Source organism: Flavobacterium sp. OHVDL-2026-0007, from assembly GCF_059882335.1.
Genome location: NZ_CM187612.1, coordinates 4152353 through 4383038 on the forward strand (window position 1 = coordinate 4152353; position 230686 = coordinate 4383038).

Annotated in this window: 169 protein-coding genes, 6 tRNA genes, 6 rRNA genes and 1 pseudogene (2 of these 182 cut by a window edge); 93 read left to right on the plus strand and 89 right to left on the minus strand. The window is 35.4% G+C overall.

Annotated elements, in window-relative coordinates; all coding sequences use genetic code 11:
- The 11 genes from AC51AA_RS17090 to rrf (AC51AA_RS17140) all read left to right on the plus strand — a co-directional run.
- Positions 1-578 (plus strand): 16S ribosomal RNA (locus tag AC51AA_RS17090) (it extends 936 nt beyond the left edge of the window).
- 126 nt (positions 579-704) lie between these two features.
- Positions 705-778 (plus strand) — tRNA-Ile (locus tag AC51AA_RS17095).
- A gap of 105 nt (positions 779-883) precedes the next feature.
- Positions 884-957: transfer RNA gene (locus AC51AA_RS17100), tRNA-Ala, on the plus strand.
- A gap of 134 nt (positions 958-1091) precedes the next feature.
- Positions 1092-3976 (plus strand): 23S ribosomal RNA (locus tag AC51AA_RS17105).
- Between the two features lie 126 nt (positions 3977-4102).
- Positions 4103-4212, plus strand: a 5S ribosomal RNA gene (gene rrf / locus AC51AA_RS17110).
- Positions 4213-4826: 614 nt separating this feature from the next.
- Positions 4827-5261, plus strand: coding sequence for a hypothetical protein (locus tag AC51AA_RS17115; RefSeq protein WP_500703412.1), 435 nt, complete (start codon positions 4827-4829; stop codon positions 5259-5261).
- A gap of 909 nt (positions 5262-6170) precedes the next feature.
- Positions 6171-7684 (plus strand): 16S ribosomal RNA (locus tag AC51AA_RS17120).
- Positions 7685-7810: 126 nt separating this feature from the next.
- Positions 7811-7884 (plus strand) — tRNA-Ile (locus tag AC51AA_RS17125).
- 105 nt (positions 7885-7989) lie between these two features.
- A tRNA-Ala gene (locus AC51AA_RS17130) sits at positions 7990-8063 on the plus strand.
- A 134-nt stretch (positions 8064-8197) separates the two neighbouring features.
- Positions 8198-11082 (plus strand): 23S ribosomal RNA (locus AC51AA_RS17135).
- A gap of 127 nt (positions 11083-11209) precedes the next feature.
- Positions 11210-11319 (plus strand): 5S ribosomal RNA (gene rrf, locus AC51AA_RS17140).
- Together the 16S, 23S and 5S rRNA genes with 4 tRNA genes alongside form the textbook arrangement of a ribosomal RNA operon.
- Positions 11320-11477: 158 nt before the next feature.
- Here rrf (AC51AA_RS17140) and AC51AA_RS17145 read toward each other — a convergent pair.
- Positions 11478-12374, minus strand: a complete 897-nt coding sequence (locus AC51AA_RS17145; protein ID WP_500703413.1) for an AraC family transcriptional regulator — start codon at positions 12372-12374, stop codon at positions 11478-11480.
- Between the two features lie 442 nt (positions 12375-12816).
- Between AC51AA_RS17145 and AC51AA_RS17150 the strand changes: the two genes are divergently transcribed.
- The 9 genes from AC51AA_RS17150 to AC51AA_RS17190 all read left to right on the plus strand — a co-directional run bounded on the left by AC51AA_RS17150 (position 12817) and on the right by AC51AA_RS17190 (position 25192).
- Entirely contained in the window at positions 12817-14157 is a 1341-nt protein-coding gene (locus AC51AA_RS17150) for an alpha-L-fucosidase (protein ID WP_500703414.1), read from the plus strand.
- Positions 14158-14167: 10 nt separating this feature from the next.
- Positions 14168-15400: an enolase C-terminal domain-like protein gene (locus tag AC51AA_RS17155; protein ID WP_500703415.1), complete on the plus strand. Its 1233-nt coding sequence runs from the start codon at positions 14168-14170 to the stop codon at positions 15398-15400.
- Between the two features lie 32 nt (positions 15401-15432).
- Positions 15433-17085 carry a sodium:solute symporter gene (locus AC51AA_RS17160; RefSeq protein WP_500703416.1) on the plus strand — a complete coding sequence of 551 codons (1653 nt, stop codon included), beginning with the start codon at positions 15433-15435 and terminating at the stop codon, positions 17083-17085.
- A 23-nt stretch (positions 17086-17108) separates the two neighbouring features.
- Complete coding sequence (locus tag AC51AA_RS17165; protein WP_500703417.1) at positions 17109-17534, plus strand: L-rhamnose mutarotase; 426 nt, start codon at positions 17109-17111, stop codon at positions 17532-17534.
- Positions 17535-17550: 16 nt separating this feature from the next.
- Complete coding sequence (locus tag AC51AA_RS17170) at positions 17551-18321, plus strand: SDR family NAD(P)-dependent oxidoreductase (RefSeq protein ID WP_500703418.1); 771 nt, start codon at positions 17551-17553, stop codon at positions 18319-18321.
- Positions 18322-18388: 67 nt separating this feature from the next.
- Entirely contained in the window at positions 18389-19549 is a 1161-nt protein-coding gene (locus tag AC51AA_RS17175; protein ID WP_500703419.1) for a glycoside hydrolase family protein, read from the plus strand.
- Between the two features lie 203 nt (positions 19550-19752).
- Positions 19753-21219, plus strand: a complete 1467-nt coding sequence (locus AC51AA_RS17180; protein WP_500703420.1) for a sulfatase family protein — start codon at positions 19753-19755, stop codon at positions 21217-21219.
- A 155-nt stretch (positions 21220-21374) separates the two neighbouring features.
- On the plus strand, positions 21375-23600 hold the full coding sequence (locus AC51AA_RS17185; RefSeq protein WP_500703421.1) for an alpha-L-fucosidase: 2226 nt from the start codon (positions 21375-21377) through the stop codon (positions 23598-23600).
- A gap of 50 nt (positions 23601-23650) precedes the next feature.
- Positions 23651-25192, plus strand: a complete 1542-nt coding sequence (locus AC51AA_RS17190; RefSeq protein WP_500703422.1) for a sulfatase family protein — start codon at positions 23651-23653, stop codon at positions 25190-25192.
- Positions 25193-25362: 170 nt separating this feature from the next.
- Here AC51AA_RS17190 and AC51AA_RS17195 read toward each other — a convergent pair whose 3' ends face one another.
- The 5 genes from AC51AA_RS17195 to AC51AA_RS17215 all read right to left on the minus strand — a co-directional run bounded on the left by AC51AA_RS17195 (position 25363) and on the right by AC51AA_RS17215 (position 32012).
- On the minus strand, positions 25363-26436 hold the full coding sequence (locus AC51AA_RS17195; protein ID WP_500703423.1) for an SO2930 family diheme c-type cytochrome: 1074 nt from the start codon (positions 26434-26436) through the stop codon (positions 25363-25365).
- A gap of 16 nt (positions 26437-26452) precedes the next feature.
- Positions 26453-27736, minus strand: coding sequence for a parallel beta-helix domain-containing protein (locus tag AC51AA_RS17200; RefSeq protein ID WP_500703424.1), 1284 nt, complete (start codon positions 27734-27736; stop codon positions 26453-26455).
- 31 nt (positions 27737-27767) lie between these two features.
- Positions 27768-30521 (minus strand): TonB-dependent receptor, encoded by a 2754-nt coding sequence (locus AC51AA_RS17205; RefSeq protein WP_500703425.1) that lies wholly within the window; start codon positions 30519-30521, stop codon positions 27768-27770.
- A gap of 93 nt (positions 30522-30614) precedes the next feature.
- Entirely contained in the window at positions 30615-31217 is a 603-nt protein-coding gene (locus AC51AA_RS17210; RefSeq protein ID WP_500703426.1) for a TetR/AcrR family transcriptional regulator, read from the minus strand.
- 537 nt (positions 31218-31754) lie between these two features.
- Entirely contained in the window at positions 31755-32012 is a 258-nt protein-coding gene (locus AC51AA_RS17215; RefSeq protein WP_500703427.1) for a hypothetical protein, read from the minus strand.
- Between the two features lie 436 nt (positions 32013-32448).
- Between AC51AA_RS17215 and AC51AA_RS17220 the strand changes: the two genes are divergently transcribed.
- The 3 genes from AC51AA_RS17220 (at position 32449) to AC51AA_RS17230 (ending at position 33957) form a co-directional block, all read left to right on the plus strand.
- Complete coding sequence (locus AC51AA_RS17220; protein ID WP_500703428.1) at positions 32449-32589, plus strand: hypothetical protein; 141 nt, start codon at positions 32449-32451, stop codon at positions 32587-32589.
- Between the two features lie 192 nt (positions 32590-32781).
- Positions 32782-33141, plus strand: coding sequence for a hypothetical protein (locus AC51AA_RS17225; protein WP_500703429.1), 360 nt, complete (start codon positions 32782-32784; stop codon positions 33139-33141).
- Between the two features lie 597 nt (positions 33142-33738).
- Complete coding sequence (locus AC51AA_RS17230) at positions 33739-33957, plus strand: type II toxin-antitoxin system Y4mF family antitoxin (RefSeq protein ID WP_500703430.1); 219 nt, start codon at positions 33739-33741, stop codon at positions 33955-33957.
- Positions 33958-34274: 317 nt separating this feature from the next.
- Here AC51AA_RS17230 and AC51AA_RS17235 read toward each other — a convergent pair whose 3' ends face one another.
- Positions 34275-35405, minus strand: a complete 1131-nt coding sequence (locus AC51AA_RS17235; RefSeq protein WP_500705654.1) for a substrate-binding domain-containing protein — start codon at positions 35403-35405, stop codon at positions 34275-34277.
- A 327-nt stretch (positions 35406-35732) separates the two neighbouring features.
- Here AC51AA_RS17235 and AC51AA_RS17240 point away from each other — a divergent pair, with 327 nt between their 5' ends.
- From AC51AA_RS17240 to AC51AA_RS17275, 8 genes are all read left to right on the plus strand, one after another.
- Positions 35733-36746, plus strand: coding sequence for a PfkB family carbohydrate kinase (locus AC51AA_RS17240; protein WP_500703431.1), 1014 nt, complete (start codon positions 35733-35735; stop codon positions 36744-36746).
- 111 nt (positions 36747-36857) lie between these two features.
- Positions 36858-37526: a bifunctional 4-hydroxy-2-oxoglutarate aldolase/2-dehydro-3-deoxy-phosphogluconate aldolase gene (locus AC51AA_RS17245; protein ID WP_500703432.1), complete on the plus strand. Its 669-nt coding sequence runs from the start codon at positions 36858-36860 to the stop codon at positions 37524-37526.
- Positions 37527-37533: 7 nt separating this feature from the next.
- Entirely contained in the window at positions 37534-38346 is an 813-nt protein-coding gene (locus tag AC51AA_RS17250) for an SDR family oxidoreductase (protein ID WP_500703433.1), read from the plus strand.
- Positions 38347-38390: 44 nt separating this feature from the next.
- A complete protein-coding gene (gene uxuA / locus AC51AA_RS17255) occupies positions 38391-39554 on the plus strand; it encodes a mannonate dehydratase (protein ID WP_500703434.1) in 1164 nt (387 codons plus the stop codon).
- Between the two features lie 6 nt (positions 39555-39560).
- Entirely contained in the window at positions 39561-40982 is a 1422-nt protein-coding gene (uxaC, locus tag AC51AA_RS17260) for a glucuronate isomerase (RefSeq protein ID WP_500703435.1), read from the plus strand.
- Positions 40972-42333, plus strand: coding sequence for an MFS transporter (locus AC51AA_RS17265; RefSeq protein ID WP_500703436.1), 1362 nt, complete (start codon positions 40972-40974; stop codon positions 42331-42333). Before uxaC ends, AC51AA_RS17265 begins: the two co-directional genes overlap by 11 nt.
- A gap of 792 nt (positions 42334-43125) precedes the next feature.
- Complete coding sequence (locus AC51AA_RS17270; protein ID WP_500703437.1) at positions 43126-45375, plus strand: TonB-dependent receptor; 2250 nt, start codon at positions 43126-43128, stop codon at positions 45373-45375.
- 20 nt (positions 45376-45395) lie between these two features.
- On the plus strand, positions 45396-47447 hold the full coding sequence (locus AC51AA_RS17275) for a glycoside hydrolase family 3 protein (protein WP_500703438.1): 2052 nt from the start codon (positions 45396-45398) through the stop codon (positions 47445-47447).
- Positions 47448-47603: 156 nt separating this feature from the next.
- Here AC51AA_RS17275 and AC51AA_RS17280 read toward each other — a convergent pair.
- From AC51AA_RS17280 to AC51AA_RS17360, 17 genes are all read right to left on the minus strand, one after another.
- Positions 47604-47688, minus strand: a tRNA-Ser gene (locus AC51AA_RS17280).
- Between the two features lie 252 nt (positions 47689-47940).
- Entirely contained in the window at positions 47941-48366 is a 426-nt protein-coding gene (locus tag AC51AA_RS17285) for a PH domain-containing protein (protein ID WP_500703439.1), read from the minus strand.
- Positions 48367-48670: 304 nt separating this feature from the next.
- The gene (locus AC51AA_RS17290; protein ID WP_500703441.1) at positions 48671-49021 is read right to left on the minus strand and encodes a DUF4377 domain-containing protein; all 351 of its coding nucleotides are present in this window, start codon (positions 49019-49021) and stop codon (positions 48671-48673) included.
- Positions 49022-49472: 451 nt separating this feature from the next.
- Positions 49473-49557, minus strand: a tRNA-Ser gene (locus AC51AA_RS17295).
- Positions 49558-50073: 516 nt separating this feature from the next.
- The gene (gene ribB, locus AC51AA_RS17300) at positions 50074-51207 is read right to left on the minus strand and encodes a 3,4-dihydroxy-2-butanone-4-phosphate synthase (RefSeq protein ID WP_500703442.1); all 1134 of its coding nucleotides are present in this window, start codon (positions 51205-51207) and stop codon (positions 50074-50076) included.
- Between the two features lie 2 nt (positions 51208-51209).
- Positions 51210-52664 (minus strand): LptF/LptG family permease, encoded by a 1455-nt coding sequence (locus AC51AA_RS17305; RefSeq protein WP_500703443.1) that lies wholly within the window; start codon positions 52662-52664, stop codon positions 51210-51212.
- An 8-nt stretch (positions 52665-52672) separates the two neighbouring features.
- Entirely contained in the window at positions 52673-53299 is a 627-nt protein-coding gene (lolA1, locus tag AC51AA_RS17310; RefSeq protein ID WP_500705655.1) for an outer membrane lipoprotein periplasmic chaperone LolA1, read from the minus strand.
- Between the two features lie 73 nt (positions 53300-53372).
- The gene (locus AC51AA_RS17315; protein ID WP_500703444.1) at positions 53373-55817 is read right to left on the minus strand and encodes a DNA translocase FtsK; all 2445 of its coding nucleotides are present in this window, start codon (positions 55815-55817) and stop codon (positions 53373-53375) included.
- A 16-nt stretch (positions 55818-55833) separates the two neighbouring features.
- Complete coding sequence (locus AC51AA_RS17320) at positions 55834-56208, minus strand: diacylglycerol kinase family protein (RefSeq protein ID WP_500703445.1); 375 nt, start codon at positions 56206-56208, stop codon at positions 55834-55836.
- An 8-nt stretch (positions 56209-56216) separates the two neighbouring features.
- Positions 56217-56714, minus strand: coding sequence for a thiol peroxidase (gene tpx / locus AC51AA_RS17325; protein ID WP_500703446.1), 498 nt, complete (start codon positions 56712-56714; stop codon positions 56217-56219).
- A 248-nt stretch (positions 56715-56962) separates the two neighbouring features.
- A complete protein-coding gene (locus AC51AA_RS17330; RefSeq protein ID WP_017495510.1) occupies positions 56963-57220 on the minus strand; it encodes a DUF6952 family protein in 258 nt (85 codons plus the stop codon).
- Positions 57221-57282: 62 nt separating this feature from the next.
- Complete coding sequence (locus AC51AA_RS17335) at positions 57283-57591, minus strand: thioredoxin family protein (RefSeq protein WP_500703447.1); 309 nt, start codon at positions 57589-57591, stop codon at positions 57283-57285.
- 128 nt (positions 57592-57719) lie between these two features.
- Positions 57720-58358, minus strand: a complete 639-nt coding sequence (locus tag AC51AA_RS17340) for a peroxiredoxin (protein WP_160375383.1) — start codon at positions 58356-58358, stop codon at positions 57720-57722.
- Between the two features lie 125 nt (positions 58359-58483).
- The gene (locus tag AC51AA_RS17345; protein ID WP_500703448.1) at positions 58484-60097 is read right to left on the minus strand and encodes a glycoside hydrolase family 3 protein; all 1614 of its coding nucleotides are present in this window, start codon (positions 60095-60097) and stop codon (positions 58484-58486) included.
- A 4-nt stretch (positions 60098-60101) separates the two neighbouring features.
- Positions 60102-60551: a GNAT family N-acetyltransferase gene (locus AC51AA_RS17350; RefSeq protein ID WP_500703449.1), complete on the minus strand. Its 450-nt coding sequence runs from the start codon at positions 60549-60551 to the stop codon at positions 60102-60104.
- A gap of 134 nt (positions 60552-60685) precedes the next feature.
- Entirely contained in the window at positions 60686-61954 is a 1269-nt protein-coding gene (locus tag AC51AA_RS17355; RefSeq protein ID WP_500703450.1) for an MFS transporter, read from the minus strand.
- Positions 61941-63512, minus strand: coding sequence for a glycoside hydrolase family 10-like protein (locus tag AC51AA_RS17360; RefSeq protein WP_500703451.1), 1572 nt, complete (start codon positions 63510-63512; stop codon positions 61941-61943). The genes AC51AA_RS17355 and AC51AA_RS17360 overlap by 14 nt, the downstream gene beginning before the upstream one ends.
- A gap of 288 nt (positions 63513-63800) precedes the next feature.
- Here AC51AA_RS17360 and AC51AA_RS17365 point away from each other — a divergent pair, with 288 nt between their 5' ends.
- The 4 genes from AC51AA_RS17365 (at position 63801) to AC51AA_RS17380 (ending at position 70659) form a co-directional block, all read left to right on the plus strand.
- Positions 63801-64358, plus strand: a complete 558-nt coding sequence (locus AC51AA_RS17365; RefSeq protein WP_500703452.1) for a LemA family protein — start codon at positions 63801-63803, stop codon at positions 64356-64358.
- Positions 64358-65314: a DUF3137 domain-containing protein gene (locus tag AC51AA_RS17370; protein WP_500703453.1), complete on the plus strand. Its 957-nt coding sequence runs from the start codon at positions 64358-64360 to the stop codon at positions 65312-65314. Before AC51AA_RS17365 ends, AC51AA_RS17370 begins: the two co-directional genes overlap by 1 nt.
- A gap of 286 nt (positions 65315-65600) precedes the next feature.
- Positions 65601-68507, plus strand: coding sequence for an FAD-binding and (Fe-S)-binding domain-containing protein (locus tag AC51AA_RS17375; RefSeq protein ID WP_500703454.1), 2907 nt, complete (start codon positions 65601-65603; stop codon positions 68505-68507).
- Between the two features lie 220 nt (positions 68508-68727).
- Complete coding sequence (locus AC51AA_RS17380; RefSeq protein WP_500703455.1) at positions 68728-70659, plus strand: amino acid permease; 1932 nt, start codon at positions 68728-68730, stop codon at positions 70657-70659.
- Positions 70660-70812: 153 nt separating this feature from the next.
- Here the strand turns inward: AC51AA_RS17380 and AC51AA_RS17385 are convergent, their stop codons facing one another.
- Positions 70813-72015, minus strand: coding sequence for an aminotransferase class I/II-fold pyridoxal phosphate-dependent enzyme (locus tag AC51AA_RS17385; protein WP_500703456.1), 1203 nt, complete (start codon positions 72013-72015; stop codon positions 70813-70815).
- Between the two features lie 277 nt (positions 72016-72292).
- Between AC51AA_RS17385 and AC51AA_RS17390 the strand changes: the two genes are divergently transcribed.
- Together AC51AA_RS17390 and lpdA are read left to right on the plus strand one after the other, a co-directional pair.
- Positions 72293-72748, plus strand: coding sequence for an Lrp/AsnC family transcriptional regulator (locus tag AC51AA_RS17390; RefSeq protein WP_500703457.1), 456 nt, complete (start codon positions 72293-72295; stop codon positions 72746-72748).
- Positions 72749-73074: 326 nt separating this feature from the next.
- Complete coding sequence (lpdA, locus tag AC51AA_RS17395) at positions 73075-74478, plus strand: dihydrolipoyl dehydrogenase (protein ID WP_500703458.1); 1404 nt, start codon at positions 73075-73077, stop codon at positions 74476-74478.
- A 61-nt stretch (positions 74479-74539) separates the two neighbouring features.
- Here the strand turns inward: lpdA and AC51AA_RS17400 are convergent, their stop codons facing one another.
- The 3 genes from AC51AA_RS17400 to AC51AA_RS17410 all read right to left on the minus strand — a co-directional run bounded on the left by AC51AA_RS17400 (position 74540) and on the right by AC51AA_RS17410 (position 77323).
- A complete protein-coding gene (locus AC51AA_RS17400; protein ID WP_500703459.1) occupies positions 74540-74971 on the minus strand; it encodes a hypothetical protein in 432 nt (143 codons plus the stop codon).
- An 866-nt stretch (positions 74972-75837) separates the two neighbouring features.
- Positions 75838-76215: a DoxX family membrane protein gene (locus AC51AA_RS17405; RefSeq protein WP_500703460.1), complete on the minus strand. Its 378-nt coding sequence runs from the start codon at positions 76213-76215 to the stop codon at positions 75838-75840.
- Positions 76216-76414: 199 nt separating this feature from the next.
- The gene (locus tag AC51AA_RS17410; protein ID WP_500703461.1) at positions 76415-77323 is read right to left on the minus strand and encodes a DUF4349 domain-containing protein; all 909 of its coding nucleotides are present in this window, start codon (positions 77321-77323) and stop codon (positions 76415-76417) included.
- Between the two features lie 246 nt (positions 77324-77569).
- Here AC51AA_RS17410 and AC51AA_RS17415 point away from each other — a divergent pair, with 246 nt between their 5' ends.
- The 3 genes from AC51AA_RS17415 to AC51AA_RS17425 are packed head-to-tail and all read left to right on the plus strand — an operon-like array spanning position 77570 to position 82308.
- On the plus strand, positions 77570-78856 hold the full coding sequence (locus AC51AA_RS17415) for an anthranilate synthase component I family protein (RefSeq protein WP_500703462.1): 1287 nt from the start codon (positions 77570-77572) through the stop codon (positions 78854-78856).
- Between the two features lie 42 nt (positions 78857-78898).
- Positions 78899-80209, plus strand: a complete 1311-nt coding sequence (gene tilS / locus AC51AA_RS17420) for a tRNA lysidine(34) synthetase TilS (protein WP_500703463.1) — start codon at positions 78899-78901, stop codon at positions 80207-80209.
- Complete coding sequence (locus AC51AA_RS17425) at positions 80209-82308, plus strand: protein-disulfide reductase DsbD family protein (protein WP_500703464.1); 2100 nt, start codon at positions 80209-80211, stop codon at positions 82306-82308. Before tilS ends, AC51AA_RS17425 begins: the two co-directional genes overlap by 1 nt.
- Before the next feature lie 353 nt (positions 82309-82661).
- On the opposite strand, the gene AC51AA_RS17430 is transcribed toward AC51AA_RS17425, so the two are convergent.
- The 4 genes and pseudogenes from AC51AA_RS17430 to tnpA form a co-directional block, all read right to left on the minus strand.
- Positions 82662-83978 carry an ammonium transporter gene (locus AC51AA_RS17430; RefSeq protein ID WP_500703465.1) on the minus strand — a complete coding sequence of 439 codons (1317 nt, stop codon included), beginning with the start codon at positions 83976-83978 and terminating at the stop codon, positions 82662-82664.
- Between the two features lie 331 nt (positions 83979-84309).
- On the minus strand, positions 84310-85617 hold the full coding sequence (locus tag AC51AA_RS17435; protein ID WP_500703466.1) for an amidohydrolase family protein: 1308 nt from the start codon (positions 85615-85617) through the stop codon (positions 84310-84312).
- Positions 85618-85654: 37 nt separating this feature from the next.
- Entirely contained in the window at positions 85655-88645 is a 2991-nt protein-coding gene (locus tag AC51AA_RS17440; RefSeq protein WP_500703467.1) for an amidohydrolase family protein, read from the minus strand.
- Positions 88646-88940: 295 nt separating this feature from the next.
- Positions 88941-89291 (minus strand): annotated as a pseudogene (gene tnpA, locus AC51AA_RS17445) (IS200/IS605 family transposase); the annotation flags it as partial.
- Positions 89292-89401: 110 nt separating this feature from the next.
- On the opposite strand from tnpA, the gene tnpB reads away from it, so the two are divergent.
- On the plus strand, positions 89402-90604 hold the full coding sequence (gene tnpB / locus AC51AA_RS17450; RefSeq protein ID WP_500703468.1) for an IS200/IS605 family element RNA-guided endonuclease TnpB: 1203 nt from the start codon (positions 89402-89404) through the stop codon (positions 90602-90604).
- Positions 90605-90733: 129 nt separating this feature from the next.
- On the opposite strand, the gene AC51AA_RS17455 is transcribed toward tnpB, so the two are convergent.
- The 11 genes from AC51AA_RS17455 to lysA form a co-directional block, all read right to left on the minus strand.
- The gene (locus tag AC51AA_RS17455) at positions 90734-91807 is read right to left on the minus strand and encodes an alanine/ornithine racemase family PLP-dependent enzyme (RefSeq protein ID WP_500703469.1); all 1074 of its coding nucleotides are present in this window, start codon (positions 91805-91807) and stop codon (positions 90734-90736) included.
- A 37-nt stretch (positions 91808-91844) separates the two neighbouring features.
- Complete coding sequence (locus tag AC51AA_RS17460; RefSeq protein ID WP_500703470.1) at positions 91845-92279, minus strand: GNAT family N-acetyltransferase; 435 nt, start codon at positions 92277-92279, stop codon at positions 91845-91847.
- Positions 92280-92511: 232 nt separating this feature from the next.
- The gene (locus tag AC51AA_RS17465) at positions 92512-93198 is read right to left on the minus strand and encodes a GNAT family N-acetyltransferase (RefSeq protein ID WP_500703471.1); all 687 of its coding nucleotides are present in this window, start codon (positions 93196-93198) and stop codon (positions 92512-92514) included.
- Positions 93199-93282: 84 nt separating this feature from the next.
- Complete coding sequence (locus AC51AA_RS17470) at positions 93283-94137, minus strand: class I SAM-dependent methyltransferase (protein WP_500703472.1); 855 nt, start codon at positions 94135-94137, stop codon at positions 93283-93285.
- A gap of 212 nt (positions 94138-94349) precedes the next feature.
- Entirely contained in the window at positions 94350-94853 is a 504-nt protein-coding gene (locus tag AC51AA_RS17475; RefSeq protein ID WP_500703473.1) for an SRPBCC family protein, read from the minus strand.
- Positions 94843-95169, minus strand: coding sequence for an ArsR/SmtB family transcription factor (locus AC51AA_RS17480; RefSeq protein ID WP_500703474.1), 327 nt, complete (start codon positions 95167-95169; stop codon positions 94843-94845). Before AC51AA_RS17480 ends, AC51AA_RS17475 begins: the two co-directional genes overlap by 11 nt.
- A gap of 204 nt (positions 95170-95373) precedes the next feature.
- Positions 95374-95700, minus strand: a complete 327-nt coding sequence (locus AC51AA_RS17485; RefSeq protein ID WP_500703475.1) for a DMT family transporter — start codon at positions 95698-95700, stop codon at positions 95374-95376.
- A 78-nt stretch (positions 95701-95778) separates the two neighbouring features.
- Positions 95779-96342, minus strand: coding sequence for a Crp/Fnr family transcriptional regulator (locus AC51AA_RS17490; protein ID WP_500703476.1), 564 nt, complete (start codon positions 96340-96342; stop codon positions 95779-95781).
- A 31-nt stretch (positions 96343-96373) separates the two neighbouring features.
- Positions 96374-97561, minus strand: coding sequence for a hypothetical protein (locus AC51AA_RS17495; RefSeq protein WP_500703477.1), 1188 nt, complete (start codon positions 97559-97561; stop codon positions 96374-96376).
- Positions 97562-97692: 131 nt separating this feature from the next.
- Positions 97693-98055 (minus strand): hypothetical protein, encoded by a 363-nt coding sequence (locus AC51AA_RS17500; RefSeq protein ID WP_500703478.1) that lies wholly within the window; start codon positions 98053-98055, stop codon positions 97693-97695.
- Between the two features lie 253 nt (positions 98056-98308).
- Complete coding sequence (gene lysA, locus AC51AA_RS17505) at positions 98309-99532, minus strand: diaminopimelate decarboxylase (RefSeq protein ID WP_500703479.1); 1224 nt, start codon at positions 99530-99532, stop codon at positions 98309-98311.
- Positions 99533-99756: 224 nt separating this feature from the next.
- Between lysA and AC51AA_RS17510 the strand changes: the two genes are divergently transcribed.
- Positions 99757-101889 (plus strand): TonB-dependent receptor, encoded by a 2133-nt coding sequence (locus AC51AA_RS17510; protein WP_500703480.1) that lies wholly within the window; start codon positions 99757-99759, stop codon positions 101887-101889.
- Between the two features lie 57 nt (positions 101890-101946).
- The gene (locus AC51AA_RS17515) at positions 101947-103023 is read left to right on the plus strand and encodes a PepSY-associated TM helix domain-containing protein (protein WP_500703481.1); all 1077 of its coding nucleotides are present in this window, start codon (positions 101947-101949) and stop codon (positions 103021-103023) included.
- A gap of 148 nt (positions 103024-103171) precedes the next feature.
- Here AC51AA_RS17515 and AC51AA_RS17520 read toward each other — a convergent pair whose 3' ends face one another.
- Together AC51AA_RS17520 and gltB are read right to left on the minus strand one after the other, a co-directional pair.
- Positions 103172-104626: a glutamate synthase subunit beta gene (locus AC51AA_RS17520; protein WP_500703482.1), complete on the minus strand. Its 1455-nt coding sequence runs from the start codon at positions 104624-104626 to the stop codon at positions 103172-103174.
- A gap of 84 nt (positions 104627-104710) precedes the next feature.
- Positions 104711-109228, minus strand: coding sequence for a glutamate synthase large subunit (gene gltB, locus AC51AA_RS17525; RefSeq protein ID WP_500703483.1), 4518 nt, complete (start codon positions 109226-109228; stop codon positions 104711-104713).
- Between the two features lie 415 nt (positions 109229-109643).
- On the opposite strand from gltB, the gene sucC reads away from it, so the two are divergent.
- On the plus strand, positions 109644-110840 hold the full coding sequence (sucC, locus tag AC51AA_RS17530; protein ID WP_500703484.1) for an ADP-forming succinate--CoA ligase subunit beta: 1197 nt from the start codon (positions 109644-109646) through the stop codon (positions 110838-110840).
- Positions 110841-110934: 94 nt separating this feature from the next.
- Here the strand turns inward: sucC and AC51AA_RS17535 are convergent, their stop codons facing one another.
- Positions 110935-111741, minus strand: a complete 807-nt coding sequence (locus AC51AA_RS17535; RefSeq protein ID WP_500703485.1) for a DUF5694 domain-containing protein — start codon at positions 111739-111741, stop codon at positions 110935-110937.
- Between the two features lie 220 nt (positions 111742-111961).
- Here AC51AA_RS17535 and AC51AA_RS17540 point away from each other — a divergent pair, with 220 nt between their 5' ends.
- The 8 genes from AC51AA_RS17540 (at position 111962) to AC51AA_RS17575 (ending at position 125865) form a co-directional block, all read left to right on the plus strand.
- Positions 111962-113002 carry a sensor histidine kinase gene (locus AC51AA_RS17540; protein WP_500703486.1) on the plus strand — a complete coding sequence of 347 codons (1041 nt, stop codon included), beginning with the start codon at positions 111962-111964 and terminating at the stop codon, positions 113000-113002.
- Positions 113003-113097: 95 nt separating this feature from the next.
- A complete protein-coding gene (locus AC51AA_RS17545; RefSeq protein ID WP_500703487.1) occupies positions 113098-113823 on the plus strand; it encodes a LytR/AlgR family response regulator transcription factor in 726 nt (241 codons plus the stop codon).
- A 250-nt stretch (positions 113824-114073) separates the two neighbouring features.
- Positions 114074-116812: a substrate-binding domain-containing protein gene (locus tag AC51AA_RS17550; RefSeq protein ID WP_500703488.1), complete on the plus strand. Its 2739-nt coding sequence runs from the start codon at positions 114074-114076 to the stop codon at positions 116810-116812.
- A 230-nt stretch (positions 116813-117042) separates the two neighbouring features.
- Positions 117043-118401: a sugar porter family MFS transporter gene (locus tag AC51AA_RS17555; protein WP_500703489.1), complete on the plus strand. Its 1359-nt coding sequence runs from the start codon at positions 117043-117045 to the stop codon at positions 118399-118401.
- Positions 118364-119971 (plus strand): glycoside hydrolase family 32 protein, encoded by a 1608-nt coding sequence (locus tag AC51AA_RS17560; RefSeq protein ID WP_500703490.1) that lies wholly within the window; start codon positions 118364-118366, stop codon positions 119969-119971. The genes AC51AA_RS17555 and AC51AA_RS17560 overlap by 38 nt, the downstream gene beginning before the upstream one ends.
- A 23-nt stretch (positions 119972-119994) precedes the next feature.
- A complete protein-coding gene (locus AC51AA_RS17565; protein WP_500703491.1) occupies positions 119995-123099 on the plus strand; it encodes a SusC/RagA family TonB-linked outer membrane protein in 3105 nt (1034 codons plus the stop codon).
- A gap of 21 nt (positions 123100-123120) precedes the next feature.
- Complete coding sequence (locus AC51AA_RS17570; RefSeq protein WP_500703492.1) at positions 123121-124812, plus strand: RagB/SusD family nutrient uptake outer membrane protein; 1692 nt, start codon at positions 123121-123123, stop codon at positions 124810-124812.
- Between the two features lie 147 nt (positions 124813-124959).
- Positions 124960-125865 (plus strand): carbohydrate kinase family protein, encoded by a 906-nt coding sequence (locus AC51AA_RS17575; RefSeq protein ID WP_500703493.1) that lies wholly within the window; start codon positions 124960-124962, stop codon positions 125863-125865.
- Positions 125866-125974: 109 nt separating this feature from the next.
- Here AC51AA_RS17575 and AC51AA_RS17580 read toward each other — a convergent pair whose 3' ends face one another.
- The 4 genes from AC51AA_RS17580 to AC51AA_RS17595 are packed head-to-tail and all read right to left on the minus strand — an operon-like array spanning position 125975 to position 129367.
- Entirely contained in the window at positions 125975-126442 is a 468-nt protein-coding gene (locus AC51AA_RS17580; RefSeq protein ID WP_500703494.1) for a DUF1456 family protein, read from the minus strand.
- A gap of 36 nt (positions 126443-126478) precedes the next feature.
- Positions 126479-127567 (minus strand): aminotransferase class I/II-fold pyridoxal phosphate-dependent enzyme, encoded by a 1089-nt coding sequence (locus tag AC51AA_RS17585; protein WP_500703495.1) that lies wholly within the window; start codon positions 127565-127567, stop codon positions 126479-126481.
- The gene (locus AC51AA_RS17590; protein ID WP_500703496.1) at positions 127527-128540 is read right to left on the minus strand and encodes a dipeptide epimerase; all 1014 of its coding nucleotides are present in this window, start codon (positions 128538-128540) and stop codon (positions 127527-127529) included. Before AC51AA_RS17590 ends, AC51AA_RS17585 begins: the two co-directional genes overlap by 41 nt.
- 23 nt (positions 128541-128563) lie before the next feature.
- Positions 128564-129367 (minus strand): alpha/beta hydrolase, encoded by an 804-nt coding sequence (locus tag AC51AA_RS17595; protein WP_500703497.1) that lies wholly within the window; start codon positions 129365-129367, stop codon positions 128564-128566.
- A gap of 56 nt (positions 129368-129423) precedes the next feature.
- On the opposite strand from AC51AA_RS17595, the gene AC51AA_RS17600 reads away from it, so the two are divergent.
- Positions 129424-129825 (plus strand): excinuclease ABC subunit B, encoded by a 402-nt coding sequence (locus AC51AA_RS17600; RefSeq protein WP_500703498.1) that lies wholly within the window; start codon positions 129424-129426, stop codon positions 129823-129825.
- Here AC51AA_RS17600 and uvrB read toward each other — a convergent pair.
- The 4 genes from uvrB to AC51AA_RS17620 all read right to left on the minus strand — a co-directional run bounded on the left by uvrB (position 129822) and on the right by AC51AA_RS17620 (position 135750).
- The gene (uvrB, locus tag AC51AA_RS17605) at positions 129822-131813 is read right to left on the minus strand and encodes an excinuclease ABC subunit UvrB (RefSeq protein ID WP_500703499.1); all 1992 of its coding nucleotides are present in this window, start codon (positions 131811-131813) and stop codon (positions 129822-129824) included. The genes AC51AA_RS17600 and uvrB overlap by 4 nt on opposite strands.
- 84 nt (positions 131814-131897) lie before the next feature.
- Positions 131898-132842 (minus strand): alpha/beta fold hydrolase, encoded by a 945-nt coding sequence (locus tag AC51AA_RS17610; protein WP_500703500.1) that lies wholly within the window; start codon positions 132840-132842, stop codon positions 131898-131900.
- Between the two features lie 74 nt (positions 132843-132916).
- On the minus strand, positions 132917-133867 hold the full coding sequence (gene rlmF / locus AC51AA_RS17615; protein WP_500703501.1) for a 23S rRNA (adenine(1618)-N(6))-methyltransferase RlmF: 951 nt from the start codon (positions 133865-133867) through the stop codon (positions 132917-132919).
- A gap of 800 nt (positions 133868-134667) precedes the next feature.
- Positions 134668-135750, minus strand: coding sequence for an AbiH family protein (locus tag AC51AA_RS17620; protein ID WP_500703502.1), 1083 nt, complete (start codon positions 135748-135750; stop codon positions 134668-134670).
- A 1222-nt stretch (positions 135751-136972) separates the two neighbouring features.
- On the opposite strand from AC51AA_RS17620, the gene AC51AA_RS17625 reads away from it, so the two are divergent.
- The 4 genes from AC51AA_RS17625 to AC51AA_RS17640 all read left to right on the plus strand — a co-directional run bounded on the left by AC51AA_RS17625 (position 136973) and on the right by AC51AA_RS17640 (position 142442).
- On the plus strand, positions 136973-139027 hold the full coding sequence (locus AC51AA_RS17625; RefSeq protein ID WP_500703503.1) for a hypothetical protein: 2055 nt from the start codon (positions 136973-136975) through the stop codon (positions 139025-139027).
- Positions 139028-139581: 554 nt separating this feature from the next.
- Complete coding sequence (locus tag AC51AA_RS17630) at positions 139582-140316, plus strand: hypothetical protein (RefSeq protein ID WP_500703504.1); 735 nt, start codon at positions 139582-139584, stop codon at positions 140314-140316.
- A gap of 137 nt (positions 140317-140453) precedes the next feature.
- Entirely contained in the window at positions 140454-141326 is an 873-nt protein-coding gene (locus AC51AA_RS17635) for a hypothetical protein (protein ID WP_500703505.1), read from the plus strand.
- Between the two features lie 192 nt (positions 141327-141518).
- Positions 141519-142442, plus strand: a complete 924-nt coding sequence (locus tag AC51AA_RS17640) for a DUF6731 family protein (RefSeq protein WP_500703506.1) — start codon at positions 141519-141521, stop codon at positions 142440-142442.
- Between the two features lie 794 nt (positions 142443-143236).
- On the opposite strand, the gene AC51AA_RS17645 is transcribed toward AC51AA_RS17640, so the two are convergent.
- Together AC51AA_RS17645 and AC51AA_RS17650 are read right to left on the minus strand one after the other, a co-directional pair.
- Positions 143237-145159 (minus strand): DUF262 domain-containing protein, encoded by a 1923-nt coding sequence (locus tag AC51AA_RS17645; protein ID WP_500703507.1) that lies wholly within the window; start codon positions 145157-145159, stop codon positions 143237-143239.
- A gap of 6 nt (positions 145160-145165) precedes the next feature.
- Entirely contained in the window at positions 145166-146443 is a 1278-nt protein-coding gene (locus AC51AA_RS17650; RefSeq protein ID WP_500703508.1) for a DUF262 domain-containing protein, read from the minus strand.
- A 637-nt stretch (positions 146444-147080) separates the two neighbouring features.
- On the opposite strand from AC51AA_RS17650, the gene AC51AA_RS17655 reads away from it, so the two are divergent.
- From AC51AA_RS17655 to AC51AA_RS17700, 10 genes are all read left to right on the plus strand, one after another.
- Complete coding sequence (locus AC51AA_RS17655; RefSeq protein ID WP_500703509.1) at positions 147081-149414, plus strand: hypothetical protein; 2334 nt, start codon at positions 147081-147083, stop codon at positions 149412-149414.
- 60 nt (positions 149415-149474) lie between these two features.
- A complete protein-coding gene (locus AC51AA_RS17660) occupies positions 149475-150335 on the plus strand; it encodes a hypothetical protein (protein ID WP_500703510.1) in 861 nt (286 codons plus the stop codon).
- Complete coding sequence (locus AC51AA_RS17665) at positions 150336-156254, plus strand: DEAD/DEAH box helicase (RefSeq protein ID WP_500703511.1); 5919 nt, start codon at positions 150336-150338, stop codon at positions 156252-156254.
- Between the two features lie 7 nt (positions 156255-156261).
- Entirely contained in the window at positions 156262-157317 is a 1056-nt protein-coding gene (locus tag AC51AA_RS17670) for a PD-(D/E)XK nuclease family protein (protein ID WP_500703512.1), read from the plus strand.
- A 440-nt stretch (positions 157318-157757) separates the two neighbouring features.
- Positions 157758-158081, plus strand: a complete 324-nt coding sequence (locus tag AC51AA_RS17675) for a hypothetical protein (RefSeq protein WP_500703513.1) — start codon at positions 157758-157760, stop codon at positions 158079-158081.
- A 34-nt stretch (positions 158082-158115) separates the two neighbouring features.
- Positions 158116-158358, plus strand: a complete 243-nt coding sequence (locus tag AC51AA_RS17680) for a hypothetical protein (RefSeq protein WP_500703514.1) — start codon at positions 158116-158118, stop codon at positions 158356-158358.
- Between the two features lie 4 nt (positions 158359-158362).
- Positions 158363-158635, plus strand: a complete 273-nt coding sequence (locus AC51AA_RS17685) for a helix-turn-helix transcriptional regulator (protein ID WP_500703515.1) — start codon at positions 158363-158365, stop codon at positions 158633-158635.
- Entirely contained in the window at positions 158635-160227 is a 1593-nt protein-coding gene (locus AC51AA_RS17690; RefSeq protein WP_500703516.1) for a DNA cytosine methyltransferase, read from the plus strand. The genes AC51AA_RS17685 and AC51AA_RS17690 overlap by 1 nt, the downstream gene beginning before the upstream one ends.
- Positions 160228-160235: 8 nt before the next feature.
- Positions 160236-160997: an HNH endonuclease gene (locus AC51AA_RS17695; RefSeq protein WP_500703517.1), complete on the plus strand. Its 762-nt coding sequence runs from the start codon at positions 160236-160238 to the stop codon at positions 160995-160997.
- A gap of 115 nt (positions 160998-161112) precedes the next feature.
- Positions 161113-162297: an MvaI/BcnI family restriction endonuclease gene (locus AC51AA_RS17700; protein WP_500703518.1), complete on the plus strand. Its 1185-nt coding sequence runs from the start codon at positions 161113-161115 to the stop codon at positions 162295-162297.
- A 577-nt stretch (positions 162298-162874) separates the two neighbouring features.
- Here AC51AA_RS17700 and AC51AA_RS17705 read toward each other — a convergent pair.
- The 8 genes from AC51AA_RS17705 to trmD all read right to left on the minus strand — a co-directional run bounded on the left by AC51AA_RS17705 (position 162875) and on the right by trmD (position 171853).
- Positions 162875-163537 (minus strand): thiamine diphosphokinase, encoded by a 663-nt coding sequence (locus AC51AA_RS17705; RefSeq protein ID WP_500703519.1) that lies wholly within the window; start codon positions 163535-163537, stop codon positions 162875-162877.
- 125 nt (positions 163538-163662) lie between these two features.
- Positions 163663-164106, minus strand: coding sequence for a DinB family protein (locus tag AC51AA_RS17710; protein WP_500703520.1), 444 nt, complete (start codon positions 164104-164106; stop codon positions 163663-163665).
- An 81-nt stretch (positions 164107-164187) separates the two neighbouring features.
- A complete protein-coding gene (locus AC51AA_RS17715) occupies positions 164188-164670 on the minus strand; it encodes a GyrI-like domain-containing protein (RefSeq protein ID WP_500703521.1) in 483 nt (160 codons plus the stop codon).
- A gap of 11 nt (positions 164671-164681) precedes the next feature.
- Positions 164682-165503, minus strand: a complete 822-nt coding sequence (locus tag AC51AA_RS17720; RefSeq protein ID WP_500703522.1) for a DUF4249 domain-containing protein — start codon at positions 165501-165503, stop codon at positions 164682-164684.
- 36 nt (positions 165504-165539) lie between these two features.
- Positions 165540-167921: a TonB-dependent receptor gene (locus AC51AA_RS17725; protein ID WP_500703524.1), complete on the minus strand. Its 2382-nt coding sequence runs from the start codon at positions 167919-167921 to the stop codon at positions 165540-165542.
- 162 nt (positions 167922-168083) lie between these two features.
- Positions 168084-170306: an NADP-dependent isocitrate dehydrogenase gene (locus AC51AA_RS17730; RefSeq protein ID WP_500703525.1), complete on the minus strand. Its 2223-nt coding sequence runs from the start codon at positions 170304-170306 to the stop codon at positions 168084-168086.
- A gap of 279 nt (positions 170307-170585) precedes the next feature.
- Positions 170586-170936, minus strand: a complete 351-nt coding sequence (gene rplS, locus AC51AA_RS17735) for a 50S ribosomal protein L19 (RefSeq protein ID WP_007804248.1) — start codon at positions 170934-170936, stop codon at positions 170586-170588.
- 236 nt (positions 170937-171172) lie between these two features.
- The gene (trmD, locus tag AC51AA_RS17740) at positions 171173-171853 is read right to left on the minus strand and encodes a tRNA (guanosine(37)-N1)-methyltransferase TrmD (RefSeq protein WP_500703526.1); all 681 of its coding nucleotides are present in this window, start codon (positions 171851-171853) and stop codon (positions 171173-171175) included.
- A gap of 177 nt (positions 171854-172030) precedes the next feature.
- Here trmD and AC51AA_RS17745 point away from each other — a divergent pair, with 177 nt between their 5' ends.
- The 5 genes from AC51AA_RS17745 to AC51AA_RS17765 all read left to right on the plus strand — a co-directional run bounded on the left by AC51AA_RS17745 (position 172031) and on the right by AC51AA_RS17765 (position 175992).
- Positions 172031-172903: a sugar phosphate isomerase/epimerase family protein gene (locus AC51AA_RS17745; protein WP_500703527.1), complete on the plus strand. Its 873-nt coding sequence runs from the start codon at positions 172031-172033 to the stop codon at positions 172901-172903.
- A 41-nt stretch (positions 172904-172944) separates the two neighbouring features.
- A complete protein-coding gene (locus tag AC51AA_RS17750; RefSeq protein ID WP_500703528.1) occupies positions 172945-173295 on the plus strand; it encodes a cupin domain-containing protein in 351 nt (116 codons plus the stop codon).
- A gap of 142 nt (positions 173296-173437) precedes the next feature.
- Positions 173438-174589, plus strand: coding sequence for an MFS transporter (locus AC51AA_RS17755; RefSeq protein WP_500703529.1), 1152 nt, complete (start codon positions 173438-173440; stop codon positions 174587-174589).
- Between the two features lie 46 nt (positions 174590-174635).
- Entirely contained in the window at positions 174636-175568 is a 933-nt protein-coding gene (locus tag AC51AA_RS17760) for a peptidylprolyl isomerase (protein WP_500703530.1), read from the plus strand.
- Between the two features lie 103 nt (positions 175569-175671).
- The gene (locus AC51AA_RS17765; protein ID WP_500703531.1) at positions 175672-175992 is read left to right on the plus strand and encodes a cytochrome c; all 321 of its coding nucleotides are present in this window, start codon (positions 175672-175674) and stop codon (positions 175990-175992) included.
- Positions 175993-176104: 112 nt separating this feature from the next.
- Here the strand turns inward: AC51AA_RS17765 and AC51AA_RS17770 are convergent, their stop codons facing one another.
- From AC51AA_RS17770 to AC51AA_RS17780, 3 genes are all read right to left on the minus strand, one after another.
- Complete coding sequence (locus AC51AA_RS17770; protein WP_500703532.1) at positions 176105-176500, minus strand: GreA/GreB family elongation factor; 396 nt, start codon at positions 176498-176500, stop codon at positions 176105-176107.
- A gap of 391 nt (positions 176501-176891) precedes the next feature.
- Positions 176892-177446, minus strand: a complete 555-nt coding sequence (locus AC51AA_RS17775; protein ID WP_500705656.1) for a thioredoxin family protein — start codon at positions 177444-177446, stop codon at positions 176892-176894.
- A 126-nt stretch (positions 177447-177572) separates the two neighbouring features.
- Positions 177573-178466, minus strand: coding sequence for an alpha/beta fold hydrolase (locus AC51AA_RS17780; protein ID WP_500703533.1), 894 nt, complete (start codon positions 178464-178466; stop codon positions 177573-177575).
- 131 nt (positions 178467-178597) lie between these two features.
- Between AC51AA_RS17780 and AC51AA_RS17785 the strand changes: the two genes are divergently transcribed.
- Positions 178598-178933: a tRNA-binding protein gene (locus AC51AA_RS17785; RefSeq protein WP_500703534.1), complete on the plus strand. Its 336-nt coding sequence runs from the start codon at positions 178598-178600 to the stop codon at positions 178931-178933.
- A 46-nt stretch (positions 178934-178979) separates the two neighbouring features.
- Here AC51AA_RS17785 and AC51AA_RS17790 read toward each other — a convergent pair whose 3' ends face one another.
- The 3 genes from AC51AA_RS17790 to AC51AA_RS17800 form a co-directional block, all read right to left on the minus strand.
- Positions 178980-179525 (minus strand): RBBP9/YdeN family alpha/beta hydrolase, encoded by a 546-nt coding sequence (locus tag AC51AA_RS17790; RefSeq protein WP_500703535.1) that lies wholly within the window; start codon positions 179523-179525, stop codon positions 178980-178982.
- A 98-nt stretch (positions 179526-179623) separates the two neighbouring features.
- The gene (locus AC51AA_RS17795) at positions 179624-179992 is read right to left on the minus strand and encodes a PUR family DNA/RNA-binding protein (RefSeq protein WP_029268690.1); all 369 of its coding nucleotides are present in this window, start codon (positions 179990-179992) and stop codon (positions 179624-179626) included.
- A 69-nt stretch (positions 179993-180061) separates the two neighbouring features.
- On the minus strand, positions 180062-181840 hold the full coding sequence (locus AC51AA_RS17800) for an ABC transporter ATP-binding protein (RefSeq protein WP_500703536.1): 1779 nt from the start codon (positions 181838-181840) through the stop codon (positions 180062-180064).
- Between the two features lie 203 nt (positions 181841-182043).
- Here AC51AA_RS17800 and AC51AA_RS17805 point away from each other — a divergent pair, with 203 nt between their 5' ends.
- From AC51AA_RS17805 to yajC, 3 genes are all read left to right on the plus strand, one after another.
- Positions 182044-183150 (plus strand): Glu/Leu/Phe/Val family dehydrogenase, encoded by a 1107-nt coding sequence (locus AC51AA_RS17805; RefSeq protein WP_500703537.1) that lies wholly within the window; start codon positions 182044-182046, stop codon positions 183148-183150.
- A 230-nt stretch (positions 183151-183380) separates the two neighbouring features.
- Positions 183381-184292, plus strand: a complete 912-nt coding sequence (gene nusB / locus AC51AA_RS17810; RefSeq protein ID WP_500705657.1) for a transcription antitermination factor NusB — start codon at positions 183381-183383, stop codon at positions 184290-184292.
- An 83-nt stretch (positions 184293-184375) separates the two neighbouring features.
- Positions 184376-184651 carry a preprotein translocase subunit YajC gene (gene yajC, locus AC51AA_RS17815; protein ID WP_500703538.1) on the plus strand — a complete coding sequence of 92 codons (276 nt, stop codon included), beginning with the start codon at positions 184376-184378 and terminating at the stop codon, positions 184649-184651.
- Between the two features lie 288 nt (positions 184652-184939).
- Here the strand turns inward: yajC and AC51AA_RS17820 are convergent, their stop codons facing one another.
- From AC51AA_RS17820 to AC51AA_RS17830, 3 genes are all read right to left on the minus strand, one after another.
- Entirely contained in the window at positions 184940-185527 is a 588-nt protein-coding gene (locus AC51AA_RS17820) for a YdeI/OmpD-associated family protein (protein ID WP_500703539.1), read from the minus strand.
- Positions 185528-186805 carry a peptidase T gene (gene pepT, locus AC51AA_RS17825; RefSeq protein WP_500703540.1) on the minus strand — a complete coding sequence of 426 codons (1278 nt, stop codon included), beginning with the start codon at positions 186803-186805 and terminating at the stop codon, positions 185528-185530. It lies immediately after the preceding gene.
- A gap of 226 nt (positions 186806-187031) precedes the next feature.
- Complete coding sequence (locus AC51AA_RS17830; protein ID WP_500703541.1) at positions 187032-188171, minus strand: formylglycine-generating enzyme family protein; 1140 nt, start codon at positions 188169-188171, stop codon at positions 187032-187034.
- A gap of 279 nt (positions 188172-188450) precedes the next feature.
- On the opposite strand from AC51AA_RS17830, the gene AC51AA_RS17835 reads away from it, so the two are divergent.
- Positions 188451-189485 (plus strand): quinone-dependent dihydroorotate dehydrogenase, encoded by a 1035-nt coding sequence (locus tag AC51AA_RS17835; RefSeq protein ID WP_500703542.1) that lies wholly within the window; start codon positions 188451-188453, stop codon positions 189483-189485.
- Here the strand turns inward: AC51AA_RS17835 and AC51AA_RS17840 are convergent.
- Positions 189480-190187, minus strand: a complete 708-nt coding sequence (locus AC51AA_RS17840; RefSeq protein WP_500703543.1) for a DUF3307 domain-containing protein — start codon at positions 190185-190187, stop codon at positions 189480-189482. The two genes, AC51AA_RS17835 and AC51AA_RS17840, sit on opposite strands and share 6 nt — an antisense overlap.
- On the minus strand, positions 190184-190798 hold the full coding sequence (locus AC51AA_RS17845) for a SatD family protein (RefSeq protein ID WP_500703544.1): 615 nt from the start codon (positions 190796-190798) through the stop codon (positions 190184-190186). The genes AC51AA_RS17840 and AC51AA_RS17845 overlap by 4 nt, the downstream gene beginning before the upstream one ends.
- Positions 190799-191012: 214 nt before the next feature.
- Between AC51AA_RS17845 and AC51AA_RS17850 the strand changes: the two genes are divergently transcribed.
- The 4 genes from AC51AA_RS17850 to guaB all read left to right on the plus strand — a co-directional run bounded on the left by AC51AA_RS17850 (position 191013) and on the right by guaB (position 195580).
- A complete protein-coding gene (locus tag AC51AA_RS17850) occupies positions 191013-191879 on the plus strand; it encodes a hydroxymethylglutaryl-CoA lyase-like TIM-barrel protein (protein WP_500703545.1) in 867 nt (288 codons plus the stop codon).
- Positions 191880-191955: 76 nt separating this feature from the next.
- Positions 191956-192507 carry a hypothetical protein gene (locus tag AC51AA_RS17855; RefSeq protein ID WP_500703546.1) on the plus strand — a complete coding sequence of 184 codons (552 nt, stop codon included), beginning with the start codon at positions 191956-191958 and terminating at the stop codon, positions 192505-192507.
- Complete coding sequence (locus AC51AA_RS17860; RefSeq protein ID WP_500703547.1) at positions 192504-193901, plus strand: DUF5723 family protein; 1398 nt, start codon at positions 192504-192506, stop codon at positions 193899-193901. The genes AC51AA_RS17855 and AC51AA_RS17860 overlap by 4 nt, the downstream gene beginning before the upstream one ends.
- A gap of 206 nt (positions 193902-194107) precedes the next feature.
- Complete coding sequence (guaB, locus tag AC51AA_RS17865; protein ID WP_500703548.1) at positions 194108-195580, plus strand: IMP dehydrogenase; 1473 nt, start codon at positions 194108-194110, stop codon at positions 195578-195580.
- 73 nt (positions 195581-195653) lie between these two features.
- Here guaB and AC51AA_RS17870 read toward each other — a convergent pair whose 3' ends face one another.
- The 13 genes from AC51AA_RS17870 to AC51AA_RS17930 form a co-directional block, all read right to left on the minus strand.
- Positions 195654-196541 carry a L,D-transpeptidase gene (locus AC51AA_RS17870; RefSeq protein WP_500703549.1) on the minus strand — a complete coding sequence of 296 codons (888 nt, stop codon included), beginning with the start codon at positions 196539-196541 and terminating at the stop codon, positions 195654-195656.
- Positions 196542-196661: 120 nt separating this feature from the next.
- A complete protein-coding gene (locus AC51AA_RS17875) occupies positions 196662-197267 on the minus strand; it encodes a hypothetical protein (RefSeq protein ID WP_500703550.1) in 606 nt (201 codons plus the stop codon).
- Positions 197268-197308: 41 nt separating this feature from the next.
- Positions 197309-197890 (minus strand): NUDIX domain-containing protein, encoded by a 582-nt coding sequence (locus AC51AA_RS17880; protein WP_500703551.1) that lies wholly within the window; start codon positions 197888-197890, stop codon positions 197309-197311.
- Positions 197891-197947: 57 nt separating this feature from the next.
- Positions 197948-199219, minus strand: a complete 1272-nt coding sequence (locus AC51AA_RS17885) for an adenylosuccinate synthase (protein WP_500703552.1) — start codon at positions 199217-199219, stop codon at positions 197948-197950.
- A gap of 94 nt (positions 199220-199313) precedes the next feature.
- Positions 199314-199772 (minus strand): Fur family transcriptional regulator, encoded by a 459-nt coding sequence (locus AC51AA_RS17890; protein ID WP_500703553.1) that lies wholly within the window; start codon positions 199770-199772, stop codon positions 199314-199316.
- A gap of 88 nt (positions 199773-199860) precedes the next feature.
- Positions 199861-202080 (minus strand): RelA/SpoT family protein, encoded by a 2220-nt coding sequence (locus AC51AA_RS17895; protein ID WP_500703554.1) that lies wholly within the window; start codon positions 202078-202080, stop codon positions 199861-199863.
- 268 nt (positions 202081-202348) lie between these two features.
- Positions 202349-203140, minus strand: coding sequence for a TrmH family RNA methyltransferase (locus AC51AA_RS17900; protein WP_500703555.1), 792 nt, complete (start codon positions 203138-203140; stop codon positions 202349-202351).
- 152 nt (positions 203141-203292) lie between these two features.
- Complete coding sequence (locus AC51AA_RS17905) at positions 203293-204378, minus strand: phosphoglyceromutase (RefSeq protein ID WP_500703556.1); 1086 nt, start codon at positions 204376-204378, stop codon at positions 203293-203295.
- A 104-nt stretch (positions 204379-204482) separates the two neighbouring features.
- Positions 204483-205814 carry a DUF58 domain-containing protein gene (locus AC51AA_RS17910; protein WP_500703557.1) on the minus strand — a complete coding sequence of 444 codons (1332 nt, stop codon included), beginning with the start codon at positions 205812-205814 and terminating at the stop codon, positions 204483-204485.
- Between the two features lie 63 nt (positions 205815-205877).
- Positions 205878-206891: an AAA family ATPase gene (locus AC51AA_RS17915; RefSeq protein WP_500703558.1), complete on the minus strand. Its 1014-nt coding sequence runs from the start codon at positions 206889-206891 to the stop codon at positions 205878-205880.
- Positions 206892-206902: 11 nt separating this feature from the next.
- The gene (locus tag AC51AA_RS17920) at positions 206903-208123 is read right to left on the minus strand and encodes a DUF4350 domain-containing protein (RefSeq protein WP_500703559.1); all 1221 of its coding nucleotides are present in this window, start codon (positions 208121-208123) and stop codon (positions 206903-206905) included.
- Positions 208116-208886, minus strand: a complete 771-nt coding sequence (locus AC51AA_RS17925) for a DUF4129 domain-containing protein (RefSeq protein ID WP_500703560.1) — start codon at positions 208884-208886, stop codon at positions 208116-208118. The genes AC51AA_RS17920 and AC51AA_RS17925 overlap by 8 nt, the downstream gene beginning before the upstream one ends.
- A 12-nt stretch (positions 208887-208898) precedes the next feature.
- The gene (locus AC51AA_RS17930; RefSeq protein ID WP_500703561.1) at positions 208899-209879 is read right to left on the minus strand and encodes a stage II sporulation protein M; all 981 of its coding nucleotides are present in this window, start codon (positions 209877-209879) and stop codon (positions 208899-208901) included.
- A 33-nt stretch (positions 209880-209912) separates the two neighbouring features.
- Here AC51AA_RS17930 and AC51AA_RS17935 point away from each other — a divergent pair, with 33 nt between their 5' ends.
- Positions 209913-210656 carry an RDD family protein gene (locus AC51AA_RS17935; RefSeq protein WP_500703562.1) on the plus strand — a complete coding sequence of 248 codons (744 nt, stop codon included), beginning with the start codon at positions 209913-209915 and terminating at the stop codon, positions 210654-210656.
- Positions 210657-210763: 107 nt separating this feature from the next.
- Positions 210764-211369: a trimeric intracellular cation channel family protein gene (locus tag AC51AA_RS17940; protein ID WP_500703563.1), complete on the plus strand. Its 606-nt coding sequence runs from the start codon at positions 210764-210766 to the stop codon at positions 211367-211369.
- Between the two features lie 136 nt (positions 211370-211505).
- On the opposite strand, the gene AC51AA_RS17945 is transcribed toward AC51AA_RS17940, so the two are convergent.
- Positions 211506-212189, minus strand: a complete 684-nt coding sequence (locus AC51AA_RS17945) for a cell division ATP-binding protein FtsE (RefSeq protein WP_500703564.1) — start codon at positions 212187-212189, stop codon at positions 211506-211508.
- Positions 212190-212552: 363 nt separating this feature from the next.
- Between AC51AA_RS17945 and AC51AA_RS17950 the strand changes: the two genes are divergently transcribed.
- From AC51AA_RS17950 to secDF, 10 genes are all read left to right on the plus strand, one after another.
- Positions 212553-215567: a tetratricopeptide repeat protein gene (locus tag AC51AA_RS17950; RefSeq protein WP_500703565.1), complete on the plus strand. Its 3015-nt coding sequence runs from the start codon at positions 212553-212555 to the stop codon at positions 215565-215567.
- Positions 215568-215576: 9 nt separating this feature from the next.
- The gene (locus AC51AA_RS17955) at positions 215577-216440 is read left to right on the plus strand and encodes a PhzF family phenazine biosynthesis protein (RefSeq protein WP_500703566.1); all 864 of its coding nucleotides are present in this window, start codon (positions 215577-215579) and stop codon (positions 216438-216440) included.
- Positions 216441-216555: 115 nt separating this feature from the next.
- Positions 216556-218313: a TonB-dependent receptor gene (locus AC51AA_RS17960; protein ID WP_500703567.1), complete on the plus strand. Its 1758-nt coding sequence runs from the start codon at positions 216556-216558 to the stop codon at positions 218311-218313.
- 228 nt (positions 218314-218541) lie between these two features.
- A complete protein-coding gene (locus AC51AA_RS17965) occupies positions 218542-218991 on the plus strand; it encodes a hypothetical protein (protein ID WP_500703568.1) in 450 nt (149 codons plus the stop codon).
- A 378-nt stretch (positions 218992-219369) separates the two neighbouring features.
- Complete coding sequence (gene asnB, locus AC51AA_RS17970; protein ID WP_500703569.1) at positions 219370-221046, plus strand: asparagine synthase B; 1677 nt, start codon at positions 219370-219372, stop codon at positions 221044-221046.
- Positions 221047-221261: 215 nt separating this feature from the next.
- On the plus strand, positions 221262-222878 hold the full coding sequence (asnB, locus tag AC51AA_RS17975) for an asparagine synthase B (protein ID WP_500703570.1): 1617 nt from the start codon (positions 221262-221264) through the stop codon (positions 222876-222878).
- A gap of 275 nt (positions 222879-223153) precedes the next feature.
- Positions 223154-225886 carry a M16 family metallopeptidase gene (locus AC51AA_RS17980; RefSeq protein ID WP_500703571.1) on the plus strand — a complete coding sequence of 911 codons (2733 nt, stop codon included), beginning with the start codon at positions 223154-223156 and terminating at the stop codon, positions 225884-225886.
- A 280-nt stretch (positions 225887-226166) separates the two neighbouring features.
- Positions 226167-228110, plus strand: coding sequence for a DNA topoisomerase (ATP-hydrolyzing) subunit B (gene gyrB, locus AC51AA_RS17985; RefSeq protein WP_500703572.1), 1944 nt, complete (start codon positions 226167-226169; stop codon positions 228108-228110).
- Between the two features lie 109 nt (positions 228111-228219).
- Positions 228220-229155: a malate dehydrogenase gene (gene mdh / locus AC51AA_RS17990; protein ID WP_500703573.1), complete on the plus strand. Its 936-nt coding sequence runs from the start codon at positions 228220-228222 to the stop codon at positions 229153-229155.
- Positions 229156-229383: 228 nt separating this feature from the next.
- Positions 229384-230686, plus strand: the 5' end (the start) of a protein-coding gene (gene secDF / locus AC51AA_RS17995) for a protein translocase subunit SecDF (protein ID WP_500703574.1). The gene runs 1673 nt beyond the window's last position; only the first 1303 of its 2976 coding nucleotides appear in the window; its start codon is at positions 229384-229386; its stop codon lies beyond the right edge, outside the window.

The window sequence follows — 230686 nt, forward strand, 5'->3', positions numbered from 1 at the left end:
GTTTAATTCGATGATACGCGAGGAACCTTACCAAGGCTTAAATGTAGATTGACCGGTTTGGAAACAGATCTTTCGCAAGACAATTTACAAGGTGCTGCATGGTTGTCGTCAGCTCGTGCCGTGAGGTGTCAGGTTAAGTCCTATAACGAGCGCAACCCCTGTTGTTAGTTGCCAGCGAGTCATGTCGGGAACTCTAACAAGACTGCCAGTGCAAACTGTGAGGAAGGTGGGGATGACGTCAAATCATCACGGCCCTTACGCCTTGGGCTACACACGTGCTACAATGGCCGGTACAGAGAGCAGCCACTGGGCGACCAGGAGCGAATCTATAAAACCGGTCACAGTTCGGATCGGAGTCTGCAACTCGACTCCGTGAAGCTGGAATCGCTAGTAATCGGATATCAGCCATGATCCGGTGAATACGTTCCCGGGCCTTGTACACACCGCCCGTCAAGCCATGGAAGCTGGGGGTGCCTGAAGTCGGTGACCGCAAGGAGCTGCCTAGGGTAAAACTGGTAACTAGGGCTAAGTCGTAACAAGGTAGCCGTACCGGAAGGTGCGGCTGGAACACCTCCTTTCTAGAGCCTTAGTGTTAGTTGATTTATCAACACGCTGAGGAAAAAAGAAGAAGCTTTATAGGTCATGATTTTAAGACTATTTTACTCTTGCTGTTAGTTCAAATAATAAATTTTTAAGAATAAGAGTGTCTCGTAGCTCAGCTGGTTAGAGTACTACACTGATAATGTAGGGGTCGACAGTTCGAGTCTGTCCGAGACAACTATTTAAACTTGAAAAAAAAGGAAATTCTAGAAGTTGGAATTCACCAAAAGAAATTAGATGGAATACAGATCTAAGATCTGAATTCAGTTTCTACAATTGAAATGGGGGATTAGCTCAGCTGGCTAGAGCGCCTGCCTTGCACGCAGGAGGTCAACGGTTCGACTCCGTTATTCTCCACTGATTCGAGACGAAAGTTTTGGATAAAAGTTCATTGACATATTGAGATAAGAAAATAATAAAAAGTAGAAAGCATTTTCTGTTATACGTAACAGGAAATAAAAAAAAACGGTCATATTAATTTATGATTGGTACAATAAGCAAAATAAGGGCGTATGGGGGATGCCTTGGCTCTCAGAGGCGATGAAAGGCGTGATAAGCTGCGAAAAGTTACGGGGATCGGCACACACGAATTGATCCGTAAATACCTGAATGGGGCAACCCACTATGTTGAAGACATAGTACACCGATAGGTGGGCAAACCCGCTGAACTGAAACATCTAAGTAGGCGGAGGAGAAGAAAACAAAAGTGATTCCGTAAGTAGTGGCGAGCGAACGCGGATTAGCCCAAACCAATGTTGTTACGGCAATGTTGGGGTTGTAGGACCACGATATTTTATGTACAAGGAACCGGAAGTTACTGGAAAGTGACACCATAGAGGGTGATAGTCCCGTATGGGTAACGAGTATAATAGATAGTGGTATCCTGAGTAGGGCGGGACACGAGAAATCCTGTCTGAATTTGGCGGGACCATCCGCTAAGGCTAAATACTCCTGAGAGACCGATAGTGAACCAGTACCGTGAGGGAAAGGTGAAAAGAACCGTGAATAACGGAGTGAAATAGATCCTGAAACCATACGCTTACAAGCGGTCGGAGCCCTTTAGTGGGGTGACGGCGTGCCTTTTGCATAATGAGCCTACGAGTTAACGTTGCTGGCAAGGATAAGTGGTTAAGCCACGGATCCGTAGCGAAAGCGAGTCTGAATAGGGCGCTTTAGTCAGTAGTGTTAGACGCGAAACCGTGTGATCTACCCATGGGCAGGTTGAAGCTGTGGTAACACACAGTGGAGGACCGAACCGGTTGACGTTGAAAAGTCTTCGGATGACCTGTGGGTAGGGGTGAAAGGCCAATCAAACTCGGAAATAGCTCGTACTCCCCGAAATGCATTTAGGTGCAGCGTTGTGCATAAAGTTATATAGAGGTAGAGCTACTGATTGGATGCGGGGGCTTCACCGCCTACCAATTCCTGACAAACTCCGAATGCTATATAATGTTTCACAACAGTGAGGGCTTGGGTGCTAAGGTCCAAGTCCGAGAGGGAAAGAACCCAGACCATCAGCTAAGGTCCCCAAATATATGTTAAGTTGAAAGAACGAGGTTTGTCTGCCCAGACAGCTAGGATGTTGGCTTGGAAGCAGCCATTCATTTAAAGAGTGCGTAACAGCTCACTAGTCGAGCGGACGAGCATGGATAATAATCGGGCATAAACATATTACCGAAGCTATGGATTTCGTATTTATTTACGGAGTGGTAGGGGAGCATTCTAACAGGGTTGAAGGTGAGTCGTAAGGCCTGCTGGACCGGTTAGAAAAGAAAATGTAGGCATAAGTAACGATAATGCGGGCGAGAAACCCGCACACCGAAAGACTAAGGTTTCCACAGCTATGCTAATCAGCTGTGGGTTAGTCGGGACCTAAGGCGAACCCGAAAGGGACAGTCGATGGACCACGGGTTAATATTCCCGTACTACTTATTACTGTGATGGGGTGACGGAGTGATGAAAGCGCCGCGAACTGACGGAATAGTTCGTTGAAGTACCTACCTATAAGCTGCGCAGGCAAATCCACGCGGCTTGGGGAAATACGATAGTACTCGGAGTCTTCGGACAAAGAGATAGTGCGCCTAAGGGCTTCCAAGAAAAACCTCTAAACTTCAGGTAATAAGTACCCGTACCGCAAACCGACACAGGTAGTCGAGGAGAGAATCCTAAGGTGCTCGAGAGATTCATGGCTAAGGAATTAGGCAAAATAGACCTGTAACTTCGGGAGAAAGGTCGCCAGCGCAAGCTGGCCGCAGTGAAGAGGTCCAGGCGACTGTTTATCAAAAACACAGGGCTCTGCAAAATCGTAAGATGAAGTATAGGGCCTGACACCTGCCCGGTGCTGGAAGGTTAAGAGGAGATGTTATCTTCGGAGAAGCATTGAATTGAAGCCCCAGTAAACGGCGGCCGTAACTATAACGGTCCTAAGGTAGCGAAATTCCTTGTCGGGTAAGTTCCGACCTGCACGAATGGTGTAACGATCTGGACACTGTCTCAGCCATGAGCTCGGTGAAATTGTAGTAACGGTGAAGATGCCGTTTACCCGCAGTGGGACGAAAAGACCCTGTGCACCTTTACTATAGCTTAGTATTGACCTTGGATAAATGATGTGTAGGATAGGTTGGAGACTGTGAAGTGGCGTCGCTAGGCGTTGTGGAGTCATTGTTGAAATACAACCCTTTGTTTATCTGAGGCCTAACCCCGCGATTGCGGGGGACATTGCTTGGTGGGTAGTTTGACTGGGGTGGTCGCCTCCAAAAGAGTAACGGAGGCTTCTAAAGGTTCCCTCAGTACGCTTGGTAACCGTGCGTAGAGTGCAATGGCATAAGGGAGCTTGACTGAGAGACATACAGGTCGATCAGGTACGAAAGTAGAGCATAGTGATCCGGTGGTTCCGCATGGAAGGGCCATCGCTCAAAGGATAAAAGGTACGCCGGGGATAACAGGCTGATCTCCCCCAAGAGCTCATATCGACGGGGGGGTTTGGCACCTCGATGTCGGCTCGTCACATCCTGGGGCTGGAGAAGGTCCCAAGGGTTGGGCTGTTCGCCCATTAAAGTGGCACGCGAGCTGGGTTCAGAACGTCGTGAGACAGTTCGGTCTCTATCTACTGTGGGCGCAAGAAATTTGAGTGGATCTGATTCTAGTACGAGAGGACCGAATTGGACAAACCTCTAGTGTATCTGTTGTTCCGCCAGGAGCATCGCAGAGTAGCTACGTTTGGAAGGGATAAGCGCTGAAAGCATATAAGCGCGAAACCCACCACAAGATGAGATTTCTTTTAAGGATCGTGGAAGATGACCACGTTGATAGGCTATAGATGTAAAGGCAGTAATGTCATAGTCGAGTAGTACTAATAATCCGTAAGCTTATGTACATCTTTTCCCCTGACTCCGGTCAGGGGGAGAAACTTTCTAAAAAATACTTTTTTCTTTATCTCAGTATGTTAAGATATTGTGTAATGTTGATTAGCTCAAGTTAATCACCCATTGCAAAACGACCTTAAGGTGGTTATTGCGGCGGGGCTCACCTCTTCCCATCCCGAACAGAGTAGTTAAGCCCGCCTGCGCAGATGGTACTGCAGTTATGTGGGAGAGTATGTCGTCGCCTTTCTTTTGAAAACCCTGTTTCTAACGAAACGGGGTTTTTTGTTTTCAGCCGTTTTGGAAATCTTTAATCCAAAGGGCTTAGATTCTTACCCAAGAAGAATTATTACCATTGGAGTACCACTGCATACACTGGTTTAAAATTCCGTTATTTAGGAATTATAAATAAAATTTGCGTTTTACCCAATTCTCAGAGGATTGTTATTCATTGTCTATACTATAGTGCTTTGGATTAAAGTGTGGATTTTCCTGTAAGAATATATTAATCTAGAATTAGCGTGATCCATAAGCTGCTATTAGTAGCTCAGTGAGAATCTATTATTTGAAAATTGCAGATAAAATTTCTCTTGTGAATGAATCTCATTGGTTGGTATTTTGTCAAAATTTTAAATTGTTGTTAACTTGTGGTGTATTCTTCTTTGGTTGAGTGGCTTTTTAATATTGGCCTGTCTATTGATGGGATCATAGGGTGATTTAAAATTTTATGTATCGATGATGAAAAATACTAGTAAAACGGTTAGTATCTTCGTTTTATTTAAAGTGTTTATTTTGAAAAAAGTGAACCAGTTAGAAATGGAAGAATTTTAGATTTAAATTATAAGAAACGCTGAATTATAAAACATGAAAAGACTAAGGGGTATATCGTATTTGTATTTTATGGTTGGATTACTTATTTGTTTGTATTTACTAATTAGTGAAAATACACAGACATTAAATGTTAAGGATACATACTTTGTTGTTTTAGGTAGAGATTTTGCATTTTTTGTTATGGTGATTTACCTCGTAATTGGTTTAGGTTATGTTTTTATTGGAAAATATATACGATATGCCGTTCAGTTGGCTCAGTTTTTAATGTTTTGTATTCCGTTTCTTTATTATGTTTTTTCAGATTTTATAAATCATAATAATCCTGATTATTATCTAACAAATCCAATAGCTTACAAGTGGGAAGTCTTGTATGTTCCAGTTGTGTTGTGTTTGTCTTTTTTAGGGAGTATTATAGTTTTTAGTGGATTTATAATTTTCAGTACAATCAAAATGCTTAAAGAGAAGTAGCAGCTGTTAAACAGACGGCAAGAAATCATGTGAATGTTAGTGTTTGTGAATTGTTTTCTCAGCTTGGGTAGCAGTGGAATGTTACTTCTGTTTTTTGTATAGTCGAATTAAAAAAAATCAGTAGGCATTTTATTGGGATGATAGCATTAGGATAATTGAGATGAAATCAGTTTTCTTTTCTCATAAGGCATTCTGATTTTATTTTCTTCTCTCGATAGGCATAATGCCAGGTTGTTTTACCGATCAATTTTGATGACGGCGACTGTGTCTTTAGTGATTTTAGTACTCTTTTTTGATGATCATTTTCTAGGTTGTTGGTTCTGGATTTAAAAATACCGGAAGATGAAGGTATTTTTAAATGTGTTTTGGATGGTGGAGGGGGTAAAAGGGAATGAAATCAGGAGGGTCTTCGGGTGAAAACAGGTAGGTGGGTTGTTGGTATTACTCAAAAAAGGGATGTACAATAGGAATAAGAGTAAAAGAGGTGAAAAATAAATGAATTGTAAAAAACACCTAGTCAGTACCTTAGGGCTCGTCTGTAAAATAATTGCAAATTAACTCAATAAAAAGCTTGAGTAACCCAATAAAAGGAGTAGTTTTGCACCCGCAACAGCGCAGAAGTTCATTGAGAGATTGGTTGGAAAGAGAAGTTTAAATGAGACGAAAGTCTTAAAAAAAAACTTCACATTTTTCTTGCCAGTTGTAAATAACTTTTCTACTTTTGCAGCCGCTTTGAGACATAAGCGACAAACAAAAAAGACACGTTCGTAGACATATTGAATTGACAGCCGTTTTAACAGAGATGTTAAAACAAATAATAAAGAGTAAGATAATCGAGAGATTAATTAAATGAACCGATAGAGACTGATTCGAATAACAATACGATCTAATTTATTAGATCAACAATATACGATGAAGAGTTTGATCCTGGCTCAGGATGAACGCTAGCGGCAGGCTTAACACATGCAAGTCGAGGGGTATAGTTCTTCGGAACTAGAGACCGGCGCACGGGTGCGTAACGCGTATGCAATCTACCTTTTACAGAGGGATAGCCCAGAGAAATTTGGATTAATACCTCATAGTATTATGAAATGGCATCATTTTATAATTAAAGTCACAACGGTAAAAGATGAGCATGCGTCCCATTAGCTAGTTGGTAAGGTAACGGCTTACCAAGGCTACGATGGGTAGGGGTCCTGAGAGGGAGATCCCCCACACTGGTACTGAGACACGGACCAGACTCCTACGGGAGGCAGCAGTGAGGAATATTGGACAATGGGCGCAAGCCTGATCCAGCCATGCCGCGTGCAGGATGACGGTCCTATGGATTGTAAACTGCTTTTATACAGGAAGAAACACTGGTTCGTGAACCAGCTTGACGGTACTGTAAGAATAAGGATCGGCTAACTCCGTGCCAGCAGCCGCGGTAATACGGAGGATCCAAGCGTTATCCGGAATCATTGGGTTTAAAGGGTCCGTAGGCGGTTTAATAAGTCAGTGGTGAAAGCCCATCGCTCAACGGTGGAACGGCCATTGATACTGTTAAACTTGAATTATTAGGAAGTAACTAGAATATGTAGTGTAGCGGTGAAATGCTTAGAGATTACATGGAATACCAATTGCGAAGGCAGGTTACTACTAATGGATTGACGCTGATGGACGAAAGCGTGGGTAGCGAACAGGATTAGATACCCTGGTAGTCCACGCCGTAAACGATGGATACTAGCTGTTGGGAGCAATCTCAGTGGCTAAGCGAAAGTGATAAGTATCCCACCTGGGGAGTACGTTCGCAAGAATGAAACTCAAAGGAATTGACGGGGGCCCGCACAAGCGGTGGAGCATGTGGTTTAATTCGATGATACGCGAGGAACCTTACCAAGGCTTAAATGTAGATTGACCGGTTTGGAAACAGATCTTTCGCAAGACAATTTACAAGGTGCTGCATGGTTGTCGTCAGCTCGTGCCGTGAGGTGTCAGGTTAAGTCCTATAACGAGCGCAACCCCTGTTGTTAGTTGCCAGCGAGTCATGTCGGGAACTCTAACAAGACTGCCAGTGCAAACTGTGAGGAAGGTGGGGATGACGTCAAATCATCACGGCCCTTACGCCTTGGGCTACACACGTGCTACAATGGCCGGTACAGAGAGCAGCCACTGGGCGACCAGGAGCGAATCTATAAAACCGGTCACAGTTCGGATCGGAGTCTGCAACTCGACTCCGTGAAGCTGGAATCGCTAGTAATCGGATATCAGCCATGATCCGGTGAATACGTTCCCGGGCCTTGTACACACCGCCCGTCAAGCCATGGAAGCTGGGGGTGCCTGAAGTCGGTGACCGCAAGGAGCTGCCTAGGGTAAAACTGGTAACTAGGGCTAAGTCGTAACAAGGTAGCCGTACCGGAAGGTGCGGCTGGAACACCTCCTTTCTAGAGCCTTAGTGTTAGTTGATTTATCAACACGCTGAGGAAAAAAGAAGAAGCTTTATAGGTCATGATTTTAAGACTATTTTACTCTTGCTGTTAGTTCAAATAATAAATTTTTAAGAATAAGAGTGTCTCGTAGCTCAGCTGGTTAGAGTACTACACTGATAATGTAGGGGTCGACAGTTCGAGTCTGTCCGAGACAACTATTTAAACTTAAAAAAAAAGGAAATTCTAGAAGTTGGAATTCACCAAAAGAAATTAGATGGAATACAGATCTAAGATCTGAATTCAGTTTCTACAATTGAAATGGGGGATTAGCTCAGCTGGCTAGAGCGCCTGCCTTGCACGCAGGAGGTCAACGGTTCGACTCCGTTATTCTCCACTGATTCGAGACGAAAGTTTTGGATAAAAGTTCATTGACATATTGAGATAAGAAAATAATAAAAAGTAGAAAGCATTTTCTGTTATACGTAACAGGAAATAAAAAAAAACGGTCATATTAATTTATGATTGGTACAATAAGCAAAATAAGGGCGTATGGGGGATGCCTTGGCTCTCAGAGGCGATGAAAGGCGTGATAAGCTGCGAAAAGTTACGGGGATCGGCACACACGAATTGATCCGTAAATACCTGAATGGGGCAACCCACTATGTTGAAGACATAGTACACCGATAGGTGGGCAAACCCGCTGAACTGAAACATCTAAGTAGGCGGAGGAGAAGAAAACAAAAGTGATTCCGTAAGTAGTGGCGAGCGAACGCGGATTAGCCCAAACCAATGTTGTTACGGCAATGTTGGGGTTGTAGGACCACGAGATTTTATGTACAAGGAACCGGAAGTTACTGGAAAGTGACACCATAGAGGGTGATAGTCCCGTATGGGTAACGAGTATAATAGATAGTGGTATCCTGAGTAGGGCGGGACACGAGAAATCCTGTCTGAATTTGGCGGGACCATCCGCTAAGGCTAAATACTCCTGAGAGACCGATAGTGAACCAGTACCGTGAGGGAAAGGTGAAAAGAACCGTGAATAACGGAGTGAAATAGATCCTGAAACCATACGCTTACAAGCGGTCGGAGCCCTTTAGTGGGGTGACGGCGTGCCTTTTGCATAATGAGCCTACGAGTTAACGTTGCTGGCAAGGATAAGTGGTTAAGCCACGGATCCGTAGCGAAAGCGAGTCTGAATAGGGCGCTTTAGTCAGTAGTGTTAGACGCGAAACCGTGTGATCTACCCATGGGCAGGTTGAAGCTGTGGTAACACACAGTGGAGGACCGAACCGGTTGACGTTGAAAAGTCTTCGGATGACCTGTGGGTAGGGGTGAAAGGCCAATCAAACTCGGAAATAGCTCGTACTCCCCGAAATGCATTTAGGTGCAGCGTTGTGCACAAAGTTATATAGAGGTAGAGCTACTGATTGGATGCGGGGGCTTCACCGCCTACCAATTCCTGACAAACTCCGAATGCTATATAATGTTTCACAACAGTGAGGGCTTGGGTGCTAAGGTCCAAGTCCGAGAGGGAAAGAACCCAGACCATCAGCTAAGGTCCCCAAATATATGTTAAGTTGAAAGAACGAGGTTTGTCTGCCCAGACAGCTAGGATGTTGGCTTGGAAGCAGCCATTCATTTAAAGAGTGCGTAACAGCTCACTAGTCGAGCGGACGAGCATGGATAATAATCGGGCATAAACATATTACCGAAGCTATGGATTTCGTATTTATTTACGGAGTGGTAGGGGAGCATTCTAACAGGGTTGAAGGTGAGTCGTAAGGCCTGCTGGACCGGTTAGAAAAGAAAATGTAGGCATAAGTAACGATAATGCGGGCGAGAAACCCGCACACCGAAAGACTAAGGTTTCCACAGCTATGCTAATCAGCTGTGGGTTAGTCGGGACCTAAGGCGAACCCGAAAGGGACAGTCGATGGACCACGGGTTAATATTCCCGTACTACTTATTACTGTGATGGGGTGACGGAGTGATGAAAGCGCCGCGAACTGACGGAATAGTTCGTTGAAGTACCTACCTATAAGCTGCGCAGGCAAATCCACGCGGCTTGGGGAAATACGATAGTACTCGGAGTCTTCGGACAAAGAGATAGTGCGCCTAAGGGCTTCCAAGAAAAACCTCTAAACTTCAGGTAATAAGTACCCGTACCGCAAACCGACACAGGTAGTCGAGGAGAGAATCCTAAGGTGCTCGAGAGATTCATGGCTAAGGAATTAGGCAAAATAGACCTGTAACTTCGGGAGAAAGGTCGCCAGCGCAAGCTGGCCGCAGTGAAGAGGTCCAGGCGACTGTTTATCAAAAACACAGGGCTCTGCAAAATCGTAAGATGAAGTATAGGGCCTGACACCTGCCCGGTGCTGGAAGGTTAAGAGGAGATGTTATCTTCGGAGAAGCATTGAATTGAAGCCCCAGTAAACGGCGGCCGTAACTATAACGGTCCTAAGGTAGCGAAATTCCTTGTCGGGTAAGTTCCGACCTGCACGAATGGTGTAACGATCTGGACACTGTCTCAGCCATGAGCTCGGTGAAATTGTAGTAACGGTGAAGATGCCGTTTACCCGCAGTGGGACGAAAAGACCCTGTGCACCTTTACTATAGCTTAGTATTGACCTTGGATAAATGATGTGTAGGATAGGTTGGAGACTGTGAAGTGGCGTCGCTAGGCGTTGTGGAGTCATTGTTGAAATACAACCCTTTGTTTATCTGAGGCCTAACCCCGCGATTGCGGGGGACATTGCTTGGTGGGTAGTTTGACTGGGGTGGTCGCCTCCAAAAGAGTAACGGAGGCTTCTAAAGGTTCCCTCAGTACGCTTGGTAACCGTGCGTAGAGTGCAATGGCATAAGGGAGCTTGACTGAGAGACATACAGGTCGATCAGGTACGAAAGTAGAGCATAGTGATCCGGTGGTTCCGCATGGAAGGGCCATCGCTCAAAGGATAAAAGGTACGCCGGGGATAACAGGCTGATCTCCCCCAAGAGCTCATATCGACGGGGGGGTTTGGCACCTCGATGTCGGCTCGTCACATCCTGGGGCTGGAGAAGGTCCCAAGGGTTGGGCTGTTCGCCCATTAAAGTGGCACGCGAGCTGGGTTCAGAACGTCGTGAGACAGTTCGGTCTCTATCTACTGTGGGCGCAAGAAATTTGAGTGGATCTGATTCTAGTACGAGAGGACCGAATTGGACAAACCTCTAGTGTATCTGTTGTTCCGCCAGGAGCATCGCAGAGTAGCTACGTTTGGAAGGGATAAGCGCTGAAAGCATATAAGCGCGAAACCCACCACAAGATGAGATTTCTTTTAAGGATCGTGGAAGATGACCACGTTGATAGGCTATAGATGTAAAGGCAGTAATGTCATAGTCGAGTAGTACTAATAATCCGTAAGCTTATGTACACCTTTTCCCCTGACTCCGGTCAGGGGGAGAAACTTTCTAATAAATACTTTTTTCTTTATCTCAGTATGTTAAGATATTGTGTAATGTTGATTGACAATAAGTTAATCACCCATTGCAAAACGACCTTAAGGTGGTTATTGCGGCGGGGCTCACCTCTTCCCATCCCGAACAGAGTAGTTAAGCCCGCCTGCGCAGATGGTACTGCAGTTATGTGGGAGAGTATGTCGTCGCCTTTCTTTTGAAAACCCTGTTTCTAACGAAACGGGGTTTTTTGTTTTACAGCCGTTTTGGAAATCTTTAATCCAATATGGGTAGCTACTTCTTTATTGAGTCAACCATACTTCAAGTTGGCATAAGGAGGGTAAGTAAAGTGATTTTAATTAATTGTTTAGTACTATTTTAAGGCTGGAGTGGAGCGATATTGCAAAGGGGATATATTCATATATTTTTTGAATAAACGTGAAAAATAATAAGGATCTTCATATCCTAAATCAGAGGCTATATCTTTGATTTTTAATTCAGAGGTTAGTAATAATAGACACGCTTGCTGCAATTTTAAATGAATGAAATAATCTAAAGGAGACATACCGGTTCCTTTTCTAAAAAGGGAAGAAAAATGGGAAACAGATAATTGATTGGTCATCGCTAAATCTTCTAACGAGAGCTTTTCGGTTAATTTACCACGCATAAAAGCGATAGTATTGCTTATTAAATCTTTTTCGTCCTGTTTTTTTTCATTGAGGTTTTCCTCGGGATATAAAAAAGAACAAATAAAGTAGTACAAACAGAGATTTGTTTTACTGAGATTTTCTCGACTATATCCCATTTCTAGGTTTTTATACATACTCTCCCATAGTTCCAAACCTTTTTCGTTAAAAGAGATTTTCTGTGCGCCATCATAGTGGCCAATATTGAAGCTTTGGTTAAAAGTATTGATATCAGTTCCACTAAAATGGATCCAGTATATGGTCCATGGATCTTTTTCATCTGCTCCATATGATATGGACTCTTTGGTAGCGGGAATAATGCAATACTCGTTAACACCTACCTCAAAACGTTTATTATTAATAGTGTACCATCCTTTTCCGCGCAAGCAATAGATCAGGATATTGTCAGAACATCCATTTTTTCGCTCTCGGTAATGATAGGTTGCTTTTGGGAAATAGCCTATATGGGTGATGTATAAATTAGCCATCACGGGATTTTTTTTTATAGCTTTTTTCCAAATATGATCAGGCAATGAAATCAGTTTTTCACCTTGAAAACCGTCACGTTGTTTTAAGTTTTTCATGTAGTTGCGTTATGATTTAAATGTGTTATGTTTTCACTAGTGTTGGAAAATCATTTTGCACTAAATCATCATTTTGTTTAAGGTATACGTCTCTTTTTTTTGATAGATAGGCCTGTTGATGGATGGAATCAATTAGGTGTTGTTGTAATTGGTTCTTTATCTTAATTTATTTCTATATTGTTTTCTTTTGTTTGTAAATATTGATAGGTATGTAAAAATCAAAGCTGAAAATTAAATAAATAATTTATTAAATCAGCGTTTTAGGATTTGTTTTTTAAGTTTTTAGTCAAAAAAGGATTAAAGTTTTATTTGTATACCTGTGTTTTCTGTTGTTTATAAATAATAGTCATATAGTCCATTATAATAATAAAATAGACTATTTCATTAAAGAGTCGAAAGGGTAAATTTGTTTCTAATAATAGATTTTTTAAACCTAATTAATATGAGCGACTTTTTTAAGTTTGATGTACTACGACTGCCTTTTAGCTTAGGCTATTTTAAAAAAATGCTAGTTGTAATGTTTATTAGCTTGTTTTGTAATGTCTCTGGCCAAGCACAAGAGAGGGAAACTGCTATTAAAACACCAAAAACAGTACTAGACGATTTTATGGATAAGCGTTTTGGCATGTTCATTCATTTTGGCCCAGTAAGTCTTCGAGGTACTGAAATTGGATGGAGTCGTGGTAAAGAAGTGCCAACTCAAGAATATGATAATCTGTATAAAGAATTTAATCCAGTATTGTTTAATGCGGACGAGTGGGTTAAAATTGCTAAAGATGCTGGGATGAAATATTTAGTGATTACAGCTAAACATCACGATGGATTTTGTCTTTGGCCGACGAGTTTTTCAGATTATAATATTATGAATTCGCCCTTCAAAAGAGATATGGTGCAAGAGTTGGCCGATGCTTGTAAAAAACAAGATCTTTCGTTTTGTATTTATTTTACTGTTGCGGATTGGCACGATACGGACTATACGGAAGATCAGGCTGGAAATATGGATCGTTTTGTGTTAAGAATGAAAAATGAACTAAAAGAAGTAATTACACGCTATAAGCCTACCATGTTATGGTTCGATGGGAATTGGGAAAAACAATGGAAACTGGAAAGTGGACAAGAGCTTTATCAATACATCAAAAGTCTTGATAAAAATGTAATTGTAAATAACAGGTTAGGGAAAGGTGATCATACTTCTTTTTCAGCAGTTTCAGTGGGAGATTTTGTGACTCCTGAGCAAAAAGTAGGGGAGTTGAACATGAATGAGCCTTGGGAAAGTTGTATTACGATTTGCAATCAATGGGCTTGGAAACCCAATGATAAAATGAAAACATTAAAAGAATGTACACAAACTTTAGTCAAGACAGCTGCTGGAAATGGAAATTTATTATTTAATGTAGGTCCTATGATGGATGGAAGAATAGAAGCCAGACAAACAGAACGTTTGAAAGAGATGGGAAGTTGGCTGGGAAGAAATGGTGAAAGTATTTATGGGACAAAAGGAGGTCCGTACAAACCCAATAATACCTATGCAACTACCCGTAAAGGGAATTTAATTTACTTACACATTTTTGAAAGAAATTCAGACAAACTGATTTTGCCGGTTTTAGCAGATGCAAAAATTAAAAAAGCCTATTTCCTTAGAGGGGATACTGTGTCTTTTATCCAAAACAAAGATTTTGGTGTACTGATTAATTTTCCGAAGGTATTACCCGATGCGGTAAGTTCAGTTATCGTACTGGAGTTGGATAAAAATGCAGAGAAATTACCCGTAATCAATAATTAACAAATTTAAAATGATTTTTAAAACTTCAACCGCTGATGCTCGATATCCTTTAGGAAGTGGAGCAGGGAGTGATGCCATTCACAGGAATCCTATCTATTCATATGCCGTAACCCATTTACATGACGATAGTGGACACACAGGTACTGGATTTGCTTTTACATTAGGAGAGGGAAATGACTTGGTTTGTAAAGCTGCACAGTTCTATGCGGATCAGTTAAAAGGTAGAGATATTGAAGAATTAATGTCTGATTTTGGAAGGGTTTTTAATGAACTTTCTAATGAACAACAGTTCCGTTGGCTGGGTCCACATAAAGGGGTGGCGCATCTCGGTTTAGCCTCAGTAACTAATGCCTGTTATGATTTATGGGCAAAGAAAAGAGGTGTGCCGCTTTGGAAGTTGTTAATAGACTTGAAACCTGAGGAGATTGTTAATACCTTGGATCTTTCTTATTTGGAAGATGAAATGACCAGAGATCAGGCTATTGAATTGCTAAAGGCGAATGGGACTGGAAAAGAGCAGCGTACTAAAATTATCGATAAAGGTTACCCAGGTTATGATACCTCGATTGGTTGGTTCAATTACAGTGATGAGAAAGTTCGGGAAAATGTGCATAAAGCAATGGCCGAAGGTTTTACAGCTATGAAATTGAAAGTGGGTTCGAAAGAATTCGAACGTGATATTCGTCGTTCTCATATTGTAAGAGACGCAGCTGGAGATGCTGCCACTATTATGTTGGACGCTAACCAACAATGGACATTGCCACAAGCTTTGGAGATTTGTCCGCAATTTTTGTCGATGAATCCTTATTGGATTGAAGAACCTACACATCCTGACGATGTTCTGGCACATAAAGTTTTGGCAGAAGCCATAGCACCAACAAAATTAGCTTTAGGAGAACATGTTCCCAATCGTATTATTTTTAAAAATTACCTTCAAACCAATAGTGCTGGATTTATGCAAGTAGATGCCGTGCGAGTTGGGGGACTGAGTGAGTTTATATCGGTGAGTTTATTGTGTAAAAAATACGGAATCCCGGTGGTTCCTCATGTTGGAGATATGGGACAATTACATCAACATTTGGTTTTGTTTAATCATATTTCAGTAGGGCACGAAGCCTTATTTTTAGAGCATATTCCGCATCTCCAAAAACATTTTGTAAATCCAGTTAAAATTGAAGCGGGAGTTTATAGGACACCAATGGAACCAGGAAGTAGTTGCGATTTAAAAGAATTTACGAAATAAAACGATATGCTAAAAAGTAAAATAGAACAATAATGATACATTCCACAGACCTCATTATCAGTGTTTGTTATGTACTGGCAATTCTAGCGATAGGATTATGGTACGGTATTCGACATAAAAGAAAAAGTAGAGAGAATGCTGCTGGAGGCTATTTTCTGGCTGGTAAATCCTTGAAATGGCCAGCAATTGGTTTGGCCTTATTTGCTACAAATATATCAACAGTACACCTAGTAAGTCTTGCTCAGAGTGGGTTTGATTCTGGTTTACTCAATGGAAATTTTGAGTGGATGGCCGCTTTTACTTTAATACTATTGGCGCTGTTTTTCTCTCCATTTTATATAAAGTCAGGAGTGGCCACATTGCCTGATTTTTTAGAAAAGCGATATGATCGTTCTAGTAGAGATTGGTTGGTGATTGTTTCCATAGTATCGGCCATTATTATTCATATTGCTTTTTCAATGCTCGCTGGAGGTATTGTTTTAAAAACATTGTTTGGGGTCAGTATGTATACAAGTGTTATCGTAATTTCTGTAATTACGGCAATCTATACTATTATTGGAGGACTAAAAGCTGTTGTAGTAACGGAATCCATTCAAACGGTAGTACTGATAATAGGGGCAGCGATCATAAGTTTTGCTGCTTATTTTAAAATGGGAGGCTGGGAACCTATGGTCAATGTTTTACATTCGACCAACCAAATGGATAAATTATCGATGCTGCGTCCTCATGGGGATCCTAGTGGAATGCCGTGGTACGCCGTTCTTTTAGGATATCCTGTATTGGGAATATGGTATTGGTGTGCCGATCAGACGATTGTTCAGCGTGTGCTAGGAGCAAAAGATGAAAATCATGCTAGAGTTGGCCCTTTGTTTTGTGGGTTTATCAAAATATTACCGGTTTTTATTTTTATTCTTCCAGGCTTGTTTGCCTATACTCTGGCCCAATCAGGTAAATTGGATATTAGTGCACTAGAATCCATCGATGCAACTGGAAAAACAATAGTAAACAGTAAAGGGATTTATACCTTGATGATCACACAATTATTGCCGACAGGATTGGTTGGTATTCTAGTGGCGGCATTGTTGTCGGGCTTAATGAGCCAGATTTCGGGAGCTTTGAATTCCATTTCTACCATGTTTAGTTATGATATTTACAAAATATACCGTCCCAATACTAGTGGTGAGCAATTGGTTTATGTGGGGAAAATAGCCGCAGGAGTTGCCTTGGTGTTTTCTTTGGCTTTATTGCCCTTATTGAACAGATATGAAAGTATATTTAATGGGTTGAATGACATTATTGCCCATATTGCGCCACCAATTACCTGTGTATTTCTTTTGGGTATATTTTGGAAAAAAGCATCCGCAACATCTGCTAAACTGACCTTGTGGATTGGATCAGCATTGGGAGCTATAGTATTTACGGTAAACAAAATATATGTAGATACTTCGCTGGCTCATATTCCTTTTATGATGATGGCCTTTTACCTTTTCGTAGCTTGTTTGTTTATACAAGTTGTTTTCTCTTATGTATATCCTGTTGAGCATACCAAGCAAAGTGAAAAACTATATTGGAAATCTATTTATGAACCCTTGCAGAGTCCTGGATGGACTGGTCTAGGTAATTATAAAACCTTATCGGTTGTATTACTCTGTTTAATGGTCGTGCTATTTTGGGTTTTTAGATAAGTAGAAAAAATAAATAGTATCATATGAAACGAAACTGCATTGCAATAATGTTCTTCTTGATGACTTTGGTTTCTTGTCAAGAAAGTAAAAAAGAAGAATCGGCACAACAAGTTAAGCGCATGGGAATGGTGACCGGAATTAAGCCGGAAAAAATAGCCTATTATAAGCAATTGCATGGCAAGGCTTGGCCAGCGGTTTTGAAAAAACTGACCCAATGTAATATTCGCAACTATTCGATCTACCTTCAGAGAATTGATGGAAATTATTTTTTGTTCAGTTATTTTGAATATACAGGTGTTGATTTTGATGCAGATATGAAAAAAATGGCTGCGGATAGTGTTACACAACGTTGGTGGAAATTGACTGATCCTACACAAATACCATTGCCGGAAGCAGCGAAAGAGAAAAAAATATGGACGAGTATGGAAGAGGTATTCCATACTAATTAAAAGTAAAACAAAACAGATGCAATTATTAGCAAATAAAATTATATTTCTAACAGGAGGGTCGATGGGGATCGGATTGGAGTGTGCTAAAAAGTACGCTGAAGCTGGTGCCAAATTGGTTATTATGGCAAATGATGAGCCTTCCTTATTAGAATCAATGAAAATATTAGGAGAAGAGCATAGCACTTTTTTTGGAGATATTGCCAACGGCCATGATGTTGAACGAGCTATTCAGTTCGCATTGGATCGCTATGGTAAGATAGATGTGATTCATAATAATGCAGGTATTGCATTTCCTTCAAAGACATTGGATGAAACAACGGATGACGAATGGTCAAGACTTTTTGATGTTAATCTTAAAGGAGTTTTGTTTACCACTCGCTATGGTTTGGAAGCGTTAAAGCAGACGCAAGGTTGTATTTTGAATACCAGTAGTATAGTAGCGGAGATTGGTCAAGAAAATCATGCGGTCTATTCGGCAACAAAGGGAGCTTTAAATTCTCTTACTAAGTCGATGGCTTTGGATTATGCCAAATACAAGATACGAGTGAATGCTGTGGCGCCAGCTGGAGTATGGACACCGATGTTGCGACAATGGGGAAAAGAGCAAAAGGATTCGGCTAAAATCGAAAAATATCTCGATGATATTCATATTTTGGGGTACTGTCCAGAAGGTGATGTTATAGCAGATGCCTGTGTATTTATGGTTTCAGAAAAGGCGCGATTTATTACCGGTAACATCATGCCAGTGAGCGGTGGTGCTGAGTTAGGATACAGGAGGTTTGATTAAAACAATCGATTAGTTATTGATTTCAAATTCTTTAGATGACAAAAAAACAATCATTTAAGATCATAGCATGCAAAATCTAAAATTTATTATAGTATTCTTTTTCATTTGTTGTAATGTATCAGCTCAGGACAATCTAGATTTTCAAAAATTGATGGGACAGGTAGAGAGCAGAGACTTTTTTTCGGCCCCTGATTATTATACTTGGTGCAGTAGCGTGACCAAAGGCGAAGACGGGAAATACTATATGTTTTATTCTCGCTGGTCTCATGGCAATAGAACACAGACAGATGATCAGATGAACTATATTTTTAATGGGTTTAGCGGTTGGTGTAAGTATTCGGAAATAGCCTTAGCCGTATCGGATAAGATAGACGGGCCTTATAAATATGTAACGACAGTATTAAAATCAAATGGAGGAAATGATTGGGATAAATTTACGTACCATAATCCTCAAATTAGAAAGTTCAAGAATACTTACTATTTGTATTATATCTCCAATTCGTATGATTCAAGTTTGTTTGAGAATGACAGCAAGAAAACTAAGGAATGGAAACATTGGTTGAAATACAATTGTACACAAAAAATAGGGGTCATTAAGGCCAGTAAAATCTCAGATTTTATTTCGGGTAAATATGTAAAACCAGTAGCTCCTTTAATGCAACCAGATAATCTAAAAACCTTTGAAGTGGCCACAAATCCTACTGTGATTCAAGGGCATGACGATAGATATTATATGATGTTTAAATCGCGTAAACCCAATGTTGGAAATATGACTTTTTGGATGGCGGTAAGTGATACACCTGATGGCAAATTTACAATAGTGAGTGATGTGTTTACCTCTGCTGAGATGGCTTGTGAGGATCCTTGTATGTGGTATGATAAAAAAAGAAAAAGATATTATGCTGCCGTTAAATATTATTCCAACAGTAAAAAATTAGTACCTCAGTTTGGAGCCTTGGCACTTATTACTTCGGTAGACGGTATCAATTGGGAAGCTGCAAAATACCCTTTGATTTCTTTACGCGAATTAAAAACAAAAGAGGGGACTATAGAATTAGCACACTTAGAACGTCCTTTTGTGTATACGGACGACAAAGGACAACCACTGGCTTTGTTTGCTGCTGCATCGGTCAAAGAGCCATCAAAAGGAGGGGAACGTCCAAGCTGGGATTATAATTCCTTTGTGGTTTGTTTTAAGTTGGATGCCAAGCAATCCTTAAAAGAATAAAAGTCACATTGATAAGGTATATCATGAAAAAAGGGTATGCGTGTTGGGTGGCCATTTACTGTATTTTGGTGAGCCCAGGAATCAGGATTGATCATTCCGCAGCCACTAAGTCCGACAATCAAAATGAATCTTGTCTATATTGCTGGTAGGGAAAATGAGTTGAAGGATGAAATTATGCTTAATTTAGGTTTAAAAATAAGAAGATGAATTGGAATAAAAAAAGTGCTGTTTTACTAATTGCTTTATTTACAGTGTTTATAGTTGGTGCACAGAAAAAGCAAAAAAGTCAAGACAAACCCAATGTTATTGTCATTTTTATGGATGATATGGGATATGCTGATACAGAACCCTATGGGAGTGCTGGATATGCTACCCCCAACTTTAATAAGCTAGCCAATGAGGGAATGCGCTTTACCCATTTCTATGCTGCGCAAGCAGTCTGTACGGCTTCGAGAGCTGCCTTATTGACCGGTTGTTACCCTACCCGGATTGGTTTGGGGCATGCCTTGGCTCCTTGGGATATTACAGCATTAAATCCAAATGAGGAGACTATTGCAACGGTACTTAAGAAGGAAGGTTATGTTACAGGCATGTTAGGTAAATGGCATCTAGGATCGAAAGCCCCTTTTCTTCCGATCCATTATGGTTTTGATAGTTTTTATGGTATTCCGTATTCGCATGATTATTGGCCAGTAGATTATAAAGGCAATCCAGTTCCCGTAGACACGCCAAATGACTGGCGAGGCAAATGTCCAGTTTTACCAATTTATGAAGGAGACACTCAAGTAGGAACCATACCCACCTTGAAAGAAGCGGCAGAACTTACCACAACACTTACCGAAAAAGCAGAACAATTTATAACAAAAAATAAAAAGAAACCTTTCTTCCTGTATTTAGCTCACCCACTACCACATGTACCATTGGCCGTTTCTTCGAAATTTAAAGGAAAGTCTGGAGCCGGATTATATGGTGATGTAGTTAGTGAAATAGACTGGTCTATTGGAAAAGTAATGGAAGCTCTGAAAAAAAACGGAGTAGATAAAAATACCATCTTAATTGTAACCAGTGATAATGGACCTTGGCTTTCCTATGGGAATCATGGAGGCTCAACTGGAGGTTTAAGAGAAGGAAAAGGAACGGCTTGGGATGGAGGAACAAGAGTGCCTTTTTATATTAAATGGCCTGGGAAAATCGCCCCAGGTTCAGTATCCAATCAATTGATGACCAATATGGATATTTTACCAACTATTGTTGCGGCAACAAAGGCAAATTTGCCAAAGGAAAAGATTGATGGACTTGATTTTTTACCCTTGCTAACGGGTAAAACAGGGCAATCTCCTAGAGACGTGTTTTATGTATATTATGATAACAATAACCTAAAACTCATCCGTTACAAAACTTGGGAATTGACCTTACCTCATAGTTCACAGGCTTATAGTCAAGGAACACCTGGGAAAGACGGAACACCTGGAAAAGTACCTTATGCTAAGGTGCCGATGGCCTTATACGATCTTATTCATGATCCAGGAACGATACAAGATGTGCAAAGTGAGTATCCAGAAGTAGTAGACGAAATTTTAAAATATGCAGAATTAGCCAGAGAGGATATGGGAGATGCGCTTACCAATCGTGTTGGAAAAAACAATCGTCCTGCTGTTAAAATTCAATAAATAAACAAATATCCATCGGTTAGTGATTTTTTTTAGAAGGATTGGGTTGTCGCATATTATTGGATTAAAGTATATTTAAAGTCTAACTAATTAACCATTAGATAAAGCTTGATATTTTTATTGGGCATTAATAATATAAAATATAAAATTTATAAATGAAAACAACTATTTCTATTGGTTTGGTATTGCTGTTGCTTTGTAGTTTCAAGGGAGATGAATTAATAATGGAAGTATCCAATATTATTAAAATTTCCAAAACGGATACAAAAGAAGAGATGCTGATCAAGGCAGCCCATGTGGTTCCAACACCCAATCAATTTGCTGCTTTAAATCGTGGCTATGTGGCCATGGTTCACTTTGGGCCCAATACGTTTACGAATTCAGAATGGGGAACAGGGATGGAAGATCCGAATGTTTTCAGTCTTGAAAATCTAGACACAGATCAATGGTGTAAGAGTATCAAAGAAGGCGGTATGAAAGAGGTGGTGATGGTGGCCAAACACCATGACGGTTATTGCATGTGGCAGAGTCGTTATACAGATCATGGTATTATGTCCTCACCATTTAAGAAGGGTAAAGGTGATATCATTAGAGAACTATCAAATTCTTGTCGTAAATATGGATTGAAGTTAGGAATCTACCTTTCTCCTGCTGATTTATATCAAATTGAAAACCCAAAAGGGCTTTATGGTAATTTAAGTCCAAAAACCGAGCGTATTATTCCTCGTGAAGTAGCAGGTCGTCCATTTGCCAATAAGACAACTTTTAAGTTTGTTGTAGACGATTACAATGAATATTACCTTAATCAATTGTTTGAATTACTAACAGAATATGGTCCAATAGATGAAATCTGGCTTGATGGTGCAACACCTAAGAGCAAAGGAGGACAAACCTATGATCGAGATGCGTGGAAAAAAGTGATTCATGCTTTGGCGCCTACTGCCGTTATTTTTGGACAGGAGGATCTACGTTGGGCTGGGAATGAAGCGGGGAAAACAAGGGCAACCGAATGGAACGTTATTCCGTATAAAGGATTGCCAACCAGCGCTGTTTATGCAGGGGATTTAACAGATGAGTCTTTGGGGAGTAGAGAGGATATCTATAAAGGAGATTTTTTGCATTATATCCCCGCAGAAGTGGATACTTCGATTCGTGAAGGATGGTTTTACAGGGATGAAAAAAATCAAAAAGTCCGCAGTGCGGATGATGTTTTTGACATTTATGAGCGATCAGTGGGAGGGAATGCGATCCTATTGTTGAATATTCCACCTAATAGAGAAGGTAAATTTTCAGACACAGATGTAAAAGTGTTAAAAGAAGTGGGGAACCGTATCTCGGAGACTTATGGTAAAGACTTATTGAAGGGTGCCAAAGGAGCTTCTAATGTACTTGATAATGATATTTTGACTTATCAGTTAGTGGATATGAAGGATAATTCATTGATCATTAGTACGCCAAAACCAATCAAAACCAATCGATTGATTATTCAAGAAGCAGTCTCTACACATTCGGAGAGAATTGAGCAGCATGCTGTTGATGCGTGGATTGCTGGTCAGTGGCAGGAAATAGCCAAAGCAACCAATGTAGGGTTTAAGCGTATTTTGCGTTTTCCTACCGTGACCACAAGCAAGTTTAGAATCAGGATTCTAAGTTCCCGTATGCAACCCGCTATTGCGAATGTATCGGCTCATTATTATGAAATGCGTCCACCTCAATTGGATTTTAGTAGAGATAAAGAAGGTAAAGTTACGATCAAACCTAAAAAAGAAGAATTCAGATGGAAGCCTCATGGGGAAGATGTTTTAGGTTCTGTTAAAAGTGATATGCAAATTCGTTATACCCTTGATGGTAGTGAACCAACAGTAAAATCGACGCTTTATTCCAAACCAATTTTAATGAAATCGGGACGAGTAAAGGCGGTAGCTTTTAGTGCTCATAAGAAGGGAAGTAGTGCAACTGAATTATTTGGAATCATCAAGAAAGACTGGAAGCCTTTGGATACTGAAAAAGAAGTAGCAAAACATCCCATAACTATGGCTTTTGATGAAGACGGTCAGACCTACTGGCAAGCTGCAGAAGTAAAAGGGCAATCTCTGGCTATCGATTTAGGAAAAGTATACGAGTTTAAAGGATTTGCTTATACGCCACAGACTAAAAATTCAGAAGGAATGATTGAGAAAGGGAGAATTGAGGTAAGTAATGATGGATTAAGTTGGAAAGTGGTGGAAGAATTTAATTTTGGAAATCTAATTAACGATCCAACACAGCGACAATTTTATTTCAAAACGACTCTAAAAGCTCGATATCTAAAAATAGTGCCTATGGTAATTTCAGGTGGAAAAGGAGCTGCTACAGTTGCAGAAATCGGTATTTTAGAATAGTGATATCTATAAAGATTTGAGCAAGTAGAATTGATTAAAAATATATAAAGATGAAGAAAAAAACATATATACTTTTTGCCGTTTTTTCAATGGTTATTCCATTTACGACCTTTGCGCAAGAGGCTAAAAAACAACCTAACATTGTTATTATTATTTCAGATGACCATGCTTTTCAAGCCATTGGGGCATACGGAAATAAGTTGATGCCAACGCCCAATATAGACCGTATTGCTAAAGAAGGGGTTTTGTTTAATAAAGGGTATGTCACCAATTCGATTTGCGGGCCGAGTCGCGCTGTGATCTTAACAGGGAAGTACAGTCATAAAAACGGATTTAAGGACAATGAAAATTCTCGTTTTGACGGGAGTCAGGATTCTTTTGTCAAGCAGTTAAATAAATCGGGCTATGAGACGGCTTGGATAGGGAAATGGCATTTAGAGTCAGATCCTCAAGGCTTTGATTATTGGCAAATTCTGCCAGGTCAAGGACACTATTACAATCCGGACTTTCACATGATGGACGGAACTAACAAAAAAGTAGAAGGATACGTTTCCGATGTAGTGGAAGATGCAGCTGAAAATTGGTTGAATAAACGTGATAAAGATAAACCATTTTGTCTGGTTATAGGTCATAAAGCCACTCATCGTACTTGGATTCCTGACGCACAGGATATGGGAAAATTCGATAATGTGAATTTTCCTTTGCCAACTAATTTCTATGATAATTACAAGAATAGAGAAGCGGCCAAGGTACAAGATATGAGCATTGCTAAAACGATGGTGATGGGATATGATCTTAAAGTTTTCGAATCTAAAACACAAGAAGATCGTGAATCCACCATAGCCAGAATGAATCCAAAGCAAAGAGCAACATTTGATGCGTATTATGATCCTATAGCGGCTGATTTGAAAAGTAGAAACTTAAGCGGTAAAGCATTAGTAGAATGGAAATTCCAACGTTATATGCGTGATTATATGAGTACGGCGGTTTCTTTAGACCGAAATATAGGACGTACTTTGGATTATTTGGACAAAAACAGTTTGACAGAAAATACTATTGTGGTGTATCTTTCTGACCAAGGTTTTTATTTAGGAGAGCATGGTTGGTTTGACAAGCGTTTTATTTATGAGGAATCCTTCAGAACACCTATGGTGATGCGTTATCCAGGAGTGGTAAAACCAGGAACGGTTTCGAATGACTTTGTAATGAATTTAGACCTTGCACCTACGATGTTAGATGCAGCTGGCGTGGCAATTCCAAAAGATGAACAAGGTCAGTCCTTCTTGCCATTACTAAAAGATAAAAAGGCAAAAGGGCGCGAAGCTATCTACTACCATTATTATGAAAATGGGGAGCATTCTGTATCGCCGCATTTTGGAGTAAGAAGCAAACGATACAAACTAGTGCGTTTCTATAAGCGTGTAAACTCGTGGGAATTGTATGATTTGCAAAATGATCCACAAGAAATGAACAATTTGTATGGAGATGTAAAGTATAAGAAAATCACGAACCAGATGAATAAGGAACTCAATAAGTTGATTGATCAATACGATGATAATGATGCTAGAAAAATAATTTCAGAAATAATTTAAGTTCCATCGTCTATGGATAAACGATAGATTACGAATAGTAAAAATCAAAAAGCCTTTAAACAGTATGTTTAAAGGCTTTTTGTATTTAAAGTTTCTTATGTGCTTTATTCAAAGAAAAAAGTTTTCATGGGATACAATTCTATTTTTTAAAGGGGGACCATTGCCTAATATTATTTCATAGCACGAATCCAATCCTGTATTAATTTGACCCCTTCTTTATGATTCAGCGAACGGCCAAGTTCAGGCATGGCAGTGCCAGGTTCGGTACTATTCATACGGTATGCCAATATGGAATTTTCAACATCTCCAGGTATGATATCGTAGTTGAGTCCTCCAGCTCCGCCACCGGCAGAAACAGGAGCTTTCATTATTCCGATATAAGCCTTGCCTGTTTGTTCATATTCTAAAAACAGCCCTGTATTGTAGGCATCTCCACCATTGGTATGACAATGAGCACAGTTGATGTCTAAATAAGCCCTTGCTCTTTGATCCAAACTGAAATGCTTGTCGTCTTTCCAATTCGGTAGTTGCGCAACTTTTGATAAATCTGGTAAGGCAGCTAATTTACCTTGGGACGCCCATAGTTTCAATTGATTGATATGCTGAGCTGTTACCACTAAATTCAAGTTTCTGGCTTTTGGACCGATAGGGGTAAGAGTGCCATCATTAATGTGGCATCGCTTACAGTCGTTGGTATTGGGAACTTGATAATTTGTACTTATTTTAGAGCCACTATCGTCAAGTAAAGTAATGGGGATTTTTGCTCCAATAATATGTTTATTGGCATCAGTTTGTTCCTTATTCCAAAGATAGGTCATGACGTTCCATTTTTTATCTTTAGTATTTTTTACCAGCAATCGGGTCTCTATCATTATTTTTTGATGTTGCTCATTGAGATAAGCAAAATTTTTGATAATGATGGTTCCTTCGGGAAAATCAAGAACTCCTTTGGCTTTATAGGTCATTGGGCTCCCCTTTGGGAGTACGATAAAACGGTCTTTTATAGTGTAATCGGTGAATAGAGCTGAGTTTAAGTCATAATGCGTAACGCCTTCAGCGGGCTTTAATCCATTTAATTTACCCTTGAAAAAATGATAATCGGATAACTTTTCTTTAAATTGGAAATCCTTGTTGTCTTGATAGTCAGTGTTGTTTGCTGATTTGTCTTTGCAACTTTGTAAACTCAAAGACGCTATTACGGTTGAGGTAAAAATAAAAATAGCGGTGCGAAACTTTTTCTTCATTATACTTATTTAAAAATTATTTACAACTGTAAGCCGACATATCAGTTACAGGTTTCCATTTTTCGGGTGTACTGATGTTAAGAAAATCAGCATTTACAAAAACATTATCACCTGGCTGGTTGATGCAAATGCCATCTGGATTTACTTTGGTTCCTTTGTTTAAGATATTGGTCGAAATACCGTCATACATGATAAGAGGGATGCGTTTGTTTTTGCGTGTAGGATTAAGGGCATTCAATTGTTGTTCGATGCCAACGAGTAGTTTCCCGATATGATGTTCATATGCAGTCTTAGGAAATGCTGGACCCATTTTTAGGGTATTGCCATGGATCTTGATGTTTTGGGCAATAGGAAAATATTGAGCATTTATTTTTTCTGCAGCCTTATCATCTACAGCAAATCCAGAAGCGATGGTGATGGCGGACGAATTGTTGTTAAGGATACGGTTGTTGTAAAGTTCAATATTAGATGTAGCCAAAATGATCACGCCACTTCCCGGAGATGCATTACCCACTCCCCAACTGGTTCCGAAGCTTCCTGCCTTAGCAAAATTGCGAAAATTGTTGTCATGAAAGTAATTGTTATAGGCTTTAATATGTCCTCCTCTTTTGGAAAGCCCTGGTAGGTCAAAAATTAAGAAACCTGCGGTATTGTTATAAAATTCATTGTCATAAACTTCAGCATTAGTGGAGTTTTCAATTTCGCAGCCTGCCACATTTTTTGCTGCCTTGCAATTTCTAACAATGGTACTATCGGACTGTCCCACATAGATTCCTGCATCAGAAGAACCTTCCGCATAGCAATTTTCGATCAGTACTTTTTTGCACAAGACAGGATAGATCGCATATCCTCCACTGGTGGAGTCCGCAGTTTTCCAAGTAGCATGGAGGTTACGAACAATAACATCACGGCTCTTGCTGATCTTGATTAGATCCCCTTTTGAATCCCGAATGGTCATTGCTTCTATGGTAAAACCTTTTACATCAGTCACTCGAATACCTTCTCCACCTTGTTTTTGACTTGAAAAATCAAGTATAGTTTTGCCATGCCCTTCTCCTTTTATGGAGATGTGTTTGAGTAAGGCAATACTAAGATTGTCAAACTTGTACGTTCCTTGCTTCAAGAGTATGCTGGTGCTGTCCTTTAAGGTTAAAAAAGCCTCTGTGATTTTACTTTCCTCACCAGGATTAAACGTTAGATTTGTTTTGTAGGTATCTTGATCTGTTTTGGGATTGCAGGAGCAAAACAAACAGCTGAATCCTATTATAAAAAGCATTGTTTTTGGAAATAGATGTTTCATAAAGCTTGTGGTTTATAGTGATAGTTAATTTTTAGAAAACGTTATATGCATAAGTAATATAATACACGGCTCCAATAAGTGGATTGGCCACACCGGTAGAGTAATATTTATTGGTAATATTAGTACCGCCTAGTCTTATGGCAGAGTGGGTTTTGGGTAATTTATAGCTAATTTGAGCATCAATCACAGCTGAAGAGGGAACTGTCCCATCACCGAGTCCTCCTGCTACGACATAATGATAGCCAGGTTTGTAACGTAAAGAGGTTCCAAATGACCATTGTTGTCTTTTACCAAAACCACTATTGTTAAACTCAGCATTAAAATGGTAGTGCGGCGTGTTGAAATTTTTAACCTGACTACTGTTTTTATTTTCAAGTTTATCCGAAAAATAATTCACCTTAAACATATAATTATTGGATAAGTCGACACTCACACTGGCAGCATAACCATAAGTGTTTACCGTTTCAGCACCATTAAAGGCGATGTTATATTGAATATAGGTACTATGATCTTTAAATGCCGTTACATCATCTGTACCTGGTGTGTTGGCAACATTGGCATAACCAATAAAATTTTCCCAAGTAGAGTAATACCCCAAAACATCTATCAATACTCTTTTACCAATCAGGGCTGCATAACCTAGTTCAAATGAATTTACAGATTGCGGCTTGATATTGCTGTATACAAATTTTTTAAGATCGGCAGGATCGTTGGTTTGTTGGTATTTTTCTACACTTTCTAAAGTGTAAGGAGGATATTTATCAAAGTGGTAATGGTCGTTTAGCAATAAAGAAGATCCTCCTGAAGAATAACTATTGTACCCATTAAGGGTATTTTGGAGTGCTTGAATATTTGATGGAAAACTGTACGCATTTTGGTAAGAGAATCGGATGAAATTTTCTTTTGCTACTTCAAAAACCACCGAAGCTCTTGAGGTGACTTTTGGGGATTTAAATAGTGAGTTTTTATCGGATCTGAAGGAAGCCGCGAGACTAAGTCTTTTATCTAGTAATTTTTTGCCCAATTGGATATAACCGCTGTATTCGTTAACTTTAATTGGGCTACCTTCATCAGGGAAAAGGGTATTTTTACTATTCAAGTTATATAACCTCCAGTTTGCCCCAGCAATAACCTCCATAAATGGAATGAGTTCAGCAAAATTGTATTGTGCTTCTGTATTGAATAGTTTACTTCTGTCCAAAAATAAGGTGCCTCCTTCAGAAATGGGTGTTGAAGAAATTTGTTCTTTGAGCTGTTTAAACTCAGGGCTTCCTGGTAAAGCTCGGCCTTGATCCGCAAAAGCTCTTGCGGCCAGGTGAGCCTCATTGGTATTGGCTCCAGTGGCTAGAGCATTGAGTAAAGCTCCGGTATATTGTGGATACCAGCCATCGCCTGTATTGACATCATAACTAGGTTTCCATGCTTCATTAATAAGTTGAGCTGTCGGGCCCGCGATAAGGGTACGTCCAGAATTTTCACTGGTAGCATAGCTGCGTATAAACCATTTATCGCTTTTTAGTTCAAGTCTGTATTGTCCTACTTTGAAGTCTTTAATTTGGTAGCGGGTGTCATTGGTATACACTACATTACCAGTACCAAAGGTTCCAGAAGCAATAGCTTGCAATTTATCGTTGAACTTATATCGTACTTCCGAATTAACTTTGAAAAGTTGTGCTTTATTATCCAGATAACCATGTTCGGCATAACCAGTGCGAGCGACATAGTTTGATTTGGTTAGCAGGGGATCAATTATAGGAGCTAATGAGGGGTCAGAGGCCAGTGCACCTTCTAAGAAAGGATTTATGTTTACAGAGGTGGCCCCTCCATAATAGTTTACACCATTGTAGTTAGGATCTGTTTCTGCCGTTCCTGGGCCGTTTTTATTGCTTGCGTCGGTGGCTACCCAGTCCTTGGCCTGTGTGTATTGAGAGTTTATTTTAAAGGCTAGTTTATCGTTAATTTTTTTAGCCCATCGCAAAGTCACATCGTAATAAGGGGATGCATCGACTGGATCGTGGCTGTTGCGGCTTTTTATATGATTCATACCTTGAGTAGCCAAAACGCTAAATCCTTGGTATTTAAAAGGATCTTTACCTGTCATAACCATTGTACCATTAAGACCTCTTGATCCGTATAAGGCAGAAGAGGCGCCAGATAATACTTCTATATTTTCGATATCCAATTGTGTTAAACTAATCGCTTGTCCTAAGGGAAAATTCAAACCAGGTGCCTGGTTGTCCATGCCATCCGTTATTTGGGTAAAGTTGGTGTTTCCACTAGTATTAAATCCTCGGGTAGTAATACTGGTAAAACCAATGCTTGATACGGTGACGTCAACTCCTTTTAAACCTTGAATCATGTCCATATAGTTCAATTGTGGGGAATTGGCAATTTCTTTGAGGCCGATTTGTTCTATGGTAACTGGAGAGGTGAGTTTGCGCTGTTGGGTTCTAGTGGCAGAAACCACAACGACTTCTCCTAAGGCAGAAACCGGAATTAGAGCTATTTCAATTGGAGTTAAGGCATTTTGTATTTCAATCTCTTTTGTTTCAAAACCCATTGATGAGATGACTAATGTTAGCGGGAGTGAATTGATGGTTGAAATCTTAAATTTTCCCTTATCATCAGTGTAAGTGTCTTGGGAAGAATTTTTTATCCCTACAGATACTGCCGGTACAGGCTCATTTGTAGTATTATTGGTTATCCTTCCTGTGATAACATTTTGTGCATTTAACAAACTGGTAAAAAACAGAAACACTTGCAGAAATAATAAAAATTTTTTCATGGTCAATTGGGTTTGTGGTTGGTTAGTAAAGAGGTATTATAGCATATGTTTTTTTTAATTTGATTATAAAGTAAGGTGACAGTTATTGCGGGTTTATTTTCGAAGTCCATTAAAAATTAAAGAGACCAAGAACTTCATATCGGTCAAACTTTGCGTGTAGTTTATTTCAGCTTCCATCTTGAGTATGGCTTGTTGCTCCACACTATGTTTAAGTGCATCACTGACATTGATCAAGATAGAGGCAATCTTTATTTCATTGGTCTTACTGATTTGATTTTCTTCGATCGCTTTTTTTATCAGTTGGGAAAGAAACTCTTTTTCTTGTTTGGTCATTTGGTCGTATAACTCAAAAAATTTAGGTAAAATCTTGTTCAGAGTATCTATAGATACGCGGTTCATGTTGAGTACGTTTTTATAATAATTAAACCGAGTAATCATATAAAAAGTAATCTGATTTTCTATTCCTTTCTTTTTTAGTGTTTCTTGCTGTAACGACTGGATGAAATCAAAGCCTTCTTTCATGGCTACCTCAATAAAAATATCTTCCTTACTCTTGTAATAATAATAGAGTGAGGTCTTGTTAAGACCAACTGTTTTTGCTATATCTTCTAGTGTTGTTTTGTCAAGGCCATACCTGATAAAACATTGCATGGCTCCTTTGCCAATTTTTTCTTTTACTTCGTCTTTTTTAGTCATGGAAATTTTTAATGTATTGTAAACGTAATAGTTATTTTTAATATTTCAAACAATATGGTTGATTATTTGAAAAATAAATTTGTAACAGACTGCTATTTGGAGAAGATGTAAGTGGAAGGAAGTACTGTTTTTACTGAATAAATGCAGAGTAGATAAAGTATAAAGGGGAGGGCAGGTCAATGGCATTTGCAATTACAAAAGTATTCTACTTTTTTCAGAAAAAGTATAGTAAGATTCCCAAGCAAAGAGGGGCAGAGGAGCTATCCATTCCGTACTAAAGGACGTGGCTCTTCTTTTGGATGAATACTTTTAAGGGACCGGTTTAAGAAATTATTGTTTGAATAAGGAACTTGAAATAAAGTAGTGCCAATTTTTATTTAAAGTTTTTGAAAGGACACTTCGTTGTATCCTTTGCTAAAATGAGAACACAAAGAAAGGTATTGTTTCAAAGAAAGATATCTTCGAAACCCAACGCCCACGAACTTTTCAGAAATAGGTACGTCGATAAAGAGAAGAAAACGGGAAGGTCTAAATTCTTTATTTAATTGCAGTAAGTAGAGTAATGGTATCGCTTAGATTATTTACAGAGATATAATCTAGTACAAAATCCTCAGCCTCTTTTTTATGATCAGGTGAAGTTAAAAATGAGTTGAGGTAGAAATCCTCATCTTCATCTGCAATGTGGATAATCTCCGTATAACCTTTGGTAATTAAACTGCCTTTTAATTTTAATACCTTAAGTTGATTTCCTTTATCCAATTCTTTTTTTACTCTGAGTTTTATAGTTTTATCCATGGTGTTCATCTTTTTTGTAGAGTTATACAATATAGTAAAAAAAAGTTCTAAATCAAAGAAGAGGATCATGAGAATCTCTTCTTTTGGGGTTAATTTATTTTTTAAAGGATATTTTCCTCTTAATATTTTTTTTAAAAATAGAACTAGTCTTTTTTCGCTTGCACTAAAAGTTCGTAAAGTGAGTCCACTATATTAAGTGGGTCGAATTATTTATTATTTGTATGTATAGGATCACCAACGGGGCTATTATCATAAAAATTAGCAAAGTAATTTATAATAGTTTCTTCTGAGAAAATTTCCAGTTTGGTAAAATACAAGTACATATTGGTACGATACAACTTCCATTAGTTCGGTACGGTACAATTTATTGCTTACTTGCTACGTCATTAACGAAATATAAATTTTAGAGCAGCTAATAATTTAACACCGTAATAGTATGAATGTAATTCAATTTCGACAGCAGAAAGAATTGGAGATCGCTTTTTCTGAACTCCCAGTTTTTAGAGAGAATACTGCAGTGACTTTTCATGAGACCAATACTGCAGGTACTGAGGCCGTTTTGCCATTTGGTAGGTAGGGAAACAAGGGAAGATTAGGCTGTTTTAAAACTATTGGATAACGCTTGTAAAACTGTTCAATCTAATAGTAAAATAGAACCCTTATTACCCGAAACAGTTGAATCGGCCTCGGTAAAACCAGATTGGGTCGCAATGGAAATGGAGCAATTGTTTGAGAAAAGAAAAAAAAACTTAATTAAGATTTGAAAATTATGAAAACAGATGAAAATATAAACGAAGAACAAATTAGAGAATTAGTCAATCGCTATTTTAAAACACTAAAGTCTATAGACGACAAAACAGAATTTGATATTGCTCAAATTAGAATGGAGGGGTATAGTGAACTGTCCTATACCATTTTTAATATGCTGAAGTTATGCATACTGGCACTAGATCAAGAAGCACCTAGAATTTCTAGGACTGTTAAAAATCCTTCGGTTGATGTCGGTGTAGTATTGAAAATTGTTGCTCAGTTGCTTCCTATGGATGAAATTGAGTTTTTAGATGAGATTAAGGATTTGGTTATGGAAGATCAAGAGCATTATTGCAAGATTTATAAAGTAGCTGTTTAATAGGGTTATAAAATCAAAGAGTCTTTAAATAGAGATGTTTAAAGGCTTTTGACTTTGAAAGTTTCTTTTGAAACTTCTACTGGCGGAGTAAGAGGCTCCAAAACCTTTATATGAGCTCAGTAAATACGGGTATTCATACGCGAAGATAAGAACTAGGTTACCGATAGGGTAACTCACGAAATTGGCTAAATAAATGAGATGGTAATTAAAGTGAATTTCCGAGATTATTTATGATGGACAAAAAAAATCATTCTATCTCTGTTCATTACTTTTGAATGTTAACCTTTTGAGAATGGCAAAATCATTTGTATAAAATCATTTTACAATTTAGATAAATAACCACTTATTCTTTCAGACTGTCAACTGTATCATAGCACCTTAGGGCTAAAGATCTTTTTTTTGAATTACATTCTTTACTCTGCATCAGAGTGTACAAAAGCCCTGTTTTTAGCTAGTAGGAAACTCAAAATCTAAATTAAGAAGCTTTCGGTATACCTTTGTTATATGCTTTGGCATATAAATTGCGCTTAGGCCTGTAAATTATATGTTTAAACATATAATTTGTAAATTTGTATAAATTCGTTGTAAATACATTTAATGATGACATTAGCTAATTTTGTAAAAGAAAAAAGGAAAGAAGTAAACCTAACACAAGAGGCTGTTGCACAACGTGCGGGTGTAGCGCTTACCGTAATCCGAAAAATAGAGCAGGGGAAAGAAAACCTCAATTTGGAAAAGGTAAACCAAGTACTAAAAATGTTTGGGCATAGTTTGGCGCCAGTAAACACTAGAGAGCTGTCTAATAGAAACAAATAACTACTATTAGATAATCAAATCCTTACGAGTTCTCAAAAGCCGTACCTCGTCTCAGAAAAATTTGCAAAATCCCGTTTTTAGGTAGTTTAAAATATATGGAACGGAGTGTTTTTCTCCCAATAATAAAGTTTTAAAAATAAAAAAGCCTTTAAATACTAGTGGAGGGCACTGAAAAACACCCTTTATTTTGATTGCGATTGGTTTTTTCATGTAGAAAAACAGAGTATTATCAACTTTTGTGTAATTGAGATATCGGCGAACTTTAAATTTACGTGTCTAAAAGTGCTCTGAATGTAAACTTATACAGTTAGGGTGTATTAGTTTTTTGTATCAAAAAAGGTTGGGATTCCAACGGTATAATTCTCTTTAATAATTATCTCCAAAGGCATATAATAAGTATTTTCTACATTTTCTTTAACAATTAGTTTTTTGTATAAATATTCCACACCTAAGTAACCTTGTTGTTCTGGTTTTTGATTTATTAAAAAATCAATAGTCCCTTCTTTGAGGTGTTTTACGTTTTCGTGTAATAAATCATAACCAACTAATTGGATGGAGTCGAGTCCATTTTCTTTTAAAAATTGAGCTACAATATAAGATCTTGAGTTTGGAATAAAAATAGTGTCAATTCCTTCAAACATTTTGACCTTTAATTGTTGCTTACTCTTTTCATTCAACTGAATTTCTGAAAATTTAAAGTTTCCATATTGTTTGTGATCTTTAAAAAATGAATAAAAACCATTAATTCGTTGAAGATAAACGGAAGTACTTTCTATTTCTCTGGTGATTTTTAATATTAAAACATTATTCTCTGGCTTTGCATTAAAACAAACAAGTCTTCCAGCAAGGTATCCGCTTTGAAAACCATCCTGACCAATATAGGCAACACCTTCGGCTTCTTCTATGTTAGAGTCGATCATGACAACTGGGATGTCATTTTTTTTGCATTGGTTTAAAAATGAAATGGATTCCTCATAAAAGATTGGAGCGAATAAAATACCGTCATATTCTTTCTCTAATAGTTTAGATGCTATTTTTTTGAATGAGGCTGAATCGTATTTGTAGTAAAAGTAATCTAGTTTAACTCCAAATTTTTCAAATTCCTCACCAGCTCTTTCGATTCCGTTAATTGGCATTTCCCAATATTCAAGTCCCTCTTTTTTAGGTAAGAAAATCGCAAACTTAAACTTTTTGTTAAAAGCAAGGTTACTGGCAAAAATATTTTTTTTATAGCCATATTCTTTGATGATAGCATGAACTATATCAATGTTTTCTTGCGAAACTTGACCTCGATTATGAATAATTCTGTCTACTGTTCCTATAGAGACCGCTGCTAGCTTAGCAATTTGTTTAATTGTAATGATAATCGTGTCGTTTAATGTTATGAAAAAATCTAACTTTTCAGAAGTAAAATCAAAAATAGGGCTTTTTTTATTATTTGCAAATATCTTAAGAGGTAATCAAAAAATAGATTGTCTAACCAATTGTAGGTGATTTATTTGAGATGATTTTTTTTTCATAAATAAATGGAGTTTTTTTTGCGTGATTAAAATTTTATTATACATTTGCTTTATTCCGTGTACGGACACGGACAGATTATTTTTATTTATTAAGGAGTATTTTTGAGTAATGTAAAATTTTGCTCTTATTTTAGTTAAAAGTAGATAAAATTATTGAAAAAATACGTGTACGCACACGAATTTAAAATTTTCTTTAAATTTTGCGAGCAGAGCAGGATTTAATCGCTTTACAGATCAAATAAAAAAAGAAATATAATGGTTAAGAAAGTTGTAACTCTAGGTGAAATTATGTTGAGATTGTCAACACCAGATCATAAGCGTTTTGTTCAATCTGAAACATTTGAGGCTACTTACGGTGGAGCTGAAGCTAATGTTGCAGTTGCTATGTGTAATTATGGATTAGACGGGGCTTTTATTACGAAAGTCCCAGATAATGGTATTGGTCAATCGGCAATTAATCATTTACGACGTTTTGGAGTGGATACTCAATTTATGGTAAAAGGAGGGAAACGTTTAGGGATATATTTTTTAGAAACAGGTGCTTCTTTGAGAGCTTCACAGGTTATTTATGATAGGAGTGCCTCTTCTATTACAGATTTTGACATAGAGGAGTTTGATATTGACGCCGCTTTAGAAGGTGCGGACTGGTTTCATACTAGCGGAATTACTCCAGCCTTGAGTGATCAGGCTGCGGCATTAACTGAATCAGTTTTGAAAGCAGCAAAGGCAAAGGGAATTACGACCAGCATTGATATTAATTATAGAAAAAAAATATGGACTAAAGAAAAAGCCGCTGAGGTATTGGGGAGCATTTGCCAATACGTGGATGTTTGTATTGGAGCTGACACAACTTTAGGTTTTGAACCAAAGGCAAGCGATGTCGTGGAGGGTAGAATAACGATTGATGGATTTAAGGATATTTTCGAGCAGATGAAAGAAAAGTTCGGATTTAAATTTATTGCCACTTCATTGAGAGAAAGTCACAGTGCCAGTGACAATAGCTTTAGTGCTTTGGTTTATGATGGTGCAGAGTTTTACCAAAGTAAAAAATATGATGTCAGAATTGTTGATCGTGTGGGGACGGGAGATTCATTTGCAAGCGGGTTGATTTATGGATTGGTTACAGGAATGTCTTTAAAAGATACTGCTGAGTTTGGAGTTGCTGCGAGTGTAATTAAGCATACGATTCCTGGGGATTTTAATCACGCACCTTTACATGAAGTATTGGATTTGATGAGGGGAGAAGGAAGTGTTAGGGTGCAACGATGATTTAGTAATGGATTGTGGACACTTTAGGAAATCCTTTAAAATATTTTGGGTACCTGTATTAAGGAAGATTAGGTAAAAAAAAACATAAAAATCAAGTGATAAAGTAAGAAAATGAAAAATGCTCAACAAGTAAAAGATGTTATCGTTCAACAGGGAATGTTGCCTTTGTATTTTAATGCAGATGAGAAGATAAGTGTTGATGTGCTAAAAGCGATTTATAAAGCAGGGATTAAAGCAGTTGAATATACCCATAGAGGAGAAACGGCTTTGAGAAACTTTACAGCACTTGTTCAAGTAAGGAATTCAGAAATGCCAGATTTATTGCTAGGCATTGGCACAATTAAAAATTTGAGTCAAGCTAAAGAATATCTGCAAGCCGGAGCTGATTTTATAATCAGTCCTGGATTTGTTCTTGAAATTGCCCAATATACAGTTAGCAATGATCTTTTTTATGCTCCGGGTTGTATGACGCCTTCGGATATTATTGCCGCCGAAAATGCAGGAATCCGATTCATTAAACTATTTCCTGGAGATATACTTGGAATAGCATTTTTAAATAGTGTTAAAGATATTTTTCCACATCTTTTGTTTATGCCTACAGGTGGAGTAGATGCGACTAAAGAAAGTATTGGGGCATGGTATAAAGCAGGCGTTTGTGCTGTGGGTATGGGCAGTAAACTGATTAGTAAAACATTGATGGAGCAAAAAGACTATCAATCTATCGAAAGGAATACCAGAGTAGTTTTAGATTTAATTCAAACAATAAAAACAGATAAATAATAGAAGCATGAATGATTTATTCAATTTAAAAGGGAAAGTAGCTTTAATAACAGGAGGAGCTGGAGTTTTAGGGGGGCATATGGGGGAAGTTTTGGCGCAGTCTGGTGTAATTACTGGTATAATGGGGTTAACCTTGGCAGAGGCAGATCTTGTGGTAAATAGAATTAACGCTAATGGAGGACAGGCTTTTTCTGTAGAGGCTAACGTACTGGATAAGCCTTCGCTTGAGAAAGTAAGAGATTTAATAATCGAGAAGTATGGTAGACTTGATATTTTAATTAATGCAGCAGGAGGAAATATGCCAGGGGCAACAATTGCTCCAGACAAGGCTATTTTTGATATGTTAACAGCTGATTTGCAAAAGGTATTGAATCTCAATATTATTGGAACCATGTTGCCTACACAAGTTTATTCTGAAATTTTTGCTAAACAAAAAGAAGGAGTAATCATCAATATATCGTCTGCTTCGGCACAACGTCCTTTGACTCGTGTAGTCGGATATTCTGCCTCAAAAGCGGCGGTGGATAATTTTACTAAATGGATGGCTGTGGAAATGGCATCTAAATTTGGTGAAGGAATCCGTGTAAATGCTATTGCTCCAGGATTTTTTATTGGAGAACAAAACAGAGCTTTATTATTAGAGCCGGACGGAAGCTTGACCGCTAGAGGAGAGAAAATTATTGATCAAACCCCGATGCAACGATTTGGAGTGCCTGATGATTTAAGCGGAACTTTAATTTATTTGTGCAGTAATGCTTCAAAATTTGTTACGGGGATTAGTATAAACGTAGATGGTGGATTTGGCGTGGCAAGTATATAAAAGAGGATTAAGAAAGTAAATAATTATAAATAAAATATAAGAAGATGGAACAAACATGGAGATGGTACGGACCAAATGATCCTGTGAAATTATCTGATGCTAGACAAGCCGGTGCAACTGGAATTGTTACTGCCTTACATCATATTAAAAATGGACAAGTGTGGGAAGTGGATGAAATTATGAAGAGAAAAAATGAAGTGGAAGCTGCAGGATTAACATTATCGGTTGTAGAGAGTATTCCAGTTCATGAGGATATCAAAAAACAATCGGGTGATTATTTGAAATATATAGAAAACTACAAGCAAAGTATCAAAAATCTTGCTTCTTGTGGGATTAATATAGTGTGTTATAATTTTATGCCTGTTTTAGATTGGTCTAGAACCGATTTGGCTTATGAAATGGCAGACGGCTCTAAAGCATTGCGATTTGATATCAATGAATTTGCCGCTTTTGAATTGTTTATTTTAAAAAGACCTGGAGCAGAAACTACTTATTCAGAAGCACAGCAACTAAAAGCGAAAGCTACTTTTGAAAAGTTAACCGATGCTGATAAAGTAAAATTACAGCAAAACATTATTGCTGGTTTGCCAGGTGCAGAAGAATCTTATACTGTTGAGGATTTCTTAAAAGTATTACAAGGGTATGAGGATATTGATGCCAATAAATTAAAAGAAAATTTATACTATTTCTTGCGTGAAATCATCCCGGTAGCGGAGAGTGTAGGCGTATTAATGGCTATTCATCCTGATGATCCTCCTTATCCAATTTTAGGTTTACCTCGTGTAGTAAGTACAGAAGCAGATTTAATACAGTTATTAAATGCAATTGATTCGCCATCAAACGGATTTTGTATGTGCACAGGCTCTTACGGAGTTATTGCTAAAAATGATTTGCCGGGTATTATAGATCGTCATGGAGATAAAATGAATTTTATTCATCTTCGAAGTACGCAGCGTGACGCAGAGGGAAATTTCTATGAAGCCAATCATTTAGAAGGTGATGTGGATATGTATGAAGTAGTAAAATCTATTCTAAAAAAACAAAAGGAAACAAAAAGAGTAATTCCAATGCGTCCTGATCATGGGCATCAAATGTTGGATGATTTGAATAAAAAGACAAATCCTGGTTATTCAGCGATAGGTCGTTTAAGAGGACTTGCTGAGCTGAGAGGTTTGGAAATGGGTATTGAAAAAAGCTTATTTAATTAGATTGTTATGCCTAGTAAATCATTCATATCAGCCGATTTTTTGTTGCAGAGTAACACAGCGAAGTTATTATACAACCAATATGCTAAATCACAACCTATATTAGATTATCACAATCATTTGTCACCAAAAGATATAGCTGAAGATCGCCAGTTTGAAAATTTAACCCAAATTTGGATTGAAGGGGATCATTACAAATGGAGAGCTATGCGGGCAAATGGTATAGACGAGCACTATATTACGGGGGATGCTACTGATTTAGAAAAATTCCAAAAATGGGCAGAAACAGTACCTTATACCTTGAGAAATCCATTGTATCATTGGACTCATATGGAGTTGAAGATGTATTTTGGTATAGAAGAATTGTTAAATGCTGAAAACGCAGTAGCGGTTTTTAATACTTGCACTGCTTTATTACAAGGGGCTGATTTTTCGACTAAAAATTTATTGCGAAAAATGGGTGTACATATAGTAGGAACCACAGATGATCCCACTGATGATTTACGCTATCATAGACAAATCCAAGAAGATCAGTTTGAAATAACGGTAGTACCCACTTTCCGACCTGATAAAGCCGTGAATATTGAAAATACAGTTGATTTTAAACTTTGGATTAAAAAACTGGAGCAATGCGTGGGTTACACTATTGGTTCTTTTGAAGTTTTGGTAAAAGCGCTTCAAGAACGTCATGATTTTTTTCATCAAATGGGATGTCGAGCTTCTGATCACGGACATGGCACTTATTATGCTGAGGATGCAACAGAAGAAGAGGTTGCTTTAATTTTTGATAAAGCCACAAAAGGAGATAGCCTATGTCCTCTGGAAATTGAAAAATACAAATCGACATTATTGATTAAACTGGCATTAATGAACCATGAAAAATCATGGACGCAGCAATTTCATATTGGTGCTATTCGAAACAATAACAGTAGAATGAATCAAAAATTGGGTCCTGATAATGGTTTTGATTCTGTTGGGTCACCTAATAATGCGGAGAAAATGGCTTGTTTTTTTGATACGCTCAATAGTAAAAACGGTTTGGCAAAAACAATCGTTTATAATTTAAATTCAAGTGAGTCTGAAATGGTCGCGGCCATGATTGCTAATTTCAATGAAGGGCCAATTCCGGGTAAAATGCAATATGGGGCTGCCTGGTGGTTTTTGGATCAAAAGCAGGGAATAGAAAATCAGATAGATGTGTTATCTAATTTCGGTTTGTTAAGTCGCTTTGTTGGTATGGTAACCGATTCGAGAAGTTTTATGTCTTTTTCACGCCATGATTACTTCCGTCGTATCCTCTGCGATAAGCTCGGGGATGAGATGGAACAAGGATTGCTTCCAGATGATCCAGCTTTGATTGGTAAAATGATTGAAAACATATGCTTTAATAATGCTTTAAACTATTTAAAAATACCCACAAATGAATACTAAAATCAAGAATTATCGTTGGACCATTTGTGGGTTGTTGTTTTTTGCTACTACAGTGAATTATCTCGATAGACAAGTGCTTAGTTTATTGGCGCCGGCTTTATCGAAAGAATTCAATTGGTCTAATACTGATTATGCTAATATCACTGCTGTGTTTCAGTTTGTGTATGCTGTCTCCATGCTTTTTGCTGGAAGAATCATAGATAGATTAGGTACTAAGAAGGGATATATTCTAGCGATTACTATTTGGTCAATTGGGGCAATCATGCATGCTTATTCAATAGCTATTGGAGGTGTTTTTACCAATGTATTGACGTGGGTTGGACTTAGTGCTGTTCCGATATCGATTGCGGGGTTTATGGTGTCCAGAGCTGTTCTAGGTTTTGGTGAGTCAGGTAATTTCCCTGCCGCGATTAAAGTTACGGCGGAATATTTTCCAAAAAGTGAACGTGCTTTGGCAACAGGGATATTCAATTCAGGCTCAAATGTAGGTGCAATATTAGCCCCATTAACGGTGCCATGGATTGCGGTTCATTGGGGATGGCAGGCTGCTTTTATTGCAGTGGGTGTAATCGGTTTTTTGTGGATTTTGTTTTGGAAAGCGTTATATGAAAAGCCTGAAAATCAAAAGAAATTATCCAAAGAAGAATATGATTATATTACCAGTGAAAAGGACAATACCACCGTACAGATAGTTGAAACAACAGAGAAGGTGGCTTGGATTAAGTTATTAGGTTACCGACAAACTTGGGCTTTTGTAATTGGAAAATTTTTGACTGATGGTGTTTGGTGGTTCTTTTTATTTTGGTTACCAAAATACCTTCAAGCAGAGTTTAATATGGTAGATACCGCTATCGTTATTCCTTTGGCTGTTTTGTATAGCATGACCATGATTGGGAGTATTGGAGGGGGATGGTTTCCCGTCTATTTTATAAAAAAGGGTTTTACACCTTATGACGGAAGAATGAAAGCGATGTTAATCATTGCCTTAATTCCGCTCGTGGTTTTAATGGCTCAACCTTTAGGTCACATTAGTTATTGGATCCCGGTAATTCTTATTGGTTTGGGAGCTTCGGCTCATCAAGCCTGGTCAGCTAATATTTTTACCACTGTATCGGATATGTTTCCAAAAAAAACGATTGGTTCTGTGGTCGGAATAGGAGGTATGGCTGGAGGAATAGGAGGGGTTTTAGTAACAAAAGTGGCTGGAGCATTAATTGATCATTACCAGTCATTGGGGGAAATTAAAACGGGTTACGCTTTAGTGTTTGTTTTTTGTGCGACAGCTTATTTATTGGCTTGGTCAATAATGAAGATGTTGGTACCTAAGTATGCTCCTATACAGGATTTATAAATGTTATAATGGTACGAATTCGTAGAAGGCTTCTATTTTTTTTTAATGGAAGGAAATTACAGATTCCGAGAACTCTTTCAGATAGGCTTTTTTATACAAAGTAGCCACTTTTTTTTTGACATTAAACCGATTGTTTAGCGGTGAATAGTATTGGTAAACAATTAATAATAAGTAAATTAAAGATTTATAATACAAATTAGCTGTTTTTTGAGACTGCTTATTAAATTACGCTTTCTTTTTGAAAGAACAGAAAGTTTTTTTTATTGATACATTGTTGCTAAATCCTGCTTTTCTGCTGTAAAAATAAGAGATATTCAGTGATTTGTTTTTAAAATTAAGGATAATTAAATTTTTAGTTTTATTCTTTGAATGATTGATTATTTTGTCTTTATATCGAAAAAATAAGTTTATGTTTGCGTACACGGTTTTTTATTATTAGCGCTTGAAAAAATTCCGTGTACGCACACGTAATTAAATTGAAAAAACAAATTTAATTTAACAATAACCAAAAAAAATATATTAAACCAAAAAAATTATGAAGAAAAATATTTTAATGCTGCATGTGATCTTCTCTAGTGTTATTTATGGTCAAACCGAGAAAATAAAAAGTTCAGAAAAATTAGTGGATGGATTAATGTACCGTTAACAGGGTATTCGTTTTGATTAAAGTTACGAAAATGATGTGCTAACAAAGAAGGGAGACTGAGATAGGGGAAAAACACCTTAACGTTCTACGTTTTTTAATATGCCATACAATATTTGAATAAATAACTCCAATAGTTAGATGTAATCATGAAAATAAAAAAAATTTCGCTAATAGTTTTCAGTGTTCTTGGTTCAGCATTATCTGCTCAAACCAAAGCTGTAACAGATTCTATAAAAGTGGCTCCTAAAACGACTGAAGGTAACGACAGAAATGTGATGCTGAATGCTGCAAACAATACGGGGCCAAGGGAAGTAAACATTGGTTTGCCCGCAGGGACGGGAGGAACGACCATTTTAGAAAACGGATTACCTGTCGTTTATATTTATTGGCCAGAAATGCCCATCAAAGCTTGGCGTTCTGATGCCATGATCAATAGAGTAAATCTACTGGATCTTGGTCAAACGGCTATTAATGTTGGAGATGTTGGTTTTTCGGTAAGTTCTTTTGATAATTTAGGTACCAATGAATTTAAAGGGAAGCTGAATTTAAGTGGAAACCATTTTGGTCTTATAAAAGCTACTGCAAACGTAAGTGGCCCAATAAAAAATGGCTGGAAGTATAGTTTAGGTGCTTATGTAAATTTAGATCCAGGCACCTACAAAGCACCAACTTATCCCACTTTCTTTGGTGATAATACCAAGCTATTCAAAGCAGCGCTTACAAAAGATTATTCTTATACCGGTGGAAAGGGTTCTATCTCGGTATTGTACAAGTATATGAATACAAAATCCCCTGTTGCGCTTAGCCAATCACATCCATTTATCTATGGTGAAAATGGTAAAGTGTCGGAATTAGATGGTTTTAAAATTGGCCGTAATTCTTATTTAGAGCAATCGGGGAAAATGTGGATGAAGGATGCTAAAACAGGAAATATGGTGGAAAGAGATATTACAGATGATTATGCTACAGAGAGTAGTACCATCGATGTAATCGGTAAGAACACCTTCAAAAATAATTACGAATTAAATTATACAGTTCGTCTGCACTCTGCAAGATCAGGAATTTTTTTAAACACAGTTTCCAATATTGTAAAACGCAATAGTGAAGATTATAACTATCACGACACTGGCGATAAATATAATGGTCAGTATGTGCAAACCGATTTGGTTTTGGGTTCACCATCGGTTCCAATAAAATCGTTAACATCCGTAGCCGAATTAAAAAAGAAATTTGGAAAACACGATGTGAAAATGGGGCTCAATCAATGGAATTATACGATAGATGGTTTTACCACAGAATCTGTAAATTATTTACAATCCGTAGAAGCGAATCCTAGAAAATTGAGTTTAGCAGGAACAACCGATTCCTTTGGAAATATTGCAAATCAATACAATAAAATATTGGAATTCCACGATGGTTCTGAAAATGAAACGGCTTTATTTTTTACAGATCATTGGGACGTTTCTGACCGACTTTCGTTAAATCTAGGGGCTCGTTTTACCTATCAAAATATACGAGGAAGCTATCAAGATAAGAAATTAGGGTTAGATCATGTTTTAGGTGAAAAAACAGCTGTTAGTGACGATTGGTTTAGAAAATCGTTCATGGTATCGGCTGTATACAAAATGACGGGTAGATTCGGTTTGTTAGCCGAAGCCAATTATAATGAACAGACCGGGCATTTGGTAACCTATACAGCAGGAAACGATCCAAACATTCAAACCTCTAAAATTCCTGAGGGAGGTTTTGGAGTTTATTTTAATCATCCTTTGTTTAATGTGGTTTCAAAGGGAACTTACATTCAAAGAGATCAGTACCGTGCTAATTCTCGCTTTTCGCATCCTGTTTCTGGTTTGGTTAACTCTACCCCTGTACAATATGATATTAAAACGATGGGTTGGACCACAGATATTGTGTCTAATCCATTCAAGAACTTTAATATTCATTTCTTAGTAACTTTACAATCACCAGAATACAAAAAGTATAGTGGTACAGCAATCTTCAGTGATGGATCAGAAGTTGAATTTGATTTTGCCAAAAAAGTGGTAACAGGTGTTTCTAAAGTATTATTAGAAATTGACCCAAGTTATACTTTCAATGATTTGAAAATTTGGGCAAGTGGTCGCTACTTCAGTAAAACGTATGCGAATCTGGCCAATACACTTTATTTCGCACCTCGATGGGAAACATTTGCTGGAGCCAATTATAAATGGAACGATAAAATAGATTTTAATGTAACTGTAGTAAATCTATTGAATCAAAGAGGCGCAAAAGGTACGATTTCCGGTACTGATCTATACACGCAAGAACAAGCTAATCAGCGCATCGGAATGGCAATGGCAGGTTCGTATATACGTCCTTTTACAGTTGAATTTGGTGTGAATTTTAAATTTTAATAATATAAAAATAATTTTTTATGAGAAATAATATAGGTAAAATAAGTTTGGTATTGTTATCTGTAACAGTATTCGTTTCTTGGACAACTAAAAGTGAAGATCCAGGTAAACAACCAGTTTTAAAAGCTACTTCAGCTAAAATTATAACCATTGGTAATCTTAAATTTAAAGATTTAAACAGAAATGGAAAACTAGATAAATACGAAGATTGGCGTTTATCTCCAAACGAACGAAGTTTGGATCTACTACAACAAATGACAATTGAAGAAAAAGTAGGCATGCTTTTGATCAGTGACACTCGTATGAAAAATGAGTGGGGTTGGGGAGCTGACGAAAAGAAAAATGTTGCCGCTGTGGAATCGGGCTTCAACGAAGAAGATAAGGTTTCTAAATTCAATATGTTTACACAGGAGGCATTGCCAAATGAAGTAATGAATGCGGCAGGAACAACAAAAGGTGTTACTGAGTTCCAGTTGAGACATTTTATCTTACGTACCAATACTTCTACTAAAATTTTAGCAGAATGGTCCAATAATTTACAAACACTATCAGAAAATACACGCTTGGGAATTCCCTCTTTGGTGACTTCTAACCCACGAAATCATTTAACCTCCGCTGCTGCTGCTGGAACAAATTTAGCCAATACTTCCTTTACTAAATGGCCTACAGAATTAGGTTTGGCGGCCATGCGAGATAATGATTTAATAAGACAATTTGCTGAAACGGCAAGACAAGAATGGACTGCTGTAGGTTTGCGTAAAGGTTATATGTATATGGCCGATTTATCGACAGAACCAAGATGGCAACGTACTGAGGGAACTTTCGGGGAAGATCCACAATTAGCAGCAGCTGTTATTGAGCAAATTGTACTAGGGTTTCAGGGGAATCAATTAGGAAACCAATCTGTGGCTCAAACTGTGAAGCATTTCCCTGGTGGTGGGGCAACGCAAAAAGGGCATGACCCTCACTTTTCATGGGGAAGATTTGAAGTTTTTCCAGGAGGTCAGTTAGAGCAAAACTTAATTCCATTCAAAGCAGCTATTAAAGCCGGAACTTCGTCTATTATGCCTTATTATTCTGTTCCAAAAGACACAAAATACGAAGCAGTGGCTTATGCTTACAACAAAGGGATTTTACGCGATCTATTAAGAGATCAATTGGGGTACAAAGGAATTATTAATTCAGATACGGGAATTATAGACCAAATGCCTTGGGGAGTAGAAGGTATTAGCGTGGAAGAGCGTTATGCTAAAGCGATGGAAGCGGGTGTAAATATGTTCGCTGGGAATGCAAATCCAAGCTTATTATTAAGTGCAGCTAAGAAAGGATTGATCGACAAGAAGTACATCGATGAGTCTGTAGTACTATTATTAGAGGAAATGTTTAAACTAGGAATCTTCGAAAATCCTTATGTTGACGTGCAAGCTGCAGAAAAATTAGTGGGAAGCAAAGATTTTACTAAGCTAGCAGAAACGGCTCATCGTAAATCAATTGTTCTATTGCGTAATGATAAGAGTAGCTTGCCTCTGAAAAAAGCAACCAAAGTTTATTTTGAAAGTTATGCTAAAAAATATGGTGGAGATTTATCTCAACCAGGTGATGTTTTCAAAGGTGCAAATCTAAACGGATTAGAATTTGTTAGTACGCCAGAACAGGCAGATGTCATTCTTTTATGGGTTAAACCAGTAGTGAAACCACTGTTTGAGTCCACATCAGAGCCATTAAAAGTTAGTTTGTCATCTTGTGCTGTAAATGTAGAGTATATCAATACATTAACGGCAAAGAAACCTACAGTGTTGGTCGTAAATTATACCAATCCATTTGTGATTAACGAGATCTATAACGATCAGACAAAAAATAGGTTTGCGGCTGTTTTGGCTACATTTGGGACATCTAATGAAGCCTTGCTGGATGTTATTTCAGGCAAATTTAACCCTACTGGAAAAATGCCTTTTACAACACCAATTAGTGATGATGCTGTTATCAATAACAAAGAAGACCTACCTGGTTACAAAGAAGGAAAAGAGTATGGCTTATTCTGGTTTAATGATGGTTTAAGTTATAAGAAATAGCAAGAGTTTAATTTGTAGATTTTTTTTTACCCCATCCGAGTTGTCTTGGATGGGTTTTTTATTTTTGCAAAAGGCCATTATTTGGAAAATTGCTCTGAAATAGAAGATTTGGGAAAGTATTGAAAAGAAAAAAGCACCTCGTTGAGGTGCTTTTCGCGGAGAAAGAGGGATTCGAACCCCCGGACCTGTTACAGTCAACAGTTTTCAAGACTGCCGCATTCGACCGCTCTGCCATTTCTCCAGTATGTTGCGATCATTTCCTGATTGCGAGTGCAAATATAAGATGTTTTTTTGATTCTTTTTACTTTATTTTGGTTAAACTGAAAAAAAAATATTCAATAGACTTAAATGGTATTTGCAAAGTAATTGCTCTATTGGAACTAAGGTTATTCTTTATTTTATTTGGATTTGTAAAAGGCTGTCTTTGAGCTATTGTAAGACCATTAATATTTTCTGTCACTCTGATCTATTTTATGAAGTAAAGAAAAAAATATTAGGTAGTGTCTTTTGTTTTTTTTCTATACTCCACCTCTATATTAGGGTTTATGGCTTTAAGAGCATCTATGAAGTCTTTTTTGTCCTTGGGTGAGATCAAGACGCTTTCCTTGTCATGTATGATCTCCAGTCGGTCAAGAGAAGCTGCCGGCGAACTTAATATGTTATAGCTTTCTGAAATTTTTCGAATGCTGTTAATATCCACAACGGTATTTATGAAAAAACCACATTTAATTCTTAAGCTTTCTTTATCAATGATATATTCAGTTGTGCTAAACATATGACAGATAAATGCAGTTACAATTAAAGCAATAAGTATCATATTCAAATTTTTACTTAATATACCGGCACACAGCATCGAGCCAAATATAATTGCCAAGGGAATAGTAAGTTCAAGACCAATTTTTGATTTATACTTTTTCATTTTCCTTTGGCTATTACACTTTTAAAATTCTTTGTCTTTTGTAACGAAGGCTTATAATTTGATTTGATATTTACGGAGTGATGGATATGCTAATCGAACATTTTATTCCAGGTTTTTAGTAATATTTTGAGTACTTGTAAAGCTTAATTCTTTTCAATTCGTTGTTGTTTCATCACGCGTATTTTGTAGGTTGTATTAAGTGCTTTGGAGCAGGCGCTATTGATGGAATAAGGCTGTGTAAATGAGCTGTATTTCAACACCTGTATTTTCTTCAAGATGTAACTTTATTTGTTGTATAACGGTTTTATGGTTTTGGTGTTTTAGATATTGTTTCATCTAATTTATAAATAATACTGCTCCCATCTTGCAGCGGATTTGCTAAATAAGTTTTTCGAAGTTTAACTAGATATTCATAACCTTCAACGAAATCAAAACTTTCAATTGAAGGCAAAGTCTGCCATTCGCTCGAATTAGTTTCTTTAATTTTAATGCCTTTTATAGTTGTATTCCCTGGGAAAATAGTGTGATCTACATATTTGTGATATACTGTTGCAGTTACTACAATTGTACGGTCAGAATTATCATCTTTAACACAGCTGGTTGTCAGAAAAGAGATAAAAATCAAGGTAATTAGTACATAGGTAGCTTTTTTCATTTTCTTTTTAAATTTCTATTGGTTATTGGTCTTTATGTGAATGTTGTCTCTTTCTGATATAGTTTTTTTTAAGATTTGCCTTTGCAATTACAGTGAGTTATGGAATAAATAAGGGGCTAAATCCATTATAACAAATATTGAACTAAAGCTTCGGTAGCACTTATTGAGGCTTTGTATTTTGCGAATATAATTAAAATTTGTAAAATTACAACTACAAAAAAAAATATCCTGATACATTATGGGAAAGTAAAAATCAAAATTAACGTTAGAATATGGTGTTCTGTTTTTTTGTGTTTAAGACAAATGATGACATGATGGAAATCTCCGAAGTTATCTGGGGCCGTGTTCTAGACTGAAGTTTGATCTTCATATCATTATGTGAATTGCAAGTGACTTTATAAAGTAAGGAAAGTATTGAAATGAAAAAAGCACCTCGTTGAGGTGCTTTTCGCGGAGAAAGAGGGATTCGAACCCCCGGACCTGTTACAGTCAACAGTTTTCAAGACTGCCGCATTCGACCGCTCTGCCATTTCTCCAGTATGTTGCTATCAATTTCTGATTGCGAGTGCAAATATAAGACGTTTTTCCGATTGTGAAAACTTTTCTAGAGCTTTTTTGAGGATTATTTTGAATTAGTTTTTAAATGTCTAATAATCAGTAATTACTTTTTGAAATATTTTTTCGTTAAAGTAGAAGATGATCAATAAATGGGATGAATTTTTTGCTTTTGTTGCCACTAAAAAAAGAAAATGTGCCTAAAATAGCGCTCTTAGGCAAGTCCGAACTCATTTGTTTTATTGAAGTATCAAGTTGATTTTTGTAATTTGTTCTTTTATCTCTAAGTATCTTGGCTATCAATTCAAGTGATGGACTACATGAGATGATTTTTTTTTGACTAGATCTGGTGCTGCAACTAGAATGGATTTGCTTCGAAGTTAAAAAGCTGTTTTTCCTAATATACTAATCATTGATTCGTTATACTTGGAAAAACAGCTTTATGAGTATGCTTTTGAGATTTTAGAAGATGAGGCCTAATTTCTCTATAATTGTTTTTAATATTTTACGTATTCTGTTATTTCAAGTCCGTAACCTATCATTCCAACACGCTTAGTTTGTTCGGTGTTCGATACTAGTCTAATCTTAGAAATGTCGATATCATGAAGTATTTGTGCTCCAATTCCAAAATCTTTGCTATCAATGATTACTTTTGGTGCTTTCATTGTTCCTTGCGCTTGTAGTGTTTTAAGCTCTGCAATTCTATTAAGCAAGTTGACAGCTTGCATGTCTTGATTAATGAATAATACGGCTCCTTTACCGTTCTCATTAATGACTTTGAACATATCATCTAGTTGTTGTTCTGCATTACGGGTCAAAGTACCTAATAAATCATTGTTTACTTGAGAGGAATTGATTCTAGTTAAGATCGGTTCTCCTAAGTTCCAAGTTCCTTTAGTTAAAGCAATATGAATTTGTTTGTTTGTTGTTTGCTCATAGGCTCTTAAGCGGAAAGTCCCAAAACGAGTCTCGATATCAAAATCCTCTTTTTTTACAATCAAACTATCGTGTTGCATTCTGTAAGCAACAAGGTCTTCGATGGAAACTAATTTTAAGTTGAATTTCTTAGCAACTTTTACTAGTTCAGGTAAGCGAGACATGGTACCGTCTTCGTTTAGAATTTCACAAATTACCCCAGCAGATTTAAAGCCCGCTAGTCTTGCAAAGTCAATTGCAGCTTCAGTATGACCTGTTCTTCTTAGTACACCTCCTTGTTTGGCAACTAAAGGGAAAATGTGCCCTGGTCGTGCTAAGTCATGAGGTTTGGTATTTGGGTCTGTTAATGCCACTATGGTTTGAGATCGGTCTGAAGCAGAGATTCCAGTAGTTACACCATTACCTTTTAAATCTACAGAAACGGTAAAAGCAGTTTCCATATGATCGGTATTGTTGGTTACCATTGGTTTTAAATCCAACTCTTTACAACGGCTTTCAGTAAGTGGAGCGCAAATTAGTCCACGTCCGTGTGTTGCCATGAAATTGATCATTTCAGGAGTCACTTTTTCAGCGGCAGCAAGAAAATCACCTTCATTTTCGCGATCTTCATCGTCTACGACAATGATCACTTTACCTTGACGAATGTCTTCAATAGCTTCTTCAATGGTGTTGAGTTGTATTTTTGTTGTTGACATAGTTATTGTTTGTTTTGAGCTGGTAAAAAACGCTCTGAAATTTTTTGAAATAGTTGTTGTATAGGAGTTATAATAGCGTCAAAGTTGATTAATCCGTTATCGTTAGTAGCACGGTACGTTAATAATACAGCTAAGGGTAATAGTATTATGGAAGACATCCAAGACCCCATAAAAGGGCTCATTCCACCTTCTTGTGATAATCTTTTTCCAAAGGTGTTGATGAAGTGGAAAGTAATAAAAATTAAAACCGCAAATACAATAGGTAAGCCAAGTCCACCTTTTCTAATAATAGCTCCTAGGGGTGCTCCAATAAAAAACATTAGAAAACAAGCAAATGCAATAACAAACTTCTCGTAAAGAGCACTTAAGTGTTTGTTGATTTCTCGTTGTTTGTCTTTGAGTTCTTTTTGGGTGGATTCAATAGAGTACACGTTGCTTGTTACGTTACTACTGGCCATTTTTAGGATGTCAGATCTTTGTTTGTTGGTATAAGAAGATAAAAGGTCTTGTGGTAAAGGCTTTTTCTTTTTATTTGATTTCAAGGTAACAGGAGGGGCTTTGATCCCTACGCGTTGATTGATGTTCTCGGAAAAGGAGAGTATTTCGTTGTTGAGGTTGGTGTTTAACGAATCTAAGGTGTAGCGTAATTCGTTAACGTTTAACATACCATTAGTGCTGCCGACATTTTCTTTGTCTTCATCCACTTTGTTTAACTCAGAAAGGTCAATGTTGATGATTTGCTTTTTAAAAGCACTTTTTACAAAGGGTAACTTTGCACGATCTTCGTATTTTTTTGGTGTAACATCTTGGTAGTAATAACCGTCATTTAAAACGAGTTTTAAAATGCTGGATTTTTCATTACTAATCAGTTTACCCGTTTTGGCTTTAATAACGGTTTTGTTTTCGCCATTATTATTGGTTTTTTCGTGAATGGTAACACCGGTTAAGTTGTTGCCATTGGCTCCTGATTTTTTATTTACTTTAATATTGTAAAATCCAACATCATTAAACTGACCTTCGGCTATGGCCATGGCAGGCTTAGCTTGAGCGATGTTTTTACGGAAGTTAATAAACTTGTATTCGGCATAAGGAATCACATTGTTGGCAAACCAGAATGCGATTATACTTAAAAAGAAAATGAAGATGATTAAAATCCTCATGGCTCTTTGAAGTGAAATTCCAGAGGATTTCATAGCAGCGAATTCGTAATTCTCTGCTAAGTTTCCAAAAGTCATAATCGATGCTAATAAAACCGATAAGGGTAAAACCAGCGGGATGATACGAGGCATGGAGAAAAGTAAAAATTTCGCTACTAACATTAGGTCTAGGTCTTTACCAGCCAATTCTGAGATAAAGAGCCAAACGGTCTGAAGTATGAATATAAAAAAAAGGATTACAAATACCGTAGCAAATGTAATCAGGAATGTTTTTAGTAAATATTTGTCTAAGATTTTCAACCTTCTAATTAGTCTAATTTATTGATGTAGTACTTTGGATATTTGCTCGCTACAAAGGTAAATTGATTTTTTGATAAAGGCTGATTGGTTTTAAAAGAATTAACCGTTAAAGTAGTTTTTGTTCCGTTTTTTCCAGTTTCAATCAAATTATAGATGTGTTTTGTTTGAGCATCAATACCTAAAAGAATCTCTTTTCTTTGATCTTTTGCGTTTGTTGGTACTAGTTTAATGTATTGGATTTTTCTTCCTTTAACATTTTGAACTATGTCCATATTGTATTTGTATCCAGAATTAAAAAAAGTAAGCATTTTGGAAGGCGTAATAGCATTATCGTCTTTCTCGTTTACTCTTGATACAGTAACTTCTTCGTCTTCAGGGACAATAGTGTAGGTTTTTTGGCCATCGAATATTTTAGTAACCCCCATAAAATTCAATACATATTGATTGCCTTTCATGGTAACATTTCCTTTGCTGTCTTGGTTGATGTTTTCTTTAGCATTGTTTAGTGTGTACTTAAAATCAATCACGATATTATCGTAGCTTTTTATTTTAGCGGTTACTTGGTTCAATAAATCTTTGGCTTTCTTATCTTGAGCTTGAATAGAAGTGAAGCTCAAAAGCAATAAAATTGCCATTTGAAAACACTTTTTAGTCTTGTTTTGGATAGAATTGGTTTTGATTTCTTGAATTTTAGTTTTCATGATGGTGTTAATTTTGTTCGTTGTTAAAAAATTGATCAAGAGCACTTAAATCTGAGATGTTTACAGTTCGGGCTTTACTACCTTCAAAGGGGCCTACAATTCCAGCTGCTTCTAGCTGATCGATCAAACGACCTGCTCTGTTGTAGCCTAATTTTAGTTTCCTTTGTAATAAGGAAGCTGAACCTTGTTGTGCGTTGACAATGATCTCCGCTGCTTCTCTAAATAAAGAGTCTCTTTCGGAGATATCTATATCAAGATTAATGCCATTTTCTTCTCCGACGAACTCAGGAAGTAAATAAGCGGTTGCATAGGCTTTTTGCGAACCAATAAAATCAGTGATTTTTTCAACCTCCGGAGTGTCAATAAAAGCACATTGTACACGAACGACATCATTACCGTTGGTGTATAATAAGTCACCTCGACCAATTAATTGATCGGCTCCTTGGGTGTCCAAAATGGTTCTAGAGTCAATTTTTGATGTTACTCTAAAGGCTATTCTCGCAGGGAAATTCGCTTTTATTAGTCCTGTGATCACATTTACAGAAGGTCTTTGAGTCGCAATAATTAAGTGGATACCAATAGCACGGGCTAATTGAGCTAGACGGGCAATTGGAATTTCTACTTCCTTACCAGCGGTCATGATCAAATCAGCAAACTCATCGACTACTAATATGATATAAGGTAAAAAGCGGTGTCCTGCTTCAGGATTTAATTTTCGAGCTTTAAATTTATCATTGTATTCTTTAATGTTTCGAACCATGGCATCCTTTAGTAAAGAATAACGGTTGTCCATTTCAACACAAAGTGAATTTAAGGTATTGACCACTTTTGCATTATCGGTGATGATAGCGTCTTCAGTGTCTGGAAGTTTGGCCAAATAGTGTCTTTCGATTTTGTTAAATAGTGTTAGTTCCACCTTTTTAGGATCGACCAAGACGAATTTCACTTCAGCTGGATGTTTTTTGTATAAAAGAGACGTTAAAACAGCATTCAAACCAACGGATTTTCCTTGTCCAGTAGCTCCAGCCATTAATAGGTGAGGCATCTTGGCTAAATCCACGACAAAGGTTTCATTGGAAATGGTTTTACCTAAAGCAATAGGAAGCTCCATTTCAGCTTCTTGGAATTTAGCAGAACCAATGACACTTTTCATGGAAACCATAGTTGGGTTCTTGTTCGGTACTTCAATACCGATAGTTCCTTTTCCTGGAATTGGTGCAATAATACGAATTCCTAATGCAGCTAATGATAGGGCAATATCGTCTTCTAAGCTCTTGATTTTGGATATTCTAATTCCTGCTTCAGGTACAATTTCGTATAGGGTTACCGATGGACCAACGGTTGCCTTTATTTGTGCAATTTCAATTTTGTAGTTACGAAGTGTGTCTACAATCTTGTTCTTGTTTTCTTCTAATTCCTCTTGATTGATCGTAATTCCTCCAGTGGAGTATTCTTTTAATAAATCGATCGTTGGGAATTTATAATTGGATAAGTCTAAAGTAGGGTCGAATAAACCGAAATCAGCTACCAAACGAGAAGCTAAATTTTCTTCAATAATATCTTCTTCTTCTGCTTTTTCAATAACGAATTCTTCAGTGTGCACCGGAGCTGCTGCTACCGGATTAATATTCATTTGTAGTGGTTTTACAACTGGATTTAAGTCGATTTCTGAGGAGTTTGAAATGGTAGGTTTTAAAGCTTCTTTGTTGATTTCAAACTGGGTAACTTCGGACTTTAAATGAATATTGTCTAGTTCTTTGTCTTCCTCAATAGCGAATTCTTCTAGATTGTAGGCGCTTTCAATTGGAGCTGTTTTCATAGAAGTCAATTCTGATTTGAATTCTTTTTTAGTAGAATCAAAAAAGGATTGAATTTTCTCAGGTGATAATTTAATTTTAAAAATTAAATAGACAATTAGACCGAAAAGCAAGGTCAATAAAGTTCCTGTTTTTCCGATATAGTCCTGTAAAAACAAATTAAGTTCATAGCCAATTGTTCCGCCTAATTCAGGTGCAGAAGTGGCGAAAAAACCAAATAAAACAGAAACGATGATAATGACAAATAAATCCCAAAACCAAATGTTTTTGAGTTTTTTTGTGGAGAGTTCTAAGGTCAAAAACATTCCGGTGAGGAAAAATAGACGTACAAATATAAAAGAAGCGAGTCCAAAACCTTTATAAACGAGTAAATCGGCAAGGAAAGCTCCGAATTTTCCAAGCCAGTTTTGTACTACTTCGGTACGATCGCCAAGTTGACTTACCGCACTTTGATCAGACTGCCATTGGCCGTTGACGTAAAAGGAAATAAATGCTACTAATAGGGCTACTGAAAATAAAACCAAAAGGCAACCTAAAACAAATTCATGTTGTTTGGTTAGCTTCCAAGACTTGAGGGTCTGGGTTTTGGATTCATTTTTTTTATCTATTGTTTCTTTTTTTGTTGTTTTTGCCATTCTTGCGTTTTAATGCCTATGTAAATTTTGGGATATAAATGATCAAGCCTATTGCTATTGCTGTCATTGCGGCAAAAAACACTGCTCCTGCTGCAATATCTTTTATAAATCCGATTCTTTCATGATAGTTGGGATGAATAAAATCTGCTATTTTCTCTACAGCAGTATTCAATCCTTCAATGCTCACTACTAAGCCTATGACTAAAACTTGAAAAAGCCACTCAGTTTGTGAAATATTAAAATAAAACCCCGCAATAGTCATGGCAATTCCCAGAGAGAATTGAACCATGATACTGTGCTCGGTTTTGATAAGTTTTAGGGCGCCATTAAAAGCATAAGTCATGCTTTTAAGTCTTCCTGTTACAAAAGTATTATCTTTTTGGAATTCCATTGTGTGGACTATAGTGCTGCTAATGCTGCTTCGTAATTAGGTTCGTTTGCTATTTCGGAAACTTGCTCAGTATGAGTAATTTTACCGTTGGCATCCACAACGATAACCGCTCTTGAATGTAAACCAGCTAGAGGACCATCAACAATTTCTAAACCGTTTGTTTTACCAAAATTACCTTCTTGAAAATCAGATAAGTTGACTACATTTTCTAATCCTTCAGCTCCACAAAAACGTTTTTGAGCAAATGGTAAATCTCTAGAGATACATAAAACAGTAGTGTTTTCTAAATTGCTTGCGTTTTCGTTAAATTTTCTAACAGAAGTTGCGCACGTTCCAGTATCGATACTTGGGAAAATATTTAAAACTAATTTTTTACCAGCAAAGTTGCTTAAAGAAGCTACTGATAAATCGTTTTGTACTAATTTGAAATCAGCTAGTTGTGAGCCAACTGTTGGTAATTCACCTGAAGTATGAATTGGATTTCCTCCTAATGTTATTGAAGCCATGATTTTTGGTTTTTAATGAGGTTCAAAAGTAAGGATTAAAATTCGAATCTAAAAGAATTTGTTGTGGCTTTACCGATTGTTTCCTATGCTAGGTTTGTCGTGCTATAGGAATGAAGTTTTTTTTTAAATGGGGAAGCATTTTTCTCTTTGGAATAGAAAAAGAAGTAGTGATAAGGCATAAAAAAAAGCGCCTCTTCATGCAGAAAGCGCTTTCTCTAGTCCTATTTTTGTATGTTGTCCCAGTACGATTATTTATCGATTGAGCCTAAAACACGTTTCATGAACGCATTTAGAGCTTCCTTTTTGTCAGTACCTTGAACAACCATTTTGTGTACTTCAAGTGCACCATACATATTAGAAATTAACTCACCAATGACGTCTAATTCTTCATCTTTTAGGGAAGGAATCTCAGTCATAGCTTCTAAAACTTCAATAGTTTCGATGATGTAATCCTGATCGTTTTCTTCGATGAATTGGGTTAATTGCTTTATTACGGGTAATTTCATGCTATAGATTTTTTAAGCGCTTTGGCAAAGTATAAAACTTTTACAAAACGGTCTGATTTGATTTAAACAATCGCGTTTACCAAGTCGATTAAAACTTCTTGTTTGTTCGTTTGCGTTTCGCCAACTAATTTTCCATTAACAAAAGTGGCGAAAGTAGGCAAGTTGCTTACATTGGCTAATTTTCTTGATTCTGGAGCATTTTCAGCATCAACCAAAACAAAAGTGATGGCTTCATTTTCTGTAGCTAATTTTTTGAATTTTGGTTTCATAATACGGCAATTTCCACACCATGAAGCTGAATATTGTACTACTACTTTTTCGTTTTTAGCAACTAAATCTGCTAACGTATCTTCGTTTAAGTCGATTAACATCTGTTTGATTTTTTAAGGTTTAAAATAACAAAGGTTCAAAGGAGCAAGGTTTTTATACCATGCCAATAGTCAGAGCAAAATGCTTTACTATCGTATTCCAATGAACCTTTGTGACTTTTATTTAATAATTAGTTTGCGCTTAAGTATTCAGCAGTGCTTAATCTGTCAGCACTCATTGCTTCTTTACCAGCTTCCCAGTTTGCAGGACAAACTTCACCTTTAGTTTGAATATGTGTGTAAGCATCAACCATACGTAAGTATTCGTTTACGTTACGACCTAATGGCATATCGTTAACACTTTCGTGGAAGATTTTTCCAGTTTCGTCAATAAGGTAAGTAGCTCTGTAAGTTACGTTTGAACCTTCGATGATTACTGAATCAGTTTCTTCGCTGTAGCTTGTAGCTTCGATATCAAGGATACCTAAAATGTTTGCTAAGTTACGGTTCGTATCTGCTAAGATAGGGTAAGTAACACCTTCGATTCCACCATTATTTTTTGGAGTGTTTAACCAAGCAAAGTGTACTTCGTTTGTGTCGCATGAAGCTCCGATTACGATTGTATTTCTTTTTTCAAATTCTGGTAATGCAGCTTGAAAGGCGTGTAATTCAGTTGGACATACAAAAGTGAAATCTTTTGGGTACCAAAACAATAATACTTTTTTGTTGTTGTTTACTGCTTCTTCAAAAATGTTGATTTTTAAGTTGTCACCCATTTCTGAGATAGCATCTACTGCAATACTTGGGAATTTTTTTCCTACTAAAGACATATTTTTCGTTTTACGTTAAAAATTTATTTCTGCTGCAAAAGTAGGGCATAAGTAAGGGTACTTACAATAAGATGTGATTATAAAAAATTATAAGTTAATAGGTTTTAGCTATGTATGGTCGTAAATTATTGGATGTCAATGTTTACTGGAAGGATTCCGTGGCAAGGAAAATTTTCTAAAAATTGAATTCCTGCAACTTTTTGAAATTCTTCAAAATCTTGATAGACCTGAATTAGCCCTGAGGCCTTTTTAAGATTAGGAATTAGAGGTAAAACATAGGGGTTTCCGAAAACATAAACGATACATTTTTTGGTCTGTAATAACCTTGAAAGCAAGGTGAAAATTTCGTCGTTGACTTCAAAATTATGTAAAGGTTTTGCCTTTGGAACAAATAAGGATATAAGAATCGTTTCGAAATTTTCAAGCTCTTTTTCTAGTGAGGAAATAGCGGAAACTTCTAAATTTTCAAATGCAAATTCCGCTGAAGGTAGTTTTGTTTTGAGGGTTTTAAAGAAAGTATTCTCAATATTTTTATACAAACTCAATTTGGCTAATCGATTGTTTTTTTGCGATTCGAAGGCCAAAGCGGTACTGGATTGATCAATGATTTTTGTAATTGAATTTTGAGCAATTTCAAAATTCAATTCGGCAGCTTTTGAGAAGTTTAATTCACCAGAAGTAAAATCGTCTTGGGATAAAATCCCTACTTTCTCTTTGGCTTTTAGGATACGGTTGAAACTCTCTTCAATACGCTGTGGAGAAGCATTTTTTAGAATGGCTGCAATTCCTTCTGGTACATTTTCGGCAAAACACAATACATCATTCCCTGCGTTAAAGGCCTCCCATTCTAATTCGCCTTTGATGGGGTATAAGGTAGAGACAGAGTGCATGTTTAGGGCGTCAGAAATCACTAATCCGTCGTAACCCAATTGTTGACGTAAAAGGGTTTCGATGATCGGTTTTGATAAAGTGGCTGAAGTGTTTTTTCCGTTATTCAAACTTGGGACTGCCAAATGTCCAATCATAATCGAATCGACATTGTTTTCAATTCCTTTGATAAAAGGGTATAATTCGTTGGCTAATAGTTCGTCTAAGGTTTCGTTTAAAATGGGTAATCCTAAGTGGGAATCGACATTGGTGTTTCCGTGTCCAGGAAAGTGTTTCAAACAACCTAATACCCCAACTTCAGACATTCCTTTTAGGTATTCTATAGCATAATCGGCTACTTTTTCTTTGTTTTCGCCAAAAGAGCGATAGCCAATAACGGGATTATTGGGATTGTTATTGATATCGGCTAGAGGGGATAAATTATAATGAATTCCAGCCGCTTTTAGGTCTAGAGCAATTTGTTTCCCTACCTCATAAACTAAATTCGATTTGTTTTGGGGTAAAGCGCCAAGTGTTATAGCGTACGGATATTGTGGTGTTTTTTCGATGCGCATGGCCAGACCCCATTCGGCATCAATACTAATTAAAAGTGGGGTAGAAGCCGCTTTTTGATAACGAACAATTAATTCTTTTATTTTTTGATAACTCTGGTCATTAAAAGTGATTTTTTTCTTGTTCTCATAGTTCGTCGCGGCACTAGCGCGGCTATGAAAAAAGGTCAATCCGCCAATATTGTGGGTCTTTATTAACTGTTCAGTTGCTTGGATGTTTTCTTCGGTGTCGTTTATAAATACGGCAGGAAAAAAGAATTGTCCTATCTTTTGTGTTAAGGTCTGGTTGTTCATTTTCATTGTATTAAAAAGTCTTTATCATGCAAACACTATTGCCCATGGATTCATACGGAGGGTAATTGGGTGTAATGGTATAACCTTGTTTTAGGTATAGCTTGATTGCTTCAGGTTGATTTTTTCCTGTTTCTAAAATAGTATGCGTATAAGATGCTTCGGCTGCCCAAAGTTCTAAGTCCTCTAATACGGCTGATGCAATACCTTTTTGTCTGTAATCTGGATGCACAAACATACGTTTGATTTCTACCGTATTGTTTTCCTTCTCTCTAAAGGCACCACAGCCTATAGCAATATCATTTTCATAATAAACCACTACGTGTTTTATTTGATCGGTTTTATTAAACTGATTGTAAAAGTCGTGATCTGCACCGTCTCTAATTTTTAAATCCTGGTCTAAGAGAACGACCAGATTTTTAAAATCGATATCATCAGAGTTGGTTCGTTTTAGGCTAGTCATGATAAAAACGTTTAATTTTAGTCTAGGTCTTGTTTATGCCTTTTTTTGTGTGGCAAGCTCAATAGGGTGTATGCGATTGGAGCCAGTTTTCGAAATAAAAAATCAGGAGTGATCCTGGCGCTTAATGTATAGTGCTATTGGTCCGTTTTTTTACCAAAATCTTTTGGGAAAGTTAAAAAACGCGAGAGTATGATTCCTGGGATTGTTGCTAGAAACACCCAAATAAAGAAGTTTCCATAGCCTAAATACTCTTGTATGTAACCGCTGACCATTCCCGGTAACATCATTCCTAATGCCATAAAACCTGTGGCAAGTGCGTAATGTGCTGTCTTAGTTTCTCCTTCTGCGACATAAATTAAATACATCATAAAGGCAGCAAAACCAAAACCGTATCCAAATTGTTCCACAATGACCACGGCATAGATATAATAAACTGAAGCAGGATGAAAATGGGCTAACAATATAAAACCAATAATGGGTAGATGCATGGTTAATATCATCGGTAACATCCATTTGGTTAAGCCTTGTTTGGAAATGGCAATTCCACCTAGAATTCCACCAACTGTCAATGCTGCAACTCCAAAGGTACCGTAAATAATACCGACATCTTGAGTGTCTAATCCCATTCCACCGATGTCTTTAGAGTCAATTAAAAACGGACTTAACATTTTGATTAATTGCGATTCTCCCAAGCGGAACAATAATATAAAAGCCAAAGCTAAACCAATTTGCTTTTTTTGGAAAAAGCTGATAAAGATAGAGGCAAAATTTTGGTGCTCTTCTGATTTAGGTTTTTCTCCGGCATTAATTTCTGTTCTTGGAGTTGAGAAGTAATTATAGAGGGTAATGATCGTCATTAGTAAACCAACAAAAATCATCGTATACGACCAGGCCTTGGTGTTGTCACCATATTTGTGTTCTAGATACCCCGCCAAAAGTACAATTAGTCCGTTTCCAGCTAACATAGAGAGTCTGTAGAAGGTACTTCTGATTCCTAAAAAGAAAGATTGTTGTTCTTTAGGTAAGACCAATAGATAGAAACCATCGCTTGCAATATCATTGGAGGCCGAGGCAAAAGCCGCCACCCAAAATATAGCCAAAGTCATCATGAAGAAGCCCGTTGTGGGTATGGTAAATCCGACGATCAAAAAGGCGATGGAAATGAGTAATTGCATCGATAAGAACCATTTTCTCTTGGTGCCATGCAATTCAATAAAGGGACTCCAAAGGGGTTTGATCACCCATGGTAAGTACAATAAACTGGTGTAGACACCAATATCTTCATTTGAAATCCCAAGGTTTTTGTACATAATGACAGAAACAGAGATAATGACTGCATAAGGTAAACCAGATGCGAAATTGAGAAGTGGAATCCAGAACCAAGGTTTATTATCTGTTTTCATTGGGTTGTTCAGATGAGTAGATTTTAAATGTCTTTTTTAAGTCGATCGCAGTTGGGGTGCTTTCGTTTGCAAAATAATCAATAAATGTCACAGCGCAAGTTTTATACGCCATCATTTTTTCGGCTGGAACAGCAAATGTAATGGTTCCGTTATTTTCGTAAACCCTAATTTTGTCGATTATTTGTGTAGCGTCATTAATGTTTACTTTGTCTCTGTGTTCTGCTGCGTAAATCACCATATAACGTACTTTGGTATTGAGTGGAGATTTAATAGTGAACCAATAATTACTACTGTCTTTTTGGAATTGATTTACTTCGGGGGTATCAATAACGATATGTTTTAAATTAGGAACTGCAGCAGGAAGTGCTGGGTATCGGTATTGATTTTCGGCTAAAAGACGCACCACATCAAAGTTTTTGCCCATGAACCATTTAGCACTATAATAAGCGCTTCCTGATACATTTTTGAAACCTCTGGCAAAATTTACTTGTGTTGGGATCTCCGTGCTATAGTTCCAGTTTTTATCCGCATCGCCTCTGATTTTATAGGAAGCGTGTCCAATATACAAGGCGGTATTGTTGGAGTTTTCAGACCACCATTTTACTAATTTTGAATAAGAGGCTCTTGGGTTATTCATGCTCCAATACAATTGAGGCAAAATATAGTCAATCCATTTTTGGTCCATCCATAAAAGAGGGTCTGCATATAAATCATCATAATTAGAAGTTGATTGCGTCTCAGAACCTTTTGGATCCACCGATTTATTGCGCCAAACACCAAAAGGACTAATTCCGAATTGTACCCATGGTTTACTGGCTTTAATGGTGGTAGAAATAGTATGTACAAAATTGCTCACATTGGCACGGCGCCAATCAGCAAGGGATAAACCGGCTCCATACTTTCTATAAGAAGCGGTATCATTAAAGCTTTTTCCTGGGACAGTATAAGGATAAAAATAATCATCAAAATGAATCGCATCGATATCGTATTTGTCGACTACTTCTTTAACCACTTTGGTCAAATGTGCTTGAACTTCGGGTAATGCAGGATCATAATATATTTTTCCAGCGTATTCAATCATCCATTCAGGATGTTTAAAAACATCGTGAGTCGGACTTAATTGTTGTTTGTTTAAATCGAAAGTAGCGCGATATGGATTCATCCACGCGTGAAATTCAAAACCTCTTTTGTGTGCTTCTTCAATCATCCATGCCAAGGCATCATAATAGGGACTTGGGGCTTGGCCTTCTTTACCTGTTAAAAAACGCGACCAAGGTGCCAATTCTGTTGGATAGAAAGCATCACCCACACTTCTAATCTGAACAATTACCGCGTTATAATTGAGTTTTTTATACGCTTCTAAAATATCTAGATAGTCTGCTTTTTCTTTTTCAACAGTGTCAATGCCTGTTTTTGGCCAATCAATGTTGACAACCGATGCAATCCAGACTCCTCTAAATTCGTTTTTTGGGTAGAATGTTTTTTCTTGTGCATTGGATTTTAATCCAATGAAAAACAAAAGTAGTATAGAGAGTAGTAATTGCGGATTTTTATGCATTTCAATCTTTTTTAACAGAAACCAAAAATAGTTTTTTTAGCGGATTATAATAAATAATTTATAAATTATAATTTGAACGTTATTTCTTTGGTTTTCATATAATTGATTTTGTTTTTTATAAGATAAGTTTTGTTGGGTGATATTAGAATTGGTTTATTATCAATAGGCAGAGAAAGAAAATGCAAAAATCGAGCCATTTACCAATATTAGGGATTTACGTGTAAAAAGTAAAAAAGATATTTTGTTTTTTAGTTATATTTGTTAAAGAGTCAACTAAAATTAAAAGTTATGATCATTATACTAGGAATTATTTTTTTCTTATTGCTTGTGGGAATTATTTTTTATAATTCACTTATTGGAAAAAGAAATCAGGTTACCAATGCTTTTTCAGCCATTGATGTGATGCTAAAAAAACGTTATGATTTAATTCCGAATCTGGTGGAAGTAGTCAAACAATATACCCATTACGAGCAAGACACTTTAGCAAAAATCGTAGCACTTCGTGCAAAAGCAAGTTCAGATTCTATTAGTATGGCCGAAAAAGCAACTTTGGATGCTGAGTTGGGGACAGCCGTAAAAGGTTTAATGGTCAATGTTGAAAATTATCCAGATTTAAAAGCAAACGCCAGTTTTATCAATTTACAACAGGTGTGGACAGAAAGTGAAGAGCAGATTGCGGCAGCAAGAAGAACGTATAATGCTGTGGTTACCGATTTTAATACGGCCATAATGATGTTTCCAGGTAATTTGTTTGCCGGTATGCTAAAGTATACACCAATCGAAGTTTTAGCAAGCTCAGAAGAAGAGCGCAAAAACATTAGTGCAAAAGAACTATTTAATACGTAATGGATTCAGAAACAGTTGGCTATACATCTTTACAAAGGGTGTTGAATGCATTAGAAGTCGATCGGAAAAAGATCGCTTCAACTTATACCCATTGTTATATTTTATTTGGCCTTGGCGTACTCATTATAGTAGTGGGGTTACTGCTGGGATTTGCTGTAGTGGCTATTGGTATAGGAATAATTCCTGCCATTGTAGCAGGGGTGATGTTGTATCAAATAGAAGATGATGCGAAAAAGTACAAAGAGACTTTTAAAACGAGTGTGCTAACGTCAGCATTAAAAAAAATTAATGATAGTTTATCCATAGCGCCTCAAAGTGGACTTCCCGTGGATGAATTTATGAGTTCTGAACTTTTTACAACAGAACCAGATCGCTATACAACCCAAGATTTAATAAGTGGTAGGGTGGACAAAACTTCTTTTTGGTTTGCTGAAGTGCATGCCGAATACAAAACAGAGACACAAACTAAAAACGGAACACAGACCCAGTGGCATACCCTTTTCAAGGGCATCATTTTTGGGGCTGATTTCAATAAAAATTTTAATGTATCCACTGTTGTAAGGCCAAAAAGTTTTGGTAATGCTGTTGGCGCGTGGTTTTCTAAAAATATTTTTAGTGCAGGTAACAATGAATTAGTTCAATTGGAAAATACAGCTTTCAATAATGAATTTGTAACGTATTCCAGAAATCAAATCGAGGCAAGGTATATCTTAACGCCGGCGATGATGGAGAGAATTTTAAATTTGAATACTAAATCAGCTGAAACCATTTCGCTCTCGTTTATCAATTCTAAGATGTATATTGCTTTTCCTTTAGTAACCAATTATTTTGAGCCACCTATTCACAGCACGCTTTTGGCTCCTGATTTATTAACCGAAGATCTTTCTATTGTTCAATTCATGTACGATATTGTTCAAGAACTGGATTTGAATACAAGGATTTGGGGGAAGCAGTAAAGGAACTGTTTTTCTTTTGTAGCCCAATGAACTAGTCTTGATGGAATAAAAAACATCTTTACAATGGTAGTATTAAAGGAGGGAAGGCTTGCTGGAATGACTTCTGAAAATCCCTATGCTCAAATGTCTCCAGTACTTTGCAATGGTTTGTGCGCAAATTCCAGTTAAAAAAAAAGGCATTAAAGAAAATCGGCTGAACCTTTAGGGGTTTGCCATTCTGCACCTAAAAAAAAAGTATTTTTGTACTTCAGCATACCATTAGTTTTAGGTCATAAATTCAGTTATAATGTCAATAATTAAGGAATTACAAGAATTATCAGCATCATTAGAAGGAACACTTTTATATGATGATCTTCATAAAACGCTTTATTCAACAGATGCTTCGGTATACCGGATAAAACCCAAGGCGGTTGCGGTGCCTAAAACAATCGCAGATATAAGTAAATTGATCCAGTTTGCGGCCCAATATCAACTTTCGATTACGCCAAGAACAGCCGGAACTTCTTTAGCAGGTCAAACAGTAGGAGATGGTATCGTAGTGGATGTTTCGAAACATTTTACTAAGATTCTGAATTTTGACCCAATAAAAAAAACGGTAACGGTTCAGCCAGGAGTAATTCGCGATGAGCTGAATTTATTTCTAAAACCTTATGGGGTATTTTTTGGTCCCAATACATCGACTTCAAACCGTTGTATGATTGGAGGAATGGTGGGGAATAACTCTTCAGGTACGACTTCAATTCGTTATGGGGTGACCCGTGATAAAATTGTAGAGATTAAAGCGATTTTGAGTGATGGATCTGAAGTCGTTTTTAATGAGTTGACCTCTGCTGAGTTTCTTGAAAAAACCAAGGGCGATACTTTAGAAAATAACATATATAGAAGCATTTACGACGAACTTTCGGTAAAAGGGACACAGGAAGAAATTGTAAAAGAGTTTCCCAAACCTGAAATTCACAGAAGGAATACGGGTTATGCCGTTGATATATTGTTGAAATCCGACTTGTTTGCTGGAAGCGAACCTACCATTAATTTGGGGAAATTGCTTTGTGGTAGCGAGGGAACTCTTGCCTTTACGACCGAAATCACCTTAAAGGTAGACGATTTACCGCCGGTTCATAATATAATGGTAGTGGCACATTATCATAGTATCCACGAATCTTTAGAATCAGTGGTAGTGGCCATGAAACATCATTTGTATACTTGCGAAATGATTGATGATACGATTCTAGATTGTACCAAAACGAGTCGAGAACACATTAAGAACAGATTCTTCTTGGTAGGAGAACCTAAAGCTATTATGATGTTTGAGGTGGCTTCGCATGATGCGGAGGATGCAGAGAGACAAGCCAATGCCTTAGTGGCCGATTTAGAGAAAAATAAGTTTGGGTACGCACTAGTAAAAATTTACGGAGCTGATATTGAAAAGGTAAACGAGCTTAGAAAGGCGGGTCTTGGACTCTTAGGAAGTATAGTAGGAGATGATAAAGCTGCCGATTCCATTGAGGATACTGCAGTTGAACTTAGTGATTTGCCGGCCTATATTGCGGAGTTTTCGGCCATGATGCAACGACATGGACAAGGAGCTATTTATTATGCGCATGCGGGTGCAGGAGAATTGCATTTGCGTCCCGTTTTGAATTTAAAGAAAACAACTGATTTAAAATTGTTCAGAACCATTGCGACAGATGTAGCCATTTTGGTTAAAAAATATAGAGGTTCCCTAAGTGGTGAACATGGGGACGGAATTGTACGTGGTGAATTTGTTCCCTTTATGATAGGGGAAGCCAATTATGAATTGCTCAAAAGAATCAAATTGGCTTTTGATCCAATGTCGGTTTTGAATATCGGTAAGATAGTCAATCCCTTAAAAATGGATGAAAACCATCGTGTGGTTTCGGGCAGGGTAGAGCCGGATATTAAAACGTTTCAGGATTTTTCAGACAGTTTAGGAATACTACGCGCTGCTGAAAAGTGTAATGGTTCTGGTGATTGTCGAAAATTGCCATCGGCAGGAGGTGCAATGTGTCCGAGTTATCGGGCCACCAAAAATGAAAAAGAAACTACCCGTGCAAGAGCTAATGCGTTACGAGAGTATTTGACCTATTCGGAGAAAGAAAATAAATTCGACCAAAAAGAATTATACGAAGTTTTTGAATTGTGTGTGAGCTGTAAAGCCTGCGCCAGCGAATGTCCAAGTAATGTAGATGTTGCGACGCTAAAAGCAGAATTTTTGTACCAATACCAAAAAGCAAACGGATTTTCAACACGAAGTAAGATTTTTGCCCACAACGCAAGACTCAATAAAATGGGAAGTTTGTTTCCCTCCATCACCAACTTTATTTCGAATCAATCCCTCGTTAAAAAAAGCATGGGAATTGCTCCAGAAAGAGAAGTGCCACTGCTGGCTAAAAAGACCTTTAAAAAATGGTTAGAAGGTCAAAAAAAACACAACCATGATTTTCCCAATGGACAGGTATATTTGTTTAATGATGAATTTACGAACTACTACGATGTCAATATCGGAATTGACGCTTTTGAATTATTGACTCAACTGGGTTATGAAGTTTTGGTGGTCGATCACCAGGAAAGCGGAAGAACTTATTTGTCAAAAGGATTCTTAGAAGAAGCCAAGAAAATTGCCAATACGAACGTCACTATTTTTAAGGAATTGATTTCCGATAAAGCACCTTTAATCGGAATTGAGCCTTCTGCCATTCTAACTTTTAGAGATGAATATTTGCGTTTGGCAGATGATAAAGAGGCCGCTGAAAAAGTAGCACAAAGTGCCTATACCATTGAAGAATTCTTTAAAAGAGAGATTAATAATGGAAAGATAAAAGCTGACGCATTCTCAGATGAAAAAAAAGAAATTAAAATTCATGGGCATTGCCATCAAAAGGCCTTGAGTACAATTGAAGCAACTTTTGCCATGTTGAATCTGCCAAAGAATAATGTAGTGACAATCTATAATTCGGGTTGTTGTGGAATGGCAGGATCCTTTGGTTACGAAAAAGAGCATTATCAGGTAAGCATGCAAATGGGAGAAGATACTTTATTCCCAAAAGTAAGAGCTACTGCCGAAGATGTAAAAATTGCCGCTGCAGGAACCAGTTGTCGTCATCAAATTTTTGACGGTACCCATAGAGAAGCACAACATCCAGTGAGTATTTTGAGAAGTTGTTTGAAGTAAGCTGTGTTGAATTAGGTTGACAGGGAGATAATTAGAGAATGGAGTAGTGGAAAATCTAAGGACGTAAATCCGTACAATCTGCCCACTAAAATAATTCGATTCAAAAAGCACTCACAAAACAAAATGGTTTTATATATTTGAAATCAAGATATTTTTTGCATTATTTGCAAAATAAAACCATAAAGACCGCATTAAATTAATTTTAAAAGTAAAAGCATATATGGCATTATCAGGTTTATTCCGAAAAAAGACGGTACAAGATATTCTGAAACAAGTTGCAAAAAACGATGCAGATGGTCATAATGCATTAGGAAAACATTTAACCACAAGAGATTTAACTGCATTTGGAATAGCAGCTATTGTGGGAGCAGGAATTTTCAGTACTATTGGAAAAGCTAGTGCAGATGGAGGTCCTGCTGTTATATTCTTATTTTTATTTACGGCCCTTGCCTGTAGTTTTGCCGCATTTGCTTATGCCGAGTTTGCCTCAATGGTGCCGGTTTCAGGAAGTGCTTATACTTACTCTTATGTCGCTTTTGGAGAAATAATTGCTTGGATAATTGGTTGGGCTTTGATCATGGAATATGCCGTTGGAAATATAACGGTCGCTATATCGTGGAGTGATTATTTTACCGGACTGCTCCAGAGTGGTGGGATTCATTTGCCACAATGGATTCAGATGGATTATCTAACCGCTTCAAACGGATTTAATGACGCTACGGCTTTAATGCAGGGTGGAAAATCTTTTGAAAATTTAAGTGCAGCATTACAAGCTTCCTACACGGCATGGACTACTGCTCCAACAATTGGTTCTTTCCATATTGTGGCTGATTTACCGGCTTTGTTCATTATTATTCTGATTACCGCTTTGGTTTATAGAGGAATGAAAGAATCTCGTAATGCGAGTAATCTTATGGTAATTGTAAAACTCTGCATTGTACTTTTAGTCATTGCAGTAGGTGTTTTTTATGTGGATACTGCCAACTGGCATCCGTTTGCTCCAAATGGTGTAAGTGGAGTTTTAAAAGGAGTTTCAGCTGTTTTCTTTGCTTATATTGGTTTTGATGCTATTTCTACAACTGCTGAAGAATGTAAAAATCCACAACGAGATTTGCCACGTGGTATGATGTGGGCGATTATTATATGTACTGTTCTATATATAGCCATTGCCTTAGTTTTAACGGGAATGGTACGTTATAACGAATTGAATGTTGGGGATCCATTAGCATTCGTATTTGATAAATTAAATTTAAAATGGATGTCAGGAATTATTGCCGTTAGTGCTGTAGTGGCTATGGCAAGTGTATTGTTGGTTTTCCAAATGGGCCAACCTCGTATTTGGATGAGTATGAGCCGTGATGGTTTGTTGCCAAAGAAATTTTCTACTGTGCATCCGAAATTTAAAACGCCATCATTTGCAACGATAGTAACAGGTTTTGTAGTGGCTGTTCCTGCTTTATTTTTGAACTTGACCATGGTAACGGATTTATGTAGTATCGGAACTTTATTTGCCTTTGTACTGGTTTGTGCTGGAGTTTTGGTTTTACAAAACAAACCGGATATCCCAAGAGGAAAATTTAAAACGCCTTATGTCAATTCTAAGTATATCTTACCTGTTTTAATGGCTGCAGGCTTGTATTATGCTTTCGCTTTTAACAATGAAGCTACAATGGCTTTCCTAAACAATGAGGCGCAAACCAATGATGCAACGACCATTATTACCTCTTTAGATAAAGAAGAATCTGCAAAAGTTTTTAATTATTTAGAAAGTATTGATGTTCGTGATAAAACGGCAGAAACATCAGATTTAGAGCATTTATTGAGTCAGTATCAAGACGACCAAGAAAAATATGCTGAGGTAGTGAAAGGTTTGCCAATCCAGGATTCTCTAAAATACGAATCAGGTTTCAGTTTGTTCAAACACAAAATTCCGATGTGGATTTTCTTAGTGGTGATGGTTGGATTAGCAGTCTGGGCTTTTAGAAAGAACCTTTCTCTAATTCCACTTTTAGGACTTATTTGTTGTCTTTATATGATGGCTGAATTAAGTGTTTGGAACTGGATTTATTTCACTATCTGGTTGTTACTGGGCTTAGTTATTTACTTTACATTTAGTAGAAAAAATAGTAAGTTAAATTTTAAAGAAGCTTAGATCTTATAAAGTATAAAGAGTAAAGCCATTCTGAGAGTAGTCTCTGAATGGCTTTTTTTTGGCTAAAAAAATCCACTTAGAGAAAAACTCCAGCGGATTCAAACAAACGAATAAAAAATCTTGCAAATTTATTTATAAAGGAATGTTACGTTTTTATAAAATCCCAAGTTCTACCATGCAACTTTTCATCATTTCGTAGGTACGTTGAATGTCATTATCCAAACCAATTGAAAATCGGATTAAACCGTCGGTTAGCCCCATTTGGGCTTGTTCTTCCGCTGGAATTTCACTTGATGTTGAAGTGCCTGGTGCGCTGAATAAGGTTTTGTAGAAACCTAAACTTACGGCTAGGTACCCCAAGTTTCTAGCTTGCATCAATTCCATCAATTCATTGGCTTTAGTTAAAGTACCCACATCAATGGTTAGCATTCCTCCAAAGCCATATTCGGGGTTAATCATCGTTTTGTATAATTCATGACTGGGATGACTTTTTAGACCAGGATAAACTGTTTTTAGGCCGTCAGCTTCAAATTGATCCGCTAGAAAATGCGCATTATGGCTGTGTTGCTTGATGCGGATATGCAGGGTGCGCAAGTTTTTCATCACAGAAGCAGATCGCAAACTATCCATAGTAGGTCCTAAAAGCATACTGGCTCCAGAATTTACATTTTTCAGTGCATTGATAAAATCCTTTGAGGCGCAAGTTACACCGCCAACCGTGTCGCTGCTTCCATTAATATATTTGGTCAAACTATGAATCACTATATCAGCACCTAATTTAGCAGGAGAAACAGATAAAGGAGAAAACGTATTGTCCACGACCAATTTCAAATTGTGTTTTTTAGCAATTTTAGCCAAGCCTGCAATATCAGCCACTTCTAGTAAAGGATTACTCACGGTTTCACAGTACAAAACTTTTGTTTTTGAAGTAATAGCTGCTTCAACAATGTCTAATTTAGTGATATCCACAAAGCTTGTTTCAATACCAAACCTAGGGGTGAAATTCTTTAAAAAAGCATAGGTTCCTCCATAGATCGTTCTGCTCGATACGATATGATCACCAGTACTACAAAGTTGTAATAAAGTAGGGGTAATGGCTCCCATGCCCGAAGCGGAAACATTAGCCGTTTCTGTACCTTCCATAGCGGCCAAAGCTTGATCCAAGTATAGATTACTTGGAGATGAATGACGTGAGTACAAATAACAGCCTTCCATGTTTCCTTCAAAAGTGTCAAACATTGTTTTGGCGGAAAGAAAAGTATAGGTAGAAGAATCTGAAATCGACGGATTCACGCCTCCAAATTCTCCGAAATATTGCAGATCCTGGATTTTGTCTGCTGGGTTGAAATTTTTCATAATTTATTTTTGATAGTGTTGTTGGTTCTTCGTGGCTATTAGAAAGATTTATTTTTTTAGTAAAGGTGCAAGGGGATTTATGAGCATACAACTCGGACTTAGAGTTTAATAGGTAAAATGATGTCCAAAATAACGATCTATTAGAAAATTAATCAATGGTTATGATTGTATTTAGATTTTAAATCTGTAAAAGTGATAATATGTAGAATGTTTGTTTAAATTTGTTTCAAAAGAATCCAAACAGTAGATTTTTTTTCTTTTCTTAAAACCACTAAAAATGACTTTAGACGCGATCGACAAAAAACTGTTGGTTTTACTGCAAACCGATAGTAAGAAAACAACCAAAGAATTATCATTAAAACTCAATCTTTCGGTGACTGCTGTTTATGAACGCATCAAGAAATTAGAAAGAGAAGGGATAATTAAAAATTATGTAGCCCTAGTGGATAAAACAAAAATGGACAAGGGCTTTGTTGTCTTTTGTCATTTAAAACTCATTCAGCATACCAAAGAATTCTTGACCAAGTTTGAAAGCGAAGTCATTCAATTAAATGAAGTTTTGGAATGTCATCACGTAAGTGGTGATTACGATTATATTTTGAAAGTATTAGTAAAGGATATGGAAGCCTATCGTGAATTTCTGGTTACCAAACTCACTACTTTACAGCATATTGGTAGTACGCAAAGTATGTTTATGATCAGTGAGGTTAAAAACTCGACGGTTATTTTTTAAAATAGAAATTGTTTTTTGTGTTAGAGCGATTTCTTAGATTTAGAATTGAAGTGCTTTTGCTTGATTATTTGTAGTGGTTCTGTAAGTACTTGGTGATTAGTGGTCTATGGTAGGTAGAAAAGTAATCTCAAACTATTCAAACAAAATATGTTGAGTTATCGATCTTAATAATACTAAGATGCAAAAAAAAACATTTTGTATTTTTCAATCTTTGAGCTAAAAACAAAGAACCTTTCCTTAAAATTCACATAAAAAACATTGAATTTAAACTTTAAACAAAACTTTATTCCTTAATTTTGTCTCGCTAAAAATAAAATAGACAAACTATGAGTTCATTTGACGTAGTCATTATAGGTTCAGGTCCTGGCGGATATGTATCAGCAATTCGTTGCGCACAGTTAGGTTTCAAAACAGCAATAGTAGAAAAGTATAACTCTTTAGGGGGAACTTGCCTTAATGTAGGTTGTATTCCTTCAAAAGCATTGTTGTCTTCTTCTCATCATTTTGCTGAAATTAAACATTTCGCAGATCATGGAATCGAAGTTTCTGGTGATGTAAAAATCAATTTAGAGAAGATGATTGGTCGTAAACAAGCAGTTGTAGATCAAACCGTGGGTGGAATCAACTACTTAATGGATAAAAATAAAATTACTGTTTTTAATGGTTTAGGTTCATTTGTAGATGCAACGCATATTGCTGTGGCAAAAGCAGATGGTACTTCTGAGACTATTGAAGCAAAGTATACCATCATTGCTACTGGTTCAAAACCATCTTCTTTACCTTTTATTAAAATTGATAAAGAAAGAATTATTACTTCTACGGAAGCTTTGGCTTTGAAAGAAGTTCCAAAACATTTGGTGATTATTGGAGGTGGAGTTATTGGAATTGAGCTTGGTCAAGTTTATCTACGTTTAGGAGCTCAAGTTTCTGTTGTAGAATTCATGGACAGAATTATTCCAGGAATGGATAGTTCTTTGTCTAAAGAATTGACTAAAGTGTTGAAAAAACAAGGAATGAAATTCTATGTTTCTCATAAAGTAAAATCAGTAGAGAGAAACGGTGATGCTGTTGTTGTTCAAGCTGAAAATGCTAAAGGAGAAACCATTACGCTAGAGGGAGATTATTCTTTAGTTTCTGTTGGTCGTCGTCCGTATACAGATGGATTAAACGCGGATAAAGCTGGAGTAAAAATTTCAGACAGAGGACAAGTGGAAGTAAACGATCATTTGCAAACGAATGTTCCAAATATTTACGCCATTGGTGATGTTGTTCGTGGGGCTATGTTGGCACACAAAGCAGAAGAAGAGGGAACTATGGTTGCTGAAATCTTGGCAGGTCAAAAACCACATATCGATTATAACCTAATTCCAGGTGTTGTATATACTTGGCCAGAAGTGGCTGCAGTAGGACAAACAGAAGAGCAAGTAAAAGCTTCTGGGACGGAATACAAAGTGGGAAGTTTTCCTTTCAAAGCTTTAGGACGTGCAAGAGCAAGTGGAGATTTAGACGGATTTGTGAAAATCATTGCAGATGCTAAAACAGATGAGGTTTTAGGTGTTCATATGATTGGAGCACGTACGGCTGATTTAATTGCAGAAGCGGTTACAGCAATGGAATTCAAAGCATCTGCTGAAGATATTTCAAGAATGAGCCATGCTCATCCAACTTTTGCTGAAGCGATAAAAGAAGCGGCTTTAGCTGCTACAGACAATAGAGCGATACACGTATAATTTACGAAAAGCATATTTTTTTAAAACCGCCAATCCTGAGGCTTTAGGACTGGCGGTTTTTTTATGGCGTCATTATTTTAAAAGTGTAGTACGTTTCTTTGTTTTTTAAGTAAACACTATAGATACCTTTTTCTTCGTTGTATATCTTATAGAGGTATTTGTCGCCTTTTATGCTTAGATTTTTTCTGGATATATTATCGCTTTCTATGAATTCCAATTCAAACTCACAGTCATTTTTTTTTCGGTAATGTAACTTAGAGAACGTATTATCGTTAAATTTTTCTATCCATACATTATTACTTAAGGTTACTTCTACTTTTTCTCCATTATTTTCGAGATAATAGCAATTTGAAATTTTATTGAAGTTATTGCATTGTTCTTTTGATACTGTAATTGCCGGCTTTTCGTATTGCATAGACCAGCCATAATGGCTAGTTTCATTTGTAAAAAGAGCTACAAATTCATTACAGTTTTTGTGTAGTCTGTTAAACATTAGTTGAAAGACTTCCTCTTTTTTTATGGAGTCATTAAACTTTGATAAGTAGGGGAATATATGTAAGTTATTAATAGTATTAATTCGGACTTCATTATTTAAATTTTTATTTTGAACTAAGGATTTACAGATTTCAATGTTTAATGAATCTACAGATTTTACAGATTGAGATCTGGAAAAATTTGTATAAAGTAATAGAATTAAGAAGAGATATTTTTTCATTTACAGCGCAAAATTGTTTAATCAAATATAGCTGTTTAGTAAAAACATTTATCGATTAAGATTCTATTTTTTTTGCAGTAAGAAAAATATAAAAGTTCAAAATAATGTCGTAAATTAGAGGTGGTATTCTACTATCGTCTTTGATAGTGTAAGAAGGTGTATGCTCTTGGAATAAGGGAATTAAAACTATTTTTTAGAGCGTAAATTGCTTTTATAATCGATAAGTAACTGCCAAATGTTTTCTCCATGAGAAGGGCAGTAAGTAAAGGATGGCAAAGGGACTATAAGGTCAGAAAAGACAAATGAGAGGTAAGCATCGGGAAAGCCAAGTTCGTCAAAAAGGACAATGTTGGGGTGTTTAAGGGCTCGTTTTTTGGTCCTTTTTTATGATGGATTAAATGTACTTATTATCGATGTAGAGCAGTAGAGATGCTTATGTAAAGAAGCATTGTTTAGTATTGGATAGGTTCTTTTTAGAGAAGCTTTATTTTTTGAAAGCAGCCGTGCATTACTAAAGAAAACTCAGAAAATGAGTGGACGGCCTCGATAGGATTGTCCAATAGCTAAATTAAAATAGTAAGATTAAAATTTTAAATGAGAAACCCGGCATAGACCGGGTTTTTTATTGTGAAAATGAAAATAAATTAAGCTTTGAAAAGAGTTTTGTAATTATCCCAATATCTGTAAATTAAAAATAAATTGGCTAAGAAGAGTAAACCTGCAATTGGTAAACTTTCTGGAGACATAAAATAATTAATGAATAAAATATTAATGGTGATAGGTAATATTAAGATATTGGCAAGAGTTACATAACGTCCCGTTACAAAAGCAACCCCGCAAATCAATTCGATAGACTTGGCTAATGGCATCAAATATTTTGAAGCAACAAGCCCTGTGTTAAAAGCTTTAAAATCGTCATTATTTACTGGCTCGGCAGGTATTAGATGGAAGAAAAAACTAATGGAAGCAAAAAGCAGTAGAAGACCAATCAAAACGCGGACAATAATGGTAGCAATTTTCATAATTCTTAGGATTTTAATAAGTTAAAAAAGTATACTTTATTTTCAGATAACCTTACAATCTAAATTATCCAGTAAAATGGAAATTAATATTAAAAAAACCTTTTTACTGGAAATTTCACAATCTTTATAGTCTTTTTTTTGGACTAATGTAATACTATATCAAATATAACGAATTTTTCATTACGAAATTGCTACTTTATTAACACTTTTTCTGTTTGTTTTGGTGTTTTTTGTAAAGAAGAAATCCAGCTGCACTAATGAGTATAAAAGGCCACAGGCTAATAAGAAATACAATGATGGATTCAAGAATATACCAGCCATTTTTCAAAGAATCAAGAAGCTGAATGCCTATATTGGCTTTATAAGTATTGCTATCTTTTTCAGTAGCTATGATTTGCTGTTTTGTAGTGTCATTTTGATAAAGTTGCAGAGTAAGGGTACTGAAGTTAATTTGATCCTGCATCGCTAAATTATTTATTGTGGCATTATCAGTGGCTTCTTTTTGGTTAGCCAAAGTATTTTCGGCTTGCATAATGTCATTTATTTTTTTGCCTTTAGTATCAATAGCGCGTTCCACTCTTTTTTCATTTAAGGCGCTCCTTTTTTGAGAAAGTTGATGGGCTACTAATTTTAAAGAAATGTCGTCGGCTTTGATTATCCTGAAATCTAGAAAATCAATTTGTTGGGCGATGCTTTTAATTACCGTGTCGAGCTGGGTGTTGGGTACACGAATGGTAATGTTGTTTTCTACATTATAATGGATAGTTTCTAGTGTGCTGTCTTGGGATATTTTAGTTTTAATTTGGTTTTGGATATTGCTTTGTAAATTAGTGCACGTGACATAGCCTCCAAATTTGCTAACCGTATTTTCTATGGCATAAGTTGATTTGATGACATTTTTAACTTTGAATTTCATATCGGCCGTACGGATGAATTTTTGTTTGCTGTCTTTTTTTTCTACTGCTGCCGAAGAGGAAATAGCAGTGCTGTCTGTTGTGGCATTGTTATTTTCCACTGTTTCACTAGTAGCGTAATCGGCTTTTTTACAGGAAAATAATAGTGTGATGATCAGGAAGGAAGTCAATCCTAGTTTGGCAATTGTTTTCATAAAGGTTTAAAATTTGATTGATAATTAATAGCGGGGCCTTTTCTAGACCGGTTTAGCCTTTGTTTTGCGCTGATGCGGGGCAAGATGTGTCGTTTCCTTTGGGGTAGTTTTCAATCAAATAGGCAAGAAAAGTTTTAATAATTAGCATTAATTGGATATACTAAAAAGCGTGCCAATAATTTTTGAGTATTCTTTTATCGAAGGATTTTTTTTGTCGTAATTTTGAGGTCTAAAATCCATTTATTTTTGAGAGTTTCAATTCATAAACATATTGCAAATCCAGCCCAATTTAAACTACAGCTGTTAAGTTGGTCACAACAGTTTCGTGAGCTTGTTTTTTTAGATAGCAATTCCTATCCGCAAGAATATTCTAGTTTTGATTGTGTCTTGGCTGTGGATGCTTTTACGTCTTTAAAGACTGATTTTTACAACGCTTTTGATGATTTAAAGCAATATCAACAAACGACAAAGGATTGGCTTTTTGGTTATCTATCGTATGATTTAAAGAATGATACTGAAGTCTTAAGCTCGTCTAATTTTGATGGCTTAGGTTTTCCAGATTTGTTTTTCTTTCAACCCAAAAAACTCTTTTTATTAAAAGGCAACCAGCTTGAAATTAAGTATTTAATGCTTTGTGATGATGAGGTGGAAGAAGATTTTGAAGCGATTATTCAAAATCAGGATGAACCATTTCAGACACTGGACGGGGTTGTGGTGCAACAAAGGATCTCTAAGGATTCCTATGTGGAGAAGGTTACTAAAGTTCTGGAACATATTCACAAAGGTGATTTATATGAAGCGAATTTTTGCATGGAGTTTTTTGCAGAGGATGCTTTTATTAATCCTTTGGAAAAGTTTCAAAAATTAAATACCATATCACAGGCTCCTTTTTCGGTCTTCTTTAAGAATCATCAACAATATTTACTTTCAGCCTCACCAGAACGGTATCTGAAAAAAGTAGGTGAAAGCTTGATTTCTCAACCGATAAAAGGAACTTCAAAACGATTTTCAGATCCTAGTGAAGATGAAAAATCGAGACAAAATTTACAAACAGATGCAAAAGAGCGTGCAGAGAATATCATGATTACCGATTTGGTTCGCAATGATTTGTCACATACAGCGCAAAGAGGTTCTGTAGAAGTGGCGGAGCTTTGTCAGATCTATTCTTTTTTGCAGGTGCATCAAATGATTTCTACTATTACTTCAAAGATTGATCCTCAATATTCGCCGATTGATGTTTTGAAAACAACCTTTCCAATGGGAAGCATGACTGGAGCGCCTAAGATTTCAGTGATGAAAATCATAGAAGGTCTAGAAGAAACCAAACGAGGTTTATACAGTGGTGCTGTGGGGTATTTTACTCCAGAGGGTGACTTTGATTTTAATGTGGTGATTCGAAGTATTTTGTACAATCAGGAGAAACGTTATGTTTCTTTTTCTGTTGGAAGTGCTATTACGGCACAATCTATTCCTGAAAAAGAATACGAAGAATGTTTGTTAAAGGCCAAGGCCATGCACGAGGTTTTGCAATAAAAGGAATACACCAGAAACAAAATTTAATTTTTACATTTATAAATGCTTAAAAAATTTCAACATCATCTCGGACTACGATTTCCATTTTTGGAAGGAAAAAAACTGGCTCTAGCCGTAAGCGGAGGTTTGGATAGTATGGTTTTGTTGCATTTATTACAACAGCTGCCTTATGAAATTGCCGTGATGCATTGTAATTTTCAATTGCGCGGCTTAGAAAGTTTTGGTGATCAAAGTTTTGTTCAAAACTATTGCGAGCAACATGCTATTCCTGTTTTTACTACACAGTTTGATACGGAAGCTTTTGCAAAAGACTTTAAATTATCGACTCAAGTTGCTGCTCGTGAGTTGCGTTATAGTTGGTTTTATGAGCTTTTAGAGACTCAAGACTACGACTATATGGTGACGGCGCATCACGCCGATGATAATTTGGAGACCTTCATGATTAATTTAAGTAGGGGAACCGGATTAGAGGGCTTGACTGGGATACCGGAACATCAAAATCAAATTATTCGCCCGCTTTTGCCATTTTCAAGGGAGGAAATTTCAAGCTATGCACAAGAGAATAAGATAGAGTGGAGGGAAGATAGTAGTAATGCTTCAAACAAATATTTGCGAAATAAAATTCGGCATGATTTGGTTCCAATCCTAAAGGAGATCAATCCAAACTTCTTGACGGCCTTTCAAAAGACACAATCTTATTTGCAGGAGTCATTAGTCATGGTTGAGGATGCTTCGATTATGATTTATCAACAAGTGGCCAGAGAAGAAGGTGACGAAATTTATTTTGATTTAAATCAACTTAAAAAGCTACCGAATTATCAATCCTATTTGTATCAATGGCTCAATGAATTTGGTTTTTTGGCTTGGAATGATGTTTATGATTTAGTAAACGGACAGTCAGGAAAACAGGTGCTTTCGGCTGAATTTAGATTGCTAAAAAATAGAGAAACCTTAATTTTGAGCCCGATTTCTCAAAGCGAAGAAACGGAAGAGTATGAGATTAATGAAAATGACAAGGTAGTTAATTTTCCCTTAAAATTGTCGCTTTGTAACGTAGGTCACATAACAGTAAATTCAAATAAGGCTATATTTGTGGACGCTCAAAAAATCCATTATCCCTTAGTATTACGTAAATGGAAAGAAGGAGATTCTTTTCAGCCTTTTGGAATGAATGGGAAGACAAAAAAAATAAGTAAATTTTTTAAAGACGAGAAATTATCGTTGATTGATAAAGAAAATACCTGGCTTTTGTGTTCTGATGACCAGATCGTTTGGGTAGTAGGGATGAGACAAGACGAGCGCTTTAAAATAGAAAAAACCTCAAATAGAATACTTAAAATAGAATTAGAATAATGAACTTTAATAATCAATATCGAGCCACAATGCCAAAAAGTAGTTGGAATAAAACCATTATGTTTTTGCTGTTTTTCTTGTTTGCGTTTGCAAAAGGAAATTCACAAATGATTGAACCCGTAAAATGGACTGCAAAAATTGAGAAGAAATCCGGAAATAACGCCGTATTAATCTTTGAAGGTGCTATTGACAAAGACTGGCATATGTATTCGCAATTCACACCAGATGGTGGACCACTTGCTTTAGAAATATCATTTAAAAACCAAAAAGGAAACTATAGTTTAGTCGGAAAAGCCAAAGAAGGAAAAACCAGAACGGCTTTTAATGATGTTTTTGGTGTAAATGAAACCTTCTTTGAAGGGAAAGCACATATAGAACAGGAAATTACCCTTATAAACCCGAACTTAAAAACAGTTGATCTAGAGTTCGATTATCAAGTGTGTAAAGAAGTTTGTATCAACTCGAATAAAAAGTTCTCCATTGCTATTCCATCGACTTTTAAAATGGATGCACTTGCTAGTGTGACAGAAGTGAAAAAAGACGAGACTAAGGTAGAAGGTTTAGCGGTTGATACTGTAAATGAAGTTGCAGTAGATACGCTTAAAACGGAAGTTCAGACCACAGCGGCAGGAGTTGTAGCTCAGGAAGAAATACCGGCACCAGCACCATCGAGAAGTTTATGGTCGATCTTTTTTATTGCTTTTATCTCAGGTTTTGCAGCATTGTTGACGCCTTGCGTTTTTCCAATGATTCCAATGACGGTAAGTTTCTTTACCAAACAAAGTAAAAGCAGAGCAAGAGGTATTCGAAATGCGATTATTTATGGATTTTCGATCATTGCCATTTACGTAATATTGGGTTTAATAGTGACTAAGATATTTGGAGCAGATGCTTTAAATGCCTTGTCTACTGATGTTTGGTTTAATTTGATTTTCTTTGTGATATTGGTCATTTTCGCGGCTTCATTCTTAGGGGCTTTTGAAATTATGTTGCCTAATTCGTGGGCAAATAAAGCGGATCAACAAGCCGATAGAGGTGGAATAGTTGGGATTTTATTCATGGCTTTGGCTTTGGCGATTGTATCGTTCTCCTGTACAGGACCTATTGTAGGAACGCTTTTAGTTGAAGCAGCTTCAAACGGAGGAATAGCTCCAGTTGTGGGGATGTTAGGATTTTCATCAGCATTGGCCTTGCCATTTATGTTGTTTGCGATGTTCCCAGGTTGGTTAAATTCATTGCCTAAATCTGGCGGATGGTTGAATACCGTGAAAGTAGTTTTGGGATTTTTAGAGTTGGCCTTAGCCTTTAAATTTTTATCCAATGCGGATGTAGTTTTACAATTACATTTCTTGGAAAGAGAAGTTTTTATAGCGATTTGGATTGCTATTTTTGGAACTTTGGCTTTCTATTTGTTCGGAAAAATCACCTTGCCACACGATAGTCCATTAACTCATATTTCAGTTGGAAGATTGTCTTTTGGTTTGTTAATATTGACTTTTACCATTTATTTAATACCAGGACTTTGGGGAGCACCATTGAAATTAATCAGTGCATTTCCTCCTCCAATGCAATATAGTGAAAGTCCATTAGGACTTGGGGGTTCAGCGAGCCCTATGTCAAATGTTGGAGGTTTACAAGGGATGCCAGAAGGAGCTGAATTGGGCCCACATGGAATTGTGGTGTTTCATGATTATGAAGATGGTGTAGCCTATGCCAAGTCAATCAACAAACCTATTATGCTTGATTTTACAGGATATGCTTGTGTGAATTGTAGAAAAATGGAAAACAACGTTTGGTCAGAGCCTACGATATTACCGATTTTAAAGAATGATGTAGTCTTGATTTCGCTTTATGTGGATGATAAACGTGAATTGCCAAAAGAAGAGCAATTTGTAACAGAATCGGGGGATAAAATCGTTACTGTAGGGGATAAATGGACGGATTTTATGATCTCCAAATACAAAACCAATACGCAGCCTTTGTACATTATAACTGATTTGGAAGGAAAGAATTTAAACACTTCAAAACCAACCATTAGTTATGTTAGTGCTGATGAATATTTGCATTGGTTGAAAGAAGGGATTGCTAATTTTAAATAAGACATGACATTTCCTGTTGTATTGGATTTGGTTATAAGTGGAACATTTGTTTTAGCGGCTTTCTTGTTTTATTTGATTAAGAAAGGCAATAATAAAAGAAGAAGAGAAAATGGAATGCATGAGGGACTCATAAAGGTTGAGAGTTTCAGATTATGGATGGTTATATTTTCTCTGATCATTTTTGCTTTAAAATATTTTTTCTCTTTTGTGAATTCTTTCTGAGTTCATGTAGGATGAAAAGACAATAGAAAAACAATCGTCATTATAAAGGTTGAAGTTAATTCAAATAAAAAGCACTCTAAGTATAAAACTTAGAGTGCTTTTTTTATTAAGGCAAAAAGGAAGTGGTTGGTTTATAAAAATTCTCCGTGTTGAGAGATGTCTAATCCTAATTCTTCTTTCTCTTCAGATACCCTTAGAGGCGTAATTTTATTGACAACATAAAATAAAATATAAGAACCTACAAAGGCAAAGATAGAGACAGCGATCAAGGCAATTAATTGGTTGATGAACAAAGTAGGCGTTCCGAAGATCAAACCTTGATTGTCTCCCACTGCAGGATTGATTGCTTTTGAAGCAAAAACACCAGTTAACAACATTCCGACCATACCACCAACACCATGGCAGGCAAAAACATCTAGGGCATCATCAATTTTTCCTTTAGGAAATTTACTTACGACTATATTACTAACAATAGCGGCAAAGGCTCCAATAAAGATAGCATGAGGGATGCTTACAAAACCAGCAGCAGGTGTAATGGCTACTAGACCTACAACAGCTCCGATACAAGCACCTAGAGCAGATAATTTGTGACCTAAAATTTTATCGTAAAATACCCAAGCCATTGCAGCGGCTGCGGCAGCAACTGTTGTTGTTCCTAAGGCTTGTACAGCTAAACCGTTGGCTCCTAATGCAGAACCCGCGTTGAAACCAAACCATCCAAACCATAATAAAGCGGTTCCTAATAGCACATAGGTGATTCTGGCGGGATTTACTTTTTGAATTTTTCTTTTTCCTAGAAAGATGGCTCCTGCTAATGCAGCCCAACCAGCACTCATGTGTACTACAGTTCCTCCAGCAAAATCAAGTACACCCATTTTAAAGAATAGACCTTCTGGATGCCAAGTCATATGGGCTAAAGGAGAGTATATGAAAATGATAAACAATACCATGAATAATAAATAAGCCCAGAAACGAATACGTTCTGCAAAAGCACCCGTGATTAAGGCCGGGGTAATGATGGCAAATTTTGCTTGAAATAAAGCAAATAACATAAAAGGAATGGTTGGGGCAAGACTCCAGGCGGTATTGGTCCCGACACCTTGGAAAAACAGATTAGTAGTAGGGTCTCCAATGATACCCTTAATAGTTGGTCCAAAGGCAAGTCCAAAAGCGATGACCACCCATAATATAGTAACAATGACCATGGCCATAAAACTTTGAAGCATGGTACTGATAACGTTTTTCTTGCCTACCATACCACCGTAGAAAAAACCTAATCCAGGGGTCATTAATAGTACAAAGGCTGTGGCTACGATCATCCAAGCGGTGTCCCCGGTGTCAAATTTTACAGCCGTGGCTGGAATTGGGGTATCGGTTAGAATGAAATTGGATATAAAAGTTAATACTAAAATAGTGATCAGAATCACACTTAAAATAATTTTTCGCATAGTGGTTTTGGTTTTTAATTTTTTATAAAAGTATAAAATGATTTAACACCCCATAAAAAAATAGGGTATTGCGCATTATTTTTATTAAATTTTAAATTTAACCCCCTATAATTTTGAGTATGCTTCTTAAAAAATGGTTAAAATTTGCAATTTTGTAATCGGTATTTTGCAATTGAAGGGTTTTCATTGGTAGAAAGGTATGTCAGAGGTCTTGTTTTGCGGGCTTTTTCTGATGTTAGCCGCTAGGTAGGATGATATCCCGTTGATTATAAATAAAAAAGGCATCAAATGAATTTTTTCAAGTGATGCCTTTTCTGTAAAAAGATTTTAATTACTTCTGCTGGTATTTGTCTTTGAATTTTTGATTCAATTTGTTTTGAAAGGTCTCTAGATTAATAGATCGTCCTTGAATAAAAGCAGTTGTTAATTTGTTAGTACGCATGTCTAAAGCATCTCCTTCTGAAATAAAGAGGGTGGCGTCTTTACCTGTTTCTAAGCTACCACAACTAGCATCAATGCCAAGTAACTTGGCAGTATTAGAAGTAATCAATTGCAAGGCTTTTTCTTTGTCCAAGCCAAAAGCTGCGCAAGTACCCGCTAAAAAAGGCAAATTTCGAACACTCATACGTTCGTGATCTCCACTGTTTTCTAGCCCAACAACAACGCCTTTATCGGTAAGTATTTTAGCTATTTTATAAGGTAAGTTTACATCTTGATCATCGCTTGTTGGCATATCGTGTACACGTCTTAAAAGAACTCCGATATTATTTTTTTGTAATAAGTCTGCAGATTTATAGGATTCAAAACCACCCACGATCACCATTTTTTTAATTTGATGATCTAAAGCCAATTGTACCGCATCTATAATTTGCTTTTCTTCATCGGCATGAATAAATAAGGTTTGAGTGCCGTCAAAGAGTCCTTTTGTTGCTTCTAATACTAGATTTCTTTCTTTTGCTATGTCCTGATTGTAGGCTTTGGCATTGATTAAAAAAGTAGTGATATCGGAAACTTGTTTGGAGTAGTCCTTGTTCGCTTCAATAATTCCAGGTTCAAACCACGAGCCTGATCTTTTGAAAGTGGATGGAAAATTAAGATGTATGCCATCGTTTTCTTTTAGTATAGCATCTTCCCAGCTCCAAGCATCTAATTGTACTATAGATGAAGTACCCGAAATTCGACCGCCTCGAGGGGTAATTTGTGCAATTAAAACGCCATTTGGACGTACTGTTTCCACTACTTTTGATTCGGAATTATAGGCGATGATACTTCTTACATTGGGATTAAAAGTACCTATTTCTTCCTCATCATCAGATGATTTTACGGCATCAATTTCCACTAATCCCAGCGTCGTGTTGGGTACAATGAAACCTGGATAAACGTGTTTTCCAGTGGCATCAATTGTAGTATCATAAGCATTAGCGGCAAGTCTAATTGTCGTAGCGTCCGCGACTAAGGTAAGTTTGCCGTCTTTAAATCCGATGGCGCTATTTTGAATAACAGTTCCGTTGCCTAAATGTGCCGTGGCATTTAATATTAAAACGGATTTGGTTTGTTTTGGAGCTGGTTGCTGTTGTGCTTTTATTTGTATGAAGGCGCAAAAGAAGAGCAGCACTATATGTATGTTTTTATTTCTCATGTTTTGGGTTTTAATCAGTATGAATTTTTACTGCCTTTTATTGCTCTAAAGTATCACAGTGATAGGCTTTTTTTTCTTTTTTAGTCGGCTCTTGCGTGCTCATGCCTTTGTTTTTTTCTTTTAGCATTTGTCCGATCAATTCATTTCGCTCTTTAGTGATCAAAGACTGCTTTTGGATATCTTTTTCAATATCAAAGTAAACGACTCCTTCGATAATAGTCTTTTCCGCTTTGGCATAAATAGACAAGGGATTATCACTCCATAGCACAACATCGGCATCTTTACCTATTTTAATACTACCGACTTTATCATCGATATGCAGCAATTTTGCAGGGTTTAGGGTGACAAATTTCCAGGCCTCTTCTTCGGAGATATTTCCGTATTTAACTGCTTTTGCCGCTTCTTGATTTAATCTTCGAGACATTTCTGCATCATCAGAATTATAAGCAACCACTATTCCTTGGTTGTGCATAATGGGGCCATTATAAGGAATGGCATCGTTTACTTCAAATTTGTACGCCCACCAGTCTGAGAAGGTAGAAGCTCCAACACCATGTTCTTTCATTTTGTCGGCCACTTTGTATCCTTCTAGGATATGAGTGAAGGTGTTTACTTTAAAATTAAATTTCTCAGCAACATTCATTAACATTAAAATCTCTGATTCTACATAGGAGTGACAGGTAATGAAACGTTGTTTGTTTAGAATTTCGACTAAAGTTTGCATTTCTAAATCTACTCGAGGTGCTTTCCCTTTTTTAGAACCAGAATTGAATTTTTTCCAACTTTCTTCATATTCTTTAGCACGTTGAAAGTAATCTGTAAAAACCTGTTCTACACCCATTCTCGTTTGGGGAAAACGGGTAGGGTTCTTAATACCCCAATTAGCCTGTTTTACATTTTCACCTAGGGCAAATTTGATAAACTTAGGTTGGTTTTTGTATAACATTTCCTCTGGAGAGGAACCCCATTTCCATTTTACGATAGCAGAACGTCCACCAATTGGGTTGGCCGAACCATGCAACAATTGCGATATGGTTACACCTCCAGCTAAATCTCTATAAATATTAATGTCTTCAGAATTGACTACATCCTCAATGGTCACTTCGGCAGTAGAATTGTGTCCCATTTCGTTTACACCTCTTGAGATCGCAATATGCGAGTGCTCATCGATGATTCCACTGGTAATATGTTTTCCTTTCGCATCGATAATTGTCGCTGACGCATCTGAAAGATTTTTACCCACCGCAGCAATTTTCCCGTTTTTAATTAGAATATCGGTCTCGGTAAGAATGCCGTCTTTTTCATTGGTCCAAACGGTAGCATTTTTAAATAATAATGTTTGAGCGGTTAATTTTTTTGAATCTCCAAAAGCTACGTTTGGAAAAGTAGCAGGGATAATAGGATCCAGTTTTTCTACTTTAGAGGAATCTTTTACCGCTATAAATGGGCTTGTTTTTAAGGCAGTCCAAGTCAGTTCTTCTCCGTTTGACAAAACCGCTTTTCCAGCTAAACGATCTGTTTTTTCTACAAATCCTGTTAAACGAACAAAATTAGAAGAGAGCGTATCAGTCGGTTTTAATAAAAGGGAAAGCCAGTTTTTAGTCACCGAAAAGTTGTTTTTTACTTTTTTCGAATCAACCCATGTGATGGCTGATTTTGGTGCTTCAATTGTGCCATCAATTGTCCATTTATAGGTGTTTTTTCCAATAGTTAAATCGTAATTTCCACGAACATCTTTAGCATCAATATCGTTTACAATGAATTTATTTCCTTGAACCCAATTTTCATATAAGATTGTTTTTTCATCAAAAATTTCGCCAGAGGTAATCACAAAATTGGCATAAGTTCCTGTTTTTAAACTTCCCACTTCATTGCTCTTTCCTAAGATTGCAGCAGGGATAGTGGTTAAAGCTTCTAAAGCTTTTGTTTTATCAAAACCATATTTAATGGCTTTTAATAAATTGGGTTTGAAATCTTCTGTCTTTTTTAATTTATCAGTGGTCAAGGCAAAAACAATCCCATTATCTGAAAGTACTTTTAGATTGGTTGGAGCTTGGTTCCAGAAACGCATGTCAGCCAATTCAATTTGGTTGGACAAATAAGGATTCGACACATCGTAAGCTTCAGGGAAATTGATCGGGATAATGAATTTAGCGTTAGTATTTTTAATTTCTTCAATTCGTTCAAATTCATTGCCACTACCTTTTAAGATATAGGTCAAGCCAAATTCTTTAGCAATTTTAGCAGCTCTCAAACTATTTAGTTTGTCTTCAGTAGCAAAGATCTGAACCAATTTTTCATTATTAGCTAAGGCCTCTAGCGATAGATCTTTGGTCTCAGCGTTTCCTTTTTTATACCAATTCAGGTCTAGGTACATTTGGCGTAGTAGGGCCATCATACCCATTAAGGAACTTGGATACGCTTGATTCGTTAGGGTACTTTTTGTAAAGGCAAAATGATTGCTTATTTTGTTGGATATAATTTGTTTACTAGGATCAGCATTGTTTAAAGCGACTAATACTCCTGTTCCTTGTGCAATTCCATCCGTAATATGAGTGCCCACAACACCAAAACCAGCTTTTAATAATTCTTCAGCTTTGCTTTGGTCGTATTTAAAAGCTTCATAACCGTTTAGTTCTGGTCGAACACTTTCGTTCCAGTAATAGCCCACTCTTTTGGTATCATACAAAGGATCGGCTGTAAATGAAGTAGTTCTTCTTGGTTTTTCAATCCCAAAAGAGGTATAGAGGTCAATAAAGGAAGGGTAGATTGTTTTTCCTTCTAAATTAATCACGATACAATTTTTTGGAATCGCTATGGTATTGCCAACGGCAAGTACTTTTCCATCTTGAATGAGTAAAGTTCCTTTTTCAATTTTTTGAGTTGGCGTTACGTAAATCGTTGCATTGGTAAAAGCCGTAAAATTTTGGATTTTGTTGTGCACATTTTCATTAACAGGGAAGTATTCTTGAGCATACGTTTTTGGTAATAAAACACTCAAAAAGAGTAACAGTAAAACTTTTTTCATAGGTTATTGGGTAAATTTTTGCTAAAAATATGAAAAATATGTTATAAAGACTTTGTTTTGTAAGATGTTTTTTATTGATGCTGTTAAGTTTTAATAGAATTCATGATTGGGTTAATATAAGGAAATTTTTGGAAATTGGCGGTATATAAAAAAGCAATGAAAAGGTGCCCAAGCGATGTAAATTCCCTGGTTTTGGGACTGTTACAATGCTGTGGTGCTACTTTTTTAAATGATTTATAAAACGGAGCGTAAAACCCATCCATCGTTTTTACGTGGATGGGATGTAAGCGACACACTAACCTTGTGAAAGTATGTATTGTTGAGTAGAATTAGGAGATGCCTCACCTATTGAACAAACAAAGTAACCATCTGACCAAAAGCTATGTTGCTACCAATACTCTTTACGAAGTGATACAGAATGTAATAGCCAAATTTGACCAGTAGATTCTTATCTTAACCTACGGACTATTTGAGTAATGGATAACCGTGGAATGTAACGAATTATGAAGCAAATAGGGTCAATATCAGATTTAAATATTTCAATTTCAAAATCGGAATTATTGGCGATAGATTTAAATATTTGCTTAACATAATCATTTAACTTACTAATAAGTAATTCCTTACCGTACTTGCAAACAAAGATTAAAAGATATTTTAAACAATCTTGCGACTAATTTGTTGTAAATTAGGGCGATTTTTACGGATTATGGAATAAAGTGCTTTTTCACAAAAAAAAAACAGACTATTTAATGATAGATGAAAGTAATTCACAAATCATACAAGTTTAAAATTGCTCCCGATAATGAGCAAAAAGAGCTCCTTGCCAAACACTTTGGAGCCTGTAGATTCGTGTTTAATCGTTACTTAAATAGTAGAAAAGAAACCTACCTTGAACAAAACAAATCACTTAATTATTACGATAATGCCAATGACCTAACTGTTTTAAAAAAGGAGGAACAATTTGTTTGGCTCAAAGAAATTAACTCTCAAAGTTTGCAGTCATCACTTAGGAATTTAGACACTTCCTATAATAATTTTTTCCGTAAGCAAACCCAATTTCCTCGTTTTAAAAGCAAGTTTGATAGACAGAGTTTTACTGTCCCTCAATCGGTATCTATTGAAGAGGGCAAATTACAAATACCAAAATTTAAGAAAGGTATCCAAATAAACTTGCATAGAGAAATTCAGGGCAAACTTCTGTTCGCGACACTATCAAAATCAACAACTGGCAAATATTATGTAAGCATTACTTGTGAAGTTGAGCATATTCCATCTGAAAAAACAAATTCAAAGATTGGCATTGATACAGGAATAAAGGATTTGGCAATACTTTCAGATGGTAAGGTGTATGAAAATATTAAAACACTCAAAACCAATCTAAAGAAGTTACAATACGAGCAAAGGCAATTATCTAAAAAAACAAAAGGAAGCAATTCCAGATTAAAACAGAAATCGAAACTTGCAACAGTACACGAAAAAGTAACCAATATCAGGAAAGACTATTTACATAAAGTCAGTACAGAAATCATCAAAAACCACGATGTAATTTGTATTGAGGATTTGGCTGTGAAAAATATGATGAAGAATCATAAATTAGCACAAGCATTCTCTGATGTAAGTTTAGGTGCTTTCTACACTATGCTTGCTTATAAAGCTACTTGGAATAACAAAATGGTTGTTAAAATAGATCGATTCTTTCCAAGCAGCAAGACCTGTTCCAACTGTAATTACATCAACCAAGACCTCACTCTAAAAGATAGAGTGTGGACTTGTCAAAACTGCAATACAGTCCACAACAGAGATTTTAATGCAAGCATCAATATTAAAAATCAAGGAATAAAAATATGGTCTGGTTTAGGAACTAAGTCGGACATTAAACAAAAACGGAGTAAGGCGTTTCCATTAGGTGAGTCTATGACCTCCGAAGCCACACCCATCAGCTTTGCTGTGGGTGGGTAGTTCACATGGTGTTATCTGGTAAATCGCTAGATTGAAAGCCCAATTTGTGGGCTTCAAAATAGTCTGGATGGGTTTGAAATTGCGGAAAAGAAGTTAGAAATTAAAAAAGGTAGCGTTTTAAAGAGTTGGCTATTCTATGTTTTTTTCTATATAATTAGAGCTTAATAAATACAAAGCGCCCATGTATTTAATCGTAAAAGAAACTAAATCGCCCACTTTATATTGTTGTGTTGAACTAGAAATGTCAATTACCAACATGTCAGAGCTAGCATCGACAATCGTAATCTCTTGATCCACTGCTTCTAGGTACTGAGGCTGCATGTCTAACAGGCCAATATCTAAAATAGCTCTTAAAGAAGTGGCTCCAAAATCTGCTGTATCTTGCATAGAAAAAGTATTTCCGGCTACATTCTCTCCCAATTCTCCTGTGGGTACATCTGGTTTTTCTGTTATTTCAATAATCTCGGCAAAAAGTTTAAAAACATCATTGTGCATGCCTTGAATCGTTTCTCCAGTAAATAAATCTTTTCCAAAAAACAAGGCTTCACCAATTCTAAAATGATTGACTTCCATAGGTCTGGCATTCTTGAGAAGCAAAGGGATGGCAACAGATGTTCCACCAGAAACCCACGGAATTGTAATATTGAATTTAGCTTCAATAAGTTGTTTGTATAAACTTAATTGGATGAGTTTGTCTTGTGTTGGCATTACACCACTGAGACAATTTAGGTTGGTACCAATTCCTAAAATCTCAATGTGAGGTAAGTGAATAATAGCACCGTAAAATTCAATTAAATCTTCACCCATTACGCCTTCTCGCAAATCTCCCATTTCAATCATAATAATGATTTTGTGGATTTTGTCTTGCTTTTTAGCTTCCTCTGAAAGCATTTGGATGGTATAGATTTCAGTATTAAAACTAATATCGGCATACCGAACAATGTTGGGGATACTTCGTTTAGCGGGTGGCTTTATATATACTGTTTGTATGGTGGGGTCAAGTGATTTTATTTTTTTAAGATTACTTACGCGAGAATCGTGTATTTCTTTAACGCCCAATGAAATGATTTCTTTTAAGTAAATTTTGTTTCCACATAAAAGTTTAGACACAACTCCCCATTGAATATTTCTTGATTCAAAAATTGAATTTAGAAAGTTGTAGTTGTCTTTTAGTTTCTGTCGGTATAATTTTATGAATGCCATTAGGCTTTGTTTTTTTATTGAATTTTGGAATAAAGGCTTATTTGATTAAACGCATTTCGAGATACTTATTGGTAAAACCGAGTTTTTCGTATAATTTTTTTGCAGGATTATCAGGCTCTACGTGTAGTGCAATATTTCCTTGGGTAACAGCAATAGCTTTTTCCATTAGTTTTTTTCCATATCCTTTTCCTCTTTCGGAATTATCTACGGCTACATATACCAGTAGGTTATCCGGATGGAAATCTTTCATTCCAGTGTTGTTTAAAACGACAGTTCCAACAATTTTGTTGTTGTCTAAACCTAGCACAATAGTACCGCCTTTAGTTGGATTCAAGGCATGAGCTATAGATTTAAGGATATCTGCTTTTTCGTCACCATATTGTTCTAAATGAGTGTGTAAAAAAGTGGCAATAATTTCTGGCGTATAGGTTTGGTCGGGCCCAGTGATTGGATTAAGTAATTTAAATTCCATTTTTAAATTTTTAGATTATTTGTGCTGATTGTAAAATTTCAGCTGTTCAAGAGGCAAAATCAATTGCAGTAGGATTTCTAAGATATAGAAATCGAAATTTTCGATCGAAATCGAGTATATTTTTGCAAGATAAGCATAATAAATGATTTAATTTCAATCTAAATGGATCTTAATAGCTCCTCGGCTTGAATTGTAGTTGGTTTATCTGACTGCAAAATCTAAAAAAAAGAGATTAATGATTTTTGGTAATATTCCAAAAACTGATTTTTCTTCTGCTTATAAATCCTAGTTTTTCGTATAAGGCAATGGCGCCAATATTACTTTCAACGACGTGCAAAAATGGCGTTTTATTTTGATCAAAAATGTTATTTACCACCTGAGCGATGAGTTGTTTAGCATATCCTTTTCCTGTATGGTCCGGATGTGTAATAATGGCACTTATTTCTGTAAAGTCGTTCATTTTCATGCGTTCACCTGCTGTAGAAATCAGTTGCCCATCTTTAAAAACACCAAAATAATCGCCTAATAAAGGAGTTTTGGTTTTAAAATAACCGGGCTGTACTAGATGAACCAAATCGCATAATGCTTTATTATGCTGTTGGGTTAGTTTAACGATTTCGAGCGCTATGGGTTGTTCAATCTTGTTGTAGATGATCATTTGTAGGCAGACTAGTTCTTTGGCGAGTTTTAGGCTATTGGCTATTTCAGGTTTTTCCCCAACGATAAAAAATTGGTCGGTTAATAAGGAATAGTTTTGGATGGCTTGGGGAAGATTTTCGGGTTTTGCAAAGGCTCCGAAGGGGCAATAATCAGGATGATAGAATTTTACATTTTCATGATTAACGCAAAATGGGGAGTGATTCTCGGATAAGGAATTCCAAACCGGATTGTCTAATTTAGTTTCATTTATGTTTTTCATTATTTTTTGAGGTACAGTTTTGTTTTTTGGAATGAGCAGTTTGGCTTTTCTTTTGCAGTAGTGGATAAAGTCACTTCTGTTTAATTAAGTAGTAGCCAATAGAAAGAATTCTCCGCTGGAGGGCAAAAGATGATCTGTTCTGTTTATGAAATAAAGCTGTTCTAAGTCTTTAGAGGATATTATTTTGGACTCATTAAAGCCTGCTTTATTGGATAGATTTAATACTTCAGCGGGAGAGAAAAAGCTCATAAATGGAGTTCCAGCTTCTCGGGCCCCTTTCTCCGCTATTTCTTGTAAGGGTTTGTCCTCCTCATCTAATAATTCCATCGGTAAATAAAAAGTCATAGCTAATTTTGAGCCTGATGCAAGTGTCGTAATTTGTTTTAGGGTACTGTCAATTGCCTCTGATGTAAGATACAACGTAACGCCTGTAGAGACGATAAGGCTCGGTTTCGTGATATCGAATCCTGATTTTAACAGTTGGTCCCACCAAGTGGAGGTTTCGAAATTAACCGAAACGAAATGTAAGTTCTGGGGAATACCAAAACCAAGTTCGTTTAAGCGCTGTTTTTTCCAGGCTAGTGTTGCTGGCTGGTCAATTTCATATAATTGAATATTGGATACGATATCGGGTCTTCGTTGGGCAAAAGTGTCGAGGCCTGCGCCGAGGATGACATATTGAGTAATGCCCTTAGTGCTGTGTTCAATAATTAAGTCGTCAATAAAACGAGAGCGAGCAACCATAGATGCCCTAAGGCGTTTGGTGAATTGCGGATGCATGTCAGGGCGGTTTTGCCAGCCCTCATTGGGAGCAATTAATTGTAAGCCTATTTGGTCTTCAAGAATATAGGGTTTACTATCTACCTGAAGATGTAGCGCTCTCCATAAAGCTGTTCTTACGGCTGTATTATCTGGTGCTGTGCTGTTTTGATTTTCCATCTTGTTTCAAAAGAATAAAGATATTAAATCTATGATTCTTTGGCGTTACAATTGGGAAATTATAAGGGCACATCATCAATAATTTCGCGATGAATCGGATGTCAGTAAAGCGATATAAAGAAGAAGCGAAGTAATTGTTGAGGACTTTTTAAATTACAATTACTTCGCTCTTTTTCATTATTTTGAATGGTTTTTGATTTGGAAAACCGACCTTAGGTTGTTCTCGAGGCAAAAATTTCGTCCAAACCTTCCATAGCGATGGTGAAGCCTTCTTTGAATCCCATTTGAATGATGGCTTCCAAATCAGCTAAGTTTTTGTGCTTAATGGTAATGTCAACAATGGTTAAGTCACCTTGTGGTGAAAAATCAACATTCCAATTAGATCTTGGGAAATCTGGGTTTAGGTTACCTTGACTATCGGTAAAAGCATCTAAGTATTTAAAGTTTGATTTTGGAGTGATCGAGCTGAAATCGGCTATAGCCCAATGTTCTTCCCCTTTAGGTCCCACCATGGCGTAGAGCCTGCGGCCACCTTCTTTAAATTGCATATTTTTTGTTCTAGACTTCCATGGTGCAGGCGCCCACCATTGGTCCAGTATTTCAGGTTCTGTCCACGCTGCCCATACATGGTCAAGTGAGGCATTGAATTCACGTTTTACCTTTACCGAGCTATTTTCTTTGTCTACGGTAAAATTCATCAATAGATTAGATTTCATTTTCTTTAGATTTTAGATGTGTTAATAGTTGATCTAATTGACTGAAACGGTTTTCCCAAATTTCTTTGAATTGTGTTAACCATTGGTCAATTTCTTTCATTTTGTCAATTTTGAGTTGATAGTAGATTTCTCTTCCCACTTTCTTCTCTGCTAATAATTCACATTCGTTTAGAATTTTAATGTGTTTCGAGACAGCTTGTCTTGTGGTATTAAATTGTTCCGCAATAGCATTTGGTGTTAAGGCGTTAGTCGCAATTAATACTAAAATAGCTCTGCGGGTGGGGTCGGCAATGGCTTGAAAAACATCTCTTTTCATTTTGATATATTTAAATGCGCAATCATTCAGTTGCAAATATACGTAACTTTTTAATGTATAAGTGATAGTTTGTTTGTTTTTTAATAATCAGGAGGAGTTTAAAGCTAAAAAAAGAAGCTCAAAGGGGGAGTAGTGATCAGGAAGTGTAAAAAAAAAGCAACTTAATTTCATGAAATTAAGTTGCTTTTTTTAGTTGTAGTATGATTAATGTGACACCGATTTCAATCCGATGATAGAACCCACTAAGGTGGCAATAAAGAACAATCGCCAAAAATTGATAGGATCTTTAAAAACAAATATACCGACCAAAACTGTGCCCACTGCGCCAATCCCTGTCCATACTGCATAGGCAGTTCCGATAGGTAAAGTTTGAGTGCTCTTGACAAGAAGTAACATACTAATGATAAGAGATGCTAAAAATCCTCCATACCATAAATAAACATCATTTCCTGTTGCTTCTTTTGCTTTTCCTAAGCAAGATGCAAATGCCACTTCAAATAATCCAGCAATAATTAAAAGAACCCAATTCATATTTTTATACTTTAGGGGGCAAAGATCCGTCAGCAAAATGGATTAAAATTTTACAAATGATAAAAAATGAGAATCTTTTTATTTTAGATCCGCTCGTATTCTGCTTAAGCTAACTTGTGTAATACCAAGATAAGAAGCGATATGTCCTAATTGTACTCTTTTGATGAGATCGGGATTATGAGTTATTAGTTCGTTATAGCGTTCTGAGGCTGTTTTGAATTGCCTTGAAATCAGTCTTTCTTCTGTTTTGATGAGTTCCTTTTCTGCAAATTTTCTTCCCCAATTGGCAATATGAATATCTTCTGCAAAGAGTTTTTGTAGGTTGGCTGTTTTTAATTCATATAGTTCGCATTCTTCCAAAAGCTCAATATCTTCATAGCCTTTTTGGTTCTCGACATAACTTTTCATCGAAATAATGGTTTCGCCTTCTCTTCCAAACCAAAAAGTAATATCACTGTCGTTTTGATTGACATATGCCCTTACGATTCCTTTTTTTATGAAATAAATATTGGATTCGATCTTTCCAGCTTTTAATAGAATGTGACCCTTCGGAAAACAAACTTGTGTTATGTTTTCTTCTATGATTTTTTGAGATTCTTCAGGTAGCTCAAATATGTTGTCGAGTATCGTATTGATGACCATCTTACGTTTTTCTATTGATTTGCAGCATGATTTAATTCCTAAATTTGTTGTTTACAATAATGTTTTTAATTCGGGCTTTTAAATCTTCACCAGTGTCAAAAACCATTTGCTCGTTGTTCGGGAAAGGAATAGCACGTTTATTAAAATACGTCATATAACTCTCTTCACAAGCACTTTTATCTCCTTTATAAGTGGAGTAAATGTTCTCAAAAATAAACTCAGTCGTTACGGGAAACGATTGCAATAACTGATTCGTTTTTACATCAATATAATCCACTTTTGCCGTTATCTGGCAAGATTTAAATTGCCTGAATTCATAAATGGTAGCACGAAGCATCCTGAACTTATCTACTTTTATTTCTCGGCCTAAGCTGTCTTTTACCGGTTTTCCTCTGCTGTCCAATAAGGTTTTTACGCCATCTTTAACCTGTCTTTCTTTGCTGAATTCTTTCTCCTTAATTTGTTCTGGTGAAATAGTAATTTGTCTAAAACTAACAACCAAGGTATAATCGTATGTAATGTTTTTTTGTCTGGCGCTATGATAAACTGTCCATTTATCATTTAATCCATAGGTTTTGAAATCCAATAAATCATCCTGCAGCGCCTTCGGTATCACCATATTGGTTTCATTTTTGGCATAAACATCAACAAAATCAGTTCCTTTAAACTGGGCATCATCCATTAATTTCTTGCTGTTTTTATACCCAGGATTAATGCTTTCTAAATAGAAAAAATCATCATAAGACTTTCTAAAGTCTAGTTTGTTTTTCGATTTTAAAAGAGCGGAAGCATTTTCATATAAATATTTTGAAAGTGCATTTTTGCTGCTGACGATCTCAGTTGAATAATTATCAAAAGCAAATGAAGCATTTTTTCCTTGTTTCAATAAAGGCAAAGGCAATAGAGGTCTGATTTTTTCCTGACGATTGTTCAGTTGTAAATAGGTATTATAAATACGTTCCGTGTTAGCTGGATTAGCTTCCTTAACCATCAAGTCGAGATTGCGTAAATCACGGTCCTTTGCTTTTGCAAAAGCCTCTTCTAGTAAGTACACATAATCTTGTTTTCCTTTGCTGTCCTTTTTGGTTCTTAAGGCTTCGATTGCACGATCAATGGCCCCGTCATAATTGCCATCACTTAACAGGGATTGGGTTGTTTTTACCCCACAAGAAGAAAGTGTTAAAAATAGGAAAGAAAACAGTAAAGTAATTTTTTTCATGCTTAAGGATCAGTTGGTTTTAAAGGTGTAAAAAGAGCTGTTGTCGATTAATTAAGATATTGTCGTTTTTGAACTGCGATTTTTTATAGAGAAGTGCAGTGGTAGGTTTAAGGACTACTATGATATTGTTTTTATTGTTTTCTATTTTTTATTTGATAAGCAATTTCCCAGAACAATAGAGATAAAATTGCATTGGTTATTATGGCCGTTTTCACTAGAAAAGGATCATAATTGGAAAGCAAGTATAAATTGGCAAACTGCAAAGCTAAGAATAGGGCTAATGCTGCAATTAAGATCGAACAGACTACATTTAGCAAAGGCGTCCATTTTAGTACACCGAAAGCATAAACCAAATTTAAAATAGCAAAACCACAGCCCAAAGTTTTATAGGGATCTGTCTTTAGAGTTTCTCCTGTTGAGAGCAAAAATGAAGTTAAAGAAAGATATAGAAAAAATAATATGGAGTAAAGTAAAATTCTTATTTGTAGTTTCATTTGTATGCTTTTTTTAGTTGAGTAAAAGGGATATAGTGGATTCTTTAAATACTTTTTGATTTATTGGCATTATCGCTACGAGCTCGAAACAGTTGGTAGTGTTGTCATGTTTGCCATGGAATGCTTTGAAGAGTTGGACCGTCAATTTAATTATAGTGCTCATTGTCTTTTTCAAAATCGCTTCAAAAGTAAAAAAAAAATCCCGTCTCAGAAGAAACGGGATTTTTAAAATTGATATTCTTTTTTTTTTATTTTAAACTGTTGCTGCAATCTCTTGTGGCAACGAGATTTGATTTTTAAGTAAATCTTCGAATGTTTCGCGTTCACGAATTAAGATTCCTTGACCGTTCATCCATAAAACTTCAGCTGGTTTGTATCTAGAGTTATAGTTGGAAGCCATAGAGAAGCAATAAGCTCCTGCATTTCTAAAAGAAAGGATATCACCTTCTTTAATTTCTTGAATTCTTCTGTTACTAGCAAAAGTATCTGTTTCGCAAATATAACCTACAACAGAATAGAAACGCTCTTTTCCTTTAGGATTGGAGATGTTTTCGATATGATGTTGTGAACCATAAAACATAGGACGAATCAAGTGGTTGAAACCGCTATCGATTCCTGCAAAAACAGTTGAAGTCGTTTGTTTTACTACGTTTACTTTCGCTAAGAAGAAACCTGCTTCACTTACCAAGAATTTCCCTGGTTCAAAAATTAAGGTTAGGTCTTTACCATATTCAACACAGAAAGCGTTGAATCTTTTCGATAATTTCTTACCTAATTCTTCAATATCAGTTTCGATATCGTCTTTTTTGTAAGGAACTTTGAATCCACTTCCGAAATCCAAAAACTCTAAGTTTTGGAATTTTTTAGCAGCATCAAATAAGATTTCAGCAGCATATAAGAACACTTCAATATCTAAAATGTCAGATCCTGTATGCATGTGGATTCCCACGATATGCATGTTGGTGTTTTCTACAATACGCACTAGGTGTGGTAATTGATGTACTGAAATTCCAAATTTACTATCGATATGACCTACAGAAATGTTTTCGTTACCACCTGCCATTACGTGCGGGTTGATACGAATACAAACTGGAGTTGTTGGATATTTTGTTCCGAATTGCTCTAGTATAGATAAGTTGTCTATGTTGATTTGAACACCCATTGCGGCCACTTCTTCGATTTCTTCTAAAGAAACTCCATTTGGTGTAAAAAAGATTTTTTCAGGTTCAAAGCCAGCATGAAGTCCTAATAAAACTTCTTGAATAGATACCGTATCTAAGCCAGCCCCCATGTTCTTTAATAGCTGAAGAATCGCAACGTTGGACAATGCCTTCATGGCATAATTAACTCTCAAGTTTTCTACCTTAGAGAAAGCTTTGGTTAATCTATTGTACTGAGATTGGATTTTTTCGGCATCATAAACATATAATGGACTTCCAAATTGGTCTGCTAACTGCAGTAAATCTTTTGCTTGCATTTTAAACTATTTTGGACAAATTTATTACTCTTTTGACTATCTACAAATAAAATATAGAAAAATAACAAATCATAACAAAAAGTTATGAATCAAACATTATTTTCAAAATATGAGTAAAATAAAATATTGTCAATGAAGTGTAAAAAAGTCTTTTATTTAGAACAAATAAAAATTACATTTGCAAAAATAAAACCAAAATTAAGAATATATTAGTAACCGTTTTTATGAAAAGAAAGAAAATATTTTTTTTACTCGTTTTAATGCCTTTTTTAGGATTTGCACAAGATAAAAATACGGAGCAAGAAAAACTCAACGAATTGGATGATATCATAGTAACAGCCAGTCGTAAAAAAGAGAGTATAAAAGAAGTAACCTCTTCAGTTACTATTGTTGGAGAGAAAAAGATCCAAAACCAGACCGTAATTAATTCCAATATTGGTAATATTTTACAATATACCGTTCCTAGTTTGGCCACTTCAAGCAATCAGACTTCCAATTACGGACAAACCTTAAGAGGAAGACCATTCTTGGTGATGATAGATGGGATTCCACAATCTACACCTTTACGAAATGGAGGAAGAGATGTTCAGGTTATTGATCCTGCTTCTATTGAAAGAATAGAGGTGATCAAAGGAGCAACATCCATTTATGGCAACGGGGCTGATGGAGGTATCATCAATTACATCACCAAGAAAAATCACCAGAACAAAACGATAATGGGTTCGGTTACCTCAAGTTTTACCGCCCAGCCTTCTTCTGTTGATGAAACACTGGGTTTTAGAACTTCGATTGCATTAAATGGGAAACACAATCGTTTTGACTATGTATTGGGCTTAACACATGAAAAAACAGGATTGTTAAAGGATGCTAATGATGTCAATATTTCTCCAACCTATAGTTTGGCCAATATGAATACCTATAACGGATTGATTAAAATAGGGTATGAAATCACAGAAAATCAAAGAATTGAGGCGTCTTATATTGGTTATGCATCAAAATCATTTTTAAATCAAGATATTCAAATTGGTAAGTGGGGTGAAACCCCTTCCATCGGAGTTGAAACGGAAGATAGGTTAGGGACTCCAGAGGGAACTCCAAGAAATCATAATTTCCGATTAAGCTATTCTAATGCTGAAATATGGAATGGGACTTCATTAAGTGTAAATGCCTATTCGCAAGATTTTAGAACGGTTTTTTACTACGATAAAGTACAGTTCCTTAACGGTGGTCAATCCAACGTAAAGTCTAATAAAATGGGACTTAGAGCCAATTTTGATTCTCGCCTTTTAACCAGAGAAAATTATAGTGCCGATTTAATTTACGGAGTCGATTTACTTCATGATTCGACCGTACAAAAGTTAGAGGATGGTCGTTTTTGGACGCCTCAAATGAACATGTTAAACATGGCTCCTTTTGCGTTGATAAAATTGGATGCCTGGAATAAATTCACCTTGAAAGCAGGTGCTCGATATGAAAATATTAAAGTGAAAGTGGATGATTTTAATACGCTTTCAGTGTTAAAAGCGGATGGTAAAACCTATACGTCAAGTATTTTTGTAGAAGGAGGAGATCTCGAGTACAATGCACTAGTTGGAAATGTTGGAGTTCGCTACAACTTTTTGCCTGAATTAAATGTTTTTTCAAGTTATTCCCAATCGTTTTCTATTAATGAAATAGGAAGGATATTAAGGAGTGCAACCACAAGTATTGTGTCAAAATTGCCAACAGACCCTATCATCGTTAATAATTATGAAGTTGGATTAGCAGGAAGGATTAAAAACTGGTTTAACTATGAAGTAACCAGTTTTTGGAGTACTTCAAAACTAGGAGCGTCTTCCGTTCAAGCTCCAGACGGTTCCTATGTGATGCAGCGTGCACCAGAGAAAATTTGGGGTTATGAAGCCATTGTTAATTTCAAACCGTTCGATTACCTGAGTTTTGGAGGAGCATTTGCTTGGATAGAAGGAAAAATCGATAACAATAATGACGGTGCGTATGAAAAATACATCAATGGAGCTCGAATTATGGCGCCAAAAATCACCGCTTATATTCAAGTCCAGCCTTTGAAAAATTGGAGTGTTGAGTTAAATGCTTTACATAATTTTGAAAGAGATCGTTTTGCTCCAGATGCTACAACAAATAAGTATAATTTTAACGAAGGTCCAGTACCTCAGTATACGATTTTTAGTTTCAGTACTTCGTATGTCATTACGAAGCATTTTAAAACGGCTCTGGGTATCGAAAATTTATTCAATAAAGAGTATGCTACAAATAGCGCATGGTGGACCGTTAGAAATCAAGACTATGTTAACGCGCCTGGAAGAAGAGCTACCTTACAAATACAATATAGTTTTTAGTATTTAATGCTAAAATTAGCTGGATGCAAAGCGGCATCAAAACCTTTAACTGCTCTAATGAAAGTAAAGAATACCATACGAAAACTGCATCTTTGGCTAGGCTTAGCTTCAGGGATTATTATTTTAATAATAACCCTAACGGGTTGTATCTACGTTTTTAAAGACGAAATAACCGCCTATACGCAACATGATTTTGATTATGTAGAGACACAGCAGTCAGCACGTATACCGCTTGCTGTGGTGATTGATTCTTTTAAGAAGAATCATGCGGATAAAGAGCTGCTTTTTATCAAACAAAAAGAGAGTGTTCCCAATGCAACCATTGTGTTGGGAAGTAAAAAAATGCAAGTAGCTTATGATCCCTACAGCGGAAAGGAAGTGATGTCTATGGGGAGTAAAGATTCTTTTTTTGCGATCATTTTAGACATTCATCGCACCTTGCTTTTAGGTGATATTGGTGAAGAGATTATTGGAGTTTCGACTTTTGTATTTCTTTTTATGGTGATTTCAGGTTTTATTTTGTGGTTTCCAACTCATTTAAAAAAACTGAAAGGGTATTTTACGATAAGTACTAAGTCTGCCAAAAGAATCAATTTTGATTTGCATAGAGTGGGCGGTTTTTACGCCAGTTTTGTACTGGTTTTTGTCATCATTACGGGTTTGTTTTTTTCGTATGATTTTGTAAAAAAAGGGGCCTATGCAGTGACCAATAGTAAGCCTTATACCAAATGGGGGCCAAATTCGGGAGTACCAGCAGCTACGCAAACGGATATTGCTAAAGTCTATGGGCTATTACAGAAAGAGTACCCTAATTGTATAGAGTCCAATATTTATTATCCCAAAGAAAGTGAGGGAACCATTCGTGTAAAATTAAAGTATGCCTACGAGTATGTTCCAAAATACAACACGTTTTTTGTCGATCAATTTTCAGGAGAAATTGTGCAAAGAGATTTGGATAAAAACGCAACAACAGCTGAGAAGGTTAAGAACTCAATTTATGGAATTCATACCGGTTCTATTTTTGGAATAGGAAATAAAATAATTGTTTTCTTGGCGGTACTAATAGGCGCTAGCTTACCCATTACTGGTTTTATTATGTGGAGAAGGAAACAAAAATCAAAAGGGAAGAAATAGGGCTATCTGATTTTTTAAGGCGAGTAAACGGCCTTAAAATAAGGTAGCGGATACTGACTTGTCTGTGACTTCTCTAGGTGAATGGATGGTAATAAAAAATCCCCTTTGAAAAAATAGTTTTTCAAAGGGGATTACTTTTTATGAAATGTTATAGACTTGGTAAGTCTCCGTTTCCTTTGGTTGGCAAGTTGGTATAACCCATTAAGAATTTATCCACTTCTCTTGCTGCTTCACGACCTTCAGAAATAGCCCAAACAATCAAAGATTGTCCTCTTCGCATATCACCAGCGGTGAAAATATGAGGAACATTTGTTTGGTAATTTGTAGCCTTATAGTTGCTTCTCATGTCTAATTCAAGACCTAATTGCTCGCTTAATGTTTTCTCAGGACCTGTGAAACCTAATGCTAATAATGCTAAATCACATGGCCATATTTTCTCAGAACCTTCTTTTTCGATTAATTCTGGACGTTGACCTGGAGTCATTTTCCATTGTACTTCAACGGTTTTTAATCCCACTAATTCTCCTTTTTCATTGGCTAGGAATTCCTTAGTATTGATCAACCAGTTTCTGTCGCAACCTTCTTCGTGTGATGAAGAAGTTTTCAGCTGCAAAGGCCAGAAAGGCCAAGGCGTAGATTCACTTCTTCCAACTGGAGGTTTTGGTAAAATCTCAAAGTTGGTTACCGATTTAGCTCCGTGTCTGTTAGAGGTACCGACACAGTCAGAACCTGTATCTCCACCACCAATTACGATAACATCTTTTCCAGTGGCTTTAACCTGATCTGGAATCGATTCTCCGTAAAGAACTTTGGTTTGTTGTGTCAAGAAATCCATCGCTTGAACAACACCTTTAGCTTCAATTCCTTTAGTAGGTAAACTTCTTTTTTCAGTAGCCCCACCACATAACACGATAGAATCGAATGTGTTTAATTCTTCAACGCTAAAGTTAACACCAACGTTTACATTAGTTTTAAAAGTAATTCCTTCTGCTTCTAAAATGGCTACACGTCTGTCGATGATTCCCTTTTCTAATTTGAAATTAGGAATTCCATAACGCAACAATCCTCCAATAGCATTGTCTCTTTCGAAAACCGTTACAGTGTGACCCGCTCTGTTTAATTGTTGAGCCGCTGCTAAACCAGCTGGACCTGAACCAATAACGGCAACCGTTTTTCCTGTTCTGGTAAGTGGCGCTTGTGGTTTGATCCAACCTTCAGCGAAACCTCTTTCGATGATGTTTTTCTCAATGTTTTCGATAGCAACAGGCTCTTTAATGATCCCTAGTACACATGATTTCTCACATGGAGCAGGGCATAAGCGACCTGTGAATTCAGGAAAGTTATTCGTAGATTGTAAAATCTCTAAAGCACTTTGCCATTCTTCTTGATGTACCATGTCATTAAAATCAGGAATTAAATTTCCTAATGGACAAGCACTGTGGCAAAAAGGAATACCACAATCCATACATCTCGAACCTTGTTCTTTTATTTTATCTTTTGCTAACGGAATGGTAAATTCATTATAGTTGGCAACACGCTCTATAACTTCAATATTACTTTCGTCGGCTCTATTATATTCTTTAAATCCGCCTATTTTACCCATGACTTTTTAATTAAATTTCAAATGATAAATTCTAATTTTAGAGTTCAAATGAATTGAACTCTAAAATCTAAATTTTACAATCATTTAATCTGCTATTAATTCTTCTATTTTTTTCTCTTCTGCAATTCGTTGTAATGCCTTTTTGTAATCAGTTGGCATCACTTTTACGAAATTATTTTGCTCATTTTCCCAGTCTGCTAAAATTCTTTTGGCTAATGGGCTGCTAGTATACAAAGAGTGATTTTTAATCAATCGTCTTAGTTTTGATACATCCTCAGCTTCGATCGGGTCAAAAGCGACCATTTCCATGTTGCATAATGTGGCATCAAATTGTTGCTTTGGATCGTAAACATAAGCTACACCACCGCTCATACCAGCTGCGAAGTTTCTTCCTGTTTTTCCTAAGACTACAACAGTACCACCGGTCATGTACTCACATCCGTGATCTCCAATTCCTTCAACAACGGCAGTTGCTCCAGAATTTCTTACAGCAAAACGCTCTCCGGCCATTCCATTAATATAAGCCTCTCCGGTAATAGCTCCGTAAAGGGCAACGTTTCCGATAATGATGTTTTCTTCAGGTTTGAAGGTTGCAGTAGGAGGGACTTTGATAATCAATTTTCCTCCAGATAATCCTTTTCCTAAATAATCATTACAGTTTCCGTGAATTTTAAATGACAATCCATTGGTAGCAAAGGCACCAAAACTTTGTCCGGCAGAACCTTCAAAATCAACTAAAATGGTGTCAGCTGGTAAACCTTGCGCGCCATATATTTTTGAGATTTCATTACTCAAAATAGCTCCTACAGAACGGTCTGTATTTTTAATTTTAAAGGTAACTCTTGTTTTCTCTTTTCTATAGATAGAAGGAATAGCTTCTTTGATAATAGCGAAATCCAATACGTTTTCAAGTTGGTGATCTTGTTCTGTTGTATTGTGAATTGGTTCCGTTTTTGCTTTTTCCGGTTTGTATAGAATAGAAGACAAGTCTAAACCATTGGCTTTATAATGTTTGATAGCTTTGTTCACATTTAATTTTTGTGACTGACCTACCATTTCTTTCAATGTTCTGAAACCTAATTGCGCCATGATCTCTCTTAGCTCTTCCGCAATAAAGTACATGAAGTTGATGATGTGCTCTGGAGTTCCTTTGAAATTCTTTCTCAATTCAGGATCCTGAGTTGCAATACCAACTGGACAAGTATTCAAGTGACAAGCTCTCATCATAATACAACCAGAAGCAACAAGTGGAGCGGTAGCGAAACCAAATTCTTCAGCTCCTAATAAGGCAGCGATAGCTACATCACGACCTGTTTTCAATTGTCCGTCGCATTCTAAAACCACACGACTTCTTAAATCATTTAAGATCAAAGTTTGTTGTGCTTCTGCTAAACCAAGTTCCCATGGAATACCTGTGTGTTGCAATGAAGTTAGGGGTGCAGCACCAGTTCCTCCGTCATAACCTGAAATCAAAATAACATCAGCTTTTGCTTTGGCAACACCGGCAGCGATGGTTCCAACTCCAACTTCAGAAACTAATTTTACGTTTACACGTGCTTCACGGTTGGCGTTTTTTAAATCAAAAATCAATTGAGATAAATCCTCAATAGAATAGATATCGTGGTGTGGTGGTGGTGAAATCAAACCTACATAAGGTGTAGAGTTTCTGGTTTCAGCAATCCAAGGCACCACTTTTTCTCCAGGTAACTGACCACCTTCTCCAGGTTTAGCTCCTTGAGCCATTTTAATCTGAATCTCTTTAGCGTTTGTCAAATAGTTGATCGATACGCCAAAACGTCCAGAGGCAACTTGTTTGATAGCACTATTTCTTGAATCTCCGTTGATTTCTTTTTGGAAACGTTTTGGATCTTCCCCACCTTCTCCAGAATTACTTTTTCCACCAATTCTGTTCATGGCAATAGCTAAATTCTCATGGGCTTCTCTACTGATCGATCCGTAAGACATAGCTCCTGTTTTGAATTTCTTTACAATTTCGGTCCAAGGCTCTACTTCGTCAATAGAAATTGGATCTAGATTGTTAAATTCAAACAAACCTCTAATAGTCATTAAGTTTGAGCTTTGCTCATTGACCATATCGGAGTATTCTTTATAACTTTCTGGGCTGTTCAAACGAACGGCTTGTTGTAATTTTGCAATAGTGGTTGGATTGAACATATGTTTTTCTCCACCTCTTCTCCATCTGTAAATACCACCAATTTCTAGGGGTAATAAGTTGGCAATTTTAGAATTAGGGAATGCTTTTTGGAAACGTTGTTTCACTTCGTTCTCTACTTCGATTAGACCAATTCCTTCAATTCTTGAAGGAGTGAATGGGAAGTATTTGTTGGTAAAGGTTTTGTTTAAACCTAAAATCTCAAAAATTTGAGCAGCTCTATAAGAATGTAAAGTAGAGATACCAATTTTGTTCATGATTTTAAGGATCCCTTTTGCAATGGCCTTGTTGTAGTTTACAATAGCGTAATCTGCTTTTACTCCTGTAATGAATCCTTGGGTAACTTGATCGTGAATGATTTCGTTAACCATATAAGGGTTGATTGCACTGGCTCCATATCCAAACAATAAGGCAAAATGATGCGGTTCACGTGGTTCTGCTGATTCGATAATGATTCCGAATTTAGAACGAACTTGTAGGATGTTTAAAGAGTGGTGAATATAAGAACAAGCCAATAACATTGGGATTGGAGCTAATTCTTCGCTTACTCCTCTGTCGGATAAGATGATGATGTTACATCCTTCAGAAACCGCTTTAAATGTGGCTTGAACACATTTTTCAAGAGCGCGCTCTAAACCGTTAACTCCTTTTTCTATTTTGTATAAAGTAGAAATGGTAGCTGATTTGAAATCTGCGTGATCAATGTTTTTTACTTTATCTAAATCCTCGTTAGAGATAACTGGATTTTGGATTTTTAATTTTTTACATTGTTTAGACTCAATTTCGAAAATATTGAAATCTCCACCAATGGCTAAACTAGTATCGGTAATGATTTCTTCACGAATACCATCCAAAGGAGGGTTGGTAACCTGAGCAAATAATTGTTTGAAATAATTGTATAATAATTGAGGTTGTTCTGATAAAACAGCAAGTGGTGTATCGTTACCCATAGAGCTGATCGCTTCAGCACCTTGACCTCCCATCGGGTTAATGATGGTTTTTAAATCTTCAATAGTGTAACCAAATAAACGTTGTCTTGTATGAAAATCAAGTTTTTCAACTGGAGCAGGATTATTGGTATAAGGTACTTTAGCCAATTGTAACAAATTCTCGTCAATCCATTGTTGGTAAGGACGTTTTGTTACCACCGATTTTTTAATTTCGTCATCTTCAATAATACGACCTTCGTTCATATCCACCAAGAACATTTTTCCTGGCTCTAAACGACCGTGCTGTACGACATCTTCTGGTTCTACATCTAGTACACCAATTTCTGATGACATGATTACAAAACCACTTTTTGTCAAAGTATAACGAGAAGGACGTAGTCCATTTCGGTCTAATAAGGCACCAATTACATTTCCGTCAGTAAAAGGAATAGAAGCTGGACCATCCCAAGGCTCCATGATACAAGAGTTGTATTCATAGAAGGCTCTTTTTTCTGGCGACATGGTCTGGTGTTTTTCCCATGCTTCTGGAACGACCATCATCATCGCTTCTGGTAAAGAGCGACCTGTCATTAACAAAAGTTCGATCACCATATCCATAGAAGCAGAATCTGATTTTCCTTCTAAGATAATAGGGAATAATTTTTTGATGTCGTCTCCGAAAATTTTGCTTTCCATCAGCTCTTCACGAGCACGCATACGGCTAACATTTCCACGAAGTGTATTGATTTCACCATTATGACACATGTATCTAAATGGTTGTGCTAATTCCCATGAAGGGAAAGTATTGGTAGAGAAACGTTGGTGAACTAACGCCAAACGAGTCACTAAGTCAGGATCTTTTAAGTCAATATAATAACGGCTGATGTCTTCTGGCATCAAAAGACCTTTATATATTATAGTAGTTGTTGATAAACTAGAGAAATAGAACATATGACTTTCAGAGGTTTTTGATCCTCTAATGGCATGCTCTGCTATTTTTCTAGCCGCAAAAAGTTTTGCGTTAAATTCTTGTTCCGTTAAATTTTGACCGTTCTTGCTAACAAAAACTTGTTTAACTGTTGGTTGTTTTTCTGCGGCAATCTGCCCTAAATTAGTTTCGTCAACCGGTACATCTCTCCAACCTAGAATCTTTAAGTTTTGATCCTTAATAGTAGATTCGAAAGCATTCATGCAAAAAGTAACTTGGTTCTTGCTTTTTGGTAAAAAAACCATTCCTACAGCATACTCTCTCGTTTGAGGGATTTCAAAATCACATACTTTTTTAAAAAAATCATGTGGGATATCGAATAAAATTCCAGCGCCGTCTCCAGTTCTTCCATCAGAACTAACTGCACCACGATGTTCCAATTTTATTAAGATATCCAATGCTTTGTGAATAATATCATTTGATTTAATACCATTCAAATTACAAATAAATCCTGCACCACAATTGTCGTGTTCAAATTCAGGCAAATAAAGCCCTTGTTCTTTAACTTTCATTCTTGATATTTTTTCTACAAAAATAAAGATTTCGTTAAATATAATGTATTGAAATTAAACTTTGGCTTACATTTTTGTTGGAATATTAGAAAAACGGTTCTTAAATGCTAATAATTTTACAGAAGGCGTTGCGAAATATCAATTTGACAATAGGTTTTGAATTATATTAGGAAAAATCGGCAAATAGGTAGTGATTCCGTAGTGTTTTTTGTTAAATCTCAAACGATATAGTGTTTTAGAGTTAACGTTTAACCCACAATTTTTTAACGTTTTTTTGGCGTGAAAATGGAATATACTCTCAATATGGATCGGAACGATTTTTTAAGTGAAAAAGATTTTACTATTAAGTTGAATTTTGCTACTTTTGTCGCACTTTTATTCTGAAATAAATTCAGAACCAGACAAATTCTATATTATGAACATACACGAATATCAAGGAAAAGAAATTTTAGCTAGTTACGGAGTACGCATTCAACGCGGAATTGTGGCTAATAATGCGGTTGAAGCTGTAGCTGCTGCAAAACAATTAACTGCCGAAACTGGTACAGGATGGCACGTGATAAAAGCACAGATTCACGCAGGTGGACGTGGAAAAGGTGGTGGAGTGAAGTTGGCTAAAAACTTGCAACAGGTTGAAGAAATTGCAGAACAAATTATCGGAATGCAATTGATCACACCTCAGACTTCTGCTGAAGGTAAGAAAGTGAATAAGATTTTAGTTGCTGAAGATGTATACTATCCTGGTGAAAGCGAAACTTCTGAATTTTATGTTTCTGTTTTATTGAATAGAGGTACAGGTCGTAACATGATTATGTATTCTACAGAAGGTGGAATGGATATTGAAGAAGTTGCTGAACACACACCACATTTAATTTTTACTGAAGAAGTTGATCCTAATGTTGGATTACAAGGTTTTCAAGCAAGAAGAATTGCTTTTAACTTAGGTCTTTCTGGAAATGCTTTTAAAGAAATGGTAAAATTCATTGATTCATTATACAATGCTTACATTGGTTCTGATGCTTCTATGTTTGAGATTAACCCAGTTCTTAAAACTTCAGATAATAAAATTATGGCGGTTGATGCTAAAGTAAATATCGATGATAATGCTTTATACAGACAACCTAAATATGCTGAAATGCGTGATATCCGTGAGGAGAATCCAATCGAGGTTGAAGCTAAAGAAGTAGGATTGAATTACGTAGATCTTGACGGAACAGTTGGATGTATGGTAAACGGTGCTGGTCTTGCAATGGCTACTATGGACTTAATTAAGTATGCTGGTTTTGAGCCTGCTAACTTCTTAGACGTAGGTGGAACTGCTGATGCTAAACGTGTTGAAACGGCTTTCCGTATTATCTTAAAAGATCCTAACGTAAAAGCTATTTTGATTAATATTTTTGGTGGAATCGTTCGTTGTGACCGTGTGGCGCAAGGAGTTGTTGATGCTTACAAAAATATGGGTGATGCAATCAATGTGCCTATTATTGTTCGTTTGCAAGGAACAAATGCTGAAATTGCAAAAGAATTAATTGACAATTCAGGTATGCCAATTTTATCTGCAGTTCAATTCCAAGAAGCTGCTGATCAAGTTAAAGCTGCATTATCTAAATAAGATACAAGCAAAAGAAGATTCATTACGGTGCATTTTCAAAACATAAAAAATCCATTCCGTTTTCGGAATGGATTTTTCATTTTAAACAATAGCGCTATTGTTTTAGGACGGTGGACAACTCTACCAATTCAAAAGTAGGATCATAGGCGATGAACTCTCTGAGCATCGCTGCGTGGCTTGCTCCAAGTAAAACCATTATTTTGTTATCCGTATTTTGGGTTAGTTTCTGGATCAGCGCATACATATATAGGTTTCTTCGGTACCATTCTGAAACCAAATAAGCGCCCACAAAATTGTCCGTGTTACCTCCTCTTAGAGCGATTTCATGGTACCATCTCAAGTCTTGTTCCATTGTTTTTTTAGTATTGAAATGCAATAGTAAGTCGGTTAGGGAAGAGGTGGCTATTTTTTGATTGGTGCTTTTTTCAAAAGCGATCATTTCTTCTTCGCTTCTTTTGAGTAAATCAAGTTGATTGGCCTGCTTCATTCCTTGTACCAAACTATCATAAGGAAAGGTAGTTTTGTTGTAGTCAATGGCGAAGAGCTTTTTGTGGCCTAACTTTTTGGCGGTTCTTAAGGCTAGTTGTACGCGTTCATCGGCCTTTTTAAGCAGTAAACTATCGGTGTTTTTTCCGTAGAATTTATCCAATTGCGCTTGTTTTTCATAATTCCATTCTATAAATATTTTATCAGGGCCAAATGCTTTTATTTTAGTACTGATGTCTTCTAGTTCTTGTTGGCTTTTGGTACTCAGTACATTAAAGGTATTTACTTTGGCAACATCTAAGCCCGGGTTTTCAAAGTGAAAAGTACCGATTAAAAGAATTTGTTTCTTTTTAGATTGTCCTAGGATGGACTGAAATGCAAAAATAAGCAATAGTAATAAGGTGATTTTTTTCATGGTAATTGGTTTTAAATTCATCGCAAATGTAGCCTAGCCTTTGAGTTGGATTTTGCGTTTTTGATCAACAGCAGCTTTGGAATGATCAACCCTTAGTAGTAGTGGTCGAAAAATTTGATATACTATTTTTGATGGTAGGTCCCAAGAAACTGCGGTTTTGTATAAATAGTCTTTTTTTATAAGGTGATAGTTGTATTTTTGAAAGTACAACCAGCGTATTATGAAACTAAAAATTCCGTTCTATTATCACATTGTCCTTTTCCTAGGATTGTTTTTGACGTACTGTCTTTGGGATTATGGGATAAACAATCGGATTGCTATATTGGATTCCACCAAACTGTATTTGTGGATTATCGGAACATTTTTACTTGCTGTCTTTGTGGTCTATATTATCAATTTTTATACTTTTTGTGATTGGTTTTTGAACAAGAAGAAAATTCATTTTTATTTTTTGACGATCCCCTTTTCATTAATTCTTTTTACAGCAATACGTTATTTGATTCAAGAAGTGATCGTATTTCAAATTACTGGAATTCATAACTATGCTGAAGAAACCAGAGTATGGAGTTTTTACCTGCGTGATAATTTGTTTTTTGGACTACCGGCAGTGATTTTTAGTGCCTTAAGTTATTTGTTTTGGCAGTTTCAAAGTACCCAACAACAAAATCAAGAATTACTCTTGGAGAATAAAAAAGCAGAGTTTCAGATGCTAAAGTCACAAGTGAGCCCGCATTTTTTATTCAATACGCTCAATTCGTTTTATAGTCAATTAATACTAAAAGAGGATGACATGGCTAATGATGTTTTAGTGCTTTCGGATTTATTGCGCTATGTCATTACAGAGACCGATAAAGATGAGGCTGTACTTTCGAAAGAAATACTGTTTATTCAAAACTATATTCATTTGCAGCAAAAAAGGTTTGAAGATCAACTTTTTTTAGATTTCCAAATTGAAGGTTCTTATACAACGGAAAAAATCCTTTCAGCAGTTTTAATTCATTTTATAGAGAATGTCTTCAAGCATGGAAAATTAAATGATGTGCATAAAAAGGCCGTAATTGATATTAAAATAAAGGTCGGTTTTTTGGAGGTTACTACCTTTAACTATAATGTGGAAGGGGAAAAGTATTCTTCAACTGGAATTGGTTTTGAGAATTTGAGGAAGCGTTTGGAATATGCGTATAAAACGCAGTTTATACTTGAAAAAACAGCAGAAAATGATATCTTTAAAACGTATTTAAGAATACCTTTAACGCAATAAGAGGAGTCGTACACACTAATGAGAAGGGGGTGTAAGTAAGATCAATTAATGTAAGGCTTGATAGAGATCAGTGGTGAACAATTAAAAGCAGCTATATGAAGTTTAAATGTATCATAGTGGATGATGAGCCGCCAGCAACTCGTATTTTAGAGAATTACATCCAGAAAGTTTCTTTTCTCGAGAAAGTGGGCGTTTTTAATGATCCATTAAAAGCCTTAGAATTTCTCAATACACAAAGTGTGGATGTGATTTTTTTGGATATTCAAATGCCTCAGTTGACAGGGTTGCAGCTTTCTAAAATTATTTCCAAAGAGATAAGAGTTATTTTTACAACGGCCTATCCTGATTTTGCTTTAGAAGGGTATGAATTAAATGCCGTTGATTATTTACTGAAGCCCATTGCCTTTGAGCGTTTTTACCAAGCGGTCTCTAAACTAAATGGAGACTCCAAAGCGGTGGCTGCTACCAACCATACAGCCGATTTTATTTTTGTGAAAACAGATGGCAAAAATAAATTTCAGAAGTTGTTTTTAAATGATATTCTGTATGTAGAAAGTCTTCAGAACTATGTTTGTGTTCATACTCAAAAACAGCAAATTATCACGCACTCTTCGCTGAGAAATGTACTAGAATCACTTCCTGAAATGGAGTTTATTCAGATTCACAAATCCTATGTTGTTGCGCTGAAGCAAATTGAATCTACCGATAGTTTTTCGGTTTTTATCAACGCTAAGGAATTGCCCATTGGCGCGACTTTTAAAGATCACTTTTTTGAAAGAATAGGACAGAATGTATTCAAAAATAAAAATACCTCTAAGTGATTTGTAGAGGAATTGATGTAGGGTTTATTTGCGAAAGCAAGGTAATGTGTTGTATTGATGCTCTTTATTATGCGTAGATATTCACTTACTGGTTTGCTTAGATGAAATAAAAGTTTAATTTTACTTTCTGAAGTGTATATTCCCTTCTTGCTTGTCATAACAAAATAAACCTTCCTAATTATTTTGACAAGTCGTGGATTCAAGAAGCAGCTTTAAGAACTCATTTCTATTTACCTAAACTCGTAAATTCATGTATCAATTTGTAAAATATATTTTGATGCTTTTGGTAGCATCATTAAGTTTCGTTTCCTGTAAACAAAAACAGGGGGATAAAATCAAAGTGGGATTTTCGCAAGCCATGACTACAGATGATTGGCGCAAACAAATGAATGGCTCGATAAGAGTGGAAGCATCTCTTCGACCAGAAATCCAACTCAAGATCAGTGATGCCAATAACAATATAGAAAAACAGATTGAGGACATTGAAAGATTCATCTCTAATAAAGTAGATGTTATTATTGTATCTCCAATTGAGTCTAAACCGCTGACAGCCGTTGTTGAAAAATCGATAAAAGCGGGTATTCCAGTTCTGGTAGTAGATCGAAAAATTGAGGGCGAAAAGTATACGGCATACCTAGGGGCGGATAATATTGAAATTGGTAGAATCGCTGCTCGCTATATTATTTCGCACAGTAAAGGTTCCGGTAAAATTATTGAAATTACGGGTGCAAATGGTTCGTCGCCAGCCTATGAACGTAGTTTAGGATTTGATCAGGTAATCCATGAAAACAAGCGATTCAAAGTGGAAAACACGATTCAAGGCGACTGGGAGGGTGAATCGGTTAAGGTGCCCTTAAAAACCATTCTTTCACAAAACCCTGACATCGAATATATTTTTGCCCACAATGATCGGATGGCTTTAAGTGCCTGGGAAACGGCTAAAACAGTAGGCTTAGAAAAGAAAATTAAATTTATTGGCGTTGATGGACTCAATACAGTTAATGGTGGTATAGAGTTGGTGAAAAGCGGTGTTTTAAATGCGACCATTTTATATCCCACAGGAGGCAATGAAGCTTTAAAATTGGCTTTAAAGATGTATAATAAAGAGGCCGTTTCTAAAAATAATATTCTCAGTACCATTGTGATCGACCAAAACAATGCTGAAATTATTGAGAACCAAATGGATAAAGTCGATCAGCAACAAAGTGTTATTGAGTCGCAGCAAGGAGCGATAAACGTGCAGGAAAGGGAATATGCTTCTCAGAATAATCTGGTTCGGTTGCTGAGCTTTTTCTTGGTGATTATTTTGAGTTTAACCCTGTACAGTATTTATTCGACTATTTCTATATCCAGAAAAAAGAAACAACTCGAAAGGATTAATCAAACGGTCATTGATCAGAATAATGAAATTCAAGAAATGGCCCAAATAGCGCAGAGAAGCAATGAAGCAAAATTGAATTTCTTTACAGGTCTTTCGCATGAATTTAAAACACCCATCACTTTAATTATGAGTTATGTGGAATCGTTAATTGAAAATGAAAAAATTAAAGGAACAGCACTTATTGATGAAGTAAAGTTAATTCACAAAAACTCTAATAGATTACTGAGATTGATCAATCAGCTGTTGGATTTTAGAAAAATTGAAGAGCAAAAATTTACCTTAAGAGCCACCAATACTAAGATTTATGATTTTACAAACGAGGTCATGACCAACTTTAAAGGCGAAGCTGCTCGTAGAAATATAGATTTTCAGCTTAGTTGTAAAAACAAAAATCTGGAATTGTATATTGATCGTGGATTGATGGATAAAGTGTACTTCAATTTACTCTCTAATGCCTTCAAATTCACTCCTGATAATGGGAAAATAGCGATTTCAATTGTGGAAAACCAAGACAATACGGTTAAAATTAGTTGTAAGGATTCGGGGATTGGAATTCCTGAAAATGAATGGTCTAATGTTTTTAATCCTTTCTTTAGAGCTTCGAATAATAATAAAAATAGTTCAGGAATAGGACTTCATCTTTCCAAAGAATTTGTGCTTTTACATCAAGGGACAATAGAATTAAAATCCAAACAAGGAAGTGAATTTGTCATTACGCTCTTAAAAGGAAGTAGTCATTTGCAGCCTTCAGAGATCGTCAATAAAGCAGAAAATCTACCCATTACGCCCAATTTAGTAACAGATAATTTAGATATAGAAAATGATTTGAATGAAGTGAAGGATATTGCGGAATCAGAAAAACATACGCTATTGGTTATAGAAGACAACATCGATTTGGTGGCCTTTTTAAAGTCTAAATTATCAAATGAATATGTAGTACATACTTCAGACGGAAGTGATGCTATTGAAAAAACGATGGAAATTGTTCCCGATATCATTATTTGCGACATTAATTTGGTAGACAAAGATGGTTATGAAATTAGTAAGGAATTAAAAAAGGATCTGCGTTCTTCGCATATTCCCATTATTATTTTAACGGCTCAAAGTAACAAAGAAGCTGTTTTGAAAGGATTGCAAAGCGGGGTTGATCAATATCTCACTAAACCTTTTAGTCTGGCTATTTTAAAGCAGTCCATTTCGAGCTTACTTTTCAACAGGGAAAAGCTTCGTTACTATTATACCAATAACATCTATCGTGTGGAGCCTGAGTCTAAATTTGGGAATCAAGAACAAGCTTTCATTACCAAAATGAATGATATGATTACGCGAAATGTGGAAGACCCTAAATTCTCTGTTGAAGATTTAGCGGATAAACTTGGAGTTTCCAGAGTGCAGTTGTATCGAAAGGTAAAAGCCATTATCGGAATTAATATTAGTGATCATATTAATAATGTAAAATTAGAGAAGGCAGCAGAGCTTTTAAAGGCTAATAATATGAATATTTCTGAAATTGCCTACTCCCTTGGATTTTCTTCTCCAAACTATTTTTCTACAGCTTTTAAGAATAAATTTGGAATTTCACCAAAGGAATACAAATCATCCAATTAGTATTGTTTTCAAATGGTAACAAATCAGGTATCAATTTTGTACCTTATGTAACAAAATCGTAACTACACGGTTTTCGTAGATAATTTTTAATTCATGTAAAGCCTTGTAAATAAAGGCTTTGCTGATTAAATGAGAAACTATCAATAATTATAGAATTAAATTGTAACATCATTAAAAATAAGTTGTTTTTATTGCGGATATCTTAGCAACAAGTTTTTAATACATCTACAATGAATAAGATATTGATTTGGTCTGTTACTGCTGCACTAGCAGGTTTTCTATTCGGTTTTGATACCGTAGTTATTTCTGGAGCTGATAAACAATTGCAGCTTCTTTGGCATTCATCTGATGCTTTTCATGGATCTGTTGTGATGGCAATGGCGCTTTGGGGTACAGTTGTAGGTGCCATTTTTGGGGGAATTCCCACGGATAAAATAGGTCGTAAAAAAACCTTATTTTGGATAGGGATTCTATACTTTATTTCAGCCATTGGTGCTTCTTTTGCCAATGATCCATTTGTTTTTGCTGCTTTCAGATTTATTGGAGGTTTAGGTGTTGGTGCTTCAACCATAGCCGCTCCAGCTTATGTTTCTGAAATTGCTCCAGCTGACAAACGTGGTCGTCTAGTGGCGTTATATCAGTTTAATATTGTATTGGGAATCTTAATTGCCTTTATATCGAATTACTTTTTAAAAGATATTGGAGAAAACGCTTGGCGTTGGATGGTGGGTGTTCAGGCTATTCCTTCTGTCATTTATATACTTTTCATATTGACAATTCCTGAAAGTCCGAGATGGTTACTATCTAAAAACCGTGATGAAGAGGCACGTAAAGTGTTGTTTCAAATTGATCCATCAGCAGACCTTACGGATCTTATGGATGATTCAAGAGAAAATGGCACTACCAAACATGAGAACATTTTCATGAAAAAATACCGTTTCCCTTTGATTCTGGCTTTCTTAATTGCGTTTTTTAATCAGTTTTCTGGAATAAATGCCTTTTTATATTATGCACCAAGGATTTTTGAAGAAGCAGGTTTAGGACAAAACACGGCTCTATTGAGTAGTATCGGAATTGGGATCACCAATCTTATTTTCACTTTAATAGGAGTGGCCTTAATTGACAAATTAGGAAGAAAGTTATTGATGTATATTGGTTCTATCGGATACATCATTTCTTTAGGATTAGTCTCAGCCGCTTTTTATTACAATTGGGGAGGATTATCAGTACCTATTTTTCTTTTCTTATTCATCGCTTCACACGCCATTGGGCAAGGAGCTGTTATTTGGGTATTCATCTCAGAAATTTTTCCAAACCATATTAGGGCTTCAGGACAAGCTTTTGGAAGTTCAGTGCATTGGGTCTTGGCCGCGATTATTCCTTCTTTAATTCCGATGTTATTCTCAGAGATAGGACCAGAAGTTGTCTTCTTAATCTTTGCCTTGATGATGGTGTTACAATTACTGTTTGTCATTTTTATCATGCCGGAAACCAAAGGAATGTCTTTAGAAATATTAAGCGAAAATCTAACCAAAAAAAATATCAAAAAAAATGAAATCAACGAAACATCTACCCCTAGCATTTTATAGTGCGATACTCCTTTCAATAGGAGGAGTTAAACCCTTTTCAGCTGTTGGACAAAATACTGCTGTTTCTGTATCCACTACCGTAGAGGAACAAATGTATCGACCTAATTTTCATTTTACACCCAAAAAAGGATGGATGAACGATCCCAACGGAATGTTCTATGCTGATGGATATTATCATTTGTTTTACCAATATTATCCCGATAAAAGTGTTTGGGGACCTATGCATTGGGGACATGCTATTAGTAAAGATTTAGTAAAATGGGTGGAGCAACCTATTGCGTTATATCCCGAGAATGACAAATACATTTTTTCAGGAAGTGCAGTTGTAGATACACATAATACTTCAGGTTTAGGTACAGGAAAATTGGCGCCTATTGTTGCAATTTATACCCTGCATGATATGACCAAAGAAAAAGAAGGTAAAATTGATGTGGAACAACAAGACATTGCCTATTCGAATGATAATGGTTTTACATGGCGGAAGTTTGAGGAAGGAAACCCTGTTGTGAAGAATCCTGGAATTCGTGATTTTCGTGATCCAAAGGTGAATTGGGATGAAATTCATCAGCAATGGATTATGGCTGTTGCTGCGCAGGACCGAACTCAGTTCTATAGCTCTAAAAACTTGAAAGAATGGAAATATTTGTCTGAGTTTGGAAAAAACATTGGTGCTCACGGAGGGGTTTGGGAATGTCCAGATTTCTTTCCAATAAAAGTAAAAGGCACTAATGAAACCAAATGGGCGCTCATTCAAAATTTAAACCCAGGCGGCGCCAATGGAGGTTCAGGAACCCAATATTTTATCGGTGACTTTGATGGAACTACGTTTACACTTGATGCCAACTTTGCTAAAAGAGTAGAAAAGGAAAAAGCCGTTTGGATTGACTACGGTAAAGATAACTATGCAGGCGTTACTTGGAATAATGTACCCGGTGCTGATGGACGACGATTATTTATTGGATGGATGTCCAATTGGGATTATGCGCAACAAGTTCCTACTACAGCGTGGAGAAGCAGTACGACAATTGCTCGAGAAATTCAGTTAATCAAAAAGGGAAATGACTATAGTTTGATTAATAATCCGGTGAAGGAAATCAATAGATATATTTCTAAAACGATTACTAAGAAGAGTCTAAAAGGAAAAGGACAATTAGCGATGCTTGAAGCTGGTAAAATTGATTTAACCAAGGCGATGATCAGTTTTAATATAAAAAACCTTAAACAAGATAACTACAGTTTTACACTTTCTAATAAAGCGGGAGAATCTTTGATTTTTGGGATCAATAATTCAGAGCACTATTTATTTGTGGATCGTTCAAAATCTGGTAAAAATGATTTCTCAGATAAGTTTGCTTCAACGATCAGCAAAGCAGGATTAGATGGCAACCAAAAGGAAGGGGTTTTTAAAATCATTTTAGACAAAACATCCATTGAAATATTTTACAATAATGGCGAAAAAGTGATGACCGAAATCTTTTTCTCAAGCCAGCCATTTACCAATCTGTCCGTTTCTTCAAACCAAGGAATCGAATTGAGTAATCTCGTATACAACCAATTAAATATAAACTAAAACCAAAACCAAAACCATTAATTATGAAAAGTAAAATTATTTATTTTCTATTTTTCTTCCTTCCAGTGCTGATGATGAGTGCACAGGAAGGCGGGATTAAAGGAACGGTGGTTTCGTCAGATGACGGAATGCCACTTCCTGGAGCCACTATTATTATTTCAGGAACCAATACCAGTACAGTAGCCGATTTTGATGGAAATTTTTCTTTCCAAGAAATTGATGCAGAGGCCACAATTGTGGTTTCTTTTATCGGATATGGATCGCAATCGATTCCTGTTAAAGGACAAAACCTAATCAAAATAACACTAAAACCGAATAACAATCAACTGAATGAAGTTGTAGTAACAGGTTACTCAAAACAGAAAAAGACCGATATTACTGGTGCTGTAGCCGTTGTGGACATGAAACAAGTCATGAAACAACCAGAACCTAATCCCATTAAAGCGCTGCAAGGAAGAGTGGCCGGGGTGAAAATTTCGTCTGATGGTTCTCCTAGTGGAGGAAATACAAAAGTGATCATTCGTGGTGTTGGAACTTTAAACAACACAGATCCTCTTTATGTAATAGATGGTATGCCTACCAAATCAGGAATGCAGGAATTAAACCCAAATGATATTGAATCGATTCAGGTTTTAAAAGATGCATCCTCGGCTAGTATTTATGGTTCTCGCGCCTCTAATGGGGTTATTATCATCACGACCAAAAAGGGAAAAGAGGGTAAAATGAGAATTAATTTTAATACGTATACTTCTCTTTCTAATTATTCAAGAAAGTTAGAGGTACTCAATGCAGATCAATTTGGTCAGGCATTATGGCAAGCCAATATTAACGATGGTCAAAACCCAAATAGTAATAACTTACGTTATCAATTTGATTGGGCTGTAAATAACGGTAAACCACAATTAAATAAGATATTGATTCCAGAATATTTAGATGCGGCTAAAACCCTGAAATCAGCAGATACAAATTGGTATGATGCGATCTCGCAAACTGGAATAGCTAAATCGTATGATTTATCGGTTTCCAATGCTTCAGATAAAGGAAGTTATGTTTTTTCGTTGGGGTATTATGGAAATGAAGGTGTGGTCAAAACAACGGATTTTGAAAGAATTTCGGCCCGTATGAATAGCTCTTATAAGTATTTCGACGGTAAATTGGTTATTGGAGAAAATTTTTCCATGAACCGTACCAACGAAGTAACTGATCCGGGAGTTTTAGAACAGGCGCTTCGTGCTGTGCCTATTATTCCAATACGTACCGTTGACGGTAAAGGTTGGGGAGGACCTGTTGGAGGAATGAACGACAGGCAAAATCCGGTTCGTCTTTTAGAATATAATAAAGACAATAAATACGATTATTTGCGTCTTTTCGGAAATATGTATGCTGATTTAGAAGTAATCAAAAATCTTCATATTAGAAGTAGTTTTGGTATCGATTATGGGTCTTATAAAAAACGCACTTTGCAACGCAGTTACCAATCAGGTTATTTGCAAAACGATCAGTCATCGGTGACTATTGATCAATCGGTGAGCGATAAATGGACATGGACCAACACGGCAATTTATAGTTTGAATTTCGGAAAAAGTAATTTGAATTTAATGGCAGGAACGGAGATGTACAAAGAGATGTTTGATACCACGACTTTACGTAAAAACGACTTTTTGATTGAAACACCAGATTATATGTATCCTGATGCAGGAACAGGAGAATCATTTACAAGTGGAACATCAACATCCTACTCTTTGCTTTCTTATTTTGGAAAGGCGGATTACGAGTTTGATAATCGTTATTTACTTTCGGCTACAATTCGTCGCGATGGTTCATCTCGTTTTGGTAAAAACAATCAATTCGGAACTTTTCCAGCGGTTTCAGCTGGGTGGAGAATCAGTAATGAAAATTTCATCAAAAATAATGCGCCAGTTTTCTCTGATTTAAAACTGCGTGCAGGATGGGGACAGACCGGAAATCAGGAAATCAGTAATACAGCGGTTTACAGTTTGTATTTGGCTAGCTATGCTGGTGGAAGTCCGACTTGGGCGACCTCTTTTGGTACAGCTTATGATATTGCAGGAAATGGAAATGGATTACTTCCTTCGGGTTTTATCGCTACGCAATCGGGTAATGATAATTTAAAATGGGAAACCACTACGCAAACCAACATTGGTTTAGATTTTGGATTATTCAAACAAAAATTAAGCGGATCGGTTGATTATTACATCAAGAAAACAGAAGATATCTTGGTATTACCACCATTTTTAGGCGTAATAGGTGAAGGTGGAAATCGTTGGGTAAACGGTGCTTCGATGGAAAATGAAGGATGGGAATTTACTTTAGGATACCACGATGAAACTTCATTTGGTTTGAAATATGATATTTCAGCTAATGTGTCAGGGAACAAGAATAAAATCACACAATTGCCGGATGAAGTAAGAAATAATTATGGAGGAGACGGATTGAATGACAATATTTTGGGTCGACCAGTTAATTCAATGTACGGTTATGTGACTGATGGATTATTTAAAAGCCAGAGCGAAGTAGACAACTCAGCCATTCAGGAAGGGAAAGGATTGGGAAGAATTCGCTATCAAGATTTAAATGGAGATGGAGCTATTACCGATAAAGATCGTACATGGATAGGGAATCCAAACGCTCGTTTACTTTATGGGTTTAATTTAGGATTGAACTATAAAAATTTCGATTTCTCGACATTCTGGGAAGGGGTAAGTAATGTTGATGTAATCAATAATACGAAGTTTCAAACTGATTTTTGGAGTGTTGATGACGTAGGGTCTAACAAAGGAACTCGATTGTTGAATGCGTGGTCGGTAGATAATCCAAATTCTACGATTCCAGCTTTGACTACTGTAGATAGAAATGCAGAGTCTAGATTCTCCACTTATTACGTGGAAAATGGAAACTATCTTAAGTTACGTGTTTTGCAATTTGGATACAGCTTGCCAAAAGATGTATTGAAAAAAATGAATATGGAAAGCTTTAGATTCTTCATCAGTGGGCAAAATTTATTGATCCTTGATGCTAAAAATTTCACGGGTGTTGATCCTGAGAATGCAGGCTTTGGTTATCCGCAGTCAACCACCTTTACAGCTGGTCTTAATTTTACTTTATAATAAAAGATTAAATCAAAAAAAATGAAAAAAATAGTATATATAACAGGGTTTTTTGTGCTGGGATTACTTGCATCCTGTTCCGATTTTCTGGAAAATAATCCTCGAGGCATATTAGCTGAAGAAGATATTGTTACGCCAACAACGGTAGAAGGGTTTATGAATGCCGCTTATGCACAGTTAGGAAATGATCATTATGATTCGCCTTACAGTTTGTGGCCTTTTGGAAATGTGCGTTCTGATGATGCTTACAAAGGCGGAAGCGGAACCAATGATCTTCAGGATTTTCACTTTTTTGAAGTGTCTAATAATATCAGACCTGATTTTGGTGAGTTAGATTCTTTTTGGTATATTAGTTATGTAGGAGTTTCAAGAGCTAATAAAGCATTGAAAGCACTAGAGCAAATTTCGGAAGCTGATTACCCGCTCAAGAAAACACGTATCGCTGAAATGCGTTTTTTAAGAGGACATTTTTATTTTATGTTGAAAATTATGTTTAGAAATGTTCCCTATATCACCGAAGATATTCCAGTGGAAGACTATAAAACGATTTCGAACAAAGCGTTGACAAATGAGGAACTTTGGGAAAAAATTGCCGAAGATTTTCAAGTAGCCGCGGCTAATTTACCAGAAACACAACCACAAGTTGGACGTGCTACTCAAAAGGCTGCTTATGCTTATTTAGCCAAAACTCGTTTGTATCAAGCTTATACGCAAGATGAGACATTTAAGGTTACGGGCATCAATCAACAACATTTACAAGAAGTGATTGCCGCAACAGATAAAGTGATGGGGAAAGCAAGTTTAGAGCCTGATTTTGCCAATAACTTTTTGCCAGGAAACTTTGAAAATGGAGCAGAAGCGCTCTTTTCGATTCAATTTTCAGATAACGATGGTACTTTATATGGAAGATTAAATTTTTCAGATGTACTTTCTACTCCGCAAGGTTTAGGATGTTGTGATTTCCACAAACCAAGTCAAAATTTAGTAAATGCTTTTAAAACCGGTAGCAATGGTTTACCAGAATTTGATACCTATAACAATCAGGATTTTGATTATAAAAATGTAGCGGCCAATACGGTTGATCCTAGATTGTATCATACCGTGGCTATGCCTGGTTTGCCTTATAAATACGATCCGGAATTTTTATATGTAGAGGCTTGGGTGCGCTCTCCGGGGACTTACGGCTATTTTGCTTCCTTAAAAGAAAATGTAGCACCAAGCTGTAGTTGTGTAGTGAATATTGATCCATTTTATGGAAATTCTAAAAACAGAATACAAATTCGTTATGCCGATTTGATTTTGATGCGTGCGGAAGCTTTAATTGAATTAGGAAGACAAACCGAAGCTTTACCACTAATCAATCAAATTAGAGAAAGAGCTGCTCAAAGTACAGGAAGACTTCCCTATGTAAATAACTTTAAAATCAATACGTATGAAGATGGGGTTAATTGCAACTGGACACAAGATTTTGCTCGTAAAGCCATGCGTTGGGAGCGTCGTTTAGAATTGGCCATGGAAGGAAATCGTTTCTTTGATTTAGTTCGTTGGGGGGTTACGGATCAGGTAATGAATAACTTCTATGCCGGTGAAAAAACAAAACGTGCATACTATCAAGATGCCTTTTTTGATGCGCATAAAGAAGAGTACTGTCCAATTCCATTGAAACAGATTAATTTCAGTCAAGGGTTATACAAACAAAACCCAGGTTATTAATTTGTAAAGTCTTGGTAAGTGTTGATCGGACCGTAATTAGAGAAGGAGCAAGAGGAGATGAAAGCTAATTACGGTAAGAAAAACAATAAATGATTATAAGCTTCAGTTTATACAAGTAGAATAACATTAATATAAAATAATTTTAGAATGAATAACGGAAAAAACCTTAAGGCAGTGGCCTACGGAGAGGTGCTTTGGGATGTTTTTGCCAATGAAAAAAAGATTGGTGGAGCACCACTAAATGTAGCTTTACGTATGAAGACATTAGGTTGGGAAGTGGCCATGATTAGCTGCGTAGGAAAAGATGAAGATGGGAAAGCGATTATTGATCAAGTAACAAGTTTGGGGCTTGAAACCACGGCTATTATGCAAACTGAAAATTTTCCAACCGGATTAGTCAATGTGACTTTGAATGAACGTGGTTCTGCCAGTTATGAAATTAGTTATCCATCGGCCTGGGATAAAATTGTGTTGAGCGATTTTGCTAAAAAAGTAGTGGCCGATGCTGATGTTTTAATTTATGGTAGCTTGGTTTGTAGAGACCAGGTTTCTAGACAATCTTTGGAAGAATTGCTGAAAACAAAGGCTTATAAGGTTTTTGATGTCAATTTAAGGAAACCTCATTATACTTACGAAATCCTAGAGCAACTGATGCATTCAGCTGATTTTATAAAGTTCAATGATGAGGAATTGTTAGAGATTGCTGCAGCGATGCAGTCCCCTTTTACTAGCTTAGAAGATAATATGCGCTTTTTAGCGGAACAAACCAATGTAAAAGCAATGTGTGTCACTAAAGGAAAACATGGCGCTTTGTTGATGTGGGAAGGACAGCTTTATGAAAATGAAGGTTTTCCCGTTGAAGTGGCGGATACAGTAGGAGCAGGTGATTCTTTCTTAGCCGCTTTAATTGCCTCTTTGCTTAGTGGGAAAACACCCCAAAGAGCAATTGATTTTGCTTGTGCCGTTGGAGCTTTAGTGGCTCAGGCACCTGGAGCAAATCCGGAGATTTGCAGTACTAAAATTGACCATTTAATGTTAAATAAAAAAGTGTAAGAAGCGCACTATTCTAAAAAAAGAAATCCATTCAATTTTTGAATGGATTTCTTTTTTATACTACTTTATTGAGATTCACAAGTGAAAACCTTGTCAACTAAAATCGCTGTTATGATTTTTTGTTTTTACCGTTTTTGTAGATTACTTTCTCTACTACTTGTACTTTAGGTGCCGTTTTCGTGTTGTTTTTCTTGAAAGGCTTTTTCGCTGCTGGGCCAGTTTTAGAAGGTTTTTGATCCCCTCTTCCTTTTTCAGCATCTTTAGCGCTAGCGGTAAATTCCGGTCTTTCTTTTGTACTGTCTTTTTTAGGAATTTCTGCTTTATGCTTGGCTAAAACGTCAGTCGGGTTTTTTGGGTTTTCTTTGGTTCCTCTTAAATGAATTACCAATCCGTTCAAGAAATTACGCAAAACCTGATCACCACATTCCATGTAATTTTCATGATCTTCGGCTCTAAAAAAAGCTCCCAATTCTGATTTTGAAATTCTAAAATCTACTAATTCTAAAATTTCAACTATTTGGTCGTCACGGAGCATTAAAGCTACGCGAAGTTTTTTTAGGATATCGTTGTTCGTCATCGTTTAATTTTTTACAAAGGTACGTTTTAAAAGCAATTAGAGGGCAATTTTAGATTTAGAATTATAGTGGTTCAAAATGGTTATTAATTTGTCTAAATCTTCATGGAGATGATGGGCTGTAATGACTATTCTACTGATGTCTTTAGCATGCTGCTGATAGTTAAAATTAGCAATAATAATTTTGTTTTCCTTTAAAATTTCAATGATTTTTTCATCTTCTACATACAGTAGAGGATAGTTTTTATCAAAGTGGATGCTGTGACTTTTATGCAGTTTTTGTTCGATATAATGTAGATTCTCCAATAACTTTTGATGTTGAGATTGGTAAATGGATGAAGCATCAGCCAAGGTTTGCACAAAAGCAGGATTCATACCAGCAGCAGAGACAAAAGTAGTCTGCTTTTTAATTTGGTTAATAAAAGAAGTATCACTGGCAATAAGTCCACCAGTTAAACCCAATGCTTTCCCCAAAGAAGACACCATGATTTTTCGTTTGAGAGGTAGATGGATCTCGGCATATATTCCCGAGCCATTGGCACCCAAAATCCCTAAAGAATGTGATTCATCTATAAGTAGTGTAATTTCTTTATGAGGGGGAATCTCTTTTAAAACGGTTAAATCAATCGCTTTGGTTTGATAGGAGGGTACGCCATCGGCAAGTAGGGTGATTCTTTCTGGTGTTTTGTCTTTAAGTCTTGGATGTAATTGATCTGCTATAAAAAGGGGGAGACTATTGCTAGCTTGGATAGCCGGATGAGTGTTGGGAAAGTGAAAGTAACAGTCTGTTTGTTCGTTAAGGAGTTCAATAGCTAGCTTCCCTGCCAACATGCCCGATGAAACGGTAACGGCCGCCTCGGATTTGATATGTTTGGCTAAAAAAGTTTCGCCCTGTTCGTAAGCGCTAAGTTCTATATTGGCACTTCTAGAACTTCCATAAGTGGTTCCCCACTTTAGAATGTTTTTCACAACCAATTCTTGAAAAGCATCAAGGGTAGGCAAACCTAAATAGGCCGTTCCTCCAAAATACAAATACGGCTCTTGGTTAAGTGTTATAATTCGATCTGGAAATTGGTCCACTTTCATGTTATTCGAGTAAAGTAACACCGGTTCCGTTTTGTTCTGCATAATGGATTACACCATTTTTTATCGTGACACCAGTAGCAATATCTTCAGCCAAAAGCAAGGCGCCATCCATATCCACATAATCAAGTTGTGGTAGTAAATGCGCAATGGCTGAGATCCCCACTGTAGATTCGGTCATACAACCCACCATCGTTTTAAGGCCTAGCTTTTTAGCCTGTTCAATCATGCGTTTGGCAGGGGTTAATCCACCACATTTCACCAATTTCACATTGACACCATGAAAATGGTTAAAGCATTTGGCGACATCTTCTTCAAGAATACAGCTTTCATCTGCGATTATAGGTAAAACGGAATGTTTAAAAAGTTCTTTATGGCCTTCCCAATGGTCCGCTTTTAAGGGTTGTTCTAAAAATTCTACTCCTAATTTTTTTAATTCAACAGCATTATGAAGTGTTTCTTCAACGGTCCAATCACAATTAGCATCAATTCGAAAAATAGCGTCAGTATGTTTTCTGAGTTCTTTTACAATGGCGATATCTTCTTGGGTACCTAATTTGATTTTATAGATAGGCCAAGGTAGTTCTTGCATTTTGGAAACCATTTTTTCTATAGAGGCAATACCAATCGTATAATCAGTGAGCGGATTGTTTTGGGGATCGTAGCCCCATAATTCATATAGTTTCTTACCTTTTTTTCGAGCATATAAATCCGTATAGGCCATATCCAAAGCGCATAAAGCAAACATATCCTGTTTTAAAAACGGATAGATTTTGGCCCAGAATACTTCAGGTGTTTCGTCTTGAGTGTTTTCAATAAGGGACCTAATTTTTTCTAAATCCTGCATCATTACGGGAACCGTTGTTTTGTAGTAGGGATTTGAAGTGGCTTCTCCAAAACCTGAAAACCCGTCACTTTTGAGTTCTACTATTAACGAAGGTTGAAAATCAATGGATTCTCTTGAAATCGTGAAGGTATGTTTTAGTTTTAAATTGAATGCTCTTAAAATTAGTTCCATATTAGTTTCAATTAAATTAGTAGTTAATAGCCCAGCCAAAGGACCGCTTGTACAAAACCATCTCGCCAGAGTTTTTCGTTATGTACCCCGTCCTTTACAATTTTTGATTGGGTGAGATGAAGACAATAACAGCGTTTACTATCTAATAAACGCTCCATCTTCGTCATGTCTTTGACCATGTCGTCACTTTCTTTGTCTCCACATAAAAAGTAAATTTTGGTTTTGATTTTAGGCAGTTGTGCTGTTTGGGTATAGATTGAATCGGAAAACCAGAAGGAAGGAGAGAAAACACCGGCTTTTCCAAAAACTTGAGGGTATTTTAAAACCGCGTAAAAAGAGAACAGTCCGCCAAGAGAACTTCCCATAATAAGGGTGTTTTTTGGTTTGGGTTTGGTTTTGTAGTTTTGGTCGACATAGGGTTTTAAGGTTTGGGTAATAAAATCAAGGTAATGGTCTGCATTTCCACCACCGTATTTATCATTTTTATAAGGGGTTAGTTCTTCTAAACGTTTATCATTTCCATGTTCAATACCCACCACAATGACAGGTGCTTGTAAGCTATCGAGTTTCTCATCCACATTCCATTCACCAGCATAAGCAGTCTTAGCATCAAATAAGTTTTGAGCATCTTGCATGTAAATGACACTGTATTTTTTGGTGGAAGCCGCATAATTTTCAGGTAAATAGATCCAAATTTTTTTGTTTGTTTTGAGTTGTGGAGCCTCTATGGTAAAGGTGGAAACATTTTTGGAAGCCGTACTTTGTTGTTGGGCATTTACCAGTATGCTAAGCGACAAAAAAATAAAAAAGAAAGATCCTCGAATCATGAGTTCTCTTGTGTTTTAGGTTTAAAAACAATATTTTAGCTAAAAATAAGAAATAGATGAATACCCAAGAAGAAAAGAGAAGTTTACTTTTAGAAATGATCGCTTTCTCCACAGTTGATGGTCAATTGCATAAACGCGAATTGGCATTTTTGTGGTTGGTTGCCCAGGAGCTAAAGATTGATTCTAAAGTTTTTCAGGATCTATTTCATCAGGAAAATCCCCCTCAAATTATAAAATCAGAATTCCAACGTATTCAACAGTTCTACAGATTGGCATTAATCATGCATTGTGATGGTATTTTGCACAAAAAAGAGGCCGTAGCCATACAGCAAATCGCCATTGAAATGGGGTTGAGTCCAATTGCTGTAAAGCGGGTACTGGATTTAATGGAAAAGGCACCACATGCCATGATAGATCCTAACCTTTTATTGAAAGTCTTTCAGGAACAACACAATTAAACCAATTGCTCTTGTAATTTTTTAATAGCATCCCTTAATTTGGCAGCTTGTAAAAAGTCCAATTCTTTTGCTGCTTTTTCCATAGATTTTCGCTTCTCACGAATGGCTTTCTCCAATTCCGCTTTAGATAAATATTCTTTTTGAGGTTCGGCCGCAGTAGGTATCGGATGACCTAGCTCCAATTCCACCAATGGATTTTTAGTAAAGGCACTGTCGATTTTTTTGTTTAATGCCTGAGGAGTAATACCGTGTTCTGTATTGAAGTTAATCTGTCTGGTTCTACGATAATTGGTTTCGTCAATTGTTTTTTGCATGCTTGCCGTAATTTTATCGGCATACATAATGGCCTTTCCATTTAGATTCCTAGCGGCGCGACCAATGGTTTGGGTCAGTGATCGATGACTACGTAAAAAACCCTCTTTGTCGGCGTCCAGTATGGCCACCAGTGAGACTTCAGGTAAATCTAATCCTTCACGAAGCAAGTTGACTCCAATTAATACATCAAAAATACCTTTTCGTAAATCCTGCATAATTTCGATACGCTCTAAAGTGTCCACATCCGAGTGAATATAACGGCAACGAATGTTTACTTTAGTTAAGTATTTGGCTAATTCCTCAGCCATTCTTTTGGTCAGAGTGGTGATTAAAACTCTTTCGTTCAGTTCGCAACGAAGGTGGATTTCTTCGATCAAATCATCAATTTGATTCAAACTAGGTCTGATTTCTATAATAGGATCTAATAATCCGGTAGGACGAATCACTTGTTCAACATACACCCCATCGGTTTTTTGCAATTCGTAATCGGCAGGAGTAGCCGATACGTAAATGACCTGATTTTGCATGGCTTCGAACTCTTCAAATTTCAAAGGTCTGTTGTCCATAGCAGCAGGTAAACGGAAACCGTATTCCACTAGATTCTCTTTACGGCTACGGTCACCACCATACATGGCGTGCACTTGTGAAATCGTAACGTGACTTTCATCCACAACCATTAAATAATCATCAGGGAAGTAGTCTAACAAGCAGAAAGGGCGAGTACCAGCCTCTCTTCCGTCTAAATATCTAGAGTAGTTCTCAATACCGGAGCAATAGCCCAGTTCACGAATCATTTCTAAATCAAAATTGGTTCGTTCTTCAAGTCGCTTTGCTTCTAAATGTTTTCCTATTTCTTTAAAATAATCAACTTGTTTGACCAAATCTTGCTGGATTTCCCAAATGGCACCTTGTAGCACATCTGGTGAGGTCACAAACATATTGGCAGGATATATGGTCAGTTTGGGGAACTTTTCAATTACTAGAGATGTCTTGGCATCAAAAGATTCTATTTCTTCAATTTCATCGCCAAAGAAGTGAATTCTAAAGGCATCATCGGCATAACTAGGATATACTTCCACAGTATCGCCTTTGATTCTGAAATTTCCGGGTGTAAAATCAGCTTCTGTTCTGGAATATAAACTTTGGACCAGACTGTGTAATAATTTGGTTCTGGAAATAACTTGGTCTCGGTGAATTTCAATTACATTTTTCTGAAATTCAACAGGATTTCCAATACCGTACAAACAAGAAACCGAGGCTACTACTAAAATATCACGACGTCCTGATAGTAAGGACGAAGTAGTACTCAAACGCATTTTTTCGAGCTCTTCATTGATCGATAGATCTTTTTCGATAAAAACCCCCGTTACAGGCATAAAGGCTTCGGGTTGGTAGTAATCGTAGTAAGAAACAAAATATTCGACCGCATTATTGGGGAAAAATTGTTTGAATTCCGAATACAATTGTGCTGCTAAGGTTTTATTGTGGGCTAGAACCAAAGTGGGTCTTTGCACTTCTTGGATCACATTGGCAACCGTAAAGGTTTTACCGGAACCCGTAACTCCTAGTAAGGTTTGATATTTTTCGCCATCGATGATGCCTTGGGCAAGTTTTTGGATGGCTTGTGGCTGATCTCCTTTTGGACTATAATCTGAAGCTACTTGAAAATTCATTTTGAACGGATGAAAAGTTTTGTTTTGTAAAGATACTAAGTTTGGATTCTATAAAATAAATTAGGCTAAAATTATCCAAGAGCACTATTCTAAAAAACGAAGCATAGCCTCATTTACATTTTGGGATTGATCAATGCTTAAAAAATGTCCCGCATCTTTTATCATTAGGGTTTTACTATGTAGAAGAAATTTATCGGCCCGTTTTAAACTTTCTTCGGAATTAATAACATCGTGATCACCAATTAAAATCAAAACTGGATTTTTGATAGATTGCAATTCGTCTTCTGAAAAAGGCTGCATTTGTAACATACTCGAATTTGATTTAGCGTATTTATTGGCCAAATAAAATTGTCTTTTATAAATAGGACTGATTTTTTCGGGATGTGTGGAGAATGTTTTTAAGGTTTTTGTGAATTTCTTTTCAGTGGGGAAAAGTTTGAGCCATAAAGCGGAAGATGTTTTTCTGGGTTTGTCAATAAACTTAAAGGTTTGAGCTGGGCTTAACAAAACAATTTTATCAATCGAATTGACTTTTTGAGCCGCTAATAAGGTGGCAATCCAACCGCCGCGAGATGCTCCGACCAAATCAAAGTTTTTTAGTTGGTAATGAGTGAGGATTTCATTGTACCAATTCACTATTTCTTCTGAGGAAAGCGCCTTGGTAGCCAAAGTGGATTTCCCAGGTTCCATCAAAAAATCGATAGCGTAAATGCGGTGGCTTTTGGTTAAGGTTTTAATATTGGGATACCACATGGTGGAACTGGCATCCATTCCATGGAGTAAAACTAAAGCTTTACCATTTGTAGGACCCGCCATTATAATATGTGCTGTTCCGTAACTGGTTTTTATATTTTCTTCCGTATACGGAATTCCCCAGAGTGGTAAGGCTTTATCGTAAGAGTTGGAATACGCTTGTTTTTCGGTTTTTGTTTTAAAAACATAATCGTCAAATACTGCTTTTTTGGAGGAAGCACAGCTTACAAGCAAAAATAGCGTCGCTAATTGGAGTAATACTTTTGTCGTAGCCATAAAATTCAATTTACATTAAAGGTACAACAAAGAGAGATTCTAAAATAGCAGAATCTGAGTTTAAAGTATCACAATTACAACTTCCAGGCTTTTTGTTGGGCTTCTGTCAAGAAAGTCCAGGCTACAATTCGACTGTTTTTTTGACCTTGTGCCATGTCGATTGTTTTGATTGAAGCCGCATTTACCTTGTTTAATGTTTTGTATATGCTGGAAAGATTTTCTCTTTTAGACACTAAAGTAGTAAACCATAAACATTGCATGGCATATTTAGTGCTTTCATAAATCATTTGTGTGACAAAGCCAATTTCGCCACCCTCGCACCACAATTCAGCATTATGACCTCCGAAATTCAAAACGGGATTTGTTTTTTTCTTCTCCTTCGGATTTAAATTAGATACTTTTCTGGAAGCACTTTGGTTAGCATCTTCGGCAGAAGAATGAAAAGGAGGATTACACATCGTAAAAGTAAAACGATCTTCCGCTGTAATGATGTTTTTGAAAATAAAACGAGATTCGGTTTGTTGTTGCAAACTGATGGCATCAATTAATTTAGGGTTGGCTTCGATAATACTACTGCAATTTTCAATTGCTCTTTCATCGATATCCGTACCCACAAAATTCCAATCGTAAATGGCATTCCCTAAAATTGGATAAATACAGTTGGCTCCTGTACCAATATCTAAACCTAAAACTTCTGCAGCCTCAGGAAGATTTCCATTGTTGGTATCTGTTAGTAAGTCAGCTAAATAATGAATATAATCAGCTCTTCCAGGAATAGGAGGGCAAAGATAATTCTGAGGAATATCCCAGTTTTGTATATCGTAATAAGTTTGTAATAAAGCTTTGTTAAGCATTTTTACCGCTATAGGATTACTGAAATCAATAGTTTCAATTCCATGCATGTTAATGGCAACATGCTCTTTTAATTCTGGGCAATTTGCAATAAGGAGCTCAAAATCATATCGGGAACGATGAAGATTTCGAGGATGTAAAATATCTTTTTCAGAATTGTCTATTGCTTTCATTTTTGTGAATTTCCGTGCAAAGATAGTCATTACTTATTCGGAAAACGAACTTATAAAAAGGAATGCCTTAGTCCTTACCGTAGTATCATTCAATTTTTGGAAGACTTCGCTTCAGAAAATAGAATTGTACTTTGGGATATAATTGGTCTTTATGGCTTTAATAGGTAAACTATACGTTGGTATAACCGGTGTTTTGAAGCTAGGTAAGAGGGAATAAGAACCTTACTATTTCAACGTTTAAAGTCGTTGATTTTAAAGTTTTTTTAAAACTTCTACTAAGGGCGAAAGAGGCTCCGAAACCTTTATTTTAAAATCCCTGTAAATATGGGCTCTTAAAGCTTTTTTTTTAAATAGGTGCACTAACAAAATTTGATAAAAATTATAAAGCAGAATTAAGAAAAAAAGATTGGAGAAAAAAACAAATTTCTAATCTCCCCTAATGATTTCTTATTTAGTAGTTGGAAGCATTCAGATATCCAATCAGATTATAGAAGATTATTATGCTATTATAGCATGCCCATGTTAGTTGTAAAATATTACCATAATTAAAATAAAAAAAGAAGATACTCTGCTGGAATTTAGAATCATAATCATAGCCTCTGGGGTTTAAAAAATATAATAAAAGTTATTTCCATTTTTTTTTTTTTTGAGCTTTTAAATTTTCTCAAATATTTTCCAGAATAACTTTTCAACGTACACAGTTAGTGAGATACTACCATAATTTTAGTGGGGTTTACATCTTTAATAAGATGTATTAATGTTTTGATGAGATATGACGTTTAAACGAGATTATTTCTCTTTCAATATTTTTCATGTGGCTGAGGCATCGGAGCAGATTTATTAAAAGGAATAATTTTTTTTCTCATACTTCCTTTATTAGTAAAATGCTTAGAAATATCATATGTTTTATTGGTGAAGTCTTTTCTATCACTATAATAGAATATCTTTATAGATTTGCAATTTACATGTTCAAACACTTCTTTTAACATTGTTCTATCAGATAAACCTAAAGAATGACCAACAGAATAAACTTGAAAAGATGACTCTTCTAAAAATTTCATTAAATCATGATAATTTGAAGCATTAAAATAACCAAACGATTTAATATGTGTTAGTAGTTCATTGGTTTTTAGTTCTTCAAATTCTAGATAATTTTTATTATACTCATCTCCAAATCCAAATATTATAGGATTTTCATTCGTATCAAGTTTTCCATGAATGTAAGTAACTGCTGCATTCTGATTCATATACTTAGGTTTCGAATAAGCTTCTACTGTATTTGTGTAATTAAAACTTAAAAACAGTACCTTCATTGGTTTTTCATCATTTTTCATATTATACCCTACTACTTCGCTTGCTATAATACTCTCGTAAAACAAGTCGTATAATTCTTTCGAATGAAAAGATGAAATTGGCATTTGTATTCGAAGTAAATAATCTTCAAGTTCAATTTTTAAAAAATCAAACTCCTTATTAATCTTATTTACATTTTCAATTCTATAACCTGTTTGTAGTGACTTGCATTTTAGCAGTCTTTCAAAATAATCATTTTCAAGGTCTACCCAATTAAGCGTATTAATTTTTTGAATAGTTTCTTTCAAAAATGAAGATTTAAATTCAACTGTAAAATAATTACTGTTTTGCTCTAACTCTTTGAGATGTTTTAAAGCGACATCCGGTTTTATACTTTTGTGCTTATCTTCAGGACTATGTCCGTAGCCAGTGCTTCTGAAACGTATAGAAAGCAGAAGATCGTTATGATTATTCGTTTTATAAAAATTATTTATTGCTCGTGCTATATAATCGGATATAAAATGGCAATAGCTAGTTTTTAATCCATGAGCCAGATCAAAGCCATTTCCAACCAGAATTAATCTATTCATTATTTTTTTCGTTTTTATATCTAAATTATACTATCCATCCCACAGATCTAAGAAGTGCTCTTATGAAGCGTTGTGCGAATGTTTCCTAAATATGCACTAGTAATCTTGCTTGATCAAATAAACAAAAAAGATATTCATTAAAGAAGTAGTTTTTGTTTTTTAAGAGTAACTATTAAATAAAAATCTGGAAATTAGTCTAACGATTTGTTTAAGTGTCTGAAATATCAAAAAAAACTAACCAGTTCCGTAAGAATTTTGTTGATTTTTATCATCTGAGTCAAAAAATGATATCAAAATATGATCTAAATTGTAAAGAATTAATAAAAGATTATTAAGTATATAATAGGAATCGAATCCCAATATTGTAGTTAACTAGAATAATGATGACAGTAGTGTCAACAAAAACTTCTTTTGAAATTTATCAAAAAACAAATTCTAAACTTTTATTTATTAAGTGACGATTTATCCTATATTTGGTTCAATGAATAAAGACTTAATATATTGGATTTTTCATATTAATATCGAATTCTGAAAAATAAAATATCAATAATCATGGAATATAGTTTATATTTTAAATATATACGTGAAAGTGAAATAAATAGAGTTATCTTAAAGAATCTCGAAGATTATCTATCTGATAAAAGTGAAGTAAAGTCAAATGAACTTGAAGTAAAGATAAAATCTCGGTTATCAGTTATAAATTATTCAGAATGACTTTATGTACAAGATAAAACCTAGGATTTTTATTTTTTTTAATGAGTGGAGTCCTTTTCATTGTGAATATTAGAACTCGCAAAATTAAAACGATAGAATTTAAAATAAATCGTAAACATAACATTTAATATGGGTTAAGAGATTTTATTTCAGAATCCATAATACAAATCACAAATGGGCTGATCGACGGTCATGCATGCATTGAAATAAAGACGTCTAGATGAGAGGGTGTCGAAAATAAATACAGGAAAATTCATCTTAGCTTTGATATCCAATACCACCAAAGAAGTCAACGACAAATTGGTAGAAAACTAACTGTTGCTCAAAATTTCCAAGTTGAGGTTAAAAGTAAAAATAGTTCAACAACTGTAATTATGAATAGAATTCAATATTAATATTTTTATAGCTGTAAGTCGTAAAAGTTAATTTTGATATAGGGGTGAAGAACAAGCCATAATGGTTTAAAGAAAATGGGGGCATTTTATTAGAAAATAATTAGAAAAGAAATATGAAATTAAAGGAGCTTTACAAGCATAGAACAGATTTTACAATAATAGGACTTACAGGGAGAACTGGCTCGGGCTGTTCACAAATTTCAGATTTACTGAGTAAAGATTTTAACAATTTGAGTAGAGGCTTACGCCAAGCTGATAGTTTTTTAGATCCAGTGTTTAAAAGAAAATTTGAGATTACCAAGAATTATTTGTCCTATGGGAGCAATTGGGAACAATATGATATAATTGAGTATAAAAAAGTTTTACTATTATACGTTATAAAAAAAACAGGGCAAGATTATGGAAAAATTAGAAATCTATTAAATAAATGCTACAGAGAAAGTAAGTCTGAAGATAATAAAGAATTGGTTAAAAAAAAGTTTGTGGATTTACAAGATACTTTTAAAAAACATGAAGCTTTATTAGAATGTATCAATCAGTTAGTAAGTTTTAATAACATTAAAAATAATGATAGTTTATCTTCTTTAAATAAAATATTTTTCGGTGAAGAATTTGCGGAATTTTCAAATGATTTTATGCAAATTCTTGAATCTGACGGAAACTACTTTAGAAGAACCTGTTTTTTACATTATGTTTCATGTAACATTAGAAAATCTAAAAAATCTTCTATTGATAGTAATACAGATCCAAATAATGTCTATACAATCGCCGAGGTCATAAATAAAATTATAAAAGCAAGAAATAAATTTAATATTGCGCAGTCTAAATCAACAAAAATTGTAATTGATTCTCTAAGGAATTCGCTAGAAATTACTTTTTTTAAGGAACGATATTCAGCATTCTACATGATTGCAACTAAAGATATTCTGGAAAATTCAAAGGAAAGGTTAAATGAAAGATTTTTAAAGAAGATACCTGATGAATTGGAGCGTATGGAGCTTCTTGAAAAATTAATAGATTTAGATGAAACGGAATATAAAAATAAAGACTTTTCAAAAGGAGTATTTACCTCACCAAACGTAGAAAACTGTATTCAGAAAAGTGATTATCATATTTTTAATCTTAAGGTTGATCAAGTGAAATCTTTTTTGGAATTATTTGAAAAAGAACATAATGCAACAATTATTGAAAAAAATAAGATTTCTGACACTTTCTTAACGAGGGAAGAACAGTTGATGAAACTTATTTCACTTATTTACCAACCAGGATTAATTACTCCGAGTGCTTGTGAAAGAAATATGCAGATTGCTTACACGGCAAAATTAAATTCGGGATGTATCTCAAGACAAGTAGGAGCGGTTATTACGGATAAAAATTTTATAGCTAAGTCAATTGGTTGGAACGACGTAGCTAAGGGGCACACACCTTGTAATCTAAGAAATGTTGAGGATTATTTTAATGGCAATATTGTGGATAGTGTTCATTATAGTGAATTTGAGAAAGGTAACATTACAAGTACGTCTGATTACAAGTATAAAAACAGTTCTGTTTCCAATTTTAAGGATGCAATAGTAGATTATTTTGAAGAGGATTTTAATCTTAAAAAAGAAGAGCTAAATGGAAAAAATTGTTCGTTTTGTTTTAAATCTATACATAATCATTACGAAGGAGAATCAAATCAAGTACATACTAGATCGTTACATGCTGAAGAAAATGCAATGTTGCAACTTACTAAGTTTGGTGGATTAGGAATTGAACATGGTATGCTTTTTACTACTGCTAGTCCATGTGAACTATGTTCAAAAAAAGCATATCAATTAGGTATTAGAATTATTTATTATATAGACCCATATCCAGGAATTGCAGTTGATCAAATACTTCATGGTGGAAGTATTAAGCCTATTTTATTTCCTTTTTCTGGAGCTATTGGAAACTCATATCATAAATTATATGAACCATATTTATCTCCTAAAGATGAAATAACTATGACTTTAGAAATGGATAATAAAAATATTAATATAAATCAATTTAAAAATATTTTAAAAAAAATTTATCCGAAGTACGAACAGATTAAAAATATTAAATCATTAGATGATGTGCAGATGATTATAGAACAAGGTCTTTCCAAATTTGAGAATATTTTAGATGTCGTTGAAAATCCAAAATAGCAAAATTAATTTTTAAATTGACATACTTTTTGGAATAGAGTCAAGTTTTAATTGGTGATAGATAGCTGTCATTTGTAAGTTGACGTTACCGACATTTCAGTTGATACACTATTTCAAAAGGTATGTAAATGGAAGAAAATATTTATCAAGGTTCTTAATAACTTCTTCTTATATTGTTTTGATTTTCTTTCGTTTTCGAGCTCTTTGTTTAATATATTCCTCCGGCCACTTTTTATAAACCATATCTTTTAGATAAAGTTTTCATCAATTAATATATGTTTTCGTGAAATCGAGCAAAGGAATTTTAGATAATTAATTTATCTTCGAACATAATCTGAATAAAAAGTATGTGTGAACCCTCCAGAAGAATTGATGGAAAATGAAGAATAGTGACATATTTATTGCGAAAAACGACTAAAACAACGGATTTAGGCAATTAGCTTAATAAAAAGTTGGTTTTGTAAGTGCGATGATTTGGCAAATACGAATAATGGGCTTAATTTAGTCGCAAACCTGCTGTAAAACTAGAAAGGTAGGTAATGTTACCATACACTATGAAAAAAACTGTAATTATTTTAATAATATTACTTCTAACTCTTCCAATTTTTTCACAAAATTTGAAGGATCAAAATACAACTAAACTTAAAGAGGTTATTACATCTAAATCTGATTCGCTAGAAAAAGAATTATTATTTTATAAAGTTAAAGAAGATTATTATACTGCTGCTTTATCTGACCAAGCAAATAGATTTACACTTATCATAACTGGAATTCTTGCCTTGTTTGCTATAATTTCATTCGGTGCTTTTAAATATGAGGTTTTGAAAATAAGAGAAGAAACTGAATTTAAATTGAAAAAGCATAAAAAAGAAATTAGAGATTATAAAAAACAACTCTCGGATATTAATACTGAACTTACAGGGGCTAAAGCTAACTTATCAACTTCAATTGCAAAATATTTTGAAAAAGAGAAAGACCAAGTTAATGCCTTTTTTTATTACTTGTCAGCGGCAAAATCTCATGGGGATTCAAGGTGGTCTAAAGACGTGAGTGATTCAGATGAATCAAATAGTGTGCCTTTTGAGATATGTTTAGTAAACTTAGATTTAGCTATACATTGTTTAAGTAAAATCACTACTACTAAAGAAAAGACGAAATTAAAATTAAAACTTGATTTTGTAAATAAACTAATAGATTATATGCACAATTTTGACAATTATAAAATAAAAAAAGTTGTTTCAGAAATAAGACTCAAATACCTAAACTTGATAGAAAATAACATTGCCTAGTAGCTACAACGGATTTTGGTAATTGGCCTAATAGGAAGTTAGTTTTGCAAATCCGAAAATAGAGCCTAATTTAGTACCAAAACCGCTATAGTCTCAAAATGTAGGTAAAAGGTTAAGGAAATATAGAACATAAGATCATGAATGAAAAAGATTGGCTTTCAACGGAAAAACTTGTTAGATTAATTGAGAAATCCATTTCACCTGAGTCAATAGTAGAACACAATGTTTTATTACCTGATTTGACTTCTAAGACAAATAAGAAAAGACAGTGCGATGTTGTAATAGTGACTGGAAATCTAGTACGGCAGACAAAAACAATTGTTGAAGTTCAAAATCGAAAGTCAAAGTTCAATCTTACTTTTTTTCAGGGCTTACTTCAAAAAATGAGAGATGTTGGAGCTCAACATTTAATTTGCGTATCAACTGCAGGATTTAGTAAGACGATAATAGAAAAAGTAAGAGAACTGGGTGGTACTGTTCGTTTAGTAACATTGACAAAACATGAACCATCTCATTTACCAATTGATTTTGTTCAATTAAAAGTAATCCAAAATTCTTGTTCTTATCACTATGAAGATTTTCCAAAAATGAGTTTTAAAGAGAATTCAGGAGAATTAATTCCGTTAACACAAATAAAGTTTCAAGTTTCGGCAATAGCAAATAAAGAATTTGATATTTCTCAATTGGCAGAGCGATTTGTAAATATTTTAAAACCAGAGAAAAGCGGAATATACGTAATGGTTTTTCCGTCGCTTGATTCAACACTAAAAATTCGTTATAATGATCGGATCTTTGATGTACAAAAATTTGAATGGGATATTCACATAGAAGTTACCCGACGTGATATTCCTATTGAAGCATATAGCTATGAACAATTAGATTCGGGCTCGCTCGCGTGGGTTTTGGAAGGGAGAACTTCCGTAAACGGTAAGTCCAAAATTGTCAGAATGCCTGTACTACCAGGAAAAGATAATACTTTTGTAATTGAAAAAATTTTAATTAGTAAGTAAGTAAAACCAAACACTTAAAGGCCGTTTGGTGCAATAGTTGAATTAGCTTAAACCAGATAGGGATTTGACTAGATAATATTATCTTAGCAGGAAACAGATCATTCAGACAGTCGCTACTGTATGAAGAGGTGGAAACATTATTGGCAAGCGTCCAGATGTTTCAGGAGAAATCGTAAATAAACCAAATAAAAAATGGCAATAAGAAAAAAGAAAGTAGAATTCTATAAAGTCGTTTTAAAAACTTTAGATGACAAAAAATCTGACATAAAACTTGATGAAATTTTATCTTCCAAAGTAATCTTAAATAAAGTAGTATATTTAAAAGGTAAAGATTTAGAACTTAAAGTGTTTGCAAATAATGACGATTATTTAGTTGGTATTATCGAAACCAGTCGTAATAATAATTTGCCGCCAAAAAAAAGTAAAAAAGCAAAAACTTTATCTAAACTTGGCTTAAGCGTTGACGAAGGATTGGCTTATGGAAATGTATTTCTATTTGATAAAAAAAGAAATATTTTAATGTATGAAGTTAATAAATTTGGCTGTTATCTTGACCACTTCATAAACTTTATATATTCAGTTTTAAAGGACACTACTCTATTTAAAAAGTTTAAAATAAAATTAGAAGTAGTTTTGACATCGGATGAATATAATCGAATTGTAAATATGAATTTTCACAAATCTGTTGAATTTCAAATTGCAAATCCTGATAAAATGATGACGGAATTTAAGCATAAAAATGGAGCAATTTACGATCTATGCGAATCTGCTAGTAAATTTAATTCATCACGTGTTTTTGCAAAATTTGAAGTTGAAGCAAAAAAAACAACAAAAGGTTTAACGACAAAAACTGTTAGAGAAGTTGTAAAGGAAGTAACTTCGTTACTTCAAGGAAGATCAGCAGAAAACATTCAGAAAGTAATTGTGACAGGTTATGAAAATGATGTTGAAAAGTTACGAAAAATAGATTTAATTGCGGATAGATACATTAAAGAAATAGCATTAGACGAACCTAGAGAAAATAACGATTTATTAGAAAAACAAAGAACGGATGCAATAGTAAGTTTACATAAAGGATGCTTAAATGATTTAGATGCTATTTTTTTAGGTAATTGAAATGGATAAAACAATTGGATATTGGATAGAAAGACTTTCTGGATATATTTCAGCTGTTATTATTATGTACTTTGCTTTCGAGAATTGGGAAAAATTTGATTTTATAAAAAGTGTAGATTTTTTAGAGAAAATAATTTCAATAACAACTACACTTTTTGGTTTCTTATTAGCTATTCTAACTTTAATAATACAAAGTAATAGCTCCACAATAAGCAAGATGAAAAGTCACGGAAGCTTCAAAAGGCTAATTTTATTAAATAAATTGACCGTTTTAACTTCAATAATAAATTGCATTTATTCGTTAATTCTATCATTTACAATGAATATTATTGAGATTAAAAGCTTGGTTTTGTTAAAGTTAGTATCCGTAATAAACATAGGGATATTTTCATTAGTGATTGTAAACACATTATTATTTACAATCATTTTCTACAGAATAATATTAGAGGATGAAAAAAATGCCAACCACTAAAACACAACTCACGCAATTTGTATATTTAGTTAGATTGCCGTTTTTATCTTATTTTCGTTTAACCGAAAAGAGTGGTCTTCGTAAGTTGTAAACTGAGTGAGGCTTGGGAACGTTAGGCAAGTTTAAAATACCTTTAGGTAAAATTAAGATTATGAGCAGTAAAATATTTGATGCATTACTTGAGGAAAAAATTGATTTATTTATTAATTCATTCCTTGGAACTTCTAGAGCCGTTTTTTTTTGACGAAGAAACAAATCGACTTAGACATTCAGGAGAATTTGGAATGTATAGAGAAAAAATTTCACATGATTTTTTGAAATCCTATTTGGACAAATAATGATCTTTAAGAATTAAATTCATTTCTTTTTGATGTTCTTTAATTTCTTCTGTATTCCATTTTTTAAATGAATATATTTTTGCCAATTTTAATGAATCGTAAGTAGTTTTATTATCAAAATCAATTTTTTTCTTTGCAACATCCTGATTGCTATATGAAGAGTTTTGGCCAACTGATAGCAGTGCTAGGTTACCAAAGCTATTAAGCCAATCGACCTCTTGACCTTCAGCCAAAAGTTCTCTTTTGTTTTCGTCATGTTGAGGAAAAACATGTTCGATTGAGTTTTTAGAGGTAATTCGATATCTTTTGAACTGTTCTTTTTCTCTCTCAATCCAATTTTTCCATAACAAATACTCTAATTTGTAAAACCAATAATGATTAAATCCCGTTCCAAATGATTGATTTGTATTATTGTGAAGTATGTTTTCAAAGTTAGGAACTACATCGGATTGACATATTATTAGCCATGATATTTCTTTTTTATCGCCTGGAATCATAATATTGTCAATTCTTTCGAGTTCTTTCAAAATTATTTCATCCGACAATTGACTTTCTTCATTACTTTTTAAAAGAAAATGTAGAAATGGTGTTAGCCAAATTTGATTTGGAATGTTGTTAAAATACAATACAGATTGCAGCATTTGACCATTTGAAAACTCTTCTTCTTTTCTGGAAAAATATGATTTGTCTTCATTCATTGAAGTGTTAATAAACGACAGTAATAGTTTTTCTTCTTCATCTAAACTTTCGTTTTCATCTTTTAGCCATTTTACAATATACTTATCAAATAGATATCTTAATTTCCACATTAGTTCAATAAAATTCGTGACATTATCAATTTCATCAATTTTAAATGTTTCGAGTAATTTTTTTCCATCCATAGAATCAATATCGTTGTCAATATTTTGTTCTCTTCTATAAATTCTTAAAACGTGCAATAAAAATAAATTGAATGTAATAATAGAACGACAGCTTGTGTTAATCTCTTTTCTATCTTTTTCACCTGAAAAATTATTTTCTTCAGACTTAATAATTTCAGAAATTGTCAATCCTTTTAAATTATTTTGCTCACCATTTGGAATAATAGAATGAAACGTATCGGATTTAAACTCTTTAAAATCAGATTCTATAATTTTGTCTGTATCATACCCAATAGAGAGTTTTACATTACTTTCAAAAAAGTTGGACATGTTTTCACAAGCTTCCCATATTTTTGAATACAGACTTCTTTGATTTTTCTCTTCAATTTTATCCAATAATCTTGCTTTAAGAATGTCGGATTGTTGTAATTGCACACCACTTGAACCAAGTGCAACAAACAGCGCATTTAAATCAGTGTTCAATGGTGCTTCGTTAAAAATAAACACCACGTTATCACTTATAAAATCTCCAAAATCAGCTAAATCTTCTTTTAAGATTTCAGATTCAAGATAACTTTTAATTGTTTCTATTCCAGCTGCAATATTTTTCAGAAACTCAAGTTTATTTACATCACTAAACCTTCTTTCTGCAGTTCCATCCAATAACCCTTTGAGATATTCATAGACTTCTTTTCTGATGTCAAAATCAAAGCGAATATCTTTCTCGGCCTTTAAATACTGTGTTAGTTTTGTTTCAGTATTTAGTGTTTTGAAACATAATGAAATTAGCCAAAAAGTTGTAAAGCGTTGTTGCCCATCAATTACTTCGTATTGATTTTGTTTGTTGTCTTTTAAGGATTTTATGACATAAGTATTACCAACAAAATATTCATCTGATTTGATTTTAAAATTGGTTTTTAAATCTTCAAGAAGTTTTTTTATTTCAATATTATCCCATACATAAGGTCTTTGATATACAGGAATTAAAAATTCTAAATTCTCGGCAACAATTTTTTCTATAGTGATTTGTCTGGTTGTAAAATTCATTTGTTTTTATTTTATATATTCTTCAATAGTTTCTATTAATTCACAGTCAAAATTTTCTATTGAAATATTTTTTCCAAAAAAACTGCAAACCCTTTGGTAAAACCTTTCTTTTACACCCCTTGTAATATTTTCTGACTTTGTAATTGGTGTAAAGTTTTTCAGGTAATTTAAAACTTCTTCGTAGGTAAAAGCATTTAAAATACGATCCAGTATCTTAGTTTCTTCAATAAAATTTCTGACAGTAGATTCATAAATTCTTGACTTGTCACTCAATCTTAAACTATAAATAAATCGAAACAAATAAAGTGAAAATTCAAAAATATTTTTTCTGCCAAATCGATCTACAAAACAAAGTAATGTTAATTGATAAAAGTATTTTAAATCAACAGTTCCATCAATTACATTGATAATTTTACTGGTAAAAGTGGAATATCTGTCTTTTTCCTCTGCACTTGATTCAAATAGAAAATTGTAATCTTCTGTGAAATTCAACAAATAGTTAATATAATTAACTCCTTCATTTAAAGGTTGTCTTATTGCATATTTGTCGGCTGTAATTGTATGGGTGTTTTCTTCAATTTCAACAAATGAATATCCTATATCTCTATTTTGTTTTTTTACTTTGGTCGCAAAATCATCAGTTAATACATTTTTCCATTTATTATCATCAGTAAACTTGTCTGGTATAAAACGATGTTTGTTTAAGTAATCCATTCTTCTAATTTTACTCAAAACTCTATTTACTTTTTCAAGATTTTTTTGATTTTTCTCCCATTTTAAAGCATATAAATTTCTTTCTTCATTATCTTTTACACTCCTTAGATGATGTGCTTTCAAAATATCAGTACCACTTAATCTCTTTCCACCTGTATTTAAAGTTTCGAAAAAGTTATAAGCCATATCTTCACTTTCAGTAATCACTATAGTTACATTTATGGAATTAAAATCAACAAATTGAATTTCTTTATTTTTAAAAAACTCAAAATTTTGTTTTATCCTCTTGAGTGAAATAGGATGATTATAGGTAATCTTATAATTATTTTGGTTTTTTATTAGATCTAAAATTTGCATAGTTGTGATCCGCTGTTGACCATCTATGATATTATATTTTTCACCATCTTTATGTAAAACGATGCTTCCTAGATAAAAATTTGGTTTACTTTCTATTTCTCTTTTTTCATGTTCCGTGAATTGAAATTGGAGTTTTTCAATCTCGTTAGGTGTCCAAGAGTAGGGACGCTGATATTCTGGTATTGCTAAATTGTAGTTTAATAACTCTGACAACTTTATACTTTTAACATTCAGTGGATTCATATTAATTTCTTATACTTATTTAAAAATTTTATAGCGCATTACTCAAAGTTCTTTATAACAGATTTTCTAAAGTAATTAAATTTCTTAGTTATATATCAAATTACAGTGATATTAACCAATCCAATCCCAATTTAAAGTTATGTTGGAAATGATATTTAAATTTTCAAACCAAACTCTTTAACGTGAAAGGATCAAATCTGATATCCATTTTTTTATGTAAACACGCAAAACTACTCGTTCTATTTAATCTGTTAATTAATATTTTTGAGATTAATAAATCAATTATGGTTTTACGTAATAACCATGTGAAATAAATTATAATATTTGCTTATTGACAGATATATATTTAGGGCATAGCGTGGAAAAATAGAATGATAGAGAATGCAAAGAAGATAAAAAAGAGGATTAGTTAAGTAAAGCTAACAAATGGTTTTAAAGTTCTATTATAAATTATTTCAAGAAAAGCTTAAAAATTGCGATGATTTAAAGGTTATTTAATCAATTATACGAATGATATTTGGAAGATAAGAATGATACGTTTTTACGCTGGATTATAAAATATTACTAAATAGCCTGTTATGTGCGATCACTTAAAGAATACGAAATAATGGCAGATGAAAGAATAGTTGAAGAGAAAATAATAGAATCTGTGCAAGAATGGTCTAAAGAAGAAATAATACAAGTCTATTATCTTTTTAGAAAACTCAATGGGCTTGGTTTACATGAGAGTAATCCCGAAATTCAAAAATTAGCCTGTGAATTAGATAGAAATATTAGATCAATAATAGCACAAATAGTAATATTTAGCTCATTAGAGAGAATAGGTACTTATAATCATGACAACATCAATAAATTAAGTATTCAAGTTTGGAATGAATTTGAGTTTAAAAGAAATTTTAAACAAATGATACCTTTTGAGAATATTAAAGTTATAAATGAATCTCAGCCTGGAAATTTATTATCTTATTCTAATTTAGAAAAGGAAGAATTAAGCAATGAAAGTTCAAAAATTAATTCAGATTATATATCAATCGTAATTGATGATCAAGAAAATGAAATCTTAATTTTTAATTACAAAAAATGGAATAAACTACTTATCGAATATTTTTTTAATTCAAAGAACGAAGCAAAAGAAATACCATGTTTTTTTGTATATGAGGAATTGTTTAATGAAATTTCAGACTTTCGATATACATTAGCAGAATTCGAATTATCAATAGAAAAGGAGTTAAGATCAAAATTATTTTCTATCAAATTTATTGAATTATATGAATCAAGTATACCACAATTAATTGGCGGGAGAAAACTAAGAAAACAAGTTCCTGAGTACTTTGGTTTATTAGTATATTTAATTTTAAGCCTTAGTAAATCACAAAACGAATCCCTTAGTGTATCAAATGTTTATACTAGAATAAATAATATTGGAAAAAATAGATTCAAAAATAAATGGAGCGAAATCAATACGGCTTTTGCAAGAGATATTTTAGAATTGGTTTGGTTAGATTTACAAGATTGGTCAAAAAAATACAAAGCTGAGAAACTGGGTTATTTTAGTATTCGAGACCCCAAAAGTCAGCAAAGAAAATATGTATCAAGAATAGAAAGACATGGGATATTTAATTCAGGTCATTTCCGTCAGTTATTTGATGTACTGATTGAAATTGGAATAGCGCCCAAAGAAAATATTTCTGCGGAAAAATGGTTAGAGATATTTATAGAACATAAAAAGAGAATTGGTAATTCTGAAAATATTATTGAATATTTAAAAGAAGAATCCGGATTAAAGGAGGCGATATTAAAATTTATAAATGACTATTATCAAAATAATTTTAGCGATGCAATAATATCTTCTCATTCAGGGAATATTCGAAAACCATCTATTCCATTGCTTTTTTGTTTAGAAGAGTTACCACGATGGGATAATAAAATACGAATAGAGAATGTTTATTTCAGGGCCTTTTCAAATGAATTGGAAGAAGATATTATTAAATATCAAGATGCTGACTTAGCTGTTGAACATGAATATAAAGAGTACTCAAAAAAAATAGCGTTTGACTGGATACCTGAAGGAGATCATTCAATTATTAAGGGAGATGGTCAAAGGTACTCTATCAAAGGTATATTTAAATGGCTCGTTTTTAACAGAGATTTAGAAGAGTGGGTTGAAGTATTAGTCCCTACTAATGCACTTAATTTTCTTTTATTAGTTAAAAAGGAAAAACTTAATTTGATTAAAGAAACAATTATTACTAAGACTGAACTTTATGAAACTCCCTGGTTAGATTATAACTTTATTAAATTTGAAAACTTAAATGAGTCTCAATTTAATCAGTTAAATAATTTACTTGGTTATAGACAGATAATAGAGGGGAAAATTGAACTAGTTGGAAATTTTTTACTTGACAGAAGAAGGCTTATTTTAAAAGAATTTGAAAGTGCGTTCAAATATTTCGGACCAATCGCGAATCCACAATTAATTGCCAAGTGTGAAGAAAATAATCAAGAATGGGAATTAATAAAGGCTCCAGATGAAAAAGGGGGGATATTTACACTTGGAAGTGATATCCCTGAGAATGTAAAATTCTTTATTTATGAAAATCAATCAAATGTAAAAAGTCACTTCTCGTATGAAATTGGTGAGTTAAGTAACAGAGAACCCATTAATGTTGTTCGACCATATTCAAAAGATCAAGATGGTGTAAATATAATTGAAATAGAGATTCAATCTGATGATATATTCGATATCCCTAAGAACTTTAATAGAGAAGATTTTAGCCCTGCTAAATTCAATACATGGCACCAAAAACTATGGACGATATTCAATTCTAATATTCCTGATTATATTACTCAAAATTTAAAAAATTTTAATTTCGATAAGGATCATAAAGGAGAAAAACTATTACGTTATTTATCAGTTACTAATTCCATTAAAACATATTAATTTGTTAATCTTATTAAAGAATTAAACCCTAAGATAAGCAGTCAGTTTAGTAAAAGAATAATGCATTATTGGAGAGATTTGGGTTACATTAATTTTCAGACTTATGGAGAAATAATTAGAGTTTCTCCTTCAACTTTATTTTTTATTGAATCACCAAAAGGATTAAAAGCATTTCTAACTGGTTTTAGAAGCAGTGGATTTATAGAAAAACTACTTGCTGTATGTAAAGAACTAAATTTGATAGTTCAATTGACAAGTCATGGTGGTACTGAATCAGAAATATTGCCCTATCGAATTGAAATTTATGATAAATTAGGTGATTTAGACAGGTTCAAAAAGCTTGCTCAAAAAACAGGAATTGAGTATATTAATAATATAGAAAATCCTTTAAATAGTAATTACGCTATTTACCAGTTGGCCTGTTTTTATACACAAAGATCTATTGGAGAACTTGATACCTATTTAAGCACAAAACTTCCATATACAACTGATCACCATAGAAAATTAGTTTTTGATCCAAAAAAATACACTTGGAAAGAATCTACTAGAACTGTGAGTTCTATCGTCGGAGCGGCCCTTATACGCTACGACGGCTTTAAGGATCGTCAAATGATCCATATTTATAAAGATGAGAATGGGACTAAAGTTTTAGATGATTACGCATTATGCAGTTTCAGACTCATTGAAAACAATGTTTTCCTTAGAAAAAAGAACAGTGTTTATGACATTTCTGATTTTTATGTACCAATAAACATAAGGCTCCCGTTCTGGATTGAAAGAGGATTGCTTTTAATTAATGCAAGAATACCAATTTTAGAAACTTATCAAAATAAATCTTATCGCGTATATGAAAATATACATAATAGCATAATACAATTAATTGAAGGCAAATTAAATCAGCAATGTAATATTATAAACTAAATGATAAACCCATTAGGAATTTTTGAAAAAGTAAAAGAAGGATATATATCTTATATTAAAACGGCTTTTGGCACACGATATGAGGAATTTGAAAGTAATAGAGAAAACCTACTTAATACTGATAAAGTTCTATACAGACAACCGTGGATAGAACCTTTGCTTGAATATAAAAGTGCAAAAGGAAAAGAGATTGAAAATTTAACACTAAATGATCTATCAGGATTTACAAAAGACGAGGTGGAACTTTTTAAAGGGTTTGTTTCTAAAGGACTATTTACAGGGAATTTTCCATTATATGAACATCAATTTAGAATGCTTCAGTCTGCATTAGAGGGAAATAATTGTGTTATTACTTCTGGAACAGGTTCTGGTAAAACGGAAGCCTTTTTACTCCCTTTAATTGCATATTTACTTAAAGATTTATCAAAATATATTCACACTACTGCAAGTGTTAATATAATTGGCCCACACACACATAGACAAGGGCCGAAAAATATACATCTTGACGGTAACAATGCTAAATTAAGTAATCAAGTTTTACAACGTTGTGATGAAAATCGTCCACAAGTAATGAAGGCTTTGATTGTTTATCCTATGAATGCTCTTGTTGAAGATCAGCTTACAAGATTAAGAATGACATTAGATAATGATGAAATTCGTAAATTTTGTGATGATAAGTTAAATGGGAATAGAATATTTTTTGGAAGATACAATAGTACCACACCTGTTTCAGGGAGTCTATCGAAGATAAATGATGAGGGTCAAATCGAAATAAATAAGTCAAAATGGCAACAATTGGCCACAGAACTTAGTAATATTCAAAAAACTTATGATGAAATTGAGTCCTATTTAGTATCAGAGGAAGGACAAAAATTATCGGATAAAGAGAAATTAGAGTTGAAAACTAATTTTCAAAGATTGGACGGAGCAGAGATGCGGTCAAGATTTGATATGCATCAAACTCCACCAGATCTTTTAATTACCAACTTTTCGATGCTTAGTATCGTTCTTATGAGATCTATAGAAAGCGGAATGCTTGAAGAGACTAAAAAATGGTTAGAATGCACAACAAATTGGGATTTAAAAAATTTAAATGAAGCACAAAGAGCAATAGAAAAAGAAGGAAGAATTTTTCATATTGTAATTGATGAACTTCACTTGTACCGTGGGACACCAGGTACTGAGATTTCGTATTTATTAAGACTTTTATATTCTAGATTAGGATTAGACCCTTCCTCATCAAAAGTAAGATTTTTGGCTTCTTCTGCATCATTAGATGGACAGGAAGGAAGTCAGGAATATGAAGATAGCCAATCATTTCTTAAAGGCTTTTTTGGATTAAATAAAGAAATGAAGGTGATTGATGGTTCTTATAAATTACCAGAAGAAATTAAAGAACCTATTAATCCATCAACATATATTAAATTGGCTGAATTAGCTTCTGATATTTCTAGTTCAGATGAAGAGGTCTTTATAAATGAGTTGGCTGTAAAAGTGGATGAATGGTTGCATTGCAGTTTTGATGAAGGGATTCCTCAACTTTTAAAAGAAGTAAATTTAGATGAGAATTTAAATTCACAGTTAATTTTTGCTTTTAAGTCTTTGGATGAGGGGGCAAAAAGTTATCGCTTTAGACCTTTCCCGGTATTCAACAAGGAAAACTATGAGGATAAAACAGAACAATTCGTTTCCTTAGGAAGACAATTATTTGGGCATTTAAAAAATGACGAATCAATTTACAATGCTATAAAAGGGCTTCTGTTATTAAGAGGATTATTTGACACAAAATTTTGGAATAAAAAGGAGAAGTGCAATTTACCTAGATTTAGGATGCATTTTTTTATTCGTAATATAGAAGGTCTGTGGACCACATTAAAAAACGATGAAGGAGGAGAACTCAGCAAGGACAGAAATGAAGATCCATTTGATGAATTATTAGAGTTTTCAAGTATAAAACATAACAATAAAAGGGTTTTTGAGTCTCTTTATTGTGAAAATTGTGGAACTACTTTTGTAGGAGGGACCAAAATAAAATATTCAGACAGAGGGATAATAAAAGATGAAATAATCACGACTCCGCCAGAAATTGAGAGCATTCCAGAAAAATCACAATCAGCTATGGTAGAAAGGCGTACACAGCAAGATTATGCTATTTTTTGGCCAAAATATTTTGAGGGAGATGAAATTATAGCTGATTTAATTGATCAGGATAATAAATTATGGGAAAAAAGATTTTTAGGAATTTTTGATGGAAAACTATATTTAAATCGGAAACCAAATACTGTAGAGGGGTTGTATTTTAATCCAAATGGAGGTGAAAAGCCATCAAATGATGCTGGAACGGCCTTACCACATAGTTGTCCCAATTGTGCCGCAGATTATCAATATCGTAAGAAAAGAAAATCACCTGTCAGAGGGTTTAGAACTGGTTTTGGTAAAACAAATCAAATATTAGCGAAGGAGTTATTTACTGCGATACCAGACACGGAAAAACAAAGAAGAAAGTTAGTCGCTTTTTCCGACAGTAGAGAGGAGTCTGCAAGATTTGCTAATGACATAGAAAAAGAGAATTACAATCAAATAATCAAAGAATTATTATTAGATCAACGTGGTGAAATTATTTTGGCAAAAGATTTACTTATCTCAATTAGAACTAAAAATACTGATTTAAGAAAGGAACTTCTTTTGAAAATGGATGGAGCTTATGCAAAACGAATTAATGATGCTTATAAAAGCACCACTGATGATGATGGATTTGAAGCTGATATCGAAGAAATAAATTTGATTTCAGACGTTGAAGGCTCCACGATTCGATTGGATGATTTAGTTGATAAAATTATTTTTGGTTTGGTTAGAAAAGGAACCAACCCTGCCGGTCCTGCTTCATCTAAAGAAAGATTAATTGTACGAGAAGGTAAATATTTTGAAAGTTCTGAGCTATGGAAAGATTGTTTCGATTGGCAAAAATTCACTATAAATAAAGGAAGGGTTGTTGGTAAGCAATCTGAAGAAAAATTGATGAGTGGTATAAGAGGACCTGTCTATAAGGAAATAAGCTCTTTCATTTTTGGAAGACTATTTTATAGTATGGAATCATCCGGTTTAGGAATGGTGAAGGTTTCAACAAATGTTAAAAATCCATTTCAACATTCAATTAGTGATGTAGTTTATGAACAATCGCTTAACACTTTAGCAAGAATTTTGGGGGACAATTATAAACATAAATATGTTGATTATATTCACAGTCCTGTACTAAATTATAAGAAATTAAGTAAAAAAAGACCCGAAAAAAAGTTTATAAAAAGTGTTGCTATACATCATGGAATTGATGAAGAAGAATTAGGAGATGCTTTATGGAATACATTAACGAATGAATATAGTCATTATGATGGAGTTTTAAATTTAGAAACTTTGAGGATATATTTTGCTAATGATGATGATAAAGTATATGAATGTAGGTATTGTAAAACTATCCATTTGCATCCTTCCGCAGGAATTTGTAAATCTTGTTTTAAAGTATTACCAAATACTTCTAATTTAACAACAAAAGAAGCCAGAAGAAATAATTTTTATGCTACGCAATTGTTAAATAATCATGAGATTATTCGAATGCGTTGCGAGGAATTAACCGGACAAACAGATAATCAGCTAGAAAGGCAGCGACTTTTTAAAGGAATTATAACAGGTCCCAATAAAATTGTAGAAGAAATTGATTTATTAAGCGTTACTACAACTTTGGAAGTAGGGGTTGATATTGGTTCCCTACAGGCTGTTTATCAAGGAAACATGTCTCCAATGCGATTTAACTACCAACAAAGAGTAGGTCGTGCAGGGCGAGCTGGACAAGCATTTAATATTGCCTTAACCTTTTGTAGAGGAAGAAGTCATGATGAATATTTCTTCAATAATCCAGAGAGAATGACAGGAGACCTTTCACCTGTTCCATTTTTAAGTCAATCTCAAGATCAAATTCTTTACAGAATGGTTATTAAAGGGATTTTGCAAAAATATTTTCGAAATTTTTCTACCTCTGGATCTGTACATGGTCAGTTTGGTAAAATTGAAGATTTCTTTAATGAAGATCATGACAAATTCAATAACCTTAAACAATGGATTGATGTTGAAGATAATTGGAAGGATATTTATGATTCTTTAACTTTAAATTTATTTGTTAATAATAAATTATACCTTGAATACAGCATTGTTGATTTTAAACAATGGATTGAAGAAACATTTCTACAAAAATTTTCAGATATTCAAAAAGGATATACATCTGGTGATCTATCTGAAGCAATGGCAGATTCAGGGATATTACCAATGTCTGGAATGCCAACAGGATTGAGAAACCTTATTTTAGGATTTGAAAAAAAATCGGATACAAGTTATGAGGCGAAAACAATTAGTCGACCATTGGATAGAGCGATATTTGATTTTGCTCCAGGTTCTCAAAAGACAAAAGACAAAAGAATCTACACGAGTATTGGTTTGACTCCTGCTATTAGTGAGATATATAAAGACTATAGTGATAATGTAACTTGGAAAGCACGTTATTTTGACGACCAAGCGTATAAAAACCCAGTATGGGTTGTCGTGAATTCACAAAACAATATATTGCGCACACTTCCATATGTGAAAGATGTTGAACATGGAGAAATTGATAAAACTTCTGAAAAAGCTTATTTAGTAGTTTCTCCAAATGCTTTTAGAACAGATTGGAGTAATGAGCCACAGGACAGGGAAGTAGATCAGGAAATTAGTAGTTCTAAGCCGTTGTTATTTTCAGAAGCGATTAACCCTGATGATATAGGTAAAAAACAGGGAAATTGTATTGTTGGAATAGCTCCTAGTGATTTCACTTGGCGATTGAATACTAACGGAACAGATGGATTTAGATTTTTAGAAACTACTGATACAATAAATACTGCTAAGTGTAAAAATCAACTATTAGATTTAGATTTAAAAAAGAAACTGGGATTTGGTTTTGACGAGGCCATTAAAAGATATCAAATTAAATCTAAACTATCAGATGAAGATTCAAAGGGTGAGGTATTATCACTTGGCGCACGGAAAACAACAAATGTAATTCGATTGCACCCTGAAAAACTCGATTTATCACTAGATATAAACCCATTCCATACAAGTGAAGGGAATAAAGTTAGTTCAAAAGGAGCCTTTCATTCAGCTGCTTATTTATTGCAAAGGTGTTTAGCAGACCTCTTAGATGTTTCACCAGAAGAAATTGAATTGGCTGCAATTACTGAGCAAAAGTTAGGAGATGTTACAGGAAGAAGCACTGGAAGAATAGTGTTATCGGATGAACTACCCAATGGGTCTGGATTTGTTGAATATCTTCATAACCATATTGATAAGTTCTTTATTATGTGTTTAAATCCTACTACTGAAAATCGATATACTTATAGTTTTATAAATAAAGAGCACGCCAAAGTATGTAAAGATTCTTGCTATAAGGATTTAAGGAATTATAGAAATTTAAATTATCATGGAATTCTAGATTGGAGATTGGCTGTAGGTCTGATTAGAGTTTTATCAGATGCTACTTATTTAGTTGGTTTAGACGGTAATTGGGATTATGTTGAAATTGCCGATTGGCCAGAAACGGCAGATGAATATGCTAGAGATTTCGCAATGAATTTAGGTATTGATATTATCCAAAACCCAAGTTGTTATTGCGTTATAGAAAATATTCCTATTATCTCTTACAATAATATTAATATTGTAATTACACATCCTTTTTGGAATACAAAAAGTTTTCCAAGTTCGACTGCCCTGACACGAGTTGTTGCAGAATGTGAGAATTTGGATAAGGTGTTTTTTGCAGATACATTTAATTTAAATCGAAGAATGGCTTGGTGTTATGAAGAGTTTTTCAAATGGTTAAAAAACAGCAACAAAGCCTGATTTAATTGTGATAAATAATATTGAAAAAATAAGCCCTAGTATGCTTGCTGCTTTCGAAAAGTGCAAGTTAAAATTCGTCCTTGATAGCAATGCTAGGGGAGGGAGAGGATACAATTATGAGTTTAATTCAAATTCGTTCTTGGGTACATTAATCCATAAGGTTTTAGAGACCTATTTTAAAGAATTTTACGACTTAAAGCTATTTGATAGTAAGTGGGAAGCTGCTTTAATAGAAAATAGCCAAAAGGTTCAATTTGATTCAGAAGTTATTGATGCTTTAGAATATATTAAATATTGGGTTCCTGCATATTATCCAAAAAAAATAAACACTGTTAAAATTCTTAGTAGCTATCCACTTTTGGCTCATGGTATTGTTTATCCAGAAAAGAAAGTTCATTATAAAAATGTATATGGAGTTATTGACTTGTTTGAAGTAAGTGATGATAAAATTCGAGTTACAGACTTTAAAACAGGGGTTCTGTTCAATACTGAAGATGGTGTCAATATAGGTGTGAAAGAAGCCTATATTGAACAATTAAAAACCTATGGATATATTGTATATCGAACAGAGCATGTTCAAGCAGAAAACATTGAATTAGTAATTAAAGGATTGGGAAATAATGAGATATATTCTTTCAAGTGTACTCATCAAGAATATGTTGAACAAGGCATAAAGATTGACAACTTGATAAATGAGACTAATACTCTTATAGATTTGGGAAACACAAATCTTTTAGCAACACCTAAAGCTGATATTTGTAATTTTTGTAATCATCAATTTGAATGCACAGCACTTCATTTCTCTGTAAGAACTCAGTTAGAAAAATGGGATAAAATTGTTTTATTGGAAAAAATAAATGCGAGCTTTGACCTAATGGAACTTTCAATAAACATACTAGTCAATGATAAAACTATATCTATTCATAACATCCCAGAAAAAGATTTTGTGATGATTAAAAAAATGAATGAACTTGGTATAGAAGTACTAATTACACAATTATTTCAAGTTCATAATTCTAATGTTAAAAAGTGGAGTAAACTAACAAAATACATAGTTGTTTAAGACAAAGGTCCTTATAGCATATCTTGTTTATAAATAAGTTTTTTGTACTGATATGAAAATAAATAAAAACGAGCCCGAATAGTATTTATTCGGGCTTTAATTTTATAACTAATACCAAATAACCAGAACAACAAGTGGAACAACAAGAAATGTTGTAATGAAAGGAAGGAATACTCCCGTGATTTTGATGATTTCTTGGTTTTAAAATAATTTTGAGCTTGCTATTTAATTAATTCATATTCTTATTGATTCCATAATTAAACTTGTTAACAAAGTGTTCAGTATATTGCACTTCTCTGAATTCGTTTTTCTATATTTGCTAAATAGAATTACAAGTAATCCATATAAAGAGATTTATTAGGAAGACAATTAAAAAGGGGCAAATCGTAAAATTTCATACTCCTTTACCATAGGAAAATCCCAATCAAATATATGTTGTTTTGGAAGTGATAGATGATTATGAAAGACCTAGGGCCGAAATTCAAGCTTTGAATACTGGATTATCTTTTACTGCAATAAATACTCTACGATTAGGAGAATTAGAAATTGTAGAAGTAAATATGGATGATTTAATTGGTCATAAAGTCACAATCAATAAATCTGATTATTCTCAAGTGGAAAGAAGGGTAATTAAAGTGAGTGAACAAAAAATAGAAGTAAACTTATCCAATGAAGTTTATGGTGTTGAGACTAATGTTTGGCTTACTGTCGTTGATAGTAATGGCATAGAACATTTAGGAACCTTATTTGTAAAGCCAGAGTAAATAATAGAATAGCACGATCAAAATTGAGATTATTATGAGTACATACGCAAATGATGAGGGAAAACTAAAGCATCCTTACTATAAACTGATGGAATTAAGAGGTGATGCTCTGGAAGCAGAATTAAATTCTAAGTCTAGATTAGATTTAATAGAATGGATTAGTTGGAACGACCGTAATGGAGTTTACAAAGATGACGAATCATTACAAGAGTTTGGAAACATAGTAAGTAAAAGTGAGGCTATTGAAATTATTACTAGGCAAATAACGCAAGCATAAAAAAATGACAAACAGTGACGCTCAAATAGCAGAGAATTCTATGATAAGTTACCTCCAAGATTGTCGTTTAAAAATGGGTGTTTCAATTCGTGAAATTCGTGAAAAAAGAGGATATAATCAGGAACAACTGGCAGAAATTATGAAAGTTAGTAGAACCACTATTTCTAAAATTGAAAGTGGTAAGTTTAATTGTAGTATAGATTATCTGTCTAAGTTTTCATGGTTTTTGGAGTTTGATTTTGTTATCAATGAAAGAGAAAATAATAAATTAAAATAATGAGTAAATTAACACATATTGAACTTTTTGCTGGATGTGGAGGAATGAGTCTTGGATTAGAGACTGCCGGATTTGATTTACTTTTCGCAAATGAATTATCTCCTATGGCAGGGGAAACCTTTGCTTATAATATTTTAGGAGAAAACTTGGAACGTAAGTCAGAACTTGGTGAAAAAGCAAATAATACGCTTTGGATCAAAAGTAATTATGCTCAAGATAATTTAAAAGATAGATTACGAGAAAATCCTTTTGAAACAGCAAAAGGTAAGTATTCAGATTTAGATGCAAAAACAGATTTAGATGGAAAACTTTTAATTGGGAATATTGACTATTTCTTAGAGTTTCTAAACAAGAACAATAAAATTGTAAATCAACTTAAAAAGAAGAATGTAGATTTAATATCAGGTGGTCCCCCTTGTCAAAGTTTTAGCTTAGCAGGTAAAAGAGAAAAAAATAATGAAAAGAATCAATTGCCATTATCTTTTTCAAAACTAGCAGGATTAATTCAACCAAAGATTGTATTACTAGAAAACGTAAAGGGTATTACTGCTCCTTTTACAGAAAATGGAGAAAAATATTATGCATGGTTGGAGGTTTGTAAAGCGTTTGTTCTTGAAGGCTTTGTTCCGGTATGTATGATGCTGAACTCTAAATATTTTGGTGTTCCTCAAAACAGACCTAGATTTATTTTAATGGCTTACAGAAAGGACATTTTTAATAAAATTTTAAAGAAAAATAGTAAGAACGAAATACTTAAAAACTCAGACAAATTTTATAAAATTGTCTCGGAAAATATAAATTCACTTGAAAAGATTACTATCAAAGATTTTAACTACTATGATATAGAATCTAGCCCCGAATTATTTGATGGTTTAGTTTTACCCAAAATGACATATAGTCTTGATGATTTTATTAGTACAAGTGAAGCTATAGGCGATATTTTAAGAGCCGATATTCAATATGATATTAATAAAACTGCAGGGAAATATGCTGCTTCACTTAACAATATTTTTAGTAAAAATACACTGGAAGACTTCTCTAAAATAAAAAACCATGAGCCTAGAAATCATAATCCAATTATAAGGTCAAGATTTAGATTTTATCAAGTAATAGAACAATTCCAAAATGGATTAAAAAAGGGAGCTACAGATTTATTCTCAGGAAAAAAAGTATCACCAGATGTACTGGCTAAACTTAATGTAGAATTTTCTCAACATAAATTATTGTTTATCACAGAGGAGAAAGAAATTTCTAAGTATCCAAAAAACATAAGAGAAGTTGAATTATTAATGAAATCTATACCGACTAAAAAGCATTCCCAGAGAGCATTAAAAGAATTTGGACCAGCTCCAGCTCAACTGACGGTACCAGATGACTTATGTCATTATCACTCAGAGCAACCGAGAACATTAACAGTTCGCGAAATGGCAAGATTTCAGTCATTTCCAGATTGGTTTGAATTTAGATCAAAGGTGACTACTGGTGGAAGTATGAGAAAATTCCAAGTACCGCAATACACTCAAGTAGGTAATGCTGTTCCGCCATTATTAGCAAAAGCACTTGGAGAAACTATTAAGAATCAATTAATGTAAAAATATTTGTGGTAAAATACACAAGAGTAAAAGGAGGCGAAAAAAACGAACTTTCAGGAAAAGCATTTACAAGAATAGAACTCGAAAAAATCTATGACCTATTTATTGAAATTGATGGGATTGGAATTCGTGAACGTAATCCTAAAATACATTTATTAGCGAAAAAACTTAAAAGAACTGTGCGCTCTGTCGAAAATCAGCTACTAGGTTTCCGATTAGTATTTACGGGGACAACGGGAAGAGCAAATTACAATAAGCTTATAAAAAAAATATGGGATGAAAAATCGTCTGAAGATGAAGATGAAGATAACAAATTAATTGCTCATGTAAGTCGAGGATCGATTGAAGAAACAAATCCAGCTCTTGTTGAAACTTTATCGATGCTGGATTATGATTTTAATTGTCTTCGTAAGAAGGTACTTAAGGATAATAATAATAATACATCTTCAAAACGAAAGCCAGTTAGTATTTCAGACTATAGAATAAGGTCTATTCAAATAAAAAAATACGCACTTTTAAGATCAGGTGGTATATGTGAAAAGTGTGAGAACAGTGCGCCTTTTAAGAATAAGTATGGCACTCCCTTTTTAGAGGTTCATCACATTTCAAGTTTATCGGATGACGGACCAGATCATCCTAACAATGTTGCGGCTGTTTGTCCTAATTGCCACAAAGAGGCTCATTTCAGTAGAGAAGCGGTAGAAATAAGAGAAGATTTGATAAAAAAAATATTAGATAAGGAAAAAGAAATTAATTTGAGGATTAAGTAGGTGGGGATTAATTCATGTTTAAAATGATTCTTTTATTCCAAAATAAAAAATGTTAGCTTATTATTGATTTTCACAATTCCATTTTGGAGTAATTATTAGCTCAAATATTAAAATAATGAGGCAACTTTCAATTATTGAGATAGATAGAATACAACTGTTGACAGAAAAATCAGTAGAGTTTTGCTTGATTGAACCTACTGAAAATGGTTTAAAAAAATCAATCATGGATGCGACAGGTTCTGTTAGGGCTTATCTTAAATCTAAGCAAGTTCATGATTATGAGTTGCAAAAACAAGGACCTGAAAATAAAATACAAGTAGAATCGTATTTTATATCACATCAAGGTTTGATTAAATCGGTGGCATCGCTTTATCGTCCCATTACAAAGAAAGGAGATCCAAGAATTTGGTTTAAGGGATTGGGGCAATATGTGAATGCAAATGATATTTTCGGTGTTATCTATTTTGAAAATGAGCTATACGTTTTAAATATTTCCCAACTTGATATTAAAAACCTTCTTAATAGTGTAATTGTGAATCCTTTACGAGAACTAATAAATGAAATTAATCAAATTTCAAATGAAGTTTCAGACGAATTATTAGTATTGTTGTACAAAATTGCTTCTCGAGGTCCAGTTCCTGCTATGTTAAATGCAGATACAGCAATAGGAAGGACGCTCGAAACCTTATTAGGTATTGATATTAATTCATCTAAGAGTCCGGATTACAAAGGTATAGAGTTGAAGTCTTTTCGTGATAAAAGAGGTAATAGAAAAACTTTGTTTGCGCAAGTTCCAGACTGGAAGGAAAGTAAATTTAATAGTTCTTCAGATATTTTAGATAATTTTGGCTACAATAGGGAAAATGATTTTAAATTGTATTGCACTGTTTCCGCTACTGTTAGAAATTCACAAGGTTTACAATTAAAATTAGACTCTAAATCAAATCAACTTCTAGGAAATTCTGATAAAGCAGGAATTGGTAATTTTGTTGTTTGGAATTTAGAATCATTACATAAACGATTACTTCAAAAGCACAATGAGACTTTTTGGATTGCTGCTGATTCAATTCTTGATGATGGAAAGGAATATTTTCAATACAAAAAAGTAGAGCACACGAGAAAACCTATCGTCAATCAATTTGATATTTTGCTAGAACAGGGAATAATCACACTTGATCACTTAATTAAGAGGACTCCTTCAGGCGGAGCGGCTGAAAAAGGACCATTATTCAAAATAAAACCAAATGCTCTAAATTTATTATTTCCGCCAAGCACAACTTATGATTTGATAATAAAGTAGTGTATTACTAAAAAACAAAAGGAATATTAAATACGATTTTAAAGTAGCAGTCAATATTAAATCTGGAACAAAAGATTTTAAAATCTAGGCTTGATCTTTGTAGGTGTACACCTTTAGGGCGGATAGAGTCGCGTCAAAAAATAACATAATAGAATAGACTTTTTTGTACTATTGTAATCTCTTTCAAAGTGACACCATTTCAACCGAAATGGGTGGTACGGTCCGACCGAAATACCTAAAGAGACCTCGAAACCTTTATTTTGAGCCCAGTCAACATGGGGATTCACAAGTTTCGATAAGAACTATGTTACCAATAGGGTAACTCACGAAATTTGAATATAGACTTGATGCAAACAGACAAAGCAGGGCTTTCCAACTCTATAGGCAAAAGTCGCTCCTCTATCTATCATCTATCTATCTATCTATCTATCTATCTATCTATCTATCTATCTATCTATCTATCTATCTATCTCGTATGATTCTTCTTTATTTAAATTCCATTTTTCAACTAGGTCATAACTAAATAAAATTATCAATAGAAAACATTTGATCTAATTTATTTAGGATGATTTGGAAATTAATCCAAACATTCCATTAGTAACAAATCACCATCGGTATGGGTGATGCTGACTATTCCATCTTCAGCTACAGCATTACTACTGCCAGTTCTATAGCCAATGGTTAAGGTGTCGTTCTGAAGTGGGTACTGTAAATTAGTCGATGAAATACCGTTTACAACACCAACTGGAATAAGTGAAATGGGTGTTTTGGCGGTATACCATTTTTCAAATTTGTTCGGCAATAAAAATATTTTAGAATGATCATCAAGGATGACAATTTTTAGTAAGTCTCGATATCGTACAATATTGGTCAGGTTCGTAATGGTGTGATCGGCGCGCTTACCGGTTGCCCAGACTACGTTTACAGCGGGAATTTTTCGGTCGATTAGATAGTCAAATGCTTTTTCCAGATCGGTTTTATTCTGATCAGGGGCATGCACGATGTCAATCGGATATTGTGAAATTTTGTAGATTTCAGGATCAAAACCACGATCGAAGTCTCCTAAGAGTACATCGACTTTGATGTCTAATTGTATCACTCTTTCCATAGCAGAATCTAGCACGATAACCAGCGGTGACCATTCAAGTAATTGTCCTAATAATTCAGGATTGCATGCTGCTCCATTAGCAATGATTAAGGCAGGTTCTTGGTCGTCGCGTACGATATGGTGTGAGGACATGTAGAATGTTGATTTGAAATGTAGGGCAAATGTACGAAAAGATATGACGGTTGATTTTAGATTTTTTCAACTGTGAATTTTTCGTTTTAAAAGGATTGAAATTTTAGACTTGAGGATAGAGGGAATCAATCGAGCAGGCGACGGTGGTAATTGATTTGTCCTAAATGATAGGCTAAATGAGTGGAAAGATGTACCAAAAAGAATTCTGTTGTCATTTCTTTTTCAAAAACGACTAAGGGATATATTTTATCTAAATCCGCAATTGATAGTTGGTCAAGCGCGTTATCCACAACTACGATCGTTTCCTTAATGCTAGTGATTAAGTCGGATTTCGGAATGTTTTTTGCAGAAAATTCAAGTTCTCGGTTTCGGGTATAACCGGTTTGACCGATTTGGTTTCCTATAAAATGATTGATGTTTCCAATCAGGTGTAGGCTAAGATTACCGGCTGAATTGGAAATGTTTTTATCTATGGCCCAAATTTGACTTTCGTTTTGATAGGATTCGATTTCCAATAGTAGTTTATGAAGATCTCGGTCAAAAAGTGATTTTAATGTTTCGATTAACATATTGATTTTGTTTTTTATAAAGTTATAAAAAAATGTGGTAATTCATGTTAGATCTCAATACTGAAATCTAGTACGGAAAGATTAGGACTTAGGTTTGATGGGAATCCAGATTTCTTCCTCAGAGTTAGGGTCCTCATTGAGGTATTTTTCGCCCATAATGGCGAAATGTGGTCTGTCGTCAACTGTATAGGCCGATTTTGGCAACCACTCGACAAAAATCGAATGATAGGTTTTGTGTCCTTCGCTTGCAGGACCCTTATGGATAAATACGGCATATAAACCACTTGGGATTAGTAAGGTCTCCATTTTCGTTGGAATCTCGTCGAAATGTTCTACTTCAACGGCTGCCCATTTTTGAAAAGTATGGGTGGGATCGAAATTATTGAAATGACCAACAGGGAAAACTTCCAAAGAGTATAAATCAGTACCCATCTGGTTTTTAATTTCCTTTCGTCTGGGCATAAAACTATTCCATAGTTGGAAGGTTTGGTTTTGGATAAACGACATGGTTAGATGTTTTCCAATAAGTTTTTTCTCGGTTAAAGTTTCGATTCGGGTTATCATTGTAATGGGGTTTATTCGATGGTGTATTTTACGGAATCTGTCTGGCTAAGGGAAAAATAGCCTAGTGCATAATTGTTTTTATCGGTGGTATTGATGATGTTTCCTCTCACTGTTGCTGGTGGTGACTGAAATGGTCCTCCAGAATTGCTGCCTGCTATACTGATCAAAATACTCAGATAATTGTAGTATTGTTTTGAAATACCAGCATGAGTTATTTCTAGTTGGTTTCCTTTTATTAAATTGTCATCATCGGATCGGCTAAAATATTCGTTCCCCTGATAAAATTTGTCTTCAGAAACGTAGTAGGTTGAGGTTATTTTATTCGAGTAAGCGTAACGGTATAAGTAATAGTTGTCTGCATCGGCCGGATCGGTAAAGAAAGCTTTAACTTCGATGTCTGTCCCTGTAATTCCTCCTTCGTTATTCTGTTCCACTCGGCTTATTGGAGCAACCGATTTTAAAGTTTCTGTTGCGCTATAAGTGTTGCCTTTACTAATTATAGTCAAGGTATACGACTCGTCAATTTTTGGTTTAAAGTTGTGACAAACATATAGCCCTGTTTTTGGTGTTTCTATAAAGTTATACTGCTCATTGGTACTGTTTTTTATAAAAACTGTGGCTCCGGAAACTGCTGGGATGGCGTTTTCAAAGTAGCCCGTAGTGGTGGTTAATTTTATAGTTTGTTGAGATCCAGATGTTTCTTTTTGCCAGTTGATTGCGGCTTCAATTACCAATTTTGCTGGTGCTGCAGGAAGGTCAATATCGACCACTTCTTCACAGCTTGTGAAGAAAATTGAGACAAACAACACGATGAATAAGATTGCTTTTTTCATGATCTATGGTTGGTTTCTTTTTTGAGAAAGAGCTTTTTAAAATTTAAAATTATAGGTAACAGCGGGCACCATTCCAAAAATGGATGTTTTTACCGCTTCATTTGCTGCAGTATCCACATTTTGGCGAAAGTTGATAGAGGCTGCATTTTGACGATTATACAAATTGTAAATACTAAAAACCCATTCGCCTTTCCAGTTTCTGTCTTTGTTTTTTCTTGGTGTCAGTGTGGCGGAAACGTCTAAGTGATGATAAGCCGGTAAACGATTTTCGTTTCGTAATCCATAACTAGGAACCGTGATGCCTAAATATTCGTATTGTCCGTTTGGATAGGTAACAGGTTGACCCGATTGTAAAGAGAAGTTGGCACCAAAGGACCATTTTTCGTTTAGATTATAGGCAGAGGTAATGGCTAAATTATGTCTCTTGTCATAAGCGGAACTGTACCATTGTCCATTGTTAATTCCCGTCTCTTCTGCTGTTCTTCCCGGAGTTTGTTGTTCTGACTTTGACAAGGTATAAGAAATCCATCCGTTGAGCTTTCCTTCGTTTTTCTTAAACATGATTTCTAATCCATAAGAGCGCATTTGTCCGTTGAGGATGACTTGTTCGATGGCATCATTAGCAATTAAATCGGCACCATCAATATAATCCAGTCTGTTTTGAATTTTTTTATAATAGCTTTCTACCTCTAGTGCGTAAGCTCCGTTGTTGATGTTTTTAAAGTAACCTAAAGCGACCTGATCAGCGATTTGTGGCTTGATGTATTGATCACTTGGCATCCAAACGTCTAAGGGAGTAGGTGAGGATGTATTAGAAATTAACTGTAAGTATTGTGCCATTCGGTTGTAACTGGCTTTTATAGCTTGATCGTCGTTTAATTGATAAGAAATAGAAAAACGAGGTTCTAAATTGTTGTAGTGTTTAATGGTTTTGTTGTGGCCATAAAATTGAGTGGCTATTGGTGTGGCTTTTTCATAAATCTGCATATCAGGATTAAAAAGAACAGCTTGGTTGTTTTCATACTGATTGATGGTGGAGGCACCTAGACGGTAAAACAGACTATAACGCAATCCGTAAGCAATTGTAATTTTTTTTGATAGCTGATTTTCTGCTTCGATATAAAGGGAGGGTTCAAAAGCGTATTTTTTATCTAATTGGTCAGGGTTAATCCCCGATGAATCTTTGGTTGGATTGATCGTCCCGGGATTGAATTGGTAGTAAATTCCGTTTAAACCATAGTTTAATTTGAATTTATCTGAGATGTAGTTTTTGAAATCGTATTTGATGTTGTAATTTTTGATTCCAGAATCCCATTTGAATCCCACAAAATCCAGATCAAGTCCGTAGTAGTAATCACTGTAGATCAAGGATAAGTTGGCGAATAATTTATTGGTATACAAATGATTCCAACGTAGGTTTAAAGTCGAATTTCCATAAGTGTTGCTAAAAAGTTTGTTGAGGCTAAAGACATCGCGGCCAAAATAACCCGATAAGTATAAGCTGTTGTTTTCATTTAACTTATAGCTTAATTTGGTGTTTAAGTCATAAAAATAGGCGGCATTGTCTTTTTGTTTTTCGGATAGTTTTAAGAATAGATGTGCATAGGAGGCTCTTCCTCCAATTAAGAAGGAGCCTTTGTCTTTTACCAAAGGGCCCTCGGTAAGTATTCGGCTCGAAATTAAGCCAATTCCGCCATTTACATGAAATGCTTTACTATTGCCATCTTTTTGGTAGATGTCTAAAACAGAGGAGGCTCTTCCACCGTAACGAGCTGGTATTCCACCTTTGTACAATTTCAAATCTTTAATCGCATCAGGATTAAAAACAGAGAAAAAACCAAAAACGTGTGAAGAATTAAATATAGTAGCTTCGTCTAATAAAATTAAATTTTGGTCGGCTCCACCACCACGAACGTTAAAGCCCGAAGCGCCTTCGCCTGCATTGGTAACACCAGGAAGTAATAAAATAGATTTGAGAACATCAACTTCACCTAAAACCACAGGCATCTTCTTGATGGCAGTAATGGAAAGTTTATTGGCACTCATCTCGGGAGATTTGATGTTGATTTTGCCTTTGTTATCGGTAATGATCACCTCTTGAAGTTCTTCACCACTTTCATTAAGTGTGAAATTACTTTTAGTGTTTTGATCTAAAACGATGCTCTTTTGTATGGTTTGATAGCCAATAGAGCTAATTTCTATTTGGTGTTCACCACGGGGAATGGTGAGAGAATAAAAACCGTATTCGTTGGTTGTGGTTCCAATTTGTAGCGCAGGAAGGTAGATGTTGACACCAATTAAAGTTTCATTATTCTTAAAATCAGTGATGGTGCCACTTAGGGTAAGTTTTTCTTGCGAAAATGAAGTTAAAGTGGTTAGCAGTAGAAGAATAAAGTAGCCTAGTTTTTTGGGAATCATATTCTTGGTTTAGAATTACATAGTTAAGAATTCTTACTAAATATTGGTGACGGAGGATTGTTAAACATTAGTTAAGATAAAAAAAGGACAATCCTTGCGGATTGTCCTTTTGAAATTTGATAGGACTGCAGTCTAGTTCAATAGCCGTACAGCTTTTTTTTGCTATTTTATTTTAGCAAGAATGGTATTAAATGTTGTGCTAGGGCGCATTGCTTTGCTTACTAACTCAGGAGTAGGTTGGTAATAACCACCAAGTGTTTGAGGTTTTCCTTGTGCACCAATTAATTCCGCATTGATCGAAGCTTCATTAGCTTCAAATTCAGCAGCAATTGGAGTAAAGATCGCTTTCAATTCAGCATCTTTATTTTGAGCAGCTAAAGCTTGAGCCCAGTAGAATGCTAAGTAGAAGTGAGAACCACGGTTGTCGATTTGACCTACTTTACGAGCTGGAGATTTATCGTTGGCTAAGAATTTGTCATTCGCTTCATCTAAAGTTTCCGCTAAAACAATCGCTTTAGAATTGTCTAAAGTTTGTCCTAAATGCTCTAATGAAGCACCAAGAGCTAAAAACTCCCCTAATGAATCCCAACGTAAGTATCCTTCTTCAGTAAATTGCTCAACGTGTTTAGGAGCAGAACCTCCAGCACCCGTTTCAAACAATCCACCACCGTTCATTAACGGTACAATGGATAACATTTTAGCTGATGTTCCTAATTCTAAAATAGGGAATAAATCAGTTAAATAATCACGTAAAACATTTCCAGTTACAGAAATAGTATCTAATCCTTTGATGATTCTGTCTAAAGTAAATTCAGTAGCAGCAATTGGATTTAATATGCGAATATCTAAGTTTACAGTGTTGTAATCTTTTAAATATTTTTGAACTTTTACAATCAATTCTCTGTCATGTGCTCTGTTTTCGTCTAACCAGAAAACAGCAGGAGTATCAGATAAACGTGCTCTGTTTACAGCTAATTTAACCCAGTCTTGAATAGGAGCATCTTTAGCTTGACACATTCTGAAGATGTCATTTGCTTCCACCTCTTGTTCCATCAAAACAGTTCCGTTAGCGTCAACAACGCGTACAGTTCCTTCTTCTTTCAATTGGAACGTTTTATCGTGAGATCCGTATTCTTCTGCTTTTTGAGCCATTAAACCAACGTTTGGAACGCTTCCCATTGTTTTAGGATCAAAAGCACCATGTTTTTTACAGAAATCGATAGTTGCGGTATAAATACCAGCGTAACAGCGGTCTGGGATAACAGCGATAGTATCTTGTTGTTTTCCTTCTTTGTTGTACATCTGTCCAGAAGTACGAATCATCGCTGGCATAGAAGCATCCACAATAACATCAGAAGGTACGTGTAAATTTGTGATTCCTTTATCAGAATTAACCATGGCTAATGCTGGACCGTTTTCGATCGCTTTAGTGATGTCTGCTTCAACTGCGGCTTGTTCAGGTCTTCCTGCAATTTTAGCATAAATATCACCTAAACCATTTCTAGTATCGATGTTTAATTCATTGAATAAAGTTTCATATTTTTTGAAAAGATCAGCAAAATATACTTCAACGATAGCGCCAAAGATAATTGGATCTGAAACTTTCATCATCGTAGCTTTTAAGTGCACAGAAAGTAAAACACCTTCTTTTTTTGCATCAGCAATGGCATCAGCAACAAAGCTTTTAAGTGCTTTTAAATGAAGGACAGAACTGTCAATTATTTCACCAGCTTTAAGAGGAGTGCTTGCTTTTAGAACAGTAGTGGTACCGTCTTTAGCAACGAATTCGATTTTCACATCATTAGCTTCTGCTACAGTAAGTGATTTTTCACTTCCGTAGAAGTCACCATTTGGCATTGAAGCTACTTTTGTTTTTGAGTCAGCAGACCAAGCACCCATAGAGTGTGGATTTGCTTTTGCAAAGTTTTTAACGGCTCTTGGCGCTCTACGATCAGAGTTTCCTTCACGTAAAACAGGATTTACAGCAGAACCTAGAACTTTAGAATATTTGGCTTTAATTTCCTTTTCAGCGTCGTTTTGAGGCTCTTCAGGGAAATTAGGTATTTTGTAACCGTGAGATTGTAATTCAGCAATAGCAGCTTTCAATTGTGGTACGGAAGCAGAAACGTTAGGCAACTTGATAATGTTAGCTTCTGGTTGTGTTGCTAATTGTCCCAATTCTGCTAATGCATCTCCAGTTTTTTGATCAGCGGTTAAAAGTTCAGGAAAATTAGATAAAATTCTACCGGCTAACGAAATGTCTCTAGTTTCAATTGCAATACCTGCTGTAGCAGTAAAGGCTTGAACAATTGGTAAGAAAGAATAAGTCGCTAACAATGGCGCCTCATCAGTTAAGGTGTAATAAATTTTCGAATTCTGTGTCATTTTTTTGTTTTTTTATAATCGTAGCGCCAAAGGGGAGCGATGTAAAAGTATATTCAGCTCAAAATGAGCGGAGCAAATATAATAAAAACTGTCCGAAAACGGTTGCGTTTTCTTGAGAAATACCGAAATTATCAGATTGTTATTTCGAAGACTTTAAATTGTCAAATCAATGATTTTGCTATTAAAAAATTGCAGTTTTGTTATTTTGAAAATACAGGGCATAAAAAAACTCGTTTCAAATTACTTGAAACGAGTTTTTTATAACAAAGAGATAAATGATTATCTTCTTTTATCTTTAATCTTAGCTTTTTTACCAGTAAGTTCTCTGAAGTAGAAAATTCTAGCTCTACGTACAGCTCCTTTTTTGTTGATTTCAATTTTCTGTAAAGCTGGTAAGTTTACTGGGAAGATACGCTCAACTCCAATAGCTCCAGACATTTTACGGATAGTAAAAGTTTCTGTGTTACCAGAACCTCTTCTTTGAATAACAACTCCTTTGAAAAACTGAGTTCTTGTTTTTTCACCCTCTTTAATTTCGTAGAAAACTGTGATAGTATCTCCAGCTCCAAAAACAGGGAAATCTTTTTTAGCAACTAATTCGGTTTGAACGAATTTCATTAAATCTGCCATGATATCTTTTATTATGGTTTTATATAGAGCAACATGCACGGATCTCGCCAGAGGTTAGTCTAATTCGGGTGCAAATGTAGGGAAAAAAATCAATAAACAAAATCCAAATTTCAATTTTTTAAAGGATTGATCAATTGGTGTTTAGTGGTTTTTTTGCTTCAGGTTTGAGGTTTTAAGTGTAAGGTATAGCCTGTATTGCTTGAAACCAAAATAAACTTGAAGTCTACAGCTGATTTTTAGTGTCCTTCGAGTAAATCTGGACGTCTATTTTTGGTATGCTCGTAGGCCATATCTTCACGCCATTTGTCAATTTTAGCAAAATGCCCACTAGTTAATACGTCTGGAACTTTCCAGCCTTTGTAATCAGCAGGTCTTGTGTATATTGGTCCTGAAAGTAAATTATCTTGAAAACTGTCCGTCAAAGCAGATGTTTCGTCACTTAAAACTCCTGGAATTAATCGAATCAAAGCATCAGATAAGACTAAAGCGCCTAATTCTCCACCGGATAAAACATAATCGCCTATGGAAATTTCTTTAGTGATAAAATGATCGCGAACACGTTGGTCTACTCCTTTATAATGTCCACATAAGATGATGATGTTTTCATACATCGACATGGTATTGGCCATTTTTTGGTTAAGCGTTTCTCCGTCAGGTGACATATAGATGATCTCATCGTACTCACGCTGGCTTTTCAAATGCGTAATACAAGCATCAATAGGTTGTACAGTCATGACCATTCCAGCGCCTCCGCCAAAAGGATAATCATCAACACTTTTTTGTTTGTTCGTCGTGTAATCGCGTAAATTATGAAAATGAACTTCGACCAAACCTTTGTCTATAGCACGTTTCATAATCGAAGCCTCAAATGGACTCTTTAATAAATCCGGTAAAATCGTTATAATGTCAATTCGCATTTTTTTTCTTCAATAGTTCTAAGCGGCAAAGATACAAAGTTAAAAGTTGTGAAGTTTAAGATTTTAAAAAAGGAGAAACCAGCATCTTTTATCCGTCTTTAAAGTGTAGTTTTTGTAATTAAGGTGATGAGTGTCAGTAAAAATGTTATTTTTACTTTTCATTTTTGAATACAGTATATGGCCACGAGAAGAAAATTTATAATCAATACCAGTCTTGTAACAACAGCAGTTCTAGTGCTACCATCCTTGGCCTTTAAGTCGGCTAAAAAAGAAATAGGTTTGCAATTGTATACGTTGCGAAATGAACTACCAAATGAGGTAGCCACCGTTTTAGCAAAGGTGGCTGCAGCCGGTTATACTACAGTTGAGACCTATGGTTTCTCCATTAAAGATCAGTTTTGGGGATTGTCAGCATTTGAATTAAAAAAAATAATAGATGCTAACGGGTTAAAGTGTGTTAGTGGGCACTACGGTTTGGGTAGTTTTTTAGTCGATGGAAATACCGTTGAATTGATGGCGGCCATTGAAGCGGCAAAGATTTTAAATAGCCAGTACATTACCATTCCTTGGATTGATGCTTCTCTTAGAAAAAGTGGCGAAGCGTATAAGAAGATTGCCAATCGTTTAAATCAGGCGGGTAAACTTTGTAAAAGTGCGGGTTTAAAATTAGCCTATCACAATCATGATTTTGAATTTGAGCAATTTAATGGCATTACGGGTTATGAGATTTTATTAAAGGAAACAGATACAAATCTAGTGGATTTTGAAATGGATTTGTATTGGGTGGTTCGTTCCGGAAATGATCCCTTGCGATTGTTTGCGCGATACCCAGAACGTTTTAAGATGTGGCATGTGAAGGATATGGATAAGATAGATCATGCTTTAAATGCTGAAATTGGTTCAGGAAGTATCGATTTTAAAACTATTTTTAAACAAACCAAACAAGCTGGGATGCAATATATTTTTGTAGAACAAGAGAATAATTTTAAAATCAATTCATTGGAGGGTATCAGGACGAGTTGCGATTTTGTTACTAAGGAATTGATCTAGAGAATAAAAAAGAACATATAAATTCAAGTAAAATAAAATAGATGGAAAGTTTCGGAACAAGTAAAGAATTTATAAAAGGAGATGAAGTAGAGTGGGAAGTGGTTGGAGAAGGAATCAAACGTAAAATTTTGGCTTATGATAATCGAGTTATGTTGGTCAACGTACATTTTGAAAAAGGAGGGATCGGAGTTTTACACGAACATTATCATTCGCAGGTAACTTATGTTTCGAGCGGGAAATTTGATGTCACCATTAGTGGTGTTACGCAAACGTTAAAAGAAGGAGATAGTTTTTATATTCCGCCTCATGCCATTCACGGAGTTGTTTGTTTGGAAAGTGGACTTTTTACAGATGTTTTTAGTCCAATTCGAGAGGATTTTCTAGGATTGTAAAATTTTAAAAGCCAGTATAATGTGTAAAATAAGGGGCTGATTTGGTCTTGAATTTGAAAATTTTATACTTTTTTTAAAGATTTCGTACGAATAAGATTGGTATTTTTGCAAAATGAATTTATCCAAAACGAATGTTTTATTTATGGCAGCTTGCACTGGACTTATAGTTGCAAATCTGTATTATTGCCAACCCTTAATTGTTTTAATTGCTAATGAATTTAAAATCCCTGAGGCCAATGCAGGAACGATAACGTATCTTACCCAAGCTGGTTATGCGATTGGATTGTTTTTTATGGTTCCCTTAGGCGATAAATTAGAACGAAAAAAACAAATTTTAATGACCACTTTTGCTTCGGTTATTGCTTTAATTATTGCTGCTACCGCCAAAAGTTTCTTTGTTTTACAAATTGCTTCTTTACTGATTGGAATCACTTCAATAGTACCCCAACTTATTTTACCCTTGGCAGCTTCTTTGAGTGCGCCTGAACAACGAGGAAAAGTGGTCGGTACCATTATGAGTGGATTGCTTGTTGGAATTTTGCTTTCTCGAACCTTAAGTGGATTCATTGGTCAGGTTTTGGGGTGGAGATCTATGTTTTGGATCGCCGCTGGAATTTGTCTTTCCATCTTTTTTGTGATTCAAAAGAAATTCCCTGTCAATAAACCGCAATTCGAAGGTTCTTATGGTCAATTAATTCAGTCTCTTTTTACTTTAATAAAAACACAGCCTGTTTTACGCGAGGCTACCTTAATCAATATATTTTGTTTTGCTCAATTTGGGGCTTTCTGGACTACAATGGTACTGTTGCTTTCGGGTGAACCTTTTCATTTTAATAGTGCTACCATTGGACTTTTTGGAGTTGTAGGCGCTACAGGCGCTTTAGCAGCTCCGCTAGTGGGGAAAATAGGCGATAAAGGAGGTTCGAGAGTGGCAGTGGGTTATGGCTGTTTATTGATTCTGATTAGTTTTTTGATTTTTTATTTTTCAATAGAAAGTGTCATTGGAATTGCGATCGGAATTGTGTTTATTGATATTGGAATTCAAGGAGTTCACATCTCTAACCAAACCCGAGTTTACTCCTTATTGCCAGAAGCTAGAAATAGATTGAATACCGTATTTATGTCGTTTAGCTTTTTAGGAACGGCAGCTGGATCCGCTTATGGATTGTTATTATGGAAATTGGGAGGATGGCATGCCGTAACTATTGGGTGTGTTGGTCTCTCTATATTAGCATTAGCCGTTTATGGGCTTACATATAAATCAAAATCTAAAAAAATAGAAACCGCAAATTGATATAAAATTAATTTGTAAATTTGCAATCAAATTAAATACAACAACAATGGAAAACGGAATATACGCTAAATTCAACACGAGTAAAGGTTCGATTTTAGTAAAACTAACACACGATTTAACACCAGGAACCGTAGGGAATTTTGTAGCTCTTGCAGAAGGAAATATGGAAAATAAAGTTAAACCTCAAGGACAAAAATTCTATGATGGATTAACATTTCATAGAGTAATTCCTGATTTTATGGTTCAAGGTGGATGTCCAAAAGGAACAGGAACTGGTGATCCAGGATATAAATTTGATGATGAATTTCACCCAAGTTTAAAACACGATCGTCCAGGAGTATTGGCTATGGCTAATTCAGGACCAGCAAGTAATGGTTCTCAGTTTTACATCACACATGTTCCAACTTCTTGGTTAGATGGAAAACATACTGTTTTTGGACATGTTATCGAAGGACAGGATGTAGTGGATGCAGTAGCGCAAGGTGATAATTTGGATACTGTAGAAATCATTAGAGTTGGAGAAGAAGCTCAAAAATGGAATGCTATTGAAGCTTTTGTTGGTTTAAAAGGTGCTCGTCTAAAGAGAGATGAAGCTTTAAAAGCAGAATCTGAAGCTAAAATGGAGCAACTAGCTGCAGGTTTTGATAAAACAGCAAGTGGTTTACGTTATAAAATGATTCAAAAAGGAGATGGTAAGAAAGCAGAAGCTGGTAAAACGGTTGCTGTTCATTATGAAGGTTCTTTGGAAACAGGAAAAGTTTTTGATTCATCATACCCACGTAAAAAACCAATCGAATTTAGACTAGGTCAAGGTCAGGTTATTGAAGGATGGGACGAAGGTATTGCTTTGTTACAAGTAGGAGATAAAGCTCGTTTTGTAATTCCATCTGATTTAGCATACGGAGCTGCTGGAGCTGGAGGAGTTATTCCACCTAACGCAACTTTGATTTTTGACGTTGAATTAATGGAAGTAAAATAAGCTTAGAAAAGTTAGAAACAAGATTATATTTTGTTTTAAATAATAGAATCCCAAGGCGTAAGTTTTGGGATTTTTTTTATATTTACTCAAAATAAACTAAACAATGAAATTAAGAATTCTAACCCTAACCGCTGCCGCACTGTTTTTATTTTCGTGTGGTACTAAAAAAACAGCTGCTGTTGCCCCAGTTGCTCCCGTTGCTCCAGCAGTGACTGAAACTGTAAAAGCTGCTGAATTAACGCCTGAATTGGCAGCAGGAAAAAACTTGTATGAGAACAGTTGTGCAAGGTGCCATAAATTATTTGAACCAAAGAAATTTACGCAAGAAGATTGGAAACCAGTTTTAGTAAGAATGCAGAAAAAAGCGCATTTAGATGATACTCAAATGGCTTCAATATCAAATTATATTACTTCTCAATTGTAAGAAGCGCTTTTAAATAAAACGATGATCAACTATTCAGTAAAATTTTATTGGATAGTTTTTTTTTGTTTTTTTGATATAAAAAAACACCTTCACAAGTGAGGTGTTTGAAAAATTAGGAATGACTTATAGGGGTGTTGCTAACCGCAATTATTTTTAAAGTTTTTATTCCAGCTGGTAATTCCCAATCTACTTCGTCATTTTCTTTAAAACCAATTATAGCCACGCTTAAAGGGGCGAGAATCGATATTTTTCCTTCTTTTACATCTGAAGAGGAAGGTAGTACGATTTGGATTTTCATTTGTTTGTTCGCTTTTACATCTTCGATTGTTACCGTGGAATTGATTCGGATAATAGAAGGGTCCATAATACTTTCTTTGCTTATAATGGCGCGATCTAATTCGTGGGAAAGTTGTCCTATTTCTTTGGAATTTGTTGAATTTTTACTTTTTAAGATCAATTCTCTTAGGAACTGATAATCTGTTTTACAGAAAGTGGGTGTTGGTTTCATATGGATACGTATTATTGTTATTATTTATTTGAACGATTTTTCTTCTTCTTTGTATAGGATAGCACGCAAAGTGGTCATCTATTTAAAAATAGTTTTTGTCGAAAAGTACTGATTTGATGAAAACGTAAAAAATATTTGACAGCACCTAGGGTTGTCAAAATAAAATAAATGATTAAAATTGGGTAAAATCCTCCGTCTGAAAGAAGTAATTGAAGTAGACGGAGGCCTAATTAATAAAGGCCTTACTATGTGAATTAAATACAGCAACAAGTGGTTTTCTTGTAAAAGAAAACAACCAGGTTAAAACTGTAAATAGGATTATAGTGCTCAAAATGAGATTGATTAATTTGATTGACAAAGATAGGGAATCTTTTTGAAATGACTCAGTGGTTCATTTCCATTTAATATTACAACCAAGACTAGGTTTTTGTGGGTCTTTTAAACTACGATTGTAAATAATGGCATCTATAGCACTTCTTAAATCACTTCCGCTCAAGGGAATTCCATTGCCAGGTCTTGAATCATCTAATTGACCGTGATAAAATAAACGATTTTGATTGTCAAATAAATAAAAATCAGGTGTGCAAGCCGCATCAAAAGCTTTGGCAACTTCCTGAGTTTGATCAAACAAATAAGGAAAATCAATTTTATTTTGAAACGCAAATTCGGTCATTAATTCAGGAGCGTCCTGTGGGTATTGCTCTACATCGTTACTCGAAATGGCTACAATACCAATTCCTTGCACACGATAATCATTGGCAATCATGACAATCTCTTTGATAACATGAAGCACAAATGGACAATGATTGCAAATAAAGATTACAAGCGTGCCTTTAGTACCCTTTAAATCGTCAAACGAATAGTCGTTATTAGAGTTGGTATCTCTGAGTTTGAAGCTTGGAGCAATGGTGCCAAGGTTGACGATGTTTGAAGCGGTTCGTGCCATTTTCGTAAAGAATAAGTTATTCAAATTTAACTTTTAAATTCTGTAAAAAAAAGAGCACAACTATAAAAAATATCCAAAGAAACTTTTACTGAGTAAAATTTAGTTCTTTGGATACTACTTTGTTAGCTACGAATTCAAAAAATCTAGTAAATCTTCGTTTAATCGATCCTTTTCAGTGTAGAATAAGCCGTGTGGTGCACCGTCATAAACAATATAAGTATTGTTGGCTATTGCTGCGGCCGCTTTTTTAGAGGTCAATTCAATCGGTACTATTTTATCAGCATTTCCATGAATAATTAAGGTAGGAACATTTATAGTGTTTAATTCGTCTCTAAAATCGGTATTCGAAAAAGATTCTGCGCACTTTAATGTGGCTCTTGGAGAGGCAAATGAGCACAACATTCTGTAGTATTCCAATAACGCACTGCTTAAGGGGTTGTTGATGATGTTGATACCAAAAAATATTTTTCCAAAATTATCGACAAAGGCGATTCGATCTTCTTTTATGGCACTTGCAGTAGTTTCGCTTTTTTTTCTAGGATGTCCCTCTGGGTTGTCTTCCGTTTTTAATAAAAAAGGAATAATGGAGGAGATAAGAGCTGCTTTGGTGACGCCTTTACCGCCATAACGACTAAAGTACCGCACTACTTCTCCGCCGCCCATTGAAAAGCCAACAAGAGTGGCATCTTCTAATTCTAGTTGATTGATGATTTCTTTTAGATCATCGGTCAAAGTATCGTAATCATATCCATCCCATGGTTGTGAGGATTTACCGAATCCACGACGATCATAAGCAATAACTCGGAAGTTATTTTGAACTAAAAAGTCAATTTGATATTCCCACATTTCATTAGAAAGTGGCCAGCCATGAATTAAAATTACAGGTTTTCCTTGGCCGTAATCTTTCACGTATAGTTTTACATTTCGGGCGGTTTCTATATATTTATCGGTATTTTGTTCCAGTATGTCAAAATCAGAATCTCTAAGAGACTGACTTGTATTGATTAAACTATTTTCCATTTTTAACTATTTTTAAGGTTCGCTTGATAATTCGTTAGTAAAATTAGAAGCTTAGGTAAAAAAACGGTTATAGAATTCGGGATAATAATTGTAAAATTAATAGGTTTGTAAATCAATAAGTAAAGCAGAAAATGGATTTAACTTGGAATGAATTTGAAAGAACCGATATGCGTGTCGGAACGATTATAGCGGTAAATGATTTTCCTGAAGCTAGAAAACCGGCTTATCAATTGACGATAGACTTTGGGACTGAGATTGGTATCCGAAAATCATCGGCGCAAATAACCAAACGTTATCGACAAGAAGAATTGGTAAACCGACAAATAGTAGCGGTGGTAAATTTTCCTAAAAAACAAATAGGTAAATTCATGAGCGAATGTTTGGTTTTGGGTGCTGTAGGTGAGGAAGGGGATGTTATTTTATTGGCTCCTGATTTTAAAATAGAAAATGGATTGCGAATCGGTTAGTGAGGATTCGTAGTTTTGTTTGCAGAATCTAAGGGTAGAGGGAGGGTTATTCTAGGGTTTTTATTAACTGCTGTAAAATCAATTGGCCTTCTTCCCAATATTGTAAATCGGAATCAGAGTTGATGTGTCCTTTTGGTCCTACATTGACAAAATTACTACCCCACATTTTGGCAAAATATTCCTTGCGCTCAAAAGATGCATAGGGATCATTCTCACTGGCCACCACTATAGAGGGGAAGGGTAATTTAGCTAAAGGCATAGGGGAGAAGTTTCGAATACATGCCGGAGCGTGATCAGGTGAATCGACATCAGCTGGGGCTACTAATAAAGCGCCAATAATATTTGGATTGCTGTTATTTTGTGCCCAATGCATCACTAGGGAAACGGCTAAGCTATGCGCTACTAGAATAGTAGGACTGTTGAGTTTGGCGACTTCTTCTTTTAATCGTTCGAGCCACTGTTCGAGTATGGGCTCATCCCAATTATCTTGAACCAAACGTATGGAATTCTCAAATTTTTTATGCCAAAAGGTTTGCCAGTGTTTATCTCCAGAATTTCCAAGTCCAGGTAATATCAATAAGGTTGTTTCCATTTTGCGAAGTTTAAGTGAGATAACTTTCGGTTAAATGTATAAAAAAAGTCCAAAATGCAGGCATATTGGACTTGTACTTTTTAAAAAGTTATAAGGGACTAAATGTCATCAAAATCAATATCTGTAAAACTAGATCTTTGTCCTTCAGGTTTATCGGAACCGTATTCTTTTTTAAAATCCTTTTGGTGTCTTTCAGAGATAACCTCTTCGCCTTTGTGGTTCAAGACGTATGAAGTCATTTCTTCAAGTATTTCGGCAAAAGCACTAAAATCTTCTTTGTATAAATAGATTTTGTGTTTTTTAAAATGAAAAGAACCATCTTCTTCAGTGAATTTTTTACTTTCAGTAATGGTGATATAATAATCGTCAGCCTTAGTAGCTCTCACATCAAAGAAATAAGTTCTTCTTCCTGCTCGTAATACTTTAGAAAAAATCTCTTCTTTTTCTAACATGTCATTTTCTCTCATAATACGTTCTATCATTTTTTGGAATTAATAGTACTCAAAAATCATAAAAAATTATCGATTACGCAACAATTAAAGTAATTCTTTTTCCGAAAGTTGTTTTAAATATAACGATGCGTAATATCCTTCTTGATTTATTAATTGATTATGAGAGCCTTGTTGAATAATCTTACCGTCTTCTAAAATGATTATTTTATCCGCATTTTTAGCAGATGAAATACGGTGACTTACGATTATGGTCGTTTTATCTTTACATATTTCAAACAAATTACTTAAAATGGTTTCTTCTGTTTCAGTGTCTACTGCAGACAGGCAATCGTCGAAGAGTAGGATGGCTGGATTTTTTATAATGGCCCTAGCGATCGATACACGTTGCTTCTGACCACCTGATAGTGTGATGCCTCTTTCTCCTAAAACGGTGTCATACTGTTTATTAAATGTGATGATATTGTCATGAACCACTGCGTTTTTAGCTGCTTGAATGACTTCTTGGTCCGTGGCGTTTTGATTGCCAAATTTGATATTGTTTTTGATGGTGTCGGAAAACAAGAAAGCGTCCTGAGGTACTATCCCAATATTGTTTCGCAGGTCATTTAAATTCAAAGTGCTGATTTCATTTTGATCAATAGTGATCTTACCCTCAGTGACATCATATAGACGTGAGATTAAAGATAAAATAGTTGATTTTCCTGAACCGGTCTTTCCTAAAATGGCAAGTGTTTCTCCTTTTTTTACCGAAAAACTTACCTTCTTAAGCGCTTCAATGTTGGTGTCTTCATAGGTGTAGCTTACGTTTTCGAAAACAATATCGCCTTGAATATCAGAAGGGTTTTCGTTGTTGTTTTTAATTTCGGGTTCCAATTTTAAGAATTCATTCAAACGTTTTTGAGATGCTTCCGCTTCTTGTACCATGGAGGATACCCATCCTAATGAAGCCACTGGCCAAGTAAGCATGTTTACGTAAAGGATGAATTCAGCAATAGTTCCAATGTTTTTAATGGTGCCATTGATATACATTAGCCCTCCGAAATAAATGACTACTAAATTGCTGATTCCGATTAAAGCAATCATCAAGGGGCCAAATAAGGATTGTACTTTGGCTAAGTTTAAACTTTTGCTTTTGCTTTCTTGGGCAAGAGCAACCATATTATTTTGGTGTTGGTTTTCTAAGGAATAGGCTTTGATTACTCTGATTCCGGAAAATATTTCCTGTGAAAAGCTTGATACTTTTGATAGATATTGTTGGAAGATGGTGCTTCGTTTGTTAATCTCAGAACTTAGTTTGAAAATACAGTAGGAAAGTATAGGTAAGGGTAAGATGGTATATAAAGTAAGTAAAGGGGAAACATTGTACATATATATAATAACAATGGCAAAACGAATAAAAGTGTTGATGGTGTACATAACGGCCGGGCCAACGTACATACGTACTTTAGAAACGTCTTCACTGATGCGATTCATTAAATCTCCTGTGCGATTTTGTTTGTAGAAGTTTTGAGATAAATTTTGATATTGGTTGAAGACTTCATTTTTTAGATCAAACTCAATATGACGCGACATTACAATCAAGGTTTGGCGCATTAAAAAGGTTAGAAAACCCGCTACGATCGTAGTGGCTATGATCAGTAATACATTATGAATTAAATCTTGATGATAACTCGCAATGATAATAGGTGAGCTTTGATCGGCTTGAGGTAGTTTGTCAAAGCGTTCGATGGCATTTAGCGACTTACTAATCAGCTTGGGGGTAAACAAAGAGAATATTTGTGCGATAATGGTTATTAAAATTCCTAATATGAAACTATATTTATATTTGATAAAGTATTTGTTTAAATAGCTTAGTTCTTTCATTATTTTAAGAGATTCGATGTTGAAAAGTTTTGATTTTGTAAATTATTGTGCATTAAGGTTAATGGAATGTATAATTTAATCAAAACAAAACGATTATTATATTGTTATTTTAAGTGTAAAAAATTAGCACATGTATATTTTTTGTATAAATTTGAGAAGTCTTTTTGACAAATTCATAATTTTAACAAATAAATAGTAGCGCTATGGATGCAACTTTCGCAACTGGAAAAGAACTTCAAAAAATGGATCCTGTTTTTGGTCAATTATCTTTTGACGATCACGAACAAATTGTATTTTGCAATGACAAAGATACAGGTTTAAAAGCAATTATTGGTATTCATAATTCGGTTATGGGACCAGCTTTAGGAGGTACTAGAATGTGGAATTATAATACGGAGTGGGAGGCATTAAATGATGTTTTGCGTCTTTCACGAGGTATGACTTATAAGTCTGCTATCACTGGATTGAATATTGGTGGAGGTAAGGCAGTAATTATTGGAGATGCTAAAACGCAGAAAACTCCTGAGTTGATGCGCAAGTTTGGAGAGTTTGTTCACTCTTTAGGAGGTAGATATATTACGGCTGAAGATGTTGGGATGGAGACTAAAGACATGGACACCGTTAGAGATGTAACGCCTTATGTTACGGGAATCTCTGAAGAAAGAGGTGGTTCAGGGAATCCTTCGCCTATCACAGCGTATGGTGTGTATTTAGGAATGAAAGCTGCGGCAAAAAGCAAGTTTGGTACTGATGTATTAGCGGGTAAAAAAGTATTGGTGCAAGGGATTGGTCACGTGGGTGAAGCTTTGGTAGAGTATTTAACTAAAGAAGGAGCGCTCGTTACTATTACGGATATCAATGAAGAAAAATTACTTCAGGTAGCTTCGAAATACAATGCTACTATATATACAGGGGATGATTTGTATACTGCAGATGTTGATATTTATGCTCCATGTGCTATGGGAGCCATCATCAATGATCAGACGGTAAACAAAATTAAGGCTAAGGTTATTGCTGGTGCTGCCAACAATCAATTGGCTGATGAAAATATTCACGGGCAAAGATTACAAGAAAGAGGTATTTTATATGCGCCGGATTTCTTGATCAATGCGGGTGGAATTATCAATGTTTATGCTGAGTTAGAGCATTATGGTAAAGCTGAAATCATGAGCAAAACCGAAAATATCTATAATACTACTTTAGAAATTATCGACTACGCTGTGAAAAATGGTATGACTACTCATAAAGCAGCTCTTACAATTGCTCAAAATCGTATTGATTTGAGAAAAATTGAAAACAGTAAAAAATAGTAAAATTTAGTAAAATTTAGTTTTAGAATTTTAAAGTCTTAGTATCGGTTTTGATTTTAGGTGTGCCCTGAATTTGAGACCGAAAACTAAGACTTTTTTATGTATCCAATATTTAAATGCTTTTTTATTGGTTTAAATTTTAATATCGTCTGTTAAATTCTTATTTTTGCAGACTAATTTTTAAATGTTCTTACAAGGTGGTAAATAGAAGACACATACGCGTTAAAGTAATGCAATCCATTTATGCAATGCATCAAAGCGGTTCTGACAATTTGGAAAAAGAAGAGAAATTTCTTTTTTACAGTATTGATAATATTCAGGACCTATATCTTATAATGCTTTCTTCATTGATTGAAATTTGCAAAAAAGAGTCGATTTTTTTACATCTATCAAGCAAAAAACATCTTGCAACTGCTGCAGAACGTAAACCGAACGAAAAGTTCATCAACAACAAAATCTTTCAACTTCTTGCCGAAAGCAACACTTTGAGTATTGCTTTAGAAAATCGTAAAATCACGAATTGGTCATTAAATGATGATTATATTATTTTGCTTTTAAACGATATTAAAGCCAGTGATTTGTATGTAAAATACATGAGCACAACTACTAGTACTTTTGAAGAAGATAGAGATTTTGTAGCAGATTTATTTGCAGAGGTGATTGTGCCTAATGAGAAATTATACGAGTATTTGGAAGACGATAAATTAACTTGGGTTGATGATATTCCAGTGGTAAATACGCATATTGTGAAACAATTAAAAGCAATTAAATCGGATAATCCAGATGATTTTAGAGTGCCAAAATTGTATAAAGATATTGAGGATAGGGATTTTGCAAAAGACTTGTTCAGAAGAACGGTTTTAAATGAGGTGAATTTTGCAAAAGAGTATGATGATAAAACACCAAATTGGGATAGTGAAAGGATAGCGGAAATTGATACTATTATTTTAAAAATGGCCATTTGTGAATTTTTAAAATTCCCTTCCATTCCTGTAAAAGTAACTCTTAACGAATATTTAGAAATTGCAAAAGAGTATTCTACACCAAAAAGTAGTATTTTTATCAACGGAATTTTAGATAACTTAGTGAAAGAGCTTGAAGCCAACAAAAAGATGGTGAAAGTGGGTCGCGGTTTAATGTAGGATTTCTGAAATGTCAATTTCGGGAAGACTAAATTCCAAAAAAATAATATAATAATAACAAAAACAAAAACAGAATTTTCATTATGGAACAATTAACTCAATTTGCACCATTTCTATTAATGTTCGTGGTAATCTATTTCTTTATGATTAGACCACAACAGAAAAAAGCGAAAAACGAAAAAGAATTTGAAAGCAGCCTAAAAGTAGGTGATAAAATAATTACTAAAAGTGGTTTTCACGGTAAAATTGCTCAACTTGAGGACAATTCTGTAATCATTGAGACAATGTCTGGAAAATTAAAGATAGAGCGTTCAGCTATTTCTATGGAAATGAGTGCTGCTTTGGCTAAAAAAGCGTAAGTTTTTTTAGTTCCTAAAGGATAAAAAATCCCAAATTCTATTGTAGAGTTTGGGATTTTTATTTGGTACTAATTCTGGCTTTGATAGCTATTTTCTTTCTCGATGTGTTTTGTGGTTGGTTTGCTTATAAGATGGGAAAGATTGAAAAAAAGCGATTGGAGGTGGAGTAAAGGGGGGATAGAAGGGAGGAAAAGAGGCGTGAGCTTTTTGTTTTTTAGGATAAAAAAAACCTTTTCCAAAGTTCAAAAACAGTGAAAAAGGTTGTGGTAGTAATAGGAGTTAATACTCCTATCGGTATTTGTCATTTAGACCAATGTGGTCGAGTATCATCGGGATGATTTTTTCGATTCTCGAGCGTCTGGTTTTTTCTTGTTTAGCGCTTTCAATGTATTCTAAGAACTCGTATTGTTTGTACGGACTAAATTTCTCAAAGGCTGTTGCTAAAGCCAGATTTTGATCCAATTCTTTTTGAAAAAGTTCGGAAACAATAGGGTCTTTTTTTGAGGGTTTGATGATTTTTCTCTGTTTTTCGTTTTCAATGGCTTCGTAAATATAAGCCAGAACCTCTTCTTCATTGACTTCTTCTTTAGAAGTAAAACGCCACTGACGCAAGGATTTGGTTTTGTCTTCCTGAGCATTTATAAGTCGTTTTTTCTCGTCTTTGAGAAAAACACCATTAAAAAACCAAATGGTAAAATAATCTTTGAAACCACCAATTCCGATAATATTTTTTTTGTTGTAAACATATACTGGACCACCCCATTTTACGGTTTCTTCCAGTGGTGTTTTGTCAATGATGGATTTTAGGAAGAGGAGTTCCTCTTCCCAATTATTGACTTTGTCCCAAACGTATTTTTTATCAGAATTTGGATCCAATTATTTTTTCTTTTTAGGAGTTTCGCTTATATCAAAGACACCAGGAATTGCTGTTAATTCAGCAATTTTAACAATAACATCGGTAGCCTTTTGCATGCTTTCTGCTGGTACGTATTCGTATTTACCATGAAAGTTATGGCCGCCGGCAAAGATGTTAGGGCAAGGTAATCCCATATAAGACAATTGAGAGCCGTCAGTACCACCACGAATTGGTTTGATCAGGGGTTTGATGTCTAATGCTCGCATTGCTTTTTCAGCAATGTCTACGATATGTTTTACAGGAAGTACTTTTTCTTTCATATTGTAATACTGATCTTGTACTTCAGCAATAACAATAGGTTCTCCAAATTGCTTGGCGAATTTTTTGTTTATTTTCTTGGTTATTTTGGCAATTAACTCTTTTCTTTTTTCGAATTTCTTCTTGTTGTGGTCGCGAATAATCAATTCTAAAACGGTTTCTTCAATGCCTCCCGTTAGGTGATGCACGTGAAAAAATCCTTGGTAACCTTTGGTTTGTTGTGGGGTTTCTTCTTTAGGAAGTTCATTGATAAAATCATTGGCAATCAACATGGAGTTGATCATTTTTCCTTTAGCATAACCTGGATGGACGCTTTTTCCTTTGAAGGTAATTTTGGCTCCGGCGGCATTAAAATTTTCATACTCTAGTTCCCCAATCTGACTTCCGTCCATTGTATACGCCCATTCGGCTCCAAATTTTTTAACATCAAAATGATGTGCACCACGACCAATTTCTTCGTCAGGGGTAAAGCCAATTCGGATTTTTCCGTGTTTGATTTCAGGGTGCTGAACTAGATATTCCATTGCGGAAACAATCTCGGTAATTCCAGCTTTGTCGTCAGCTCCTAGTAGCGTAGTTCCATCAGTAGTGATGATGGTTTGACCTTTGTATTGTAGTAAGTCTTTGAAATAATCAGGAGATAAGATGATATTTTTTTCTGCATTTAAAACAATATCTTTTCCATCATAATTTTCAATAATTTGAGGTTTTACATTAGCTCCGCTAAAATCAGGGGAGGTATCAAAATGAGAAATAAAACCAATGGTGGGTACATCATGTGTTACGTTACTTGGTAAGGTAGCCATGATGTAGGCTTTGTCGTCTATGGTAACATCTTCTAAGCCAATTGATTTTAGTTCTTCGACTAATTTATTGGCAAGATCCCATTGTTTTGCTGTACTTGGTGTTGTTTTTGAGTTGGGGTCTGATTCGGTATCAATTGTTACATAACTGATAAAACGATCTATAATATGTTGCATTTGTTTATTTTTTAGGCAAATATAAACAAATATTTAGGCGTTTTATGCCTGTAAAGTTTAAGCGACGGGAAAATATTCGAAAAAGCCAATAAAAGGTTTTTTAGATTTTTTTTCAATTCTTACAAAAGGCAGTACAAATCTAAAGTTCTGTGGTTTTAGTCATAAGAATGATTTTTTTGCCTGTATTTTGATTCTCTAAATGCCGTTTGTAGTGTTTAAACAAATTTTAATTTACCTGAACGCATCTAAAGCCGGTATGATTGGCAGGGGATTGATAATCTCCTTTTCCTCTAGTGCCTACCATATAACGGGTGCAATACTGATCGGTACATAAAAAAGAACCTCCACGTTGTACTTTTTTGGCTAGTCCCGGTTCTGCTGGATCGTAGGAGGAGTCAGGACCTTTAGGGTTTTTTGCTATGGTGCCTGTTTGGCTTAAAGTCGAGTAGTAGTCGGCCGTGTACCAGTCGTTTGTCCATTCCCATACGTTTCCTCCTATATCGTAAAGACCATAAGGATTAGGGGCGAATTGAGCAGTCGGTGCGATGCCTATATAACCATCTTCTCCGGTATCTCCATTTTCCATTGGAAAGTGACCTTGATAGATATTCGCTTGAAATTTACCTTTAGGTTTTAGGGTATTTCCCCAAGCATATAATTGACCCGATTTTCCACCACGGGCTGCAAATTCCCATTCGGCTTCTGTTGGGAGTCTTTTTCCCGCCCATTTGGCGTAAGCAGCGGCATCTTCAAAGGAAATTTGCACTACAGGATAGTTTCCTTTTCCTTTTATAGAGCTCGTTGGTCCTTCAGGATGTCTCCAGTCTGCTCCTCCCATATAAGTCCACCATTGCATGTAATTGTCTAAAACTACTTTTGCAGGAGTAGGGGTGAACACGGCTGATCCGGCAATTAAATTTTCTAAGGGTACTTCAGGATATTGCTCATGAGTGGGCTTTTTCTCGGCAAAGGTTACATAACCAGTGGCTTTTACAAAGGCTTCAAATTGATCGTTTGTTACTTCTGTTTGGTCCATATAAAAACCGTCTACATAAACTTGGTGTATGGGGCTGGCATCTTTTGTTACTCCTTTAATGCTGCATAAACTTTCATCTTCAACATTGCTTCCCATGGAGAATTCTCCTCCTGGAATCCATACCATTCCTTTGGGAGTTTTAGTAGCATCAGGTCTGTTCTTGTTTTCTATGGTGGGTTTAAACAATGATTTTTCTGAAGTATGTGCTGTTTCAGCACATTGCATTGCTTCCTTATTGGCTTGTAGGGTCGTAAATTTGGTGTAACCAAACGCTATAGAAATAATTGAAATCACAAGTAGGGCTACTATCCAATAAGTTTTATTTTTCATTATAATCAGTTTTGAATGCAAAGGTGTTGTTGGAATGTAAAATTATAAAAAATAAGTCCAATTAGTTCTATTTATGTACTAGTATTAAGTGGTTTGCGTTTTCTTGTTTGATTCTTGTAATAAGAATTGTTTTTAGGGGGCTTTTTTTGAGTGTTAACTTGTTGTTGCTTAGTTTTTTAGGGGTTGTTGTGTTGGGTTGGAAACAGTATTTTTGCAAAAAAGAGTCATTTTCAAGTATTATACTTAAATTTGCAACCAAAAAAAACACCACTCTATCTTATGTATAAATTGATAATTCGTCCGATACTTTTTTGTTTTGATCCTGAAGAAGTACATTATTTTACTTTCTCCGTTGTTAAATTCATTTCAAAAATACCTGGAGTTTCTTCAATTATCAAGTCTCTTTATGAGGTAAAAGATAGTCGTTTAGAACGTGAAGTTTTTGGAATTAAATTTAAAAATCCGGTAGGTCTTGCAGCAGGATTTGATAAAGATGCCAAATTATACAAAGAGCTTTCGGACTTTGGTTTTGGTTTTATAGAAATCGGTACGGTAACCCCAGTGGGTCAAGAAGGAAATCCTAAAAAACGTTTGTTTCGACTAAGAGAAGATCAGGCGATTATTAACCGAATGGGGTTTAATAATGGAGGTGTTCTAGAGGCTTTACAACGTTTAAAAAAGAATTCAGGTGTTTTAATTGGTGGAAATATTGGAAAGAATAAAGTAACGCCAAATGAAAATGCGGTTGATGATTATATCATTTGTTTTGATGCCTTGTTTGATCATGTGGATTATTTTGTAGTGAATGTAAGTTCACCAAATACGCCAAATTTAAGAGCATTACAAGATAAAGAGCCTTTGACTGCTTTGTTGCAAACTTTGCAAAACAGAAATGTAGAAAAACAAAAAACAAGTACTCAAAAGATCAAACCTATTCTTTTGAAAATTGCTCCAGATCTTACAGATGAGCAATTGTTGGATATCATTGATATTGTAAAAACAACACAGATTGCGGGCGTAATTGCAACCAATACTACTATTTCCAGAGAGGGCTTGCAATCAGAAAATCAAGGAGAGATGGGTGGTTTGTCTGGAAAACCATTAACGAAACGCTCTACTGAAGTGATTCGTTTCCTTGCGGATAAAAGTAATAAAGCGTTTCCAATCATTGGAGTTGGAGGGATACATTCAGCAGATGATGCTATTGAAAAATTGAACGCAGGAGCAAGTTTAGTACAATTATACACGGGCTTTATTTACGAAGGTCCAGCGTTGATTAAAGCCATAAATAAAAAGGTTTTAGGGCAGTTATAAAAGCAAGGCTTGTACAATAAATCCAGTAAGTATAGCCAGGCCAAAGCTTAGTAAGGTACCAATTAAAACATATTCGGTGAGTTTTCTGTCTTTGGCTTCTTTTAGGTCCCCAAATCTAAAGATAGATTTGGCAGCCAAAAGAAAACCGATGGCTTCAAAATGGCCAGTTAAGATAAAGCAGAAAACAAACAAGCGTTCTAAAATGCCAATATAATTTCCAGCATTGGCTAGTGAATTGTCATGGTTGCTATTCTGACTTTCGGGGTTCCAGATGGAGATAATGGTTTTGATAAAAATGGAGGTGGGTTTACTTATAAATAAAACTCCCGTTAGGATGATCCAGAATTGATCAAGTAACCAAAAATGAATAATGTTTTTATTTTGATACAGTAGTGTAATAGCGACTAAAATCAAAATATGTGCAATTTGATCTGCTATAAACCAGCCTCGTTTTGTCTTTTTTGTTTGAAAATGTAGTTTAATTACATCCAAAAAACCATGTGTTATGGCAATAAAAAAGGCATAAGGAATAAACTGAATGTCGCCCACTAAAAGTGTGGCAAAAACGCCATGTAAAAGCACATGAAGATAGAGGTAAATGCTTTGGTGTTTTTTGGTCTCTTTGTCCACTACCCAAGAGTTTGGTTGGAAAATGAAATCACCTAGTAAATGCGCTAAAAATAGTTTTATAAATAAAATCATAAGGCGTTGAGTTGTTTTATTTGCGCTCTAAAATAACGATCTAAAGACAGTACCAAATCAAATTGAGCGCGTTTTTGTCTGCGGCTCACAGCGGCTTGATTAATGCCTAATTTTTGTCCCAGTTCCTCTTGTGATAAACTAGGGTTTTCTATAGCAATAGCGACAAATTCGGCCGATTGCGCGAGCCAATTGTTCATAAAGGTCAGAGCTAATTGAATCATTAAATTCATCTTTTCATCGAATGCTTGGTCGCCAGTTCGTAGGGCCAATGTGAGCTTCTGTTTTTTTAAGGTCTCAAAAACTTCTCCAGAATGTATAAAAGCAGAGCCATTACTTTCTGTTATTTTTTCAGCTTGATAGCTTACGTTCCCAAGACCTATGCTCATTCGAGCATCTAGCTTTAAGGCTTTTAAATGGGCCTTGATTAAAATGGCAGCTAATAGCGCTTCTTCAGGATTTTTTATTTCAAGCTGAAATTCGTCTCCTCTATAAATTTCCCATTGACTTGGTGTTACTCCAAATCGAGCTAAGATCTTTTTTAGGTTTTCTACCCAATCTTTTGTCTTTTGTTGTCTTGAGCCAATTAGGTCTCCTGTAATTACACTGGTCATGATGTTCAAATATAATTAAAATAATTCAGTTTATATTATTACAAATATACGTAATATTTTTAATTATTACGTTTTTTGGTAATATTGAGGTGTATTACGTTTTTCGGTAGTGGAAAGCCTTTGGCGAATGATGAAATAAAAGAGACAAAGAAAATTTATTCTCTTTTATTTCTTTAAAAAAGAAACTAACTTAGCCTCTACAAATGAATAAGCTTTGAATAAAGAAATCAAGATTATCGAATGTCCACGTGATGCTATGCAAGGCATCAAAACTTTTATTCCCACTAAAAACAAAGTGGCTTATATACAAGCTTTGTTAAGAGTTGGTTTTGATACGATCGATGTTGGAAGCTTTGTGTCTGCTAAAGCAATTCCACAAATGCAGGATACAGCGGAGGTTTTGGCGCAACTAGATTTGTCACAAACCAGTAGCAAGTTATTAGCGATAATAGCCAATACACAAGGGGCTGTATCGGCTTCAGAGCAAGAAACTATTCATTATTTAGGATTTCCTTTCTCTATATCGGAGAATTTTCAAATGCGAAACACGCACAAAACCATCGCGGAATCCTTGGTTACTCTTGAAGAAATTCTTGAAATAGCTGATAAAAAAAATAAGGAAGTGGTGACTTATCTTTCAATGGGTTTTGGGAATCCTTACGGAGATCCTTGGAATGTGGAAATCGTGGGAGAATGGACCGAAAAATTGGCTACAATGGGGGTGAAAATTTTATCGCTTTCCGATACCGTTGGAAGTTCAACACCAGAGGTGATTCAGTATCTTTTTTCAAATTTAATACCAAAATATCCTCATATTGAATTTGGAGCTCATTTGCATACAACGCCCACTAGTTGGTTTGAGAAAATAGATGCTGCAGCTAAGGCCGGTTGCTTGCGTTTCGACGGGGCTATTCAAGGTTTTGGAGGCTGCCCAATGGCTACAGATAAACTGACGGGAAATATGCCTACAGAAAAGTTGATTTCGTATTTTACAGCTAATAAAAAAATAACGGGACTGAATTCTTTGAGTTTTGAAAGTGCTTACAATGAGGCTTCTAAATTGTTTGGTGCATTTCATTAAAATAAGTATATTTACTTTGTTAGGGCTTAGTAATACAATTAAAATTATGAGTATATCTTCTTAATACAACTAATTAATGAAAGCAACCTCTTTAGGCGGAATTTGTAAAATTTTATTGTTGTGCTTGTTGTTTTTATCATGTTCAAGTGATTTGAACTTTGATCAGGCTAAAGATTTAAAATTAGAGCCCGTTTATGTGGCTAATTTGGCGTATTTTGATCTTCCTGCAAACCAAATTGTAGCCGATGGAACCCCCCAAGAGGTAGAAGTTGACGAACAAGAATTTGATGCTTTTAGAGATAAATTTTTTAGAGATAATCTAGTCAAAGCAGTGCTTGATTTTGAATTGGATAACACCATAGCGCGAGCTTTTACCATTGAGATTGTTCTGAAGAATTCGAGTAATCAAGATCTTGATGTTATTACAATAAATAGCCCAGCTTATTCAGGTACAACTAATATTACAAAGCAATCTGAAATTTTTGAGGGTCAGAAATTAGCTCTTTTAAAACAGACCACGAAAATTGCGTTTAGGGTTCAATTAGCTTCTGGTGCGCCCTTAGGTCAAAATAGTAAAGGCAATTTAAAATTGCGATCTTCTGCAACTGTTTATATGCTAATCGAATGAAGAAAGCTATCTTTTTTTTGATGCTCATTTCTCAGGTGGTTTGTTTGGCTCAAAACAAGGCAGTGCTGTATAATTTTACTTCAATTCCGCAGGCATCACTCGTAAATCCAGGAGCAGATGTATCTTATAAATTTTATTTTGGAGTTCCAGCTTTATCTGGAGTTTCGGCCAATCTCGGATCGAGTAGTTTTTCTGCCTATGATTTATTTGCCAACGACGGAATCGATTTTAATGATAAAGTGCGTAGGGTAGTGGGTAAATCTTCTAATAAGGACAGGGCTCAGGTCAATGAACAACTTGAATTATTTTCAGGTGGTTTTAGAGTGGGAGGTATCGATAGTAAGTCCTATATATCCTTTGGTGCTTATCAAGAACTTGACTTTTTAATGTATTTCCCAAAAGACATGGCTATTCTAGCCTTAGAGGGAAACAGGGATTATATTGGTAAATCATTCCATTTGTCTGATTTTAATCTTAGAGCTGAAGTACTGGCTGTGCTTCATGTAGGGTTTCATAAAAAGTTTAGTGAAAAGTTGGTTTTAGGTGGTCGGGCTAAAGTGTATTCAAGTGGTGCTAATGTCAGCTCTACCCAAAATTCGGGATATATCTATACAGGACAAAGTACCAGAACACCTAATCTTTATACGCAAATAATTGACTCCGACTTAGAGTTGAAAAGTTCGGGTCTTGCTCGTTTTACCAAAGACGACTATGAGGGGAGTATTCCTAAAGATATTGCGCATAATACTTTTTTTAATGGAAGTCTCGGTTTGGGTTTAGATGCTGGATTTACGTATTATCTGAAAGAAAATCTTCAATTGACGGCTAGTGTCGTTGATCTTGGTTTTATAAAACATTCAAAAGATATTGAGACTTTAACCTACAAAGGAAAATACCAATATGAAGGGGTTAATCCTAGCTTTGATGACAATGATGAGCCCGAGAATGTTTTTGATGATTTTGAAAAGGCGATCCCTCGTGATACCCTTTATCATAAATACACGACTTGGAGGCCGGTAAAATGGTATTCCTCTATGGAGTATTCATTTGGTGAATCAAGATCAGATGATGCGTGTAATTGTAAGGGGGCTGTTAAAAAGCGTTATCTGAATGCCTTTGGAGGACAAGTGTTCGTAATGAGTTTGCCAAAACAACCCTATATGGCGCTAACGGCTTTTTACAAACGAAGTATTTTTGAGAAATTAGAGGTAAAGGCGACCTATACATTTGATCGCTTTTCTAATAAAAATATCGGGCTAGGGTTCTCAGGTACAGTCGGAAAAGTGAATCTCTATGCTTTAGTTGATAATATACTTGAATATAGAGATGTTTCCAAGGCCAATAGTTTGGCATTTCAATTTGGTCTTAATTTTATTTTTCAAGATTCGCAGTGATCATTTCTTAACGGAACAAGTAAAATTTGCGCCATGGACTGCCTTTGTTAGTGAGAAAAGTCTAAGTGTTGGTCTGCTAAATCGATGTTTGAGGGGTGTTTGTATTTGTAGGTACTTTCTTGTGAATGTAAATTTATGAATAAGTTAGTATTCAAGTTTCCAATTTATTCACTATATTTGCACGCAATTCAACTAGAAATTGCAACATGATAGCACACAACTCCAAAATTATCGGCGAAGGTTTAACTTACGATGATGTTTTATTAGTACCTAACTACTCGAATGTGCTTCCTCGCGAAGTGAGTATCAAATCAAAATTTTCAAGAAACATAACACTTAACGTTCCTATAGTGTCCGCTGCTATGGATACCGTTACTGAAAGTTCTATGGCTATTGCTATGGCGCAAGAGGGTGGAATTGGTGTTTTACATAAAAACATGACTATCGAGCAACAAGCTGCGAAAGTCAGAAGAGTGAAGCGTGCTGAGTCTGGAATGATTATCGATCCGGTAACATTACCGATGACTTCAACAATTGCAGACGCAAAAAGTGCAATGAAAGAATTTGGAATTGGTGGAATTCCTATCGTTGACGAAAACAGAATCCTAAAAGGAATTGTTACTAACCGTGATTTGCGTTTTGAGAAAAACGGTGCTAGACCAATTGTTGAGGTAATGACCAGTACAAACTTAGTTACGGTTGCCGAAGGAACTTCATTAGAACAAGCTGAAGTTGTTTTACAAGGTCACAAAATCGAAAAATTACCTGTGGTAAATGCCAATTATGAATTAGTTGGTTTGATTACCTTTAGAGATATTACCAAGTTAACGCAAAAGCCAATTGCCAATAAGGATGTATTTGGTCGTTTAAGAGTAGCTGCAGCTATCGGAGTTACTGGTGATGCTGTTGAAAGAGCTGCTGCCTTGGTAGCGGCAGGAGTAGATGCTATTATTATTGATACGGCACACGGACATACAGAAGGTGTAGTGAATACCTTAAAAGAAGTAAAATCAAAATTCCCAGGAATAGATGTAATTGTTGGAAATATTGCTACACCAGAAGCCGCTAAATATTTAGTTGCAAATGGAGCGGATGGAGTAAAAGTTGGAATCGGACCTGGTTCTATCTGTACAACTCGTATCGTTGCAGGTGTTGGTTTTCCACAATTCTCTGCGGTTCTTGAAGTAGCTGCGGCTATTAAAGGAACAGGGGTTCCAGTTATTGCTGATGGAGGAATTCGTTATACAGGTGATATTCCTAAAGCAATTGCTGCAGGAGCTGACTGTGTAATGTTAGGTTCGTTATTAGCAGGAACAAAAGAATCTCCAGGAGAAACTATTATTTTTGAAGGAAGAAAATTCAAATCATATAGAGGAATGGGATCTGTTGAAGCTATGGAAGGTGGTTCAAAAGATCGTTATTTTCAAGATGTTGAAGATGATGTTAAGAAGTTAGTTCCAGAAGGAATTGTAGGTCGTGTTCCTTATAAAGGAGAATTAAACGAAAGTATGCTTCAGTTTGTTGGAGGTCTTCGTGCAGGAATGGGATACTGTGGTTCAAAGGATATTCCAACTTTACAAGAAACAGGACGTTTTGTTCGCATCACGTCAAGTGGAATTACAGAAAGTCATCCACACAATGTGACTATTACTAAAGAAGCGCCAAATTATTCAAGATAATAATTGGTTTTTATATAAAGCAAAAAGCATAAGATTTGATTCTTATGCTTTTTTTTTTGACTATGATTGTGCTTTATGGTGTTGTAGTTTGTAGTTCTTCTTCTTCTCTGAGTTTTTGATTTGTTACGATCTTTTGTATAAAAGGTTTTATTTGGCTTACGATTTCAGACTCAGAAATGTCTAAAGCTTTTGGATCTTTAATTAATTGCAACCAAGGTTTTGGAGCATCAAAATTATAACTTCCAAAAACGAGTACGGGAGTACCTTTTACCTTAATATTTTCTCTGTCCGCTAAGATCCACTCATCGGCCCATTTATAGAGGAATTTGGCATCGTCTTGTTCTAGTCGTAAACAAGAGTGAGAGGCGGGATAACCCGGTAGTGTGTACTCGTGAAAACCCACACCCAGTTTGTTTTCGATATTAAAATTCCATTTTAGTTCCCATTCATCATTAAAGGTACTGGTTGTTTTTTCTGCTTTCCAGTTGGTAAAAAACAAACCCGTTGGAGTAGGATCTTTTTTTCTTCCCATATTGGTTGGACCTGTTCGAACCAATTCTCCATTTTCATAAGCAGCAAATGCCTGAGTAGGGTAAGAGAAAAGAATGATTTTGGAGACAGGTTCTAAAGCAGAAATATGCAATGGAAATGGAAAATAGTACACCATATCACCACTAAAGTCATCTGGAATAACTACCGAGTCGATTTTAGTGAAATTTGCTTTATCTGTTCGGTTAATAGCGTAGGCTATATTGAGTTTGGCCAGGTCATCTTTATTGGTGGCCAGCCATTGTTTGGTGTTTTCTATATGGAAACCAGTGGTTTTGGGTTTCTGATGTGTAATTACTTTTTTAGCGCTATTGGCTTCAGAGGGATTTGTACTTGGTTCTGCTTTTTTACAAGAAGATAGTAGTAAAAGTGCATTTAATAGTATAATTGACGTGCTGTATAACCTTCTCATATATAATATTTTAGACTAGTAAAGTTATTCAATTTGTGAGAGAGATAATTACATAATTATAGCAATTGTTTGTTGGATTATCATATTCTTTTATTAGGGGATTAGCGGCCGAAAAAAAAATTACTGTAATTTAAAATAAGTTTTGGTAACGGTGCCACAAACTATTTCAGTTCGTCCTATTTCGGTTTTTTCTCCGGTAAAGGTGGTATTTAAGTGGCCTGTTTTTTCGTCGAGATAGTAGCTCCAGATGTCTTGGTCTGCAAAAATCAATTCATTATAGCCTAACTCTCGTGCTAAAGTATCGTGATAAAGTATTTTTTCGGATTTGGTTAATTTCCAGGTTTTAGCGCCTTTGGTTAATTCGAAAAACTGAATTTCGCTAGGATTTATGGTGATCATATTTCCCACTATGCTGTCTTCTCTAATACCCCATGAAGGTCTGTCGTCAAACATTTTCCAACTTCCACATAGGTTAGTTATTAAATCTTTGCGAAGGGTTGTTTTGAGGGAGTCGGCTCTTTTTAAGCAGAGTGCAGCAATTTCGGTTTTAGGATTGAGCCAGTTGGTGTAGTAGAATTTATTTAGTGCCTGGTTTAACTCTGCGTTTTTTAAATAGGTAGTGGCTAGTTGGTATTCTTGGAGTTGATCAGCTTTGGTTTTAGTATTGTTTTGAGCCCATATTTGGAAAGACAATAAGAAGGATATAAGTAGTGTTATTTTTCTCATTTATGGGCTTTTTTTTTAACTGAAAGATACTCAAAATAGGATTAAATCAATCCTTTTATCTTGGCATGTTGCAATAATAGAATAGTTTTAGCATCTAGAATTTCGCCAGATTCGATCATGGCGTAAGCCTCATCAAAAGTGTATTCCAGTACTTCAATGTTTTCTTGTTCGCTATCTAATCCTCCACCTTCGCTTACTTTCATACTATCGTTGTATTCTCCCAGGAATAGGTAAAGAATTTCGGTTACAGCGCCCGGTGACATATAGGTTTCTACTACTTTTTGAACTTTAGTGATGCGATATCCTGTTTCTTCTTCGGTTTCACGAATAATACAAGCTTCAGGGTTATCTTCGTCTAAAAGACCTGCACAGACCTCTATCATCATGCCAGTGGCGTTACCATTAAGAAAAGTTGGCAAACGAAATTGCCTTGTTAGGATAACTGTTTTCTTGTTGGTATTGTATAACAATATGGCAGCACCATTTCCACGGTCATAGACTTCACGAACGTGTGTTTGCGCTTTTTCATTTTCTTTTTGATATTGGAAAGTAACTTTGTTTAAGAGGTACCAATTGTCTGATAATAAAGAAGTGTCGGTTATTTTGATTTTTGGGTTTTGCATCTTGATAATAGTTTTATATAAAAAAAACGCCCTGATAATCAGAGCGTTTAGTGTTTTTTATTTCGTTATTGTTTGTTTTCTGTCTGGTCCAACCGATACAATTTTGATTGGCACTTCAACTTCTTTCTCAATAAATTCAATATATTCCTTTAGCTCAACTGGTAATTCATCGTAAGTAGTCATTCCTGTTAAGTCAGCTTGCCATCCTTTGAACTCTTTGTAAACAGGAGTTACGTTCTCTGGCTCGATGTTATAAGGGAAGTGAGCGATGTTTTCTCCTTTGTAGTTGTAGTGTGTACATACTTTTAATGTATCGAATCCTGAAAGAACATCCCCTTTCATCATCATTAATTGTGTAACACCATTTACTTGAATAGCATATTTTAAAGCTACTAAGTCTAACCAACCACAACGTCTTTGTCTTCCTGTTACAGATCCAAATTCGTTTCCAACTTTAGCCATCGTAGCACCAACTTCGTCAAAAAGCTCAGTAGGGAATGGACCACTACCTACACGAGTAACGTATGCTTTGAAGATTCCGTAAACTTCTTTGATTTTATTAGGGGCAATTCCTAGACCAGTACATGCTCCAGCTGCAGTTGTATTGGATGAAGTTACGAAAGGATAAGTTCCGAAATCAACATCTAATAAAGAACCTTGAGCTCCTTCACATAGAATAGATTTACCCGCTTTTTGAGCTTGGTGCATGTATTCTTCACTGTCAATAAAGTCTAATTTTTTTAATTCTTCGATCGCTTCAAAAAATTCTTTTTCAAGCTCAGCTAAATTATATTGAATAGCAACATCATAAAAAGCAATCATCGCTTCATGTTTGTCTGCTAATGCTCTGTAACGTTCTTTGAAATCTTCTAATTCAATATCTCCAACACGTATACCATTTCTACCAGTTTTGTCCATATAAGTTGGACCAATTCCTTTTAAAGTAGAACCAATTTTTGCTTTTCCTTTTGATGCTTCAGAAGCTGCATCTAATAAACGGTGCGTTGGTAGAATTAAATGCGCTTTTCTTGAAATGATCAGTTTGCTTTTAATGTCAAGGTTGAATTTCTCTAAACCTTCAATTTCTTTTTGAAAAACTACTGGATCGATTACAACTCCATTTCCGATGATGTTGATTGAATTTTTATGAAAAATTCCTGAAGGAATGGTTCTTAGTACATGTTTGATTCCGTCAAACTCTAATGTATGTCCTGCATTTGGTCCTCCTTGAAAACGTGCAATAATATCGTAATTAGAGGTAAGAACGTCAACAATTTTTCCTTTACCTTCATCTCCCCATTGTAATCCTAGTAATAAATCTACGGTCATTCTGTTTTAATTTGCGTTGAGACAATTTAAATTGTCCTACTGATTAATGTAGTAATTTTCTTTTTTTATATTTTTTTAATAATACCGAATCGGATTATTCTTTTTTCTTTTTATTTCCGTAAAAATATAGTGAGTGATTGGTGATTTCAATATCAAATATTTCTTCGATTGTTTTTTTGATGGTTTGAATTCTTGGGTCACAAAATTCAATAACCTCACCTGAATCCGTCATGATGATGTGATCGTGCTGTTTGTCAAAATATGATTTTTCGTAGTAAGCCTGATTTTGCCCAAATTGATGTTTTCTTACTAAGGCGCAGTCTAACAACAACTCTATAGTATTGTATAGTGTTGCTCTACTCACACGATAGTTTTTGTTTTTCATTTTGATATAAAGGTTTTCTATGTCAAAATGTTCTTCGCTATCGTAAATTTCCTGAAGTATGGCATAGCGCTCAGGAGTTTTGCGATGCCCTTTTTGTTCAAGGTACATTGTAAAAACATTTTTTACAATTTCTTGATTTTTAGTGTTGTCAGTTGAAATGAGTGTCATATCCGGCAAAGATAATTTTTTATTTTTAATGAATAAAAGTTTCGGGTTTAAAGTTTAGTTATAAAACCCCTATCGATAGGTTAAAAAGTTAGGTTCTGTATTCTCGTGTCACTTTATCTACGCCATCAATTTTCTTAATAGCATTGATCATTTTCTTAAGAATGGTGTTGTTTTGAACAATAACGGCAATCTGGCCATGGAAAATCCCAGCATCTGTGCTCAGAGAAATACTCTGGATGTTGACGCTCATATTGTTCGAAATGACACGAGTAAGCTGGTTGGTGAGTCCTAGGACATCCATACCGGTAATATTGATGATGGCTTTGAATTCTTCTTGAGAAGAATCAATCCATTTGGCGCTCATGATGCGGTAGGCGTAGTTGGACTGCATGCCAATGGCGTTTGGACAGTCTTTCTTGTGTACTTTGATTCCTTCATTGATCGTGACAAATCCAAAAACGTCATCCCCTGGAATAGGGTTGCAGCAAGGAGAGAGTTTGTAGTCGAGCTTGTCGTGTTCGGTTCCAAAAACCAACATGTCGTAATTGCTGCTGATTACGGGTTTGTGAATGTCGTCGGCGGCAGTGTCTTTATTTCTTTTGATTTTATTTTTAAAGAAATTGATAAAAGAGTTGCTTTTTTGAGCCGCATAATCTTTTAACTGCTGATTTTCTATCGCACCAATTCCTACTCTGTAAAATAAATCTAAGCTTGTTTTTAGTTTGAAGAAATTAACTAATTCGTTAATCACTTGCTCGTTGATGGTTATTTTTAGATGTTTTAGTTTTCGAGTCAGTAACTCTTTTCCTTCTTCACCAATTTTTTTAGTGTTCTCGTTGAGAACGTTTTTGATTTTATTTTTTGCTCTTGAAGTGGTAACATATTCAAGCCAGTTGACTGTTGGTTTTTGATTAGCAGAAGTAATGACTTCCACTTGATCTCCACTTTTTAGTTCGTAATTTAGTGGGACCAATCGGCCATTTACACGAGTTCCTCTAGTTTTGATTCCGATTTCAGAGTGTATGCTAAAAGCAAAATCTAAAGAGGTGGCTCCTTTTGGGAGTGATTTAATTTCTCCTTTAGGGGTAAAGACAAAGATTTCTTTTGAATACAAATTCATTTTAAAATCTTCCACAAAATCAACTGCGTTGGTTTCTTGGTTCTCTAAGGCTTCACGAAGTAAATTCAACCAAACATCTAAACCACTTTCTTCGTTAGCTCCGTTTTTGTATTTGTAATGGGCTGCGTAGCCTTTTTCGGCGATTTCATCCATACGTTCGCTACGTACTTGTACTTCTACCCAGCGACCTTTAGGGCCCATTACGGTGATGTGCAAGGCTTCATAACCTGTTGATTTTGGAGAGGAAATCCAGTCACGCAAACGACTTGGACTTGGTCTATAATGATCTGTTACTATAGAGTAAATTTTCCAAGCGATAAATTTTTCATCGTGGGCATCTGATTTGTATACAATTCTGAGCGCAAATTTGTCGTAAACTTCATCAAAGCTTACGTTTTGAGCACGCATTTTCCTGCGAATGGAATAAATGGATTTTGGACGCCCTTTAATGATGTAGTCTATATTTTCTTCATCTAAAGATTTCTTTAGTACTTCCGAGATATCTTTGATATAAGCATCTTGCTCTTCTTTGGTTTCTCTTATTTTGCTGACAATGTCTTCGTAAACATGAGGTTCGGTATACTTTAAACCTAAATCCTCCAGTTTTGTTTTAATGTTATACAGACCTAAACGATGGGCAAGGGGAGCATAAATGTATAGTGTTTCTGAGGCAATTTTGGTTTGTTTGTATTCCGCCATTGAATCCATCGTTTGCATATTGTGCAAACGATCCGCTAACTTTATTAAAATTACCCGCACGTCATCATTTAAGGTAAGGATCATTTTTCTGAAATTCTCGGCCTGCATGGAAGCGTTCAAGTCTCTTTGAACCATCGAGATTTTGGTTAATCCCTCTACTAATTGTGCTACTTTTGGATTGAATAAACGTTCGATATCTTCAACGGTCATCGGTGTATCTTCAACTACATCGTGTAATAAAGCAGCAGCAATTGAGGTAGCTCCCAAACCAATTTCAGACGCTACAATTTTTGCAACGGCAATAGGATGAAAGATATAGGCTTCACCAGATTTACGTCGTTGTTCTTTATGTGCATCAACAGCTACGTCAAAAGCTTTACGAATTAACTTTTTATCAGTAGGACTTAGTGTTTGATAACTAATTCGAAGTAATTCTTTATATTCTTGCGCAATTGCTTTATTTTCTTTTTCAATATCTATTTCTATCATAACGGCATAGTTCAAGTACTAAAAATAGCAATAAGTTTGAACATACGCAAGGGAATGCGCTCTTGATTTAAGAATTCTGAGTTTGGATTTTGCATTAGAAATTTTCAACGGAATCCCCGCTGAAAAAAGAAGTGGTAGGGTGGCGTTTTAGGAAATTGATTCAGATCGACTTAGCCGTAAAATAGATCCATATCAATCATCAGTACAACGTTTAAAATCCTTAAAGTCGGGCTTAGAACTTGTTCCTTCAGAAAGTAGGAAGCGTTTTTTAGTTAAAGCCTCTTTGACGTTTGGCTTCAAAAATTAAAATAGCGGCAGCTACTGAAACATTCATACTATCGATTTCTCCCTGCATAGGAATGATGATATTTTGAGTGGCAGCATCGCGCCAATCTTGGGTTAATCCCGTGGCTTCTGTACCTACAACTAAGGCTGTTGGGGTTGTAAAGTCTTGTGTGTGATAGGAGGTCGAATTTTGTAAAGTAGCACAATAAAAAGCAATCTTTTTTTCTTTTAAGAATGCAATGATTTCGGCAGTGGTTCCCGTGGCAATTTGGTTGGTAAACAAACATCCGACACTAGAACGCACAATATTGGGATTGTATAAATCGCTTTTTGGGTTGGCAATCAATACCGCATCCAAATTTGCTGCGTCGGCCGTACGTAAAAGTGCTCCAATGTTTCCTGGTTTTTCAGGTGCTTCAGCAACTAAAATTAAAGGATTATCCGATAAATTTAAGTCTGATAATTGCATGGATTTGGTTTGGGCTATCGCTAAAATACCTTCGGTGGTATCTCGATAGGCCAATTTTTGATAAACTTCTTTATTGATTTCAATCCTTTCAACAGCACTGTTGATGAGTTTGTTGATTTGATTCTCCGTCACTAAATCGGGTAAAAATAAAACCGTTTCTACTTTGTAGCCTCCCTTTATCGCTAATGAAATTTCGCGTAAGCCTTCAATTAAAAATGTTCCGGTTTGCTTGCGGGCTTTTGCCTTTTCTTGCAATAAAACAAGTGATTTAATAAACGGATTTTGTACGGAAGTAATTTGTTTCATTTTGTTAAGGCTCAAAGTTGCAAAGGCGCAAAGGTACAGAGTTTTTTTTAAAAGAGGGACAAAGCTTTAAAGTTGTACTGGGGCGGGATTTTTTTTTACCTGCAAGACTTTAGAACCTTGCAGGTAGAAAAAAAGAATAAGGTCTTAGTTCTTTATTTTTCAAGCACCTCAGTAATCTCATTGGCTACAGGATGTGGAGCTGTAAAAGTGTATCCCATGATTTTAGCAATGGTTTGAGCAATTTGCTTTTGATACAATTGAGATGCTGTTTTGATTTCTCCTTTTGCTGCTATTTTCGGTCCAATGGCCGCAAACCAGATTTGGGAAGCACCTGGTACATCAGCACCATGATCTGTCCACTGTGTTTTTGTTTGATCGCCACGGCCATGATCTACTGTGATCACTAAGGTAGTTTTGTTTTTGTATTGGGGGTCATTTTGAACAAAATCCCAAATTTCCTTAATCCATTTGTCTACTTGATGGGCAGCGTCAAGATAGGATCTATAGTGTCCTGCATGTGCCCATTCATCTGTTTCTCCGTAAGCAACATAGAGTACTTTTGGTTTTTTTGTTTTGAGTTCATTCAAGGCTTGATAATGTGTAAATACATCTAAACATTCGTCCTGGTGAAATGGTTTAAATGAATTTTCTTTCATCTCATTGAGTAATTTTTGATTCGCTGTTGGTGTAATGCCACCTACTGGATCAAAGGCGGAGATAACTGGAAAGCCACTTCTTTCTTCGTTTAAAATTCGATCAAAAGCATCCCAAGCACCAAAGGCATTTACTTTTCCTTTTAATTTGGGTTGTTGGTTTAAAAATTCTAAAATATTGACATTGGGATTGGCTTTATAACCGTTAGAATTAATGGCAACATCTACGTTTCCTGTCATGATTTCACTATATCCAGGATAACTAAACCAATAAGGATTTGAAACGTCTACTTTATTACCAAGATCGCGATTGCCATAGATCTGCCCTTTAGAGGCGATTTCAGACCATAAAAAAGGCATGATTTTTTTGCGAGATGCTGCAAAATCTTCCCCTGCATATTTCTTATAAATGTACTCTTTGTCTCCTTGATTAAATTTTTTATCGTCGGCCAGAGCTGGATCCATTCCCTTAAAAACTTCCTGCCATCTAAAACCATCAGTAGTGATGATGATGATGTTTTCTGTTTTTTGTGCACGGGACAAAAAGCTGACAAAAACCAGAGCAGCTAAAAGTGTTTTTTTCATAGTTTGTTTTCTTTTATAGGGTTTAATAGCGGTTACTGATCAGAATAAAAGCGTTGGTGGTTTTCGATTATTACTGGAAATGTTTTTATTTGTTTTTGATGCTCTTATAAAATGCCTCTGGACTTAATTTCTAAGTATTTGTTGATGGCATCTAAGGTAAGATTTTCAGGTTGAGTAAGGACAGAATGGATGCCGTATTTTTTGAGTTCGTTGGTTATCAATTTTTTTTCGAACATGAATTTTTCGGCAATTACTTTATCGTAAATCTCTTGGATACTGTCTGCTTTTTTGTTGATAATCTCATTCAATTCTGTATTGTTAAAGAAGACTACCACTAACAAATGACTTTTGGCAATCCCTTTTAAATAAGGTAATTGTCTGTTTAACCCATCCATGGTTTCAAAGTTGGTATACAAAATAATCAAACTTCTTTGATTGATGTTTTTCTTGATATCCACATACAATCGACTGTAATCGCTTTCGAAAAAGTCCGTTTTGATATTGTATAAGGTTTCTAGGATCTTTTGCATTTGGCTGGCTTTTTTTTCTGCAAAAACGCGGTTTTCCACTTTTTTAGAGAAAGCAAAAATACCTGCCTTGTCTTGTTTTTTCAGGATAAGGTTGGATAAAACCAGAGTAGAATTAATGGCATAATCCAATAAACTCAATCCGTTAAAAGGGAGTTGCATCACGCGACCTTTATCAATGGCCATATAAACCGATTGCGATTTTTCGTCCTGAAATTGATTCACCATCAAGGCATTTTTCTTGGCGGTCGCCTTCCAGTTTAAGGTTCTAAGATCATCGCCTTGAACATATTCTTTGATTTGCTCAAACTCCATGGTATGACCAATTCGGCGAATTTTCTTGATGCCGTATTGAAAGATATTATTCGAGAAAGCCAATAGATCGTATTTTCTGAGTTGAATATAGGAAGGGTAAGTGGGTACCATTTTGTCCTTGTCGAAGGTAAATCGTCTTGAAATCAACTTTAAGGGAGAAGTCACATAGAGATTCAAATTCCCAAAGTAATACTCACCGCGCTCTGTAGGGCGTAAATCATAGCTAACTTGATCTTGAGCGGCGGTTTTAATCTTTGTAATAATTTCGAAGTTTCTAACTTGAAATTGAAATGGAATTTCATCAATAATTTTGACTGAAATAGGAAAAGTGTAGTGGTTCTTTATGGTGATTTTTATGGGATTTAAATCTCCATTGGAAAGTTTTTCAGGGGTATCTCTGGTGGCTTGAAGACCTGTTTTTGCTAAAAACAAAATCAAAACATCCAAAACTAAAAAGCTGCTTAATATCAAAAGAAGAAACCAAATAGCTTGGTATAAAATCGGGAATATAAAAGCACAAACAAAGCCTCCGATGATGCTTATAAGCACATAGAAAAAGAAGTTATTGAGGTAAAGACTTTTTAGGATTTTCAATTTAAAAGAGGTTAAAGTTTCTGGTTTTCAATGGGCTTTACAGAGGGTAATACGAAAAAAAAATTAACGGGGGATCTCTACCGTTTCGATAATTTGCTTGATGATTTCGGCGCTAGTGATGCCTTCCATTTCTCGTTCTGGAGCGACAATAACACGATGTTGTAAAACGGGTATTGCGGCTTCTTTAATGTCTTCGGGTGTTACAAAATCGCGTCCACTAATGGCAGCAAAACCTTTGGCCGCATTTAAAATCGCAATGGAAGCACGAGGCGAGGCACCTAAGTATAGAAAAGCATTCTCGCGAGTGTTTACTACAATTCTCGCAATGTATTCCAGTAGGTTTTGCTCGATAATAATTTGTTTGACTAAGGCTTGGTATTCTTTTATTTCGTGGGCAGAAAGAATGGTTTTTATCGCTTCTAATTTGCCTTGATCCTGCAATAAATGTTCTCTTTGAAGGATCATGATTTCCTCGTTTAGCTTTGGATAATCAATGGTAATTTTAAATAAAAAACGATCCAATTGGGCTTCAGGTAAACGATAAGTTCCTTCTTGTTCAATAGGGTTTTGTGTCGCTATGACCAGAAAAGGAGTTTCGAGTTGGTAGGCCGAACCATCTATGGTAATTTGACGTTCTTCCATCACTTCAAAAAGGGCAGCCTGAGTTTTGGCAGGAGCGCGATTGATCTCATCAATTAAGATTAGATTAGAGAAAATAGGTCCTTTTTTAAATTCAAATTCAGCAGTTTTCAAATTGAAAATAGAAGTACCTAAAATATCCGAAGGCATTAAATCAGGGGTGAACTGAATACGACTAAAACCAATACTTAAGGTTTTCGATAGTAATTTAGCTGTGATGGTTTTAGCTACTCCTGGAACACCTTCTAATAAAACATGGCCATTGGCCAAAATAGCTACTAAAAGTTGATCGACCATTTTGTTTTGTCCTACAATAACAGTCTCCAGTTCTTTTTTGATGGCCGTAAGGTGATGGAGTAGTGGTGCTAGATTTATTCTCGTTTCAAAATTTACATTCTCGTTGGTTATTGCTGCTTCTGATGTATTGGTATCGTCCATGTTTTGTTTATTTAATTGACTATTTTTTCGATAGCATTATTCATTTTGATTAAATCTTCTTCAAGGCTTCCGTGGTAACTTTTTCGATGTTGGTTAATTAAAAGTACTAATTCTTGGATGTCTTTTTCGTCTTTTCTTGTCTTATGATGCAATTTTTTAATAAAATCAGCGTCGAGTTTACTGGTATCGATTAAATACTCTTGTCGGATTCTTTCTAGGAAATAAATGATTTTTTTGTCGATAATATTTCCATGATCACCTTCTTGATGATACAAATTGCCAATGGTTTTGGTGAAATCAACCGTTAAGTTTGGTAATGGTTGGAGTATGGGAACTATCCGTTGTTTGCGTTTAGCGTTGAAAAGGATAAAAATCAGTAGTCCGATTAATGCAATATACAAGGCCCATTTTAGAGCTGGTTGGCTTAAAATATAACGCAAAGGAGAATCTGAAATGGACTCATTAAGTTGCCCCTTGGTGTACCAATATATGGTTTCTTTTGGTAAGTATGATAATACACTTTGTGCATATTGCGCATGGTCAGCTTTGAGAAGATGAAAGTTAGTAAAAGCCGCTGGTTGGGTGTGTAAATAAAAGAAGCCCTTTTGATAAGGAACCTTTATAAAGTTAATGTTTTTTTTATTGGGTTGCCCTTTGTTTCCTTGATAGCCTAAGACCGTAGTGTTTAAAGTATCAATTTTAGAGAAATAGGTAGCTCCTAAACCTTCGGTTAGGGTATATTTTTTTGAATTTAGCTTTCCATTGGCCAACCAAATTAAAGAGGTGTCGTTTCCGGTATACTGAAGATCAGCATTGCATGCTACTTTTAAACTGTCCAATAAAGTTTTTGGAAATACGTTCATGCTCAAAAAAGCATTGTTTCCGTGCGATACGAAATAAAAAATCTCTTTGATGGATTGAACGTCAATAATGCCAGCAGGGGCAATGTTTAAAAAGGTACCCTTGATGGTGTAATTCTCCACTAAAGTATCTTCGTCATATTTGGAGTCTAAAAACTCATAGGGCGTAAGGGTTGAAATCCTTTCGACTTTTTGATTTTTTAAAAGCCCTTTGATTTCCTTGCTAAAAACATATAATCCTAGTGGGATCTTATCGTTTACCCCATAAGTTGCTCGCCAATCAATAGGTTTTGGTTGGTCGCGTTCTCCAAGTAAGATGAGCGCAAAAATAACGACCAAAATAGCAATATAAATTTTGATGGATTTACTCATTGCCAAAGGTTTTTAAAGCGTTCTTAAAGCGGTTTTCGGCTTTTTCAAAGCTGGTTTGGTCGATCTCAAATTCACCATACCAAATGTAATTGTACAAATAAGACAAGTAGGTAAACTCTTCTTTATGTGCTGGTCTTTGAAGTTCATACAAATAGTCCGAATTGGTTTTTTCAATGTCCCATTCTATATACTGATTTTGCGCCATAATTTTTAACAACCAAAGATAATAATACCGTATGGCGGTTCTTTTTTCTCCGGATTGAAGGCTTGCTGCAATTAGTTTTTCAAAGTCAAAAAGGTGTATGTTTTTTTCGGTATCGGAATAGTAGATTGTTTTTTTATTCGCATTTTTTCCAAAAATCCATTGGCCTTCTCTACCAATGAATGCTTTGGCAAGTAAGTAGATCACAAAAATAATAACCAAAGCCGCTACTGTTTTTAAGGCAATAGTAATAAAATTCAAGGAGGTTTCATTGCTGTTAAAATGGAATATATTTCTTAAGATGGCTGCTAGCCATTCTTTAAAACGATCCCAAGCATTTTTCTCTGGTACTTGTTCTTGGTAAACAAAGTCTGAACCGGTATATTTTTTTTTGAAATTTTTCGCAAAGCTTTTAACTTCAAGGCTAGTGGTATCGATTTGAATGTCCTTTTGTGTAAATTTTTTAGACACCATTTTAGTGGGCTCAGCCGTTGCCAAAGTATCCTGAGCAGTAACGCTGAGGCAAAAGAAAAAGAATAAAAGGAAGAAAACTTTGTTCATTAGGTGTTCCGATTAGGTCAATGAGGCTGATTGTTGTTGTGTTTTTTGGTGTACGATAAAAGGATAAATCAAATAATAAAAAGAGATGATGCTCAAGGTAAAGAGAATGATCAAACTGCTCAGCCAAGTGGGCATGTCAATGGAATATCGGGTTATAAACCCCTCAAGGAATCCAGCGCTAATCGTAAAAGGAAAGGTACTAAGGAATATTTTAAAACTGTTTTTAAAACCGATTTTAAAGGAGTTTACCCTAGAGAAAGTCTTGGGGAAAAGTATGGACGCGCCTAGAATAAAACCTGCAGTTGTTTCAATTACGATAGCAAAAATCTCCATAGCGCCGTGGATCCAAATCCCGCGAACGCTTTTCCAGAAAACACCTTGCTGGTAAAAGAAATATTGAAAGGATCCCAGCATAATACCATTTTGCAAGGAGATATATAAAGTACCAAGGCCTCCAAAAACACCATAGATGTAGCATCTGGCGCCCACATAAAGGTTGTTCATGGTAATGCCAATAAAACTTCCCCAGTTGCTTCCAGAGCCATAAACAGCCATGGGATTTCCTTTTTTTATGTTTTCTAAAGTCATGTTTACATAACCATCCCCTAAGATCAATCGAACAAAATTAGGGTCGTAGCGAGCAGAAACGACACCAATTCCAACGGTAGCAAAAAATAAAACAAAGGCATAAAATAGGTATCTTCGATATTGATAAAGAAGAAGAGGAACTTCTGTTTTGAAGAATTCTAGGAGTCTGTTTTTTTCCGCTCTTTTGGTTTTGTAAATTTTTTGATAAATCTGAGTAGCGAGGTGATTGAGGTAGATAACGGTTTTACTTTTGGGGTAATACGTTTGTGCATAGGATAAGTCATTCATCATTTGAATGTACAAATTAGCTAACTCATCAGGATTTTTTTTAGCTTTACCGAAAATAGCGAGCTCAAATTCGAGCCATTTTTCTTTGTTTTGTTTTATGAAGGCAACTTCTCTCATGGTAGGCTAAAATATAAAACTAAAGTATAAAATATGTCAGAATTATCTATAAATACGACACAAAATGTCAAAATAAATTTTAAATCGGCTTCAGCAGGGGAACGAGTGGGGTCTTATTTTATTGATTTAGGGATTAAGATTGCGTATTGCATCGTAGTTTATGGGATATTTTTTTACTGGTTGAAAGTAGAGCGATTGTTCCAAAAGTTGGATCAATGGTCAGTGATGTCGATTATTTTTATGTTTTATTTTCCAGTAGTTATTTATAGCCTTACTTTAGAAAGTATTTTTGAAGGTCAGACCATTGGTAAGAAATTGAATAAAATCAAAGTGGTTAAAATAGATGGGTACCAAGCTGGTTTTGGAGATTATTTGATGCGATGGTTTTTTAGGCTGATTGACATTACTATTTTCAATGGAATTATTGCTATGGTGACGATTGTTAGCAGTAAAAAAGGACAGCGATTAGGAGATATGGTAGCAGGGACGGCTGTGATTTCTTTAAAAAATAAAATCAATATCAGTCATACTATTTTGGAAGAGATAGGGGATGCTTACGTGCCGACCTATCCCTTAGTGATTAAATTGTCCGATAACGATATGCGTATTATTAAAGAGACTTTTCAAAAGGCGGAGGTTAGAGATGATTACGAAACGATTCACAAATTAGTTGCTAAAATTGAGACTGTGACGGGAATCAAAAATCAATCCGGTAACGAAAAAGACTTTTTACGCATTATTTTAAAAGATTACAATTTTTATACCCAGCATATGTAGGGATATAGAAGAGGTTTTATGTGGAAAGAAATAAGAGAGAATAATAACAAGTAGTTCAATCTTCGCCCCTGAAGCGTTTTTGAATCTTTGCTACTAAAATAAAAACAATGTTTGATTTATTAGAGATTATCGGTACCATGGCTTTTGCTATGTCTGGCGCCTTAACGGCAATGAACAAAAGGTTAGATCCTTTTGGTGTCTTTATCATTGCTTTTGTAACTGCTGTTGGTGGTGGGACCGTAAGGGATGTTCTAATTGGACGAACGCCGGTGGGGTGGATGCTTGATTTAAAGTGGGTTTATGTGATTATTTTAGGTTTTGTACTAGCGCTTATTTTTAGAAAAAAGTTTGATAAACTGCGCACCTCTTTGTTCTTGTTTGATACTATTGGTTTGGGCGTTTTCACCTTGGTTGGATTAGAGAAAGGGATATTAGTAGGATTGCATCCCTTGATCTGTATTGCTTTAGGGACTATGACGGCTTGTTTTGGAGGTGTCACCAGGGACATACTCTGTAACGAAATCCCAGTAATTTTTAGAAGAGAAATCTACGCAACCATTTGTATACTGGGCGGAATCATTTTTTTTGTATTGAAAAAATTACAATTCAACGACGATCTTTTGTATTTGGTGACCTGCGTTGTGATGATCGCGGTTCGTTTGCTGGCCGTAAAATTCAAATGGTATTTACCAGCCTTGGAACACAAAGAATAAGGGCTGTTCTCTCTGGATTCTGAAAAGAGATTCCTCTGTTTTAAACTTAACCCAATACCAATTGACTCGTTCTGCCGACTTTTTCACAAGGAAAAGTGCAAAACAAGCTATGGCATAAATGAAAACCTAAAGAGGGTTATACGCTGCGTTGTACCACTTCAAAGATTCTTTCGTCCTCACATTTCAATGTCTTAGACGGGAATTTCATCAGTAAAGCATAATCGTGAGTGGCCATAATGATGGTTTTACCATTGGCATTGATTTTTTTCAATACTTCTAATACCTCTGAACTGGTTTGTGGGTCTAGGTTTCCAGTAGGTTCATCGGCCAAGATAAACTCTGGATCGTTAAGCAGGGCTCTAGCAATGGCAACACGTTGTTGTTCACCACCAGAGAGTTGATGTGGCATTTTGTTGGTGTATTCTTTCATGCCCACTTTATCGAGTACTTCATCGATTTTGCGTTCCATAGCTTCTTTATCCACCCAGCCTGTAGCCTTTAATACAAAAAGCATATTGTCTTTAACAGAACGGTCTGGAAGTAATTTGAAATCTTGAAATACAATACCAATTTTACGTCTTAAGTAAGGAATGTCATTTTCTTTTAGCGTAGCTAAATCAAATTCCACTATGTGTCCTTCCCCTTCAGTTAAAGGTAAATCTCCGTACAAAGTTTTCATGAAACTACTTTTTCCAGAACCTGTTTTTCCAATTATATAGATGAATTCACCATGTTGAACGTCTAAATTAATATGAGATAAAATTTTTCTTCCTTCTTGATATATAGTTACTTCTTTAAGAGACAGTACGGTTTCTGACATAATAGATTGATTTGAATGGTAAAAGTAATAAGTTAAGGCTTGGATTCAAAATAAATTTGAATCATTTCTTGAGAAAACTTTTTAAAAAACAAAATAAAAATGTATGCTAATGTCCAGTTTTAACTTTGGGTTAGTGTCGACTTGGGTGAATTTTTCTTAAAAATATCTTAACGGGCCTAAGGCAGGTAGTGGTCTTGGTAAAGTGTTTGTCTTGTAGGAACTTATAGGGCTTGTAGGCTTGAAATTCGCCTTTTGAGCAGGGGGTAAATAGTAGCTGTTTAAATATTTGTTCATAATAAATGGGCAAAACGTTTCGTTATAGACGGTATAAAATGATACATTTGAATACTAAATATAATTAAAATGCGTAAACTTTTTTGCTTCTTTTTATTTCAAGTTCTCCTTATCTCGACTAGCGTGACGGCACAGAAATCGGCTATATACACCTACGATTTAAAGGATTTTGACAAAGCCCTGGCTCTGTACAACGATAAACAATATGCATCAGCACAGCATATTTTTGAGAATGTAAAAAACAACGCGACTACAGAAGAAGTGCAATCGGATTGTGCTTATTACATTGCTAATTGTGCCATTAGAACCAATCAAGCTGGTGCGGATGCTTTGATGGAAAAATTTGTGGAGGATTATCCAACCAGCACCAAACAAAACCAGGCCTATATTGAAGTGGCGCAGTATTTCTTTGAACAAGGTAGCTATCCAAAGGCTTTACAATGGTTTGATAAGGTAGATGAAAGTTATATGAGTAAATCCGATGCGGATAAATTTAATTTCCAAAAAGGATATAGCTATTTTAATGCTAAGAAGAAAAAAGAAGCGACGGCCTATTTTAATAAAGTGGTCAACTCTCCTGTATTTGGTTCTCAAGCCAAATACTATTTAGGATTTATGGCCTATGAAGGGGACAATTATAAAGAGGCAACCAAATACTTTGATGAAGTTTCAGGGGAAGAAAAATACAAAGAAAAGCTTTCGTATTATCAAGCTGATATGAATTTTAAATTAGGGAATTTTCAAAAAGCAATTGATTTAGGGCAAAAAGCCATGAGCAAATCCAATGCAGTTGAAAAATCGGAATTGAATAAAATTATTGGGGAAAGTTATTTCAATTTAAAACAATACGGTAAAGCGATTCCGTTTTTAGAACAATATACAGGAAAAAAAGGGAAGTGGAGCAATACAGACTTTTATCAATTAGGCTACGCATACTACGAACAAAAAAACTATGAAAGCGCCATTTCTCAATTCAATAAAATCATTGAAGGAAAAGATTTTGTGGCCCAAAATGCGTATTACCATTTGGGATTGAGTTATTTAAATTCAGGTAAAAAACAAGAAGCTTTAAATGCTTTTAAAAATGCTTCGGAGATGAATTTTAATGCGCAAATTCAAGAAGATGCTGCTTTAAATTATGCCAAACTTAGTTATGAAATTGGAAATGCCTACCAAACTGTTCCAGCAGTTTTACTTGATTTCTTAAAAAAATACCCAAGTAACTCGAGTAAATCTGAAGTAGAAAAATTATTGGTGGACTCTTATATTTCTACTAAAAATTATAAAGAAGCGCTTACTTTACTAGAAAATAACAGATCAGCTGAAAACAAATTAGCGTATCAAAAAGTGCTTTTCTATAGAGGTTTAGAATTGTATACGGAATCCAATTATCAGGAAGCTTTAAAAATGTTTAAAAGTGCCATTAGTGAGCAAAAGAATCCAGAATTTACCGCTCGCGCCACTTTTTGGAAAGCAGAATCAGAATACGTAACAGAAGATTTTCAAAATGCCTTATTGAGTTATAAGCAGTTTGCTGGTATGGCAAATGCTAAAACTACGGAGGAGTATAAGAACATCAACTACAATATTGGATACACCTATTTTAAGTTGAAAGAATACGATCAAGCAGCTAACTCTTTTCAAGCTCAGATCGAGCAATCAAAAGAAGATAAAGTGCGTTTAAATGATTCGTATTTGCGTTTAGGGGATTGTCGATTTGTAAGCTCGAAATACGCCGCCGCAAATGAGGCCTATGCCAAAGCCATCGAAGCAAAAGGAGTGGATGCGGATTATGCGCAATTTCAGAAAGCCATTTCTTATGGGTTTATGTCTAAAAACGATAAGAAAATAGACGAATTAAATAACTTCCTTCAGATGTATAAAAAATCATCCTATAGAGATGATGCCTTATTTGAATTGGCCAATACTTACGCAGTAGAAAAAAAGAATGATCAGGCGATTAAAACCTATGATCAATTAATTTCGGAATTTAAAAGTGGCTCGTTTACTTCAAAATCAATCTTAAAACAAGGTTTGATTTATTACAACTCGGATCGTGATGAACAGGCCTTGACGAAATTTAAAAAAGTAGCGGCTGAGTTTCCAAAAACACCAGAAGCCTTAGAGGCAGTTTCTACTGCCAGATTGATTTATGTGGATTCAGGAAAAGTAGATGAGTATGCGACTTGGGTACGTACCTTAGATTTTGTTGCCGTGACCGATGCGGAATTGGATAATGATACTTATGAAGCGGCTAATAAACAATTCGGATTAAACAATAGCAAACAAGCGATAAGTGGTTTTGCGGGTTATGTGAGTAAATTCCCAACAGGAATTCATGCCTTAGAAGCTAATTTTAATTTAGCACAATTGTATTTTGCAGAGGGTTCTGAAAGCAAAGCTGTAGCGCATTATCAATATGTGATTGAGCATCCAAGAAGCGAATATACCGAGCAAGCATTAAGTAGATTAGCACAGATATTCTTGAAAACGAACGATTGCGATCAATCGATTCCAGTCTTGGTACGTTTAGAGGCTGAAGCGGATTTTCCTCAAAACAAATCTTTCGCTCAGGCGAATTTGATGAAATGTTATTATGACAAAAAGGAGTATGATAAGGCTGTGATTTATGCGGACAAAGTAGCACAAAATCCAAAAGCAGACGCCAATGTAAAAGCAGATGCCCAGATTATAGTAGCACGTGCAGCGATGCAAGCCGGAGATGAGGATAAAGCCAAAGCAGCTTACGCGAAGTTGGCGACAACATCAAAAGGAGAACTTGCAGCTGAAGCCTTGTATTATGACGCTTATTTTAAAACAAAAGAGGGTAAGTATGATGCTTCGAATGTTTCTGTTCAAAAGTTAGCTAAGAATTATTCAGCCTATAAATATTATGGCGCGAAGAGTTTGGTTTTAATGGCTAAAAATTTCTATGGATTAAAAGATAGTTATCAAGCTACTTATATTTTGGATAATGTAATCAATAATTTTACGGATTATCCAGACGTGGTGGAGGAAGCCAAGAAAGAGTTAGGCGCTATTAAGTTGGAAGAGTCTAAAACGAATTCATCGATTACCAAATAAGCAGAGATAATGAGTTTACCTTTTTATATAGTTGATGTTTTTGCTGAGCGTAAATACGCCGGAAATCAGTTGGCGGTTTTTTTGGATGCGGGGCATTTAAGTACTGCAGAAATGCAGACCATTGCCCGAGAAATTAATTTTGCAGAAAGCACTTTTATAACCCAGCTTGATTTGGAAAACAACAGGGCTGAAATTAAAATTTTCACTCCTGCGCACGAGATGAAATTTGCGGGTCATCCCATTATTGGAACCTCTTGGGTTTTGATGCATAAGGTTTTTAAAAATGAACCTCGAAACATTAAACTGCAAGTGCCCATTGGAGAGATACCGATTCATAAAACGGATGAGTTGATTTGGTTAAAAGCAGCGCAACCAGAATTTTTGGATGTTTTTTCGAAAGAAGATTTTTTAGGTTTTAGTAGTTTAGAAAGTCAAGATTTTGACAAAAAATATCCCATTCAGGAAGTGAGCACAGGAAGTGCTTTTGTACTGGTGCCGCTTGCCAATAAAAAAGCATTGGAGGATTTAGTTTTGGATAAAGACAAAACAGACCAATGGCTGAAAACAAATTGCAAAACAACACATAGAGCTTTGTATTTTTATTGCTTAGAGGATTCGAAATTGTATAGTAGAATGTTGTGTATAGAACACAATCAATTGGTAGAGGATGCGGCAACAGGTAGTGCAAGTAGTTGTTTACAGGCCTATCTTTTAAAATACCATGAGCCAGAAATTGAGTTGATTAATTATCAAGGAGATGTTATTGATCGTCCGTCTCAGATTTATTTCAAAGGAAAGCTAGAGGGAGATGATTTTAGCATTCAAATTGGCGGAAAAGCGCAATTCATTGCAAAAGGAGATTGGGAAGCCTAGTGTAAAAGAGCCTAGCAGAGCGTATTTAAAAATTGATAATTGTAAAAAGTAAAAATAAGTGGTAAAAAGGGTTTTGGTTTTAGGGCAGGCCTTTTACGAAAAAAGTATAAAAAATATGAAAATTAATTTCCAGAATAAAACCATCATTTTGATTTTGCTGTTTGTTTTTCAGCTTTCATTTGCACAGAAGAAACAAGAAACCATAGGGACGGAAACGGTCAATGTGGTAAAACCATATTCACCAACGATCTCAGATGCTTTTAAAGTAAAAGAAACGCCTTCGCTTGACGATAAGGGAAATCAACCTAAAGAAACGATAAAATACAGTATTTTATCAGTGCCAGTGGCTTCTACTTTTACACCTTCAAAAGGAAAAGCCGAAGGAGTAGAGAAATCTAAAAAAGAGCGATTATTTAATAATTATGCGACTTTAGGTGTGGGGAATTATGGGACATTAAATGCGGAATTGTTTGTAGCCCAAGATCTAGGTAGTAATGATTTCGTGACAGGGATGTTTCGCCATCATTCCTCGCAAGGTGGTATCAAAGATATTGAATTGAATGATGAGTTTTATGATACAGCGCTTAATGTAGGGTATGGGGTGAACAACAGGGAGATGTCGTGGAATGTGGATTTAGGGTATCAAAATCAAATCTACAATTGGTATGGTTTGCCGGCTGAATTTGGTTCGACTTTAGTTCCTGGTGAACGTAACGACTTGGTGATGGGCATGAATCCGAATCATTCTTATAATACTATTTCCTTAGGAGGAAAGATGGAATTTAATGAAGGGATCTTCAGTAAAATAGCCACTAAGTTTACGCATTTTTCAGATAGTTTTTCTTCTTCAGAAAATCGCTTTTATGTGAAGCCTACCTTCAGCATAGATGTAATGGATCAAGCGATAAATACTAATATTATTGTAGACCACGTTAGCGGTTCATTCAAAAATTATTATGATCAAAGCATTAACGGACCATTAAAGTACAGTTTGACTAATTTTGGTATTGAGCCAAGTTTTGTTGTTCATAAAGACGATTGGACCTTAGAATTAGGAGCAGGATTGTTTTATGCTTTGGACACTGAGAACAGCGGAAACAAGTTTTATATTTATCCAAAAGTGAATGCTTCCTATAAACTAGTAGGGGATTTAATGATTTTTTACACGGGAGCAAACGGGAGTTTGAATCAAAATTCTTATGCTGATTTTGTGAATGAAAATCCATTTTTATCACCGACTTTGAACATGAGGCCCTCTAGTAATCAGTACACTCTTTTTGCAGGTCTAAAAGGGAAATTGGCTACAAACGTAAGTTATAATCTTACTGGGTCTTACTTGAGTGAAAAAGAAAAAGCCTTGTTTAAAGCCAATGATTATACAGAAGCGGCTATCAATGAAAGCTATGCTTTTGGAAACTCTTTTGGAGTGGTTTATGATGACGTAAGAACCATGCGTTTTTATGCGGAATTAAAAGCTGATTTTTCACAAAATGTCTCTTTTGGTATCAATGGAACTTTCAACAGTTATAAAACAGATGGTTTAGAAGCTTGGAATTTACCTTCAATGAAATTGAGTTCGAATCTGGATGTAAACATTACCAAACAATGGTATGCAGGTGTGAATGTTTTTTATGTGGGAGAACGTAAAGACATGCAGTCTAATATTGGGTTGATGACCAATTCAGCTCCAATTCCAGTGACCTTAAAAAGCTATTTGGATGCCAATGCACATCTAGGGTATAATTTCAGTGAACGATTGACTTTTTTCTTGAAATTGAACAATATAGGAAATCAAGCCTACCAAAAATGGATGAATTATCCTGTTCAAGGATTTCAGGTGTTAGTAGGAGGAAATTATAAATTTGATTTTTAAGCGCTAACTTCAAAGTTGGCCCAGTTTTTATACAAGGTTCGCTAAGTCTTTTTAGGACTTAGCGAATTTGTTTTTTAAAATTAGCGTTCGCTTATTGGGATTCCTAGTTTGATTATTTGAGTGATAAGCAATAGGTTGTAACTAGCGTCAGATAGGAAATCAAACGTTGATAAGAAAAAAAAGAATAACTAGAATTTTACGCCTTAATAACGCAATATCAAACAAGAAATGACTTTCAAAGAAAAAATACAGGCCTATTATTTGCAAATGGTTCAAGACCGAATTGATGTTTTTAAAGACATGATTTCGGCTTTGACGGAAGATGCTAAAAACGATGCTAAAGGTTCGGCTGGAGACAAACATGAAACGGCTTTGTCCATGATGCATATTGAGCAAGAAAAGCTCAGTCATAAATTAAAAGAAGCCATTGGCCAAAAAGCGATTTTAGATAAAATAGACGCTTCCAAAACAACGGAAAACATTAGTGTGGGAAGTTTGGTAAAAGCCAATGGGATTCATTTGTATTTGAGTGTAGCGCTTCCTAAAATTAGTATGGAGAGTATTAATGTGATTGCACTTTCTCCACAGTCGCCTCTTGGATCTCATTTGATGGGGAATAAAGTGGGGTTTCAATTTGAAATCAATAAGACACACTATACTATTGAAAGTGTGGAATAGCTCAATTTTTTGGGATTACTTCTTTTAAAGGGGATACTACAAACGAACAAGTCTGGCAGTATACTGTGATTACTTTAGAGGCTAATACTGCTACCGTTTTTTAGACTATTGTTTAAGAATGTTTCATTGTTTCTTTCTTATTATGGTGTTATGTGTACTAATTTGTGTAAAACATTGCGTTTTATAACTTTGTCAAGCCGCTGACTTGAAATTTTCAAGTTTAGCGCTTTTTTTTATGTTAAAATTTTACATTTTACATGTAAAATCATAATTATGGTTTAAAATTGTAACTGAATTGAATATTTATGTTTTTCAATTGTAACCATTATTGCATCTTTGCCTTATCAAAATAAAATTTACAAATAAAAATATATAGTTATGTGTGGAATCGTATGTGCCTTTGATCTCAAACAAAAAGCTGAAACCTTAAGACCTCAAGTATTAGAAATGTCTAAAATTATTCGTCACCGTGGACCAGACTGGAGCGGGATTTATAGTAATGATAAGGCTATTATGTCTCATGAGCGTTTGGCTATTGTAGATCCAGCTTCAGGAAAACAACCTTTATTTACAGAAGATAAAAAGTTAGTTTTAGCTGCAAATGGTGAAATTTACAACCACAGAGAATTGCGTAAACAATTTGAAGGGAAGTATAACTTTCAAACTGAAAGTGACTGTGAAGTGATACTTGCACTTTACAAAGAAAAAGGACCTCATTTTGTAGATGAAATGAACGGAATCTTCGGATTTGCCATTTATGATGTAGAAAAAGATGAGTATTTTATTGCTCGTGACCATATGGGAATTATTCCTTTGTATATCGGATGGGATCAAGACGGAACTTTTTATGTGGCTTCTGAATTGAAAGCCTTAGAAGGATATTGTACAAAAATTGAGTTGTTTCCTCCAGGACATTATATGACTAGTAAAGACGGCGAATTTGTACAATGGTACAAAAGAGACTGGACGGATTATGATGCAGTAAAAGATAACGAAACAAGTATTCCTGAGATCAAAAAAGCTCTTGAGGCTGCGGTTCACAGACAATTAATGAGTGATGTTCCTTACGGAGTTTTACTTTCAGGTGGTTTAGATTCGTCTATTACGTCTGCTGTGGCTAAAAAATATGCACAAAAGCGTATTGAGTCAGATGATACTACAGATGCTTGGTATCCACAATTACACTCTTTTTCAGTAGGACTTGAAGGTTCTCCTGATTTAGCTGCAGCGCAAATTGTAGCCAAACATATTGGAACGATTCACCACGAAATTAAATTCACTATTCAAGAAGGATTAGATGCTGTTCGTGATGTGATTTACAACTTAGAAACTTATGATGTAACTACCGTTAGAGCTTCTACTCCAATGTGGTTAATGGCTAGAGTGATTAAGTCAATGGGAATCAAAATGGTATTGTCTGGTGAAGGTGCTGATGAGTTGTTTGGAGGGTACTTGTATTTCCATAAAGCGCCAAACGCAAGAGAATTCCACGAAGAAAACGTTCGTAAATTAGGGAAGTTACATATGTACGATTGTTTGCGTGCGAACAAAAGTTTAGCCGCTTGGGGAATTGAAGGTCGTGTTCCGTTCTTGGATAAAGAATTTATGGATGTAGCGATGCGTATCAACCCTCAAGATAAAATGATCAACAAGGAGCACCCAATGGAAAAATGGGTAGTGCGTAAAGCTTTTGAAGATATGTTGCCAGAAAGTGTAGCATGGAGACAAAAAGAGCAGTTCTCTGATGGAGTAGGATACAGCTGGATCGACACTTTGAAAGAAGTGGTAGCTAAAGAAGTTTCGGATGACCAATTGGCTAATGCTAAATACAAGTTCCCATTACAAACGCCAACGTCTAAAGAAGAGTATTACTACCGTTCTATTTTTGCTGAACATTTTCCAAGTGATGCAGCAGCGTTATGTGTGCCTCAAGAAGCAAGTGTAGCTTGTAGTACAAAGATTGCTTTGGAGTGGGATGAGGCTTTCAAAAACATGAACGATCCGTCTGGTAGAGCAGTGGCTAGTGTGCACGATGATGCATATGCCAAGGCATAAATAATATAATGATTAGAATTAGTAAGTAGGAAGACGTTCTCTGTAAGGAGGACGTTTTTCTTGGTTAAAAAAGAGATAATTTGTGATATTTCAGCGACTTATGAAATAATTTAAAAGTTGTTGCACTTTCTTTTTTATATTTGGCTTTTGCTAAAAAATCAAGAGGTAATAGTAAGATCGTTTAGAGATAAAATAAAAATAAAAAATAGAATAGTATGTCTGGATTATTAGCCATAATTGGTAAAGGAAAAGACCCGCAACTCGTAAAAGAGCTTTCTACAAGAATGTCGCATCGTGGTCCTGATCAGTGTGATTTACATATTATGGAAAACGGAAGTGTTCTGAGTCATGAAAGTTTGTCTATCATCGATTTGCGCACGGGTAAACAACCAATCCAAGGGACTAAAAATGCTTGGATGGTACATGATGGAGAAATCTACAACCATCAAGAATTAAAAGATACTGTTTTAAAAGAACATAATTTTAGAACTAAATCAGATTCAGAAGTGATCGTGCATTTGTACGAAGAATTTGGATACGATTTTTGTCATAAACTCGATGGGGATTTTGCTTTTGTGATTCTCAATGGTGATGATTATATCGCCGGAAGAGACCCTATTGGTGTAAAGCCTTTGTACTATGGTTTAGATGAAAGAGGGAGAATTTATTTTTCTTCAGAAATGAAATCCATATCCGATCAATGTAAATCCTTTGCTACTTTTCCTCCAGGTCATTATTATACGGCTAAAACAGGTTTTGTAAAATATTATAGACCGGAGTATGAAGATCATGCTAAGGCTACTGAGGCTTTGGATTTGGATTTAATCCGAGAGACCTTGATTGAGGCGACTCGCAAACGATTAATGAGTGAAGTACCTGTTGGGGTACTGCTTTCGGGAGGTTTGGATTCGTCCTTAACTTCGGCAATAGCCGCTCGATTAAGGAAAGAAAGTGGGCAACCACTGCATTCTTTCTCGATCGGATTGGATGCGGATTCACCAGACAATAAGGCTGCGCGAACCGCAGCGGCATTTTTAGGGACTCAGCATCACGAAATCCTTTTTACGGTAGAAGAAGGGGTGGAAATTTTGAAAAAAGTTATTTATCATATCGAAACGTATGATATTATTTCAGTACGCTCTGGCGTGCCTATGTATTTGTTGTCTAAGGCTATTGCCAAGCAAGGAATTAAGGTGATTTTGTCGGGAGAAGGTGCTGATGAGATTTTTGGAGGACATTTGTATTTTAGAAATGCACCTACAACAGAAGAATTTCAAGATGAAACGATCGAAAGAGTGCAAAAGTTGTTTACAGCCGATTTATTGCGTGCTGATAAAACCACGATGGCCAATGGACTAGAGGCTAGAGTTCCCTTTTTGGATGAGGCTTTTTTAGACGTGGCCATACGAATTAAAACGGCAGAAAAACAACCCAAAACCTATGATGGTATTGAGAAATATATTCTAAGAAAAGCTTTTGATACGCCTGAAGATCCGTATTTGCCTCAGGAGATTTTATGGAGACAAAAAGAACAATTTTCTGATGGAGTGGGTTACAATTGGATTGATGCGTTAATTGCTTACTGTGCTACTCAAATTTCAGATGAACAATTGGCTCAAGCAAGTGTTGAATTTCCATATAATTCCCCTACAACAAAAGAAGCTTATTTCTATAGGTCTATTTTTCATCAGTATTATCCGCAAGTAAGTGCTGCTCAAACAGTACGAAAATGGATACCGAAATGGCAAGAAAACCAAGATCCAAGTGGAAGGGCTAATGCGGCTCACGTAAAGGCTGATGTAGAACTGGCTAAAGCTGGAGTAGCGGTATAAGAAGTAAGAAAAAACAAAGAGACCCTTGATAGGGTATTAAGCGATCAATAGGATAAAAGTCCGAAATGAACATTTAGAATGTTGATTTCGGACTTTTTTTATACGCGCTATTGGGGTAGGAACATTTGCAAGTTGGCGTTTTTGTTAGCCTTGTCTTGGGTTGAAAAATAAAATACTAAAAATCAGCGATTAAGCATTTAAGGATTTAGGAAAAATACTATATTTGAGTACCGAAAATAATTAATTTAATCTATTTTAATGCTTAATTAGACCCTATGAAAAACCAATTACTAAATGGAATTTTGTACTGCTCATTTGCTGTGGTGAGTTCAGTTTACGCGCAAAAATCGGAAGTGCCAAAGTATATTACTAACGTGGAAGGCGTGAAGGAATATGCACTGAATAATGGCCTAAAAGTGCTTTTAATCCCGGATGCTTCCCAGAGCAATATGGTGGTTAATATCGTCTACAATGTAGGATCTAAAAACGAAGGCTATGGGGAGAAGGGTATGGCTCATTTATTAGAGCATATGCTTTTTAAAAGCACTAAAAATTTGGGTGACATTAAAAAGATGCTGTCGGATAAAGGGGGAGCTGCTAATGGGACTACCTGGATGGATCGCACCAATTATTACGAAGTTTTTCCTTCAACGGATGAAAATTTAAAGTGGTTTGTTGAGATGGAAGCTGATCGAATGGTCAATGCTACGATTCTACAAACAGATCTAGACAAAGAGTTCTCGGTGGTACGAAATGAATTTGAAATAGGGGAAAATAATCCTGATGGTGTTTTGCAAGAGAGGATTATGTCAACGGCTTATCTGTGGCATAATTATGGAAACAGTACCATTGGAAGTAAAGAAGATATTGAAAGAGTAAAAGCCAATACCTTGAGGGTGTTTTATGAAAAGTATTATCAACCGGATAATGCTACTTTAATCATTGCTGGTAAATTTGATGCGCAAAAAGCTTTACAGTATGTCGGACAATATTTTGGTGCTATTCCAAAGCCGAAAAGAGTTTTGAATAAGACTTATACGATAGAACCAGCACAAGATGGTGAAAAGTTTGTGGAGCTCAAAAGGGCGGGTGACAGTAAAAGTATTGGGGCTTTATATCATACGGCAGCCTATGCAGATAAAGATTATGCAGCTCTTGATGCCCTTGGAGAAATCTTAGTGGCGGATCCGTCGGGTTATTTGTATAAAACCTTAGTAGAAACCCAGAAAGTGTCTAGTATTTACTTTTGGCAACCTACCACTAGAGATGCTAGTTTTATGTATTTCGGAGTAGGTCTACCGAATGATAAAGATGTCAAGGCTACAGAGGATCTTGTAAGAGCCGAAATGGATAAAATTGGGACAACTAAGTATACTGATGAAGATGTCAGCAGAGCCAAAGCGAAAATCATCAAACAAATTGAGGGTGTAAAAAACAATACGATTTCCTTTGCGATCAATCTGACCGAGGTGATTGGAGCGGGAGATTATCGATTGGGTTTTCTTTATAGAGATGCTATTGAGAAGTTAAGCAAGGAGGATATCCAAAGAGTAGCTGAGAGGTACTTTAAAAGCAATAACAGAACTGTTGGGGTGTTTATTCCGTCTAAGGAAGAACAGCGCGTGAAACCGGCAGAATATACAGATGAACAAGTATTGGCTTTTACCAAGGAGTACAAAGGAAAAGCATTAGAAAAAGAAGTGGCACCATTTGAGGCTTCTATCAAGAATTTAAAGCAAAATTTTGTCGAAGGCAAGCTTAGTAACGGTGTTAAGTACGGACTGATTAAAAAAGAGATCAAAGGAGGGAAAGTACAGGGTAGTTTTAAATTTCCAGTGAGTAATGAAAAAGATTTAGCTGGAAAATCCGATACAGGGAGTATTTTGGCTCAATTGTTAAAAACGGGAACCAAAACCAGAACTAAGGAGCAAATAATTGATCGATTGGATCAATTGAAATCTAGTTTGTATTTTAATTTTTCAGGACAAACGCTAACGGTGAGTGTGAGTACCTATAAAGAGAATTTTAAAGAAGTGATGGAAATTTTGGGAGACTTGTTGGTCAATTCCACTTTTCCTCAAAATGAGCTAACAAAAACCATTGCAGAGTATAATACGTATTTGGAGGCAAGTTTAAATGATCCTCAATCGGTGGCCTTTACGCAGCTTTCTAAACAAACAGAAAATTATCCTAAAGAGAGTATTTTTTATACGTCGACCGTACAGGAACAAATTGATGCTTATAAAAAGATTAAGCAATCAGAAATTGTTGATTTTTATCAAAATATCTTAGGTGGAAATAATGGACTAGGAAGTTTGGTTGGTGATCTAGATGCTAAAACTACAGGAGAAATTTTAGAAAATACCTTTGGTAAATGGAATTCTAAATCGAAATATGTACTGGCAAAACCTACCTATTTTGAGACAAAAAAATTAGAGAAGGAGTTTGTTACTCCTGATAAAGAAAATGCTGTAGCGATAGGGAAAATAAGTTTCAAGATGAATTTAAAAGATGCGGATTACCCAGCATTGCTTATGGCTAATGAAATTTTGGGTAGTGGAGGATTTTTAACCGCTAGAATTCCAATGCGATTAAGAGAAAAAGAAGGGATTAGTTATGGAGCTGGATCTTTTATGAATGTTCCGGTGGTAGATGACGTGGCTTCTTGGGCATACTATGCTTTTTTAAATCCAACCAAAAAGACGGCTGTTGAATTAGCAGCTAAAGAAGAAATTGCAAAAGCATTGAAAGATGGCTTTACTGCGGAAGAATTAAAATCAAATTTAGGAAGCTGGCTCAATGAGAGAAAAACCAGATTGGGTAATGATGGTGCTTTGCTAGGTTTGACCAATGTGTATCTTCAATATGGGATTCCTTTGGAGGATTATGATACCTTGGAAGGTAAAGTAAAAGCATTGAAAGTGGAAGAGGTAAATGCGGCTTTGAAAAAGTATTTAAGTTTGGAAAAAATGACTTCGGTTTATGCAGGAGATTTTACTAAAAAATAAGCGGTAAAAAGAGTTTTTTTATAATTTTAAAATCCGAAATGACCTGTAGAAGGTTGTTTCGGATTTTGTTTTTCTTTGTCATTAGCCTTAAAAGGCAATTAATGATTTATGATTTCTTTATTAAAGAGGATAATTTTCGGAATTTAGGGGCGTTTTTTTGATTTTTTCAACAATTGTGTTGATAACTTAAGCGCTTTAAATGGTATTTTAACGGATATATAATTTGCGTTTTTATATATTTGCGTGTTAGACAATAATTACATTTTTTAGAATAAATTATATGAGCGAAGAAATCAAGAAGAACAGTTATTCAGCAGATAGTATTCAGGCATTAGAGGGAATGGAGCACGTAAGAATGCGTCCATCGATGTATATTGGAGATGTAGGTGTTCGAGGACTACACCATTTGGTTTATGAAGTTGTAGATAACTCTATTGATGAGGCCATGGGAGGGCATTGTGACACTATTGGTGTAGCAATAAACGAAGATGGATCTGTAAGTGTAGAAGATAACGGTCGTGGAATCCCAGTAGGTATACATAAAAAAGAAGGTGTTTCGGCCCTAGAGGTTGTAATGACTAAAATTGGTGCCGGTGGTAAATTTGATAAAGATTCGTATAAAGTTTCTGGAGGTTTGCACGGTGTTGGGGTTTCGGTAGTAAATGCATTATCAAATCACTTGCGTGCCACAGTTCACAGTAGTGACGGAAAGGTATATGAGCAAGAATATGAAAAAGGAAAGGCGTTATATCCAGTAAAACAAATTGGAGAAACGACAAAAAGAGGAACGATTGTAACTTTTTATCCTGATGAAACTATTTTTACGCAAACAACAGAGTTCTCTTATGATACTTTGTCGGCACGTATGCGTGAATTGTCTTTCTTAAATAAAGGAATTACGATCACTTTTACGGATAAAAGAGAAGTAGATAAAGACGGGAATTTCGTTCAAGAAATATTTCATTCTGATGAAGGATTAAAAGAGTATATTCGTTACTTAGATGGGAATCGTGAGCCAATTATCGCACACGTTATTTCAATGGACCACGAAAAAGGTGAAATTCCGGTTGAGGTGGCTTTGATTTACAATACGAGTTATACAGAGAATATTTTCTCTTATGTAAATAATATTAATACACACGAAGGAGGAACACACCTGCAAGGTTTTAGAACTGGTTTAACCAGATCGTTGAAGAAATATGCGGATGCTTCTGGAATGTTGGATAAGTTGAAGTTTGATATTTCTGGAGATGACTTCCGTGAAGGACTTACGGCTATTATTTCGGTAAAAGTAGCGGAGCCACAATTTGAGGGGCAAACCAAAACTAAACTTGGAAATAGAGAAGTAGTCTCTCCTGTGAGTCAAGCAGTGAGTGAAATGATTGAGAATTATTTGGAAGAAAATCCAAATGATGCGAGAGTCATTGTTCAAAAAGTAATTTTGGCTGCACAAGCCCGTCACGCTGCTAAGAAAGCTCGTGAGATGGTACAACGTAAAACCGTTATGGGTGGAGGCGGATTGCCAGGAAAATTATCGGATTGTTCTGAGCAAGATCCAGCACGTTGTGAAGTGTACCTTGTCGAGGGAGATTCGGCAGGTGGAACGGCTAAACAAGGTCGTGATCGTGCCTTTCAAGCGATTTTACCCCTACGTGGTAAGATTTTGAATGTGGAAAAAGCCATGCATCATAAAGTGTTTGAAAACGAAGAGATTCGTAATATTTTTACCGCTTTAGGAGTGACTGTTGGAACTGCAGAAGATAGTAAAGCTTTGAATCTTGAAAAACTGAGATACCACAAAGTAATCATCATGTGTGATGCCGATGTCGATGGTAGTCACATCTCTACTTTGATCTTGACTTTCTTCTTCCGTTTTATGAAAGAATTAATAGAGGAAGGACACGTATATATTGCGGCTCCACCTTTGTATTTGGTAAAAAAAGGAAACAAAAAAGAATATGCTTGGAATGATGTTCAGCGTGATCAGGCAAACGAAAGAATGGGTGGAAGTGCCGGTATTCAACGTTATAAAGGTCTTGGGGAGATGAACGCAGAACAATTGTGGGAAACGACTATGGATCCAAACTTTAGAACTTTGCGTCAAGTAAACATTGATAGCTTAGCTGAAGCCGATAGAGTTTTCTCTATGTTGATGGGAGATGAGGTACCGCCACGTAGAGAGTTCATTGAGAAAAATGCTGTTTACGCGAATATAGATGCTTAATAAAATGTAATCTTCAATTCGTTTAATTGTTCCGCTAAAAGGGGTAATTAAACGAATTGTTACTTTATAAAAACATATAAATTAACTAATAACCGATAAACTATATAATATGAAAGTTACCATTGTAGGAGCAGGAAATGTTGGAGCTACTTGTGCTGATGTTATTTCTTATAGAGGAATTGCAAGCGAAGTGGTATTGTTGGATATTAAAGAAGGTTTTGCCGAAGGGAAAGCGTTGGATATTATGCAATGTGCTACAAACACAGGATTTAATACCAAAGTATCAGGGGTAACCAATGATTATGCTAAAACGGCAGGGAGTGATGTAGTAGTGATTACATCTGGAATTCCTAGGAAACCAGGAATGACCCGTGAAGAATTAATAGGTATCAATGCAGGGATTGTGAAAACAGTTGCTGAAAATGTATTGAAACATTCACCTGATACGATTATTGTGGTGGTGTCTAATCCTATGGATACAATGACGTATTTGGCATTGAAATCTACAGGATTACCTAAAAATAGAATTATAGGAATGGGAGGAGCTTTAGATAGTTCTCGTTTTAGAACGTATCTTTCTTTGGCTCTTGATAAACCAGCCAATGATGTTTCGGCTATGGTAATTGGAGGACATGGTGATACCACTATGATTCCATTAACAAGATTGGCTTCTTATAATGGTATTCCGGTAACTGAATTTCTTTCAGCAGAAGTGTTGGAAAAAGTCGCTGCCGATACTATGGTAGGAGGGGCTACATTAACAGGTCTTTTAGGGACGTCTGCTTGGTATGCGCCAGGAGCTTCTGTGGCTTATTTAGTGGATAGTATTTTAAATGATCAAAAGAAAATGATTGCTTGTTCTGTTTTCGTAGAAGGAGAATATGGGCAAAGTGATATCTGCATAGGGGTACCTTGTATCATTGGTAAAAACGGAGTAGAGGAGATCGTGGATATTCAGTTAAATGAGCAAGAAAAGGCTTTGTTTGCTAAAAGTGCAACTGCAGTTAGAGGGATGAATGATGCCTTAAAATCGATTTTAGTATAATAAATTCCGAAAAAAAAGGAGAAGGCTGCACTTTTGCAGTCTTTTTTTTGAGATTAATTAATAAATAAATTGGTTAATCTTTTCGTTAATTATATATTTGCTCGGTTTAAAAAAAATGTAGTAATTCGTGATCTCGATTTTTTAGTTTTAAAAACTCATGTCAGGACTTATTTTATGGGACTTTAAAACAAAAAATAAACAATAAAACATAATTAATTTTTAGTAATAATGCAGAATAAAGGACTTATTAAATTTTTCGCAATTCTATTTGCATTGGTAAGTATTTACCAACTTTCGTTCACTTATGTGGCCAATAACGTCAAAAGTGAAGCTAAAGCTTTTGCAGGAGATAATCCTGATAAAGAGTTAAAGTATTTAGACTCAATTGGTAAAGAAAAAGTGTTAAATCTTGGTTTTACGAATTTTACTTATAACGAAGTAAAGAACAAACAATTAAATAAAGGTCTTGACTTAGAGGGAGGAATCAATGTGGTTCTTCAAATCTCTATTAAAGATGTTTTGAAAGGTTTGGCTAACAATTCTAAAAATCCAGTATTTAACAAATCGTTAGCGGATGCAACTGCAGCTGTAGAAGGAAATAAAACGTATTTAGATAAGTTTTTCGAAGCTTTTGATGCTAATTCTAAAGGAACTATAAAACTAGCATCTCCAGAGATTTTTGCAAACAGAAACTTGCAAGGAGAAGGTGGTATTGCTTTTGAAATGTCTGATGCGCAAGCGCAAAAAGTAATTAGAAAGAAAGTTGATGAGTCTATTGAAAGTGCTTATAAAGTATTAAGAGAGCGTATCGATAAGTTTGGTGTTACACAGCCAAATATTCAAAAGTTAGGAACTACAGGAAGAATCTTAGTTGAGCTTCCAGGGGCTAAAGATGTTGATAGAATTAAGAAACTATTGGGTGGAAAAGCGCAATTAGAGTTTTGGGAAACGTATAAAATTGACGAAGTTGGAAACTTTTTAGTAGCGGCTAACGAAGCATTAAAAAAGACTGAAATCAAAAAAACGGAAGCTAAAGCGGTTGCTAAAGATTCATTGAGTGATTTATTGACAGATGCTAAAGATTCTGTTGGGGTTAAAAAAGGAAACAATCCATTATTTGACAAAATGTTAGGTCAAGGTGGTGGACCAGTTTTAGGTTATTTTGCTCCAAAAGATACTGCTGTAATTAACGGGTACTTAAGCAGACCAGAAATTAGAGTTTTATTAAGCGCTGATCAACACAATGCAAAGTTTGTTTGGAGTAAGCCAACAACGATTAAAGATGCAAAAGCAAAAGATATTGAAGCAGTTGAATTATATGCTTTAAAAGGAAATAGAGACAATGTTCCTGCGATGAGCGGTGGTGTTGTAACGGATGCGAAAGATACTTTTGATCAAATGGGTAAACCAGCTGTTTCTATGCAAATGAACAGTCAAGGTGCTAAAATTTGGGAAGAATTGACAGGTAGAGCTTTTTCTACTAAAGGGTATATTGCTATTGTTTTGGATAATGTAGTGTATTCTGCACCAG

Bases quoted from the DNA above. Each gene is read 5' to 3' on its own strand.
- AC51AA_RS17430 (WP_500703465.1), bottom strand. From the start codon at position 83,978: ATGCGAAAAATTATTTTAAGTGTGATTCTGATCACTATTTTAGTATTA.
- AC51AA_RS17290 (WP_500703441.1), bottom strand. From the start codon at position 49,021: ATGAAAAAAGCTACCTATGTACTAATTACCTTGATTTTTATCTCTTTT.
- AC51AA_RS17165 (WP_500703417.1), top strand. From the start codon at position 17,109: ATGAAACGAAACTGCATTGCAATAATGTTCTTCTTGATGACTTTGGTT.
- AC51AA_RS17620 (WP_500703502.1), bottom strand. From the start codon at position 135,750: ATGAATAGATTAATTCTGGTTGGAAATGGCTTTGATCTGGCTCATGGA.
- AC51AA_RS17550 (WP_500703488.1), top strand. From the start codon at position 114,074: ATGTATCAATTTGTAAAATATATTTTGATGCTTTTGGTAGCATCATTA.
- AC51AA_RS17700 (WP_500703518.1), top strand. From the start codon at position 161,113: ATGAGGCAACTTTCAATTATTGAGATAGATAGAATACAACTGTTGACA.
- AC51AA_RS17715 (WP_500703521.1), bottom strand. From the start codon at position 164,670: ATGATAACCCGAATCGAAACTTTAACCGAGAAAAAACTTATTGGAAAA.
- AC51AA_RS17210 (WP_500703426.1), bottom strand. From the start codon at position 31,217: ATGACTAAAAAAGACGAAGTAAAAGAAAAAATTGGCAAAGGAGCCATG.
- AC51AA_RS17500 (WP_500703478.1), bottom strand. From the start codon at position 98,055: ATGAAACTACAAATAAGAATTTTACTTTACTCCATATTATTTTTTCTA.
- AC51AA_RS17775 (WP_500705656.1), bottom strand. From the start codon at position 177,446: ATGGCACGAACCGCTTCAAACATCGTCAACCTTGGCACCATTGCTCCA.
- AC51AA_RS17915 (WP_500703558.1), bottom strand. From the start codon at position 206,891: ATGGACGATACCAATACATCAGAAGCAGCAATAACCAACGAGAATGTA.
- AC51AA_RS17590 (WP_500703496.1), bottom strand. From the start codon at position 128,540: ATGGAACTAATTTTAAGAGCATTCAATTTAAAACTAAAACATACCTTC.
- AC51AA_RS17685 (WP_500703515.1), top strand. From the start codon at position 158,363: ATGACAAACAGTGACGCTCAAATAGCAGAGAATTCTATGATAAGTTAC.
- AC51AA_RS17630 (WP_500703504.1), top strand. From the start codon at position 139,582: ATGAAAAAAACTGTAATTATTTTAATAATATTACTTCTAACTCTTCCA.
- AC51AA_RS17320 (WP_500703445.1), bottom strand. From the start codon at position 56,208: ATGGAATTCCAAAAAGATAATACTTTTGTAACAGGAAGACTTAAAAGC.
- AC51AA_RS17895 (WP_500703554.1), bottom strand. From the start codon at position 202,080: ATGATAGAAATAGATATTGAAAAAGAAAATAAAGCAATTGCGCAAGAA.
- AC51AA_RS17355 (WP_500703450.1), bottom strand. From the start codon at position 61,954: ATGAAAACAGATAATAAACCTTGGTTCTGGATTCCACTTCTCAATTTC.
- gltB (WP_500703483.1), bottom strand. From the start codon at position 109,228: ATGAAAGTTAAAGAACAAGGGCTTTATTTGCCTGAATTTGAACACGAC.
- AC51AA_RS17580 (WP_500703494.1), bottom strand. From the start codon at position 126,442: ATGACGAACAACGATATCCTAAAAAAACTTCGCGTAGCTTTAATGCTC.
- AC51AA_RS17285 (WP_500703439.1), bottom strand. From the start codon at position 48,366: ATGAAAAAGTATAAATCAAAAATTGGTCTTGAACTTACTATTCCCTTG.
- AC51AA_RS17245 (WP_500703432.1), top strand. From the start codon at position 36,858: ATGAAAAATGCTCAACAAGTAAAAGATGTTATCGTTCAACAGGGAATG.
- AC51AA_RS17585 (WP_500703495.1), bottom strand. From the start codon at position 127,567: ATGCAGAACAAAACGGAACCGGTGTTACTTTACTCGAATAACATGAAA.
- AC51AA_RS17690 (WP_500703516.1), top strand. From the start codon at position 158,635: ATGAGTAAATTAACACATATTGAACTTTTTGCTGGATGTGGAGGAATG.
- AC51AA_RS17660 (WP_500703510.1), top strand. From the start codon at position 149,475: ATGCATTATTGGAGAGATTTGGGTTACATTAATTTTCAGACTTATGGA.
- AC51AA_RS17400 (WP_500703459.1), bottom strand. From the start codon at position 74,971: ATGTTTAACAGACTACACAAAAACTGTAATGAATTTGTAGCTCTTTTT.
- AC51AA_RS17920 (WP_500703559.1), bottom strand. From the start codon at position 208,123: ATGAGTAAATCCATCAAAATTTATATTGCTATTTTGGTCGTTATTTTT.
- AC51AA_RS17795 (WP_029268690.1), bottom strand. From the start codon at position 179,992: ATGAGAGAAAATGACATGTTAGAAAAAGAAGAGATTTTTTCTAAAGTA.
- AC51AA_RS17480 (WP_500703474.1), bottom strand. From the start codon at position 95,169: ATGAAAAGAGATGTTTTTCAAGCCATTGCCGACCCCACCCGCAGAGCT.
- AC51AA_RS17215 (WP_500703427.1), bottom strand. From the start codon at position 32,012: ATGGATAAAACTATAAAACTCAGAGTAAAAAAAGAATTGGATAAAGGA.
- AC51AA_RS17725 (WP_500703524.1), bottom strand. From the start codon at position 167,921: ATGATTCCCAAAAAACTAGGCTACTTTATTCTTCTACTGCTAACCACT.
- AC51AA_RS17195 (WP_500703423.1), bottom strand. From the start codon at position 26,436: ATGAAGAAAAAGTTTCGCACCGCTATTTTTATTTTTACCTCAACCGTA.
- AC51AA_RS17360 (WP_500703451.1), bottom strand. From the start codon at position 63,512: ATGCATAAAAATCCGCAATTACTACTCTCTATACTACTTTTGTTTTTC.
- AC51AA_RS17160 (WP_500703416.1), top strand. From the start codon at position 15,433: ATGATACATTCCACAGACCTCATTATCAGTGTTTGTTATGTACTGGCA.
- AC51AA_RS17925 (WP_500703560.1), bottom strand. From the start codon at position 208,886: ATGAACAAAGTTTTCTTCCTTTTATTCTTTTTCTTTTGCCTCAGCGTT.
- AC51AA_RS17485 (WP_500703475.1), bottom strand. From the start codon at position 95,700: ATGAATTGGGTTCTTTTAATTATTGCTGGATTATTTGAAGTGGCATTT.
- uxuA (WP_500703434.1), top strand. From the start codon at position 38,391: ATGGAACAAACATGGAGATGGTACGGACCAAATGATCCTGTGAAATTA.
- AC51AA_RS17170 (WP_500703418.1), top strand. From the start codon at position 17,551: ATGCAATTATTAGCAAATAAAATTATATTTCTAACAGGAGGGTCGATG.
- AC51AA_RS17840 (WP_500703543.1), bottom strand. From the start codon at position 190,187: ATGATTTTATTTATAAAACTATTTTTAGCGCATTTACTAGGTGATTTC.
- AC51AA_RS17175 (WP_500703419.1), top strand. From the start codon at position 18,389: ATGCAAAATCTAAAATTTATTATAGTATTCTTTTTCATTTGTTGTAAT.
- AC51AA_RS17520 (WP_500703482.1), bottom strand. From the start codon at position 104,626: ATGGGTAAAATAGGCGGATTTAAAGAATATAATAGAGCCGACGAAAGT.
- AC51AA_RS17250 (WP_500703433.1), top strand. From the start codon at position 37,534: ATGAATGATTTATTCAATTTAAAAGGGAAAGTAGCTTTAATAACAGGA.
- AC51AA_RS17885 (WP_500703552.1), bottom strand. From the start codon at position 199,219: ATGACCGTAGATTTATTACTAGGATTACAATGGGGAGATGAAGGTAAA.
- mdh (WP_500703573.1), top strand. From the start codon at position 228,220: ATGAAAGTTACCATTGTAGGAGCAGGAAATGTTGGAGCTACTTGTGCT.
- AC51AA_RS17635 (WP_500703505.1), top strand. From the start codon at position 140,454: ATGAATGAAAAAGATTGGCTTTCAACGGAAAAACTTGTTAGATTAATT.
- AC51AA_RS17370 (WP_500703453.1), top strand. From the start codon at position 64,358: ATGGATTCAGAAACAGTTGGCTATACATCTTTACAAAGGGTGTTGAAT.
- AC51AA_RS17755 (WP_500703529.1), top strand. From the start codon at position 173,438: ATGGCAGCTTGCACTGGACTTATAGTTGCAAATCTGTATTATTGCCAA.
- AC51AA_RS17640 (WP_500703506.1), top strand. From the start codon at position 141,519: ATGGCAATAAGAAAAAAGAAAGTAGAATTCTATAAAGTCGTTTTAAAA.
- AC51AA_RS17440 (WP_500703467.1), bottom strand. From the start codon at position 88,645: ATGAAAAAAGTTTTACTGTTACTCTTTTTGAGTGTTTTATTACCAAAA.
- AC51AA_RS17490 (WP_500703476.1), bottom strand. From the start codon at position 96,342: ATGGTCATCAATACGATACTCGACAACATATTTGAGCTACCTGAAGAA.
- AC51AA_RS17940 (WP_500703563.1), top strand. From the start codon at position 210,764: ATGTTTGATTTATTAGAGATTATCGGTACCATGGCTTTTGCTATGTCT.
- AC51AA_RS17900 (WP_500703555.1), bottom strand. From the start codon at position 203,140: ATGAAACAAATTACTTCCGTACAAAATCCGTTTATTAAATCACTTGTT.
- AC51AA_RS17190 (WP_500703422.1), top strand. From the start codon at position 23,651: ATGAAGAAAAAAACATATATACTTTTTGCCGTTTTTTCAATGGTTATT.
- AC51AA_RS17365 (WP_500703452.1), top strand. From the start codon at position 63,801: ATGATCATTATACTAGGAATTATTTTTTTCTTATTGCTTGTGGGAATT.
- tnpB (WP_500703468.1), top strand. From the start codon at position 89,402: ATGAAAGTAATTCACAAATCATACAAGTTTAAAATTGCTCCCGATAAT.
- AC51AA_RS17570 (WP_500703492.1), top strand. From the start codon at position 123,121: ATGAAAAAAATAGTATATATAACAGGGTTTTTTGTGCTGGGATTACTT.
- AC51AA_RS17340 (WP_160375383.1), bottom strand. From the start codon at position 58,358: ATGTCTTTAGTAGGAAAAAAATTCCCAAGTATTGCAGTAGATGCTATC.
- nusB (WP_500705657.1), top strand. From the start codon at position 183,381: ATGCAATCCATTTATGCAATGCATCAAAGCGGTTCTGACAATTTGGAA.
- AC51AA_RS17240 (WP_500703431.1), top strand. From the start codon at position 35,733: ATGGTTAAGAAAGTTGTAACTCTAGGTGAAATTATGTTGAGATTGTCA.
- AC51AA_RS17535 (WP_500703485.1), bottom strand. From the start codon at position 111,741: ATGAAAAAAATCACCTTATTACTATTGCTTATTTTTGCATTTCAGTCC.
- guaB (WP_500703548.1), top strand. From the start codon at position 194,108: ATGATAGCACACAACTCCAAAATTATCGGCGAAGGTTTAACTTACGAT.
- AC51AA_RS17785 (WP_500703534.1), top strand. From the start codon at position 178,598: ATGGATTTAACTTGGAATGAATTTGAAAGAACCGATATGCGTGTCGGA.
- AC51AA_RS17495 (WP_500703477.1), bottom strand. From the start codon at position 97,561: ATGAAAAAAATTACTTTACTGTTTTCTTTCCTATTTTTAACACTTTCT.
- AC51AA_RS17830 (WP_500703541.1), bottom strand. From the start codon at position 188,171: ATGAAAAATAAAACTTATTGGATAGTAGCCCTACTTGTGATTTCAATT.
- AC51AA_RS17805 (WP_500703537.1), top strand. From the start codon at position 182,044: ATGGATGCAACTTTCGCAACTGGAAAAGAACTTCAAAAAATGGATCCT.
- yajC (WP_500703538.1), top strand. From the start codon at position 184,376: ATGGAACAATTAACTCAATTTGCACCATTTCTATTAATGTTCGTGGTA.
- AC51AA_RS17555 (WP_500703489.1), top strand. From the start codon at position 117,043: ATGAATAAGATATTGATTTGGTCTGTTACTGCTGCACTAGCAGGTTTT.
- AC51AA_RS17390 (WP_500703457.1), top strand. From the start codon at position 72,293: ATGACTTTAGACGCGATCGACAAAAAACTGTTGGTTTTACTGCAAACC.
- AC51AA_RS17760 (WP_500703530.1), top strand. From the start codon at position 174,636: ATGGAAAACGGAATATACGCTAAATTCAACACGAGTAAAGGTTCGATT.
- AC51AA_RS17625 (WP_500703503.1), top strand. From the start codon at position 136,973: ATGAAATTAAAGGAGCTTTACAAGCATAGAACAGATTTTACAATAATA.
- AC51AA_RS17155 (WP_500703415.1), top strand. From the start codon at position 14,168: ATGATTTTTAAAACTTCAACCGCTGATGCTCGATATCCTTTAGGAAGT.
- AC51AA_RS17335 (WP_500703447.1), bottom strand. From the start codon at position 57,591: ATGTTAATCGACTTAAACGAAGATACGTTAGCAGATTTAGTTGCTAAA.
- ribB (WP_500703442.1), bottom strand. From the start codon at position 51,207: ATGTCAACAACAAAAATACAACTCAACACCATTGAAGAAGCTATTGAA.
- AC51AA_RS17540 (WP_500703486.1), top strand. From the start codon at position 111,962: ATGAAACTAAAAATTCCGTTCTATTATCACATTGTCCTTTTCCTAGGA.
- AC51AA_RS17115 (WP_500703412.1), top strand. From the start codon at position 4,827: ATGAAAAGACTAAGGGGTATATCGTATTTGTATTTTATGGTTGGATTA.
- AC51AA_RS17265 (WP_500703436.1), top strand. From the start codon at position 40,972: ATGAATACTAAAATCAAGAATTATCGTTGGACCATTTGTGGGTTGTTG.
- lolA1 (WP_500705655.1), bottom strand. From the start codon at position 53,299: ATGGCAATTTTATTGCTTTTGAGCTTCACTTCTATTCAAGCTCAAGAT.
- AC51AA_RS17185 (WP_500703421.1), top strand. From the start codon at position 21,375: ATGAAAACAACTATTTCTATTGGTTTGGTATTGCTGTTGCTTTGTAGT.
- AC51AA_RS17515 (WP_500703481.1), top strand. From the start codon at position 101,947: ATGAAAGTAAAGAATACCATACGAAAACTGCATCTTTGGCTAGGCTTA.
- AC51AA_RS17385 (WP_500703456.1), bottom strand. From the start codon at position 72,015: ATGAAAAATTTCAACCCAGCAGACAAAATCCAGGATCTGCAATATTTC.
- AC51AA_RS17460 (WP_500703470.1), bottom strand. From the start codon at position 92,279: ATGGAATTTAAATTACTTAATCCAATCACTGGGCCCGACCAAACCTAT.
- AC51AA_RS17600 (WP_500703498.1), top strand. From the start codon at position 129,424: ATGAATACCCAAGAAGAAAAGAGAAGTTTACTTTTAGAAATGATCGCT.
- AC51AA_RS17475 (WP_500703473.1), bottom strand. From the start codon at position 94,853: ATGAAATCTAATCTATTGATGAATTTTACCGTAGACAAAGAAAATAGC.
- tpx (WP_500703446.1), bottom strand. From the start codon at position 56,714: ATGGCTTCAATAACATTAGGAGGAAATCCAATTCATACTTCAGGTGAA.
- AC51AA_RS17350 (WP_500703449.1), bottom strand. From the start codon at position 60,551: ATGACTAGCCTAAAACGAACCAACTCTGATGATATCGATTTTAAAAAT.
- AC51AA_RS17730 (WP_500703525.1), bottom strand. From the start codon at position 170,306: ATGACACAGAATTCGAAAATTTATTACACCTTAACTGATGAGGCGCCA.
- AC51AA_RS17705 (WP_500703519.1), bottom strand. From the start codon at position 163,537: ATGTCCTCACACCATATCGTACGCGACGACCAAGAACCTGCCTTAATC.
- uvrB (WP_500703499.1), bottom strand. From the start codon at position 131,813: ATGAATTTTCAAGTAGCTTCAGATTATAGTCCAAAAGGAGATCAGCCA.
- AC51AA_RS17330 (WP_017495510.1), bottom strand. From the start codon at position 57,220: ATGAAATTACCCGTAATAAAGCAATTAACCCAATTCATCGAAGAAAAC.
- uxaC (WP_500703435.1), top strand. From the start codon at position 39,561: ATGCCTAGTAAATCATTCATATCAGCCGATTTTTTGTTGCAGAGTAAC.
- AC51AA_RS17770 (WP_500703532.1), bottom strand. From the start codon at position 176,500: ATGAAACCAACACCCACTTTCTGTAAAACAGATTATCAGTTCCTAAGA.
- AC51AA_RS17150 (WP_500703414.1), top strand. From the start codon at position 12,817: ATGAGCGACTTTTTTAAGTTTGATGTACTACGACTGCCTTTTAGCTTA.
- AC51AA_RS17950 (WP_500703565.1), top strand. From the start codon at position 212,553: ATGCGTAAACTTTTTTGCTTCTTTTTATTTCAAGTTCTCCTTATCTCG.
- AC51AA_RS17835 (WP_500703542.1), top strand. From the start codon at position 188,451: ATGTATAAATTGATAATTCGTCCGATACTTTTTTGTTTTGATCCTGAA.
- AC51AA_RS17750 (WP_500703528.1), top strand. From the start codon at position 172,945: ATGGAAAGTTTCGGAACAAGTAAAGAATTTATAAAAGGAGATGAAGTA.
- AC51AA_RS17905 (WP_500703556.1), bottom strand. From the start codon at position 204,378: ATGAAAAAAACACTTTTAGCTGCTCTGGTTTTTGTCAGCTTTTTGTCC.
- AC51AA_RS17930 (WP_500703561.1), bottom strand. From the start codon at position 209,879: ATGAGAGAAGTTGCCTTCATAAAACAAAACAAAGAAAAATGGCTCGAA.
- AC51AA_RS17680 (WP_500703514.1), top strand. From the start codon at position 158,116: ATGAGTACATACGCAAATGATGAGGGAAAACTAAAGCATCCTTACTAT.
- AC51AA_RS17470 (WP_500703472.1), bottom strand. From the start codon at position 94,137: ATGGAAAATCAAAACAGCACAGCACCAGATAATACAGCCGTAAGAACA.
- AC51AA_RS17645 (WP_500703507.1), bottom strand. From the start codon at position 145,159: ATGAATTTTACAACCAGACAAATCACTATAGAAAAAATTGTTGCCGAG.
- AC51AA_RS17225 (WP_500703429.1), top strand. From the start codon at position 32,782: ATGAAAACAGATGAAAATATAAACGAAGAACAAATTAGAGAATTAGTC.
- AC51AA_RS17145 (WP_500703413.1), bottom strand. From the start codon at position 12,374: ATGAAAAACTTAAAACAACGTGACGGTTTTCAAGGTGAAAAACTGATT.
- AC51AA_RS17960 (WP_500703567.1), top strand. From the start codon at position 216,556: ATGAAAATTAATTTCCAGAATAAAACCATCATTTTGATTTTGCTGTTT.
- AC51AA_RS17745 (WP_500703527.1), top strand. From the start codon at position 172,031: ATGGCCACGAGAAGAAAATTTATAATCAATACCAGTCTTGTAACAACA.
- AC51AA_RS17230 (WP_500703430.1), top strand. From the start codon at position 33,739: ATGATGACATTAGCTAATTTTGTAAAAGAAAAAAGGAAAGAAGTAAAC.
- lpdA (WP_500703458.1), top strand. From the start codon at position 73,075: ATGAGTTCATTTGACGTAGTCATTATAGGTTCAGGTCCTGGCGGATAT.
- AC51AA_RS17380 (WP_500703455.1), top strand. From the start codon at position 68,728: ATGGCATTATCAGGTTTATTCCGAAAAAAGACGGTACAAGATATTCTG.
- AC51AA_RS17455 (WP_500703469.1), bottom strand. From the start codon at position 91,807: ATGGCATTCATAAAATTATACCGACAGAAACTAAAAGACAACTACAAC.
- AC51AA_RS17205 (WP_500703425.1), bottom strand. From the start codon at position 30,521: ATGAAAAAATTTTTATTATTTCTGCAAGTGTTTCTGTTTTTTACCAGT.
- gyrB (WP_500703572.1), top strand. From the start codon at position 226,167: ATGAGCGAAGAAATCAAGAAGAACAGTTATTCAGCAGATAGTATTCAG.
- AC51AA_RS17955 (WP_500703566.1), top strand. From the start codon at position 215,577: ATGAGTTTACCTTTTTATATAGTTGATGTTTTTGCTGAGCGTAAATAC.
- asnB (WP_500703569.1), top strand. From the start codon at position 219,370: ATGTGTGGAATCGTATGTGCCTTTGATCTCAAACAAAAAGCTGAAACC.
- asnB (WP_500703570.1), top strand. From the start codon at position 221,262: ATGTCTGGATTATTAGCCATAATTGGTAAAGGAAAAGACCCGCAACTC.
- AC51AA_RS17410 (WP_500703461.1), bottom strand. From the start codon at position 77,323: ATGAAAACAATTGCCAAACTAGGATTGACTTCCTTCCTGATCATCACA.
- AC51AA_RS17710 (WP_500703520.1), bottom strand. From the start codon at position 164,106: ATGTTAATCGAAACATTAAAATCACTTTTTGACCGAGATCTTCATAAA.
- AC51AA_RS17180 (WP_500703420.1), top strand. From the start codon at position 19,753: ATGAATTGGAATAAAAAAAGTGCTGTTTTACTAATTGCTTTATTTACA.
- AC51AA_RS17860 (WP_500703547.1), top strand. From the start codon at position 192,504: ATGAAGAAAGCTATCTTTTTTTTGATGCTCATTTCTCAGGTGGTTTGT.
- AC51AA_RS17890 (WP_500703553.1), bottom strand. From the start codon at position 199,772: ATGACACTCATTTCAACTGACAACACTAAAAATCAAGAAATTGTAAAA.
- AC51AA_RS17435 (WP_500703466.1), bottom strand. From the start codon at position 85,617: ATGAGAAATAAAAACATACATATAGTGCTGCTCTTCTTTTGCGCCTTC.
- rlmF (WP_500703501.1), bottom strand. From the start codon at position 133,867: ATGAAAGCAATAGACAATTCTGAAAAAGATATTTTACATCCTCGAAAT.
- AC51AA_RS17780 (WP_500703533.1), bottom strand. From the start codon at position 178,466: ATGGAAAATAGTTTAATCAATACAAGTCAGTCTCTTAGAGATTCTGAT.
- AC51AA_RS17870 (WP_500703549.1), bottom strand. From the start codon at position 196,541: ATGAGAAGGTTATACAGCACGTCAATTATACTATTAAATGCACTTTTA.
- AC51AA_RS17575 (WP_500703493.1), top strand. From the start codon at position 124,960: ATGAATAACGGAAAAAACCTTAAGGCAGTGGCCTACGGAGAGGTGCTT.
- AC51AA_RS17375 (WP_500703454.1), top strand. From the start codon at position 65,601: ATGTCAATAATTAAGGAATTACAAGAATTATCAGCATCATTAGAAGGA.
- AC51AA_RS17220 (WP_500703428.1), top strand. From the start codon at position 32,449: ATGAATGTAATTCAATTTCGACAGCAGAAAGAATTGGAGATCGCTTTT.
- AC51AA_RS17405 (WP_500703460.1), bottom strand. From the start codon at position 76,215: ATGAAAATTGCTACCATTATTGTCCGCGTTTTGATTGGTCTTCTACTG.
- AC51AA_RS17720 (WP_500703522.1), bottom strand. From the start codon at position 165,503: ATGAAAAAAGCAATCTTATTCATCGTGTTGTTTGTCTCAATTTTCTTC.
- AC51AA_RS17275 (WP_500703438.1), top strand. From the start codon at position 45,396: ATGAGAAATAATATAGGTAAAATAAGTTTGGTATTGTTATCTGTAACA.
- AC51AA_RS17655 (WP_500703509.1), top strand. From the start codon at position 147,081: ATGGCAGATGAAAGAATAGTTGAAGAGAAAATAATAGAATCTGTGCAA.
- AC51AA_RS17965 (WP_500703568.1), top strand. From the start codon at position 218,542: ATGACTTTCAAAGAAAAAATACAGGCCTATTATTTGCAAATGGTTCAA.
- AC51AA_RS17610 (WP_500703500.1), bottom strand. From the start codon at position 132,842: ATGGCTACGACAAAAGTATTACTCCAATTAGCGACGCTATTTTTGCTT.
- AC51AA_RS17855 (WP_500703546.1), top strand. From the start codon at position 191,956: ATGAAAGCAACCTCTTTAGGCGGAATTTGTAAAATTTTATTGTTGTGC.
- AC51AA_RS17545 (WP_500703487.1), top strand. From the start codon at position 113,098: ATGAAGTTTAAATGTATCATAGTGGATGATGAGCCGCCAGCAACTCGT.
- AC51AA_RS17935 (WP_500703562.1), top strand. From the start codon at position 209,913: ATGTCAGAATTATCTATAAATACGACACAAAATGTCAAAATAAATTTT.
- pepT (WP_500703540.1), bottom strand. From the start codon at position 186,805: ATGCAACATATTATAGATCGTTTTATCAGTTATGTAACAATTGATACC.
- AC51AA_RS17845 (WP_500703544.1), bottom strand. From the start codon at position 190,798: ATGACCAGTGTAATTACAGGAGACCTAATTGGCTCAAGACAACAAAAG.
- AC51AA_RS17315 (WP_500703444.1), bottom strand. From the start codon at position 55,817: ATGGCAAAAACAACAAAAAAAGAAACAATAGATAAAAAAAATGAATCC.
- AC51AA_RS17980 (WP_500703571.1), top strand. From the start codon at position 223,154: ATGAAAAACCAATTACTAAATGGAATTTTGTACTGCTCATTTGCTGTG.
- AC51AA_RS17875 (WP_500703550.1), bottom strand. From the start codon at position 197,267: ATGAGAAAAATAACACTACTTATATCCTTCTTATTGTCTTTCCAAATA.
- sucC (WP_500703484.1), top strand. From the start codon at position 109,644: ATGAACATACACGAATATCAAGGAAAAGAAATTTTAGCTAGTTACGGA.
- AC51AA_RS17425 (WP_500703464.1), top strand. From the start codon at position 80,209: ATGAACTTTAATAATCAATATCGAGCCACAATGCCAAAAAGTAGTTGG.
- AC51AA_RS17200 (WP_500703424.1), bottom strand. From the start codon at position 27,736: ATGAAACATCTATTTCCAAAAACAATGCTTTTTATAATAGGATTCAGC.
- AC51AA_RS17345 (WP_500703448.1), bottom strand. From the start codon at position 60,097: ATGAAAATGAACAACCAGACCTTAACACAAAAGATAGGACAATTCTTT.
- AC51AA_RS17800 (WP_500703536.1), bottom strand. From the start codon at position 181,840: ATGAAAGAACTAAGCTATTTAAACAAATACTTTATCAAATATAAATAT.
- AC51AA_RS17560 (WP_500703490.1), top strand. From the start codon at position 118,364: ATGAAATCAACGAAACATCTACCCCTAGCATTTTATAGTGCGATACTC.
- rplS (WP_007804248.1), bottom strand. From the start codon at position 170,936: ATGGCAGATTTAATGAAATTCGTTCAAACCGAATTAGTTGCTAAAAAA.
- AC51AA_RS17880 (WP_500703551.1), bottom strand. From the start codon at position 197,890: ATGCAAAACCCAAAAATCAAAATAACCGACACTTCTTTATTATCAGAC.
- AC51AA_RS17765 (WP_500703531.1), top strand. From the start codon at position 175,672: ATGAAATTAAGAATTCTAACCCTAACCGCTGCCGCACTGTTTTTATTT.
- lysA (WP_500703479.1), bottom strand. From the start codon at position 99,532: ATGCAAGCAAAAGATTTACTGCAGTTAGCAGACCAATTTGGAAGTCCA.
- AC51AA_RS17510 (WP_500703480.1), top strand. From the start codon at position 99,757: ATGAAAAGAAAGAAAATATTTTTTTTACTCGTTTTAATGCCTTTTTTA.
- AC51AA_RS17565 (WP_500703491.1), top strand. From the start codon at position 119,995: ATGAAAAGTAAAATTATTTATTTTCTATTTTTCTTCCTTCCAGTGCTG.
- tilS (WP_500703463.1), top strand. From the start codon at position 78,899: ATGCTTAAAAAATTTCAACATCATCTCGGACTACGATTTCCATTTTTG.
- AC51AA_RS17465 (WP_500703471.1), bottom strand. From the start codon at position 93,198: ATGAAAAACATAAATGAAACTAAATTAGACAATCCGGTTTGGAATTCC.
- AC51AA_RS17665 (WP_500703511.1), top strand. From the start codon at position 150,336: ATGATAAACCCATTAGGAATTTTTGAAAAAGTAAAAGAAGGATATATA.
- AC51AA_RS17945 (WP_500703564.1), bottom strand. From the start codon at position 212,189: ATGTCAGAAACCGTACTGTCTCTTAAAGAAGTAACTATATATCAAGAA.
- AC51AA_RS17270 (WP_500703437.1), top strand. From the start codon at position 43,126: ATGAAAATAAAAAAAATTTCGCTAATAGTTTTCAGTGTTCTTGGTTCA.
- AC51AA_RS17595 (WP_500703497.1), bottom strand. From the start codon at position 129,367: ATGATTCGAGGATCTTTCTTTTTTATTTTTTTGTCGCTTAGCATACTG.
- AC51AA_RS17790 (WP_500703535.1), bottom strand. From the start codon at position 179,525: ATGGAAACAACCTTATTGATATTACCTGGACTTGGAAATTCTGGAGAT.
- trmD (WP_500703526.1), bottom strand. From the start codon at position 171,853: ATGCGAATTGACATTATAACGATTTTACCGGATTTATTAAAGAGTCCA.